The sequence below is a fragment of the Staphylococcus sp. FSL W8-0774 genome, assembly GCF_038006785.1.
Lineage (GTDB): Bacteria > Bacillota > Bacilli > Staphylococcales > Staphylococcaceae > Staphylococcus > Staphylococcus pasteuri.
Genome location: NZ_JBBOVW010000001.1, coordinates 807,400 through 1,038,085, shown reverse-complemented (window position 1 = coordinate 1,038,085; position 230,686 = coordinate 807,400). Strand labels below are relative to the sequence as shown.

The following is a 230,686-nucleotide window of genomic DNA, read 5'->3' as shown; positions in this document are numbered from 1 at the left end:
AGCCTTCTTGAGTTACGCCATAATTTCTTTTTTGTTTGTCAGTTAATTTACCATTACCTACACCTGCATCGATTAAAATATTATATTGAGGATGTTGAATAAGAATTGGATGTGTTGGTGTATGAACTTGATTCTTATCATTCACACTATACTTTCTAGTCCATAATGGTTTAGGTACAACGCCAAATATGGCACCTCCATCAATATGAGTATTACCCCCATTAATATCGTTAATAGTTAATTCTCCTAATTTCATAAAAAGACACCTTCCCACTCATTTACTAAATTTACTCTTATTAACAAATTTAATACAATAACGTATATATAGCAATTAATGTTAAAGTTCTTATTGCGCATTTTAAAGCAATTAAATATATGGAGGACAATAATGCAATATAAACATAATAAGATTATTCTGTTGTTTACGACAATTTTTATTATTATTGAACTCATTCTTATTTATTCAACGTCAATTGTTTCATCAAATTTAGGTTATAACATCATCATCTTGTCCAATTTAATACCATTCATAAGTATGATGTTCTTAAAAAGTAAAAAATAAGACAAGACCCTTTTGATGGGTTTTGTCTTATTTTAAATGATTTCTTTAACCTTACATCTTTATCTATGTTAAGGTTATCAATCGTTTTAATTTTAACTATTTTTTAATAGCATGAACAATATAATTCATATTTGATTTATGTTTGCGCATTGTTTTAAACATAGTTATAAACATATGACGGTTTTCTTTTTTAAATGCATTTTTTAAAATTTTTAAAGTTCCTAGTAAACCCTCATCTCTTAACATGCCAACTGGTGACATCAATGATAATGGTCCTATTTTTGATTCAACTTGTGAAAATCCTGCATCTTTAAATAAACTATACCAAATTTCTGGCGTTAAAGGCGTCACTTTCATATTGATTGCTTTACTCAATTCATTAACTATAACGTCCTCATTATCTCGATTTATAATAGCAATATCGTGTGTAAGTACAATTCCATTAGGTTTAAGTACACGATAATATTCTTTTAATACTTTTTCTTTAACCTTATAAGGTAACATTGTTAGCATTGCTTCGTTTAAAATAATATCGAAACTTTCATCTTCAAAAGGTAAATCCATCGCATTTGCTTGTGTTAGATGAATATAGTCATTTAAATCGTTTTTATCTACATTTTGTTGGCCAACTTGTAATGCTGCTTTATTTAAGTCAACTGCTTCAATTTGGCATTGGTATTTTTGAGCTAATTCAATAGACGTTGTACACATATTACATGCAACTTCTAAAACACGTTTATCATTTGAAAAACAACCTTTATCAATTAACCAATTGGTAGCTAAAATTCCACCTGGACGTAAACGTTTTTTCCCGAGTTGAGCTAAAAATGTGTGACCTGCTACTTTTTTACCATATATTAAACACCCTTTCATTAATTAAAATTTATTAAATAAGACATGGTTTTCAAGATGAACATGTTCATGTGTTTCACGCTCTAAATTTTCAAGACGATTATATACGAGTCTCCAAGTTTGGCACGCTTCACTAGGTGCTTGATATTGATTAGTTAGTTCTCTCATATCCTCTAATAATTGTCCAGTTTGTGTATGGTCATTAACTAGGCTTTCTATAATTTTCGAAGCATCATCAACGTGTTCCCCTCGTGAAATTTTGATTAATGCTGGAAAGTCGTGATTATCTTCTTCATCCATATGCTCAAGCATTCCATCTCTATATTGACGATATAAATTTTGCAATTCAATTAAAAATGGATGGTTAGGTCCATGTACCTTAGCTACTTTTGTAACGTATGGAGATAGATTTTTAAATTCCTCACGCATCGTTTCATGATAACGAGACTGTATATATTGAATTAATGATGGCACATCAAGATATTTAACATTGATATTACCTTGTGATTCATTAGGTAACTGGTTAATTTCATCTAAGATAGTTTGTACATCAACTTTTTTATTTTCAACGGCTTGCTCAATTGAAATATTGCCTCCACAACAAAAATCAATACCATATTTTCTGAAAATATCGGAACTTAATGGCATGTCAGTTACGACGTCAGCAACAATTGTATCTTTATTAATCATTTTTATTCCTCCCTTGATCACTTTTAATTATACTAAATAATAATCATTATCAATTACTTTTGTGAAATTATTCACTTATTTGTCGAAAAGATATTACAAAATTTTGAAAGTCAATTTTTTTAAAAAGTTAAAATAATATTAATGAAATTTATCCTAATAACTAAAATAATGTCGCTAGTATTAATTTGAATAATTAAACTTGGACAAAATAAAACCTGAGACATCAATAAATGTCTCAGGCTTATAATCATATATTATCAGTATTTGGCTGAATATTATTATGAAATTTTGCTTCCATTCGATATATTCTAGAACCCTTATCCGAAAACTTCTGTTCGTATTCGGTAAGGATATTATCCTCATCGTCTTCTTCGTGAAGGTTTAAATTCATCTTTGTAAAGTACATTCCGAATTGAGACATACTTTCTAAACTAAAGGCAAAAAGACCTCTATTATCAGTTTTAAAGTGAATTTCACCATCAGCAATTAAAATTTGTTTATAAAGCGCTAGATATGTATGATAAGTCAATCTACGTTTAGCATGACGTCTTTTTGGCCAAGGATCAGAAAAGTTTAGATATATTCTAGAAACTTCCCCATCTTTAAAATATTCATTAAGTTCTATCGCATCATTACAAATCATTTTGAGATTTGTTAAGTTTTGCTCTTTTACTTTATCAAGCACTTTATACATAACACTCTTTTCACGTTCCATTGAAATAAAGTTAATCTCTGGATGTTGTGCGGCAAGTGTAGTGATAAATTGTCCCATACCGGAGCCAATTTCTATATAAATAGGTTGCTTCTTATCAAACCATTCTTCTATATGTCCAGCATGTGAACCATCCATATCTACTAAATCTGGATGGTCCTTTAAATAATCTTCCGCCCATGGTTTGTAGCGAACTCTCATAATCAAATCTCCTTAAATAAATAAGTTACTATTCATAACTTCATTTAAAAATTCAAGCCATGTATTCATATCTTTAAAACGTTTCTGTTCTTCATACCATTGAACCATACCAATTGATTGAATCACAGTGTACCATTTCATACGTTTATTCAAGTTCAAACTTTCTTGTACGCCGTAAGTTTCGAACCATTTAGACCATTTCTTCTCGGGAACGTAATTGTAAAGCAGCATTCCGATATCAATAGCTGGATCTGCAATCATTGCACCTTCCCAGTCTACTAAAAATAGTTCGTCTCTATCAGATAACAACCAATTATTATGATTAACATCACCATGTACGACAGTAAAGAAACGAGAATCTAAATTTGGTATATGCTCTTCTAAATATGTTAATGCTTTTCTAACAACATGATGTGTTAACACTTCTCTAGATAAAGAGGCATTAATTTTATTAAGCATAATCTCTGGCGTAATAGGTTCCATTTCCATTCTTTTTAACATTGTAAGTAATGGTTTAGAATTGTGGATTTTTTTTAATATTTTGGCTACTCTAGGTTGATGCATTTCGTTCGCACTTAATTCGCGACCGTTTTTCCAATGCTGCGCCGTAACTACTTCGCCGGTTTCTATTCTTTTTGTCCAAACAAGTTTAGGTACAATACCCTCTGCAGATAAAGCTGCAATAAAAGGATTCGTATTTCGTTTTAAAAACAACTTTTGTCCATCTTGTTCAGCCATATAGGCCTCTCCAGAAGCGCCTCCAGCTGAATCTAATGTCCACCCTAACTGATAAAACTGCTCCAACACGTTCACCTCACTTTCAATTAGAAAATGGCTCCAGAAATATGTTTTCAAGAGCCATATATTCTAATTTATATAAACCGTATAGTCGCTCTACACGCTTGTTAAAATTTATTTTACAGTTTTTGTGAGTTGGCTATTTCGTATATTTTTGTCCCTAAAAATACGCTTGAAAATTGCGTCCTCATTTAATATCACTCATAGAAGATTTTATAATTTTTACCATCATATTTCAACTAAAAATGAGAAACTAAAAGACACATTTTACTAGTCCGCTCATTAAATATTTATAAAACTACTTTGAATTAGATTATAACATATTTAGAGTGAGATAGTTGTGGAAATTTTGATAAATATTCAACTTATATACTATGTGTTTCTATATACTGATTGAATCCTTCTTGTAATTGTCGCGTAACAGTGCCTACTTTACCATCTCCGACATCTTCCCCATCAATTTTAACTACTGGCATAACTTCAGCAGACGTACTTGAAATAATAACTTCATCTGCATTTTTTAAGAAATCAACAGTAAACGTTTCTTCAATAAATGGAATATTTTTATCTTCAGAAATCCATTTAATGACTCTTCTCGTAATTCCGTTTAAAATAAAATTATTTATAGGATGTGTATATATTTTTCCATCTTTAATGGCGTATACGTTACTTGAAGCACCTTCTGTTACAGTTTCTCCACGATGTTGAATCGCTTCACTAGCATTGTATTTAACAGCAAATTCTTTAGCTAAAACATTACCTAATAGGTTTAAACTTTTAATATCACAACGTAACCAACGAATATCTTCTGTTGTCATAGTATAAATACCATTTTCTAAATCTTCATATGGTCTATCATAACTTTTCGTAAATGCCATGATAACCGGTTTTACTGGTGGTGTTGGGAATGAATGTTCACGAGGTGCAACACCACGTGTAGCTTGAATATAAATACCGCCATTTTTAACATCATTTACTTCTAAGAGTTTACGAACTAATTCAATTAATTCATCAACTGTATAAGTAAGATCTAATCCAATTTCGTTAGCACTTCTTAAAAATCTCTCGAAATGTTCTTTTACAGTAAATAGCTTACCTTCGTAAGCACGAATATATTCGTAAATTCCGTCACCAAAAACATATCCTCTATCTTCGTATGATACTTTAGCTTCATCTTGATTTAAAAATTCACCATTAATAAAAACTTTTGTCATAAATTATCCCTCCACACATAATGAGTATAACGCTTCGAGGTAAATACTCGTTGCATTAAATAGTTGTTTTTTCGTGATGTATTCATTTTTCTGATGCATTAAGTCTTCTGAATCATTAAACATTGCCCCAAAAGCGACACCTTTGTCTAGGTTTCTGGCGTATGTGCCTCCACCTATTGTGTATGGCTCTGTCATATCTCCAGTTTGGTTTCTATATGCTGTTACTAATTTTTGAACAAAAGGATCATTTTTATCTACATAGTGTGGTTTTTGAACTTTACCCATTTCTACTCTAAATCCTAATGGTTTAATTTCATTAGTAAAACGTTCTATAGCTTCTTCAAATTCAAAACCTTGCGGATATCTTAAATTTATTCCAAATCGGCCAGCATTTTCATTATCATAATTGATAACACCTATATTAGTAGTAACTTCGCCCATAATATCAGTATGGAATTTCATACCCATTTTTTCACCAAAATGAGATACATGTAAATATTGATTACTGAAGTTTACAAAGTCTTTAGCACTTTTATTTAAGTTTAGTGTAGCTAAAAATTCTAATAGATATAAGCCAGCATTTACACCTAATGAAGGATCCATACCATGAACAGCTTTACCTTCAACAGTTAAAATAAGAATTCCACTGTCAACTGTACTTTCACCTTGTAATTGATTTGATTCTATAAAATATTCAAAGTTTTGAATAACATCAGTCATGTTTTCTTTAACTAAAACTTTAGCTTCAGCATGATCTGGTACCATGTTATAACGTTGTCCAGAATTAAATGAAATTAATTCATAATCTGGTTCATCTACATCTTCAGCCATTTCATTTTGAACTAAATCAAATGTAGTGATACCTTTCTCACCATGAATAGCAGGAAATTCAGCATCTGGTGCAAATCCTAGTGCAGGCATTTCCTCTGTTTGGAAATAACGGTCTGTACATTTCCAATCTGATTCTTCATCAGTTCCAATAATAATATGAATTCGTTTCTTCCAGTCGACCTTCATATCATTTAAAATCTTAACTGCATAATAAGCTGCTATTGTAGGTCCTTTATCATCTAGTGTACCCCTTGCTATGATTGACTGGTCTGTAACAACTGGATCAAATGGGTTTGAATCCCAACCGTCACCAGCAGGTACTACGTCGACGTGGCAAAGAATACCTAAGAGATCGTCACCGTTACCCGCTTCTATACGTCCGGCAATATGCTCTACGTCATGAGTAGAAAATCCATCTCTTTCAGCCAATTTATACATATAGTCTAATGCTTCTCTAGGTCCAGGTCCTACAGGCGCATCATCACTAGCTTTACTGTCATCTCTTACACTTTCAATCGACAACAAACCTTTTAAATCTTCAATTATTTGGTTTTCGTATTCTTGAACTTTTTCTTTCCACATTCGAATTCGACTTCCTTTTTTATAAGTTATTTACTATTTTACATGAAGTTACAAGGAAACTACAGTAAGACGTCAGAAATATTACGAAATTTTCTAAATTTTTATAACTAAATAAAACCCTATGTACTATCTCTTATTGGAAATAGTACATAGGGTTTCAAGTTAACCAATATTATTTGTTATCATCTAACGCATTTTTATTATTTTTTAAGTCATCTTCTGAAACGACACGTAAATTATTATTTACTGTTGCGCCACCTTCATCATCAAACTTACCTTCGTCTAGGTCGTCTTCTTTTTTATCATCTAAGTTTGTGAATTTAGTTTTTTCTTCTTCTAAGAAAGCTTTAGGGTCATTTTTTAATCTTTCTGCATAACCTTTAGGATCGTTTTTCACGTCTTGAATTGTTTCATTAGCTTTCGTACTTAATTGATTAGCTAAATCTTTAGCATTTGCTTTGTATGATTCTGGATCTTCTTTATATTGATTATACTGTTCTTTTAATTTATCTCTACTTTCTTTACGAGATAATAATACTGCTGCTGCAGCGCCGCCTAAACCTAGAACTACTCTAAATAAATTTGTACCTTTTGCCATAAATTACACCTTCTCTTTCTTTAGTTTAACAATAATTTAAAATCATTTTCTGTTAATAAACGATATTCTCCTAATTCGAGTGTTTCATCTAACTCTAAATTAGCTATTTTAATACGTTTTAATTTTAATACCTCATTTTCTATCTCATGAAACATTCTTTTTACTTGGTGGTATTTACCTTCATATATCGTAACACGTGAGAGCTTGTTTTCAATTATTTCTAATTGAGCTGGCTTCACCTTTCCATCAGAAAGTTCTATACCTTTTTCGAATAATTTAATATCATTTTCCGATATGGAATTTTGAGACACAACTTCATAAGTTTTAGGGACGTGTTTATGAGGACTCATCAAATCATGATTAAATTGCCCATCATTAGTAATCAGCAATAAACCTTCTGTATCTTTATCTAATCTACCGACAGGGAAAATCCCCAAGTGTTGATACTCAGGGATTAAATCAATGACGATTTTATCTTTGTCATCTTCAGTGGCAGAAATGACACCACTTGGTTTATTTAACATAATATAAATTTTATCAATATATTTAATAACTTCCTCATTGACTTTAACTATATCTACTTCAGGATTAATATGAGTTTTTGGTGATTTAGTCACGCTATCATTAACTTTCACATGACCTTTTTTCAAGTTTTGTTTAACTTCGTTACGTGTGCCAATCCCCATATTAGCTAAAAATTTATCAATTCTCATCGTAAGAACCCAACTTTACGTCTAATTTTTTCAGGTATTTCCCCTAAAAATTCATCAGCAAATTTTGTTTTTATTGTAATTCCACCATAAATTGCAGCACCTACGATAACACCAGCAATAATAATAATTAGATATCCTACTTTACTTGGTGCTAAGAATAGCTTACCAATAAAGAAGACAAGTTCTACACCTATCATCATAATGAATGAATACAAGAATATTTTTCCAAAATGAATCCAACTATAGCTGAACTTAAATTTGGCATATTTCTTTAAGATAAAGAAGTTGCAACCAATTGCGAATAATAATGCAATTGACGTACTAAGTACTGCACCTGGTGTACGTAATAACATAATTAGAGGATAGTTTAATATCAACTTAATAGCCACTGCACCCAAGATCACATATACAGTTAACTTCTGTTTATCAATACCTTGTAACATTGAAGCCGTCACACTTAATAATGAAATTAAAATTGCTACTGGAGCATATATGAATAACAATCTACTACCATCAAAGTTAGGGTCATGACCTTGAACAACTGGATCGTAGCCATAGAAAACTGTAAATAATGGTTGAGCTAATGCCATAATTCCTATACTAGCAGGAACAGTAATAAACATAAGCACTCCAATAGATGTTCTTATCTGTCTATGCATTTCATGCAATCGACCTTCTTCGTATGTCTTAGTAATATAAGGTATTAAACTTACTGCAAAACCAGCACTTAAAGACGTAGGAATCATTACTATTTTATTTGTTGACATATTCAACATATTAAAGAAAATATCTTGTAACTGAGAAGATACGCCTACAATTGATAAAGCTCCATTATGTGTAAATTGATCGACTAAATTAAATAACGGGAAGTTTAAACTTACAATTACAAATGGAATACTATATTTTATAATTTCTTTATACATATTTCCGTAAGATACATTTATATCTGTGTTATCTGATAAAACCATTTCATCAATATGTTTCTTACGTTTTCTCCAGTAATACCATAATGTGAAAATACCTGTAATCGCACCAATAGCTGCTGCAAACGTAGCTATACCATTAGCCATTAATACAGTACCATTAAAGACATTTAATACTAAGTAACTTCCGACTAAAATGAAAATCACACGTGCAATCTGTTCTGTAACTTCAGATACTGCTGTTGGTCCCATAGATTTATAACCTTGGAATATACCTCTCCAAGTTGCTAGTACTGGTATAAATATAACAACCATACTTATAATTCTAATAATCCATGTAATATCAGCAACTGACCAACCATTTTTATCTGATGCATTACGTGATAGTGTTAATTCTGAAATATATGGTGCTAGGAAGTATAATAGTAAAAATCCTAGAATACCAGTTATACTCATCACTATAAAACTTGATTTATAAAACTTCTGACTTACTTTGTATGCACCTAAAGCATTGTATTTAGCAACATATTTTGAAGCTGCTAACGGTACGCCAGCTGTTGCTACAGCTATTGCAATATTATATGGCGCATAGGCATAAGTAAACGGTGCCATATTTTCTTGTCCACCAATTAAATGGTTAAACGGAATAATAAATAGAACACCTAGAACTTTCGTAATTAATATACTAAATGTAATTAAGAAGGTCCCACGAACCATTTCTTTACTTTCGCTCATTAACTATCTTCCTATCTTTAAAAGTTTATTAAAGTTATTTAACTTCATATCTTATTCATTATCATTAGCTTACATTAATATAAAATATATCACAAAAACTATTTGTGTTAATTGATTTTATCATATTTTTATTAGTAAACACGCTTTTGATAAAATAAAAAGCAATCTCAAATCTTAGCTAGTCGATTTTTATGTATGATACTTCAAGTTTCCTATTATAATTCTCATTTTATTCATTGTCATCTAATTATACAACTTCTATAGCATATATTTTTCTATTCAGATACAATAGTGATGAATATTTATTGGAGGCAGTTAAAATGTATCAAACAATCATCATCGGTGGTGGCCCCAGCGGACTAATGGCTGCTGTTGCCGCTAGCTCTAGTAGTAACCAAGTTCTCTTGTTAGAAAAAAAGAAAGGACTTGGTAGAAAATTAAAAATTTCAGGTGGTGGTCGTTGCAATGTAACCAATCGCTTACCTTATGAAGAAATTATTAAAAACATTCCTGGAAATGGAAAATTTTTATATAGTCCCTTCTCTGTTTTTGATAATGAATCTATTATTCATTTTTTTGAGAGTCGTGGCGTAAAACTCAAAGAAGAAGATCATGGGCGCATGTTCCCTGTATCAAATAAAGCGCAAGACGTCGTTGATACTTTAGTTGATACGATTAATAAACAAAATGTTACAGTTAAGGAAGAAACCACTGTTCTTAATGTATCACAAGATAATGAGGGTATTTTTTCAGTTGAAACTGCACAACAAACTTATAAATCTAAAAGTTTAATTATAGCAACTGGTGGTACGAGTGTACCCCAAACAGGTTCGACTGGTGACGGATATACTTTTGCAAAATCGCTAGGCCATTCTATTACAGAATTGTTCCCTACCGAAGTACCTATCACTTCTCCTGAACGTTTTATTAAAGATAAAACATTGAAAGGACTAAGTCTCAAAGATGTAGAATTATCCGTATTAAAAAAGAATGGCAAAAAAAGAATTAGTCATCAAATGGATATGATTTTTACACATTTTGGTGTCAGTGGACCAGCTGCATTAAGATGTAGTCAATTTGTTTATAAAGAACAAAAAAATCAAAAGAAACAAGATATAAAAATGGCACTTGATGTCTTTCCAACTATGAACGAAGATGAACTTTCACAACATATTAGAAAATTATTAAAAGATGAACCTGATAAATATATTAAAAACAGTCTACATGGGTTAATTGAAGAAAGATATTTGTTATTTATTTTAGAACAAGCTGAAATTGATAATGAAACAACATCACATCATCTTTCAAATCAACAATTAAATACAATAGTTAAGTTATTAAAAGGATTTTCATTTAATGTTAATGGAACTTTACCAATTGATAAGGCGTTCGTAACTGGTGGCGGTGTTTCTTTAAAAGAGATAGAACCTAAGACTATGATGTCGAAATTGTCTAAAGGCCTTTTCTTATGTGGTGAAGTGTTAGATATCCACGGTTATACTGGTGGATATAATATTACAAGTGCATTAGTTACTGGTCACGTAGCAGGTTTAAATGCTGGAAAATATGATAATTTATTATAAATATTTGTATATAAAAACAGAGTTTAGGATTAATACCTAAACTCTGTTTTATTTATGATTTTATTGGATCAAACTTACAGTTTAACTATTTTATTCTGATTTATCTTTCTTTTGACTTAGTCGTCTGCTAACTATAGCAGCACCAGCCGCAAAGGCAATTCCTGCCACTGGTATGTGACTATCGTTTTGTCCAGTTTCTGGTAATTGTTTAGCTTCTGATGTTGAGTTATTGTCGTTCTCTTCACTTTGTTCAACTGTTGATGAAGTAACTTGTTCATCGATGTTTTCTCCATTTTTTATAGGAGTATTATCTTCATCAGTTTTGCTTCCAGTGACTGTTGTTTGTTGAGTTGGAACATCATTATCATTATCTTTGTCTTTTTGAGGTGTTTTTACCGGTTCTTGGTTTGGATCTTTTTGAGGTGATTTTTGAGTTACTTTTGGAACAATCGCTTCAATTTGTTTGATTGTTTCTTCTTTAACTTTTAACACATCTTCATTTGATTGGGCTTGATCTACTTGTTCACCAATTTTAGAAGTAAGCTGGCCTAATTGACTCAATGCTTTATCTTTTTGTTCTTGATTTGCTTGTGAATTATTAATCTTTTCTTTTTGTTCTGCAATCTTATCATCTAATGCTTTGATTGTTTCTTCTTTAATTATAGCTTTAACATTCACTGATCCTAATTTTAATTGAGCATTTTCAACCACTTCGTTAATGTCATTACTATTATTGGCATTTTTTATTGATGCTAATGATTCATCTTCAATTGCTTTCACTCTATTAATTGCGTCTTCTTTTTCGTCAGTAGTAGCTTTTGTTGAACTTTGAATTAATGCAACTTGGTTATTAACAAATTTCGTTACTTCTGATATAGCTCTAGGTTTAACAACTGTATCCACTTTGATAGCTTTAATTTGATCTATAAAGTTTGATTTTGCATTCGCTACTTCTTCATTAGTATTTTGTACATTTAATACAGCTAAACCTTTTTCTAAAATATTATTCAAATTTTCTTTAGCAGCTAATTTTTCACTTTCTACTGCATCTTCATTTGAATCAATTGTTTCTTTAACTTTATCCGCTTCTTCTCTTAATGCTTTTGCTGCATTAGAAATTTGTTCAACATTAATGACAACTTGATTTAAATCATTCATAGCATTCGCTTTGATTTGAGCTACATCAATGTCAGATGCTGCATTTTCAATTTCATTGTTAGCGTTATTAACAATAGTATCTACTTTTTGTGCAGCTTCTTCAGATTCATCAAGTGTAGCGCCTAATGTTTGTCCAAATGTTTCTTTTAATTGATCAGCAAGTTGATTAATAGATTCAATCGCATTTGGTTTAGTTACAACTTCTGGAGTGACCTGATCAATTTCTGCTTTACCTTTTGACACTGCATCATCAACTTGTTGATTTGTATCAGCGTTATTAATGTTAATAAATGCAATATTTGCTTGTTCTCTAGCACTATTTATAGCATTATCTTTTTCTTGAGAAGTTGCTTTGTTATTTTCATTAATAGAATTTTCTTTAGCTGATAAAGCATCACGAATTTCTGTAATGGCATCTGACTTTTTAGTAAATGTGAATTCAAAACTATTAATATCACTTAAAGCTTGGTCTTTGGCAGTTGTTAATTGTTGTACATTTGTAGCTTGGTTAATCGCTGTGTCATCTTGAGCTTTTATGTTATTTAAATTATTCAATGTAGCTGTAATTTCTTCTTGTGTACCATTCACAGCATCTTGTATTTCATTAACTTTATCATTGTAAACATCATTAACTTCTTTTAATGCATCTCGTCTTAATCCACCTATTGGTTGAACATTTTGTAATGCATTAATTCCATTAGCTTTAGCTTCATCAACTTGTTGATTAGTTTGTGCTTGGTTCACTTGTTCTTTAGCTTTAGATAAAATAGCTTGTACTGTTTGTTTAGCATCATCAATATCTTCTTGACTATTATTTTGAGATTTATCTAACTCAGCTTGTTTTAAATCTGCCGCATCTGTTAATTCTTCATTAGCATTTTCTTTCTTAACAATTGATGGTGTAAATTGATTGATTTCTGTTATTGCATTTGTTTTAGCTTGATCTACATCATTGTTAGTGTTTGCTTGATTAATATTATTGATAACTTTAGAAGCTAATTGATCTAATTTATCACCAGCTAATTGCTTTTCTTCAGCAGTAGCATTGGCATTTTGATAAATTGTATCTTTTTGTTGATTCAAGATGTTTAAAGCTTCTTTTTTAGCATTATCTTTGACTGTAGTTTCTGGTTGAATGGCTTGAATGGTTTCATCGTTAGTTGTAATGCATTATCAACTTTTGTATTTGCTGCTTGTTTTTCTTCTTCAGTAGATAAAGGACTATTAGCAATTTCTTGCTTTTTAGCATTAGCTTGATTTTGTAAATCTTGTTTTACAGCAGTTTTAACACCTGTATCTGCAGTTATTTGATTGATATTGTCGATACCTTCATTCTTTTTAGTTTCAACATCTATAGCACTATCTACATCAGTAACAGATTGTTTCGCATTATTAAGAGCTCGATCGATTAATTGATTTGCCGCATCTTTTTCTTCAGTAGTTGCATCTTGATTTTGACCTACTAATGCTTTTTGATTTGTAGCAGCTTGATCTAATGCAGCTTTAGCATCACCTTTAGTCTGTGTTGCTGGAAGTGTGTTACTAATAGCTGTAATACCATTTTGTTCAGCTGTAGCCACTTGTGCATTTGTAGTAGCCGCATTAACTTCATTATTGGCGTTTGTAACTACTTGATTTAACTCTTGTAAAGCAATCGCTTTTTCCTCTGAAGTAGCATTTGGTTCGTTGTTTATAATATATGTTTGTTGTTCCTGTTTAGTTTGAATATTTGATAAAGCTGTCGTTTTAGCATTACTTTGTGGTACTACTAAATCTATATCTTGAATGGCTTGATTTTTAACTTGCGCTACCTGTGCATCAGTAGTAGCTTGGTTAATTTGTTCATTTGCTTTTGTAACAATTGCATCAACATTATTTGAAGCTTCTTGTTTTTCTTCATCAGTTGCATGAACATCATTAGGGAAAGTTTGTTTACGTTGATCAGCTACTTGGCTGATTGCGTCTCTCGCATCTTGTTTTACATTCACAAATGCTCTAACTTGGTTGATGTTAGTAATCGCATCATTTTTAGCATTATCAACGGATTGTTTACTCAAAGCTTGGTAAACATTATTAGTACCTTGACCTACTGCTCTATCTACTGAATCAACAGTATCATCACGTTCTTCTCTAGTCATATCAGGATTTTGAGTTAGTTCTACTTTGCGTTGTTCACCTAAATTTTCTATTTCAGCCATAGCATTATTTTTGTATTCTTGTGATGGTAAAATTGAAGCTATTTTAGCTATTTCTTCATTTTTAACATTTTCTACATCCGCATTTGACTGTGCTGCATCTATAGCTTGGTCAGCTTGAGTTTTAGCTGTTTGTAAGGCTTGAAGTGCTTCATTAATTTCTTCAGTAGTTGTACCTCGAGTTGCTTGTATAACCGTTTCTTGTTCAGTAACTTTTTGAGCAATTTCTGCTTTTGCAGCAGGTTTGACTTGAGCATCTTGTTGTATTTGGTTAATCTCTGTTTGGTTAGTTGCAACAGCATTATCTACATCATTATTAGTAGCTGCTTGGTCAATATCATTATTGGCTTTTGCAACTGCTTGATCTATCTTAGCGTTAGCTGCATCATGTTCTTCAGTAGTTGAATTAGTATCTTGATTGATAAGTTGCTTTTGATTATCTGCATCTTGAGCAATAGTTGTTTTTGCTTGTTGCTTTTTAACAGTTGCAGGTTCAATATTATTGAGTTCATTTAAACCATTTGTTACAGCAGTTGACACTTCATCATTAGTTGTAGCTTGATTGATATTATTATCAATTTCAGCTTTTTTCGGATCTAATTGATTAATTGCGTCAGCTTTTTCTTCTGTTGTTGATTGATTTGAATTATTAATCGCTTGTTTTTTATCACTTAGTGCTTGATTAATTTGGTCTCTTGCAGCTGGTTTCTTTGCAACAACAGTGCTAGCATTTTGTAAGGCTTGTACAGTATTATTTTTCACATTATTTACTTCGTCTGTTGTATTAGCAGCTGCAATGTCAGTATGTGCCTCATTGGCTAAACTATCTACTAAATTATTAGCTTCTGTTTTTTCTTCTGTCGTAGCATCTGCATAGTTATTATTATTATGTTCTTTTTGTTGTTGTGCTGCTTGATTAATTTCGTCATTCGCCGAATCTTTTACGGCCGTTTCTGGCGTAATTGCATTAATTTGATTTATACCTAATTCTTTAGCTTGATTAACTTCTTGATTTGAAGAAGAATGATTAATGTTATAAGTTGTAACCCCTGCTAATCCATTTACTTTTTCTTTTGCCTTCGCTTTTTCTTCTGTTGTAGCACCACTATTTCCATCAATAGTACTATTATGTTCAGTTGCAGCTTGATTAACTTCAGAAATAGCAGTTGGTTTCACAGTTGTAGTAGGTTCAACTTTTCCAATTGATGTAACATTTTGATTTTGAATATTATTTATTTCATCTTGTGTATTAGCACCATTGATGTTTTTTAAGGCCTGGTGTTCAACATTATGAACTTGGTTTACTGCTTCTGCTTTTTCTTCATTTGTAGCATTTTGGTTATTATTAATATTTAAGATTTGATCAGCTACCTTTTGAACAATCGCATTACGTGCAGCTTCTTTAGCATGTGTTTGTACAGTAATATTATCAATAGCAGTTAAACCATTATTTTTTGCTGTAGTAACATCGTTTTCAGATGCAGCTTGTTGAATATTATTATTAGCATTAAATTGTTGGTGCTCAACGTCTGTTAATGCAACTTGCTTTTCCTCTTGTGTGGCTTCTGCAGTAGTATTAATTGATTGGTTTTTCTCAGTAGCTTTTTGATTAATTTCATTAGTAGCGACTTGTTTAGCATTATTTAATGTTTGATTTTGAGCATTATCCACTTGGTTATTAGCTACTACATTATTATCGTTTGTACTATCTCCCACTTCACGTTTACTTCTTTTCTTAGGAGACTGATTTGTTTCTACTGTTGCGACAGGTTTGTTTAAACCTTCCGTTGGTACTTTACTATTTTGATTATCATTATTTAATTCAGTTGGTAATTTTGGTGTTTGTAAGTCATCTAACGAAACAGCAGGTTGTACAACTTCTACGGCTGGGGTATTAACTTCATCATTTGTAGTAGTATTATCTTGATTACTAACGCCTTCCCCACTATTCACAACAGGATTATTAATATTTTCAGTTGTTGCGTCTTGGTTATTATTCTCAGTAGTAGCTTGATTAACGTTAGGGTCAACTACTTGATTTGTGTCACTGAATTGGCTGTCTACATTATTAGTTTGCTCTTGATTAACGACAGCGTTATCGACTTGGTTATTAGCAACCCCATTCTCTACTTCTGATGCTTCAGCACTATTAGTATTTACGCCTAAAAATGCTACTGTAGCAATTAATGCTGAGAAAATACCAACATTAAATTTTCGAATACTAAACTTTTGTTGTTTAAATAAATTCATAATGATTGTCCTCCTAGGTGTAATTTCATGATGTAAAACATTAGAATTATATTTAGATTTCAAATAGGTTGCACAACTTTGTAATATGCACAACCTATTAAATTTAATAATTATTTTATCATCAACCTAATTATAAATCTAGTATAAAAATATACTTATTTAATAAGAATTAAATATTTATAGCATGAAGAATTAGGTATGTTTTATCTATCTTTATCAAAATTAATTGATGAAGTATCAAACTTTTTATTTTTTATAATCTCTTAGTTTTAAACTTCTTAAATATAACCAAATTCCAAAAGTAAATGTGAATCCAGCTAAAGGTAAATGATTTTGACTTAAGCCAGTATCTGGTAATTCACTATTTAATTTAGAACCAGATGATGAAATCTGTTTTTCTATATAATTCTTACAATTAGTCATTGATCTAACCGTATCTATTTTGATATTAGATTTAAGTGGCGATATTTTAATTCCTTTTAATTTTTCTATCGTTTCAATAACAATTTGGCTAACTTCATCATTTGTTTTTGCTTGTTTGATTCTTATATCTGCTTCTTCTAATATTGACGCGATTTTTCTCATAGCATTATTTACAGCATTGGAATCAACATTTCTTAAAAGTTTAATTTGATTTTTAACTTCATCAGCTACTTGATTGATATCTTTATTTGCTTGAGGTTTAACTTCTATATTAGGTTTAATTGATTCAATGATCTTAGCTGCATCTATATAAACTTGATCCACTTCACTGTTTGACAATGCATTATTAATAAGTTCTTTAGCCTTTTCTAATTCTTTTAGCACTTTAGTAATAGCCAATTCTTTCTCTTCTTTTGTCGCTTCATTTATTTGGTTAATTAATTGTTCTTGATTATTCGCAACTTGTGAAAGAAGTTCATTTGCTTCTGGTTTTTTAACCACTTTAACTTGAACATCATTAATAGCTTGAACCCCTTGTTCTTTTGTTTTATTTACTTGTTGTGTCGTTATATCTTGGTTAATTTGACTTAATGCTTGTTCTAAAATTTTCTCGATTTCTGAAATTGCTGCTTCAATTTCATTGGTAGTGGCGTTTAACGTCTCTTTTATATTTTTAATCTTATTTTGACTAGTTTCATTTAATAATTGTCTTGCATTAGTTTTAACTGCAGTAGATGGCAATATTTGTTGGATCTTATTGATAGCTTCATCTTTTGCTACTTCTACTTGATTATTATTTCTTAGATTGTTGATGTCATTGATTGCCTGATTTGCCAAACGATTAACTTCATCATTAGCTTCATCTTTTTCTTCTTGCGTTGCATCTTGAACTTTACTAATAACTTCATCTTGATTATTGATGGCTTGGTTAATTTGAGTTCTTGCTTCTTCTTTAACTACAATTTTAGGCAAAATAATAGAAATTGCAGATTCTCCATTATTTTGTGCCAGATTAACTTGACTATTCATTGTCGCAGTATTGATTTGGTTAATAATATTTTCAACAGTAGCTTTAAGTTTTTCTAAAGCATTATTTTTTTCTTCATTTGTAGCATCTTCACTATGATTAATTAATTCCGTTTGCTTTTCAGCAAATTCTTGTATTTTAATTCTTGCATCTTGTTTTACAGTTGGTTGAAAAACAGACTGCTCAATACTTACTAATCCATTATCTTTAGTATTTGCTACTTCTTGATTTGTAGTGTCTTTTGTAATTTGTTGATTCAAATCATTTAATAACGTATTCATTTTAGTCATAAATTGATTTTTTTCTTCTTGTGTAGCTTCTTGATTTTCAAGTACTGGTTTCTCTTTATCTTGAATGGCTTTAGATATAGTTTGTCTTGCATTAGTCTTAATAGCAGTAGATGGCGATATTTGTTGTATACTTTGTATGCCATTATTATATGCCGTTTCCACCTCTTGATTTGTATGAGCTTGATCTATATTTTTAATTGATTGTTCTTTGGCTTGATTCACCAATTCTTGTGCCTCATTTTTCTCTTCAACCGTGGATTCATCACTATTTTGAATGAGCTGAGTTTGTTTATTAGATTGATTTTCTATATTATTTCTTGCATTAGTTTTCACTGTTGTCTCAGGTAATGTATTATGAATCATTTCAATTGATTGCTGAATAGCATCTGTTACTTGTTGATTTGTTTGCGCATGATTAATAGCATTATTTGCTTGATTGAATATTTGATTTAATTTTTGTAATGCTGTATTAATTTCTTCAACAGTTGCATCAGGTGTTGCATTAATCACTTGTTGTTGTGCATTTTTTGCAGACTCTAACGAATGTCTCGCATCTGGTTTCACCACTACATCAACTTGAACAGCATCTATGTTTTGAATAGCTTGTTCTTTGGCTTGATCTACATCGTTGTTAGTTTGTGCTTGGTTTATAGCTTCTAGAGCCTGTTTCTTTTGCTCGTCTAGTAATTGAATTGCAGCTGCTTTCTCGTCAGTCGTTGCATCGGGTGTTTGATTAATTTGAGATAATTTATCATTATAATGTTGATTAATTTCATTACGAGCATCAGGTTTTTTAACGATTTGTTCTTGTATATTGTTAATCGCTGCCGTTCCATTTTGTTGTGCTTCATCTACTTGAGCGTTAGTGTCTGCTTGATCAATATGATTAAGTGCATCTGCTAGTTGTGTATCTACTTCATTAATTGCGGCTACTTTTTCTTCAGTAGTTGCATTAATATTTTGATTTATGTCTTGTTTTTTATCAGTAGCTAATTGGTTTAATATCGCTATTGCTTCTTGCTTTTTAGTAACATGTGGTTGAATATTTCCTAAATCATTAATTGCTGCATCTCTTAAAGCTTCAACCATAGGTGTAGTACTTGATGTATTAATATCATTTATTACTCTATTTAATAGTGTGTTTACTTGTGCAATAGCTTCATCTCTTTCTTCCTTAGTAGCACCTGGTGTGGCGTTAATATTATTAATTACTTCTGTTGCTTTTTCATTAACTGCCGTTCTAGCATCTGATTTTACCTTTGTGGCTGGTTGAATACTTTGAATATTTTGTATAGACGTATCTTTTGCATTTTCAACTTCTTGATTAGTATCCGCGTTTTCTATATTTTGAATACCTTGATTAAGTTCTGTATCAAGTATTTGTTGTGCTGCTTGTTGTTCTTCTATAGTTGCATCGTTATTATTTGCAATTATATTAAGTTGTTCTTGTGCTTTTAAATTCAATAAATTTTTAGCATTTGTTTTTACTTGTGTTTCTGGTTGAATGCTTTGAATTGTATTTATAGAATTATTTTTAGCTTGGTCAACTTCATCATTTGTATTTGCATTCGTAATATTTGTATTAGCTTCTGTTAAAGCTTGGTCAACTGCTTGAATTGCAGCTTGTCTTTCTTCTAACGTTGCATCTGTATTGGCATTAATTTCATCCTTCTTTTGTTGTGCTACATTAGCAACTGCATCACGAGCATTTTGTTTAACTATGGTAACTGGATTAATGATATTAATTGCATTTACACCATTATCTTTAGCTTGATCTACGTCGCTATTTGATACACTATTATCAATTTCACCTATAGCTTGATTAGTTGTTTGATTAAGTTCATTAAGTGCAGCCTCTTTTTCTTCTAAAGTAGCTTCATTATTTTGATTAATTTCTTGACGTTTCGCTATTGTTGCTTGGTTAATTTCAGCTTTTGCGTTGGCTTTATAAATATCAGCTGGTCTATCTGTATTAATCTTATTAATTGCATTATTTTTAGCTGCTTCTACCTGTGCGTTGTTTTGAGCATTATCAATATTAGCTAAAGCAGTAGCTACATCATTATCTAATTCTTCTAAGGCCGCTTCTTTTTCTTCAGTTGTAGCAACTATATCTTGATTAATCAATGCTCTTTGTTCAGTAGCTTTATCGTTTACAGCCTGTCTTGCATTAGGTTTTGCTATAGGTGTTCCTGTATCTCCATTTAATATATTTAAACCTGCATTTTTTTCATTTGTCACACCATCATCAGTTGTTTGATCATCAATATTATTGATAGCATTATCTCTATCTTGTTCAATTTTATTAATTGCCGCTTCTTTTTCTTCATCTGTTAGTTCATTATCCTGATTAACAGTATCTGTCATATCATCGGCTTTGTTATTAACTGCTCGAGCCGCTTCTACTCTATTAATTAAAGTATGTTGCAATTGATAAGTTAATTGATCAATGTCTGCTTGAGAGATTCTCTGATTGATTGGAACATTATTTCTAGATTCATCTAAGATGGTTTGAGCTCTTGCTTTTAACGTATTATATTCATCTACAGAAGCAATGGTATAATTCGAAGCTATGACTTTAGTATCTACAGCTCGTTGTAATTCATCTTTATTCATAACAATATCTATATTATAAGGTTCTAAATTGACATCACTCGGTGTTGGAGGCGTATCGAAATATTCTTCAGCAAAAGTTTTATATACTAAATTATCTTGGAAAGTAACTTGTCTTGGTGTTGGAACATTATTAACACGTAATTTATAGTTAATGTTCAAATTTTTATTAGGCATTAATGATGCGTTATTTGAATTTGTTTCATCTCCATTACTTTTTATAGTGATTGTACGAGTTGTTGGGTCATATGTAGTAATCATCGGATTTAACATATTTCCTGAACCATTACCAAATGGCAATTCTGTAGTAAGTGATTGGTCGACATATTCTATACCTTCTGGTAAATGAATAGTATAAACAAATTCGTTCGTATTCATTGAGGCTGCAAAATCACCATCGTTTTTCAATGAAGTTGAAACATTGAATTCTCTATTATTTACTGCCTTTGTTTCTATATTTCTATTTTCAACATATATATGCGAACCAGAAAATAGACCTACATTATCTATAAAATCATAATATTTATAGCCATCTTTGAGTTGATAAACACCTGCAATATCAGTGATAGCATCGTTATTAGGTATAAATTGAATTTTTAAATGTGTAACATTATCAGGTACTTTAAATAATCTCGATTGAGCTCTTGTTGATACTGTTTTTTCTCCAATTATATTATCGTCATCAGCATTTCTAATAACAATATTTACAGCACCTTGCCTATTTTTAGTTAACATTGTAGAAAAATCAAAGACTAATTCAGAATTTGGATTGACTGTTAAAGTCTTCTCAATTCCATTAAAATCTCCATGATCATTAGGATCAGCACCATTGGCTCTACCTAAAACAATGACATTGTTTTGAGCTTGGTAATTTTTTTCGTCACTTGAATTAAACATACCAGACCTAACCAAAGTATGACTTATAACACCAACTTTACCTCCGTTTATAAGATTAAATCCGGGTAATTGTTCAACAATAGTAACTGTAGGGTTGTTTCTACTTTTACTTGGAGTGACCACAATATCATCAAAAGTTAATACCTCGTTGATTGCGTTAGGACCAGTATTATTTATTTTTGGATCAATCACAGTGGTTGAATTAACTGTACCACCTGCATTATTATCAACAACTGCACGTCGACTTCTTTTCTTAGGTCTATCTGCTTTAGGCCTTGATTCTGTTACTAATTTAGGTTGATTTTGTTGAGTTTCTCCATTCACTAAATTTTCAGGTAATACAATATCATTATTTATGCTATCGAGTTGAAGTTTTGTTGAATTGTTTGTGCTAGGGTCAAAATTATTATTTGTTGATGATTCAGTCGACTGTTCTTTACTTAAATCAGGATTTGTTTCAGAGATAGATTCATTTCCTAGTAAGTCATTTGCATTACGTTGATTATCATTAACTTGATTGTCTATCGTACCATCTGATGTATTAGCGACATTATTATTTGTCACATTATTTTGATTAGCAGTTGTTAATTCATTAGTATTTGTTTCACCTGTAAGTGCAGTATTAGGCGTATCACTATTGGTATTTAATTTATTCTCTTCTGCTAATGCTTGATGAGTTTGACTTAAAAAAAGTGTAGTACCAATAATTGTTGAAAAAATACCTATGTTAAACTTTCTAATACTGAATTTCTGTTTCCTAAATAAATTCATTAATTGTTCCTCCTAGTTGTATCGTCTTTGTTGTTTATAATTAATGAGCGTTTATGATGCATATGTATTAAATGAATCAATTTGCTATTTTAACCAATATAATGAATTGATATTCACTTTGATTTTATCATCAATTTTATTAAAATTCTAGTATACATAAATTAAATATTATAGTACACGTTTTAATTTATTTTTAACATATTTGTCATGTAAATATTTCAACGTTATCAAATAAGATTTCATAAAAAAAGAGTTAGATTTGAATACCTTAATATAAAAGGCATTCAAAATCTAACTCTTAAAAATCACTTTCCAATATTAAATGTTTTTAATTTCTAATCCTTCTGTTCCCCATTCATTCATGCCACCTTCTACATTAACAGCATGAATATCATTATTTTCTAAATATTCAACAACTCTAGCACTGCGTGCGCCAGCTGCACAAATTATATAATAAGTTTGATTTGAATCGAATTCTTTTAAGTTATCAGGAATTTCATTCATAGGAATAGTCTTTGCAGCAGGAATAATCCCCATTGCAGTTTCATTATCATTACGTACATCTACAATATTAATTGGATTTGAATCCAATATTTTTTCTTTCAACTCATCAATTGTAATTGATTCCATTATTAAAACTCCTTTTAAAATATTCTATTTAGCAACAATGTTGACTAATTTTTGTGGTACAGCAATTATTTTTTTAATTTCTTTACCTTCAATACTCATTTTAACATTATCATTTGCTAATGCTAAATCTTGCATTTCTTCTTTAGATAAGTCTTTAGGAATTTCAATTTTTGCTCTTAATTTTCCATTAACTTGGACCACGATTTCTACTTCATCATCGACTAGTAGCGATTCATTATAAGTTGGCCAAGGTTGATAAGTAATAGTATCAGTATGACCTAATCTTGACCATAGCTCTTCTCCGATATGAGGGGCTATTGGTGCTAACATAGTTACAAATCCTTCAATATAAGGTTTGTAAATTTCTTCTGCTTTGTAACAATCATTGATAAATACCATTAATTGACTAATAGCAGTGTTGAAACCTAGGCTATCAAAATCTTCTGTTACTTTTTTAACAGTTTGGTTATATGATTTATCTAAAGATTTATTATTAGTGTCAACAATTTTGTCAGATAAAGTGCCGTCTTCTTTAACAATTAAACGCCATACTCTATCTAGAAAGCGACGTGAACCATCTAGTCCCTTATCACTCCATGCTATAGCTGCATCTAATGGTCCCATAAACATTTCATATAAACGTAATGTATCAGCACCATGAGAATTCACTATATCATCAGGGTTAATAACATTTCCTTTAGATTTACTCATTTTTTCATTACCTTCACCTAAAATCATTCCTTGGTTATATAATTTTTGGAATGGTTCTTTTGTAGGGACAACACCTAAATCGTAAAGTACTTTATGCCAGAATCTTGCATATAATAAATGCAATACTGCATGTTCTACGCCACCAATATATAAATCTACTGGTAACCAGTGTTTTAATTTTTCAGGATCAGCAATCATTTTATCGTTTTTAGGATCAATATATCTTAAATAATACCAACAACTACCTGCCCACTGAGGCATAGTATTCGTTTCACGACGACCTTTCATTCCAGTCTGTTCATCAACAACATTTACAAACTCATCTATATTAGCTAATGGAGATTCACCAGTACCTGATGGTTTGATTTCGTCAGTTTCTGGAAGTAATAATGGCAGTTCTTCTTCAGGTACTGTAGACATAGAACCGTCTTCCCAATGGATAATTGGTATTGGTTCACCCCAATAACGTTGTCTACTAAATAACCAATCACGTAATTTATAATTAACTTTCTTTTCTCCTGCATGATGATTTTCTAATAATTCAATAGCTTTAGAAATTGCTTCTTCATTATATAATCCATTAAGTTCACCGGAGTTAACATGTGGACCATTGCCAGTGTATGCTTCAGTTTGAACATCTCCACCTTCAATCACTTCAATGATAGGTAATTCGAATTTCTCAGCAAATTCATAATCACGTTCGTCATGACCTGGTACTGCCATAACTGCACCTGTGCCATACGTAGATAGAACATAATCTGCAATCCAAATTGGTAGTTGATCACCAGAAATAGGATTGATTGCATAAGCGCCTGTAAACACACCTGTCTTTCCTTTAGCTAAATCTGTACGTTCTAAATCAGATTTTTTTGAAGCTTCTTTTTGATAAGCTTTGATTTCTTCTTCTTTATCATCACTAGTAATTTTATTAACTAGTTCATGCTCTGGACTTAATGCTAAAAATGAAGTTCCGTAAATTGTATCTGGTCTAGTTGTAAAAACTTCAATTTTTTCATTAATACCTTTAACATCAAATGAAACTTTAGCGCCTTCTGAACGTCCAATCCAGTTACGTTGCATATCTTTAATTGATTCAGGCCAATCTAAATCCTCTAAATCTTCTAATAAACGATCCGCATATTCTGTAATTTTTAGTACCCATTGTTTCATAGGCTTTCTATAAACTGGATGACCTCCTCGTTCAGATACACCATCCACAACTTCTTCATTTGATAAAACAGTACCTAAAGCTGGGCACCAGTTTACAGCTACTTCATCAACGTAAGCTAAACCTTTGTTATACAATTGTATAAATATCCATTGTGTCCATTTATAATATTCTGGGTCAGTTGTATTAACTTCTCTATCCCAATCATAACTAAAGCCTAATTCTTGTATTTGACGTTTAAATGTTTGAATGTTTTGTTGAGTGAATTCGCGAGGATCATTACCTGTGTCTAATGCATATTGTTCAGCAGGTAATCCGAATGCATCCCATCCCATCGGATGAAGCACATTATATCCTTGCATTCGTTTATAGCGTGAAATAATATCAGTTGCAGTATAACCTTCAGGATGACCTACATGTAGACCTGCACCTGATGGATAAGGAAACATATCTAATGCATAAAATTTCTTTTGACCTAAATTATCCTGTGTTTTAAACGTTTTATTCTCTTCCCAATATTGTTGCCATTTCTTCTCAATTTCGTTGTGATTGTAATTCAATACGTTTCCTCCTATTCAATAAAAAGACACCTCTCACTAATGATAAAGGGACGACCTAAGCCGCGTTACCACCCTTTTTCGCATTTTCAGCGCACTTCATTCAATAGTAAGAGATGTCATAATTAAATTCGTTATATTTTATAATGTTATTTTAGTCCTTAACACTAGTTCTCACCACACTAGTTCTCTGTAGAAAAGCGTCTAATAACATGTTATTACAAATTAATAGTATGTGATTATGCGTTCGATTGCAAGAGGTTACTACTAATTTTTAATTAATGTAGATATATTAATAATCCAGATATTTTTTAGCTGCTTTACTTTTAGTAAATAAACTTAAAATAATAATTGAAATACCAAGTAATAAAATGATTGTTAAAAACATTATTCTCATATTAAACATATCTACTAACACCCCACCAAATAATGGTCCAAGTGCTTTACCAACTGTAGAAGCTGAATTGACTATACCTTGATATTGTCCCACTTTGCCTTCTGGAGCTAATTGATTAGCTATCGTTGGAACAGCCGGCCATACAAACATTTCACCAAACGTTAAAATAACCATACCTATAACAAATATAGAAAATTGATGCGCAAAACTAGTAACTAAAAATGAACACATAAAAATAATAATACCAACAAACATTTGCTTTTTTAAATTACCTTTTAAAAGAACGATTACTGGTCTAATTAATGGTTGTGCAACTAAAATCATAATACCGTTTATTGTCCATAACACACTATATTGCGACATAGAAATATGGATAGATTGTGTGAATGACGCTATAGTTGTTTCCCATTGAATATAACCAATCCAACAAATAGCAAAGACAACACAAACTAAAATTAATGAAACAAATCGGCTAACGTTCTCTTGATTTTTCAAATCAATATTATCTTGTCGCTTAAGTTTAGCATTTATTTCTAAATTAAATTGTGTGATTGCAACTAATGCAAATAGAACATACATAATTAAATTTGCCATAAAAATATAATTAAAACTAAATTCAGCAACAAATCCACCTAACGCTGCACCTAATGCTACGCCGATATTTTGAGCTAAATATATTGCGTTAAAGGTTTGTCTACCACCATTAGGCCAAACAGCGCCGGCCATGGCATATATAGCGGGTATAATCATACCGCCACCGAACCCAAGCAACACAAGCCATACAGCGTACCAAGGCCATCCATGGAATAAATTTAATAACGTCGTACTAAATAAACATGTAAATGTACCAATAAGTATTGTTTTATAACCACCAAGTTTATCAAATAATACACCGCCAAGTAGGTTGCCTACAACCATACCTAAAGAATTAATTAATAAAACTACACCAGCAATTGTTAAACTTTTATTAAGTTCTTCTTTCATGTAAATCGTATTTAATGGCCACAAAAAGCTGGCGCCCGTAATATTTAGAGCCATACCAATTACAAGCCACCATACTGATTTTGGTATATTCATTTATTGAGTCCCCTCTTTATATTTTTCTCAATCTATAATAGACACTATAACATTAAAGTATGTTAAAATCTTTACTTAGATACAAAATAGAAAGGAAAATGTCTTATGGGTAATTACTTCCCGTATGCTTTTGAAGATAAAAGATATCATACTTGGAACTATCATTTGAAAAATAAATTTGGTCGCAAAATTTTCAAAGTAGCTTTAGACGGTGGATTTGACTGTCCCAATAGAGATGGCACTGTAGCACATGGTGGTTGCACATTCTGTTCTGCTGCAGGTAGTGGCGACTTTGCAGGAAATCGTGCTGACCCAATTGAAGTTCAATTCCAACAAATTAAAGAACGTATGCATGAAAAATGGAGCGAAGGTCAATATATCGCCTATTTCCAAGCATTTACAAATACACATGCACCTGTAGAAGTATTAAAAGAAAAGTATGAGCCAGTATTAAAAGAAGAAGGTGTTGTTGGTTTATCAATTGCAACACGTCCAGATTGTTTACCAGATGATGTTGTAGAATATTTAGCTGAATTAAACGAGAGAACTTATTTATGGGTAGAGCTTGGATTACAAACTGTTTATCAATCCACTTCTGATTTAATAAATCGTGCACATGATATGCAAACGTATTATGAAGGTGTAGCTAAGCTACGTAAACACAATATTAATGTTTGTACACATATCATTAATGGTTTACCAGGAGAAGATTATGAAATGATGATGGAAACTGCTCGAGAAGTTGCACAAATGGATGTTCAAGGTATCAAAATTCATTTACTTCACCTATTAAAAGGTACACCAATGGTGAAACAATATGAAAAAGGTATGTTAGAGTTTATGTCACAAGATGATTATACTAATCTCGTATGTGATCAACTTGAAATTTTACCTCCAGAAATGATTATTCATCGAATTACTGGTGATGGCCATATTGATTTAATGGTAGGTCCAATGTGGAGTGTTAATAAATGGGAAGTTTTAAATGAAATTGATAATGAACTAGCACGTCGTGATTCTTATCAAGGAAAAAAATTTGTGCAAAAGGTGAATTCATGAAATTAGAACGTATATTACCTTTTTCTAAAAGTTTAATTCAAAGCCATATCACTGAATCAAGTGTGGTTATAGATGCTACTTGTGGCAACGGTAATGATACCTTATTTCTTGCACAAAATGTACCTAACGGCTTTGTTTATGGTTTTGATATTCAACAATTAGCAATCACAAATACAGAGCAGAAAGTAGCTACATTTTCTAATGTAAAATTAATTAAAGATAGTCATAACAATGTAAAACAATATATTAAGGCTGAACATATTGGTAAAATTGATGCAGCTATATTTAATCTTGGCTATTTACCTAAAGGTGACAAATCGATAGTCACTACACCTAATACAACTATTAGTGCTATTAATAATATTTTTGATATTTTAAGTAACGAAGGTATTATTATTTTAGTGATATACCATGGACATGATGAAGGTAAGATTGAACGTGATGCCTTAATGGATTATTTAGTACAAATAGATCAAAATCAAGCGCACGTTTTACAATATCAGTTCATTAATCAAAGAAACAATGCGCCTTTTATATGTGCATTAGAAAAACGTGCTAACGTTTAATATAGTAAAAGGATCCGAAGTTACTTCGGACCCTTTTTTTACTATTCAGATGTTAAAATGATAAAATTGAATTTAAACTTGTCTGCATATGTTCTGATTTGCCTGTAATCGTCTTAGCAATAAAATCTAGCAATCCATCTTTTTGTTTAGCAAGTTTCTCGTTGAAATGAATAATTACTGTACGTTCATCATCTTGTGGACGCTCTTTATAAATCCATTCTGAATTCACTAAATTGTTATAAGTTCTTGTTCGTTTATAAGGCTTAATTTCAACAAACTCATCCATTTCTTTTAACGTCATTGAACCTTTTTCCCATAAGTTTAATAAAATTAAAATTTCTTCTTTTGACATATCATATTCTCGTTGAATAGTTTCAAAAATAGAGCTAACATCTGATAATAGTTTGTCTAATTGCAAAATACCGTAAACTCTTTCATTTTCCCTTTGATTCATAGTAAACTCTCCCAAATTACAAGTATAAATTAATATTTCCTAAAGTAACCGATCCCCGAAATGACGCTATCGGTTAATCAAAAAATATGCTTTATAGCTTGTACAAATTTAACTGAATGCTTAATAAATGAAATGATTAGCTGAGACATATGCATAGTTATAAATAAAAATATAATTTTGTAAAATTAGAAACACTTTAATACACATAGCCTCTTTACATATTAAAATTATATTTTTTATCCAAACAAAATATATCAATACTACAATAAAATTGCAACTACAAATTAAAAAACATTTTACGTATTTTTACCTATCAACCTTATAAAAAAGTGAATTAATATCCTACTATTTAAGTAGGTGTTTATATATCTTCTATCTCTTCTTCCTCAACGATGAAGCCCATTGTGTTAACACTATTATTTAAAAATGTAAGTACATAACGCATGACTTGATCACGTTCTGGTTCATTATGTATTTCATGATACAGACCATTCCATACTTTATAATATAATTCATTAGTAGCAAGCTTATCTTTTAGTTCTTTTGTGGCAGAAATATCAGAAATAATATCTTCTGTACCAAACATAATTAATGTCGGTAGTGATTTAATATCTTTAATGTGTTCCATTGTTTCTTTCATTGTTTCACTGACTAAGTTATACCAATGATATGTCACTTTTTTTAACATTAAAGCATCATTTTCAGTTTCTTCAATGACCTCATCATTACGAGTTAAATCTTGCGCTGTGATACCAATTTTAAAACGAGTATCTTTAGATGCTTTACCAACATTAGAAAGCAATTTATTCTTTCTACCTTTGCCTGATTGATTAAATTCTAATAGTGGTGAAATTAACATTAGTCCTTCAATAGGTAATTCAACACGTTCAAGTAAATTTAATAAGATTAACCCACCTAAACCAACTCCAAGTACAAATGTTGGAATTTTATATTCATTGGCTATCTTAATCCACTCTAGAACATTTTCATGATATTCATTAAAATCTTCAATTTGACCTTTATTTGCTCGAGATGTCTGTCCTTGTCCAGGTAAATCACCCATAATAACATGATAACCATTTCTTCTTAACATCGTAATGACATAAGCATATCGACCTGTATGTTCTAATATATTATGAGCAATGACAACAACGCCTTTCGCGTCATTTTCAGTTTCCCACTTCCACATTCTATAATTGCTCCTTTATCAATAGTCTTTAGTATCATAATTATAGCAAAACATAACAATTGAATGCCATTTTAAATAATCAACTTATTTATTTGGTATCAAACCATTTACTTTTGATGTAATTTTGCAATAAATTTTATTAATTTCTTTATGTAAACGCTTTCTTGAATAAATGTTTCATGATACACTATTTTTAAACAAAGATTGTTATTGGGTTATGGAGGTATGTACGATGGGAGTTTTTAAAAATATATTTATAGCTTTGTCTAATAACAAATATTTAAATGACGCAGCTAAGCAAGTCGGTCCTAGAATGGGTGCTAATAAAGTTGTTGCTGGGAACACAATTCCACAATTGATAGAAACAATTGAATATTTAAATGAAAATAAAATTTCAGTTACTGTGGACAATTTAGGGGAATTTGTTACGACTGAGAAAGAAAGCCAAAAAGCTAAAGAAGAAATCCTTGAAATAATGGAAGCTATAAATCAATATAATGTTGACGCGCATATGTCTGTTAAATTAAGTTTGCTAGGAAGTAATTTCGATTTAGATCTTGCATACCAAAATTTAAGAGAAATTTTACTAAAAGCTAACGAATATGACAATATGCATATTAATATTGATACTGAAAAATATGATAGTCTTCAACAAATTGTAGAAGTATTAGATAAATTAAAAAGTGAATTTAAAAATGTAGGAACAGTTATTCAAGGTTATTTATACGATGCCGAAAAACTGATAGATAAATACCCTAATTTACGATTAAGATTAGTTAAAGGCGCATATAAAGAAGATGAAACAATTGCGTACCAAACTAAAGAAGACATCGATGCTAACTATATTAAAATTATCGAAAAACGTCTTTTAAACGCAAGAAATTTTACGTCAGTTGCTACTCATGATCATGAAATCATTAGCCATGTAAAACAATTTATGAAAGAAAATCATATTGAAAAAGATCAAATGGAATTCCAAATGTTATACGGTTTCCGTTCTGACCTAGCCCAATCAATTGCAAATGAAGGTTATCATTTCACTGTTTATGTTCCTTATGGTGATGATTGGTTTGCTTACTTTATGAGAAGATTAGCTGAAAGACCTCAAAACTTATCATTAGCTGTAAAAGAATTCGCAACGCCAGAAACGCTTAAAAAAGCAGGATTATTTTCAGCAATTGTACTAGGATCCGCTTCTATTTTAGGCTTAATTTCAAAGTATATTCGTAAATAAGAAAACAAAAACTCGGTTGAAAACAACCGAGTTTTTATAATTAAAATTGTTTTATTAAATTAGCCATTTCGATTGCGCTTACTGCCGCTTCTGCACCTTTATTACCTGCTTTAGTTCCTGCACGTTCAACAGCTTGTTCAATACTTTCAGTTGTTAATATACCAAATATGACTGGTACATCTGTTACTTCATTTGCTTTGGAAACGCCTTTTGCTACTTCATTACAAACATAGTCATAGTGTGATGTTGCACCTCTAATTACACATCCTAATGTAACAACCGCATCATAATCACCTTTTTGAGCTAGTTTTCTTGCCACCATAGGGATTTCAAATGCACCTGGTACATAGGCAACATCAATATTACTTTCATCAACATCATGTCTAATAAATGTATCTTTTGCACCTTCTAATAATCTACCAGTGATAAAATCATTAAATCTACTAACTACGATAGCTACTTTTAAATCTTTACCTATTAATTTACCTTCAAAATTCATTTTAATATCCTCCTAAATTAAATGTCCCATTTTTTCTTTTTTAGTTGTCATATACTCATGATTATATTTAGTTTCTGGTACTATAAGTTCTATACGTTTTTGAATATTAATACCGTATTCTGTTAAGCCTTCAAATTTCTTAGGATTATTACTTAACAAATTTACTTTTTCAACGTTAAAGTATTTAAGAATTTGTGCAGCAATATTATAATCTCGTAAATCATCATCAAATCCTAAAGCTAAATTAGCCGTTACAGTATCATAGCCTTTTTCTATTAATTCATATGCTCGTAATTTGTTCATTAAGCCTATACCTCGACCTTCTTGAGGTAAATAAATAATCATTCCACCATGTTGTTCAATATATTCCATTGAAGCTTCAAGCTGTGCTCCACAGTCACATCTTTGACTATGGAAAATATCTCCAGTAAGACACGCTGAATGGATACGAACATTTTCATGAGGACGAACCTCTTCTTTAGTCACTACAACAATTTCTTCATCACTAAAGTCAGTCGTAAAACCATACATATCAAAAATACCAAAGTCTGTCGGCATTTTAACTTTTGCATTTAAATTCACATGTGATTCATTAATACGTCGATACTCTATTAAACTTTCTATAGTAATCATTACCAAACCATGTTTTTCTTTAAAAGCTTGAAGATCTTCGCCTTTTGCCATTGTTCCATCTTCATTCATAATTTCACAAATAACACCAGCAGGTTTAGCACCTGTCATTTTTGCTAGATCTACTGCCGCTTCTGTATGGCCATTTCTTTCAAGTACGCCGTTGTCTTTAGCAATTAATGGGAACAAATGGCCAGGTCGATTAAAGTCTTCAGCTTTAGATTCATCATTAATTAAAGCTCTCGCAGTTAATGTTCTTTCATGAGCACTAATACCTGTTGTTGTATCAATATGATCAACACTTACAGTAAAATTAGTCCCGAATACATCTGAATTATTTGTCTCCATTGGATTTAAAGATAACTTATCACTGATACTTGAACCAATTGGTGAACAAATTAAACCTCTTGCTTCTTTAGCCATAAAATTAATAGTTTCATCTTTCATCCATTCAGTAATTGCAATAAGGTCTCCTTCATTTTCCCTATCTTCGTCATCAACTACAATTATACTGTCACCTTTTTTTAAAGCGTCTAATGCATGTTCAATTTTGTCGAATTCCATATTTTATTTCCTCCCCCTAAAAACCAAATGCTTTTAGTTTTTCTTCAGTCAAATTAGATTTATTTTGCTTAAATATATTTTCTACATATTTAAAGAGCACATCTGATTCTAGATGAACTTTATCTCCTACCTTTTTATTCGATAAAATAGTAGATCGTCTTGTTTCAGGAATCAGATGAATATCAAAAGCATCTGAATGGAGATCAAAAATAGTTAAACTTGTTCCATCGACAGTTATAGATCCTTGCTTAACCATTTGATTAAGTAATGACTTGGATGCTTGAATTTTAATAATCATAGAATTAGCAGATTCATTAATTTTTATTATTGTGCCTAAGTCATCAACATGACCTAAAACAAAATGGCCACCAAAACGTCCATTTCCACTCATAGCACGTTCTAAGTTCACTTCGGTATGACGCTGTACGTCAGCAAGATAGGTTTTATTTTCTGTACCTCTAATCACTTGTACTGAAAACGATTGTTCATCAAAATCTATAACAGTCAAACATGCACCGTTTACACTAATTGAATCGCCAACATGCACATCTTCTAATATTTTGTCTGCAGCAATAACTAAAGTTCTAACTGATTGCTGAGTACGAACTTGTTGAACAGTACCAACTTCTTCAATGATGCCTGTAAACACCTGCAATCACTTCTTTCGCAAGATTAATTTAATATTTTGATTAATTAACGTGGAATTAACAATTTCAAATTGTGTAGTGTCTGGTAGTGCTATCGTTTTATCAGTTTTGAAAAATTGATATTTACCAGAACCACCTATTATTTTCGGGGCAAAATAAAGTACTAGGTGATCTAGATGATCAGATTGGAGAAATTCTGAAGTAATTTCGGGACCTGCTTCGACTAACAATTTCCCGATACCTTTTTGATATAAGTCTTTCAAAATTGACTCAATATCACATTGATTCATATATATTATAGTTATATTATTTTTTTCTGTTGTTAACGTTTTATTCTCTGTGTAAATCCAAATTGGAGATGAGTCATCATTGAAAAGTTGTTGTTGAAAATCCAACTTACCACTTTTACTTAAAATGACACGAACAGGATGTTTACCATCTTCAATCCGAGTAGTATATAAAGGATCGTCTGCTTCAATCGTTTTTCTTCCTGTTAATACTGCATCGTGGTTATGACGTAATTGATAGACATCCTTTTTAACATCTTTGTTAGTAATCCATTTACTTTCACCATTATCTGTAGCCTGTTTCCCATCTAAGCTTGCTGAGACTTTAACTGTTAATTCTGGTATCTCATTACGTTTAGCAGTAAAGAAATCTTGATATAGTTGTGCGGCTACAGCGTTATATTGAAATTCAACTTCAATACCTGCATTTTGTAATATGTCATCACCTTGTGATATTAATGTTGTATCTTTAACAGCATAAATCACTTTTTGAATTCCTGCTTCTATAATTTTATTTACACAAGGAGGAGTAGAGCCATGATGTGTACATGGTTCTAATGATACATATATTGTTGCACCTTTTGCTTCTGATTTCGCCATGTCTAAGGCTTGAACTTCAGCGTGTTTATCGCCTTTACGCAAATGTGCACCAATACCTACAATTCTGCCATTTTTGACTACTACAGAACCTACAGGTGGATTTACACCAGTTTGACCATCAACCATTTGTGCAAGTTGGATGGCATAATTCATAAAATTACTCAATATATCACCTCTAAAATTAAAAAACCTTATACCATTGAAAATTGTTGTTTCAAGGCATAAGGCAATTTATATATCTTTATAAAAGCATATTTATACTTAACATAAACATACTTCATTAAACACATACTTATACAAATATATGTCAGTGTCGATAATCGTCATTCTTTCTCCCATCCAGACTTTAACTGTCGGCTCTAGATTCTCACTAGATCAGCCACTAACATATGTTAGCAGGTCGCAGGCTTTATCACTGCCGGTTGGGAATTACACCCTGCCCCGAAAGAATTGAATATGAAATTGTTAAAGGTTAATTGAGTATCGTAATCTCAATGACTACAATTCAAATTCTACTACACCTATTTCAAAAAAACAATTACTATACATTGTACTTAATTAAAGAGATAGATTTAATTTTAATTATCAAATTTTATTTTTAACTATAATCAAATACCAGATAAGTATTTAATTTTATTAGATATTTAAGGATTAATGATTCTCTTTATCAAGGTTATCCAAATCTTGTTGTGTTTCATATAATCTATCAACAGCGTTGGCTACTTGATTCACAATCATTTTGACACCGTTTCTAAGTTTATTAACCCCATTAGTCATTTGACCTATAGCAATAACATTCGTTAGTGTACCAAATCTAGGGCTAATCACTTGGTTTGTCTCTGGTATGATTTGAATACCGCCCATTGGATGTGCCTGAACAATTTGTCTATTTTCAAGATTTAGTATTAATTGATCATCTTCATCCAGTTCATTTAAATGAGTTTTAGAACCAGTAGCGTTAATAACCACATCAAAATCTTCAATATCTTTTTCCTCTTCATATTGTAAATGGAATAATCCATCGTCGTGATAAATGTTTTTTAAATTTTTACGAATAATTAATGCTTCGTTTTCTAATAAATCTATAAGTAAACGGGCAGTTCTAGGAGGCATAGGATTGGAATTAAGTTGAATTATTTTTGTATAACGACGATTAAATTCTTGTTGATCTTCAATACTTAAACTATTCCAAATCCAATTTAAATTCTCTTTTAACAGTTCAACGATACTTTGAAATATGCCAATTTCCTTTTCATGTTCCAAATCAAATTGTAAATCTTTAATGTGGTCTCCAGTTCTTCTATTAACTAGTTTTTCAAAATTAATGCCATAATCTTTGCATTCTTTTAAAAATAAATCAACTGCTGTATCTAAAGGCACATTGCCATAATTTTGAGCTTGTATATCATTGAATCGTTGTTTAGTTAAATGAGTAAATTCTATATCAACCATTTTACCTCTTACACTAGGTAAATTTGCTGAACGACTTGTCATTAGTATAGGCAATTTAGGATGGTGAGCAGAAACATATCTGATGACATCTAAACTTGCCAGTCCAGTTCCTATAATTGCAATACTATCATTTTCACTAACATCATCGAGAGAATGATATGTAGGATAAGGTGTCGGTTTAAACCCATCTATCCCTTTTAGTCGATATGGATCATGATATGCAAAAGTGCCAAAAGTTAAGAATAAATAATCATATTCTCTCCATTCTTTCATATCATCTGACGTACAAACATAATATTTTAGATTCGTTTCATCAACTTTAGAACTTGTAAAAATTTCATGAACTTTATTGTTAATGATTGTAATATTTTCATATTGATTATTAAATTGAGACAAGTATGATTTCATATAATGTCCAAATACAAATCTCGGTAGATATGTAGGATTATCGAATACAAATTCATTTTGATCTTGATACCATTTCCAAAATTCTTCTTCATCGTCTAAATTCAAGCTCATCTTTTTAGAAGGTAAATTGATTAATAATTCACTACTATCATTTTGGAATGGAACTCCTTGTCCCATATTTATACGGTCATCATAGACATCTACTTTTAATTTTTCAAAATGTTCATGTTTTACAAGTTGTCGTAAAACACTAACACCTGCAGTGCCCATACCAATTATAGCTACACGCATTATGACATCATCCTTTTTTCATTTCTATATCTCTAATTTGATTACAACAACATATATATTTCATAGATTTTATAACTGTTGTTATTGATTTCACATTATTTCTTATATATCCTAATCAGGCAAAGTTTAATCTTTTATCATCTGTGATAAAATTTCTTTATGAGGTGATTGATATGAAATTAGTTGCAAAAATCATAGTTCTGACAGTTATTATATTTGCTTGGGTAACAAGAAACAACAAAGCCAAATAATCAGCACATAAAAAACACCTGCGCCAATTAAATGCCGCAGGTTAAATTACATATCCTTTTTTATTTAAAATTCAAACTTGATTTTATTCTTATTAGAAAATTAAACATTCAAATAGATTATTATTTATTATCTTTTAAATGACTTTTATCATCTTTATACACATAAAGTTTGAAGTATTTACCTTCTGTTTTCATGTCTTTATAAAAATCAGCAATGATACTGGCATTACTTTCAGCCCATTTAATATCTGTAGCATATTGATGTTCACCTGGATTTTTAGGATTCCATCTCATGCTATATAATGTGTCTTGATCTTCGTGTTTTAAGAAATGATTATGAATGAAATCTGCACCACCATAAATTGCTTTTTGCGGTGTATCCCAACCATGTTTCTTCGCATATTCTGCACCTGTTTTTACAGGGTCACTATCTAATGCGCCAACACCATAGAAGTTATAGTATTTCTTACCATCAATTTCTACACCTTTAGACAATTCACTTTTAGCAGAACCTGTTTCTAATAAAGCATGTGAAATTAAGTAAACTTCATTTACATGTTTTTCTTTAGCTGCTTTTGTAAAATCATCAGTGTGTTTTAATAAAGTTGGTCTATCAATTAACATTCTTTTAATTCTTTTTTCATCAATACCTTGATATTTAGATAAATCTAAAAATTGATACTTTTGTTTGTCATTGTCAATAAATTGACTACTATCCATAGCTGTTTTAATTTCAGTTGATGATGCATCTCTCCAAGCATCATTATTTTTATTAGATACTTGTTGACTCGTATAGTTGTCTATTTGTTTCTTCGCAGCTTTATCTAATGTTACATCTAATTTCTCAACTTTTTGTTGTTCTTTAACATGTTTAAAGAATATTTGGTCAGAAACCATTGAGAAAAAGATAATAGCACCTACTGCAAATATGATAAGCAATCCTAAAATTGCAACTATAGATCCCTTTTTGTGCTTCGTCATATTCACACCTCTTAGGTCAATGTTGTTATACTTTTCATTTGTATTACGATAATAAAGTTTAACATTATTAATTATGAATCACAATTTAATATATACTTTGTTACAAATTCATAAATAAAAAGTAATAAAATTGAAACTTTTGAGTATAAAAAAAGAGAAATAGACATGATTTTGTATCCATTAAATAGATTGATTAACACTTCAATCAACTGTATTGAATATGTTAACTATTGTCATTTAGCAATATCTATTCAATTAAATTGTCTAAATCTCATCCCATTTTTATTTATTATGATTTTTATAATCCATCATTATGAAACTTGCAGCTTGTGATCTATTCTTATAAAAATATTGATTTAAGTCTATTGTTCCTTCAATACTTCCTTCTCTATACTTCATTTCATTAGTGAAATTGTTAATCATCACAAAGTCTGAACGATCTTTAATTCTATCTAAATCATCATTACGGGCGAAAAAATGTTCTAAATTTAAGTGTGCGTAATCCATTTGTACCTCCTATTAAATTTTGCTCTATATTAATAATACGACATGTTTTTGGTTGTTTTTGAATACATATTTATTTACTATGACTTCTATTTAACACCTATTTTAATAATTTAGCAAATGAAAATTTTCCCAATCTATTTTAAATTCAATGTATCCGGAAATATACACTTTTATGTACATAAAACTGGAGTAAATCTTGGAATTTAATATTATTTATCAAAAGTATAACAAAATCATACATTATTTGTTAACTAGGTATCAAATCACTTATAATTATGACGAGTTTTATCAATTACTATTAATTCAAATGTGGCACTTATCGAATAACTATAATCCCTCAAAATCCAACAAATTTTCCTCTTATCTATTCATCAGATTAAACTACTATCTTATTGATATATTCAGAAAAGAAAGTAACAAAATTAAAACTAGTGATATTGATGATTATATTTCTAGTGAAATAGAACCATCTCAACACATCAATAATGAATCACTACTAATACAAGATATTCATTATTTATTAAACTCAAAAGAAAAGGAATGGCTATTACTAAAATTATCTGGATATAAACAATATGAAATTGCAGAAAGAATGCATCTATCTTTAACAACTATTAAAAAAATTAAGAAGTCAGTGCAATCTAAAATCTCAAAACATTTACATTATACTCTTAAAAAGGAATGAAACAATGAATCATTTAACTACTACTAACTTACTATATATACAAACAGAAATAAGCGATAAGCTATCCACTAAATGGCAATATAAGCAATATGACATATCTCTCCCTATTTCAATCAACAATACGTTAGACTACATGTTAGAATTACATCAAAAAACACTACCTCTTCAAAAGAAAATCGCCAAACGCTTACTTCATATAAACAAAAAAATTCCTATTTATGTATGTGATCAACTCATTTTATTTCCTCTTAAACATCGTCGTTCTCCCATTCAATATTACATAAACGCTTATCATATTACTGGTAAACAAACCAAAAATAATGGCACATTAATTATGTTTTCAAATGCTACTCATCTTTTAGTAGATGAACCTTATCATGCTATATTAAAAAAATGGCAAGAAAGTTTACTTCTTTGCCATTTAATTACACAGTCGTATTCTTCTTATTAAATTTATATTCTAATAATTTTTTAGTAAAAAATGCAGTTACTTTCTTAATTAAGAATATCGCTATTAACATTAATATAATAGCGCCTATAATGATGAGTACAACAGTCACAGTTGATAAGTTAACCTGGGGATGAATGAAATAATTTACAGCTGTTAAACTTGTTATAAGGCCAAATAAAAAGCCACCTAATAAAATGACATATGTAAATACAATTCCAATCAATAATATAAATAAACTAGCTGAACTAATATGTTTTTGGCTATACACATGATCTTTTAAAAACTGATTTGAAAACCTTATTGGTTTATTCAGCGTGTCACTATCATTATGATTAACTTTACTAATTTCATCATTTAATTGAGCTTTCTCTTTGTTATTTAAGAACCATAACTGCTTTTTTACTCTAGCACTAAACGAATTTTTATCCATAGCTAGAATTGCACCTCATATCTATTTGATTATATTTACATCATAGATGAAATTTCTAATTCAATCAATTCAAATATTCAAATTATATTAATAAAAAGCCAACCTTGTGTACACTATAGACAATCAATTCTAATAGTGACACTAGCTTGGCTTTTAAATTTAATCCGATAAAGACACTAATTAAAGCAATTATAAAATTGATAATCCTGAATTTTGGATATCTTTAGCAAAACCTTTAACAGTATCAATTGATAGTTCTTCAACGTCTCTACCTAAATTATTGTTAACCTTTTTAACTACATCAGCTGGACAAGTAATGATGTCAGCACCAATTTCATCTGCTTGAATAACATTAAATAGTTCGCGGCAACTTGCCCATAACAATTTAACACCTTTTTTACTATGAGTTACCTCTACTGATTCTTTCATTAATGGTAATGGATCTACACCAGTATCTGCAATACGTCCTGCAAATACTGACACATATGTTGGTACGCCTTCTGTGACAGCTTCAGTAATTTCTTTAACTTGTTCAATTGTATAAACTGCAGTGACATTTAAACGTACTTGTTTTGCAGATAATTCTTTGATTAATGGAATTGTTGAAGTACCATTAGTAGTAACAATTGGAATCTTAACAAAAACATTGTCACCATATTGTTTAAGAATTTCCGCTTCCTTAGCCATTGTCTCTAAGTCATCTGCGAACACTTCAAATGAAATAGAAGCGTCAGGAATTTCTCGAACAGCCTCTTCCGCAAATGCTTTATAATCTGTTACGCCTGCTTTAGCCATTAAACTAGGGTTAGTTGTAAATCCATCAACCTGTTTATTTTTATAAGCAGCTTTCATTTCTTCAATATCTGCTCCATCCGCAAATACTTCTACTTTTAGTTTTCTCACTATGTATTCCTCCTTCAATTTCAATACTAAATTTGGATTTCCAATGTATTGAATATCAAATTCATATATGATTTATCTTTGGTTTTTATTTTCGTTAAAAAATCATTTATAAATAATTTATATCATGCTTTTGAAATGTAAGCGAATTATTTGCCTATATAAAAGCATTTTTGTATTTTACATTTTATTTTCTATACATTTATACTATTCTCATATCCTAAAAAGTGGTAGTATATTGTAATGATATCCATCGAGGAGGTTACGCATGTCAAAATCTAAACTCTACTTTTATATAACTTTATTATTATTAGCGATAAGCTTTTTCTTTAATACAAATAATCCATTTTTAAATAATGTGTTGGGTTCTTTCGTCAAATTAATTATTGCATGTAGTGTCATTAATGTCATTGTTCTAATCATTTCAATCATAATTGCGGACAAATCTATTAAACATTCACGAGACAAACAAGGTTGGATTAGAATTGGTAGTAAACTATTACCATTTATTATTCTTATTGTGATTATTATTCATATTGTGTCGTCATTAAATACTTACGGATTCCTTTCTTAAAATTTATTGACGTATACTTTATTTGTTAGAGCCATTTCAGATTGAAGTGGTTCTTTTATTTAAGTAAATGTTTTTTAAAGGAGTTATTACTTTGCAATATTTATACATTTTTGTAGGTGGTGCGTTTGGTGCTTTATTAAGATATTTATTATCATTTTTTAATCATGGTCACCAATTACCAATAGGTACATTAACAGCAAATATCATCGGTGCTTTTTTAATGGGATTTTTCACAGCACTATCTATTAAATTATTTCAATCACATCCCCTATTTAAAAAAGCTATAACAACAGGTTTCATGGGAGCTTTAACTACATTTTCTACTTTTCAATTTGAATTAGTTCAAATGTACAATCAACAAAACTGGATGTTATTAATTATTTATGCAGTGATTAGTTATATTCTTTGTATTTTATTATGTTTATTAGGTAAGAAATTAGGTGAACGTTTATGATTACTACAATTTTGTTAGTCATGTTAGGTGGAGGTATTGGAGCAATTCTACGTGCTAGTATTTCTAACTATTTCAATCAGTTTCAATCTTTGTTGCCAATAGGTACGCTTATAGTTAATATTGTAGGTTGTATATTCATTGGTACCCTATCTGGTTTATCATTACATATACAATGGATAAACCCTTTTTTAATCACAGGTATATTAGGAGGTTTAACTACATTTTCTACCCTCTCTAATGAACTCGTCGGAATGTTATCACCTAAATTCAAACCTACATTGTTTATTGTATATTCTACTATTCAATTCATAGGATCATTCTTAAGCTGTTATTTAGCTTATCACCTTATTTAAAAAATAGAAGAAGATACTTTTAAAGCCACGTCCTCTTTATGAGAAACGTGGCTTTAATTGAATTTATTGTCCGTTAAATTCTGCAGGATCAGGACCAATTCTTCTATCTTCATTTAATTGGTCAAGACGATTCATTTGATCTTCGTTAAGTTTGAAGTTTAGAATATCTAAATTTTCATCTATACGATGTGGTGTTACTGATTTAGGGATAACTACTACATCATGTTGATAATTCCAACGAATAATCACTTGTGCAGGTGATTGATCAATTTCTTTTGCAATAGCATTAACAGTGTCATCATCTAAAATTTGTGCGTTCATTAATGGTGACCATGATTCCATAACAATATTTTGAACTTCCATATATTGTCTTAATGAACTTTGTGTTAAATATGGATGAAATTCAACTTGATTGATGACAGGCTTTATTGATACTTGTGCTAGTAGTGCTTCAAAATGGTCTACATTAAAATTGCTTACACCGATATTTTTAACACGGTCTTGTTTATATAAATCTTCCATCCCTTGCCATGTATCTATCATTAGTGCTTCGTTAGTACCTGGCCAGTGCATTAAATATAAATCTAGATAATCTAAGCCTAATCTTTTTAAGCTACTTTCATACGCATCCTCTACATTAGTTCTACCATAATCTTCTAACCATAATTTTGAAGTAATAAATAAGTCTTCTCGTTTTAGACCTGTAGTTTCTAATCCTTCTTTAATACCTTGTCCTACTTTTTCTTCATTACCGTAAACTTTTGCTGTATCAATGCTTCTATAACCATTCTCTATAGCATGTTTAACAGCCTTAGTACAATCATCATTATTTTCGACTCTAAACGTACCTAGTCCTACTCTTGGCATTTCATGACCATTATAAAATTTAATTTTATCCATGGATTTTCACTCCTTACATATAAAAATATTTATCCATTATCTATACCCGTATCCGTTGATTAAAATTCAATATTACAAAAAAGCTAGTAAAGTGTCATACACCCTACTAGCTAAAATAATTAGTTAAATGATTCAATTTTATCCATAATATCTTGTAAATCATCGACGTTATATTGAATACGTCCATGGAATACAAATTTATTAAAGAATTCGTTAAGTTGTTCAGGTCCAACTAATACTTTTACATTACTATTCTGAGCATAATTTGAAATCGTTACATCATCTTCATTTTTAGGATTAAAGTATAAAATAGAAGTTGGTGTGTATTTAGTATTCAATTTATTTTGTAAATCTCCAGCTAATTGTTGTATTTGCTGAATTTTATCTGAATAGTTAACAAATGATAATGATTTTTGATCATCATTTTGATCTAATACCAATGTTTGTGGCGTAGTTTTATCTAAATCTAAAGTATTAAATACTTGTTCCATAGTTGGTAACTCTGAAAATTGTGCGCCACTAATACCATTATAAACATGACCTTTTAATAATTGAGAATCAATGATGTATAAACCAGTTCGTGTTAATACTAGGTGACTAATTCTTTCAATATTATTAAATTCATTAGTTGGCAAGAAAATATTTGCCATTATATGCATATCTTCTGGGCGAATACGCTTTTCATTTACAAGACGTTCACGAATACCAATTAATCTCATGTCTGTAACATATTCACTATGATTTTTAGAGAATAATTTTAACGCATCTATTTCTCTTTCTTTACTACTTACTGTAGCTTCATAATCTTCTTTTTGTTTAGTGACTGTCTTTTTGTTTTCTATACGTTCTTTTTCTAATGTTTCCTCATGAGATGCTTTTAGGTTCTGTTCTTTTTGTTGATATTCTTCTTCAGTTTGTTTCTTTATCTTTTTCTTTTTATTTAACGTGATTAAAAATAACACAAAAAAGATAATTGCAATCACTACTGCAACGATTAATCCTATTCCAATGGGTGAAGATAAACTCATCACATCAACGCTCCTTTTAAATTATCAATACAATCAATTATAAATCATAACTATGATATTTTCGACATTTCGTTATAATTTAATTGATTATATTTTACCTATCCCAAATATTTTAATTATTTTAGGCTTGGTTTATTGAATCTTTCAAAACGTTGACTTTATCTAATTTTTCCCAAGGTAATAAAACATCAGTACGTCCGAAATGACCGTACGCAGCAGTTTGTTTATAAATAGGTTGTTTCAACTCTAACATTTTAATAATTCCTGCAGGTCTTAAGTCAAAGTTCTCTCTAACTGCTTCTACTAATTCTGTTTCACTGACTTTACCTGTACCAAATGTATCAATTGAGATTGACACAGGTTCAGCTACACCAATAGCGTATGCAAGTTGTACTTCACATTGTTCAGCTAATTCAGCTGCAACAATATTTTTAGCAACGTATCTTGCTGCGTATGCGGCAGAACGGTCTACTTTAGTTGGATCTTTACCACTGAAGCATCCTCCACCATGTCTAGCATATCCACCATAAGTGTCAACGATAATTTTACGACCTGTTAATCCTGCATCACCTTGAGGTCCACCAATTACAAATCTTCCTGTTGGATTGATATAGAATTTTGTTTGATCATCTAGTAAATTTTCTGGAACAGTAGGATAAATGACATGTTCTTTAATGTCATTTTGAATATCTTCTAATGTTTTATCTTCAGCATGTTGTGTTGAAACAACAATTGTATCAATACGTTTTGGTTTGTCATTTTCATCATATTCAACTGTTACTTGAACTTTACCATCTGGACGTAAATAATCTAGTATTTTATCTTTACGAACATCTGATAAACGTTTAGCTAGCTGGTGTGATAAGAAAATTGGTAAAGGCATATACGTATCTGTTTCGTTAGTTGCATAACCAAACATTAAACCTTGATCTCCTGCACCTGTTGCTTCAATTTCTTCTTCAGTAATATCATCGCGATATTCTAATGCTTTATCTACACCTTGCGCAATATCTGGTGATTGTTCATCAATTGCTGTTAATACAGCCATTGTTTGTGAATCATAACCATATTTTGCACGTGTGTAACCAATTTCTTTAATTGTTTCTCTTACTACTTTAGGGATATCAACATAAGTTGTTGTTGAAATTTCACCAGAAATTAAAGCCATACCTGTAGTTACTGTTGTTTCACATGCTACACGCGCATTAGGGTCATCTTTAAGAATTTCGTCTAAAATGGCATCGGAAACTTGATCGGCTATTTTATCCGGGTGTCCTTCAGTTACTGATTCTGACGTGAATAATCGTTTATTGTTAGTCATATTTTGCTCCTTTTAAAAATTTATTACGATAATTCTCTTTTATTTGAGCTAAATAAAAGAGCCTTCTGCTAACTAGTATCTAGATAGAGAGAAGGCTCTTATACGTCCATTCGCTCTTATCGTTCAGACAATATAGGTCTGCAAACGGTTTGGCACCTTTCTTTTCTATACAAAAAAGAGGTTGCTGGGTTTCATTGGGTCCATGTCCCTCCACCACTCAGGATAAGAGAATCCGTTAAAATTAATACTACATAATTAGCGAATTAATGTCAATTTTAGAATTAAGTTATTTTAATGAAAATTTACGGTGGATTAATTAACTTAATATGTTATACTATTGAAATGTAAAGGCTTACATTACAACTATCTGGAGGGATTAAGTATGTCGATCGATACATACTCTGAAACTATTAAAATCAAACAATTATTAGAAAAACCATCTACACAGTTTCAATTATCTACAACTCAACTTTACAATAAAATCTTAGATAATAATGAAGGTGAACTTACTGAGTTGGGCGCTATTAATGCAAGTACCGGTAAATACACTGGGCGTTCACCTAAAGATAAGTTTATCGTTACAGAACCTTCATATAGAGATAATGTTGATTGGGGAGACGTTAATCAGCCGATAGATGAAGAAACATTTTTAAAACTTTATAACAAAGTATTAAATTATTTAGGTAAGAAAGATGAACTATACGTATTTAATGGTTACGCTGGAAGTGACAAAGATTCACGCTTAAAACTAACTGTAATTAATGAATTAGCTTGGCATAATCTTTTTGCACATAATATGTTTATACGTCCTGAATCAAAAGAAGAAGCTAAATCAATCAAATCAGACTTTACCATTGTATCAGCACCTCATTTTAAAGCTGACCCAGAAGTCGATGGTACAAAAACAGAAACTTTTGTTATCGTTTCATTCAAACATAAAGTCATTTTAATTGGTGGTACTGAATATGCTGGCGAAATGAAAAAAGGTATATTCTCAGTTATGAACTATTTATTACCAATGCAAGATATTATGAGTATGCATTGCTCAGCAAATGTTGGTAATAAAGGTGACGTAGCATTATTCTTTGGTTTATCAGGTACTGGTAAAACAACATTATCAGCTGATCCTGATAGAAAATTAATTGGAGATGACGAACACGGCTGGAATAAAAATGGTGTGTTCAATATCGAAGGAGGTTGCTACGCTAAAGCAATCAACCTTTCAAAAGAAAAAGAACCACAAATTTTCGATGCAATTAAATATGGTACCATTTTAGAAAATACTGTTGTCAAAAATGATGGCACGGTTGATTTTGATGATAATAAATTCACTGAAAACACAAGAGCGGCATACCCTATTCACCATATAGATAATATTGTATTACCTTCCAAAGCAGCTCATCCTAATACAATTATCTTTTTAACAGCGGATGCTTTTGGTGTCATTCCTCCAATTTCAAAATTAACTAAAGACCAAGCAATGTATCACTTCTTAAGTGGATTCACATCTAAATTAGCTGGTACAGAACGTGGCGTTACTGAACCAGAACCATCATTCTCTACTTGCTTTGGTGCACCATTCTTACCATTACATCCTACAGTTTATGCTGATTTATTAGGTGAATTAATTGATAAGCATGAAGTTGACGTTTACCTTGTTAACACAGGATGGACAGGGGGTAAATATGGCGTTGGTAGAAGAATAAGTTTACATTATACACGTCAAATGGTTAACCAGGCTATTTCAGGTAAATTAAAAAATGCAGAATATACTAAAGATGCTTCATTTGGATTAAATATTCCAGTGGAAGTAGAAGATGTTCCTAAAACTATCTTAAATCCAATTAATGCATGGAGTGACCCTGAAAAATATAAAGCACAAGCTAATGACTTAATTCAACGTTTTGAAGAAAACTTCAAAAAATTCGGCTCTGAAGTAGAACATATTTCAGATAAAGGTGCATTTAATAAATAATGGTAAAAAGCGCGACAGAAAATTCATTCTGTTGCGCTTTCGTTATCTTTATCATTTTCAATTTGATTCATCCATTGATGAATATGTTCAAGAGTTTCTTTCAAAGCAAACGGGCGTGGTACATGTCCTTCTTTCATTTGATAAAAAGTATCAAAGTATGCTCCAATCTCATTTAAGCGTCGTTCTAAATAATAAGCTTGATGTATACCAACTTGCTTATCATTTCCACCATGAACGATAAGTATTGGCGGGCTTTGTGGCGTAATGTTATGTATTGCCTCTCTATCAGTATAATTTTGAGCATCTTTAATAGGATGTCCAACCATTCGTCTTAACATCCCTCTCAAATCAACACGTTCCTCATACATTAAATGAACATCAGATACTCCACCCCATATTATATAACTATTTACAGGTAAATCTTGAAAAGTTAATAATCCTTGTAAACCACCACGTGAAAAACCAATCATATGTACAAAAGCTTTTGGATATTTTGAATGTAGTAGACGAATAAGTTCTGTGACATCATTTAAATCTCCACGATAAAATTCATCTTTGCCTTCACTACCATTGTTCCCTCTATAATATGGACCTACAACTAGAGTTTCATCATTAGCGAATTGCATGAGCCTTGCAGCTCTGACACGCCCTACTTGTCCTTTACCACCACGCAGATAGATAACAATGCGTTTTACTTCTTTGTAAGGTGTCATCATTAAAGCTTTGACATTAAGATGATCAACTTGGTAGGTTATTTCATCAAAATGATGTGTCCTCATCTCTATTGGCATTTTTTTAACTTTAATAAAATCCAAGTGCCTTCACCCTTTCATAACAATGCAAGATAGCATCATCTTTAAGTAAAAAGCTTTTTTTATTATCAGGAATTGATTCAACTGATTGAAATAAACATGGACCATCTGTTTCTAGATAGTCAGATTGTTCTTTTAGCGTATCAACTTGTATAAAATATACATCTTTCACAAAATCTATATTACTATTTGTTTCAACTTTATATTGTGCTATATATTTAATATCGATAGCATGTGCACCAGTTTCTTCATACAATTCTCTCCGTATAGCATCAATACTAGTTTCATTGAGTTCTCTTTTGCCACCAGGAAATTCAATACCTCTAATTTTATGACAAGTAAACAATAATTGATGTTGAAATACTGGAATAGCAAGTACATGATTACCCGTAGGAACATCTTTATTTGTTTTATATGTTAGGTGTACCTCTCTTTGGTCTTTATCTAAAAACTTCATGTACATCACATCCCTTTATAATATGTTAAAATACCTATATTCTAAAATTTGCTCGGAGGCATTATTATGAAAAAATTATTTCTTGCCTTAATACATTTTTATCAACGTTTTATCTCGCCATTAACGCCACCAACGTGTCGATTCTATCCAACATGTTCAGAATATACACGAGAAGCGATACAATATCATGGTGCATTCAAAGGATTATACTTAGGCATACGTCGAATATTAAAATGTCATCCTTTACACAAAGGTGGATACGATCCAGTGCCACTTGCAAAAAACAAATCGAAATCACATCATGCTAAACACAATCATCATTAATACATTCTAATTTTGTACGATTAACTACAGGGGGATTGAATTCTATCATTCCCTCTTTTAATATACCTTCATTTTCTACAAAATCATTTTCAAAATAATAACCCGTTGGTGTCACATCTCCAGGATAATCCCCATGTTGAGCTAACATTGCAGTAAAATATCGGCTTAACCCATATTCATACATACCACCAATCACAACTTTCACCCCTTCTTTATGAAGGGTTTGTATTGCATCTAATACTCGATCAATACCACCAAGTCTAAATGGTTTCAATATAACTACCTCTATTGGATATTCAGATATAATATTTTTGATTTCTTGAGTGGAAGTGGCCTTTTCATCAAGAGCAATAGGTGGATAAGGTTTTCCATTAATGCGTTTGATATCATCTAATGATTGAAATGGTTCTTCAATATAAAGAATATCATGGTCTATATTTTCTATAATAGATTGATATTGTGTCAGATTAAGGGATTCATTGGCATCTATAGCCAAATCAAAACTAAAACTAAGTGATTGTAAATTATCGATGTCTGAAATTAATTGATTTGAATACTTTAATTTAATTCGCTTAGGTTGTGTTTGAGCCAAACGATTTAATTGTATTTCAGTCATACCGTTTACAGTTGCACCATACGGAACTTTAAATGATTCAAGTTTATAATATTTTTGATAGATAGCCATCATAATTGTACATCTTGCTGCTGGATAATCATTTAAAAGCTCGAGTGATGATTGCCATTCTTTAAAAGTTGACATTTCTTTATTCTTTATACGATCATACCATTGTTTAATGTTTTCTTTTACGGAATCAATAGTTTCATTATCATACCATTGAGTTTGAAATGCATTACATTCTCCAAAATATGCATCCCCGTGATTATCAATGAATTCAATGACTAATGTTTTTCTTGTTTCTAATTTTACTTTAGGCGTTACAATTGGTGATTTAAAAGGCTGATTATATAAGTAAAAATTTAATTGATTAATAATCATTTTTTTCTTCCTTTTGTATCATTTTATTTCTTTGGAGTTTACCTGTAGAAGTATATGGCAATTCTTCAACTTGATAAAAAGACTTTGGTACTTTGTATTTTGCTAAATGATCCAACATATATTGTTTTAATTCGATTTCATTAATTTGTGTATCGGCAATATAATATAATATAGGTACTTGTCCCCACGTATCATCTGATTGACCAATACAAACAGCATCTTCAATGTTTGGATAATATTTAGCTATAGATTCAATTTGATAAGGATATATATTTTCGCCACCACTGATAATTAAATCCTTACGTCGATCATAAATCATAACAAAACCATCTTCATCTATTTCAGCTATATCCCCTGTTTTGAAAAAGCCATCTTCAAATGTATCTGTTAAATTAACAGGATATAAATAGCCATTCATTACATTATTTCCTTTAATTAATAATTCACCATGTCCATTTTGATTAGGCTGCTTAATTTTCACTTCTACATTATCACTAGGCACCCCTACAGTATCATAACGTTGTGCTAACATATCTGGCGTTGCTGTTAAAAATTGTGAACACGTTTCAGTCATACCAAATGAATTATAAATAGGTAGTTTGTAGTTTAAAGCTTGTTGAATTAAATTTGCTGATAGCTTTGCACCACCCAATAAGATTTTTTCTAATTGATATGGACTCTGTAATCCAGCATCCATTAACCATTTTAAAGTTTGTGGTACAAGAGAAACATGCGTAATATTTTCATTTTGAATAATTTGAAGCATTGTATCAGTATTATACTTTTCTAAAATACGTACTGTAAATCCTTCTATAACACTTCTTAAAATGACACTCAGACCTGATATATGATATATCGGTAATACAGATAACCAAATCGTCTGCTGATTATAACCTAAACTTTCCTTACAACCTATTGCACTTGCGAGATGATTTTCAAAAGTTTGAGGGACAGCTTTTTGAGGACCAGTAGTGCCAGATGTAAACATGATAGAAGCAATGTTTTCTAATTGAAATACATTAGAATTTATATTTTGAGGAGATAAATTTTGAATATCCTCAAGCGTATATATATCAAATTGATCCATTTCGAGTGTAGTTGTCGTTACTATTGTGCTCACTTGTATAGAATTCATTTGAGCAATAATTTCATTCTTTGTTAATCGTGTATTTATCATAGCAATTTCAATATTGGCGATCCAACATGCATGTATCAATACTAAAGATTCAATACGATTATTTATATGTAACCCTATTCTCGTTTGATTAAGGTTTTGTAGTTGCTGTGCTAAATGAAATGCATCATCATATAATTCCTTAAATGTCATTTGATGTGCGCCATCTGTAACAACTATTTTATCTTTATTTTTTACTGATTGATCTTTTAACCAGAAGTTCACAAGTCATTCCTCCAATTATCATTACAAAGATAATTATAACGATTTTAACGCATTCTATCAGTGATTAAAGCTTGAATTTAGAAATTTGAATTTAATAATAAGATATATCACTCTTTGTTAACACATTTGAATTCATAACTGTCTAATTTCGCAGAGAAATGTTACGTTTATGAAAATAAATTTATAAAATAAGAATAAATAATCTATGATAATTAAAAATGATTTATATTAAAAGTAGCTTACATAGGAGGTGAATAGTAATGGAAAATATCACAGCTATCATCAAAAAAGCAGTAGAATTTTTCAAAGGTTTATTTGAAAATAAATAAACTACATTTATTCATCTAAGGACATAACAATGTAAGACCTATATAAATTAATCCTAGAATTTACCTTTGGGTATGATTCTAGGATTTTCTTTATAAAAAACTAAATTAAAGGAGTGTTTTTTAATGAAATTCAATAATTGGAATATTATAATTAATGGTTTAAATTCTAGACATGAAATCATAAGTAATAATGAAACTTTTCTTATTTTGGAGAGAAACCAACACGCTGAATTAGTTTTAAAATCAGATAGTGACATCATTAAAGTAAAATCTATTGGCTATAGCAATGAACTATCGATTGATACTAATACGAAAGAAATCATAGTAAATATGACTGATTTACTAGATGATGATGAAGAGTAATATTAAATTAGATTTAAATTTTTTCAAACTTACAGATACAATTGCATCTATGTTATTAACAAAAGGATTTAGTGTTCAATATGTAAGTAAAAGATTAGGTCATTCAAATATAGAAATTACTTGGAGAGTATATAGTCATTTATTAGATGAATTAAAAGAAAAAGAAGAAAAAAGTTTAGATGCGAAACTAGCATCGTTCTAGGAGTTTAACGGTCAAACTGACAAACAAACCGACAATATTCAATAATTTTTGAAATGTTGTCGACCTAGTTGACGGTTTTATTTCAAAACAGATTGTTACAAATTTTCACCAAAATAAAAAAGAACGTTGATTTAACAACGTTCCCCCTACTTTTAGCTTATCAGATTTTCACTGATTTTTACGTATGTACGGAGAGTGAGGGATTCGAACCCTCGAGACGCTTGTGGCGCCTACACACTTTCCAGGCGTGCTCCTTCGGCCAACTCGGACAACTCTCCATAATATATAATATGATAAATAAAAAAACAGAAGCGATATTTCACTTCTGTTTGTATGACTCCTACGGGACTCGAACCCGTGTTACCGCCGTGAAAGGGCGGTGTCTTAACCGCTTGACCAAGGAGCCATGGCTCCACAGGTAGGACTCGAACCTACGACCGATCGGTTAACAGCCGATAGCTCTACCACTGAGCTACTGTGGAATAATAATGGAGCGGGTGATGGGAATCGAACCCACAACATCAGCTTGGAAGGCTGAGGTTTTGCCATTAAACTACACCCGCATATAAAATGTGAAATGTAATACGATTATGGGGCGGTTGAAGGGAATCGAACCCTCGAATGTCGGAACCACAATCCGATGCGTTAACCACTTCGCCACAACCGCCAAAAATGACGAATGGTTCAGGACAGAGTCGAACTGCCGACACATGGAGCTTCAATCCATTGCTCTACCAACTGAGCTACTGAACCACAATAATAATGATGGCGGTCTCGACGGGAATCGAACCCGCGATCTCCTGCGTGACAGGCAGGCGTGTTAACCGCTACACTACGAGACCTATTAAAACTATGTATTGCGGGAGGCGGATTTGAACCACCGACCTTCGGGTTATGAGCCCGACGAGCTACCGAACTGCTCCATCCCGCGATAATATTATTTTTGACTACTTGATTATTGTACCATTATTAACTTAACAAAGTCAATACATTTTTTAATTTAAATTTACAATCTCTTAAATTTCAAAATGTTTGATACATCAAATTAGCTTTAAATCGCTCTCGCTTAACACTTTATTAGTATATTAATTTTAAAACTAATAGTCAATAATTATTTACAATTAAAATGTGTAATAATTAACTAGTTAAATCATTTTATAACAAAAGTGTGCAAATGGTCACAAAATCACTTGCCAACATCATCAAATTAAACTTTTTACACATGTTATAAATCTTAAAAAGAAACATTTCTTAATAAAGCTTATTGATTTTGCGACGTATCTACTGGAACATTCCTTCAAATAAATCCTACTAACATTGGTTTAATATTCATGTTTAGTTATCTTTTAGCACTATATTAACACCGATAACAAAACTCTTATTGTTTATATCTGATTAAACTTTATAAATACCTCTCCTCCCCTGTGCTAATCAAATTATTGTGTCATTAGTCCTTGCATACGATCTTGTAAAGCGGTAAATGTCGTAAAACCATCTTCTTCCATGAAATGACCGCCTTCTTCAACAACACGAATATGACCTTCTAGTGTATCCATAAGTCTTTTTGTTTCTTTATACGAAACATGCTTGTCACTCTTTGAACAAAGTCCATAAAAGTAGTCTACTTTATTTTTGATAGTATCATAATCTATGGTTACATCTTGTAAATCTATATTTTCATCAATATCTTGAGCATCGTCTCTAAATCCAGCAATACTGAATAAACCTTCAATATTTTGATTCAAACTTTCAATAAATTTCAAACTTGCGATTGTTCCAAATCCATGTGTCACAAAATATGTATCTTTTTTCCTAACATTTATTTGATGTTGCATTTGTGTTACCCACATGTCTAGATTAGCAGGTGTATCTGCTTCTAAATTAAATAATGTAACCTCATAACCTTCTAATGTTAAATTATGTCCTAACCATTCATACCAATGGTTATGTGCATTGCCTACACTTGAATGAACTATTATTACGTCTGTCATTATTATCAAACCTCACATTATATAATTTAAAAAATAATCATGACTCATTTTACTTTATTTTATAATAAAAGCACTTTAAAAAGATATATTTATCCCTTCAAAGTGCTTAATTGATTTGTTAATTGATCAACTTTAATTCTTCTAGCATTTCATCAACTGCATTATGTCCTTGTTGAATACAATCTGGTAGTCCAACTGCTTCAAATGGTGCACCAGTAATTTTTAAACGTGGATAAGTTCGTTTAATATGCTGTTGTATTTCTCTAATTTGCTTAATATGACCTACATGGTATTGAGGCATACTCTTAGGCAAACGATTAACAATGGTAAATTCTGGGTCACCTTTGAACGTCATCATCTGTTGTAAATCTTGACGTACAATAGATACAATTTCTTCATCTGTATGGTCATCAACAACTGTATCTCCTGGTTTACCAACATAAGCTCGGATTAACACTTTTCCTTCTGGAGTTGTAAATGGCCATTTTTTTGAAGTCCATGTACATGCTGTTATGCTTGTATTACTTGTTCTAGCAATAACGAAACCTGTTCCATCATAAGTATTTTCAATATCCTTTTCATCAAATGCAAGTACCACTGTTGCTACTGTCGTTGAATCCATTGTATTGAAATAATCAAATGCTGGATCATGGTTAAACCAGTCCATAAAGACTTGTTGTGGTGTTGTTACTAATACCCCATCATAAAATTCTTTTTTGCCATCGACAATTACTTGATAGTCAGTTTGAGATATAATAATATCTTCAACCTCTGTATTATATTCAATATTGACACCTTGTTTTGTTACAGCTTCAACTAAAGCCTCTATGAACAAACTAAGTCCGTGTCTAAATTGCTTAAATTGACCTTTAGGGGCACCTGGATATAGTTGGCGTTGTTTAATACGTTGTTCCTTCTCATCTTTCATGCCTTTGATTAAACTACCAAAAGCTTCTTCTTTTTCTTTAAAATTAGGGAAAGTACTCATCAAACTTAAATCATCAATATTTGTACCATAAATGCCACCCATTAGTGGCTCAATTAAATTTTCAAGTACTTCATCACCTAAACGCTGTCTAAAAAACTCACCTACTGAAATGTCATCTTCAATCTCTATAGGCTTTTTAAATAGATCTAGACCTGCTCGTAACTTACCTAATGGAGAAATCAATTTTGTTTTTATAAAAGGTTTTATATCCGTAGGTATTCCCATAATAGAACCACCTGGGATAGGATATAATTTATTTTTAGCATAAATGTATGATTGACCTGTAGTATTCGTAATCAAATCATCGCCTAATCCAATCTCCTTAGCTATATCAGTCATAATAGTTTTTCTACCTAAGTATGATTCGGGTCCTAATTCAATAGTATAACCATCTTTACGATACGTTTGAATTTTACCACCTGGACGATTACTTGCCTCATAGATAGTAACATTTAAGTTAGGATTTTGTTTTTTCATATAGTAGGCACTTGTTAAACCGGTTATACCTGCTCCGATGATTGCTACATTCTTACTCAAAATCATTCACGCTTCCTTCTATTAAAATACTGTTTTAATTTCGTCTACAATCGCACCAATAAATAATGGATGTGTATTAGGCATATCTGGACGATAGTAGTTTGCACCTATTTCATCGCATACTACTTTACATTCATGGTCATTGTCATATAACACTTCAAGGTGTTCACATACAAATCCTACTGGCGTATAAATAAAATGTTTATATCCATGTTCATTAAATAAATCTCTTGTTAAATCTTGAACATCAGGTCCTAACCACGGTGTACCTGTATTACCTTCTGATTGCCAACCTTCTGCTACGTGGATAATATTTGATTGCTCTTTTAATTGTACAGCAGTATCATGTAATTCATTTGGATAAGGATCATTATTTTTCTCAATTAAACCTTTTGGTAAGCTATGAGCTGATACTACTAATACAGTGTCATCATGTTCGTCTGCAGGAATTTGTTCTAATGTGTGATTGATTTGATTAGTCCAAAACTCTAAGAATTTAGGTTGATGGTAATAATGTTTTACATGATGTAATTGAATACCATATTTTTCAGCTTCTTCTTCTGCACGTTCATCATAAGATCCTACTGAAAAACTTGAATAATGCGGTGCTAATACAACAGTGACCGCTTCAGTAATTCCATCTTTATGCATAGATTCAACCGCTTCTTCTATATACGGTGAAATATGTTTTAGCCCTAAATATAATTTAAACTCTACATCTTCATAAGATTCATTTAATGCATCTCTTAATGCTTCTGCTTGTCTGTCTGTTGTTCCAGCTAATGGAGATAATCCCCCAATAAATTCATAACGATCTTTTAAATCTTGTAGCTCGTCATCTGTTGGTTTTTTACCATGTCTAATGTCAGTATAATATGGCTCAATGTCACTTTCTTTATAAGGTGTACCATATGCCATTACTAATAAACCTATTGTTTTACTCATTTATAAAACCACCCTTTAGTCTATTGCTGTTACTTAATCTATTGAAATTCATAATGCTAAATTACTGATGTGTATAGTCGTGAACGAATTGGCTTACTTTACGTAAAGTTTCTGGTTGAACTTCTGGGAACACACCGTGTCCAAGGTTGAAAATATGTTGTCCTCTTTCCATGCCTTGATCTAAGATATCTTTTAATCTTTCTTCTATTACATCCCATGGTGCTAATAATAATGAAGGATCTAAATTACCTTGTAGCGTCTTAGTTACACCAAGCTGTTGTGCTTGTTGTATTGATGTTCTCCAATCAAGTCCCAATACATCTATAGGTAAATCATTCCATTCATTGATTAAATGACTAGCACCCACTCCGAACAAAATAACTGGAACATCATGTTTTAATTTAATGCCTTTAACTAACTTGTCCATACCTGGTTTAATATATTTTCTATAGTCTTGAACATTTAATGCGCCGACCCATGAATCAAAAATTTGAATTAATTCAGCACCAGCTTCTACTTGTGCATTAGCATAATCTATCGAAACCGCTACTAAATGATCCATTAAAGCAAACCAAGTCGCTTCATCACTGTACATCATAGCTTTTGTTTGATTATAGTTTTTAGAAGGGCCACCTTCTATCATATATGAGGCTAGTGTAAATGGTGCGCCAGTAAATCCAATTAAAGGTACATTTAATTTTTCTTCAGTTAACAGTTTGATTGTATCTAAAACATATGGCACATCTCTTTTCGGATCTATCTGTGATAACTTTTCCACGTCTTGGACTGTTTTGATTGGATTTTGAATGACTGGACCTATTCCAGATTTAATTTCTACATCTACACCAATAGGTTTTAAAGGTGTCATAATGTCTTTATATAAAATTGCTGCATCCGTATTGTAATTATCAACTGGTAAATGTGTCACATAAGCACATAGTTCAGGTTGATGAGTAATTTCAAACAGTGAATATTTCTCTTTTAATTTACGATATTCAGGTTGAGATCGCCCTGCCTGACGCATAAACCAGACTGGTGTATGAGAGGTCTTTTCACCTTTAATCATTTTTAAAATAGTATCATTCTTACTATGTACCATATAGTCCTCCTAAATTAAAATCATTCTTATCTATAATAGCATATACTTAGTTATTTCGTATTTTAATGTGCTTAAATGTCATAAAAAAGACATAGTAAAATGTTTTATAAATTATTTGTATCTACATAGCTTATCTCATAATTTTTCGTTTTGTTAAAGTGTATTAGTATTATAATTAAACATTTAATAGTAATGATATAAATTAATAGCAATTAATTTTAGTTTAATTTGTAAAAAATCAATCCATTTTTATACATTTATTTCAAAATTAAGACTTTGAAGGTAGAAAATAGAAATTTATAATCGTATAATTAATTAAAACAAGGGAGGTAAGGATCATGAATTTATATACATCGTATGGTACTTATGGTTTTTTAAATCAAATTCAAATTAATAATCCAGATCATAATCTATTTCAATATTCTGCTTCAGATACATCTGTTATTTTAGAAGAAACTGAAGGCAAATCTGTACTGAAGCATCCAAGTGCTTATGAAGTTTTATATAGCGTGGGTGAATTTAATGAAGAACATTTCTATTCTGCGCTCTTCATACCTTCATCTGAAGATCATAAAAATCAATTAGAAAAACAACTTCTTCATTTTGGTGCTCCATTTGATAACTTTGGTGGTTTCAAAAGTTATCGATTATTGAGACCATTAGAAGGTAATACTTATAAATTATATTTTGGTTTTGCAAATAGAAGTGCTTATGAAGATTTCAAATCATCAGATTTATTCCAGGAGCACTTTTCTAAAACTGCTTTAAATCAATTCTTTGGATATAGTGGTCAACATTCAAGTTATTTCGAACGTTACTTATATCCTGTAGATCATCAATAATAAAAAAGGTTGTCCTATAGCGAAGTAATTCAATTTCGCAAATAGGACAACTTTTTTAATCTCGTAATAACGTTTCTTGATATTTTAGTTTTTTAATTGTACTTCTAATAGTCAAATAGCCTACTAAGAAAAATACAATTGAGAAAAAGAATAATGTAGGATTCATAATTGAAAATGCTATTGTGAATACCACACCTATAACTATCATAAGTCTATAAAGAAATTTTTCGTATCCTTTAATTACAATAGTATCTGGTGCTGGCCAAACTTGAGGCCAGAGACCATAAGCTTGTTGCGTATAAAACTGTGACATTTGCAATAGCGTGATATACATAAATAAACTTCCTATTAAAATACCTACAATAGGATGAGAAAGCCATATGATTAATACAACTGCGATTAACATTAATCTTATTATAATGCTAAAAGCATCTCTCCCTCTTACAAAACTTCTCATAAATAAATATAAGTACATTTGATTGGCATTAAATTTTTTGCCTTTTGGTACTGGTAAAATAAAATCTAAATAACTACGACGTACTGCTGTCTCTCTTAAATGTTTAACATCTGTAAACATATTCACGAATTTATAATAATTCGTATGATGTCTTTGCTCAATCGCAATCATTCTTTCCCACGGGTATAATTGTTTAGCTACCTTACCTTTTAGTACAACAATTAACACTGCCATTGCAATCGTAATTAATATCCCTAAATAAGAATGTAAGCCTAATATTATATAAAAATTAAGGCTTAAAATAATGAAAAAACTCACATTAACTATCCAAGTAGATACACCTAATTGATATAAACACCATCTTAAATGCAATACTATATATGGTGTTAATAAGGCAACTAACGCAAATGCAATATAATATTGAATATTACTTTCACTTAATTGATAGAATAATGGGAAGGGAACAATAAGAATAAGTAATAACATCATTATTCTAGTGAAATAACTATAATTAATACTTAATGTCATGTATCGTTTCATATATTTTTCAAATGGTAATAGAAAAATTTGGTCTGCTTCTTTTAATAATGTTCTTAATGGAAATAATGATAACAAGGCGATAATAATACTTGTAATCAAAGCATAATCAATATGTTGAGGTATATGCTTCAACCATTCGCCATACCCCATTATAAAAGCACCAAATAATATTAATAAAAATACTGTAAAGTGACCATTGAAAATGAATTTATTATAATAATTCTTTTCCTTTCGAATCGCTTTCTGACGTTTCCTGAATAATGTAGTTGCCTCATTAATCATTGGCATTTCCACCTTGAGTGACGTGAATATAAATATCATCTAGTGTGTGTTCTTTCAATCCTGTTTGTTCTCTTAACTCTTCTAAATTACCAAATGCTACAACTTCACCTTTATCTAAGATAATAAATCGATCACAATAACGCTCTGCAGTAGCTAAAATATGTGTACTCATAAGAACTGTACGTCCTTCATTTTTCTTTTCTACCATTAAATCGAGCATTGATTGTATACCTAATGGATCCAATCCTAGAAATGGTTCATCGATAATGTATAATTCAGGATTCACAATAAATGCACATATAATCATGACTTTTTGTTTCATACCTTTTGAAAAATGACTTGGAAAAACTTTTAATTCATCTTCAAGTCTAAATACTTTTAATAAAGGCTTTGCCCTTTCCATTGCTACTTCATGTGTAAGACCATAAGCCATCGCAGTCATTTCTATATGTTCTTGTAAAGTCAATTCTTCATATATTACTGGTGATTCTGGAATATATGAAAGTTTTCTACGATATTCTTCTATATTGTCATTTATATTTGTTTCTGAAATTGATAGTGACCCTGATGAAGGCGTTAATAATCCTAACATATGTTTAATTGTAGTACTCTTTCCAGCCCCATTTAAACCTATCAATCCAACTATCTCACCTTTATTTAATTCAAAATTGATATCTTTAATAACTGGTCGTTTTCCATAACCACCTGTTAGATGTTCTACTTTTACTGTCATAAGGCACCTCCACGAAAACTATTGTACCAAAAATTATGTTTTACTCCTAAAATTAGCTATGAAGAATGACGTTTTTTCCTAAGTAATGCTATAATGTATTTTAAGATGAAACGAAGAGGAGTGTTATCAAAATGTCTGAAACAATTTTCAGTAAAATTATTACTGGTGAAATACCAAGCTTTAAAATATATGAAAATGACTATGTCTATGCATTTTTAGATATTTCTCAAGTTACAAAAGGACACACTTTATTAATTCCTAAAAAAGCTTCTGCAAATATTTTTGAAACTGATGAAGAAACAATGAAACATATTGGCGTTGCGCTACCTAAAGTAGCGAATGCAATTAAAAAAGCATTTAATCCTGATGGTCTTAATATTATTCAAAATAATGGTGAGTTTGCTGATCAATCTGTATTCCACTTACATTTTCACTTAATTCCTAGATATGAAAATGATATTGATGGTTTCGGTTATAAATGGGAAACACATGAAGATGAATTAAATGATGATGCTAAAAAAGAAATTGCTGCTCAAATTCAAGCCCATTTCGAATAATCATGCATAATCTGTATTAAAATGGGTATAAGATGAATAATACTATTATCCGAGATATAAAAGTGAGGAGAATTATAATGAAAGTAACACGCGTATTATTTGGTATTGGCGTAGGTGTTGCCGCAGGTTTCGCAGTATCTTTAAGAAATCGTGATGACCAAAGTGTTAAGAACAATACTATTGATGGTAGCCAACCTACTGGCGCTCAATCTGAGTTACAACGTGAACTTGAAACTATGAAACAATCATTTAACGATATTTTAAATTATAGTTCACAAATTAAAAATGAAGGTACTGAATTTGGTAGTTCAATTGGTGACGAAATCAAAACTTTAATTGGTAACTTCAAATCTGATATCAACCCTAATATCGAAAAATTACAATCTCATATTGAAAATTTACAAAATCGTGGCGAAGAAATTAGTAATACATTTTCTAAAGAGAAATAATTTTTTGTACTATAATGTTCCCCCTATTCAAGAATAATTATTTGGATAGGGGTTTTTATTTTATTAATAACTTTGGAACATAAGTATTAAATTAAGAATGTTCATTTAATCTAATCTGCAAATAGATATTGACTTCATACAAATTTCAATAGATAATACGAATCATATATTGATTAAGAAGTGAGGCATGACTCATGTTTTTATGTACAAGACAAATTGATATTCATGAACGTTTTGGCATACCTAGAATTGCCTTCATGAGTATTGTTGGTACTATTATAATGTTTTTAGTTAGTTATGAAATCATGTATTTCTTTAGTGATACACCATTATCTGACAAACATTTTCTTATTGTTTTAGCAATTACATTCTTTATGTATCCACTACATAAAAGTGTACATCTGTTATTTTTTATTCCTTATTATAAATCTTTTAGAGTACATAAATTAACGCGAAGAAAATGGATTCCATATTTTAATACTTACGTTAATACACCTATTCATAAAATTTATTTTTGTATTAATTTGATTTTACCTTTCATTTTAATATCAATGTTGTTCATCGCTTTGTGTGTGAAGTTCCCGCAATATGGACATTATTTTATGTTTTTATTGGCACTTAACTTTGGTTTTTCTATTTTAGATTTAATGTATTTAAAGATACTTATTTTCTCTAATTATGGAAATTATATTGAGGAACACCGATCTGGTATCCACATATTAAAGAAAGAGAAATTTGTTACAACAGTATAATGATCTTTATATTAAAATTGGACCCTCTCATATGGTCCAATTTTTATTTTATATAACAAATTTATTCATATGTTTTTTTAATAAAACTAGTACTATAGTCCTAAAGAGAGGGTTATGAATTGGTACGCCTCATTTTATATGTTATATTTTACTTGATTATATACATAAAGGAGTTAACAACTTATGAAAGCATTTAATAAAATTATGATACCTGTAACTGCAAGTGCCCTTTTATTAGGCGCATGTGGATCTGATGCAACTGATTCTAAAGAAAATACTCTTATTTCATCAAAAGCTGGCGATGTTAAAGTAGAAGATGTGATGAAGAAAATTGGTAAAGACCAAATCGCTAGTAAATCCTTTAGTATTGTATTAGATAAAATTCTTGCAGATAAATATAAAGACAAAGTGGATACTAAAGATATCGAAAAAGATATTAAAAAAGAAGAAAAACAATATGGCGGTAAAGATCAATTTGAAAGTGTCTTAAAACAACAAGGAATGTCTATGGATGATTATAAAGAACAAAAACGTTTATCAGCTTATCAAAAAGAACTATTGAATGATAAAGTTAAAGTGTCAGATAAAGAAATCAAAGACAATACTAAAAAAGCCTCTCATATCTTGATTAAAGTAAAATCTAAAGATAGTGACAAAGAAGGTTTATCAGATAAAAAAGCAAAACAAAAAGCTGAAGAAATTCAAAAAGAAGTATCTAAAGATCCAAGTAAATTTGGAGAAATCGCTAAAAAAGAATCTATGGATAAATCAAGTGCCAAAAAAGATGGTTCTCTTGGTTATGTAACTAAGGGCCAAATGATGGATAGCTTCGATAAAGCACTATTCAAACTTAAAGAAGGCGAAGTATCTAAAGTAGTTAAAACAGACTACGGTTATCATATTATTAAAGCAGATAAAGAAACAGACTTTAACTCTGAAAAATCTAACCTTAAATCTAAAATTTTAGAACAAAAAATTCAAAAAAATCCTAAATTATTAACTGATGCTTATAAAGATATATTAGACGAATATAATGTAGACTATAAAGATAGAGATATTAAAAAAGCAGTTGATGATACTATTTTAGATCCAGACAAAATAAAACAACAGCAACAACAGTCTTCTCAAGGTGGCGCTAGTTCACAACAAGGTGCAACTGGAATGACTGGTTCTTAAGATATATCTTCACTAAAATCTTTTTTAAATGTAACATTTTGCAATAGTACAAACGCATGTTATAATGTAATCAACAAAGATTTCAGTATGGAAACACCAATCCCCTCACTATTTGCGGTAGTGAGGGGATTTTTTAGTGTGACTACAATTGTCGCCTATTTACTTATCGTTACGATGCCGTAGCCAATGTGCAAACAACGTAACAATACAACCACTGATAACAGTAGTCATAATATGAACAAAGATTTCAGACATGGAATGAATACCCCCTCTCATCGTCGAAGTGACGCCTGAGAGATAGGCGACATGATTATTATATCATCATAAAATACATTTTAAATATAAAGATTGTCTGTTTAGTTTAAATTACTTTTGAATAACAAATATTTATAATTTAAAAAGGTGATGTAGCTCTTCATTGAGCTATATCACCTTTTCTGAACTTCTAATCTAATTGTGTTGGATTGTAAAATTGTCTATTTTCAAGTCCAAAAATTCGTTCTGTAAATTGACCTTTTTCAGTTTTCTTAAATGCTTTTTCAAACATATTCATTTTAGCATCAATATTATCTATGAAAAATAAAATCTCAGCCTCTTTCAAATGAGGCATTTTAGGTGATCCAAATTCTAATTTACCATGATGAGCAAGAATCATATGTCTAAGCAACATTACCTCTTCTCCATCAATACCAAGCTCTTTAGCTGCTTCAGCTACTTCATCACTTGCAATAGAAATATGGCCTAATAAGTTTCCTTCTACAGTATAAGTAGTTGCTACTGGTCCACTAAGCTCTTTTACTTTTCCTAAATCATGTAAAATAATAGCACTATATAAAAGACTTCTATTTAATAATGGATAAATATCGCATATCGATTTAGCAACACGTAACATCGTTAATACATGATAACTTAAACCACTAGCAAAATTATGATGATGGGAACTTGCTGCCGGATACGTAAAGAAGCTTTCTTGATATTTTTTAATTAAATGTCTTGTTATGCGTTGTAAACTGGCATTCTCAATATCAAGCATATAATGAGAAAGAGCTTCTTGAATTTCTGCTGGTGTCATTGGTGCGCCATCAACAAAATCTTGTGTATTCATATTTTCTTCAGGCGTGGCTAGTCTTATTTGATTTACTTTCATTTGTTTACGACCACGATAATTAATAACATCACCTTTAACATGCACTATTTCTTCAGGTTTTAATGTTTGCATGTCTTCTTTAGTCGCAGTCCATAATTTAGCTTCAATGTCCCCACTCTTATCTTGCAAGAACAGTGTCATATAATCTTTACCTTGAGCTGTTACACCTTGCGTTGCTCTATGAATTAAAAAGAAGTGATTAACCGAATCACCGGGATTTAATTTTTCTACATTTCTCATTATTTCCCGCCTTTCTCAAATTTATTTAAAGTAATCATTTCTTTATTTGGAATGATATTATCATTTGTACATGTAAAGTATAAGACTTGATAATCTTGAGATAATTCTCTTAAATAGTTCAACATTCTTTCTTTACGTGCTTTATCAAAATGTACAAATGCATCGTCCACTATAATTGGGAATGGATAATATGGTTTTAAAACTTTGATTAAACTTATTCTAAGTGCAACATATAATAATTCTTTTGTAGATTGACTTAGTTCTACAGGTTGGAAAATTTGGCCATTTTCATGTTTCACTTGAATTGCCTCTTCTGAGTAATAAATATTTGTATAAGCATGATTAGTAAGATTTTTGAAAATAATAATCGCTTCATTGATGACTTGTGGCAAACGTTTATCTTTAATTTGTTTAATATGCTCTTCTACTAAACTTTGTAAGTAGCTTAAACTTGCCCAATCTTTAGCAATATCATTCATTCTATTTTTCAAGCTATGATATTCATGACGTAAATTAGTTAGTGTCGTATCTGTTTCCATATTATTAATTTGCGCATTTAAATCACTAACTTCAGCTTGCATATCGAGATATTGTTCATTATATTGATCTACTTGTTGCGCTAATAGTTGATTTTCTTCGTTTAATTGTGCACTAGTTTTTTCACTTAGTTGTGAACTAGATTCATAAGAATAATTTTGATTTTCTAGATATTTAGTTAAATCGTTAAAACGTGTCATTTGATTTGTATAAGTTTGGTAATTTTCATGATGTTTATAAAAAGCTTCTTCATTTGAAACATTTATATGATTAAATAATTCTTTAATCGTATTATTACTTTCATCTAAATGTGAACGTAATTGAGTTAATTCATTTTTAAGTAATTTGCTCTGTTCACTATTTTTATACCATTTCTCATTATTTTCTTCTGCATTTTTTAACCATTGTTTGACATCATGGAAGAATGACATCTTATTGAAATAAGTAAATTGAGATTGAGTTACTGCTTCAGCATGATTGTAGAAAGCTTCTATATCATTTACTAGTTGATGTCGTTTGCTATTAAGATCATCTAAATATTGGTCATTTGACTTAATTTGACTCATTGTGCTAATACTTTCAACAATAAGATTATCTGATATTTTAGGTGATAAATGTAACTCTTGTTTAGCTACTTCAATACTATTATTGATTTCTTCTAAACGTTGTTGTGCTTTAGTTAATGAACTTTCTATATAGCTTGACTTCTCAGCTAAAACGTCTTTATTTTTCAAAGCGTGTTGCCAATGGTCACGAATACGAAATTGTTCATCTAAATCGAAGTCTAAATTATAATCTTTTTCCAATTCTTGTAATTGATTTTCTAAATCATCAATTTCTTGAGTAATTGTTTCGCTATAATCAACTTCTTTAGATTTCACTAAGAAAATACCTACGATAAATACTACTGTTAAGATTGCAAAAATAATACCAAACAACATATTTTGAGAAATAAATGCAAAGACAGTTAACGCTGCACCTACAATAGCTAATAAAATAAATACCCATCGTAATATATTCTGGCGTTTATTTTTTCTTTCTTGTTCGAGTTCAAATGTCTCTTTTAATTTTTCATATAAGTTTTCTTTTTCGCTTAATTCAACGATTTGTTGTTTATGTTCTTTTTTCTTCTCGAATGTTTCTTCGGGAACAAGTTGACTTTCTAATTGTTCAAGTTCATTAGTATTCGCACTCTGATCTATTTTATTATCTTCAAGACTTCTTTCTAATTGTTGAATATATGCAACTTGTTCTTGCTTATCCTTCACTTGGTCACTAATGTGACTCTTCATAGCTTCGGAACTATCTACTTGGTGATGCGTTTCATTCCACCCAATATTTGACTGCATACTTTCTTTATCACGTTGTTTATCAGAAATTTCTTTTTCAAAAGATCTTAATTCATACTCTTTTTGTTTAATCTCATTTTCTTGTTGATATAAACTATTAAACGCATCAATATCAGATTGTTTTACCGGTTGAAGTGATTGATTTTCTTGTTCAATTTGTGATAATTGTTGTTCTCTTAAATCAATATCTCTTACTAAGGATTGTTTATGAGCTTTAGCAGTTTCATAACGATCGATACCTTTTTCAGGAAAATGTAATGGTTCTATATTAAGTGCTTGTTCAAGTTGTTTCCATTCTTGAGTTTGATCATGTAAAGCTACTTCTTTCTGCTTAGCTTCATGCATTTTAGAGAGTTGATTTAAGTTTTGTTTTAGATTATCAAGTCTTCGAGATGACTTATCTTTTTCATCTACTAATCTATGATAAGTATCTAACTTTGCTTCTTCTTCACGTATTTGTGCTTCTAATTGTTTCAATTGTTCGACTTGTTGATTGATAATTGGATTTTTACCAGATTTTTTATACAATTCGTCTTTTTTTAAGCTGATTGTATCTCTCATACTTGTAAATTCAGTTGAGCCTAACGCACCCGCTTCTAACAAATAATCTTGTAATTGTTTTTCATCTAAATTGCGATGAATATCTTGTAAGCCTAAAACGTCAAAAGAGAAGATACCTTGATACGTTTTCTTAGAAATATAATTCAATTTCTTTTGAAGCCATTCTTCATCTCTAACTGTACCATCTTCTAGATAAACTTTAACGTCACCTTGGGCGCTTCCTTTAATACGTTCAACTTCAACGATACTATTATCATCTAACTGAAGCTTCAGTTTACCGCCATATTGATTACCTAACCTAGGCTCTAAACGAGGTTCTTTAGACTTTTTAGTAGGAAAACCGAATAAAATTGAATGTATAAATGCTTGAATTGTAGATTTCCCAGTTTCATTATCACCAAAAATCTCAGTAAATGACTGATTAAACTCAATTGTACGTTGAACAAATTGTCCATATCCATATATTTCAAGTGATTTAATTATCATTATGTTCACCTCTCATGTCTGCCTTTAATAAATCTTCAGCATGATTAACTAATTCGGTTTTATCAAATGAAGTATAGTCATCTAAATATTTAGATGCTCGTGGATTTAAATATAAATCAGACATAGCTTTATCAAAAACAGAACTGTCATCTAATAGGTCTTTTGAAAACTCTTTGACTAATGGAGGTTCATCATTTGTTGCATATTGGATGTTCAAATCTTCAATAAAGACAAAGTCTTTTTCATGTTCTTCATAGTCTGAAATCATTTCTTCAACTTGTAATACATCTTGAGGAGATAACATCGTTTCACTCTTAATAACGACATTTAATCTATAGAATGCTTTACCTTCATCGCGTACTTTATCTTTAAAAGATTGTATTGCTTCATATAATCCTTGCTTTGTAGTTTGTGTCGTTTCAATTGTAGCTTCTTCAAATTTGATATATTGTGTCGGATAAAATTTAGTTTTTAGTTTTAAATTGTCCCCTTGTATAAGTAGACAACCTTTTTCACCTTTTTCATTAAAATGTCTTCCTTGAATATTACCAGGATAATTAATTACAGGCATATCACTTAACTGTTGGCGTTCATGAATATGACCTAATGCCCAATAGTGATATAATTTATTATTTAAATCTTCTAATCTAAATTCAGTATATCTATCTTTAACTGATGATTTACTATAAGTTCCATGAAGTACACCTATATGTATTCCTTGTTGACCTTGACTTGATGGGAAACTATCAATTTTATTTTCATAGCTTGCCTCATTTTGGTAACTAAAACCATGGATAAAGATTGTTTCTCCATCTTTAGTAATTGCTTGATATGTTTCTACTTGATTTGAGAATACCGAAACATTTTTAGGCCAATTTGATGAAATTTTAGTAGATAATGGATCATGATTACCATGACAAATATAGACAAAAATTTGTTCTTTTTGTAAACGTTCAAACTGTTCTTTTAAAAATACTTCTGCTCGTAATGTACGATTTTCTTTATCAAATAAATCTCCAGCAATAATAATAAAGTCCACTTCTTCTTGTAATGCTAAGTCAACAATTTGTTGGAAACTTTCATATGCGCTTTTTTGTACATCCTCAAAAATTTTAGGACTTAAATGGCTTTTAGATTTAAAAGGACTGTCTAAATGTAAATCCGCACAATGTATAAATTTGACCATAAGCTTTATTCTCCTTATTTAAGACACTTTATAACTGCATTAATTAAAAAATGTAGTTAAAGTTATAAAAACGAATTATCTTTTTAATTATTAAGTTATAACTATTTATAATTTTCCTTTATATCTACTCATTTTACCATATGTGAAACGCTACAGTCGATGCAGAACCATGTTATTAGTAAATTACATAAAAATAAGCTACAGTACCTTATCTCAGTACTGTAGCTAGTATAAATCATTACGCGATTAATTAGTCAGCGTAAATTTCATCTAATGGTTTAACGATGATTTGATTGATTTCTTGGAATACTTGACTCATTTTTTGCTCAGCTTGCATTAAAGCTGAAATGTTTTCATCTTTTTCGATTGCTTGAGCTTGTTCTTGAGCTTTTTGTAAGTCTTCCTCAGGAATTTCTTCACCTTGCATTTGTTTTTGTTGGAAGCTCATTTGAGTTTCACGGAATTCATCAAATAATTTTTTTGATTCTTCATTATCTTTTACTTTAGCGTAAGCATCTTTGATAGCTTTGTATTCATCACTATCTCTTAATGCTTGTTCTAATTGGTTTGCATAATCATATAAATTTACTGCCATTGTTAATTGCACTCCTTTGAGTTAATTTGTGTTTTAACACTCTTCAATAATGTAACACATATTATTTAGTTAGACAAAGATTGCGACTATTCCTTGGAAAATACCTATTATTCCTCCAAGTATGAATCCTAGAGACATAATTAATTTTAACTCTTTATTAGCTATATCTATAATAATTTTTTCAATATAGTCTAAATCAAACGTATTAATCTGATCTTCTATAAGTTGTCTTAAATTAATTTTACGCATGATAGTTGATAAGTTACTTGATAACTGGTCGATAATTATCATAGTGAGTTTACCTGACAATTCATTTTCTATATATTTAATGAATTGAGGTGCCAAGTCATTTATTGGTTGTCTTGCTTTATCATGCAAATTGAAATGTGTGATGATTAATGTAGAGGTTGTTGTTGCCATTTGTTTAAATTGATGATTTGCTACTAGCTCACCTAATCGTTTATTTTTGAATGTTTCAACTTCATTTTTTATAACTTGCTCAATAATGCTTTTAGCTTTTGGATGTCTTGTCAAACGAATTAATTCTTGTTGAATACGATCAGCAATGCTTTCTCGTGTCATGAACATTTGTAATAAGCCTATTATCTTACCTTTTTCATTAAAGAAAGTATCTAACATTTCATTTATATCACGAGTTCCTTTAGGTGATGATAAATAAACACGTGCACGGTCACAAATTAAATCCCCTACTTCATCTAACCTCTCATCAACAAGATTAATTAATTCTTGAGGCACAATGTCTTTGATAGCTTTTTGTTGATTGGATTCATAATATTGATTCAGTATCTTTTCTACTTTTGCTGGCATTTGATGATCGATGACATCATCTATATTAAAATCAAATTTATTAGCAATATTATAAATAGTCATATCATCAGACTTCAATTGAGTTAATTGATTCATAATCATTTCATTTATCGCATCTTTAGCTTGTCCATCATTCAACTTTTGTCTGATAAGCTCCTCAGTGAGTAAATGTTCTTCTATGACTTGCCCAATTTTATTAGCAATTTCATCTCTTCTTTTTGGAATTAAACCAGGTGTGAATGGAATACGCATTTTAAAAATATAATATGGATTAAATGGATGAAACAACATTTTTATTGCAATCACATTAGTTATACCACCAATAATAGCACCGACTACCATCATAAATAAGATGATAAATAAAGCATGCATGACAAAGACTCCCTTCTTTTTAAAAATCATGATTCATTATAGCATGTTACTGATTTAATTAGAGATAATTAAAATTATTAAAAACTTACAGGTTATATAAATAAAAGCCTAAGTCTTCATAATCGATGACCTAGGCTAATATGTATAACGAATAACTAAAACATCTTCTAACTATTTAAAAGTGATTAAATCGTTTTAAGATTCTACTGTCACTTTTACAGAAATTAAATATGAACTAACTCTTCTTTAGCATTTCTATTGAAATAAGTTTCTGCTTCTCTCATTTTTGAAGTACCAAAAATAGGTTGTTTTTCAGGATTTAACACACGATAAATATTGCTTACTTTATTACTTTGTAGAATATAACCGCTTCTAGTTTCGATTGTATTCCAATAAATATCACTAGTAGTTGAGTGATTTGGGTAAGCACAGTGGTTTCTAGAAATAGTTTGTACGATTTCTAAAGGATCACAACCAAATGTACTATTCAATACATCAGAATCTCTAAACAAAGCACAAATAGAAACACATGTTGTCCAATTAGGTAATACGCGTTCTTTTTCTATTTGAACTAATGTTTTCTTTGATAGTCCAATTGTTTGAGCCATTGTATCTTGTGTATATCCTGCTTCTATACGAACCATTTTAAATTTTGTTTGAATTAAATCTGTAAAACTCTGTCTATCCATTCTATTATCTACCTTTCTTGAAAAGAATTTATATCCGGACACAAGAAATTGCAATTATACACATTTCTTGAAACACAAATTACATCTTAATATATTTTTAAAGAAAATAAAAGAGTCAATTTTGTTTTATCGGTATTTTTATTAAAGGCAAAATTATCAAAATAATTAAACTTTTAACATTATTGATAGTTAGAAAGTTATTTTTACATTAAAAATTGAGCTTGATTTTTAGTGGTTAAAACTACATTTATTAAATCAATTTATTTTCCATAGCATATATTGCTGCTTGTGTACGATCGCTCACTTGTAATTTACTAAATATGTGACTAACATGGGTTTTTATAGTCTTTTCTGATACAAACAATGTATTCGCGATTTCTTTATTTGTTTTTCCTTTGACCATTTCTTTTAATACTTCAGTTTCCCTCTTAGATAACTTATTAGTAAAATGTGGTTTTGTACTCATAGTATCGATGACACGTTTAGCATTGGGATGAATGATTTTTTCTCCGTCAAGCACTTTATGAATTGTTTCAATAAGTTTCTGAGGTTCTACATCCTTCATTTCATAACCATCCGCACCTTTTTCTAATGCTGATATCACGTGTTCATCATCTACATAGCTTGTTAACACTAAAATTTTAATATTGGGATAATGTTTCTTTAAATATTCTGTAATTTCAATACCATTCATATCAGGCATTACTAAATCTAGTAAAACGATATCTGGTAATTCATTTTTCTCTAAATAATGTATAAATGATTTTCCTTCAGCAAATCCTTGAATTACTTCAATATCATCTACAGTAGATAATAAAAATTCTAAACCTTGTCTCACAATATGATGATCATCAACTAATATAATTTTATGCATAGTTATACTCCCTTAAAAACTTAGTTCAAAGGTATTTCAATTTTAATACGCGTACCTTTATTTATTTTTGATTCTATTTGTAATTGTCCTTTTAATAAATCAGTTCGTTGTTGAAGATGCTTAAGACCATTTGAATTGTCTTTGGATTGATGATTATTATCAAAGCCTTTGCCTTCATCTTGAACAATTACAATAAGCGTTTCTTTAGTTTGTTTTAATATTAATTCGACATCTTTAGTATTAGCATGTTTTCTTACATTATTTAAGCATTCCTGTACCATGCGATATACATTTTCCTCTACTAGATTAGATACATCTACTAATCCGTCCACATGTACAGTTAAATTAAGTTGTAGTACATTACTATATTGATTCAAAGCTTGTAACATACCTTGTTCTAATCCGACCGGTTTTAATTGCCATATGAGGGCACGCATTTCATTTACGGCATTTTGACTCGTTTCTTCAATCGTTTTAAACGCTTTTTTAGATATTTCTTCATTTGATATCTCATAAGCTGCATGGGCAGTTAATTTTAATGAAAATAACATTTGATTTACCGAATCATGTAAATCTCGAGCTAATCTATTTCTTTCATTTATTCGAGCATTTTCTTTCTCTCTATCAGTAAGCATAATTCGTTTTATTGCTGAGCCTATTTGAAAAGCAACAGATTCTAGTAATGCTAAATCTTCTTCGTTGTAATGGACTTTATGTGGTGTCGCAACGTTTAATAAACCAAATTGTTCTTCCCCAGATCTTAGTGGTACAGTCGCGTGATGTGTGATACCATCTGTTTCTTCATGGTGTGCACGATTCGCTAAATTAATTCTAGAACAATTAATAATATTAGATGCTTTTGTTAATTTTCCATTATGATAAGATCTCACACACCAACATGAACCGTTTGTCATATAGTGACATTGATTATTTGATAATGCCCCAGGTAAATTTACGCTCGATACTAATTCGTGATTACCTGCTTCATCAATAAAGAAAATCCAACCCGTTGTAAAATCGCTGCCCTCAATTAAATATTGAATTGCTCCTTGCATCATACTATACACTTCTGTTTCTTCATTTAAAAATTCAGCAATTTCTTTAAGGAGTGCTAAACGTGTTGGTTTTTCCATAGTTACCTCCGATTTTAATTTATATATATCTATTCTATTATAGCGTTTAAGATTATATAAACAAACATATCACCAAACTCTTTAAATTATCAATTAGTTAAAGGACTGTGATTTCAATTAATTTTATATTGCTGTCATATATTTTGTGATATGATAAATAGTAACTATAGGAGGATTTTATGAAATTTACAATACCTGAAAATTATGATCAATATACATTGAGAGAGATTTTCCAAGATTTGAAGTTACCTAAGAAGGACTTACATTTATTAAATATGTCTAAAGAAATCACCATTAATGACAAAGCTAGCCAATTATCTAATAAAGTACATACAGGTGATCATATATTTATACCTACGCCTGATGAGAAAAGTAATTATTTACCTAGTTATCGTTATGCACAAGTTTTTTATGAAAATGATGATTTTGCAATCGTCCTAAAACCTAAAGGTGTCAAAACACATCCTAATGACTTAAAAGAAAGTAATACATTAATGAATCATGTTATATATACGATTGACAGCGAATATGTTGAACCTATTCATAGATTGGACCAAGAAACGGTTGGTTTATTAATTGTAGCTAAAAATCCTATAATGAAGAAAATACTAGATAGAATGCTTGAAGAAAATCAAATCACACGAATTTATAAAGCGCATGTTAAAGCGTTATTACCAGTTAAACCACAAACTATCGATAAACCAATCGGTAAAGACAAATTCCATCCAAATAAGAAACGTATTTCTAATACTGGACAACGTGCTATTACTCATATACTTTCATCAAATATGATTAAAGAAAATGTTTGTGAATTAGAAATTAAATTAGATACTGGTCGAACTCATCAAATTCGTGTTCATTTGGCTGAAATTGGACATCCTGTTATTGGTGATCCATTATATGGTGATTCAACTTTAAGACAATTGGAATTACACAGCTACAAAATTGAGCTGCAACATCCTTTTACTAAGGAATTCATTTCAGTTAGTTTAGATGACGATATCTCATAAATAAAAGCTAGGTTGATTATTAATATAATTCAACCTAGCTTTTTGAAATTTTTATACCTCTAATGTGGATCTACCATATCTTCTGGTTTAATCCATTCTTCAAATTGTTCTTCAGTTACATGGCCTGACTGTATTGCTGATTCTTTAAGCGTTAATCCTTCTTTATGTGCTTTTTTAGCAATTTGAGCTGCTTTTTCATAACCAATATGAGGATTTAATGCAGTAACTAACATTAATGATTGATTTAAATAATTTTTAATGTTTTCTTCGATAGGTTCAATTCCAACTGCACAATTATCATTAAATGTTTGCATACCATCTGCAAGTAGATAAATTGATTGTAAAGTATTGTGTAAAATAACGGGTTTAAATACATTTAATTCAAAGTTACCTTGAGAACTTGCAATTCCGACTGCAGTATCATTACCCATGACTTGAACAGCTACCATAGTTAACATTTCACATTGTGTTGGATTAACTTTACCCGGCATAATTGAAGAACCTGGTTCGTTTTCTGGTATAGAAATTTCAGCTAAACCAGCTCTTGGACCTGAAGCTAACCATCTAACGTCATTAGCTATTTTCATTAAATCTGCTGCTAATGCTTTAAGTGTTCCATGTAATTGGACAACTTCATCGTGTGCTGTTAAAGCATGGAATTTATTTTCAGAAGATACGAATTCATAACCAGTATTTTTTGAAATAAATTTAGCAACTTTATCTCCAAATTCTGGATGTGCATTAATTCCTGTACCTACTGCTGTACCACCAATAGCTAAGTTTAATATATGTTTTTTAGATTCACTTAGTAATGTTTCACATTTATCTAACATGTATCTCCAACCGCTAATTTCTTGGCCTAATTTAATTGGTGTAGCATCTTGTAAATGTGTACGTCCGATTTTTATGATAGATTCAAATTCATCTTCTTTTTGTTTGAATGTTTGACGTAAATTTTTTAATGCAGGTTCTAATTTAGTTTCAACTTCGTGATACAAAGCGACATGCATTGCAGTTGGAAATGTATCATTAGAACTTTGTGATTTATTAACATCGTCATTAGGATGAATTGATTCATCACTATTATGTTCTTTTAAATATTCATTAGCTACATAACTTACGACTTCGTTAACGTTCATATTACTTTGAGTACCGCTTCCTGTTTGCCATACTACTAATGGAAAGTGTTCGTCCAACTCACCATTTAAAATTTTATCGCATGCATATACGATTGCGTCTTTTTTAGCATCACTAAGTTTACCTAATTCTTTATTAGCTAATGCAGCACCTCTTTTTAATTGTGCAAAACCATAAACTACTTCAATAGGCATTTTTTCTTTACCTACTGGGAAATTACGTTTACTTCTTTCTGTTTGCGCACCCCAATATTTATCTGCAGGTACTTCAATTTCTCCAAATGTATCATGTTCAATACGTACTGACATTTTATTCTCCCCTTATTTATATTGTTTGATACCAGTATATCACTATTTAAATTACCTTATCAATTTAGAACTAAACCGTTTACATAATAAAATTTTACAAAAAAATCTAGCTTCAACAATTTTATTTAACTGTTGAAACTAGACTCTATTATTTTTTATTGAAATTTTTGTTTTGTTGCTTGAACAGTAGCAATTGCAGTTAAAATATACAATATCGCACTTAAAATAACTGTAACTGGACTTATTTGAATTAAAATTCTCAAGAAGCCTGTTAAACCATTATAAAAATCATTTAATGTGTAGTATAAAATTCCAGTTATAGCTAAACAACAAATTACACTTATAATGATTCCAGATTGATTACTCTTAATAAAAGTTTGCGCATTGACATCATCAATTAAGCCATTTGAAAGATTCAATTGCAATTGCACGATTTTGAATAATAATGGTAAATATAATGCGCCAAGTGCTAATGGAAATGCTTTAATTGATATTAAACTTATAATGACCGTAGCTATCATTAAATGTTTCCAATACTTTCCTAACATACACGTTCTCCTTATATATATGACTATTCAATATCATATCATAATATAAGTAGATATTTTATGCATTTTTGAAATACAAATTGTAAAAATATCATACAATTAATAAAAGCGCTTGTAGTAGACTATGCTAATACAAGCGCTTGATTAATGATTATTCTTCTAAATCAGAACGAACATCTGAATCATGTGATTGGTTTAATTTATCTTCATCATTTTCCTCAGAAATTTGTTCCATTTCTTTACCTAAATCTTTTAAATCATCTAAATCAGTTACCATAGCATTTTCTTCTTCATGATAATTAGTTTTAGAATCTTTATTTTGTGTCATACATAGAACCTCTTTTTCACTTAGTAATTAAGCAAAGCGAGCAGTGAAGTATTCTTTAACATCTTCAGGTAATCCAGCCGCTGCTTCTTTATCTAAAATAACGTTAACCATGCGATGAGCTTTTAAATCTGCTGGTTCATAATTAGACTTACCATTTTCATTATATAATTTTTCAACTACTTCGCGTTTATTGCTACCAGTAACAACTAAGAAAATTTCACGCGCTTCTAATAATCCTTGTCTTACGCTTACATCAAGGTTGCCATTCTCATCAATAGAAACTACTTGTAACACTAATTTACCTTTATTTTCTTTTGTTTTAATTTTATCAGAAATAAATTCATTAGCATCTTGATTATAAGATAATGAATAAATTTGGCTTTGAGGTACGCCTAAAGCTTCATAGTATGAATTATTTTCATCATAATCTAAAATGTTGATTTGACTAAAATCAACTGCATGTAACTCAACGTTCTTTTTAAGTTCATCTAATACAGGTGCATGGTCTTTAGTTAAGTGAACACCAGCGATAGTCATAGGATTGTTGTTAAACTGTTTTCTCAAAATGTCTGCTGTATATTCAGCTACTCTTTGTTTATCTTCGAATACTTTAAAGTTCATTGCCATTTTAAAATACACTCCTCTTAGTTTGCTATACATAGAATAGTATGGTTAATATTAATTCATTTATACCCTTATTATATTTAGGTTAAACTAACCTATGTTTATTGAATATTATTTTCTCATCAATAAATATAACATGTTGATATAATATCCTTCATCTACTTTGAACTTAATCTATCATTTTTTAAGATAAATCAGGGAAAGATTGTTGTCTTAAAGCTTCATAAATAAGTAATGCTGCCGTGTTAGAAAGATTTAATGATCTAATTTTATCACTCATAGGTATACGTAATGCTGTTTCTTGATATTTTTCTTTAACCCAATCCGGTAACCCAGTTGTTTCTCTTCCGAAAATAAAGTAATGATCGTGACTTGTATCTGAAAAATCAAAATCACTATATGTTTGTTTACCAAATTTAGTAAGTAAATAATAATCTCCTTCAGTTTCATCAAAAAATGATTCTATATTTTCATGGTATGTAATATTAACATGTTCCCAATAATCTAATCCTGCTCTTTTTAACATTTTATCGTCAGTACTAAACCCTAAAGGTTTAATTAAATGTAAATGTGTATTGGTACCTGCACACGTTCTAGCAATATTGCCAGTATTGGCAGGTATTTCAGGTTGAAATAAAACAATGTGATTTGTCATTTATTTTTCTCTCCTCATTTCCAAGCCTTTCTTCATTTCAACTTGGACTTCTTCTAATTCATCATGATAATGTGTTTGAATAAATTCACGCGCATTTTCACCATCAATTTGTCCAATTGCCCAAAATGCTGTTCCTCTTATCATAGGTCTTGGATCATTTAATGCTACTTCTTTTAACTCAGGTATAGCACTTTCTTCATTAAAATGTGCTAAAGCTAAAATAGCATTACGTTGAATTGGTTTTTTTCCTCTCCAAGCACCTGCTAAATGCCCATATGTTGCTTTAAATTCTTTATTACTCATTTGTAATAATGGTATTAATCGAGGTTTCAATATTTCTGGTTCTAAAACTATATCATCATGTTGCGTATTGATTCCTTTATTTTTTGGACAAACTTGTTGGCATGTGTCACAACCATATAAGCGATTACCTATTTTATATCTATATTGATCATCTAAATACCCTTTTGTTTGCGTTAAGAAGCTAATACATTTTTGACTATTTAATTGACCATTACCTACTAATGCTCCAGTGGGACATCTATCAACACAAATAGTACAGTCACCACAACTATCAATTAATGGATCATCAGGTTCAAATGGAATACTAACAAGCATTTCTCCTAAATAAGTCCACGTACCTAAATCTGGATTAATTACAAATCCATTTCGTCCTACAAATCCTAAACCAGCTCGTTCTGCAACCGCTCTATCAGATAATACACCAGTATCTACCATAGATTGAATCTCAACATCTGGAACAACTGATCTTATATACTCACTTAGTTGATCGAGTCGCTTTCTCATAATTGTATGGTAGTCTTGTCCCCAAGAAGCTCTTGCAAACATACCACGTCTATCACCACGAACACTTTTAGGTGCACCTTTAAGTTTATTTGGATAGCCTACAGCAATTGCAATAATGGATCTTGCAGTTGGTAAACTTAATTTGGGTTCAGTCCTTAGTGCAATGTCAGACTCTTCAAAACCAGATGCATATCCCTTAGCATGATAGTCTTCTAGTTTTTGTTTTAATTCGTCAAAAGGATCGGCAGTAGTAAAACCTATACTGTCGATACCAATAGTATGCGCATAATCAATGATATCTTGTTTTAACTGCTTTACATCCAAAATTTTGCCCCCACAATAAAAATATACTCTTGTTATTCTAACATATCAGTAATTAATGATGTATGTATCAGATTTAAAAAACAAGCAAACACACAAAATGTTCACTTGTTTATTGACAAATTATATATTATTTTTCATATAGTTATAAAACTCTTGCTAAGAAATTTTGAGTTCTTTCATTTTGTGGGTGTTCAAATAGTTCGTTGGGTTTACCAGATTCTACTACCACTCCGTCAGCCATAAATATTACTTTATCACTTACCTCTTTAGCGAATCCCATTTCATGTGTAACCACAACCATAGTCATACCTTCTTTAGCTAGATCTTTCATTACTTTTAATACATCACCAACAACTTCTGGATCTAGGGCTGAGGTAGGTTCATCAAATAGCATAACATCCGGTTGCATTGCTAATGCACGTGCAATAGCAACTCTTTGTTTTTGTCCGCCTGACAACTGACTTGGATATACTTCGGCTTTTTCTTTTAAACCCACTTTTTCAAGTAATTCCAAAGCTTGATTATTCAACTTATTTAACTCTCTCTTTTTTAAAAGTTTTGGAGCTAATATGATATTATCTTTAACCTTTTTATGTGGAAATAAATTAAAATTTTGGAATACCATACCTATTTTCTGGCGTAACTGGTCTAATTGTATACCTTTATGCGTTAAATCATTACCTTCAAAAATAACTTGTCCTTTAGTTGGTATTTCTAGTAAATTCATACATCTCAGTAATGTACTTTTACCACTACCAGAGGGTCCAATTATCGCTACAACTTCTCCTTTCTGTATTTCTAAATTAATGTCTTTTAAAACTTCATTATTACCAAATTTCTTATTTAAGTTTTTAATTTTAATCACTGGCCATCATTCTCCCCTCTATAAAATTCATGATTCGTGATAAAGTAAATGTAAGAATAAAGTACATACCTGCTGCTACTAATAATGGTGTGAAAGGATCAAATGAAATACCTTGGACAACTTGAGCATTAAACATTATTTCACCTACACCAATTGTAGATACAATTGATGATTCTTTTATTAATGTGACAAATTCATTACCAAGAGCAGGTAGAATATTTTTAATTGCTTGAGGCATAATGACCGATTTCATTGTTTGATTGTAACTTAAGCCTAAACTACGAGCAGCTTCAGTTTGTCCTTTGTCGATTGAATTAATACCTGCACGAAATATCTCTGCTATATATGCTGAAGCGTTAATGACTAACGCAATGATTCCACAAATTAACGCAGAAATATCTAGTCCAAGTGCTGCGGTAGTACCAAAAAATACTATAAAAACTTGTACTAATAGTGGTGTTCCTCTTAAAAATTCAATGTAAATTGATGCCAACCAAGATAAAGGTTTAATTTTGCTTAATTTCATAAGCGCAATAAAAGCTCCTAAAATAGCTCCTAACACTACCCCAATAATTGAGATTAAAATCGTATTTTTTATACCTTTAATGAAAAAGCTTTTATATTTTGTATAAAAATTACCATCATCTTGCATATCTTTTGATGCTTGAGTCATATATTGATCTATTAAATGTTTATCATTGACTTCATCGATAGTTTGATTAAGCTTTTTTAATAAAATGGGAGAATTTTTAGGAAGCGCAATACAAGTGGGTTTCTTTTCTTCATTAAATGTCACGTCTGAAAAAGCAAGTTCTGGATTTTGTTTTATGTATGCTTCTGCTACCGGCTTTTCTAAAATAGCTCCATCTGCTTTATTGCTTTTGACAGATAATATTGTTTCAGGCAATTTATTTAAAGAAGTCACGTCAGCATTTTCTATCTCTGTTTTTGCTATTTTTTCTTGATCGGTACCCTTTTGGACAGCAATTCTTTTATTTTTAAAATCTTTAATATCTTTTAAATGACTCTTTTCTTTTTTCTTAACCAACATAATATTATTAGTCATCATATAAGGCTTTGTAAAATTTACTTCTTTTTCCCGTTCAGGCGTTGTTGTCATTCCTGAAATGATAATATCAATTTTTCCTGTTTTTAATGCACCTAGTAAACTATCAAATTGCATATTAATAATCTTTAATTTCAAATGATTATCTTTAGCTATCTTTTTGGCTAGTTCAATATCAACACCAGCATATCCAGTTTTACCGTTTATATTCTTTTCAAATTCCATTGGTGCGTAATCTGCTGATAGACCAACACGCAATACTCCACTTTCTTTGATTTTTTTCCAATGTTCATCGTTTTCTTCAGCATGAGTATTGTTTTGAGTATTTGTCAATAATGAACCTACAAGGATTATAAATACCAAAAATACTTTAATAATATATTTCATTAAAGCATCCCTCCTTTTCAATATTCATTATTATACAAATTTATACATTAATATGCAATATTAATTTTTAAATACATAAAAAAAGCATAGCCATTAGGCTACACTTTAAGCAAATTTATTCTTTTGGAATTTCAAATTTATATATTTCATCATTGTAAGAGTGTATAAATTTTTTGCATAATTCATGGACTACAAATCCACTTATGAAAGGAACTATAAAGTATCCAACAAATAATAATATAATATTAGTCATTTGGTCACCAGACATACGATTTAATGCATTAATAGGTCCAACTAAGCCTGTATATCCAAATCCAGCTGAAAGTGGCGTCCCTTTAATTCCAATCAAATACGCAGTTATACCAGTCACTATTCCGTTAATTATCAATGGTACTGCAATAATTAAGTGTTTTAAATAAACAGGAATCATCATTTTTGCTGCTCCAATTAATAATACTAAATTAACCCCAATAGAATTTATTCTTAATGAACCAAAAAAAAATGTTACGCATGCAGCTACAATTCCCATATTAGCAGCACCACTTCCCAAACCAGTTAAACTAATAGCAGTGGCAATTGCTACTAATGAAATAGGTGTTACCATCAATAAAGAGAAAGTTACGCTTATTAAAATTGACATAGTTAAAGGATTCAAATCAGTAAATGAATTAATAACTTTACCAATAGTATGAGTGATAATTTGAACATAAGGTAATGTAATGAGTCCTATTGTTCCACTGACTACCGGAATTAAAACAGGTAAAATAATCATTTCGAAAGATCCCAATTTACCTTGAAGAATTAAATATAAAAAACATGCTATAATCACGACTAAAATAATATTAATAATATCTCCAATACCTTTTAACATGATAGTCTGACCATCAAAAACAATTGCCCCTGACCCTAACATAGCAGAAGCTCCTATTATCGCTGCTCCTGATCCATTAAATTTAAATTGATGCGCAGCAAGTACACCAACAATAAAAGCCATGAATGATTGTACTACAGTAACAAGTCTAAAAATACTTTCAAGCAGCTCGTTACCATCTTTAAAAAATTTCAACAATTCACCAAGTAAAGCATTTGGCAATAATGCAATGACTACTCCTGCCCCTACTGCATTTAAAATATTACTAAAAAAACTTTTACTACCCATTTTCGAGCTAGTATTACTCATTATAGACCTCCAATTAATAATGTTAGAATTATCATATTATAAAACTCTTTTTACTACAATCACACTTTTTAACAAAGATAAGACAATATTTTTAAACGTTTTAAATTCTTCAAATCATTAGTATTTATTCCTCTATTCTTTAAAATATCTAAAAGTATAAAAAAAGAGTGAAAACATTGGTTGAACAACATTTTCACTCACAATACATAAGGTATTTATATAATACCGGCGGTCGGGATCGAACCGACACTCCAAAAAGGAACGGGATTTTGAGTCCCGCGCGTCTGCCAATTCCGCCACGCCGGCTCAATATAAAGAAAAAACTTCCCACTTGGAAGTAATTGGAGCGGAAGATAGGACTTACACCTATACCTCATTCCGGGAAGGAATGTGTTCTAAGAGTTGAACTACTCCCGCTTAATATAAAATTTGGAGCGGAAGATAGGACTTGCACCTATACCTCATTCCGGGAAGGAATGTGTTCTGAGAGTTGAACTACTCCCGCTTAATATAAAATTTGGAGCGGAAGATAGGACTTACACCTATACCTCGTTCCGGGAAGGAACGTGTTCTGAGAGTTGAACTACTCCCGCTTAATATAAAATTTGGAGCGGAAGATAGGATTTGCACCTATACCTCGTTCCGGGAAGGAACGTGTTCTAAGAGTTGAACTACTCCCGCTTAATATAAACCTGGAGGCGGCAACCGGATTTGAACCGGTGATAAAGGTTTTGCAGACCTCTGCCTTACCACTTGGCTATGCCGCCAATAACTGGGCTAGCTGGATTCGAACCAGCGCGTGACGGAGTCAAAGTCCGTTGCCTTACCGCTTGGCTATAGCCCATTAATAATAAGGGCGGTTGAAGGGAATCGAACCCTCGAATGTCGGAACCACAATCCGATGCGTTAACCACTTCGCCACAACCGCCATGGCAGGGGCAGTAGGAATCGAACCCACACCAAAGGTTTTGGAGACCTCTATTCTACCGTTGAACTATGCCCCTATTTAAATATGGTGGAGGGGGGCAGATTCGAACTGCCGAACCCGAAGGAGCGGATTTACAGTCCGCCGCGTTTAGCCACTTCGCTACCCCTCCAAGAGATGGTGCCGGCCAGAGGACTTGAACCCCCAACCTACTGATTACAAGTCAGTTGCTCTACCAGTTGAGCTAGGCCGGCTTGTTAAATGGTTCAGGACAGAGTCGAACTGCCGACACATGGAGCTTCAATCCATTGCTCTACCAACTGAGCTACTGAACCATAATAATAATGGCGGTCTCGACGGGAATCGAACCCGCGATCTCCTGCGTGACAGGCAGGCGTGTTAACCGCTACACTACGAGACCTATTAAAACTATGTATTGCGGGAGGCGGATTTGAACCACCGACCTTCGGGTTATGAGCCCGACGAGCTACCGAACTGCTCCATCCCGCGTTAATAATAAATAATAAAAACGGAGGAAGAGGGATTCGAACCCCCGCGGCCCGTTAAGGCCCTGTCGGTTTTCAAGACCGATCCCTTCAGCCGGACTTGGGTATTCCTCCATGATTATAGGTAAAATGCTATTAAAATAAAATGGCGGTCTCGACGGGAATCGAACCCGCGATCTCCTGCGTGACAGGCAGGCGTGTTAACCGCTACACTACGAGACCAAATATAAAACGGAGGAAGAGGGATTCGAACCCCCGCGGCCCGTTAAGGCCCTGTCGGTTTTCAAGACCGATCCCTTCAGCCGAACTTGGGTATTCCTCCAAAATTATATGGACCTTGCAGGACTCGAACCTGCGACCGAACGGTTATGAGCCGTTAGCTCTAACCAACTGAGCTAAAGGTCCTAAATATAATCTTACAACTAATAAGTAGTGGCGGTGGAGGGGATCGAACCCCCGACCTCACGGGTATGAACCGTACGCTCTAGCCAGCTGAGCTACACCGCCGTTATCTAGTTTGTAAATTTAATATGGTGGAGACTAGCGGGATCGAACCGCTGACCTCCTGCGTGCAAAGCAGGCGCTCTCCCATCTGAGCTAAGCCCCCATAATTAAACTAATTAATTGTTACTATCGGGAAGACAGGATTCGAACCTACGACCCCTTGGTCCCAAACCAAGTGCTCTACCAAGCTGAGCTACTTCCCGTAGAATAAGCGCGCCCGATAGGAGTCGAACCCATAACCTCTTGATCCGTAGTCAAACGCTCTATCCAATTGAGCTACGGGCGCATATTAACAATATTATGGTGCCGAGGACCGGAATCGAACCGGTACGGTGATCTCTCACCGCAGGATTTTAAGTCCTGTGCGTCTGCCAGTTCCGCCACCCCGGCACTATAAAATGGAGCAGAAGACGGGATTCGAACCCGCGACCCCAACCTTGGCAAGGTTGTATTCTACCGCTGAACTACTTCTGCATATGCGGGTGAAGGGAGTCGAACCCCCACGCCGTAAGGCGCTAGATCCTAAGTCTAGTGCGTCTGCCAATTCCGCCACACCCGCTATTAAAATGGTGAGCCATAGAGGATTCGAACCTCTGACCCTCTGATTAAAAGTCAGATGCTCTACCAACTGAGCTAATGGCTCTAAAACTGGTGCCGGCCAGAGGACTTGAACCCCCAACCTACTGATTACAAGTCAGTTGCTCTACCAATTGAGCTAGGCCGGCTACTAAAATGGTGGAGAATGACGGGTTCGAACCGCCGACCCTCTGCTTGTAAGGCAGATGCTCTCCCAGCTGAGCTAATTCTCCAATATATTTGCCTGGCAACGTCCTACTCTAGCGGAACGTTAGTCCGACTACCATCGGCGCTAAGGAGCTTAACTTCTGTGTTCGGCATGGGAACAGGTGTGACCTCCTTGCCATTGTCACCAGACAAATGGAATGTATTATACATTCAAAACTAGATAGTAAGTAAAATGATTTTGCGTCGCAAAACATAAAATTGATTAAGTCTTCGATCGATTAGTATTCGTCAGCTCCACGTGTCACCACGCTTCCACCTCGAACCTATTAACCTCATCATCTTTGAGGGATCTTATAACCGAAGTTGGGAAATCTCATCTTGAGGGGGGCTTCATGCTTAGATGCTTTCAGCACTTATCCCGTCCATACATAGCTACCCAGCTATGCCGTTGGCACGACAACTGGTACACCAGAGGTATGTCCATCCCGGTCCTCTCGTACTAAGGACAGCTCCTCTCAAATTTCCTACGCCCACGACGGATAGGGACCGAACTGTCTCACGACGTTCTGAACCCAGCTCGCGTACCGCTTTAATGGGCGAACAGCCCAACCCTTGGGACCGACTACAGCCCCAGGATGCGATGAGCCGACATCGAGGTGCCAAACCTCCCCGTCGATGTGAACTCTTGGGGGAGATAAGCCTGTTATCCCCGGGGTAGCTTTTATCCGTTGAGCGATGGCCCTTCCATGCGGAACCACCGGATCACTAAGTCCGTCTTTCGACCCTGCTCGACTTGTAAGTCTCGCAGTCAAGCTCCCTTATGCCTTTACACTCTATGAATGATTTCCAACCATTCTGAGGGAACCTTTGAGCGCCTCCGTTACCTTTTAGGAGGCGACCGCCCCAGTCAAACTGCCCACCTGACACTGTCTCCCACCACGATAAGTGGTGCGGGTTAGAAAGCCAACACAGCTAGGGTAGTATCCCACCAATGCCTCCACGTAAGCTAGCGCTCACGTTTCAAAGGCTCCTACCTATCCTGTACAAGCTGTGCCGAATTTCAATATCAGGCTACAGTAAAGCTCCACGGGGTCTTTCCGTCCTGTCGCGGGTAACCTGCATCTTCACAGGTACTATGATTTCACCGAGTCTCTCGTTGAGACAGTGCCCAAATCGTTACGCCTTTCGTGCGGGTCGGAACTTACCCGACAAGGAATTTCGCTACCTTAGGACCGTTATAGTTACGGCCGCCGTTTACTGGGGCTTCGATTCGTAGCTTCGCAGAAGCTAACTACTCCTCTTAACCTTCCAGCACCGGGCAGGCGTCAGCCCCTATACATCACCTTACGGTTTAGCAGAGACCTGTGTTTTTGATAAACAGTCGCTTGGGCCTATTCACTGCGGCTCTTCTGGGCGTTAACCCTAAAGAGCACCCCTTCTCCCGAAGTTACGGGGTCATTTTGCCGAGTTCCTTAACGAGAGTTCGCTCGCTCACCTTAGAATTCTCATCTTGACTACCTGTGTCGGTTTGCGGTACGGGCACCTGTTATCTATCTAGAGGCTTTTCTTGGCAGTGTGAAATCAACGACTCGAGGAAACAATTTCCTCTCCCCATCACAGCTTGACCTTATGAGCGCCGGATTTGCCTAACACTCAGTCTTACTGCTTGGACGTGCAATCCAATAGCACGCTTCGCCTATCCTACTGCGTCCCCCCATCGATTAAAACGATACTAGGTGGTACAGGAATATCAACCTGTTATCCATCGCCTACGCCTGTCGGCCTCAGCTTAGGACCCGACTAACCCAGAGCGGACGAGCCTTCCTCTGGAAACCTTAGTCAATCGGTGGACGGGATTCTCACCCGTCTTTCGCTACTCACACCGGCATTCTCACTTCTAAGCGCTCCACATGTCCTTGCGATCATGCTTCAACGCCCTTAGAACGCTCTCCTACCATTGTCCTACGGACAATCCACAGCTTCGGTAATATGTTTAGCCCCGGTACATTTTCGGCGCAGTGTCACTCGACTAGTGAGCTATTACGCACTCTTTAAATGATGGCTGCTTCTAAGCCAACATCCTAGTTGTCTGGGCAACGCCACATCCTTTTCCACTTAACATATATTTTGGGACCTTAGCTGGTGGTCTGGGCTGTTTCCCTTTCGAACACGGACCTTATCACCCATGTTCTGACTCCCAAGTTAAATTGATTGGCATTCGGAGTTTGTCTGAATTCGGTAACCCGAGAAGGGCCCCTCGTCCAAACAGTGCTCTACCTCCAATAATCATCACTTGAGGCTAGCCCTAAAGCTATTTCGGAGAGAACCAGCTATCTCCAGGTTCGATTGGAATTTCTCCGCTACCCTCAGTTCATCCGCTCACTTTTCAACGTAAGTCGGTTCGGTCCTCCATTCAGTGTTACCTGAACTTCAACCTGACCAAGGGTAGATCACCTGGTTTCGGGTCTACGACCAAATACTCAACGCCCTATTCAGACTCGCTTTCGCTACGGCTCCACATTCACTGCTTAACCTTGCATCAAATCGTAACTCGCCGGTTCATTCTACAAAAGGCACGCCATCACCCATTAACGGGCTCTGACTACTTGTAAGCACACGGTTTCAAGTTCTCTTTCACTCCCCTTCCGGGGTACTTTTCACCTTTCCCTCACGGTACTGGTTCACTATCGGTCACTAGAGAGTATTTAGCCTTAGGAGATGGTCCTCCCAGATTCCGACGGAATTTCACGTGCTCCGTCGTACTCAGGATCCACTCAAGAGAGTATATATTTTCGACTACAGGATTATTACCTTCTTTGATTCAACTTTCCAGATGATTCGTCTAATATATACTTTTGTAACTCCGTATAGAGTGTCCTACAACCCCAACAAGCAAGCTTGTTGGTTTGGGCTCTTCCCGTTTCGCTCGCCGCTACTCAGGGAATCGATTTTTCTTTCTCTTCCTCCGGGTACTAAGATGTTTCAGTTCTCCGGGTCTGCCTTCTGATATGCTATGTATTCACATATCGATAACATGACATAACTCATGTTGGGTTTCCCCATTCGGAAATCTCTGGATCAACGCTTACTTACAGCTCCCCAAAGCATATCGTCGTTAGTAACGTCCTTCTTCGGCTTCTAGTGCCAAGGCATCCACCGTGCGCCCTTAATAACTTAATCTATGTTTCCATCCTACAGGAAACGCGTTATTAATCTTGTGAGTGTTCTTTCGAACACTAGCGATTATTTCTTATGAATTCAAGCTTTAAAACTCTAATTCACTCGGTTTTGCTTGGTAAAATCTATATTTTACTTACTTATCTAGTTTTCAATGTACAATTTATATGGTGGAGACTAGCGGGATCGAACCGCTGACCTCCTGCGTGCAAAGCAGGCGCTCTCCCATCTGAGCTAAGCCCCCAAATAAAATATTGAATTAATGGTGGGCCTAAGTGGACTCGAACCACCGACCTCACGCTTATCAGGCGTGCGCTCTAACCAGCTGAGCTATAGGCCCATTAATTATTTGTAAAACAAACAATCAAAACTGAATACAATATGTCAATGTTATTCCTTCATCTTCTACGAAGATGTTCCGAATATATCCTTAGAAAGGAGGTGATCCAGCCGCACCTTCCGATACGGCTACCTTGTTACGACTTCACCCCAATCATTTGTCCCACCTTCGACGGCTAGCTCCATAAATGGTTACTCCACCGGCTTCGGGTGTTACAAACTCTCGTGGTGTGACGGGCGGTGTGTACAAGACCCGGGAACGTATTCACCGTAGCATGCTGATCTACGATTACTAGCGATTCCAGCTTCATGTAGTCGAGTTGCAGACTACAATCCGAACTGAGAACAACTTTATGGGATTTGCTTGACCTCGCGGTTTAGCTGCCCTTTGTATTGTCCATTGTAGCACGTGTGTAGCCCAAATCATAAGGGGCATGATGATTTGACGTCATCCCCACCTTCCTCCGGTTTGTCACCGGCAGTCAACTTAGAGTGCCCAACTTAATGATGGCAACTAAGCTTAAGGGTTGCGCTCGTTGCGGGACTTAACCCAACATCTCACGACACGAGCTGACGACAACCATGCACCACCTGTCACTTTGTCCCCCGAAGGGGAAAACTCTATCTCTAGAGCGGTCAAAGGATGTCAAGATTTGGTAAGGTTCTTCGCGTTGCTTCGAATTAAACCACATGCTCCACCGCTTGTGCGGGTCCCCGTCAATTCCTTTGAGTTTCAACCTTGCGGTCGTACTCCCCAGGCGGAGTGCTTAATGCGTTAGCTGCAGCACTAAGGGGCGGAAACCCCCTAACACTTAGCACTCATCGTTTACGGCGTGGACTACCAGGGTATCTAATCCTGTTTGATCCCCACGCTTTCGCACATCAGCGTCAGTTACAGACCAGAAAGTCGCCTTCGCCACTGGTGTTCCTCCATATCTCTGCGCATTTCACCGCTACACATGGAATTCCACTTTCCTCTTCTGCACTCAAGTTTTCCAGTTTCCAATGACCCTCCACGGTTGAGCCGTGGGCTTTCACATCAGACTTAAAAAACCGCCTACGCGCGCTTTACGCCCAATAATTCCGGATAACGCTTGCCACCTACGTATTACCGCGGCTGCTGGCACGTAGTTAGCCGTGGCTTTCTGATCAGGTACCGTCAAGACGTGCACAGTTACTTACACGTTTGTTCTTCCCTGATAACAGAGTTTTACGATCCGAAGACCTTCATCACTCACGCGGCGTTGCTCCGTCAGGCTTTCGCCCATTGCGGAAGATTCCCTACTGCTGCCTCCCGTAGGAGTCTGGACCGTGTCTCAGTTCCAGTGTGGCCGATCACCCTCTCAGGTCGGCTACGTATCGTTGCCTTGGTAAGCCGTTACCTTACCAACTAGCTAATACGGCGCGGATCCATCTATAAGTGACAGCAAGGCCGTCTTTCACTATTGAACCATGCGGTTCAAAATCTTATCCGGTATTAGCTCCGGTTTCCCGAAGTTATCCCAGTCTTATAGGTAGGTTATCCACGTGTTACTCACCCGTCCGCCGCTAACGTCAAAGGAGCAAGCTCCTTATCTGTTCGCTCGACTTGCATGTATTAGGCACGCCGCCAGCGTTCATCCTGAGCCAGGATCAAACTCTCCATAAAAAATTATGATGTTTGATTAGCTCATAAAAACTAAATTAATTGTTGTAACTTTCGTTACATTATTGGAATTAACGTTGACATATTGTCATTCAGTTTTCAATGTTCGTTTTTTTCACTTACAATATCTTATTATATCGCGTCCGTTTTGTTAAGTCAAGAATAAATTTAATTTCTTTTTTTAAAATTAAATTGTTGTTTAATAACTCAACAAGAACTATAATATAATGTTTAAGTTGAAAGTTCAATAGTCAAAATTACACTTTGTTAATATTTCATTTAAAAAGTTAATAAAACCTTTCAAATAACTTAACATCATTTTGACGACTTTTATATAGTATCAATTAATTTGTTTATCGTCAACGAATTTCATACACTATTTTGGTTTAAATTTACCACTATAGTTACTATTAATTGTTTGAGTGCACAATAATCTCATATATTCTCTATTTTAATATACAGTATATTAATCTAACTAATCTTTTGTAATTCTCCCTACATTCTAGTTTGTTTATTTAACATTAACGATTTCTCTTTTATTTTAATCTGTCTTTCCTAATAAGCGTCTAAAATATAAATCTAATTGTCACATCATAATTTCGCAATTAATCAGTGCTCATGTTATACAGATTGTTGAAGTAAATAAAAACCATGTCTATTCTTATTTAGAATAAACATGGTTTTATTTAAAACTATTATTTGTGTAAGAATATAATGTATAAGTAAACAACTTATTATTCTTTTTCCTTACAATCTTTACAGATCCCATAAATTTCCATACGATGATGTGTTACGTCGAACTCTGTTACGTGCTGTGCTAGTTGTTCTACCTCATCTAATTGAGGATAATGAAAATCAACAATCTTTCCACACTTTTCACAAATAATGTGGTAGTGATTATGAGTATTGAAATCAAAGCGACTTGATGAATCACCATATGTGAGTTCTTTAACTAAGCCAATGTCTTTAAATACTCTTAAATTGTTGTAGATAGTCGCAACACTTATATTAGGAAAATCTGGTGAAAGTGCTTGATATATTTCGTCGGCACTTGGATGTGTTTTTGAAGAAATCATAAATTTAATAATTGCTTGTCTTTGAGGAGTAATACGGATTCCCGCTTTTCTCAATGATGTAATTGATTCTTCAAGCTCATGTTCTATAGATTCTAATTCCGCACTCATTTTTTCACCATCTTTCTAGTTAATAATTATTATTACTTAATATTAATATAACTGTTGCGAATTAAAATTGTCAATATAACTGCAGTATTTTAATTAATATCCCTTATTTAAATCAACTATATTCTCAATTAAATCTTTGTTATTGAGAAAATGTTTCAAGTTATTCACAAATATATCCGTTACTTCTTTATTTATATTATTATCATTACCAGTAATGTGTGCTGTTATTGTTACATTATCTAATTCATATAATGGATTGTTTTCATCTAATGGTTCATTTTCAAATACATCTAAATAAGCATGTCTAATTAAGTTTTCTTTCAATACTTTTAGAATTGTAGTTTCTTTAACTATAGTACCTCGTCCAACATTAATAAAAAGTGCATCGTTACTCATTTGTTTAAAGTGATCATATTGTAATAAATGAATTGTTTCATTTGTTTCAGGTAAAGCATTGATAATAATATCAACTTCTCCAATAACTTCATTCAATTTTTCTATTTTATATACTTCATCGAACCACTCTTTATCTTTTCCGGAGTTACTCAAACCAATTACCTGCATATCAAATGCTTTGGCTAACTTTGCAGCACGACTTGCAATCGCACCAGTACCTAAAAATAATACTTTGTCCCCACTTAATCGTCTTCCTACCATTTTAGAATCATACACTTTATTTTGTTGGTTAATAAATGATGTTCTCATTTTTTTATAATCATCTAATATGAACGCTAAGATAAATTCAGAAAGTTGTTTTGCTTGTACTCCCCTACTATTAGTTAGTTTAATATTATGATTTTTCAAATAATCTAATGGTAATGAATTAACACCTGTCGCATACCATGCGATCCATTTAAGATTTGGGCAATCTTTTAAAAAAGATTCATCTAATTCACCATCATAACCTATTAATATATCTAAAGATTGTCTGTCTTCAAATGGTATATTTTTAGCTTTTTTAATAAACTTAAAATCTACTTGTGGGAATTTCTCTACTAACTCATCTTCTAATTCGCCTAATCTAAACAGACTTACAACCTTCATAGATTATCACTCCAATATATTTTTTAACTCATCAATCTGTGTTTTAACCTTAACTTTCTCGATAATATCTTTTATAATTCCTTTTTCATCTATAACAAATGTTGTACGAACTATTCCCATACTTTCTTTACCAAATGATTTTTTCAGTTGATAAACCCCAGTCTCTTTAGAAAGTAAGAAATCTTCATCTACTAATAAATCAAAGTTTAACTGATGTTTTTCTATGAAATTTTGATGTTTTTTCTTAGAATCTCCACTAACACCATAAATATTCACGTTTAAATCATTAAAAAGTTCGATATTATCTCTAAAATCACACGCTTCTGTTGTACAAGTAGGTGTATTATCTCTTGGATAAAAGTAAAGTATTGTCGTTTGTCCTTTAATTGTTTCGTTCGATACTAATTCTCCATTCTGATTTTCTAGAGAAAACTCTGGGAACTTATCACCTTTTTTTAACATTTAATCACCTATTTCTTCATTATGTTAATTTTATGATACGATAATAGTCGACAATATTAAATTAAAAGAGGTTGATAAAATGAAATTTACTGAAAGCGAAAGACTTCAGGAATTATCTAATGAATATATATTAGGTGGCGTTAATTCACCTTCTCGTTCTTATAAAGCAGTTGGCGGTGGAGCTCCTGTAGTAATGAAAGAAGGTAAAGGCGCTTATTTATATGATGTAGATGGTAATAAGTTTATTGATTATTTACAAGCTTATGGACCAATTATTACTGGTCATGCTCATCCACATATAACTAAAGCTATCCAAGATCAAGCTGCTAAAGGTGTGCTATATGGTACACCAACTGAATTAGAAATCGATTTTAGTAAAAAGTTACGTGAAGCTATTCCTTCATTAGAAAAGATCAGATTTGTTAATTCTGGTACAGAAGCTGTTATGACAACGATTAGAGTTGCTCGTGCTTATACAAAACGTAATAAAATCATTAAATTCGCTGGTTCTTATCATGGCCATTCTGATCTAGTATTAGTTGCTGCTGGTAGTGGTCCTTCACAATTAGGTTCCCCCGATTCAGCTGGTGTTCCTGAAAGCGTTGCTAGAGAAGTAATCACAGTACCATTTAATGATATTGAATCTTATAAAGAAGCTATTGATCATTGGGGAGATGAAATTGCAGCCGTTTTAGTTGAACCTATTGTTGGTAACTTCGGTATGGTTATGCCGGAACCAGGATTTTTAGAAGAAGTGAACCGTATTACACATGATAACGGCAGTTTAGTAATTTATGATGAAGTCATTACAGCATTTAGATTCCATTATGGTGCAGCACAAGACTTACTTGGTGTGATTCCAGATTTAACTGCATTTGGTAAAATCATTGGTGGCGGACTACCAATTGGTGGATACGGTGGAAGACAAGATATTATGGAACATGTTGCTCCACTTGGACCTGCATACCAAGCTGGTACAATGGCAGGTAACCCACTCTCAATGAAAGCTGGTATTGCATTACTTGAAGTATTAGAACAAGATGGTGTTTATGAAAGATTAGATCAATTAGGTAAACGTTTAGAAGATGGGCTACTAAAATTAATAGACAAACATAATATTACTGCAACTATCAATCGAATTTATGGTTCATTAACGTTATACTTTACTGATGAAAAAATTACTCACTATGAACAAGTCGAAAACTCAGATGGCGAAGCATTTGCTAAATTCTTTAAATTAATGCTTAACCAAGGTATTAATTTAGCACCTTCAAAATTTGAAGCATGGTTCTTAACTACGGAACATACAGAAGAAGATATTGATAAAACACTAGAAGCAGCTGACTATGCATTTAGTCAAATGAAATAAGTGCTATATCATTAACCATATTTGCTCCCTCATTGTAATCATTTTAAATGGACTTTGAAGGAGCTTTTATCATTTTATAAAAATATCTTTAGTTAAACTGATTGTGTGTTCATTTAAAATAATTTGACTAGCGATTTGTTATATAATGTTATATTTCAAAAGCTACACTATTGTATTCACTTGAAATTTATGATTAGTCAGTGTATAACAATAATGAATACGAATTTAAAATTTTATTCAATAAAAATAAAAGGAGCGCTTCTTTTTGAGACTAGGAGCTCGGATTTTTAAAACAGGTATAGCAATCATACTAGCTATGTCTATCGCTTCTTTACTTCCTAATAATATTGGTCTAAAAGCATTAGCCGGTGTCAGTGCAGTTGTCGCAATGCAACCTAGTGTTTATAAGTCTATTAAAACTGTTTCTGATCAAGCTATCGGTAATATTATTGGCGCATTATTAGCTGTTACCATGGTTACAATCTTTAGTAATAATTTTATAATTATGGGTGTTACAGTTATCGTATTAATCGCAATTTTATTCCGATTTAATCTTGCACATGTTGCTACATTAGCAAGTGTCACAGCATTAATCATTATGGGCCAAGTCTCTGGTTCATTTTATGTCGCTGCATTTTACAGATTTGTTTTAGTTATGATTGGAGTACTAAGTTCTTCAGTAGTAAATTTATTATTCTTACCTCCAAAATTCGAAACTAAAATTTATTATAATTCTGTAAATATTACCTCCGATATCTTCGTTTGGTTTAAATTGGTATTAAATGACACTTCTGAATTTAATAATATTAAACAAGATGGCGATCAACTGAATTCTAGAATCGATAAACTCGAAAAGATTTACGACTTCTATCATGAAGAAAGACCTTTATTAAAAAAGAATATATTTGAACAATATAGAAAGAAAATTCTATTTAAAGAAGTAGTAAGAACAACTAGATTAGCTTATGAAGTATTAAACAAAATGTCACGTTACCCAAATGATTTACATCAACTAAATAATCAATTGTTATTACAAATTAAATTGGAATTAGACTCATTAATTGCTTTCCACGAGCAAATTTTAAAAAGTTTATCTAAAAAGGCTAAATTTAAAGTCACACAATTGCAATATGAAGTTGATAACCCACTTAAAAAAGAACTTATGACTGCTTTTCAAAATGAATTAATTCAAAATCCATATCAAACTAATTATTCTTATGCTAATATTATGCAAATTATCGCAGCAATAGAAGAATATAGATATCATTTGGAACATTTAGATAGACTTCGTATTAGTTTCTTTACTTACCATCGCAATGATACTGATATTGATATTGCTGATGAAGATTTTGACTTATAGCTTTTAAACTTATTTAATTATCAATCTAAGCTATTTATAAATTAATTAGAACTATATAGCAAAAGAGCTTAAGGCAATTCAACATTTGCCTTAAGCTCTTTTTTATTATTATAAATTTTGTATGCTATATAAATGCTCATAAGCACCTTTTTTATCAATTAATTGTTGGTGTGTACCCATTTCAACAATTTCACCATTTTCTATAACTACAATTTTGTCTGCATGAGTAATTGTTGAAAGTCTATGTGCTACGATTAACGTCGTACGATCTTTACTTAAAACATCTAGTGCTTCTTGAATAATTGCTTCACTTTCTAAATCTAATGCACTAGTAGCTTCATCTAAGATTAAAATTGGTGGATCATTTAAGAATATACGTGCAATAGATAGTCTTTGTTTTTGACCACCTGATAATTTCACGCCACGTTCACCAACTTCTGTGTCGTATCCATCTTGAAGATTCATTATAAATTCATGAGCATTAGCCATTTTAGCTGCTTCAATAACTTCTTCGTCTGAAGCATCAGGTCGGCCTAGTAGAATGTTCTCCTTAACCGTATCGGAAAATAAGATATTATCTTGTTGAACTAAACCAATTTGATTTCTTAGGCTACCTGTTAAGAAATCTTTAACATTGTGGTTATCAACAAGAATTTCTCCTTCTGTAACATCATAAAACCGAGGTATTAAATTAATAAGTGTTGACTTACCTCCACCACTCATTCCTACGAAGGCAACGGTCTCACCTTTATGAATAGTCAAATTAATATCTTTTAAAATGTCTTGTTCATTTTCATTATATTTGAACCCAACATGTTTTAATTCAATTTGACCATTTTTAATTTCGATTGGTTGAGCGCCAATACCATTTTTTATGTCATAATCTTCATCTATTAATTGGAAGACACGATCCATTGACGCAAAGCTTTGAGTTAATGTTGTAAAAGAAGATACTAATCGTCTTAAAGGACCGAATAATTGTTCTAAATAACCAACGAATGCAGCTAATGTCCCTACTGTAATAGAACCACTTATTGCTAAGTAAGCACCGACACCAATGACAATAATTGGGCCTATATCTGTCACAGTATTAATTGCAGCAAAAGAATATGCATTCCATCTCGTATGTTGAAATGCTTTTTGTAAAAAGTTTTTATTACGGTGATCGAAATTACCCGCTTCATTATCTTCAATTGCAAAGCTTTTAATAACAGACATTCCTTGTACACGTTCATGTAAAAATCCTTGAACTTCTGCTAAAGCTTGAGATCTTACTCTTGTTAATTTTCTTAAACGTCCAAAGAAGAAATAAACCGTTAAGATATAGAATGGGAAAATAAATAATGCAGCAAAAGTCAGTTTAACATCAAGGAAGAACATAATTGTTAATGCTATTATTATTGTTATGCAATCAAGCCAAATATTCATTAATCCTGTTAAAATAAAATCTTTTGTTTGTTCCACATCATTAATCACTCGTGAAATAACTTGCCCTACTTGGTTATTAGCATAGAAACGTGCACTCAATGCTTGTAAGTGATTATAAAGTTGCTTTCTTATATCATATAATATTTTATTACTTGTCCATTGAGCTAGATATTGTCTTATAAATTCAATTGGCGGTCTAACAATTAAAAAGATAAATAGGGCAATACCTATAACTATGGCTAGGTGTGAGTATTTTTCGCTATCACTAAGTGAATGATTATTGATAACACCATCTATTGCATATTTAATAAGCAATGGAATTAACATTGGTATACCAAATTTAATAATACCAACTATAATAGTAGCAATAATACGATATTTATATGGTTTAACAAACTTTAAATATCGTTTAATCATTATTTTAATCCCCCCATATAATATTTTTTAAATTGATCTTTTTAAAATTGAACAGAGGTTGGATATGATGAATCGCCTTGGAATATCATTTCAATTAATCATTAGTATACATAAGCTAATAATTAATTAAATTATTCCGCAACAATTGACTAACATATCTCAACCTCTGATTGATACGATTAACAAATATAATTTTAGTTAATAGAGATTGTTTTATCTAAACTATCAATGTTTATTTAATTAAATCAATGCAACATTGAATAATATAAACCATCTCATATCGTTTTACATCTAATTTGCTTAATAATCCCTAATTTTTTTATATCGCTCTTTCCAAACTTTGATAAAATCAGGAGCGAAAGGCCCTTTTTTCTGTTCTATCCACTGTTGTAAAATATCTACACTTCTTCTTAAAATAACATCTATATCGTGAGGATAATTCATTTGATTCATATGTTGCTCATACTCATCTTCATCTAATAAATGGTATTTCCCATTAGGATAAACTTTAATATCCAAATCATAGTCGATGTATTTTAAGGCTTCTTCATCACAAACAAATGGTGAAGATAAATTACAATAATAATAAACACCATCTTCACGAAACATACAAATCACATTAAACCAATATTCAGAATGAAAATAGACAATAGCTGGTTCTCTTGTAATCCAAGTGCGACCATCACTTTCTGTTACTAACGTGTGATCATTCCCACCAATAATCACATGATCTGTACCTTTTAAAATGGTTGTTTCAGACCAAACGCGATGAATATTTCCATCATGTTTATAACTTTGAATTTTGATGTCTTGTCCTTCTTTAGGTATGGATTCTTTTACCATACTCCACACCACCTTTATACTTTTTAACCATTTAGATTATATCATATTTTCAAACTACTTCTGTACTTTCACGTCATTAAATTTAAGTAATAGTTAGATTTTATTGGATTATAAATAAGTAAAATGATTTATTATTATTTTTGTTTTAAAGAAACCTATCCTTCAATAAATTGATATATTTTATCCATTGATACTGGAAATGAATAATCATCTCGATTAGATAAATCAAACCAAACCATATTATCAGGTAAATCCTTTTCATTTATATCTATAGTTTCAGGCACACTATAGACTTTAATATTCCAAGTTAAGTGTGTAAATTGATGTTTTAATTTAAATATATGTTCTGGTAAAGGTTCTATGTCATGTTTTAGTTTATGAGATATTTCTGAAATAGCATTAGAGGCTTCAAACATTGGAAATTCCCACATACCATTCAATAACCTTTCCTGTCTTTTTTCTAATAAATATTGTCCTTTATGATTTCGAATTAAAAAGACACTTTGTTCAATGGTTTTCTTTTTAATATTTTTGGTTTTAACTGGTAAATCTAATACTGTTCCTTTATCAAAGGCTTCACAATTTTCTTGAACTGGACAAAACATACAAAGTGGGTTTTTAGGTGTACAGATAAGCGCACCTAATTCCATCATTGATTGGTTAAACGTTCCAGCTTCATCTTGAACATAAGGTAATAACTGTTGTTCAAATGTTTTACGTGTAGATTGGAGCTTTATATCACTACTATCGTTATTTAATCTTGACCAAACTCTAAAAACATTACCATCAACTGTAGGAAGTGGATGGTCAAATGCAATACTCATTACTGCTGCTTGAGTATATGGTCCGACACCTTTTAAAGATTTAAAATTTTCAGGATCAGATGGGACTATTCCATTATAATCACATTGTACTTCTTTGACTGCATGATGAAAGTTTCTTGCTCGGCTATAATAACCAAGTCCTTCCCAATATTTGAGTACCTCATCCTCATTTGCTTCACTCAAATCGGCTATTGTAGGAAAACGATGAGTGAATCTATCATAATAATCTATAACTGTTTTGACTTGTGTTTGTTGTAACATAACTTCACTTAACCATATATAATAAGGATTAGTAGTCTCTCTCCAAGGCATTGAACGTTGATTGTTATTAAACCAATGTACAATATTATCTTTGAAATTTTCTTCTAAATACATATATTTCCCTTCCTGAACAATGATTTAATGTTTCAATTTGATTTTAATGGATATTTTACTTACATGATAAATAAGAATAACACATTATTAATGTGAGTTGATTTTGTTATTCTAACTTTTAGATTATAATATATTATAAATTAAGATGAAAAGAGTGAACATAAATGGACACAGCCACGCACATTGTTATTGGAGTTGGACTTACTGCACTTGCAACTCAAGATCCAGCGATGTCAGGCACATTCGCGGCAAGTGCCACAACACTGATTGCAGGTTCCCTTATACCTGATGGGGATACGGTTTTAAAATTAAAAGATAATTCAACTTATATTTCCCATCATAGAGGCATTACGCACTCTATTCCATTCACTATATTATGGCCAATATTAATTACATTTTTAATATTTGTTATATTCAACCACACATCCCCATTACATATATGGATGTGGGCACAATTAGCAGTTTTTTTACATGTGTTTGTTGATATTTTCAACTCATATGGAACACAAGCTTTAAGACCAATTACTAATAAATGGATACAACTCGGCGTTATTAACACGTTTGATCCAATTATATTCATTATATTATGTATAGGCGTGGTGTTATGGGTATTAGGGGTACATCCTTATTTGGCATTCTTTCCAATAATCGGTATTTTAATCATTTATTATATAATCCGATTTAAAATGCAATCTTTCTTAAAGAAACAAGCATTAAAGCAAATTAAACAAGAGCATAACCCTGTAAAAGTATTTGTAATTCCTACAATGAAATTTATGGAATGGCGTATTGCTATTCAAACAGACGAACATGATTATGTTGGTAGATCACATGGTCGAAATATTGTTTTTAGTGATAAAGTTAAACGTCAACATTTATCTATCGACTCATTATTATGGAAAGTTAAAAGTAATAAAGATATAAGAACATTTTTAAACTTTTCTTCTATATATCGTTGGCAAACAACGCCATTAGATGATGGTTCTACAGAAATTCGATTAATGGATTTAAGATATTTAAATAATGATCATTATGCATTTGTTGCTATTGCCCATCTAACATCTCAAAATGAAATAGATCATTCTTATATTGGTTGGGTATTTAGTGAAGACAAATTACAACGTAAATTATTCGCAAAATAATAATAGCCAAGGTTCAAGGACATGTAATAATGTAATCCTTAAAAGTAAACTGCTTAAGTTAACTTGATGGATATGCAAAATACATGAGTCCTATACCTTGGCTTTTTATATTTTAATTATTATTTTTATCAATTTCACTATTGTCACTATCTTTTATATGATTAGCATTACTTGAAAAATGATTAGATTGAATAGTTGATTGTGTATTTTTATTTTTATTTCTATATTTAGCATGAGATACAAAACGAGATAACGCAAAATTAATTAAACATAACATCAAGATGAAACATAGTATATATAAATGATAAGGTATATTAGCTAGACTTATTCTGCCAAACAACACTGATTGTGCTAAACCATTAGTTACATAATAAAATGGATTTAACATCAATACATGTCCAATCATTGTCAAATGTGTTTTAGGAACATAAATAATTGGTACTAAAATAAATTCTATAACACAAAATATATAAAAATATATATCCGCTTTATGATTTAAGATTTTTACTAAACCAAATAACACTGATAGTAAACAATTTAACACTATTGTTACTAAAATAAAATATATTGTAGCTAGTAATGAACTTTCAAAATTAATTGGTTTCCATATTGCAATAATTGTCATAAGTACAAATAGTAAAATACCTCCAACAATTGTAGTAACTACTATGGGTGTTACTGGGGATATTTTAAACGATTTAGTAATCATATAATCTTTAGCGTATATTTTATAACATAAAAATAAGCTGAGGACGATGTACCCAAATCCTAACAAAGTTAAAAGTCTATATAACCATACACCTTGTATCATTTCTGTTGCGTTTGTCACCTTGAAAAATATTTCTATCGCAAATATTAAGACTAATCCAACTATAAAACTTACCGTAAACCATTTCCATAAGTTTTTAACATGTTTCAAAGAATAATTTAAAACGTGTGGTAAATTTTTAAAATAAATAATTATACTATCGATCATACTTACACCTACAATTCAATATATATCCACTTATTATCTTTCATATCGGCAATAAAGTATCCATCACCAGATTTACAAATCCAAACATCTTTATTAATGTTGAATTTATCTTTCAATTCACTTTTATTAACAATAGGCATCACAAAACCGTTTAACTGATTATCATCATTAAAAATCATCTTAATCGGTTGAGAAGTCACGTCAGCAACAAAACGATTATCTTCTTCAGGGACTAGTGATTTTTTTACTGTATCGTGGTCTTTGTGTAAATGACTATTGAAGTATTCTACATACTTACTATAGTTGGATTTAATATATGGAGATAAAGTTTTGAAACTATGCTTTTCATACAAACCAGCTGGATTAAAATATTCTAGTTTACTTTTAGCTACGGTATAACTTTTTCCACTTTCATTTAATCGATAATTTTTACTATTTTCTCCATCAATAGTAACGACACTATATTTAGGTAAGGTTAGATTATTTGAACCTGAAATTTTAACGCTTCCTTTTAATGCTATTCCATAAGCTAATTTATTTTCATATGTATCTTTAGTTTGTGTTTGAAGTGGAGTTTGATTCCCCGCTGAGATATTTATTATTCCTAAATTATTAAATAAAAGAATACCCATAAGTGCTAATCCAATTAGAAAACTGGTCATTAAAGTCCAAAATCTTACCAAAAATATTGGTGGTTTGGCATGATTATATCGTTCAATTCTTTTAAAATTATAAGTCATCTCAGGCATTCTTGTTCGACTTTTTTTCCAATCAAGATCAAATGATGAAAGTTCTTCTTTTGATTCAATACTTTTTCGGTCTCTTTCATGATCTTTAAATACAGGAATTACTTGTTTAAGAGACCCTTCCATACGAATCTGTCCGTGTGAGACCCAAGTAATATAGTTACTCACTTGTTCTATTTTATCAACGTCATCATCAATAAAAACAATCGTTTGGTTATGATTGATATAATCATTTGATAGCTCTATCGCTCGATTTGTAAAAGATTCATCTAAATATTGAAGAACATGATTCAAAATAATGATATTTGATTTAGATGATCTGGCTATACTTAGTAGTAACTGAGCAAATTCTTGTTTGGTTAATTGTGAAACGAGTTGTTTTTCATCTAAATGGGCATATTGAATGACTTGATCGTATTTATAATCAGAGACTTTATATGAAAATAGTTCAACAATGTGCTTAACGTAATCTTTCACAGTTTGGTTTACAATTTTTCGGTCTTCAATATCTCCATAATATACATGATCACTTTGAACTAATTTTCCTTTATCAGGGTGAATAGATCCTGATAATAATCTACCTATTAATTTTTTAGAAGAACCTGGTTCACCGATAATACCTAAGGCCTCACCTTGATAAATATGTAGTGAGACATTATTTAAATCAATATCTTCAGCGGCGTATCCAAAAGGTAAGTACCATTTTTTAGTTTTTTTATTTCTATAATAATGAGTAACTTTAAGTAACTTTAAAACGATTGAACTTCCCATTTCTTTTCATCCTTCTATAATTTTAATAATGCAATTGGTAAACCTTCTTCGGGTTCGCTACTTTTAATTCTAAATCCCCAAGCGAATATACCTTTTAATCTTTCCACTTTAAAATATTGATCACTGCCATCATTTAATTGATAGATTCTGCCTAATTCAATTTTATTACGATCAACTAAATAACTTTCAGCTACAATTACTTTACTTTGATAAACGTCATATTCATTCAAAATACCGTTCATTTCTGCTTTTCTCATTTTTTCTTTATAAGTTTGTATTTCATGTCTTAATTCTGGCTCAGACATTTCACTCAATTTCTTCTGTTCCATTTTCGATACCACTTTCTTCTAATTTAGATTTAATTTTATCATATTTATAGCCTTTTCTCATAAGCGTTTCTATCGTTTTTCTTACTAGTTGTTGCCCTTCATATTTTCTTTGATGCTTTTGATATGTTTTTTCTAAATCAGTTTGTAACATATCGTCAAGTTGTTCTTCGTCCTGTGAAAAATCAAGTTCATCCATGGCTTGTTTGATTTTTTCTATCGTAAATCCTTTTTGCATTAAAGCAGTCATTGTTTTTTGTTTAACTTTTGAAGTTGGACCTTTTTTAGTTTTAATTACTTTACTCGCTACTTTGATGATATCTTCCATTGGTTGTTGTTCTATGTATAGAGCAGTATATTCATCTATAATATTAGTTTCAATACCAGCTTGATACAATTTTTGTTTATAAGTTTCAGGTCCCTTATCCGTTGTATTGATCATAGTGTTTTTCAAACTTTCAGCATAATCATAATGATCTATTAATTTTTCTTGGTAACAATAATCTATCACTTGTTGCAGCGCTTCTTCAGAAATGTCATTTTTTATTAAATGTTGACGTACTTCTCTTTCAGTACGCTTTCTAAATGAAAGATATTGAATTGCTATATTTAAACCTCTTCGATAATGGTCATATTTTTGAATCTGCTCCATTTCTGCGGCTTCTAGTACTTGATCTTTCTTTAAATTAAATTTAACAAGTGTATCAATATCTATCCCCATCTCAAATTGATTATCGAGATATAGATTAAAACGTTCTTTGTTCTTCTTTTGTACTTCTAATTTAGTGATTTTAGGCATGATACACCTCCTCATAAACATTGTATATATCATATTATGACATAGTTCAATCATTAGCAATAAAGTCACGCTTTATAAAAAATAAAACCCCTATCATATTTACAATGTTCAACATTACATAGTTACTGTAATTTATTCGTACTAACATTGCATATGATAGGGTAATTGTTATTGACCTAGTTGGGCCATTGCTTCCTCATATTGGTCATCGGATATATAATCAAGTTGTTTCATTTTTTCTAAATTGGTTTTAACTCTATTCGTAAAGTTATCTGACATGTCATCAATATTATATACACTTGGCGCATTAACTTTGCTTGCTAAAATTGCGCTTTGTAATACACTAATTGTATTCAAATTTTGATTGTTTTTATTAGTTGTTGCGCCGAAGTAATGATTTGCTGCACCTTCAACTGTATATTGATTATCTCCAAAATATATATTATTTAAATAAAAACTAAGTATTTGATTTTTATCATATTGTTTCTCTACTTTATGTGCTACAAACAGTTCTTTTACTTTTCTTGTGAAAGAACGTTCGTTATCATAATAATAATTTTTAACAACTTGTTGTGTTATTGTACTACCACCTTGAACATCATGATCACTCAAAGTAGAAAATAAAGCTCTTGTTGTTCCTTTAAAATCAAAGCCATGGTGTTTATAAAATCTTTCATCTTCTAATGAAATAAAAGCACCTCTGACATATTTTGGCATTTGATCTGCCGAAACATAATCACTTTTATTTTCAATCGATTTTAAATCGTCTACATTAGCTCTCGATGATAAAAAAAACATTAATCCTAAGAATAATACTAATATAATCGCTAATGTAATAAGTATTTTTAAAAAGATACGTTTACTTTTCTTTTTTTTAGGTGGTTTCCCTATTGGTTGATAATAAGTATTATAGTGAGGTTCACGCATATCTCGTTGAGGGAATTCATTAGATTGTGCATATCTGTCGCTTCTTTTCATGCATTTACTCCTTTACTCAAACTCACTGTTATAATGTGAGTTTACCAGTAGTTGAAACCATTAGCTATAGTTTATAGTAAAAATCAGTCCCAAGGTGTACATATTTGACTATTATTTAATATATACAATTCACTCATTTATTACTTCCATATCAACTTTTACAAATAAAAAAGACTTATTGAACTAAATCAATAAGCCTTTAGATTTAATGTTTTATACTAAACAATCATTAGTCTTCTAATTGTTTTACGATTTCTCTATTGAAATCATCTAAATCATCTGGTGTACGACTTGTAACGATATTGTTATCAACAACTACTGATTCGTCTACAACGTGCGCACCAGCATTAGATAAGTCTTTACGTACATTTAATACTGCAGTTAATGTACGACCTTTTAAGTCATCAGTATCAATTAATACTTGTGGTCCATGGCAAATTGCAAATGCTGGAACATCATTAGAAGTGAAGTATTTAGCGAATGTACCAAATCTACCTTCTGCATCACCACGTAAATGGTCTGGTGCAAATCCACCAGGAATTAGAACAGCGTCATAATCTTCTGGTTTTGCTTCGCCGATACCAACTTGAACAGTTGCTTTTTCACCGTGTTTACCAACGACTTCTTCGTTAGCATTAGTGCCAATAACTACTGTTTCAAATCCAGCATTTTCTAATGCCTCTTTCGGACTTGTAAATTCTATATCTTCAAATTCATTTCCTAATAGAACTGCTACTTTTTTACTCATAATATGATCACCTTTCTATTGTGCGATTATATTTATTGTATTCACGTTTAAGTTTAAAGTTAAACATCTTGTACTAAATTTTTTAATCGTCACTAAAGTGTCATTAATTATGATTAGTGAATTATTTGGAAACTTGTTTTACTTTTTCTTCTAATTGATCTAGTAAACCAATCCATTCATCAATGTCTTCAACACGCACTTCATCAGGGTTTACATGATCAATATCCTCGATAAATTTGTTTAATCTCGTTTTGATTTGTTCTATAGTTTGTTGTTCACTCATTTAAAATAGAGCTCCTTTGAAATTTATTTTTGTTATATTTATCCTAACAGAATTTGACAAAAAGAGATATAATCTTAATAATGTTTACTGTACTTTTTACAAATTTTAAAGAGCTGACACAGGTTTTGAGGAAACGTGAAACATAGTATTTATAATATGGATATATTGAAAAATTTTAACTAGTATATATGTTCACAACTCCTCTTTGTCACACTCTTTTTAGGAGAAGTTTTAATGATAATAACAAATAAAAAACCTATTTCAATACACAATGATCCTTGGGAAGCTTATAACGATGTCATTGATAATGGCCAACTCACTTTAAGTAATATCGAATTTACAACAACCAATTTATGTAATATGAGATGCAGTCATTGTGCTGTTGGTTACACTTTACAAACTAAAGATCCAGATCCTTTACCAATGGATATTATATATCGCCGTTTAGATGAAATTCCAAATTTACGTACATTGTCTATAACAGGTGGCGAACCTATGTTTTCGAAAAAGTCTATTAAAAATGTAGTGAAACCACTATTAAAATACGCACATCAACGTGGGATATATGTACAAATGAACTCTAATTTAACGTTACCACAAGACCGATATCTTGATATTGCAGAATATATAGATGTTATGCATATTTCACATAACTGGGGAACCATTCAAGAATTCACAGATGTCGGCTTTGGAGCTATGAAAAAGCAACCGCCAATTAAAGCAAAATTAAAACTATACGAGCAAATGTTAGACAATGCAAGTACTCTTTCTGAACAAGGAATGTTTGTATCTGCTGAAACAATGCTCAATCAAAGCACATTACCTTACTTGGATAAAATTCATAATGAAATTGTTAATGATATGAAGTGTAGTCGACATGAAGTACACCCTATGTATCCAGCTGATTTTGCAAGCTCTTTAAATGTCTTATCTTTAAAAGAAATGAAAGAAGCGATACATCATTTATTAGATATACGTGACCAGGATACTTGGATGTTATTTGGTACATTACCTATTTATCCATGTATTAATGATGAAAACGATCAACAATTATTACAACGTTTAAGAGATGCAAAAAATGTCACAATGAGAAATGACCCTGATGGGCGTAGTCGTTTAAATGTAAATGTATTTACAGGTAATGTCATTGTTACTGATTTCGGAGATGAAAATGGTACTATTTCAAACATACAAAAAGACAGATTAACAGATGTATTTAATCAATGGCTCACTTCTGATTTAGCCCAATCTTTAAATTGTCATTGTTCTGAATATCATTGTCTGGGACCAAATGTGTTAGTGAAAAATATGTATTACCCTGATACTGATTTCCGCCAAAAAGAAATTGAAATGCATGCAAAACATATCTTTTCATAATTTATAATCATAATGCTTAGCAAACTAAAAAGACCTAATGAAAAATTTATAGTTTCATTAGGTCTATTTATATGCAATTCTAAATAAGCTTTTATCTAATTTTCAATATGTTGAATTTTAGATAAATACTCAATAGTGTTTTTACTTTCATCACGTCGTTCTTTGCGACGAGCGACACGTTGAGGAGCTGTTTCATGGAACCATTTTTCAACTTTATCTTCTGGATAAACTTGAGGAACGCGTACAGGTTTACCATTCTCATCTAAAGCTACAAAGGTTAAAAAGCTAAGTGCAGCTAATTTACGTTCTCCTTCAAAGACATCTTCAATAATAATTTGCACACAAATTTCCATTGAACTACTACCCGTATAAGAAACCATTGCTTCGTATGAAAGGATGTCCCCATTCTTGATTGGTAATAAGAAATCTACTGAATCTGTTGAGGCAGTTACTACTGAATTACCAGCATGTTTCACAGCAGTAATTGCTGCAATTTCATCTACATTTGCCATTAAAATACCGCCAAACATCGTATGAAGATGATTAGTATCTTGTGGATACACTTGACTTGTTTTAATACTTTTAGATTCAGACATTGCTTTTTTATTTACTTGTTCTTTAGTCATTCATATCTTCCTATCTCTCTATGAAATTTCCCTACTGTACTTGGTATTTACGACTTATTTTGCCCAATTTCCGTTTTCGAAAACGAGTTCTTTTGAGCCATCTTCTAAAATACCATAAATGGTTAAATCAGCACTACCTATCATGAAATCTTCATGAACATTTGAATCATTTAAACCACTTGCAATTTTTTCTTCAGTTGTCATTTCAGTTCCACCTTTAATGTTGAAACCGTAAGCAGATCCTAACGCTAGATGACAGGATGCATTTTCATCAAATAACGTATTATAAAAAATAGTGTTTCTATTTGAAATTGGAGAATCATCTGGTACTAGTGCTACTTCTCCCAATCTACGTGCACCTTCATCTGTATTTAATAAATCTTTTAAGACATCTTCGCCCTTTTCTGCTTTAAAATCAACAACAACTCCATCTTTAAATGTTAAAGTGAAACCGTCAATGATATTACCGTTAAAGCTTAATGGTAATTTATTTGTTACATAACCATTTACATTATTTCTATCTGGCGCTGTGAACACTTCTTCTGTAGGGATATTAGCAATAAATGCTTGTTGCTTTCCATTTACATAGCTAGTAGCATCTTCCCATATATGTCCCTGTGGTAACCCTACAACTAAATCTGTACCTTCAGAAATATAATGTAACGCTTTATATTGTTTATCTTGCATTCTTTTAGCATGTTTACTTAAATTACTTACATGTATTTTCCAATTTTCTACAGGGTCATTACCATCTACTCTTACTATATCAAACACTTCTTCTATAAATGTTTCATAAGCTTCTTCTACTGATTTATCAGGGTATACTCTTTGAGCCCATGCTTTTGATGGAAATGCTGCAACCACCCAAGGAAATTGATTTTTTTGGCTTGCTTCCATATATCCTTTATAACCTTTGGAATATTGCAATTGAAATGCTTTCAATTTATTAGAATCAATACCATTTAATAAATCTGGGTCTTCAGTTAATATTGCAAGGTTTGCAGCGCCTCTTTCTACATAATCCATACGTGCATTAACATCATAAGATTTAACTTCATTATTCTCAAAATGGTCTACAGTTTCGTATTCAAATTTCATACGTTTTAATTTTGGGTCTGAATAATCGACTCTTACATCTGATGCACCAGCTTTATATGACTCTTCTACAACTAGATGAGTTAATTCTAAAGCTTCGACAGATGAGCGTATAAATACTGGCTGTTTTTCTTGAACATTCATGCCTACTTTAACTAGTAGTTTGGCATACTGTTTCAATTTTCCTTGGTAGTTACTCATTTAGACTCCCCCTTTATTGTCTTAATTCTCCTAGTGCATCTGCAATAGCAGTCACTTCGCTAGGTGAAAATGAATCTTTTGAAGTTACAAATTGATGTATTTCTTTAATTTCATTTTGATCAGCATCTTTAAATTTATCAGGATCAATAAGCGCTTTATTAACTATATTTAACTTTTGTCTTATTTCGGTAATCATTTCTTCATTTGTAGTTGCCAAACTTCTCACCTCTTTACCTTAGTATTCTATCAAACTAACATAATTTATGGAACATTAATAGAATTTGAAAAAATTTGCTTTCTAATTGTTTGAAGAACCAGTAAAATGGGGATATAATTACATAGTTTGGAGGAATTAATATGGTAGACGTAGCTTTCGTATGTCTTGGTAATATCTGCCGTTCTCCAATGGCTGAAGCAATCATGAGACAAAGACTACAAGACAGAGGTATAACTGGTGTTAAAGTTCACTCTCGTGGCACTGGAAAATGGAATTTAGGTGAGCCCCCTCACGAAGGGACTCAAAAGATTTTAAATACACACGGCATTCCATTTGATGGTATGATAAGTGAACTTTTTGAACCAACAGATGATTTTGACTATATTATTGCAATGGATCAAAGTAATGTAGAAAATATTAAAGCAATTAATCCTAGCATAAAAGGACAATTGTTCAAATTACTAGAATTTAGTAATATGAAAGAAAGTGATGTACCTGATCCATATTACACTAACAATTTCGAAGGTGTTTATAAAATGGTACAATCATCATGTGATAATTTAATTGATTACATCGTCAAAGATGCAAATTTGAAAGAGGGGTAAAATTATGGAAAACAAATTCATTCCTGGAGTATTATTAGGCGCTGTTATCGGTGGCGTAGCAACATTAGCTGATAAATCAACTCGTAATTCTTTAAAACAATCATTCTCAAATGTTAAAGAAGGTAAAAAATCTCAAAAACCTTCTAAAGTAAGTAGCATTAAAGATGAAGTTATGTACTGGAAAGATGTTATCGAAGAAATTCGTCGTAATAACCCAGAGTTAGAACGTTCTATTAAAGATGCAAAAGATACTTTTGTTAATAGAAAAAATGAGCGTATTGGAAAATAATAGTTAATTATTAGATGAATTATGAATTAGAATTTTGTAATAATAAATCACTATTTCTTAATTAACTATTCAAATAGAGTGAAGATATTCAATAACTGTTATCCCACTCCATTGAAACGGGGGTGAGTTTAGAGGTTGAGCTATTAAATGATTTTTAGCTTATTGGTAACTAAAATTAGTCTCCAATAACCAAAAATTAACTCAACTTCATCTCACTCCCTTTCTTTACAATTTTAATTAAATTAAAATGTGTTTAAATATAATATTCAAATTATTAAAGGAGATTGTTATGTCAAAGAAAGAAAAAACAAGTTCCAACTTCCTTAATTCTGCTAAAGAATATGAAGATAACAAAGATCAACAAAATAGTGATAACAAAATTAAAGTCGATCGTACATACATTGAACCTCAAGAATTTCAATCTAAGACACCAAAAAAGAAGAATCAGGTATTCTTCCTTTCAAGATTAAACAAACCTGCAAAGTATACTAAAGATTCGAACTTTTTCTCTTATTTGGTATATAGAATTGGTAAGGACGATGCATCAGGTTTAGCAGCTCAAATGACATATCACTTTGTTCTTGCTATGTTCCCTATGCTCATTTTCATATTGACTTTATTACCAGTTTTTAATATCGATCAAAGTCGTATTACTGATATGTTAAGTAGTGCACCATCAGAAACATCATCAATTATTAAAAGTGTTATAGGCGATGTTACTAAAAATTCAAGTGGCGGCTTACTATCTGTCGGTCTGATCTTAGCAATATGGTCTGCATCAAATGGTATGACTGCCATTATGAATTCATTTAACGTTGCTTACGATGTTGAAGATAGCCGAAATGGTATTTTACTTAAGCTTTTAAGTGTTGTATTTACTATTGTAATGGGATTTGTATTTTTAATAGCTATGGCTTTACCTACCCTTGGTTCTGCTATTAGTCATTATTTATTCGGTCCATTAGGTTTAGACTCACAAATTAAATGGATATTTACTTTACTTAGAGTGGTATTACCTCTAATCATTATTTTACTATTATTTATAGTATTGTATTCGGTAGCACCTAATGTTAAAACTAAATTTCGTTCAGTATTACCAGGTGCAATATTTACATCAGTCATTTGGTTACTAGGTTCATTTGCATTTGGATGGTATATTTCTAACTTTGGTAATTATTCTAAAACTTATGGTAGTATCGCTGGTATTATTATTTTACTGATCTGGTTATACTTAACAAGCTTTATTATTATCATTGGAGCAGAAATTAATGCTATCATTCATCAACGTAATGTAATTAAAGGCGAAACACCTGAAGAAGCTGCTTTAAAACATGATGATAATAACCAAAATCATTATAATGAAGATACAACTTATGAATATAATGATAACCGTGAATTAGGTTCACAAGAAGATTATAATATCGATAAAGATGCTAAAGATAAGTACCAAGAAGATCAAAGTACAAAAGTACAATTAAAGATAAAATTGTAGATAAATTTAAAAATAATGATTCAGAAGAAGATAAAAATTCTTAATTATTATATATTAAAGGCCAAGACGGATTGATGTTCATCAACCGCTTGGCCTATTTGTTTGTAAAATTTTATATCATGTAATAACTATCTTTATTGGATAAGATTATGTTGAAATGCATAAATTACAGCTTGTGTTCTATCTTGTACTTCTAATTTACTTAATATATTACTAACATGTGTTTTAACAGTTTTAATTGTAATATGTGAAGCACTGGCAATTTCCTGATTGGAATAACCTTTTGCAATTAATAATAAGATTTCCATTTCTCTTTCTGTTAACATTTCATATAATTCTGCACGTTTTTTCATTCTATTTCGCATTTTCACTAATACTTCTGGTTCAAAAACAGATTCACCATTATAAGTTTTACGAACCGCTTCAGCTATATCACTTGCACTAGTTGTTTTTAAAATATAACTATCTACACCTGCATCTAAAGCACGATAAACTTCTTTATCTTCAATAAAACTTGTTAACATAACTACTTTAATTTGTGGTAAATCTTTTTTTATTTCTGTTGTAGCTTCTACACCATCCATATCATCCATTAGTAAATCCATCAATATTAAATCGGGTTGCAATTCATGCGCTTTAGCTATTGCATCTTTACCAGATTCTCCTTCACCTACTACTTCAATGTCGGATTGTGTTGATAAATAACTTGATATCCCTATCCTAACCATTTCATGGTCATCTACAAATAATACTTTAATCGCCATAAGAATCCTCCTTGTTCAATGGGGCTTTAACTTCTATACGTGTTCCGGAATCAGGTAACGAAACGATATGGAATGTAGCACCAATTTCTAATGCACGTTCTCTCATATTTTTTAAACCATAGCTTTGTTCCAATTTTTCATCTACATTAAAGCCTTTACCATTATCTTGTATACGTAATAATAAATAATCTTGCTTATTAAATAGTTCAACCGTCACTCTAGTGCCATTAGAATGTCTTAATGTATTTGAAATAGCTTCTTGAGTAATTCTAAATAAATGATCTTCGATACCTTTAGGAACTTTAAATTCTTGTATTTCATGTACAACTTTCATCGGAACTTTCTTTTGAAGATCTATAACTAAATCTTTAATTCCTTCACCTAAGGACTTATCTTTCAACCCTAGAGGTCGTAAATGTAATAATAAAGCTCTCATTTCAAGTTGTGAATCTTGTACCATTTTCTCTAAAACTGGAATTTGTTGGTCTAATGGGGGTTCTAATTTAGTTTCTTTAATCGCTGATAACATCATACTCGCAGCGAATAATTGTTGACTTACTGAGTCATGTAATTCTCTAGCTAGACGTTGTCTTTCGTCTTCAATAATCTTTTTAACTTTTACATCGTTCATGTTGTAGTTTTCATTAGTTAAGTTTTGTGTTTTCATTCTTAATCGATGTAATTCCTGATTTAATGGTACAAGTGTATGATATATTTCCAGTGTTTCACTATATAATTCTATATTTTGGTCATTGATACCAACTGTTTCACCTTCAATAGATCGTTCTATTTGAGAATTAATCCAGTCATTCTGTTGATTAATTTTATAAGCTAAAACAGAGCCTACAATGATACATAATAATATCACTATGATATTTAAAAATAAGAATACAGGTATGCCAAAAATCTGTGTATAGAACATACCTTGAAAATAGATGATGTTAACAAATACTTTATCAATAAATAAAAATGCGGTTAACATACTATACGTTAAAATGAGCATAGAACCTATTGCTCTTATATAGTGATTCATCTATAAATCACCTCTACGTCTCCAATAAATGTTGATACGTAGACATTGACAGTGTAATTTTCTTCTTTAGTTTTCTCTTCAACATGTATATTATTATTCTCTATTTTATATGATTTTTCATTAACATATGCTGATCCATAAAATGCAGCTGCATGTATATTGATATTATAATTTAATGGTACGATCACTTGTACCTTACCTAATATATGTCTAACAACAATAGTATTATTATCTTTGATATTTGCTGCTTTTGTTAAATCAATATGAATGTCACCAATTCCATGTTGAATTTGGACATCTTCCCATTTATATACATAGACAGGTGTTCGTTGTTCTCCAAACCATTTCTGTTTAATGAATGCTGGAGATGACACTTCCTCTTCTGTTGCCGTTACTTTTAATGGTTTGAATTTAAAAATTAAGTATCTAACAATTAGCAATAATAAAAATATAAATAAAATGATAATCGTATATTTATTAGACAATAAAGTGAAAGCGATTAATAGTGCACCAATCCAAAATGCAAGCAAGCCCCTCACTTTATGAAAATATATATATCCTACATAAACTAGCACGCATCCTAATAGTAAAACGAGTAGGAACCCTATCTTTTCAAAGAATATATAATAAAAATTAGCAATAATCATTAATGCTGTAAAAACTATCAACAATTCTGTTGATATATATTTATGGGTCATGGTTCGCCACCTTTCTATGCCACAGCACTCATATAATGAATTAAATGACACTCTTTTTCAATAGTCATTTTTTCTTTTGTCTGTTCACTTATTTTAGTTTCTATTTGTGCATAATAAGCCTCAATATGATTTAAGTAATTTCTTAATGCTGCAATTTCATGATCATGTACTTCTTCTGCACATTGGATATTATATAAATCTGCTATATCTATATACTTATTTTCTAATGCTAAAGATATACTGTCAATTAACTTTTTGAGCTGTGCTCTCTTCCCATTTAAATATGCTATATAACTTTCAATACTTTTTATTTTTTTATCTAGTTTCATTTTATATTCATCGATATTATATCTTAATGACGATTTAAAAATGTGATTTAAATAATTCTCCATATAATTCATAGAACCACCTCACCATTGATTAGGTTCTATTATAAAACAATTCCGAAACCTTAAGTAATAGGCTCCGGAACCATATCGTATTAGTCCTTTAGTCCTAGATTAAATCATAATCATTTACTTTAATTATTTAAGGACTGTCTTAATTTTATATTAATTATCTATTTTTGTTGTTAGTAAAGGACCATCTTTAGTAACAATGACAGTATGTTCAATTTGAGCAACATAACTTTTATCACTTGTTTCAAATGCCCATTCATTTTTACCTTCAGTTACAAACGTAGCTTTAGATGAAATAAATGGCTCAACTGCAATGACAAGTCCCTCTTTTAATAATGTTTTATCTTTTGGATCATAGTAGTTCATGACATGATTAGGTGCTTCATGTAATGATTGACCTACTCCGTGTCCTGTTAAATTCTTAATAACTGTTAAATCATTTTGACGCGCAGTTGCATGAACTGCTTTACCAATATTACTTAATTTCGTGCCTGGTTTCACTTTAGCCATTGCATTTTCAAATGCCATTGTCGCTACATCACATACCTTTTGTTTTAAAGGATCTGATGCTTCACCTACAACAAATGAAATGCCTGTATCAGCATAAAACCCGTTTTTTAGTGCTGATACATCAATATTAACTAAGTCACCTTCACGAATAATACGTTTCCCTGGAATACCATGAGCGACTTCTTCATTCACACTAATACATGTTTGACCTGGGAAGTTTTCGTCATGAATTGGTGCAGATAATGCGCCATGTTCTTCAAACAATTCTTTTGCAATATTGTCTAATTCTTTAGTTGTAATGCCTGGTTTAGTTTCAGCTTGCATTGTATCTCTTACTTTAGCGCAAATATATCCAATTTCTTTTAGAGCTTGTAGTTCTTCATCTGTTTTTACAATCATTTTTATCCCGTTCCTTTATATTTATATTCTATCTTATTATAGCAAAAATTTTTTGATATACTAAATATGAATGCATTATAAAGTATTTATTTTGTTTGTATAAGAAAGAGAATTTGAAAAAGCGATCTACGTTTTAAAAATTCCCTTTTTAAGGGGGACAACAACTTGAATGAAAAATGGTATAAACATATTATTGGTGCACGTACAATTAAGACAGGCTTAGCAACCTTCTTTACTACTGTGTTTTGTATGTTATTAAACTTAACACCAATTTTTGCCATATTAACAGCAATCGTAACCATAGAGCCTACTGCTAAAGCATCTATTAAAAAAGGCTATCGTCGTTTACCAGCTACAGTTATTGGAGCTTTATTTGCTGTTGTATTTACATTTATTTTTGGGGATCAATCACCGTTTGCATACGCCTGTAGTGCAACGTTTACGATATTGGCTTGTACTAAATTAAATCTACAAGTTGGTACAACAGTTGCTGTTTTAACTTCAGTTGCTATGATACCTGGTATACATGAAGCTTATGTATTTAATTTCTTTTCACGTTTATTAACTGCTTTAATTGGACTTGTTACTGCAGGACTTGTAAATTTTATGATTTTACCGCCTAAATACTATAGTCAATTAGAAGATAATCTATATAGATCTGAAGATAAAATGTATGACTTATTTAACCAACGTTGTCATGAGTTACTACTTGGACGATTTCAATCTGATAAAAGTAATAAAAAAATCATTCAAATTAGTAACTTAAACCAAAAAATTGACTTATTAACTGGATATCAACGTGATGAACTTACTTATCATCAAAATAAAGCCGAAGATTGGAAAAAGCTTAATAAACTAACTAGTAGGGCTTATACTAATAGATTATTAATGACACACCTAGCCAATATTATTTATTTACCTAAAGATGCCTATGTATTCTTTACTCCAGATGAAAAGTTAGCAATATTAAAAATAAGTACAAGTATTAGCCACATTCTATGTGATGGTACATTTAAGCGTGAACGTAAATCAGCTTCAACTTTAAAATCTTCAGTAAAACAACTTGAAGAATTCGATCAGAATCAAATTAAAAGTCATCTTATATATGAAATTTTATTAATCTATAAAATATTAGATCATCGCTATGCGTAAAAAATATTTTCAAATGAAAGAGACTGGGACATAAATCCTAGAAAAATAGCCAGTCAATGAGTTTATCCAAAAAACTCATTGACTGGCTTCTTTATTTATAATACTTCGTATTATCGGCTCGCTTTCTTAGGGGACAGCTTCAGCCTGTAGTCTTCAGCTTGTCCTGTTCCCTTAAGAGTCTTGCCAAAATACATCGAATTTATATGTAATTTTACATCAAAACACTTTAAAAAATAAGGCCCTTTCGTATAATTTAATAAACATCACTAAACTAAATTAACGAGGTGCCTTATGTATAAAGATTATAACATGACTCAACTTACACTACCAATGGAAACTTCAGTTCTTATCCCCACAAATGATATGTCACGACATGTTTTAATACTTATTTATTTTTGTTTGCACGATCAATTAAAACTTGTTTAGCCGCTTCTTCTTCTGTGTTGTCTAATTGTTTTGGTTCAAATGGAATACCTTTTCTTTCACAGGCTTTCTCTAATAGGTAATCAGTGATTTCATGATTTTTAGGTAAAATCGGACCATGTAAATATGTTCCTAATAAGTTCTTATAATGAATACCTTCTTGTCGATCTGTATCATTATTACCGTATCCATGTGTCACATGTCCTAAAGTACCAAAATTATGGAATGTTCTACCGCCATGGTTTTCAAATCCTACAATTGTACCAAATGTATCACTTTCTATAATAATATCTCCAGTTAAGCGATTTTCTTTGGATTCAGTATAAAAGTCTAAAATGCCTAAACCATCAAGTTCTGTCCCATCAGGTGTAATATATTTTGTTCCTAAAAATTGATAGCCACCACAAATTGTCAGACCTGGCATACCATCTTCAATTGCTTCTTTCAGTGGTGTTTTAATTTTACTTAATTGTTTCGTTGCTAGTGATTGTTCACGATCACTTCCCCCACCGATAAAGAAGATATCACAGTCATCAAATGTAACATTGTCTGTTTCATTGATTTCAACAACTTTAAGCTGAATACCACGTTTTTTAGCTCTCATTTTTAATGCGATAATATTACCTATATCGCTATATAAGTTTAATTTATCAGACATAAAATGATAAATTGTCAATTCATGCTTCATTATGATTGTCCTCCTTCAAAAGAACGATTCAATTGTTCTAGCATTGGTGATAATGAAGTATAGTTTGGAATGGCAACAGTAAATCCTGTGTAATCCATTGTTTTAGCAGTTGCTTTATAAATATCTCTTTCAAGTACTACTGGAACATCTACTTCTGCTAATTTCAATCTTAATTGTAATTCTTCAGCACGATTTCCTGTTACTATGATAGCTTCTATATCTTGATTACTTAACTTCTCAAAATCAGCATCATATATCCAAGAAGTGTCTCGACCATCTGCAGCATTGTCATTTAAACTAATAACATACACTTTACGTCCTTCTAATTGTTCACCTACTGATAAGCTAGCATTCATTCCAGCTGGATTTTTCGCTAAATTAATCATTGCTTCTTTTTGGTTCAATGAGAAGTATTGCATACGTCCATTGTCAGAGGTATATGTTTCAAAACCTTTTTGAATAGATTCATCATTTAAACCAAGTTCTCTTAAAACAGTATATGCTGCTAGCGCATTATAAGCATTAAAATCCCCTGCTATTTTCATATTAAATGACGTTTCACCAATATTTAATTTAAGGAATGGTGAAGTTTCAAATGAAGTCACTTCATATTTAGGTTGTTCACGCTTAAATCCGCATTCACAATGATAATGACCGATTTGATTGTAATGGATATAATCGTATTCAAGTAAACGACCACAATTTGGACAATATCTACTTTCGTTCATAGTACTTTGTTCAAATTCATGTGCGTGTGCTTTCATGCCATAATAAACACGTGTTTCACTAGCAATTTTAAGACGACTAACAAACGGGTCATCGGCATTTAATAATAATTTGATACCTTTATCGCTAATTGATTTAGCAATATTGTTAACCATGATGTCTATTTCACCAAATCTGTCCATTTGGTCTCTAAAGAAGTTGGTAAATACCATCATTGACGGCGTTACTTCTTTAAGTACTCGTGGTATTGATCCCTCATCTATTTCAATAATTGCAATTTTTGTTTGCTTTGTTGTTTGCATAATAAAGGCGGATGTAATTCCTGCTGCCATGTTCGCACCTTCATTGTTATGGATAATATCGATATGATTGGCTTTTAATGTGTGTCCAATTAAGTTAGATGTCGTCGTTTTTCCGTTAGTACCACTAATAAATACAATATCATCTACTTGTTCGGCTAATTTTCTTAATATATTTTGATCGACTCTACGTGCGATTTGACCTGGTAAGTCAGTTCCATTTTTACCCACGGCTCTACTTGCCTTACGCGCTAACTTCGCTAAATGGGTTGCAGTCCATTGTCTCATTTGTTTCCTCCCTATTACTATTCACTCGCATAATTATAACACGCAGAGGGTATAACTAAAAAGATTCTCAATTAAAAAGATAAAAATGCACCCTAGATTATAATAATTATTATTTACGAATGAGAATAAGTTTGTTATACTCAATTTAGTTAGTAAGGAAAGTAATTAAATTATTTAATATGAGGTGAATAAAAATGTTAAACAAAGAACTTTTAGATGCATTAAATGAACAAATGAATCATGAGTATTTTGCTGCTCACGCATATATGGCGATGGCATCTTATTGCGATTCAGAATCATATGAAGGTTTCGCAAATTTCTACATTCAACAAGCAAAAGAAGAAAGATTCCATGGTAAAAAAATCTATGACTACATTAATGATCGTGGTGGTCATGCTAAATTTACAGCATTACCAGCACCTAAAGTTGATTTCAATTCTATTTTAGAAACATTTAAAGATGGTTTAGCTCAAGAACAAGATGTTACAAAACGTTTCTATAATTTATCTGAAATTGCACATAGAGAAAAAGACTACGCTACTATTTCATTCTTAAATTGGTTCTTAGATGAACAAGTTGAAGAAGAATCAATGTTTGAAACACACATCGATTATTTAAATCGTATCGGCGACGATTGCAATACTTTATATCTTTATGAAAAAGAACTAGCAACACGTTCATTCGACGAAGAATAATACAATTAGGTTTTATTGAACTCTAAAAGTTATTTTTTAATAGTTGAATAATAACTAAAAGGTTTGTTTCCTAACTTATTTAGGAGACAAACCTTTTCTTTTTTGAGGAGGTTGTGGTGCTTTCCTTATTACTTCTTTAATTGGTTGTTCTACATAAGTGATATGTGTCATTTTGGTATAGACCATCTATTCATCCTTATCCTATTTTAATAAGTATTAACTCAGCTCAATCTCTAATTGAAAATATTTTTGTGAAATCTGATTTATTATGATTTATACTCATTTTGATGTAAAGTAAATGATATTAGTCATGTATTAAAGGAGTTGTCATATACAAAATGAAAAATGCATTTGTTGCGTTGGACTTTGAAACTGCTAACGGTAAACGTACCAGTATCTGTTCAGTAGGTATGGTCAAAGTCATTGATAATAAAATTACAGAATCATTCCATACATTAGTTAATCCAAATGATTACTTCTCAGAACAAAATATTAATGTTCATGGTATTCACCCTGAAGATGTAGTCTCTTCTCCTGATTTCGCTTATGTATATCCATATATGATGCAATTTATAGAGGAACTTCCCGTAGTTGCACATAATGCAGCATTTGATATGAATGTATTGCATCAAAGTATTCAATCAATTGGTTTAGAAACACCCCATCTTACCTATTTCTGTTCATATCAATTGGCCAAACGCACGGTTCAATCTCACCGATATGGATTGAAACATATGATGGATTTTTATAAGTTAGATTTTCACGGTCATCATGATGCATTAAATGATGCTAAAGCTTGTGCTATGATTACATTTCGATTATTAAAACACTATGATGATTTGTCTAGTATGTTAAATATTTATGGTAAAGATTTAAAAGATAAAGGCTAATAATGAAGTATTTTACTTACATTACTAGCCTTTATAAAAAGTCATATATTGTCATATTTCGATAAGCTGATTGCTCTAAATTTCCTACTGTTACACCAATTAATCGGATTGGTATATCAGGATCTTTTAATTCTGTATAAAGCGTATAAGCAATATTATATATATCCGTCTCTGAATTAACTGGATCTCTTAGACTTGTCTGCTTTGAGAGTGTTTCATATTGGTATGTTTTAATTTTAACTGTCACCGTTTTTCCGGATTTTTGTAATTTATTAAGTCTCTCTGCTGTTTTCCCTGATAATTCCCAAACCTTTCTCAAGATTTCATCATCATCATTTACGTCTGTTGCAAAAGTACGTTCAGTTCCAACTGACTTACGTATTCTTGTAGCTTTCACCTCATTGTAATCTATACCTCTTGCCTTATTATATAGACCTCGTCCTCTCTTACCAAATAAACGTATTAATTCAAACTCATCCTTATTATATAAATCTTGCCCTGTAAAGATATTATTATTATGCATAACCTTTTCAGACGCTTTACCTACTCCTGGAAATTCCCCTATGTCCAAATTCATTAATATATCGTGAACGTTGTTATAATCTATCACTGTAATACCATTGGGTTTATTCATACCACTTGCTAATTTAGCTAAAAATTTATTATAAGAAACTCCTGCTGAAGCAGTTAATTCTGTTTGTTCTAAAATATCTCTTCTAATGAAATTAGCAATTGTTGACGCAGGTAAATCCGGTCTAACTAGATGTGTTATATCTAAATACGCTTCATCTAATGACATAGGTTCAACTATTTCAGTATAACTACGAAATATATCCATTATTTGTTTAGATGCTTCTCTATATGCATCAAATCTACTCGTAACATAATAACCATTCGGGCATAATTTATGCGCTTGAGACATGGGCATAGCTGAATGTACACCGTATTTTCTTGCTTCATATGATGCTGTGGAAACCACACCCCTATTACTTGCTTTGCCACCGACGATCACAGGTTTTCCTTTTAATTTTGGATTATCTCTCATTTCAACTTGTGCAAAAAAGTAATCCATATCAATGTGTATAATCCTTCTTTCTTCCATGTATTCACCGCCTTTCGTTCACTATTATCTATTACTCTCATTATAAATTGTAAGACAACATTTCACGAACTTCATGCTTTGTTTTACAAAACAAAAATACCACCTCCTCAAATTAGAGGGGCGGTATTATACCTTTTTCATTATTCATGATGCATTTCATTAGGTTTATGTTGGTATAAATATAAACCTTCATCGTATTTTTGAATATATTTAAATTTACTAGCAAGTGCAAGGGAAACTAATAAAATATCAAATACACAATAACCAACGTGAATACTAAACATAAATATTAATGATGAGTAGGCATATGTGCTAATAAGTACTAACAATATAGAACTAATGATAATTAATGGAGCTAACATGATTATGCTAAATTGCCATCTATTAAAGCAACTTTCAGTATATTGCAATATCATTGTTCCCTTTTTATATTTCAATTGAGGCTTTTCACCTTTAGAAAATAAAATGAATAAAATATGATGTATAAATTCATGAACAATTAATAAAATCACAAATCCCGCAAAACCATAAACTAGATTTAATAAAATATTTTGTTCTATAATATGAGTTATTTTGTAAGCCCATTTATATGTAAATAAAATAACAAACATAACTAGTACTATTTGCATTAATACAAAACGACGTAAGTTTATTTTATCTGGAAACAAATCAATTTTATGCACAACCAACCCTCCATTTATCTCTAAATTTAACATTAGTATACAACGTTTAATAGCGATACTAAAGCTATTTTCAAGAAAGTAAGTTGCTTGTAATATAATTTTAATAATCGTCTTTATATAGCAATCAACAATAGTTAAAACAGACTATTTTCTTTCAAATAATGCAACTGTTTCTATATGAGTCGTTTGTGGGAACATATCTACTGGAGTAATTTCTTTCAAATCATATTGTTGACTAAGTAATTGTGCATCACGTTGTTGTGTAGACGGATTACAAGAAATATATACAATACGCTTAGGATTTAATTCTAATAACGTTTTAATGAAAGTTTCATCGCAACCTTTTCTTGGTGGATCGACCATTACTACATCTGGTCTTATTCCTTCTGCTTTCCATTTTAGAATAACTTCTTCTGCTTTCCCACAGACAAAAGTTGTATTTTCTAATTGGTTTATAGTCGCATTTTCTTCTGCGTCTTTGATTGCAGATGGTACGACTTCCACACCATAAACGTGCTTAGATTTTCCTGCCATATATAAACCAATTGTTCCTATACCACAATACGTATCCAAAACAATTTCATTGCCCGTTAACTGAGCGTATTCTAATGCTTGGTTATATAGTTTTTCAGTTTGATGTGAATTAATTTGATAGAAAGATTGATCGCTAATATTAAATGTTATTTCACTTAGCTTATCTTCAATTTCATCAGTACCATAAAGTGTAATAGATTTACGCCCCATAATAACATTTGAATGTGCATCGTTGATATTTTGTTTAATACTTGTTACATTGGGATGCAATTTAACTAACGCTTCTACTAATTGATTGGCTTGTTTGAATGCTTTGCCATTAGTAACTAATATAATCATCATTTGATTTGTATAATGACCTGTTCGTACAACCAAATGACGTAGTAAACCTTTTTTAGTCTTTTCATTATAAACACTGATATTAAGTTCAGATATGAGTTGTTTTACATCATTCATAACTTGTTGATGTTTCTCATCTTGAATTAAGCAACTATCCATGTCAATAATGTCATGGCTACGTTGGCGGTAAAACCCCATTATAGGTTTTTTATTATTATTTAAACCAATTGGTATTTGTGATTTATTTCTATATCTCCACGGGTCTTCCATTCCAACAGTATCGTGTATAACTGTATCGTTAAATGATCCTTTTCGATGAAATAAATTGATGACTTCCTCTTTTTTCATTGTGAGTTGAGCTTGGTAAGTCATATGCTGAAGCTGACACCCACCGCATTTATCATAATAAACACAAGGGGGTTCTACACGAGAATCACTCTCTACAATTACATTTAGAAGTTTACCTATCGCAAAATTTTTCTTCACTTTAATAATTTTGTATTCTATTGTTTCGTTAATTAAGGCATTAGGAACAAATATAGGATATCTATCAATTTTGACAACGCCATGTCCTTCATGAGTTAAATCTAAAACTTGGCCTGTTTTTATTTCATTTTTCTTTAATGTTTCCAATTTCTTTCCCCCACATATGAAAAGGCTAGGACATGTTATTTTTACTATCCTAACCTTGTGTTAATTTCATATTTATTATTATTTGTCTTCATTCTGTTGATGATCTTCTGATTTTAACTGTGGTGTTACTGTTGGTTGATCAATTAATTCTTCATTATGAATGTCATGAGGTGTAAATACATCAATATGTCGTTCTAAATTCAAGAAGTTTGCTGGTAATTTACCACCATATTCGCCATCAACATTAAGTTGCATATCTGTAAACGATGAAATATTGATTGATTTTGCTTTTTCATATATTACTTTAGGATGTTTTGTATGTTCGCCTCTTGATGCTAAGGTCATGATATGCCCTAATTCTGCTAGGTTAGCTTTTTCAACAATAATTAATGTGTAATAACCATCGTCTAATTTTGCATCAGGAACTAATTTTTCAAATCCTGCCATAGAATTTGTTAAACCTAATAAGAATAATAATGCTTCACCTTGAAAGACTTTATCATCATATTCAATGCGTAAGTCAACTGCCTTCATTTGTGGTAACATTTCGAATCCTTTAATGTAATAGGCAAATGATCCTACGATTGACTTTAATTTACTAGGTGTTTCATATGATACCTGTGTAAGTTGGCCACCTGCTGCTAAATTGATAAAATAACGATTGTTCATTTTACCGATATCAACTTTAGTACTATGACCTTCAATAATCACATCTAAGGCACCCATAATATCATTTGGTAAATGTAAGGCACGTCCAAAATCATTTACTGTACCCATAGGTATAATACCCAATCTAGATCTATTAGGTTGTTCTGCAATACCATTTACAACTTCATTTAAGGTTCCATCCCCACCAGCAACAATTAAGATATCATAATTGTTATCGAGTGCACGTTCTGCTTCAAGCGTCGCATCACCTTCACGCTCTGTTGCATAGGCACTAGTTTCATATCCAGCTTTTTCTAATTTTATTAAAACATCAGGTAACATTCGTTTAAAAAGTTCTTTACCAGATGTCGGGTTATAAATAATTCTTGCTCGTTTTCTCATATCATATCCCTCGACTTCATATACTCATATTCAATATTAAATGATTTACTCACGAGTTAAAAGTATTTTTTAGAAAAACTTGGTACTTTAGTACCTTAGTTTTTCTTATGCATTAGCTTTAGCTAAGGCGTTCCTCTATTTTCTTATGCATGAACTTTAATTCAAATGTTATTTTATGTACCTAATAGCTTTAACTATTAGGTAAGTCATACTAATTTTGCTTTGCAAAAAAGTATGGCTTTGTATGAATGAACTTTAATTCAGTCGTTCTTATATATATCTATTAACTAAGTCATCACTCTTCATTCTACAAAAAGAAACACTAAAAAACTCCTACAACAATTAGTTTACACTAATCGTTATAGGAGCAAAAATCAAACCTATTATCTTTTATCTAATTCTTGTTTTAATAATTGATTTACTTTTTGAGGGTTAGCTTGACCTTTTGAAGCTTTCATAATTTGTCCTACTAAGAAGCCCATTGCTTTACCCTTACCATTTTTATAATCTTCTACTGATTGTGGATTATTATCTAATGCTTCATTAACAAATTTTAATAAAGTTGCTTCGTCAGAAATTTGAACTAAGCCTTTATCTTCCATAATTTGTTTAGCGTCTCCACCATTTTCAGCTAATTCTGGGAAGACTTTTTTAGCAATTTTACTGCTCATTGTTCCGTCTTCGATTAATTTAATCATACCTGCTAAGTTTTCTGGAGTTAATTTAGTATCTAGTAAATCAACTTGATTTTTGTTCAAGTATTCGTTTACGCCACCCATTAACCAGTTTGAAGTTAATTTTACATCTGCTCCATGTTCAATTGCACCTTCAAAGAAATCAGACATTTCTTTTGTAAGTGTTAATACATGTGCATCATATTCGGGTAATCCTAAATCATTAACATATTTAGCTTTACGTTCATCAGGTAATTCTGGAATAGTTTGACGAACACGTTCTTTCCACTCATCATCAACATATAAAGGTACAATGTCTGGTTCTGGGAAGTAACGATAATCGTCAGATCCTTCTTTTACACGCATTAAAATTGTTTTACCAGTTGATTCATCAAAACGACGTGTTTCTTGGCCAATTTCTCCACCATTTAATAATTCTTCTTCTTGACGTTTTTCTTCATACTCTAAACCTTTACGAACATAGTTAAATGAGTTTAAGTTTTTCAATTCAGCTTTTGTACCGAATTCTTCTTGACCATAAGGACGTAAAGAAATGTTAGCATCACAACGTAATGAACCTTCTTCCATTTTACAGTCAGATACGCCAGTATATTGAATGATAGAACGTAATTTTTCTAAATAAGCATATGCCTCTTGTGGAGAACGAATATCTGGTTCAGACACAATTTCAATTAATGGTGTACCTTGACGGTTTAAATCAACTAATGAGTAACCATCTTTATGTGTTGATTTACCAGCATCTTCTTCCATGTGTAAACGAGTAATACCAATACGTTTCGTTTTTCCGTCTACTTCGATATCAATATACCCATTTTCACCAATTGGTTCATCAAATTGAGAAATTTGATATGCTTTTGGATTATCTGGGTAGAAATAGTTTTTACGGTCAAATTTAGAATTAGTTGCGATATCCATATTTAAAGCCATTGACGCACGCATTGCCCAATCTACTGCTCTTCTATTTACAACAGGTAATACACCAGGGTATGCAAGGTCAATTACATTAGTATTTGAGTTAGGTTCTGCTCCAAAATGCGCTGGTGATGGAGAGAACATTTTTGAGTCTGTTTTTAGCTCAACGTGAACTTCAAGTCCGATAACTGTTTCAAAATGCATTATTTCCACTCCTTATAATTTTTCATAAGCGTCATGTAAGTTGAATTGTGTTTCATATTGGTATGCAACACGATATAACGTCTTTTCATCGAACGGTTTACCTATAAATTGTAATCCAATTGGGCGTCCGTTTGATTGTCCACAAGGAACAGAAATACCTGGTAAACCTGCTAAGTTAACTGGTGTTGTTAATAAGTCATTAGCATACATTGTCAATGGATCGTCAATTTCGTCACCTAAATCAAATGCAGTTGTTGGTGCTGTTGGTCCTACTACAACATCATAATTTTCGAACACTTTATCAAAATCATTTTTAATTAAAGTTCTAACTTTTTGTGATTTTTTATAATAAGCGTCATAATAACCTGAACTTAATGCAAATGTACCTAAGAAGATACGGCGTTTCACTTCATCACCGAAACCTTCTGATCTAGACATTTTGTATAATTCTTCAAGTGATTGTGCTTCTTTTGAATGATAACCATAACGAATACCATCAAAGCGAGCTAAGTTAGCTGATGCTTCTGAAGATGCAATTACATAATATGATGGTATACCATATTTAGTATTTGGTAATGATACTTCTTCTACTTCAGCACCTAGTGATTTTAATGTTTCTACAGCATTTTTAACTGATTCTTTTACATCTTCACTAACACCTTCACCTAAGTATTCTTTAGGTAAAGCAACTTTTAATCCTTTAATATCTTTACCGATTTCAGAAGTGAAGTCTACATCTTCAACTGGTGCACTTGTAGAATCATTAGCATCTAATCCAGAAATTGCTTCTAAAACTAAAGCATTATCTTTAACATTACGTGTTAATGGTCCAATTTGGTCTAATGAAGATGCGAATGCAACTAGTCCAAAACGTGATACACGACCATAAGTTGGTTTCATGCCTACGATTCCGCAATAAGAAGCTGGTTGACGAATAGAACCACCAGTATCTGAACCTAAACTAAATGGCACTAATCCTGCTGCTACAGCTGCTGCTGAACCACCAGAAGATCCACCAGGTACAGCTGAGTGATCAAATGGATTTACAGTTTTCTTGAAATAAGATGTTTCTGTTGAACCACCCATCGCGAATTCATCCATATTTAATTTACCAATTAATACAGCATTTTCATTATGCAATTTGTTCATAACTGTAGATTCATAAATTGGTACAAAACCTTCTAACATTTTGCTTGCACAAGTAGTTTCTAAATCTTTTGTGATGATATTATCTTTAATTCCCATTGGGATACCAAATAACTTACCTTCCATTTGGTCTTTCTCTTGTAATTCATCTAATTCTTGTGCTTTTTTCATTGCGTTTTCTTTATCTAAAGCTAAGAAAGATTTAATTGTTGGATCTGTTTCTTCAATTGCATCATAAATATCACTAACTATTTGTGATGGCTTAATTTCTTTATTTTTAATTAAAGTTAATAAATTCTCAACAGACTCATAGCGAATACTCATCTTAAGCGTCCTCCTCATTCATGATGGCTGGAACTTTAAATTGTCCATTTTCAGTTTCTTTTGCATTTTTTAATGCTAATTCTTGAGGAATGCCCTCGATAGCTTTATCTTCACGTAATACATTTTGTAAATCTAATACATGATATGTTGGTTCTACACCTTCTGTATCAGCACTATCATTTTGTTTAGCAAAATCTAAAATACTTTCTAATGTATTGGCCATTTCATCCGTTTCTTCAGGAGAAATTTGAAGTCTGGCTAAATTAGCTATATGTTCAACTTCTTCACGTGTTACTTTAGTCATTAAATAAAAGCCTCCTTATTACTCATTCATCACTAAATTGTATCAAATATTCATTTAAAAATCTAAGCATTTATTGATTGAGAGTAATTTAAATAACTCATTTCATATCTTAGGTTGATATTTATTCAAATATTGGAGTGAAATAAACTCGAACCACATCGATTGTTAATTGTGTTTTTGTTACTTATTTATAAATAAAAGCATATTTATTGAAAAAATATCCCTAAGTATATCTTTGGATACATTATTATGCATAATTAATAAACAATAAACAACACACATTTATTAAAGTATCCTCTTTACATAAAGCACTTAAAGTTGATTAAAAACAAAATTTTATTTTTTCACTTTTCTAAACATTTAACTATAATGTATAATATTACATGTGACACAAATAAATACTTATATAAGGGAGTGTTTAAAATGCTATATTTGGGGACAGCACTTAATCAGCAAGTGAATGCAAATTGGCAAACCTATATTATGATTGCCATTTACTTCATTATTTTACTTATTATTGGGTTTTATGGTTACAAACAAGCTACTGGTAATTTAAGCGAGTTTATGTTGGGCGGTCGTAGTATAGGACCTTATATCACTGCATTATCTGCAGGAGCTTCTGATATGAGCGGTTGGATGATTATGGGGTTACCGGGGTCGGTATATAGCACTGGTTTATCTGCGATGTGGATAACAATTGGATTAACACTTGGCGCCTATATCAATTATTGGGTCGTTGCACCTAGGTTAAGAGTTTATACAGAAATAGCGGGAGATGCTATCACCCTTCCAGATTTCTTTAAAAACAGATTAAATGACCAACAAAATATCATTAAAATTATTTCAGGTTTAATTATTGTTATATTTTTTACGTTATATACGCACTCTGGATTTGTTTCAGGTGGAAAGTTATTTGAAAGTGCGTTCGGCTTAAATTATCATTATGGATTAATACTTGTAGCTATTATAGTAATTTTCTACACTTTCTTTGGAGGATACTTAGCCGTATCAATTACAGACTTTTTTCAGGGTGTTATTATGCTAATCGCCATGGTTATGGTACCAATTGTTGCGATGATGCAGTTAAATGGTTTAGATACTTTTAGTAGAGTTGCTGAAATGAAACCTACTAATATGGATATTTTTAAAGGGACAACAGTAATTGGAATTATTTCCTTATTTTCATGGGGCTTAGGCTATTTTGGACAACCTCATATTATCGTACGTTTTATGTCTATTAAATCACATAAATTATTACCTAAAGCAAGACGTCTAGGTATTAGTTGGATGGCTATCGGACTTTTAGGAGCAGTAGGCGTTGGATTAACAGGTATTGCATTTATATCAGAAAGAAATTTAAAAATGGAAGATCCAGAAACGTTATTTATTATTATGAGTCAAATTTTATTCCACCCACTTGTTGGCGGATTTTTACTTGCTGCAATTTTAGCAGCCATTATGAGTACTATTTCTTCACAATTATTAGTTACTTCAAGTTCTTTAACCGAAGATTTTTATAAACTTATTCGCGGTGAAGAAAAAGCAGCTACTCATCAAAAAGAGTTTGTAATGGTTGGTAGATTATCAGTATTAATTGTTGCCATTATTGCAATTGTCATTGCGTGGTACCCAAATGACACTATTCTTAATTTAGTTGGTAATGCATGGGCTGGCTTTGGTGCATCATTTAGCCCGTTAGTATTATTTTCATTATATTGGAAAGATTTAACTAGAGCTGGTGCAATTAGTGGAATGATTAGCGGAGCATTGGTAGTTATTATTTGGATTGCTTGGATTAAACCTCTAGCTTCTATCAATGAATTATTAGGTATGTATGAAATCATTCCTGGATTTATAGTAAGTGTCATCGTTACTTATGTCGTAAGTAAATTAACAGCTAAACCAGGTGACTTTGTAAATAACGATTTAGCTAAAGTGAAACAAATTGTTAAAGAAAAATAGAAACTAATATATTAGGGTCCGAGAACTTTATATCTCGGACCCTAATTTTTAGTTAAATTTAATTATGGTAAATGTGTACTTCTGGTTCTTTATCGTCTTTATTTTTACTAATCAATGCGCGCGGATTATTACCATCTTTAATTCTAATTTCATATTCATCTATATTATCAAAATATTTCTTAGCCTGTTCTGTAACATATTGAGTAATACCAATTGTCTCAGCTTGACCGTAATAATCTATTGGTAAGTCAACTGTTAATTGTTTTGCTTTTTTATCAACAAATTTTACTTTACCTACTGCTTGAGTAAAGTTAGAAAAGTAAGATTGTAAATTATCATTAAATTGTTTGAAATTATTATTTAATGATTCATCATAGTCACCCGCTGTTGAAGATGGTAATAGAGCAGTTTTTTCATTGATTGATTTCCAATCATTGATTTTAGTTTGACCATCATCTGCAGTCGCACCTGCTATAAATTCTCCAGGTGTGATAGATTCCTGACTACTTTGTTTATATATAGCGAAGTGAATTGGAATATCTTTTAAATCACTGTTTTCTCTTAATCTTGATAACATTTCACTTGCCATTGCCTTACCTTGCTTTTCTATTTCTTTGTCATCTAATTTTTTACTATAGGTTTCACCGTCTTTTTCCTTTTGGTAATAATATTTGCTATTCATTGCTAAACCAATCGTCATACCTTTAATGTTCTTACCTTTTGAATCGCTATTACCATAGAAATCTTGTTCTAAAATATTGGATAAATATGCTGGTGACTTTTCTGCTATTTTAGTTGGATCTGTTTCCCCTTGGTGAGAAGGATTAAGCCCTAAGTTTTCATTAGCTTTTTTCTTTTTCTTTTCCTTCTCACTCATGTTATCTATTTCTTTTTTAGTATATTTAGGATCCAAATATGCATTAATCGTTTTTTTATCTAAAAACTGTCCATCTTGATATAAGTATTTATCTGTTGGAAAGACTTCTTTACTTAGTTCTAATAGTCCAGATTCGAAACCTTCACTATTATAACTATTTGCCATATTATCTTGTAAAAGGCCACGTGACTGACTTTCTTTAAAAGGCAAAATAGTACGATAATCATCGCCTTGAACATTTTTATCCGTAGCTACTTGTTTCACTTGTGATGAATGACTATCTTTTGATTGATTTGTGTCTTGATCTGACTTTTTGTCTTTATCATTACTGCATGCGGTTAGAATAAAAATTGTCGAGATAAGTAAAATTATTGTTCTCTTCATCGACGTACCTCACTCATTATTGATTTCCTTTTGTTTTGTCGCAAATTCATCTTCAGTCCAAATTTCTGTTCCAAATTTTTCAGCTTTAGTTAGTTTAGAACCTGCATCAGCACCAGCAATAAGTAAATCTGTACTTTTGGTTACACTATTAGTTACTTTGGCACCTTGCATTTGTAACCATTGTGATGCTTCATTACGTGTCATTTGTTCTAATTTACCTGTTAATACAATCGTTTTACCACTAAATTCTGGATGCCCTTCAATTTCTGTTGTTTTGACACCTTTGTATGTCATATTAACATTTTTATCTTTTAGTTTTTGAATTAATGCACGAATATCTTCATTATCTAAATAGGTAACAACAGATTGAGCTAACTTATCGCCTATATCATGGATGCCTACCAGTTCTTCCTCTGTTACTTCAATTAGTCGATCCATTGTTTCATATTTCTCGGCTAATACTCTGCTTGCTTTAACCCCAAGATGTCTAATACCTAAACCAAATAATAAATGTTCTAGAGATTGTGATTTTGCTTTATGAATTGCTTCAAGTAAATTTTCAACTTTTTTACTTCCCATGCGATCCAGTGGTAATAAATCGTCTTCAGTTAAATAGAATATATCAGCAACATCTTTAATTAAATTATTTTCATAAAGTTGTTGAATAATCTTAGTTCCTAATCCGTCTATATTCATTGCTTGGCGAGATACAAAATGAATTAGTCCTTCAATGAGTTGTGCCTGGCATTTAGGATTAATACATCTTAAAGCTACTTCCCCTTCTATCCTTACAAGTTCATGATTACAACTTGGACAATGTGTTGGCATATGATAAGTTTTGGCATCATCAGGTCGACGATCTAAAATACTTTTTACAACTTCTGGAATAATATCGCCAGCCTTTTTGATGACTACGCTATCGCCAATTCTTATATCTCTTTCATGAATTAAATCTTCATTATGTAATGAAGCTCTTGAAACTGTAGTTCCCGCTACTCTCACTGGTTCAAGTATCGCGGTTGGTGTTACAACGCCCGTTCGACCTATACTTAACTCAATGTCCAATAGTTCAGTTACAACTTCTTCAGCAGGAAATTTATATGCAATAGCCCAACGTGGAGATTTTTGAGTAAATCCCATCTCGTCTTGTTGTTCTAAGTCATTCACTTTAATGACAATGCCATCTATATCATAAGATAAATCTTCTCGCTGAGCTGTCCATTTTTCTATATATTTTAGGACACCTTCTATATCAGATACTCTTTCACGTTCATGATTAGTTTTAAAACCTAATTGATCTAATTCATCTAATGCACCACTTTGAGTTGTAGCTTCAAAATCAGTAAAGTCATTAATACTGTATAAGAAAACACTTAATTTTCTTTTAGCTGCTAATTTAGAATCTAATTGTCTTAATGAACCTGCTGCTGCATTTCGAGGATTAGCAAAAGGTTGTTCACCGTTGTTTTCCTTTTCTTCATTTAAATTCATAAATGATTGTCTTGGCATATATGCTTCTCCACGCACCTCAAAATTTAAAGGTTCTTTAATTTTTAATGGAATAGCATGTATCGTTCTTAAGTTTTCAGTAATATCTTCTCCAGTTGTACCATCTCCACGAGTTAAACCTTGTACAAAACGGCCATTTTGATATTTTAATGAAACAGCTAAACCATCAATTTTAAGTTCACACATATATTCTACTTTACCAATATTATCTCGTATACGTTGATCAAATTTTCTTAAATCTTCTTCATTAAAAGCATTCCCTAAACTTAGCATTGGTGTATCATGATTTACCTTTTCAAATGTAGATTGAGCTTCTCCTCCCACTCTAACTGTAGGTGAATCTGATGTTTTATATTCAGGGTGTTCTTCTTCTATATGAATAAGTTCATGTAATAATTTATCGTATTCACTATCAGGAACTGATGGATTATCTTGAACGTAATACTCGTAACTATATTGATTTAATAAATCATGTAATTCATTTACACGATTTTGCATATCATTCATCCACTAGTCCTCCTTTTTTTCAATTGGTGCAAATTGAGCTAGTAATCGCTTTGGTCCTTCTGATTTAAATATAATATCTAATTCTACAGAACCATTTTTTTCATTAACGTTACTAACCATACCTTCTCCCCATGCTTTATGAGTAACTTTATCTCCTACTTTCCAGTCAGAAGAAGTTACCTGTTTTTTAGATGAAGTTGTTCTCTTACTAAAGCCGCGTTTCTGAGTTGGTTTCGCCTTAGGTTGAATTGTTTGTCGTTTACTACCCGAATGACTTTCCATTAAATCTTCAGGAATTTCTTTTAAAAATCGAGATGGCATATTAGATTGAGAACGTCCAAACAACATACGTGTTGTTGCGTTAGTAATGTATAGTGTTTCCTCAGCTCGTGTTATCGCTACATAACAAATTCTTCGCTCTTCTTCCATTTCATGGTCGTCATCACTTTTAATTGCTCTAATATGTGGGAAAAGCGATTCTTCCATTCCCATAATAAATACAATCGGAAACTCTAACCCTTTAGCAGAGTGCATTGTCATCAATGTAACTCCTGACTCTGTATCCGCTTCATCAATGTCAGCAACAAGTGATAAATCTGTTAAAAAGTTGATTAATGATTGTTCTTCAAGTGGTGTATTTTCTTCATAATCTTTAGGAACTGACATAAATTCATCTAGGTTTTCTAAACGACTACGTGATTCTAGAGTTTGTTCTCTATCAAGCATATCTCTATAACCTGACTTAACTAAAACTTCTTCCACTATTTCACTTATTTCAAGAAATTCTTGCTCTTTAATTAAATTTTGAATCATTTCATAAAAAGAAATACATTCTTGAGTAACTTTTTTAGATAGTCCTATAAAATCAACTTCACCTAAAGCATCGAACATACTTATATTATTTTGAACTGCATAGGTTTGTATTTTTTCAACTGATGATGGACCTACACCACGTTTTGGGACATTAATAATACGTTGTAAACTAATATCATCATTACTATTGGCAATAACTCTTAAGTAACTTAATAAATCTTTAATTTCTTTACGATCATAGAATTTTTGGCCGCCAACCATTGTATAAGGTATATTAGATTTCATAAATGTTTCTTCTAATACACGTGATTGCGCGTTCGTTCTATATAATATAGCCATATCACTATATTTCTTTCCATTACGCTGATGTTTCATAATTTCTTTTACTACGTATTCAGCTTCATCACGTTCTGTTGTTGCTTCGTAATAATTTATTTTGTCTCCGCCTGTATTAGCAGTCCACAATCCTTTTGGTTTTCTTTCTGTATTGTTTTTAATGACTTCATTGGCAGCATTTAAAATTGTTTTAGTTGAACGATAATTTTGTTCTAAGAAAATCGTTTTGGCATTAGGATAATCTTCTTCGAATGATAAAATGTTTTGAATATCTGCACCACGCCAACCATATATAGATTGGTCTGAATCACCAACGACACATAAATTTTTAAATTTATTGGCTAATAATTTGATTAATGTGTATTGTGCTTTATTGGTATCTTGGTACTCATCAACATGAATATATTGGAATTTATTTTGATAATACTCTAAAGCTTCAGGTACTCTTTCAAATAAATTAATAGTAGTCATAATTAAATCATCAAAATCTAATGCTTCATTTCTTGATAATTGTCGTTGATATCCTTTATAAACTGTAGCTACCATTTGTGAATGATAGTCATTTGCTTCATTTTGGGCATCTTCTGGTGTTTTTAATTCGTTTTTCAAATTACTAATAGCGCCTATAAACATACGTGGTTCAAAACGTTTGCTATCGATATTTTCATTTTTCAATACATCTTTGATAACGGATTTTTGGTCTGTTGGGTCAATGATAGTGAAATTACGTTCTATACCTATACGATCAGCATCACGACGTAAAATTCGAACACACATTGAGTGGAATGTAGACATCCAAATGACTTGAGCTTCTTCACCAACCAATTGTTCAACTCTTGCTTTCATTTCTTTAGCTGCTTTATTAGTAAATGTAATTGCCAAAATATTATAAGGTGATACATCTTTCTCGTCTAATAAATATGCGATTCTATGTGTTAGTACTCGTGTTTTACCAGATCCTGCACCTGCCATAATTAATAGTGGGCCTTCTGTAGTTCTGACAGCTTCACTTTGCTCTGTATTCATATTTTTTACTAATGAATTCATTTACTAGACTCCTTTACCTTAACTGTTTTTAATGCTTTTTTTATATCTTTATAAATAATATCTCCAACAACTATAGTATCGGCATACTCAGCCATCTCTTTGGCTTGGGATAAAGTAGTGATACCACCACCATAAAATAGCTGTGTTGTCGTTAGCGTATCTTTAACTGATTTCACTGTGTCTACTTCCCCATATTTTCCACTATTTTCTAAGTACATAATGGGAAAACGATATAATTCATTAGCCATTAACGCATATGCATCTATATCATTTATATCTAATTGAGTATTAGCATTTGTTCGTTGTGCAACTTTGCTATCTTCATTCATTACAAGATAACCCTCAAATATTACCTCATCAAAATCAATGACATGTCCATATTCTTTCAAAGCTTCGAGGAGCATTCCATTATGGTATTTGACATTATTACTATTCAATACTGTTGGAATAAAATAAAAATCAAAACCTGGCATAACACTCTCTATATTTGAAACTTCTAAAACAAGTGGTAATGGGTAACGTCTAACTCTACTCATTAATTGAATGACATTATCTTCTGTCACATTATCTGTGCCCCCTAAGATAATAGCATCAGTGTTAGACATACATATTGCATCTAAATCATTGTCAGAAATAGTCTTTGCGGGGTCTAATTTAAATACATGGCGCCATTGTTTAATGTTATACATTACATGAAACTCCTTTTTTTAACATACCTTAAATTATATCATTTTTAACTTTTTAGTTCTAAACAGATATCGTGAAAATGTACAACTTATTTCTAAAATTTTTAAGAATTGATAAAAAAGGAAACGATCGTCAACATATTATCGTCGTTAAACTTTAATGTTGCGATCGTTTCATCTTATATTATTCTTTTGTATCGATATTTAATCGATTTAAAATCATCGTGTAAGCATCATTACCCCATTGTAAAGAACGTTTTACACGAGATATTGTTGCCGTCGATGCGCCAGATTCTTGTTCTATAGTTGCATATGTGTATCCTTGTTTAATCATTTTAGCTACTTGAAGTCGTTGAGAAAGTGATTGAATTTCATTCACTGTACATAAATCATCGAAAAACTGATAGCATTCTTCTCTATTTTCTAATGTAAGAATTGCATCAAACAATTCATTTAATGCATCCCCGCGTAATTTTTCAATTTGCATCGTAACAGCTCCTATATGCATATTCTTTTATCATTTTAACTTACTAATAAGTTAAAGTGTAGTAGTTTTATGATAAAAAGTATAGGATTTTAAGTTAATCACTTATTATTCTAAGCCAGCTCTTTTGAAAATAGTATCTACTTGATTTAAATGATGTTTAGGGTTAAAGCATTCATCTAGGTCTTCTTTAGATAATATATCTGTGATTTTGCTATCTTGTTCAATAAGTTCTCTAAATGGTGTTTTAGTTTCCCAAGATTTCATCGCTTTAGGTTGAACTGTATCATAAGCTTCTTCACGTACCATACCTTTATTTATAAGTGAAAGTAGTACACGTTGAGAATAAATTAAACCAAATGTTTTATCAATATTCGCTTGCATATTTTCTTCGTACACAGTCAAACGATCAACAATGTTAGTAAATCTATTTAATGCATAGTCTAAAGCAATTGTTACATCAGGTAACATGATTCGTTCAGCTGATGAATGTGAAATATCACGTTCATGCCATAATGGAACGTTCTCATATGCAGTAGTGATATAACCACGTATAACACGAGAAATACCAGTAATATTTTCAGAACCGATAGGATTACGTTTATGTGGCATTGCTGATGACCCTTTTTGTCCTTTAGCAAATGCTTCTTCTACTTCACGAGTTTCAGTTTTTTGTAAGTTTCTGATTTCAACTGCAAATTTTTCTAAAGAAGTAGCTATCAGTGCCAATGTTGCAATATAGTAAGCATGGCGATCACGTTGTAATGTTTGTGTTGAAACTGGTGCTGCACCTAAACCTAAATATTTACATACATAGCTTTCAATTTCAGGTGGAATATTAGCAAATGTACCAACAGCACCACTCATTTTTCCTACTTCAATTTCTTCTCTAACTTCTTTAAAACGTTTTAAATTACGTTGCATTTCTGTATACCATAATGCCATTTTTACACCAAATGTAGTAGGCTCAGCATGTACCCCATGTGTTCTTCCCATCATTAAAGTGTATTTATAATTTTTTGCTTTGTCTTCTAAAACTTTAATAAATCTTTCTAAATCTTTTTCAATAATATCGTTTGCTTGTTTAATGACATAGCTTAATGCTGTATCAACTACATCTGTAGAAGTTAATCCATAATGAACCCATTTTCTTTCGTCGCCTAATGTTTCTGAAACTTGTCTAGTAAATGCTACAACATCATGTCTTGTTTCTTGTTCAATTTCTTTTGCACGTTCAACATCTACTTTGGCATTTTGACGTATTTTTTTAACATCTTCTTTAGGAATATATCCTAACTCGCTCCATGCTTCTGATGCTAAAATTTCAACTTCAAGCCATGCTTCATAGCGGTTTTGGTCTGTCCAAATAGACGACATTTCTTCTCTAGAATAACGTTCAATCATTGTTTAAGCTCCTATCATATGTGTATTTATAATTTTATTTCTAAAAACTGTACATTAAAAAAGAATTTCCGTTTATAGTTCGTCTTTTATCTTTCGCTTTTTATTTTAACAGAATCAACCTTATTTGTGTAATTCTAATATACTTATAATCATATTTTATTTCATCTTCAAAGTGAACACAATTATCAATATTAAAAACCACTCAAATCATTAGATTAGAGTGGTTTTCTTAAATATTATTCTGTTATTTTTTTACCGATAAAAATAATATCTTGTTTTAGTACTTCAAGACTACCGTCTTTATTTTCTTTATAAATGGGTTTCTCAATTCGTCTTGTTGGCATATACCCTTCATCTTTCATTCTTTTCAGACAATCTGCAATGGTTTCGTTGTCATTAACTTTGAACTTCATGTTCAACAACACTTTCTAATTCTTCTGGTTCGTAAGCTTTAAGTTTACGCTTACGCACTCCTTTAACCCAGAATCCACCATGAATATTTCTTGGTTCATAAGCAATAATAAATGCTTTAGGATCTAAATTTTTAATAGTATCCATTAATTTTAATTCATATTTTCTTGGCGTTAATACTTGCATCACCAAACGACTTCCATCACGGCCAAATGCTTCATAGTGGGTAACACCATAACCTAAATTACGAAGTTCATTTGGTAAGTCTAACTCGTATTCAGAAGATGTTGCATTGACAACTGTATATCCAAGCGCAAGCTTTTCTTCAATTTTCATACCAACAATGATTCCTATTGAAAAACCAAATGCATAAGCTACAATATTTTGAATTTGATCTAAACTAGACATTACTAATCCTAGACCTACGACGTAAATTAAAACTTCAACGAAACTTACAATCGCAGCTACATAACGGTACCCTTTTAAAGTTAATATTGTTCTCATTGTTAAACATGTAACGTAGCATACATTAATAACAAAGATTGCAAACACCATTAACCAGGGATTTTGAGCAATCGCTGACATAATATTCCCCTTTTCTTACTTGAAATCCAAATTATTTTAACAGTCATTTTAATCTTTGTCACGTCAAAGTTAAAATTCATTCTATTAAATTAATATCAATGTTTTATTTTCATTTTATGTGAATTAACAAAATTGAACCGTAAACATATACCAACATGCTCATGTATATTTACGATTCAATGTATCGATTTTCAATTTAGTTTTTAGGCCAAGTATAACGAGTGTATGCGAGTTCTCGCTTATGAGCGTTTTTAATATAATGATTTTCAATTTTCTCTTTTGCTTGGCTTGAAACTTCTTTACCTTCTAAATAATCATCAATCTCATTATATGTTACTCCCAATGCTTCCTCGTCAGGTAATTGAGGTTTATCTTCTTCTAAATCTGCAGTTGGAATTTTTTCATATAAATGTGCAGGTGCATCTAAATATTTTAGTAACGCTCGTCCTTGTCGTTTATCTAGACCGAATAATGGAGCTATATCAGCTGCCCCATCACCATATTTCGTATAAAAACCTGTAATATTTTCAGCTGAATGATCAGTGCCAACAACTATTCCAGATTGATTTGAGGCAATAGAAAATTGTACTTTCATTCGTTCGCGTGCTTTTTCATTTCCTTTTTGGAAATCTGTTAAAGTGATCCCCGCTTCTTGTAATGATTTAACGCTCATATCTACAGCGGGTTTAATATTAACTGTGATCGTTTGATCAGGATTAATAAATTTTAATGCATCTTCAACTTCGTCTGCATCTGATTGAACACCATATGGAAGTTTAACTGCTATAAATTGACACGCTCTACCTTCTTCACGTAATTCATTTACAGTTAATTGTACTAGTTTACCTGCTAATGTTGAATCTTGTCCTCCAGAAATACCCAATACTAATGATTTGATAAAATCATGTGATTGTACATATTTTTTTATAAAATGTTTAATTTCTTGCACTTCTGTTTCAACATCAATTTGAGGTTTTACTTTCATTTCTTTTACTACAATGTCTTGTAAATTACTCATGATCTTCCTCCATTTCTTTTACGTGTTCTGCTACTTCAAAGATGCGTTTATGTTTATTTTCCCAACAAGCTGTACTTAAATCAACCGGATATTCTTGTGGATTTAAGTAACGTTTATTTTCATCCCAAAATGTTTTAAGTCCTTCATTTAAGTAACTTTGAGCTTCTTGTACGCTTGGCAATTCGTATACGAGTTGTCCATTTTCAAAAATAGAATGATGTAAATCAATGGCTTCAAAATCTTTGATAAATTTCATTTTAAATGTGTGAACAGGATGGAATAATTTTAATGGTTTTTCTTTTCTAGGGTCTTCACCATGTAACGTTATATAATCTCCTTCTGCTTTACCTGTCTTTTTATTTATAATTCTATAAACATTTTTCTTACCTGGTGTAGTTACTTTTTCAGGATTGTTAGATAATTTAATACGATCACTATATGTGCCGTCACTATTTTCTATAGCAACTAATTTATACACTGCACCTAAAGCAGGTTGATCAAATCCGGTAATTAATTTAGTTCCAACGCCCCATGAGTCTACTTTTGCGCCTTGAGCTTTTAAACTTGTAATTGTTTCTTCGTCTAAATCATTAGAAGCAATAATTTTAGCATCTTTAAATCCAGCTTCATCTAACATACGACGCGCTTCTTTTGAAAGGTATGCAATGTCACCTGAATCTAATCGAATACCTATAAAATTAATTTTGTCTCCTAATTCTTTAGCTACTTTGATTGCTGTAGGTACACCAGATTTTAGTGTATGGAATGTATCTACTAAAAAGACACAATCCTTATGTCGTTCAGCATATTTTTTAAAAGCAATGTATTCATCGCCATAAGTTTGTACTAAAGCATGCGCATGTGTTCCTGAAACAGGAATACCGAATAGTTTTCCTGCTCTTACGTTACTTGTTGAATCAAAACCACCTATGTATGCTGCTCTAGCCCCCCATAAAGCTGCATCTAGTTCTTGGCCACGTCTAGTACCAAATTCCATTAATATATCGTCACTTGCAATTTGACGAATACGACTTGCTTTAGTAGCAATCAATGTATGGAAATTAATAATATTTAATAATACTGTCTCTAAAAGTTGTGCTTGAATTAATGGTGCTTCAACTCTTAGCAAAGGTTCATTACCAAAACATATTTCACCCTCTTGCATTGAATGAATATGTCCTGTGAATTTTAAATTTTTAAGATAGTTTAAAAAATCATCTTGATAGCCGATAGTTTTTAAATATTCAATATCAGTATCTGAAAATCCAAAATTATCCATAAAATCAATTACACGTTTAAGACCATTGAATACAGCGTATCCACCATTGAAAGGCATACTTCTGAAATATAAATCAAAAACAGCCATTCTCTCGTGAATGCCATCATTCCAATAACTTTCTGCCATATTTAATTGATATAAATCATTTTGTAGCATTAAACTGTCGTCTTCAAATTGGTACACTCGTATCTCTCCATTCGACCATTCTTTTATAATTATTTTATCATAATTCAATTTATCTAGGTAATAACTGAGATTATAACCCAATCATGTTTTCAATTTAATAATTCATTACATAACTTTTATCTATCACGGTATTTTTATGCTGAACGTTACGACAAATTCATGACAATTGAATTTATTGAATGTGCATTTTCTATCTGTAGATTATAATACTTATGAGGTGTTTCAAATGTTAATAGACAAAGCAACGACATTTATTAAAACAATGTATTCAGAACTCAATTATTCTCAAGAAGATATCGACAAACGAATCAATGAAGTGACAGAAAGCATTCAACAAACTGGAACATATAGACATACTACAGATGAGTTAATTTATGGTGCTAAGATGGCTTGGAGAAATTCGAACAGATGTATTGGCAGATTATTTTGGGAATCACTTAATGTTAACGACGCAAGAGATATTACCGAAGAAAGTAATTTTATTGATTCTATATGTAATCATATTGAAAAAAGTACTAATGGCGGAAAAATTAAACCTTACATCACTATTTTCCATCCAGACCATCCGCCCAAAATTTATAACAATCAGTTAATTCGCTATGCAGGTTATGAAGAAAAAGGAGATCCATCAGAACGTGAAATCACTCAACTTGCACAACGTTTAGGATGGCAAGGTGATGGTGGAGATTTCGACGTTTTACCACTAATTTATCAAATTGGTGAAGGTCCAATTAAATACTTTGAATATCCAAAATCTTTGATTAAAGAAGTGCCTATTGAACATGAAAATTATCCAAAATTAAAAGAATTGAATTTAAAATGGTATGCTGTCCCTATCATTTCAAATATGGACTTACAAATTGGTGGAATAACTTACCCTACAGCACCATTTAATGGTTGGTATATGGTTACTGAAATTGGGGTTAGGAATTTTACTGATAGTTATAGATACAATTTGTTAGAAAAGGTTGCAGAAGCGTTCGAGTTTGATACACTTAAAAATAATTCTTTTAATAAGGACAGAGCACTACTGGAACTCAATTACGCGGTCTACCATTCTTTTAAAGCACATGGCGTGTCAATCGTGGATCATTTAACTGCTTCTAAACAATTTGAAATGTTTGAAAAAAATGAAGAAAAACATCAACGACAAGTTACAGGAAAATGGTCTTGGCTTGCACCACCGATTTCACCTACGCTTACAAAAAATTATCATCATGGCTTTGATAATACGATGCGAGACCCTAACTTTTTCTATAAAAAATCGAATGAGACGAAGTGCCCTTTCCATTAAATCATTCGAGGTGAAGGTATGAAGATATATTATTTAGGTCCGAAAGGTACATTTTCGTATTTGGCTTCTCAAAAATATGTTGAACAATTGAAATTGCAAAATATCGATTTTGTACCAAAAGCTAATTTATATGAGGTTATTAAATGTGCATCACAGGATAACGATACTATTGGTTTAGTACCTATTGAAAATTCTATAGAAGGAACCATTAATATCGTAGCTGATTCACTAGCTAAACAAGACGTTTATGCACACGGTGAACTCCTTTTAGATATTGATTTTGCGTTATATGGACAATCAGGTAGCCAAATTGAAGATATTAAAAAAGTCTATTCTATAGCACCCGCTATAAGTCAGACATCAAATTATATTATGAATCATCACTTTGATTACGATTATGTAGATAGTACTGTAAAAGGATTTGAAATGATTAGTAAACATGTAGGTGCTATAGCACCTGTCAATAGTGGTGAAGATTATGGTTTTCAACAATTAGATACACATATACAAGACTTTCCACATAATGCGACACGTTTCTTAATTATTAAAAACCATGCCCAATTTGATGTAAATGCAAATACTACTATGTTTTTAATTACTCCGAAGTTTGATAAACCTGGATTACTAGCTAGTATATTAAATACCTTTGCTTTATTTAATATTAATTTATCTTGGATTGAATCACGCCCGCTTAAAACCAAGCTAGGTCAATATCATTTTTTTGTACAAGCAGAGGCCCAATTATCTAATGATATTGAAAAAGTAATAACTATCTTAAATACATTAGATTTTGAAACAAAACTAATCGGTGCATTTAGGAAATAATTATATGTAAATAGTGCTATTTTCATTTTAGTATTCTAATGAAAATAGCACTTTTATTTTTATTTAATATTTTCAACATTCTCTTTTTCGATAGTAACTAAATGATCATCTTGATTTAAAGTGAGATGATTAATGTCTTCAAGATGTATCTTCTGTGTTTTATCATGAAATGTGTTACCAGCAATAAATACATTATTATGTTTTATATTGTTATAGCTTCTAATATGAATAGCATCTTTTTTCATTTTCCCTATAAATTCATTACCTATTACATTAAAGTTTGTACCCGCTTGTGCACCCATATCTTGACCTGTGAATGCATCAGCAGCATTCTTGCCATCCTTTACTCCTAAAAAGCGTATACCCCCATTACAATTTTTAAACTGATTTTTAGAAATAAATGTATTTTGTGATTTTAATGGAGTTAACGCGTATTCTTGAATACTATCGAAAATATTATTTCGAATGTGAATGTTTTCGTAAAAGCAATTATATCTAGATGCATGTGAACCAATAGCTCTATTCCAAGATTTCATTTTAACATCATCTGAAGGACCAAAATAACAATTTTCTATAACTGCATTTTTAGTAATTGTCCCATCAGTTGTACCAAATTTTGGAAAAGCACCTGGTACTTGAATATCTAATTGGACTGCTTCTGAGAAGAAACGGTCACCATCAACATCTAAGAATCCTTCAAATGAACAATTCGCTATTCGTAGTCCATTTATACCACACGCATCAATTGCATGACCTCCAACAACATTTTTAAGTGTAACACCAATAAATTGTATATCTTCTGCATGACCAACACACACCGCAGTATTATTATAAGGATACTGACTCCCATTCATATCAAATGTTCCACCTTTAATATGTATGTGACTATTACCAGTGTATCCACGATAGAAAATATACGGTTTCCCATTTTTCAAAAGCGCGTCTTTACTACATCTCAATAATTTTGTTTCATCATCTAATAGTAATGTTGTTGAATCATATATCACTAATGCTTTACCTATATGGTAAGTCCCTTGTGGTATATAAACTGTATGTTCACCATTTTTAGCTTTATTAAGTGCACGCTGTATTGCTTTTGTATCTTTCGCTTTATTATGACCTTCTGCGCCAAAGTCTTTCGCATTTATGAACATGCAATATCTCCTTCGATTAATAATTAATTGTAGTGTTCTTAATAAATATATATACTATGATTAATCTTATAAAACATTTTTAGACCAATTAGATGAATATTTTAATTAACTTAACCAAATTAAATGACTTTTATATCGAAATAGCTTGATATGCTTGATTTAGAGAGGATGTTATAAAATGACTAAAACAGCATTAATTATAGTAGATTATTCAGTAGACTTTATAGCTGACGATGGAAAATTAACTTGTGGCGTACCTGGACAAAAATTAGAAAACTTTCTCGTAAACCGTATAAATCAATTTAATGAAAACCGTGACGATATCTTTTTTATGATGGATTTACATTATGAGAATGATGATTTTCACCCTGAATCAAAATTATTTCCACCCCATAATATTGAAGGATCGGTAGGACGACAACTTTATGGTGAGGTCGGTAAACTTTATGAATCTATTAAGACTCAAAACAATGTTCATTTTTTAGACAAAACACGATATGATTCATTTTATGGTACACCTTTAGATAGTTTACTCCGCGAAAGAAATGTTAATAAAGTTGAAATCGTTGGTGTTTGTACTGATATATGTGTATTACATACGGCTATATCAGCTTATAATTTAGGGTATGCTATTCGCGTACCTAGTAAAGGCGTAGCATCATTCAACCAGTCAGGTCATCAATGGGCTTTATCACATTTTGAAAACTCATTGGGCGCAGAGGTAGAAGAATGAGCTAAAGTCATGCTAAAATAACTATATATAATATTAATAAATTAACAATGAATAAGGGAGATATTTATCAATGGCAAATACTTACATTTTTGGACACAAAAACCCAGATACAGATGCAATTTCTTCAGCAATTATTATGGCTGATTTCGAACAACAAACTGGTAATACTAATGCTAAAGCTTACCGTTTAGGTGAAGTTGGTGCTGAAACACAATTTGCTTTAGATCATTTTAACGTTAAAGCACCAGAATTATTAGAAGACAATTTAGATGGCCAAGAAGTAATTTTAGTTGACCATAACGAATTCCAACAAAGTGCTGACTCTATTGCTGATTCAACAATTAAGCATGTTGTTGACCATCATAGAATCGCTAACTTTGAAACAGCTAGTCCTTTATATTACAGAGCTGAGCCTGTTGGTTGTACAGCAACAATCCTTTACAAAATGTATAAAGAACGTGGATTTGAAATCAAACCTGAAATCGCTGGTCTAATGATTTCAGCAATTATTTCAGACAGCTTATTATTCAAATCTCCTACTTGTACTGAGGAAGACGTAAATGCTGCTCAAGCTTTAAAAGACATCGCAAATGTTGATTTAGATGCATATGGTTTAGAAATGCTAAAAGCTGGTGCTTCTACTACAGATAAATCAGCAGATGAATTATTAGATATGGATGCTAAATCATTCACTATGGGAGATTATGTAACACGTATTGCTCAAGTTAATACAGTTGATATCGACGAAGTTTTAAACCGTAAAGAAGAATTAGAAAAATCTATGCTTGAAACAAGTGCTGAAGAAAAATATGACTTATTCGTTTTAGTAGTAACTGATATCATTAACAGTGATTCTAAAATCTTAGTTGTAGGTGCTGAAAAAGACAAAGTTGGAGAAGCATTTAATGTTCAATTAGAAGATGATATGGCGTTCTTAACTGGTGTCGTTTCTCGTAAGAAACAAGTTGTACCACAAATTACTGAAGCATTAACAAAATAATTAGATGATAAATTCAAAAAATAGTTCATCGTTTTTACTGAGGCATTTAACAATGCTTCAGTTTTTTTATTTTTCGTTCATTAAATGCGAAATTATTTTTGCTAAATTAGGGTATAGATATGTTATGAATCTATTTGGGAGATGTAAAAAATCTTGATTATTCTAAATATTAAGGAGGTTTATCTGTTTGAATTCAATTGAGCAATTATTTAACAATAGTAAACAGTATTTCAGTACACATCAAACTAAAGATATTAAATTTAGAAAGCACCAATTAAAAATGCTAAGTAAAAGTATTAAGCATTATGAAAATGATTTACTTGAAGCCTTACATACCGATTTAGGTAAAAGTAACGTCGAAGCTTATGCTACTGAAATTGGGATTTTATTAAAAAGTATTAAATTAGCACGTAAAGAACTTAAAAATTGGTCTAAAACTAAACAAGTAGATACACCGTTATATCTTTTCCCTACTAAAAGTTATATTAAAAAAGATCCATTTGGGACTGTACTAATTATTGGTCCGTTTAACTACCCTGTTCAATTAACTTTTGAACCTTTAATAGGCGCCATTGCTGCAGGTAATACTACAATTATTAAACCATCTGAGCTTACACCAAATGTATCTTCAGTTATTCGTAAAATTATCGAAAACACTTTTAAACCTGAATATATTGCAGTTGTTGAAGGTGGAATTGAAGAAACAAACGATTTAATCCATTTACCTTTTGACTACATGTTTTTCACTGGTAGTGAAAAAGTTGGAAAAATCGTTTATCAAGCTGCTAGCGAAAATCTTGTACCGGTTACACTTGAACTCGGTGGTAAATCCCCTGTCATTATAGATGAAACAGCTAATTTAAAAGTAGCTAGCGAAAGAATTGCTTTTGGTAAGTTTACGAATGCAGGCCAAACTTGTGTTGCTCCTGATTACATTTTGGTAGATAAAAAAGTAAAAGATGATTTTATTAAATCATTGAAACAAACAATTACAGAATTTTATGGTTCGCATATTCAAAACAGTCCAGATTTTGGAAGAATCGTAAATAATAAACACTTTAATCGTTTAAATGATTTACTTACACAGCATCAAAATAATGTCGTGTTTGGTGGTCATAGTGATGAATCTGACTTATATATTGAACCAACTATTATAGATGATGTTGAGACTTCTAATTTAATTATGCAAGAAGAAATATTTGGTCCATTACTACCTATCATTAGTTATGAACAATTTGATGAAGCATTTTCTATAATTCAAGCACGATCTAAACCATTAAGTCTTTATTTATTTAGCGAAGACGAAAACTCCACTCATCGTGTGCTTAATGAGCTTTCATTTGGTGGTGGTGCAATTAATGATACATTAATGCATTTAGCTAATCCAAATTTACCATTTGGTGGTGTTGGTCTATCTGGTATGGGTCAATATCATGGAAAATATTCATTTGATACATTTTCCCATGATAAATCTTATACTTTTAAATCAACACGCCTAGAATCAAGTCTATACTTCCCACCTTATAAAGGAAAACTCAAGTATATTAAAGCCTTTTTCAAAAATTAATATTTATGTATAAAGAATCCCTCAAGTTATGGCAACTTGAGGGATTCAATCTTATAGTTAAAAGATAACGCAAACACCTTCTGGCGCATTTGTTGCCTCATCTATTAAAGTTAATGTTCCTTTATTTTTATCTCTTTCAAATACAGTTACTTTAGATTGACCTTCTTGATGCGCGCAAATTAAATATTGATCTGATTCAGTAATATTGAAATCACGTGGAAACTCATCGCCACTTAATACAATATCGACAAGTTCAAGTTTAGCCCCATTTTCTAATACTTTATAAATCGCAATACTATCATGGCCACGATTGCTTACATATAAAAATTGTTGATCATGTGATAAATGAACCGCTGCTAATTTTGTGGCACCTTTATAATCTTCAGGAATCGTTAAATGACGTTCCAATTCTTCAAAATGACCATCATTATATTTTGTCACACTTACGATATTTGATAATTCATGTACGACATATGCATAATTTCCGTTTTCATGAAAAGCAATATGTCGAGTTCCATCAGCTGGGGTAAACTGAGAAATAGCATGTTCTTTTAGACCATTATCTCCATAAGTATATGCCACAATGCGATCTGTACCCAGGTCTGTTCCAACTACATATTTACCATCTGGTGTTTCATTAAAAAAATGAACATGTGCATGATCCTGTCTTTCATGTGGTCCAAGTGGAAAATCATGTTCTAATTCTTGAATCAATTTTTCTATTTCTCCTGTAGTAGGGTTTAATTTATATATTCTTGCTAATCCTGCACCATAAACCGCTTCAAATAGAAATGCACCATTTGTCGATACTTGTATATAACAACCTGTTCCATTTTGTGAAGCTAAGCATTTATTTATTAATGTTAATTGACCATCATTTCCAATTTTAAAACTTGCGACACCACAATTATCGCCTTCTTTTGTTATCGCATATAAAAATTGATCGTTTCTTGTTAAATAAGTAGATGCCTCTATTTGATTTGCTGTTTCTACTTGTGTCATTTGGCCTTGTTGTTCATCGAAATCAAATTGATAAATACCTTGTCCATTGTTTTTAGTATATGAACCGATATAACCTTTTGTCATTTTAAAACGCCTCCATTTCACTTATCTCTATTCTATTAAATTTAGACGTCTAAAGACAAACTTTTAAGTACAAATTACGACATAAAAATATGTGAGGCTTAATTTAAATTGATTCGAATGTGTTGAGAGACTATTTTTGATGGAATAGGAAATTAAATCTTGCAAAATAGAACGTATGTTCGTATAATGTAATTATAAATATCGAGGTGATTGAAAGATGATTAATGATTTAAATAATAGTCAATTGGATTATCGAAATATACCACGTAACAAATTAGATAGAGATATTCCTAAGGGACGTGGCATGGTTAAATGGGCACCATTTGCTACACTACCAGAGCAATTTGAAACAATATATCAATATATTATTGACCAAAATAAAATTGAACGCCCCATACTTTCAGAAGACCAATTATCTGAATTGAATTTTCGTTTACATCAATCCCTTCAATTAAACCAACCTGTTATCGTTAAATATTATGACGCTGGTTACTTTAAATCAATCGAACTTAATATTGAGCGTATTGATGCCATTACTTTTGAAGTTGAAGGCTATCAATCACATTCTTCTGAGAAATATAAACTCTCTATATTAGATATTATAGCTATTTCCCCTTCTTAAAAACTATTTTAAGGTAAATAAAAAAGCCACTGATGACTATCTCATCAGTGACTCTTAATTAATTTGAAGTCAAATTAATTGTTATTTTCGATATCTGAAACGATTTCTTTAGTTTTTCTTTCGATATCTTCAAAGTCTTTTTTGAAAATATAAGCAAATGCAACTACACCTACACCTGCAACAACTGTAGTAATAGCTACTAAACTAAATACAAATTTAAATAAACCTTTAATAAAGTTCCACATTAAAATTCACCTCTATATTTGATATGCATATCTACAATACCATATGATAGCATATTTATCGTAATCAATAAATACATACCCTTTGTACTGATAATATAAGCTTCATTTCATCAAATTTATGATAGTATAGACATATAAAAAAACGACTGATTTAAAAATCAGTCGTCGATATATAATTAATGAACCTAACTTTTAATCCATTTAACAATCGCAGATTTGGCACGTTGATAAGTTCTATACATTGTATCACTCCTAAATAGATAATTTAAAAAAGTTATCAATAACTAGTTACAATATCATTGTATAGAAATTTACTTAAAATAACAATTAAAGTAATATTAATATTTTATTACAATATGTAAATTTTTCTTAAGGAGCATATTTATAATGCAAAATGTTCAAACCGATATAATGACACATAGAGGATCCCATTATGATTTAGGTGTTCAAACAGGTAACTGGTTAAAACAAACCAAATTATTAAAGAATCGAGAACAAGAATGGAAAAAAAGAATACCTCGATTTGATATAGATATTAATGAAACCCACTCAATCTTTCAAATATATGCGCCAAAAATTTGGGAAGAAATTATGGGAATGCAAGATGTACTAAAATTACCTACACGACAAATGATTTTAAATTTTGCTCATTATCGTTTCACAGATTTAAAGGATGGTGGTTGTACTGTATTTAGAGGACAAGATTTTATTGTTAGAAATTATGATTATCATCCCGCAACATATGATGGTAGATACTTACTATTTCAACCTAATGATGGAGGATTAGCACAAATTGGTCCCACTTCGAGAGTCACTGGTAGAATGGATGGAATGAATGAAGCCGGTTTAGTTATGGCATATAATTTCATGCACCGTAAAAAGCCTGCTAATGGTTTTATTTGCTATATGATTGGAAGATTAATATTAGAACTTTGTAAGGATGTAGATGGAGCCATTCAACTATTAAAAAATCTTCCACACCGTAGTTCTTTCAGTTACATTTTAATGGATAAAGAATTAAATCATGCAATAGTTGAAGTTACACCAAGAGATATCCAAGTACGATACGATAATATCTGTACAAATCATTATGAAATATTAACACATGAAAACCGAAACTATACTCAAGAATCTAAAGAACGGTTGGCACGTACAGTTAAACAAACTCATGCTCAATTAAATAAAAACGAGGCATTTAAACTCTTTAATGATCCACAATATAACATATATAGTAAACTTTTTAGAAGTTGGTCAGGTACTATTCATACTTCTATGTATGAGCCAAAATCCCTAACTGCATGGATGACTTTAGGTGAAAATAAGGCTCCATCTTCAATTAATTTTAATAACTGGTTAAATGGTATGGAATTACAACAAACATCATTTGAAGGAATGATTGATAGCGACTTAACGTTTGCAACACATTAAAAATAAAAAAGTACAAAAGGAAATTTAAAACAATTTCTTTTTGTACTTTTCTCATTATTATTTAATCGTAATATCACCATCAACAGTATAAAATTCTAAAACATTGTTACTTTTCCCTACTTTACTTTCATGGAAGTTTTTATTTTTAATTAAAGATTGGCCTTTACTTGGCTGTAACTTCAATAAGGTATCTTGAGGTTTATCTTTATATTTAAAATTGATATTTCCATCTTTAGTAGAAGCTTTTATATCTGTTTTAGATGGCATGTTGCTAAAATTAATATCTCCTTTATTTATTAAGAAAATAGAATTATTAATACTACTATGTCTAGCTTTAATATCACCTGAATCTATATTGATATGCGTGTCTTTAAATTTAGAGTTATTCAAAGAAAAATTTAAATTTTCACCTTTAAATTCAGAATCATCGAATTCACTATTATTAATAATAATTTGACCCAAATTATTATTTAATGATAGCTTTTTTATTTTTAAATTGTCTATAGCTTCTTTACTATTAATAGAATTCAGAGATAAAGTATCAAGTTTTTTATTTGGAACTTCAATTACTAATTGATTGCCATTTTTTCTAAAAGGGTTTATATCAATGGAGTATCCTCTATTAACATTCTTTTTCTCCGTCACTTTTAAATTATTTCTATCCTTTTTAACTGTAACATTACTATCACCATTATATTTAATCTTAAATTGTGAACCTTTTACCAATTTAACATCGGCGTATTCTAATTTTACAGATATATTTTTAAAGTTATATCGAGGATAGTTTTCATTGAATTTCTTTTCTTCATAATGTGGTTTCTCAAAGGCAAACCATGTGATAGATGCACCTATAAAGAAAACAATAAAAATGATAAGACCTGAAAACATTAGCTTTCTCATCTTTGAACGCGTCCTTTAATTGTTTTAATATACCATTTCAAATATTTTAATATAAGTCTATAAATTCCTTCTAAAACCTTAAAAGTTAAGACCATCAATACTAATCCTAAGCCTGTATAAGAAATTGAAAATAAAATATTACTGACTGAATTGTGTATACCTTTTTGAATAGACGATATAAATAAATTTAAAGGCATACAAATTAAAAATACTGAAACTATAAACAAAACTACAAATATCAAACTAATTAAAAATACTGGGATTAGAACTAAAAATATAGATAATAAACCTAAACTTAGTGAGGCTGTAACAGCTCTAATGATGTTATGAAAAGTCTGTTTAACTTCCGCATATTCAATCGCACTACTAGCTTTAACTTGTTTAGCTATATCCTCAGGTTCTTTAAGTTCTTTTACTATTTCTGCTTCAGACTTTCCTTTCAATTCTTCTTCATAAAAATAATGTTCATAGTCAAACATTTTTTTATCTTTTTCTTTCTTGGGAAGTTCATCTAGGGATACTTCTAATTCATTTAAAAATGTGATTTTATCCATAGTATTGTCACTCTTTCTGCCAATTTTTCTATATTAGTTGCAATACTAATGTCCAACTATTCTCTACTTACTAAAAAACTCGATACGTTTTACTATATCATCTTTATATAAAATATTTAATTTCATGTGGTTATCGCGGTCTCTGTATGTAATAGATTGATAATTTTTACCTATTTTATTTTTTTGATAATTACTACCTAAGGAATTAATAGCTTGATCAATATGGCTACCAATTTTAACATCAAAGTTAGTAGGAACATCTTTATCTTTAACTAGTACAATTCCTTTTACGATATTTTTCTTTTTATGAACTTTTAACGTTAAATCATTATGTTCTCTATGATTATAGAACGTATAACGATCTACTTTAATATTTTTATTTACCTTATAATTTTTCTTATGAAATTGATCATTTAAATGTATACCATTTATTGAAGTATTTGATAAATCGACAGTTTTTATATTGTTATAAATTGAAATACCAATAAGAAGTAAGATACTTAAAATTAAAAATAGTATCGTAATTACCCAACGATTCTGTATACGCAATGATGGTCACCACTTTCGACTTATTATATTAAATATAGCATAAGGTTTATTTACTTTCATCTTACGTCATACTTTTCATTAAATGAGAGAATTTTTAAAATATTTTAATTTATTTACACTTTAGAAATTGGTATAATGTATAAAATAATTAAAGGAGGTTTTTACGATGACTCGTTTAGAAACATATTTCAAAAAAAGCCAAGACATCGGACCTTATATTGAACAAATGCAAGAAAATAAAGATAATCTAGTTTCTATTTATAATTCTTTTAAGTTACCTGAAGATGATGAGAGATTAGAAAAGTTAAAATCCTCTAATTATTCTAACGTATTAGTAATTACAGAAGATTGGTGTGGCGATGCAATGATGAATCTACCAATACTTAAGCATATCGCCGAAGCTCTAAATTTACATGTAAAAGTATTCCACCGCGATGATGATACTCAACTTATCGATCAATATTTAACAAATGGAAAATCTCGTTCTATACCTATTTTTGTATTTTTAAATGATCAATACGAACAAGAAACAGTTTGGGGTCCACGCGCTAAAGAAGTTCAAGCGTTTGTGACAAACTTACGCGAAGACACATTACCAAGTAAAGAACATCCAGATTATGATGATAAAGTAAAAGAAACACATTTAATTATTTCTAATCGATATAAAACAGACTCATCTTTTTGGAGTGCTGTGTATAATTCAATCATCGATCAAATGCTATATAAATAAATCATATTTAAGATGAAGCTATTTAATTTTAAGTAGCTTCATCTTTTTTAAATTAGTCTCCAATTTAATTTTTAACATGTTTCTTCTACATAAAAAACCGGGACCATATAGCCCCGGATGATAACAATTTATATATCTCGTTTTGCGGCATATAATACATTTGCAATAAATAATACTACAATTGACGCTATAGATATAAACCATTGCCAATGTGAAAATGATATATCTGATGAAGTCATTTTCTCAGTCAAATAAGTGAATGGAATATATTTAAATGACTTATGAATGTCATCACCAATATTTGGAATTAATCCAACAAGTGGTTGGATAAATGGAACAATTAATAATAGGAATATACCTAAAGTAAATATAACAGCTGGTTTCTCAACTGCTAATGTAATTAAGAATAAAAACAAACCAAAGAATAGGAAGAAGATAAGGTAAAACCAAATATTTGTTAAAAAGTTATCTCCATCTATACTTTTACCTTTAGTAGTTGCTTCTATAATAATAATTACTAAATATTGAATTAATGTAAATAAAAATGAAATTAAGATCATAGAAATTGTTTTAGCAATAATATAACCAATTCTACTGCTCATTTTGTTCATGTATAATTGAATTGTACCTTGTGAATAATCTCTAGTGATTGTTTTAATGATAAATAATAAACCAGCGAATAAGAATAACCAATTGGCCATAATAAATACCATCGTATAATTCACTTTATGACCTGGATTATAATTTGCCATCATCGTAGCTTGAAAAACAGTTAAACCTACCACAAGTATAAACGCAATATACGTAAGTGGACTTTTAATAATACTTATTAAATCGTGTTTTACTAATTGTAACGCTCTCATTATTTATCACCTCTTTGATTGATATTAAAGTAAGTATCACGTAATGAGCTTTTACGTGTTTCAATATATTTAGGATAAATATTGAGTTTAGCAAGTGATTGTATTACATCTTTATAGTTACTTTGTGCTTTAATAATAATCTCACCATTATCTTTACTAGATTGTTGAACATGGAATTTTTCTGTCAATATTTCTAATGATTTTCCAAAGTCTTCTTTATCAATCGTAATAATTGTACTATCTTTAGGTCCACCATCTTTCATATTCACATCTTGCACAAATGTGCCATCTCTTAAAAATACTGCTCTATCACAAATCAATTCAATATCTTCTAACTTATGACTAGAAATTAAAATTTTCATCTCTAATTGTTTAACAAGCGATTGAATTGTTTTAAGTACGTCTATAGAACCGTCAGGATCCATACCATTTGTTGGCTCATCTAAAATTAAGTATTTAGGTTTATTCATTAGAGACACTGCAATTGCTAATTTTTGTTTCATTCCCATTGAATATTTTTTAACTTTTTTCTTGATATAAGGTCTCATACCAAAAGCATCTATAATGTGATCAGCATACTTTTTATCGAAACCTTTACCTAATACTTGTGCAAATAATTTTAAATTATATAAACCAGTTTTATTATCATACAATTTAGGGTGTTCTATTAAATAACCTACATTTTCATCATTTGGCAAATTAACTTTACCTTCAAAATTAATAATATTTCCATTCATTACTTTCATTAAAGTTGTTTTACCAACACCATTTTTACCAATTAGCCCTACTATCTGACTATTGCCGAAATCAAAATCGATATGATCAATTACCGTATTGTGTCCATACTTTTTTGTAATTTGTTCTAATTTCATCGTAGACCTCCTTTAATGAGTACGTTTTTTTATTTTATTTATTTGAATGATGTAATTAATAATTAAACCTATGAGACTTAAAACTAAAAATCCATAATTTAAAAAATATGAATAAAAGTATGGAATTTGACTATGGTTTAAAAATATATAATTAATTAAAATGAGTATAACGGATAAAAGAAAAGGTAATACAAACATAATTAAAATAATATATGCTATATAAGATACACGTTCTGTTTTAAATTCAGTACTCTTCCTAAATGCGATTGGAATAGACAAAAAGTTCGCTACAATATAAGCATATGTAGTAGAAAAGTAAATTGAATTTGTCTGTATTGAGTCTGATTCGTAACCATATAAAGTTATGACTACTGCACCAAATAAAGTAAATAATATACATGTAATATAATTTGCATTTAACATATTTTTTCTAGAGACTGGTAAACTAGCAAAAAATAAAATTGCTTTGTCGCCACCTAATCGTCTATGAAATCTAAATAGATGACCTGCATCAAGTAAAGATACAATCATTAAAACTAATCCTATTGGTACTGCAAACATTGACTTTAATAACGGATTAGGTTTCATTAAAAATATATAAATTGGATAAAATAAAATGAGTGCTGTGTATAAAGATAATGTTAAATATCTTAATTTTACATTTCTAATCAAAAGTTGTTTCATTTGATAGCCTCACTTTCTTTAGTAAAGGCATGAGTGGAATTACTTTTATATTTTTCTAAGTAAATCATCAATTCTTCAATGCTAGGATTTTGAATTTCAATTTGACTACCAAACAGTTCTTTAAATATACTAGCATACTGCGTTAATGCTTTATAACCAGTTCTTCTACTTTCTTTATAAATCAATAGGTCTTCTAACTCATTATCAAGGTCCTCATTAAAACCTTTGACTATTTTAAACTGATTAATTAAATCTTCTAAAGAATCATTTAATATGATTTCTCCATCTCGTATATATACTAAATAATCTGCAATTTTTTCTAAATCCGAAATAATATGTGTTGAAATAAAAACTGTTTTTTCTTCATCAATCAGTTCTTGTTGAATAATTTCTAAAACTTCATTTCTAACTATGGGATCTAATCCTGATGTTGGTTCATCTAATACAAATATCTCTGAATGATGACTAAAAGCAATTGCAAGAGACAATTTCATTTTCATACCTGTAGAAAATTGATTGATTTTTTGTTTATATGGTAATTCAAATTTATGTAGATAATGTTGAAATAAATCTTTATCCCATTTTTTATAAAATGGAGATATGATACTTTCTAATTTCTTTATAGACCACTTTTCATTGAAATAAGTCTCAGAATAAACAAAACCTATTTTATTCTTTAAATCAATAGGATTATTTATCATACTATCCCCTAAAATCGAAATACTACCGCTATCACATTGCATTAAATCCATAATTAATCGTATGACTGTTGTTTTCCCTGCACCATTAGCACCAATGAATCCTGTCACAAATCCACGAGGTACTTCAAATGATACGTTTTTAAGTTGAAAATTATGATCCGAGTAATTAACTTTATTCAATTCTATAGCGTTCATAATTATTCCTCCTCATATATTAAAGAAAGAATTTCTTGAAGTTCTTCCAAAGACATTCCAATTGTCTTCGCTTCTTTAGTCATTGATTTAGCTAAATTCTCAATAACGAAGAACTGTTTTTCTTTAAGAATTGAATTATCTTGCTCTTTTACAAATGTGCCTTTACCTCTTATCGTAGTTACAAATCCATCTTTCTCTAAATCTTCATAAGCTCGTTTAGTTGTAATTAAACTCACTTGCAAATCTTTTGCTAACTCACGCATTGAAGGTAAATGTTCACCTGAAGATACGTATCCTTTTAAAATATTCTCTTTAATTTGTTGTTTAATTTGTTCATATATGGGATGTTCACTGGTGTTTTTCAAAATAATTTTCATTGATGTCCCCCTTTTCTTCTGTATATATACAATATACACACTATATACACTTTTGTAAAGGGTAACTATTAAAATGACTGTATAGAGAATTTAACTAGAACATTTAAATGCATAGACAATATATATACACAGTAAAAAAACAGTATGAACATTTTCATACTGTCTAAAATAAATTATTCAATTGACCTAAAATATCATTTCCTATTACGACGATCATTATTTCTACTAATAAATGCACAAATCATAAACATAATGGCTGCAAGTAGAAGTTTTATTCCTGAAGATTCGTTACCTGTAGCTTGTAAGTAATAACCAATAATGAATAATAAGACTGCTAATACTACAAATATTTTAGTCATATGCTTCACTGTACTCACCTCAATAGTATAAATTATATCAAATTTTGTTTTATAGATGTACTCCATTCATATATTATATTGATTGCGATATGTTTAACGTAATGTTACTATAAATTTGTATCCACAAATTATACTACACAACCCCAAACCTGGTACCAGCAGGCTTGGGGTTATTTTTGTGTACGGTCATCTATTTGTCTTTCCAATTGATTTCTAACCAAATTCTAAAGACAACTAGTAGTCCACCAGTTAATAAAGTGATAATTCCATCTTGCCACCACGTCATTATACTACACCTCCCAAATGCAAAGTGTCATATATGTCGATGACCTAAGATTATCTTAACACAAAAACAGAACGTATGTTCGTATTTATATTAGAAAATCTTTTCAATAACTAAATCTTAACTAAGAATACTTTATCTTTGGTTAAATTCAAGCTAATATAAAGATAATGATTTTATTTTATAAAAGCGAGGTTATTCAATATGAACCCATTAGCCCAAAATTTAAATGAGCAACTTAATAATTCAAATCCAGAAATTTTACATATGCTTTCTGATTTGGGTCAAAAAATGTTTTATCCAAAAGGTATACTTTCTCAATCTGCTGAAGCTAAAAGTACTCAATATAATGCAACTATTGGGATGGCAACTAATGATAAAGGTAAAATGTATGCAGATTCATTAAATCAAATGTTTAATGATTTAACACCAGATGAAATTTTTCCTTATGCACCACCTCAAGGTGTCGAAGAATTACGTGACTTATGGCAAGCAAAAATGTTAAAAGACAATCCAGATTTAACTAAACAAGTAATGACACGTCCAATTGTCACTAACGCACTTACACATGGTCTTTCACTTGTAGCAGATTTATTTATAAATTCTGGAGATACTGTTTTATTACCTGAACATAATTGGGGAAATTATAAACTTGTTTTTGATACTCGTAATAATGCAAATATTTCAACTTACCCAATTTTTGATGAAAATGGACATTATACTACTGATGAGTTAGTTAAAACATTAGAATCTTATAATCAAGATAAAGTAGTAATGATTCTTAATTATCCTAACAATCCAACTGGCTATACACCTAATAAAGATGAAGTACAAACAATTGTTAAAGCTATTGAACAATTGGCTAGTAAAGGAACTCAAGTTGTAGCTGTTATCGACGACGCTTATTATGGTTTGTTTTACGAAGACGTATATACACAATCCTTATTCACTGCATTAACTAATATCAATTCTAAAAATGTGTTACCTGTACGATTAGATGGTGCTACAAAAGAATTCTTTGCTTGGGGATTCCGTGTTGGATTTATCACATTTGGTGTTGAAGATGAAATTGCAAAAGATGTATTGGAAGCAAAAACTAAAGGTCTAATTCGTAGTAATATTTCAAGTGGACCACTTCCATCACAAAGTGCAGTTAAACATGTATTGAAGAATAACGATCAATTTAATAAAGAAATCGAGCAAAATATTACGACCTTACGTGAACGATATGAAGTTACAAAATCAGTAGTTCACGACGAAAAATATGCTTCACACTGGCAAGCTTATGACTTTAATTCTGGTTATTTTATGGCGATAAAAGTTAAAGATGTTGACCCTGAAACATTACGTAAACATCTGATTGAACAATATTCAATTGGTGTTATTGCATTAAATCAAACAGATATACGTATTGCGTTTAGTTGTGTTGAAAAATCTGATATTCCTCATGTATTTGATTCGATTGCAAAAGCTATTGATGATTTACGTTAAAGTTAAGATAAAAAGGTTAGACCAAATAATGGTCTAACCTTTTTAATATTGGTAATTAAGTTGTAGTTATATAAAAATCAATAAAATAAAACCTATAATTGCTAATGAAAATGGTCCAAATGTTTTTAATTTATCTTTTATAGTTATTCCCATAATACCATCAATTAATTGAACTAAAGCCATTAATAATGTCATTACAAATAAAATTAACTGATTTACAAAACATAATGTTGCTACACTTAATAATGCTATTGCTAAACTTCTGGCAAATGCATATTGGGCATTAATTTGTCTTGTTTTTATAAAAGCTTCAATAGCATAATACAAACTTATAATTGAACTAATACTAGTGAAAATTACAATGAAGTAATACATAATATACCTATAATTTTTAGTAATTTTAAAAACTTTTTATTACTATTCAATTCTATACTAAGTCAAATTAGAAGTCTTTCTTTTTGCGTCTCAATTTCAAAATTGTTAAACCTAAAATTAATATTAACAGATTAGTAGTACGAGTTGTCCCAGTATTTATACTACCTGTTTCAGGTAATTGTGACTTTTTATCTTTTATCGTTTTAAAACTATTTTTTCCTACTTTCACTGACTTGGGTTCAGATAGACTAACTTTATTAGTCTGATTAGAAGAAGGTTCAAATGTAATAATTGACTTTTGTTTATTAGGAATAGTTATTCGGACAGTATTACTCTTTTCACTATTTCTAATTGAACTATTAGCAAGGATTTTACTACCGTTGAGTTTGTTAATATCTTTAATGGTAATTACACCAGTTTTCTCATTAATATTGATACCATGGATTTTTTTATTAAACTTCCACGTTTTTCCAATTTTATTTGAAGTAATATCTATAATTTTTCCATTCGGTTTTACAATATTTATACTTACTTTATCTGTATTATCTTGTGGTGTGATTGTTATATGCTTCTTTTGTTTATCTAATTGGATTATCGGTGGTTTTGGTGCAGTTTCTTTATAAGAAACTTTAGCAGTAACTTCGCTTGGATCACTATTTCCTTGTGTGGCTTGGATTGTGACATGGCTACCGTTTTGAACACCGTCATGAGTTATTGTGATTACACCTTTAATAATATCAATGTTAATGCCTTTTACTTTATCATTTAATGACCATTTGTCTTCTGCTTTTGTTGCGATTATTTCTTTCTGTTGACCATTTGGATCTATATACTTCACTACCATTTTGTCTGTATTATCTTTTGGTGTAATTGTTACACTAGCTTCTTGGTCATTTGTTGTTATTACTGGTGCGGCTGGTGTTGTTTCTTTATTTGGTACTTTAATAGTTACTTCACTTGGATTGCTATTTCCTTGCGTGGCTTGAACTCTAACTTCGCTACCATTTTGAACACCGTCGTGCGTTATCGTGATTACACCATTTGTTCCATCAATGTTCATACCATCTACATTATCGTTTAGTGACCATTTGTCTTCTGTTTTTGTTGCAATTAGTTCTTTCTGTTGACCATTTGGATCTATATACTTCACTACCATTTTGTCTGTATTGTCTTGTGGTGTGATTGTTACACTAGCTTCTTGATCATTTATTGTTATCATTGGTGCGGCTGGTGTTGTTTCTTTATTTGGTACTTGTGTAGTTACTTCGCTTGGATTGCTATTTCCTTGTGTAGCTTGAACTGTGACATTACTTCCATTTTGAACACCATCATGAGTTATAGTGATTACTCCATTTGTTCCATCAATGTTTATACCATCTACATTATCGTTTAGCGACCATTTGTCTCCATCTTTTGTTGCTACTACTTCTTTCGAATCACCATTGGAATCTATATACTTCACGACCATTTTGTCTGTATTGTCTTGTGGTGTGATTGTTACACTAGCTTCTTGATCATTTATTGTTATCATTGGTGCGGCTGGTGTTGTTTCTTTATTTGGTACTTTGGCCATTATTTCGCTTGGATTACTATTTCCTTGCGTGGCTTGAACTCTAACTTCGCTACCATTTTGAACACCATCATGAGTAATAGTCAATAAACCTGTTGTTGGATTAATTGCAAAGCCTTGTGGATTATTTTCTATTGTCCACTGTTCCCCAACTTTCGTAGCTACTACTTCTTTCGAATCTCCATTTGGATCTATATATTTCACTACTATTTTATCTGTATTGTCTTGTGGTGTGATTGTTACATTAGCTTCTTGATCATCTGATGATATAACTGGTGCGACTGGTGTTGCTTGTTTTAAAGGTATTTTATCTCTAGCTATTAAGCTAGAATCACTATTTCCATAATTTGATTCTGCGGTTACTTCACTGCCAACTTGAACTCCTTCATAATTAACAACCACTTCTCCGTTAATATCATTTATGCTTATGCCTTTAGGATTGTCGTTTAATTCCCAATGATCACTAATTTTTGTGGCAACTACTTCTTTTGATTCTCCATCTAGGCCAATATAATTTATAGTCATTTTATCAGTATCGCCTTGTGGTTGAATTATCAAACTAGCTTCTTCTTCATTTTTAATAATTTTTGGTTCAGGTGGTGCAATTTCTTTAACTGGCATGATAGCCCTAACTAAATTACTAGGAGCACTATTTCCTTGCGTAGCGCTAGCTGTTATCTCACTATGAGGAGCGACACCTATATAATTAATAGCGATTCCACCTGTTATAGGATTAATAGTAAATCCAGCAGGCGCCTCATTTAACAACCAATTATTTCCTTCTTTTTTGGCAATTAATTTAGACATCATTCCATCAGGATTAACATAATTTATTTCTAATTTATCTGCATTATTTGGCGGTGTAACAACTGTATACACATATTCATTGTTAGTAGTTATTTTCGGTTCTTGAGGAGAAAGTAGTTTAAGATTTATTTTTTCTTGTTCTAATTCAGTTGTTAGTTGGTTTATAATTGCCTGACTCTTTCTTTCCGCTATTGGCGTATTATTTAATGCTTCATTTAAAATGGATTTAGCTTCTTCTAATTTAGCTTTTAAATTATTTACAGAATTAGCCGTAAATTCAGATTCATTAATAGTATTTAAGTATTGTTTAATATTATTATATTTATCGTTCAATTCTTCTTTATACATCAAAATATCAACTTGCTGTTGATTAACAATATTAGTACCTATTTTTTGAGTATCATTACCTCTATAAGGGGCGTCTGTTTTGTACGTTACATTTCCATTTAAATCAATTGTATTGGGTTGTGTAGCTGGAAAATCAATTGTGTAAGTTATATTTTTGGTAGCACCTGCATCAATTTTGCCAGCATCGAGAGTTAAAGTGTTAGTAGCTTCATCAAAATTTGTACTTACGTCAGTTGCAGAAATAAACTTGGAACCTGCTGGTAATGACACTACGTATTTTGTTTCTTTAGATCGAAAATGTCCTTTATTTTCAAGTGATACTGAAATCGTACCTCTAGCATAATTTGAGTTTGTAGAATCACTTCTAAAATCATATTTGATTTCATCAACATTTGAAGTTATATATGCACCACTATTAGCCCTTACTCTACTAACTATTCCACCATATAAATAACTCTTATTAGTTCCAAATCCTTGTTGAGCACCTGTTTGAGTGGAAGTTAATGTTTTCACATCAGCAACAGGTAGAAATGCAAGTCTTAATCTATTAACATCTTCAGGTACATTAATCATGAACGATAATCTTCCTGTAGGATATTTCCCCATACCATTAAGTGTCTTATCATAGTATACATTTGAACCATCTACACTAGTTACTTTGGCTTTAACTCCTGGCCAAGAGTTAATGACATTTAAAGCTGAGGAAACATACTCTACTACTAATTCTGAACCTGGATTAACGTCGATATCTTGATAAATACCAGCTACTCTTGGATCTAGTACTTTTCTATTATAACCATCAGTAGTTCTAGCTAATATTACGCCATATGGTGCGTTAGAATCACTCATGAAGGAACTATATTTTTTCCCTGCATTTGTCAAAGTCATTGGATATTCAGGATCTGAAACAGTTGATAAACTATGCCATCCATCAACTCCTGTAACTACTGTAAGCTTATCTGTATTACTTGGTAAGTTTCCTCCAGTTACTTGCTCAAAATTACCATTTCGCAGTTCAGTGTTTATTTCATTTTTGTTTAATGGATCATTACTTTTATCATTATTAATAGGTTGGTTAGCCGATCTAAAAGATGTACCTCTATTTTGGTTTTTTATTGCACTATGTCTGTTATTTTTATTAGGCTCAGTATTATTCGCTGGTATTCCGTTAGTCACTAATTGATCGTCATTATTTATTAAACGATTCTTTTTAGTTTCATTTAAATCTACGTTATTTTCTCTTTTTAATAGTGAAGCCGAATTAATAAATTCTTGATAATAATCATCTATTTCTTTTTGAGTAGCTTGATTTTCAATGAATTGATCAGCATTTACTAACTTAGTTTTAAATTGTTGAACAGAATCATTCGTTTTATTTGATAAATCAATGTTCTTATATTGATTTATTAATTTCTTTAATTTTTCATTGTTTCCAACCGATGACTCTTCTGACTTTATATTATTGCTTCTAAATTGATTTGTTTGATTAGAATCTATTTGATTGTTTTCATCATATTCTTTTTGGACTTGGTTTGCATCAATTTGATTATTAGTTTCTCCACTTGCCTTTGAATTTGTGCTAGCGGAGTTACTATTTTTTTGTGCTTCAAAATTATTGGTCGTTAGTGTATTTGTTTGATTAGTTTCCTCTGCAGCACTTGCGCTATTCATATGACCAAATGATAAATATATAGATGCTACAGCAATACTTGTAGCACCATATCCTCTTAACTTTCTAATTGAAAAAAATTTTTTGTTAACTTCTTCTTGGTTGTAATTTCTAGGTTGATTCACTTTTAATTTTTTCTCCTTTTTGTCAATGTGATTATATTCAAGTAGCGTGACGTTCGTTAATACCATTCAATAGCAAATTAAAATATTTTGAAATAAAAATTACAATAAATAATATAACACCTAGTAAGTGGTAAGACAACTATTTTATTTTACTAAAAACTTCACTATTTATAATAAATTATTAATAAAATTTTAATTTTTATATTATGAAATCATCATTTTATGTAAAAAGAAAAACTTTCTAGCAGATTTTCTACTAGAAAGTTTTTTTGATAGATTTCTATTTGATGACATTTTAAAAATTTATTATTATCTTTTATTTAATTTACATCATACCTGGCATTCCGCCACCCATTCCAGCTGAATCATTTTGATCTTTGTCAGGGATAGATGCAACAACCGCTTCAGTTGTTAAGAACATTGCTGCTACACTTGCTGCATGTTGTAATGCAGAACGAGTTACTTTAGTAGGATCCACTATTCCTTCTTCAAGCATATTTACCCATTCATTAGTTGCTGCATTAAAACCAACACCTGGATCTGCATTTTTTAATCGTTCAACAATGATTGAACCTTCTAAACCAGCGTTTTCAGCAATTTGTCTTACAGGTGCTTGTAATGCTTTTAAGACAATATTCACACCTGTTTCAACGTCTCCTTCTGCTTCAATTTCACTTACTTTTTTGTAAATATTAACTAAGGCAGTTCCACCACCAGCAACAATTCCTTCTTCTACTGCTGCTCTAGTTGAGTTCAATGCATCTTCAATACGTAATTTACGCTCTTTAAGTTCAGTTTCACTAGCAGCACCTACTTTGATTACTGCAACACCACCAGCTAATTTAGCAAGGCGTTCTTGTAATTTTTCTTTATCAAAGTCAGAATCTGTTTCTTCAATTTGAGCTTTAATTTGGCTAACACGAGCGTCGATGTTATTTTCATCGCCGTCACCGTCAACTACAGTTGTATTATCTTTAGTGACTTCAACTTTGTTTGCAGTACCTAACATATCAATTGAAGCATCTTTTAAATCTAATCCTAAATCATCAGTAATCACTTGAGCACCTGTTAAAATAGCTAAATCTTCTAACATTGCCTTACGACGATCACCAAAACCAGGTGCTTTAACTGCAACTGCCGTAAATGTTCCACGCATACGGTTTAATACGATATTAGTTAACGCATCACCTTCTACTTCATCAGCAACAATTAAAATTGGACGATTTGATTGAACAACTTGTTCTAATAACGGTAAAATATCTTGGAATGATGATATTTTCTTGTCAGTTACTAAAATATATGGTCTTTCTAATTCAGCAATCATTTTATCTGAATCTGTTACCATGTATGGTGAGTGATATCCTCTATCAAATTGCATACCTTCAACGACTTCTAATTCAGTATTAAATCCACTAGATTCTTCAATTGTAATAACACCGTCATTACCAACTTTTTCCATTGCTTCTGAAATGTATTTACCAATTTCTTCGTCAGCTGCAGAAATAGCACCTACTTGAGCAATTTCATTTTTATTTTCAACTTTTTGAGAAATATCATGTAATGCTTCAACTGCTACTTGTACTGCTTTATCGATACCTTGTCTTAAACCAACAGGATTAGCGCCACTTGTTACGTTTTTAAGACCTTCTTGAATCATCGCTTGTGCTAAAACTGTTGCTGTTGTTGTACCATCACCAGCAATTTCATTAGTTTTATTAGCGACTTCTTGTACTAATTTAGCACCCATATTTTCATAAGGATCTTCTAATTCTATTTCTTTTGCAATTGTTACACCATCATTTGTAATTAATGGTGCTGTGTATTCTTTGTCTAATACAACGTTACGCCCTTTTGGACCAATAGTTACTTTTACCGCATTCGCTAATTTATCTACACCGCGTAACATTGATTGACGTGCGTCTTCTGAAAATTTTAAGTCTTTAGCCATTATGTCTGACCTCCAGTATAATAAGTAATTTCATGTTTTAATTTATATGTTTTATTTATTCTTCAATAATTGCTAATATGTCATCTTCATTTAATACGATGTATGTTTCATCGCCTCGTTTAACTTCTGTTCCTGCATATTGTTGAAATACAATTGTATCTCCTTCTTTAATTTCAGGAGCAACTCTAGAACCATCGTCTAATAAGCGGCCTTTACCCACTGCTTTAACGATACCTTCATTTGATTTTTCTTTAGCACTATCAGTTAATACGATACCGCTTTTTGTTGTTTGTTCTTGTTCTTTTCTTTCAATAATCACACGATTTCCTAATGGTTTAAGCATGATTGTTCCTCCTCGTGATCACAAATTTTAGCACTTTAACTTTTAGAGTGCTAAACTACTTTTAATAATAATCAAATTTGGTCAATATTTCAAGTCAAAGCACTCTTAAATAATTTTGTACATTAACTTTATTTACGATAAAATAAACTATAAACAGAAAATCGGAGGTTCATTATGAATAGATTTTGGGTATCTTTATTAACGATATTCATCTATGCCTTAGCTCAATTCTTACCTGGTATCATTTTAGGAAGTGGATTAGTTCATCTTGAAAAAGGCATGAAAACAACTCAATTTATAATATATACGCAAGTTTCATTATTTATTATTGCAGCTATCATAATTATTTTAATCAATTTAAAAATTAAAAATCCTACTAAACTTGAAGCTGGTTTTAAAGAACCTAAACGTTATATTTTAAGTTGGGCATTACTTGGTTTTTGTATCGTTATGCTTTATCAGGTCGTTGTTAGTTTAATTTATGTTGCGATTACAGGGCAACAACAACCGAGTCCAAATACAGAAAGACTTATGGCAATCGCAAGACAAATGCCAATATTTATTTTATTAGTTTCAATAGTAGGTCCAATTTTAGAGGAATTTGTATTCAGAAAAGTACTCTTTGGTGAATTATATAACGCGATTAAAGGAAATCGAATTGTTGCCTTTTTAATAGCTTCAATTGTTAGTTCCCTTTTATTTGCATTAGCACATAACGACTTTAAATTTATACCAATGTATTTTGGTATGGGCATGATTTTCTCCTTAGCCTACACTTATACTAATAGAATAGCTGTTCCAATAATCATTCATATGCTACAAAATGGAACGGTAGTAGTTATGCAAGTCTTTGGTGGAGAATCACTTAAAAAAGTCCAAGAACAAGCCAGTTTTATAATCCAATTGATTTTTAATTAGATATTTATATAACAATAGAGCCAGTCACTATTTTCAGTGATTGGCTCTATCTATATTTAATATACTTATTTTAATTATACTTCTTCATCTTCTTTTCTACGCTTAAATATAAATGCAATGATAACGCCTATAAAAATAGCTATGATACTACTACTTAGTGCAATTATAGTTCTATTCATTTTTGTATCTTTTTGATAGCTCTCTTTATGTTGATTTGATGTGTTTACTTTATCGTCGCTATGATTTTTAAAAGCGCTTGTATTTTTATCTTCTTTATCTTCTGGCTTTTTAAGTTCTGGCATTGAGCCAATATCTCCTGTAATTAAAGCTAAAACTTGTTCATCTAAGTTTTGATAATATGCTTTTGAATCTAAAGGATTAAAATACTGAAATCTGAAGTAATTTGATTTTTGCTGTAAAGAATTGAGGTATTGATTTCCACTAAACGTTTCTTTTCTAAAGATATTATAAATATCCCTATCAGATATAGCTCCATCCGAATCATTTAATTGATGAATTTGATTAATAACAAAAGGATTATATTTATAAGAACCATTTGCTAAAGAATTAAATCTTCTAATTAATGACTGTTGGTTTGACGTATGTTCAAATCCTTTTTGACTATTAAATATTGATTCAGGATTGTTCCACATAAATCTATTACTATCATATGTCGATGTATTACCTTGTGAATTAGATTTTTTTAATGGACCACTTGATTGGTTTGAATCATCAAATTTCGGCATTAAGTGTATAGAATTGTTATTATTTTGATAACGTCCATTATATTGATTATTTGATGAATTTTGTGAATTACTTGGTCTTTGGTACTTAGGCTGGTTTTGGACCCTATTATCAGAATTAGACTGATTTTGATTTACCTTACCGGATGAATGGTTAGATTCATTTGGGTTGTTTTGTTGATGATTGTCGTTTGTAGGTTTCTGATTTGAATTAGGTTTGTTAGGTTGATTACCATTTTGACCTTGTCCATTATGATTTGGATTATTATTATCTTGATCTTTACTAGGTTGATGACTATTTGTGCCTCCATTGTGATCATTAGACGGTTTGTCATGTTGATTTGACCCATTATTTTGATTATTGTCTTGGTTGTCATCCTTACCACTGTTTGAATCATTTGAGCTACTATTATCGTCTTGATTGTCGTCTTTACCACTATTTGAATCGTTTGAGCCATTATTATCGTCTTGATCATCTTTTCCAGTATTTGAACCATTATTATCTGATGAATCATTATCATTTTTATCATTTTTATCATTTGATTGATTATTGTTTGAATCTGAATTGTCGTTTTGATTAGATCCATTATCATTTCCATTGTCGGAATTACTTTGACTGCTATCGTTGTTGTCATTACCATTTTGTGAGTCATTTTTTCCATTTGAATTTGATGAATCATCATTATTATCAGCGGCACTATTTTGGTTATCGTCTTTACCAGAATCGCTATTATTTCCTGGATTATTATTTTGTTGGTCTGAGTCTGAAGGTTGTGATGAATTATCATTTGTGTTTGAACCTTCATTAGATGCATTCGAATCATTTGTTCCTTCATTAGTGTTATTATCAGAATTTGTGTCTTGATTTTCATTTGAAGATGATTCATTAGTCTCTGAATTAGTTTTATTATCCTGAGAACTAGAAGTATTATCATCTTTATTAGAGTTATTTTGTTGGGATGTATCATTTTGATGTGTTGTATTAGTGTTTTCGGCCGCATGGACTGAATTACTAATTAATGAAGTACTTAAAATCAATGCAAAACTTGACAACATTATCTTACTTTTGGGTTTATTATGCATTAATAGTCACCTCCTTCTACTAATTGTTTACTATTCAAGTATATATAAATTATCCTAAGAATGCATTGATATATGTTTATTGAAAAATAATATTAATACTTTTGAAATTTTCTAGTAATTATTTGTTTACTTTGATGAGTATAATATTTATACTTAAATTATAAATAGTTATTAACTATAACAAAGGAGAATGATTATGGGTTTATTTAGTAAAAAAAATGATGAAGTATCATTTAATGATGCTATGGAACAACGTCGTACCATTTATAATTTAGAAAGTACAATTTCAATAGACGATTCAGAATTAGAAGAATTAATTGCACATGCTGTTAAACATGTACCTTCAGCTTTTAATTCACAATCAACACGTATCGTTTTATTATTAAATGATAAAAATGAAAAATTCTGGGAAAACACTAAAGAAATTTTAAAAGAAACAATGGGTCCTGATCGTGACTTTGAACCAACACGTCAAAAAATTGATAATTTCAAACATTCATATGGCACAATTCTTTATTATGAAGATAAAGATGTTATTACTGGTTTACAAGAAAAAATGCCAAACTTCTATGATAATTTTGAAATTTGGTCTAACCAAACTAATGCAATGCACCAATATGCAATTTGGACAGCATTAGCAACTAAAGGTATCGGTGCTTCATTACAACACTATAATCCAATTGTTGATGAAGCTACTGCGAACGAATTCAATATTCCTAAAACTTGGAAATTAGTTGCTCAAATGCCATTTGGTAATGTGCGTGAAGAAGCTGGCGAAAAAGATATTAAACCAGTTGAACCTCGTTTCCTTATCAAAAGATAATTTTGTATAATATATGTAAGTGAGATAAATTCTGCTATGGATTTATCTCACTTTTTTGATATATAGCAATTTATTTAGTATCTTATAGTTAATCTTAATTGAGGAGTGATATATATGAAAGTTCAGTTATTTCAAATATATATCGAGTATGGTCAAGCAGAGCAAAATAAAACCAAAATCAAACAATGGTTTGAAAATGAATTAGAAAATGATACTGATGTTGTCGTCCTTCCAGAAATGTGGAACAACGGATATGCATTAGAAAAATTAAATGAACTTGCAGACAAAGATTTAAATGACAGTTTACCGTTTATCTCTAATCTCGCTCAAACTTATCAAGTTGATATTATTGCTGGTTCTGTATCAAATCAAATTGGTCAAAATATTTATAATACCGCCTTTTCGGTCCTATCAAATGGCAAGTGTATTAATCGATATAACAAAGTTCATTTAGTGCCTATGCTTAGTGAACCTGACTTTATGTCTCCAGGCAAACAAGTGCCTGAACCTTTTGAACTTTCAGATGGAACTTTAGCTACTCAAATCATTTGCTATGATTTAAGATTTCCTGAATTACTAAGATATCCTGCACGAAGTGGCGCCCAAATTGCATTTTATGTAGCGCAATGGCCAACTGTAAGATTAAATCACTGGCTAGCATTATTAATAGCACGTGCAATTGAAAATGATATGTTTGTAGTAGGTACAAACAGTTGTGGTAATGATGGTCAAACTGATTATGCTGGTCATTCTATTGTCATAAACCCAAATGGTGAAGTTATTGCAGATTTAGGAAGTGATGAAAGTACTTTATCTATAGATATCGACGTTAATGAAGTATTAGAACAACGTCAAGCTATTCCAGTGTTTGATAATTTAAAACTCAATTTATATAAATAATAGCTAAACACGCTTAACAATACCTCGTTGGGCGTGTTTTTATGTATAAAAATAAGCCGTGAGCTTGGGAGGAACTCACGGCTTTAGATAACTTATTATTAAGGGAATGTTTTTACAGTTATTTTTCAATCTATTTTTTGGGGATGTTATTAATTATGAAAAATTTAGTGAATTTATCTATTTTATAATGATAAATTGAATGTTGTTTACGATAGCTTACATGCTAGAAAATACCTAATTAAAGGTAGCTAAGAATAATACGTAACACTGAGTCCAAGGAAAACTACAGTTTTATTAGTAAATGTTTCGTCACCTACTAATGTTATAAGTTACTAAGTTGGGAGGCTTAATAACTTACCTTTTATACGAAGAAAACAAAGTTATAATGAATTTCTATTATTTAGCGAATTTTTTTACTGTATCTAAAATCCATTTTACAAAATCACCAATTGTTGAAATGATATCTGCAGTCATTGAAATCACTCCTTCCTATTGAATATTGTAAATCCTAAATACTCATCTTAACTAAGTTAAAAAATTATTTTTGGAATTTTTTAACAGTGTTAATGATTAATTTTACTAAATCACCGATTGTTGAAATGATATCTGCTGCCACTGAAATCACTCCTTCCTTTTAGTAATGGAACTAGAATTACTTTAGTAAATAATTCTAATAAGTAGATTAAGCAATTTTTCAACTCTATTTCCATCACATCTCTGTGATATGAGTCTATTAAAACATGGTTATAATTAATTGAATCAAAAATTTCCTAACTCGTAATATTTTATACTAAACTGTAAACCTTTTTATGATAAAATACTTTTTAGAAAGTTCATTATACAGTTAAGTATATATTTTTGACAGTTAGGCATAAACTCCAAAAAGAGTTGCACAAAATTGTATAATGATACTCAAGGAGAGTAGTGAACAAGTGAAAATAATAGATACAAAAATTGATCAATTTGCCAACTACTTGCAACAAAGAAATAACTTGGATCGTATACAATTTCTAAAAGTTCGTTTAGGTATGCAAGTTGTCGTAAGTAACATTGCTAAGTTTATCGTAACCTATGGATTGGCTTTAATATTCCATGTGTTTTGGTACACCCTTGTAACACATATTGCGTATATGATTTTAAGATTTTACACTCACGGAGCACACGCTAAATCTTCTATATTATGTCATATACAAAACATATTAATATTTCTTATTATGCCATGGTTAATTGTGAAGTTATCAATAGGTCACTTTACAATGTTATTATTCGCGTTAATCGGATATTTCATTGTAATTACTTATGCACCTGCTGCAACAAAAAAACAACCTATACCTAAACGCTTAGTGAATAGGAAACGAATACTCTCCATTGTTTTATATATAATATTAGTTATTATTTCGTTTATAGTTAAAGAACCATATTCACAATTAATTTTATTTGGATTAATTGTTGAATCAACTACATTACTACCTATCTTTTTCCCTAAGGAGGATTATTACTATGGAAACTTTAGTTAATTTATTTTTTAAATTTTTCACATCAATAATGGAATTTGTTGGGTTAGTTGCTGGAGCGAATCCTTGTGCTGGTTATTTTGATGAACCAGAAGTACCAGATGAACTAACAAAATTATATGAATAAAATATATTAGAAAGTGTGCATTGTATGGATGCTCTAAATTTTCTACCAACAGCTGCATTACAAGTAGCATTACTTTTTTGGGTTGCTAAAATTATTATTAATATAAAATTTAAATTAAGGGATTATATAACCATTATTGGGGTTATAATCCCTTCAGTTATTATGTACTATTATTTCAACAAATTTGGTCTTATATTTATAGTAATTGCAATGTTTGTTTTCTATTATTATAAAATCAAATTATTTTCATTAATAATTACCTTAATAAGTAATTTGATTATGTATCTAAGTAATTTCTTGGCTGTAAGTTTTTATCTAACAATGGTTAATATTTTTCCAAAAAGTCAAATATTAGTTATATTTCATTTCATTTTATTTTATTCTATCGCTTTGTTATTAGCTTATTTTATTAGAACTTTGCTAAAAAAACTTAAAGAATCTTATCTTTAGTTAAATAAAACATATATTACTATTATTTCTGTTGTATTATCATTTTCTTTTGTGTTCTTTTACATAATTTCACAAACTGACATGAGTGCACCTAATAGTTTAAGATTATATGCAATTGTATTCGTTGGATTAATCATCTTTTTAAGTATTATTATTTTCATTCTATCCATGTTCACTCTACGAGAAATGCGTTACAAACGTAACCTTCAAGAAATTGAAACGTATTATGAATATACTTTAAAGATAGAATCCATTAATAATGAAATGCGTAAGTTTAGACATGATTATGTCAATATTCTTTCTACGATGTCTGAATTTATTCGTGAGGATGATATGCCAGGCTTGCGTCAATATTTTAATGAACAAATTGTACCGATGAAAGATAACCTACAAACACGTTCATTAAAACTTAATGGTATAGAAAAATTAAAAGTTCGTGAAATTAAAGGTCTTATTACAACAAAAATTCTACAGGCTCAAGAAAAAGAAATAGCGATTAGTATCGAGGTTCCAGATAATATAGAACGTATTGATATGAACACAATAGAATTAAGTCGAATTATTGGCATCACTTTAGACAACGCCATTGAGGCCTCTGAGCCGCTTGATGATTCATTAATACGTATCGCCTTTTTCAAAGAAGAAGAATCTGTCACACTTATTATTATGAATAAATGTGATGATGATATTCCACGCGTACATGAGTTATTTGAAGAAGGTTTCTCAACAAAAGGAAAAAACCGTGGACTAGGTTTATCAACCTTAAAAGAAATTACTGATAATAATGAAAATGTACTGCTAGATACAGTCATAGAAAATGGCTTTTTTGTTCAAAAAATTGAAATTATAGAGAAAGAATCATAAGGATGTGAAACTATGAAAATTTTCATTTGCGAAGATGATCCAAAACAAAGGGAGAATATGAGTTCAATTATTAAAAATTATATTATGATTGAGGAAAAACCTATGGAGCTTGCTCTCGCAACTGATGATCCTTATGAAGTGCTTGAGCAATCAAAAGAAATGAATGATATCGGTTGTTATTTCTTAGATATCCAACTCGAAGCAGATATTAATGGTATTAAATTAGGTAGTGAAATTCGCAAACATGACCCTGTCGGCAATATTATCTTTGTTACAAGTCATAGCGAACTAACATACCTCACCTTTGTATACAAAGTGGCGGCGATGGATTTCATATTTAAAGATGACCCAGCAGAACTGAAAACACGAATTATTGATTGTTTAGAAACCGCTCACACAAGACTTAAGTTATTATCAAAAGAAAGTAATGTTGAAACAATCGAATTAAAACGTGGAAGTAATTCAGTGTATGTACAATATGACGATATTATGTTTTTCGAATCATCTAGTAAATCACATCGTTTAATCGCCCATTTAGATAATAGACAAATCGAATTTTATGGTAATCTCAAAGAATTAAGTCAATTAGATGACCGCTTCTTTAGATGCCACAATAGTTTTGTAGTTAATCGAAGAAACATAGAATCAATTGATTCAAAAGAACGTATTGTCTATTTCAAAAACAAAGAACATTGTTATGCATCTGTTCGAAATGTTAAAAAAATCTAGTACACCTTTTCTATTTTATTAAATGATAAAACCATCCGTAATCACTATACGGATGGTTTTTTTGTATATTCTATAATTGATTTTCTATATCAGCTAATGTTGGAATACTTTCAATAGCACCATATTTTGTCGTTACTTGTGCAGCGACATTATTACTAAATTTTAAAATTTCGTCACCGTAATTTTTAAACAATTGTGGAATATCAATTGCTTGTTGTTCTAAAATTTTACTAATGACAGCCCCAATAAATGCATCACCTGCACCAGTCGTATCAATCGCTTTAACTTTCACACCATTTTGATGTTTTTCAGTTCCATCTTTTAAATAAATAGATGCACCATTAGGCCCTTTTGTATAAATAACTGCTTTAACATTTCCTTTAAATAACGAGTTTATTGCTTCTGACTCATTTTGTTCGCCAGTTATAAATTCAATTTCTTCATCTGAAACTTTAATAATATGTGCTTTCGGTATAAACTCTAAGATTGCATTTCGGCAATCATCTTCATTATCCCACAATGGCAGCCTTACATTAGGATCAAAAATAATTGTTCCTTCTTCCTGTTCAAATTTTTCAACTAATGCCAAATGCGCTTTTTTCATTGGGCTTTCTACTAAATCTACTGAACAAAAATGTAGTACATCTTCTTTAGTAACTTGTATTTTATTGATATTATCTGCATCATATAACATATCTGCGGATGGCTTACGGTAAAATGAGAAATCTCTTTGACCATCTTCTTTTAAACTTACAAATGCAAGTGCTGTATTAGCCTCATTTGTTCTCTCAATATATTGAGTACCTACACCAATGTCATCAATTGTTTCAAGGATAATATCACCGAACGCATCATTGCCTAATTGAGTTATCATTTCTGCATGTCCACCAAGCTTTTGTACAGTACATGCAACATTACATGGTGCCCCTCCAACTTGACGTGAAAATTGTTCAACATCCTTTAATGCTTTATTTGTCACAGTTGGCATAAAATCAATTAATGCTTCTCCTATTGCGAATAAACGTCTCATTGATTGTCACCTTTCAAATCATATTTAGTAAATTGTAAATATACTTGTCCTGATTCTGTAGATGTTTTAATGCCTGTTGCGTTATTATCTGGGAATATTCTTGAAGTTAATACACGTTCACCATCATTACAGAAAATCTCAATACTTGAGGTATCAACGTAAATACGTAATTGTGATAGTGATGAATCTAGCTTCGTACTACGAGTCGTACCCTCAACATTACCAGGTAACAAACCACTTTCGGTACGATCAAGCGTTAAAGTATTCATTTGCTTATTATATGAAATCACAGTTGATTGATTTTTAGATGTTCTTAATTCGAAATAAATTTCTGAAGCATCATTTTCTAAAATATCTATAATCAATTCATACTGCTTACCTTCATATGGATGTAATTTAGTTGTGAATTTATTAGCATATCCTAAAGCTGTTTCTTTGTTGTAGCGTAACTTTTCTAAGCTTTTAATAGGACGTTGTTTTAATTTACCATTTTCAATATTTAATACTCTAGGAAGTGTTAGACAGTGTGCCCAACCTTCATCGTCTGTTGGGTATGTAGTATCTGGTAATCCCATCCAACCAATTAAAATACGCTGTCCTTTTTCATCTAAAAATGTTTGTGGTGCATAAAAATCAAAGCCTTTATCTAACTCTAAAAATGCTTCGTGATCAAAGTTAAGTGTTTCAAAGTTTAAATCTCCAATTAAATAACCTGATTGATAAATATTTTGATATTTATCTTCTTCACTTTCAATGCCTTGTGGACAAAACATTATGACATCATGTCCATCTAACTCGAAATAATCTGGGCATTCCCACATATATCCAAATTGATTTAATTTTGTTTTGATTTCGCCGAGATAGTGCCAATTCACTATGTCTGTAGTTTGATATAGTAATAATTTACCAAATTCGTCATTTGTCTGTGCGCCTATAATTGCGTAATATTTATCATTATGACTAAATACTTTAGGATCTCTAAAATGGCTTGTATATCCTTCAGGTTGATGGCTAATGACTGGTTTAGGAAACTTTTCTACAGTACCGTCATCTTTAAGTCTAGCTATCATTTGCGTTGCTTGTCTTTGCCAATCATGATCACGATGATTACCTGTATACATATAATAAAGATGTCCTTGGTATTCAAAGGAACTACCACTATATACACCATGGCTATCATATTTTGTATCTGGGCTTAATATAACACCTTCAGGCTGAAAGTGTACTAAGTCTTTACTCGTATAATTATACCAATACTTCAATCCGTGAACTGCACCTAGCGGAAACCATTGGTGAGAAATATAATATTTTCCATTAAAATATATTAAACCATTTGGATCATTTAATAATCCCATCTCTGGTTGAATATGATAAGTTTGTCTATATGGAGATAATTGTGTTTGTTGTTTTAATTCCAATAACTTGTCGCTATCAATATCTTCCATACGTTGATAACGCTCTTCTCTAGTCCATTCCTTCATTCATATCCCCCTAAATATATTAATATTAATTGTTAGTTTTATTCGATATCGTTTACTTTAAATGACATTAATATTTTATCATTTTTACTGGTATCGGTTCCATATGAATTAAATAAAATTTATAATTTCACTGGAATAACCACTGATTCTTCAGTTTTTTCATTTTTTATTAATTGTCTTACTTCAGTCATTGCACGTTTACCAGCTTCAAAATAATTAAATTGAATCGTACGAATTGAAGGTGAAACAATTTGAGTCATCGGATCCCCACCAAATCCATGAATGATAGTAGGTTTACAATTTCTTTCAGAATTAAAGCTATATTTATGAATTGCTAATGCAATCGCATCTGTAGCACCAACGAGTACGTCAACTTTATCTATTTGAGACAAATATTGTTGTACATCTTCTAAAGCATTTTCATATTTGAATGACGTTTCAAAAATACTTGGTTTGATTTGATGACTTGCCAATCCATCTAATAACCCATTTTTACGGTGAATACCTACAGCGATATCATTTTCAGTGACACTAAAGAAGTGCACATGATGAGGTTGTCTTTGGCCAATCCAATTTCCTACAGATAAACCAGCTTGATAATCGTCATGTGTAATACTATGTAAGCCTGGATAATTTTGTCCCACTATAATGATAGGTACGTCAGCTTTATCAATAACTTCTAAATGACTCTCCGTAATATCAGTTGCCATTAATATGATGGCATCTACTTTACTGCGTGATAATGTTTCTATAGCATCTATTTCCGCTTCAATCTGTAACCCAGTATAGTTCAATAATAATTGATAATGGTGTTGATGACATTGCGAAACGATACCTTTAATGGTTTCATCTACAGCATATGAATTCATTCTTGGAATAATAGCTCCAATTAAATGTGTCTGTGTTGCTCTCAAACTTTGTGCAAATTGATTGGGTTGATAATCGTGCTCATTAATGATTTTAATTAGTTTTAGTCGTGTTTTCTTACTAACAGAACCATCATTTAAATATCTTGAAACGGTACTTTTAGATACGCCTGCTAACTTCGCTATATCTGATATATTTTTCATAAAAATTACTCACCTATCATATTTTGGAAAACTTAGTACTATTTTATCACATATGTAATCGCTTTAAATACCTATTTATTCTATTAATTTAAATATGATAAGTGAGTTCCAATCAATATTTTACTAACCAAATAGAAATGTGTTTCATACTTCTACTTAATATCAAGTTAATCTTATTCTAATTTTTAATATGTCTATTAAATTTATTTAATTCTCCGTAAAAATAAGCATTTTCTCCATGTACTAATTGATCTAAACCTGTTCGATCTTCAGTAGGAGTCGTCGCTAATGGTGTGAATATTCTGATTATTTTAGCTATTAAAAACGTCATGATGCCACTGAAGGCAATCACTGTTATTACTGATAATATTTGTATACCTAAAAATTTAAAGTCTCCACTATAAATAAATCCATTTTGTATTGAATCATTCACTTGATGTGATTGAAATATGCTTGTACAAATAGCACCCAAAATACCCCCTATACCATGAATTCCAAAGGCATCTAATGCATCATTATATTTGAGTTTGACTTTAATATAATTAATTACAATATAGCAAATAATGCCACCTATTATCGCAATAAACATACTACTTAAATAGCTAACATAGCCTGCTGCTGGTGTTATTGTAACTAAACCAGATAGACTTCCAGATAATAATCCTAATAAACTTGTTGTTTTTTTCAATTTATATTCAATTAGTAACCAGCCAAATGCACCTGCGCTTGCTGCTATAACTGTATTAACAAATGCAACAGCAGCAATTTTATCATATGTAAAAGCACTACCCACATTAAATCCATACCAACCAATCCAGACTAAAATCCCGCCTATTAATGTAATGAGTAAATTATGAGGTGTTGGCTTTTCTTGTTTCTTTCCAATGCCAATCATTATTCCTAATACTAAACCTGATACGCCTGAGGTAATATGTACAACAGTCCCTCCTGCAAAATCTAAAGCACCTAATTGACTAATCCAGCCTTTTCCCCAAACCCAATGAGCTACAGGACTATATACTAAAATCACCCATATAAATACAAATATAAGATATGGAATAAATTTCATTTTTTCAGCTACTGAACCCGATAATATAGATACAGAAATGGTACAAAACATCATTTGGAATAACATAAACAACGATAACGGTATATGTGCATCAATTGAAGTTGAAATATCGAATCCAACATGGTTTAATCCGAAGTATTCTAAACCACCAATCCAATTATTTCCTTTACTAAAACTTAAACTAAACCCTATTATTGCCCATGCGAAAGTAACAATAATAATAGCTGACATACTTTGCATTACTGTATTTAATACATTTTTAGATTGTACTAAACCACCGTAAAATAAACTTAATCCCGGTGTCATTAACCAAACTAATAAAGTACATAAAAATAAAAACATTGTATCATTTAAATTCATATGATCACTCCTTTGAAAATATATTACTAATACTTTCAAAGAAATAGCAAAAATCGGTCATATTTCCTTTCATAGCATGTTAGAAAATATGACCTATAAAATTAAATTCCAATATAAAATAGAAAAAAGGAACAAGCATCTTTCATTGGATACTCGTTCCTTTTGAAATCTATTTAATTAAGCTTTTTGAACTGTAATCGTCCATGAAGCATCGCCTAGCTGTTCGTAATTAGTTACAGGGTAACCATTTTCAGCAGCCCAATTTGGAATTGCTTCTGTTGCTTGAGTACAATCAAAATCAATTTTCAATTCATCACCTGAATCTAATTCAGTCATTTTCTTTTGTGCTTCTATTAATGGGAAAGGACACACCATTCCTACTGTACCTAATTCATATACCATGTTATTTCCTCCTTAAGTTGTTTGTGTATGCTGTTGTAGTGTCGTTTTAGGCTGTTTAGTTGTAGATTTTTGTAATTGTTTCATAGGTTTAACAAAAATAAAATAACTCATAAACCATACACCTATAATCATAGAGCCAAGTGCAATCCAACCTTGCCAACTCATTGTTGCTGTTTCAACTAGACCATTACCAATTGAACATCCACCAGCGACAGACGCACCAAAGCCCATAAACGCACCACCTATGGCACTATTTCTAATTGTTTTTTTATCTGGTAAACGCCATTTAAATTCTTTAGAACCTTTTGCGGCAATATAAGATCCTAAGAATATACCAATAACCAGCAATACTCCCCAATCTACGAATTTTGTATTACCACTTATTAGAAAGTTTACGATATTTGAAGATGGTGTAGTAATACCTAAGCCATGATTTCTACCTGTTGAACTACTCATTGGCCATGCTAATAATGCGATTAATCCTACTGCGATTGCAGCTGCAAATGGGTGATATCTTTTTTCAAATAGATAATGTCTTAAGCCTGTATATTTTTGTTTTAATTTTGGTACTGCAACTTTAGGTTTTCTAAGCGTTTTAGTAACAAAATAAATTGTAATGATAGCCAATATTACAATTAAAATCCAATGTGGAATGTGTAATGTTTCGGACATACTCGCATTTACATTTGTAGGCTTATTAATGAAATTTAATACTGGTGAAAGAATACCTGTTTTAGTAATTGCACTTGTTAATGCATATAAAATAAGTGCTATCCAGCTACCAATTAAACCTTCTCCTGCACGATAATATGTTCCTGTAGCACATCCTCCGGCTAATACAATTCCAATTCCAAATACAAAGGAACCTATTACTGTACCAATTACTGGAAAAGTATGGGATGGCACAGTAAGTAATCCTAAGCTAGTTAATATGAGTAAACCAATACTTTGTACTGAGATTGCTATGAGTAAAGCGTAAAACATTTTATTACTCTTTTGTACATACATATCTCTAAATCCACCGGCTAAACAAAATCGGGTTCTTTGCATAACGAAACCTAACAAAAGTCCAACAATTAAACCACTAATTATCATCCAAATCATTTTATCACTCTTTTCCGATAAGTTTACTAGGTATTATATCCAATTAAGTGTTTTTTTTCAAGATTATAATTTCATATTTCATTATTAAATTCATTCTTTGTGTTCAAAGCTCATAAAAAAACACACCCTATCTATTGATAAGATGTGAGCTAACTAAATTACTTGTATGTCATCTATTTGTTGAACAAGCTCTTTTAATTCATTAGCTTTCAAATGACTAAATTTATACCATTCATTTCTATAATATATGAGTAATTTATGACCCAACAAGCCTTTTCTAACCTCATAACGAATCATTTGCTTTACATTAATTTCTAAATTGAGTGGATTATGATTTGTATAATATGATTTAAATACTATCGTTTGCTCTGACAAAACTAACTTACCAGGTATGTATATTAATGAAGGTAGATGTGCTTTATAAGTACATCCCACTTCTAATATTGGTTTATTAGTCATTTCACAGCCTCCTAAATCATATTTTTATTAATCATAATTTCTCATAAAGAATAACAATGATTGTAATTCAATACCTAAATCAATATGATGCACTTGTACATCTTTAGGGGTGTTAACTCTTGCTGGCGTGAAATTCATGATTCCTTTAACACCAGATTCAACAAGTTCATCTACTACAGTTTGTGCTACATGTTCAGGTGTAGTTAAAATAACTACATCAATATCCAAGCTTTTTAGTGTTTCCTTAATAGTTCTGCTATCTTTAATTACTACTTTTCCTACTTGTTCGCCTATAACATTTTTATCTACATCAAATGCTTCAGTAATAGACATTTCATCATGTATAGAAAAGTTATACGTTAATAGCGCTCGACCTAAATTACCTACGCCGACTATAGCAATTTTAATATCATTACTTCCGTTAATTTCCTTTTTGAAGAATTCAATTAAACTATCAATATTATAACCGTATCCTTTTTTACCTAATTCTCCAAAATATGAAAAATCCCTACGAATTGTAGCTGAATCTATTTGTAATGCTTCACTAATCGTTTTAGAATTAACACGATCTATTCCTTTACTTTTTAAATTACTTACAAATCTATAATATAATGGTAAACGTTTTAAAGTTGCTCGAGGAATTTTAACGTTACTTGCCATTTTATAAGTCTCCCTTCGACGCTATAACTGGTACAATTATTATTAAATCAACGCAAATATGTTTGCGATAATAAAATTTCAAATAATTGTTTACAATGAATACTTGCTAATTATACATTAATAAAATTTAAAAATAAATATCCTAGTTTCAAGACATGACTTAATACTGTAAAATAAAGAATAATATGATTAACAAATTTTTAAACATATCAAACTATATTAATAGTTTATAATGATATCGCTAATATAGAAAGGTGAAGTCGGATGATACTTTTACAACTTAATGACATATCTAAATCGTTCGATGGTGAAGATATCTTTACTAACGTTGATTTTGAAGTTAAAACTGGTGAACGCATAGGTGTAGTTGGCCGAAATGGTGCTGGTAAGTCAACGCTTATGAAAATTATAGCAGGTACTGAAGATTATGATAGTGGTCATATTTCAAAAATTAAAAATCTTAAAATCGGCTATTTAACTCAACAAATGACATTAGACTCAAATGCCACTGTTTATGAAGAGATGTCGAAACCATTTGAACATATTAAAAATATTGAATCCCTTATTAAAGAAGAAACTGATTGGTTAGCTAAGCATGCTGGAGATTACGATACACCAGACTATCAATTACATATGGAAAAATATGAATCTCTATCTAATCAATTTGAACAACTTGAAGGCTATCAATATGATAGTAAAATTAAAACAGTCCTTCACGGTTTGAATTTTAATGAAGAAGATTTTGATAAGCCTATTAATGATTTTAGTGGTGGTCAAAAAACAAGATTATCACTTGCACAAATGTTACTTAATGAACCTGATTTGCTATTACTAGATGAACCTACTAACCACCTTGATTTAGAAACAAAAAAATGGTTAGAAGATTATTTAAGATACTTTAAAGGTGCAATTGTCATAATCAGTCATGACAGATATTTCTTAGATAAAATCATTACTCAAGTTTATGATGTAGCCCTAGGTGAAGTAAAACGTTATATAGGTAACTATGAACAATTTATACAACAAAGAGATAAATATTATGAAAAACGTATGCAAGAATATGAAAAACAACAAGAAGAAATCAAACGACTTGAAACGTTTGTTGAAAAAAATATTACACGTGCATCTACAAGTGGAATGGCAAAAAGTCGTCGTAAAACATTAGAAAAAATGCAACGCATCGACAAACCTATGATTGATGCTAGAAGCACTAATATTCAATTTGGTTTTGATAGAAATACTGGTAATGATGTTATGCATATTAAACAATTAGAAATTGGTTATGACCAAACGCCTATTACCCAACCTATCACAATGGAGGTTTCAAAAGGAGACCATATTGCCATTATTGGACCTAATGGTGTTGGTAAAACGACTTTAATTAAAACAATTGCCAATCGTCAATCCAAATTGGCAGGTGACATCACATATGGTGCTAATTTAAATATGGGTTACTATGATCAAAAACAAGCTGAGTTTAAATCAAATAAAACTATTTTAGATTATGTTTGGGATCAATATCCAAATATGAATGAAAAAGATATTCGTGCCGTATTAGGTAGATTCTTATTCGTTCAAGATGATGTCAAAAAAATTATAAATGATTTATCAGGTGGCGAAAAAGCAAGACTTCAACTTGCTTTATTAATGTTACAACGTGATAATGTTTTAATTTTAGATGAGCCTACCAACCACTTAGATATAGATTCAAAAGAAATGTTAGAACAAGCGATAGAGCATTTTGAAGGGACTATCATCTTTGTTTCACATGACAGATATTTCATTAATCAACTAGCTAATAAAGTATTTGATTTAGATCATGATGGTGGCAAAATGTATCTAGGTAACTATCAATACTATATTGATAAAACAGAAGAAGCTGCCGCTTTAAAAGCCCAAGAGGATAAAGAATCCCAGTCCGTTCATCAACAAAATAATAACCAAATAATGACAAATTCATACGATGATCAAAAACAACGTCGTCGAGAACAACGCAAAATTGAACGGGAAATTGAGCAACGAGAGCAGATAATTGAAAGTTGTGAAACTAAAATTGAGTCTATTGATAATGAATTGATGCAACCTGAAATATATAGTAATCCTGTTAAAGCAAATGAACTAGCTGAACTAAAATCTAATACCGAACAAGAATTAGAACAGGCTATGATTGAATGGGAAGAATTACAAGAAAAATTATAAATATCCTTTTTACTATCAGACATTAAAATGTGGATTTTCTACATTTTAGTGTCTTTTTTCTAATTATTGAATTGCTATTTATTAACATTAAAAATCCCCTTATTCATAGCTATCCACAGAGTTATCCTAGTTATCCACAAGTAATATGTTACATATTTTTTAAGTTATTCAGAAAAAATTAGCTAATATCCACAGTAAATAACACTACTTATCCACAAGTTGTGCACTATTTGTTGATAAGTACGCATGTTCCCTATTGACATTAAATTAATACAATCATTACATACTTCATTGTTTCTTAAATAATGATATGAAATAATTACGTTAATAATACATAAAGGAGCTTTTTTATGGATGATGTCCGTTTATTTCTATTATTTGTGTTAGGTGTTGTTTTATTAACTACAATAGTGAGTATTATTTCTGCGATTTTTAATAAAAAACAACTCGTTACAAAAATTAATCAATTATGGCCCAATCGTCAAAAATTAGAAAATTTTATTCGACCTAATGCCAGATATGATTATCAATATCAAACATATCGTTCTAATTATGATGAAAATTCGCTTATAGATAATAAAACTTGGTCAGATTTAAATATGGATGCATTATTTCTATCTATGAATTTTAACTTTACAGCCATTGGTGAAATGAGATTATATGCTACTTTACGTGGTATGTTTAAAGCAAATAATAAAGAATTAAAACGTTATTTTAAGCATAATCGTTCATTTAGAAATCAAGTTGCTTTCCATTTAGCACAAATTGGTAAAAGTGTGTATCCTCACTTCCCCGATCAATTAAAACCAATTAAGGGCAACATCTTATTTATGTTTGCACCATTATTACCAATTATCACTTTAGTCTATACGTTTATTAATACATCTAATGGAATTATGGTACTCGTATTAGCTTGTGTTTTTAATATTATTTTATCTGTGAGTTTAAAAAAGACTTATGAGCAAGATTTGAAAACTATTTTTTATACTGCAAATATTTTAAGTCAAAGTAAGAAATTAACTGAAATTGAAGGAACACCAGATTTAAATGTAAACTTTAATCATTTTAAAAGTGCTCGCTATTTAAGTGGCTTATTAGTAAAAATAGAAGGTGGCGATTTTGCATCTGCCTTTATTTTATTAATTAAAACTGTTTTCATGCTAGATTATACAATCTTTCACATTATACAAAATATTTATTATAAATATTTAGAAGAAGTATTAAATTGTTATGATTATATTGGTCAGTTAGATAATCACTATGCTATTTCTTTATATCAAGAAACTTTAGATGAATATTGCGAACCTGAAATAATACAATCACAAGATACACAACATTATTTATGTAATTTTGAAGATTTAACGCATCCATTAATTACAGATGCTGTACCGAATGATTTATCTATTAATCAAAATATTTTATTAACTGGTTCGAATGCTTCTGGTAAATCTACCTTTATGAAAGCAGTGGCACTTAATTTAATTTTAGCCCAATCAATAGAGACTGCTACAGCCTCTCAATTTAAATATGTACCTGGCTTAGTATTCACATCGATGGCTAATGCAGATGATGTTCTATCTGGAGATAGTTATTTTATGGCTGAACTTAAATCCATTAGACGTTTATTTAATATTTCAACTGATAAACAAATATATTGTTTTATAGATGAAATATTTAAAGGCACAAACACAACAGAAAGAATTGCCGCTTCTGAATCGGTATTAACCTATTTAAATAATATACCGAACTATTATGTTCTAGCGGCAACACATGATATTGAACTATCATCATTATTAAGTCCAAGTTTCATTAATTATCACTTTAATGAGTCTATTAAGAATGATTCTATTGATTTCGATTTTAAAATTAAACCAGGTAAGGCGAATACTAGAAATGCAATAGAGTTATTGAGACTGACTCAATTTCCTAACGATATTTATAAGCGTGCTAAACAACAAGTTGAGAATCAATAAAATAAGTCAGTAGTTTGAGAATTATTTTTCTCTCACTACTGACTTTTGTTTTATAAAGTAGATTCTATTGTAAAATCTTCTATATCAATATTATTTTGGCCATTCATAGCCATATCACCACGTTTACCAGCTAAATATAAATAGTGACCTGCAGCACCAATCATTGCTGCATTATCAGTACATAATTTTGGTGCTGGTATTGTTAATTGAATATTATTTTGTTCACACTGACTGGCTATACTTTCTCTCAAGCCACGATTACTGGCTACGCCACCAGCAACAATTAGTCGATCAACATTATAAGCTTTACATGCATGAATAGCTTTAGTAGTTATTACTTCTACAACACTATTTTGAAAACTTGTTGCTACATTTTCTGGAATTATATCTTGTCCCTTTTGACGTTGGTTATGCAATTGATTAATGACTGCACTTTTCAATCCACTAAAACTAAAATCATAGCTATCTTTTTCTAACCATACTCTAGGAAATTGATAAGTGTCTTGGCCTTTAGCTGCTAATTGATCAACTTGAGGTCCACCAGGATAAGGTAAATCAATTGTGCGAGCTACTTTATCATATGCTTCACCTACTGCATCATCTCTTGTTTCACCTATTACTTTAAAATTTAAATGATCTTTCATATAAACTAATTCTGTATGGCCACCTGAAACAATTAAGGCTATGAGTGGAAATGTGAGCGGTGTTTCTAAATGATTAGCATATATATGTCCAGCAATATGGTGAACAGGTATTAATGGGATATCATATGCAAACGCTAAAGCTTTTGCAGCATTAATGCCAATAAGTAATGCTCCAATAAGACCTGGTCCTTGAGTTACAGCTATAGCATCGATATCTTTCATAGATACATTAGCCGTTTGTAAAGATTCATCAATCGTTGTTGTAATCCCTTCAACATGATGTCTACTTGCAATTTCAGGCACAACTCCACCGAAACGTTTATGACTCTCTATTTGACTTAAAACCGTATTCGATAATATCTCTGTTCCATTTTTTATAATACTTACACTTGTCTCATCACAACTTGTCTCTATTGCTAATATCAAAGTTTGATTATTATTCACTTAAATTCACCCACATCACTAATGCATCCTGCCCTTCTCCATAATAATTTTTTCGTTTACCACCATATTGAAATCCTAGATTTTGATAAACATGTTGCGCTACTATATTATCTATTCTTACTTCTAAACTCATCATTTCACATTTGTGACTTGCATAATTCATAACATATTTTAATAGAAGTTGCCCTAAACCATAACCTCTAAATTTTTCAGTAATTGCAATAGTAGTAATTTGTGCTTGATCAATCACTATCCATAACCCTAAATATCCTATGATAGTATTATCAAATTCTATGACAAAATAATTTGCAAACTCATTCTTTTCAATTTCATGATAAAATGCATCAATTGTCCATGAACTATCGTTAAAACTATTTCTTTCTATGTCAAACACCGACGGAACGTCATCTATACTCATTTTTCTTATATTTAACTGTTCTTTTGTTGGTTTATCCAATTTCTCTCTGCCTCAGTTATTTTATGATATTTTGGAACAAAACTATGAATATCAGCAGGTTGACTAATAAGTTCACTCATCACAGATGCTTGTGGTAACTGATCTATACATTCCCCTTCTAATAAATGAGATAACTTAGAAGTATCTTGTCCTATAAATAGATATTTTTGATTAAATTCATGTAATTTTGATTTTAAATCTTCAATAGAAATGTATTGATCTTCTAAAATAGTTTCTAATGTTCCATCGCTTTGTCTTTGGTAAATACCCGTATATACTGCCTCACGTCTTGCATCAAATATTGGTACTAAAAGTCGATAATCTTCTTTTATACAAGCTGCTAGTGATTTTAATGAAGATACACCGTACAATTTACAATTTAATGCGTAAGCAAGTGTTTTTGCAGTAGTCACACCAATTCTTAAACCAGTATATGATCCTGGTCCTTCTGCAACAACAATTCCATCTAAATCATGTTTTGAAATACCACTTTGTTCAAACAAACGTTGGATTTCAGGCATGAGCTGCACTGAATGATTTACTTTGGAATTATTATTAATTTCAGCAATTGTTTCATTATTGTTTGTAATGGCAACTGATAAAGGTTGATTGGAAGTGTCTATCAACAATAATTTCATTGTTCAAGTGCCTCCTTCATAGCAATATAATGATTCCCTTCAGCTTCAAGTGTAATTTGACGTTGGCTTTCATCTATAACTTTTATATTAATAACTAAAGCTTCTTTTGGTAGTAAATCTTTGATAAATTGACTCCACTCAATCACTGTAAGAGCCTCATCTTCAAAATATTCATCAAATCCTAAATCTTCTTCTGAATCTTCCAATCGATAGCAATCCATATGATGTAACTTTAAGTTTGTACCTTTATAAGATTTAATAATATTAAAAGTTGGTGAATTAATCGTACGTGTAACACCCATAGCTAGACCAATAAATTGTGTAAGTGTCGTTTTTCCAGCACCTAAATCTCCATTCAATAAAATTAAGTCGTTTGGTTCAATTAACTCAACTAACTGGTTAGCAAATTGTTTCATTTCATCTTTGTCTTTAATATTAATCATAGGCCATTCTCCTATTAATGTTTTTCATTTTCCAAGAATTTTATTAACTTATTTAGTGTAACAAATTTTGACTCTAATTTCTTCGTTAATATGATTAACAATTTTTTAAAATGAATTGTAAGAAAATTCTAAAATATTATTGACACGCTTTTCTCTATGTAGTAAATTAAGTTTATAAATTTCAAAACAATTCAAACTATTCAGAATAAATTACCATTCAGTGAAGGGAGTATAATAAAATGACTAATCACACATATCAATATTCAACGACAACTTCAAACAATATTATTTTATTATACTCTCAAGGGCTGGAACTTTAGTAATTAATCCTTTTACTAAATGTTTAAGTCCTATTTGTAATTGAATGGGACTTATGAACGTCCCAAAAAATTTTGGGGCGTTTTTTATTTTTCTAAAATAATACACGGGGGAATTAATTATGCGAAGCGACATGATCAAAAAAGGAGATCACCAAGCTCCAGCAAGAAGTCTTTTACACGCAACGGGCGCACTTCAAAATCCAACTGATATGAACAAACCATTCGTTGCTATTTGTAATTCATATATCGATATCGTTCCAGGCCACGTACATTTAAGAGAACTAGCAGACATTGCTAAAGAAGCTATTAGAGAAGCAGGCGCTATTCCTTTTGAATTTAATACTATTGGCGTAGATGATGGTATTGCTATGGGACACATTGGAATGAGGTATTCTCTTCCTTCTAGAGAAATCATTGCTGATGCAGCAGAAACAGTCATCAATGCTCATTGGTTTGACGGCGTTTTCTATATTCCAAACTGTGACAAAATCACACCTGGTATGCTACTAGCAGCAGTTAGAACAAATGTACCAGCTATCTTCTGTTCAGGTGGTCCAATGAAAGCCGGTTTATCTGCCCAAGGTAAAGCATTAACTTTATCATCAATGTTTGAAGCTGTTGGTGCTTTCAAAGAAGGTTCTATTTCTAAAGAAGAATTTCTAGATATGGAACAAAATGCCTGCCCTACTTGCGGTTCATGCGCTGGAATGTTTACAGCCAATTCAATGAACTGTTTAATGGAAGTCCTTGGGTTAGCTTTACCATATAATGGCACTGCCCTAGCAGTTAGTGATCAGCGTAGAGAAATGATTCGTGAAGCTGCATTTAGATTAGTAGAAAATATTAAAAACGACATCAAGCCAAGAGATATCGTAACTAAAGAAGCTATTGATGATGCTTTCGCATTAGATATGGCAATGGGTGGTTCAACTAATACAGTACTTCATACACTTGCAATTGCTAATGAAGCTGGAATTGAATACGATTTAGAACGAATTAATGAAGTAGCAAAGCAAACACCTTATTTATCTAAAATTGCTCCAAGTTCATCATACTCTATGCATGACGTTCATGAAGCTGGTGGAGTTCCAGCAATTATCAATGAACTAATGAAGAAAGAAGGCACTTTACACCCAGATAGAATTACAGTAACCGGAAAAACATTAAGAGAAAATAATGACGGTAAAGAAATTAAAAATTTTGATGTTATACACTCACTAGAAAAACCTTATGACAAAGAAGGCGGTTTATCTATCTTATTCGGTAATTTAGCTCCAAAAGGTGCAGTTATCAAAGTTGGAGGGGTAGACCCATCTATTAAAACATTTACTGGAAAAGCAATTTGTTTCAATTCACATGATGAAGCTGTTGAAGCAATTGATAACCATACTGTTCGCGAAGGTCATGTTGTAGTTATCAGATACGAAGGGCCTAAAGGTGGTCCTGGAATGCCAGAAATGTTAGCTCCAACTTCTTCAATTGTTGGGAGAGGTTTAGGTAAAGACGTTGCATTAATTACCGATGGAAGATTTTCAGGTGCAACAAGAGGTATTGCTGTAGGACATATTTCTCCAGAAGCAGCTTCAGGTGGGCCAATTGGATTAATCAGAGACGGAGACGAAATCACAATTGATTTAACTAACCGAACTTTAAACGTTGATCAACCTGAAGAAGAATTATACCGCCGTAGAGAACAACTAGAACCATTTAAAGCAAAGGTTAAAACAGGATATCTTGCACGTTATACTTCATTAGTAACTAGTGCTAATACGGGTGGAATCATGCAAGTACCCGAAAACCTTATCTAAAATTAGGAGTTGATTTTCATGACTAAATTAAGTGACATGCCAGAACACAATACTTCAGAATCAAACCAACCTATCGACACTATGAAAGTGGCAGAATCTAGTAAACCTGAATACTTGAAAAACCAAACACTAAATGAAATGAGACCAGGATCTGAATTGTTAGTTGAAGCGTTACAAAATGAAGATGTAGAATTTATTTTTGGATATCCTGGTGGTGCAGTACTACCTTTATATGACACATTTTACGATGGTAAAATTAAACATATTTTAGCAAGGCACGAACAAGGTGCAACACATGCTGCCGAAGGATATGCACGCGTTTCAGGTAAAACAGGTGTCGTCGTCGTTACTAGTGGTCCTGGAGCAACCAATGCTATAACAGGAATCACGGATGCTCATAGTGATTCTTTACCTTTAGTTGTATTTACGGGACAAGTCGCTACACCTGGTATCGGTAAAGACGCATTCCAAGAAGCTGATTTATTATCAATGACTACCCCTATTACTAAACAAAACTATCAAGTAAAAAAAGTAGAAGACATTCCTAGAATTGTTCATGAGGCTTTTCATGTCGCAAATACTGGTAGAAAAGGACCAGTAGTCATTGATTTTCCAAAAGATATGGGTATTTTGTCGACTAATGTAGAATTATCTGAAACTGTTGATTTACCTGGATATCAAGTCAACACAGTAGCTGATTCAAATGATATTGAAACATTAGTATCTTATTTAAATAGCTCTAAAAAGCCTCTAGTCTTAGCTGGAGCTGGAATTAATCATTCAAAATCTAATGAACTATTAACAAATTTTGTAACTCAACATAAAATCCCTACTATCACAACATTATTAGGTTTAGGTGCAGTACCATACGATCATCCCCTATTTTTAGGTATGGGAGGTATGCATGGTTCATATGCAAGTAATATGGCATTAACAGAGTGTGATTTATTAATTAATTTAGGTAGTCGTTTCGACGATAGACTTGCCAGTAAACCTGATGCATTTGCACCAAATGCAAAAATCGTTCATGTAGATATTGATCCTTCTGAATTAAATAAAGTGATAGATACAGATTTAGGTATCGTTGCAGATTGTAAAAATGTATTAGAACAATTAGAAAACGCTAATGTTCAAGTACCAAATCATGATGACTGGTTGCAAACTTGTGAAACTAACAAATCAAGTTACCCTTTCAAATATGAAAAAGATAACAATGACTCATTTTGCAAACCTCAAGAAGCTATCGAATATATTGGACATATTACGAATGGCGACGCAATTGTGACTACTGACGTAGGTCAACATCAAATGTGGGCAGCTCAATTTTATCCATTCAAAAGTCACAGTCAATGGGTTACTAGTGGTGGTCTAGGTACAATGGGATTCGGTATTCCATCTGCAATTGGCGCCCAACTAGCCAGACCTGATAAAACTGTTGTTTGTTTCGTTGGTGATGGTGGTTTCCAAATGACTAATCAAGAGATGGCTTTACTGCCTGAATACGGCTTAAATATTAAAATAGTCTTAATTAATAATGGTACGTTAGGTATGGTTAAACAGTGGCAAGATAAATTCTTTAATCAACGTTTTTCCCATTCCGTATTTAATGATCAACCTGATTTTATGAAACTATCCGAAGCATATGGAGTTAAAGGATTCTTAATTGATAAACCTAATCAACTTAAAGAAACACTCGATGAAGCTTTCAACTATAATGGTCCGGCACTTATCGAAGTGCGTATCTCTCCTATCGAGCCAGTAAATCCAATGATTCCAAGTGGTAAAGCAAATCACGAAATGGAGGGATACTAATGAGAAGACATTTAAAGTTAGAAGTAATGAATCAAGTAAGTACATTAAATAGAATTACAAGTGCATTTGTTAGATTACAGTATAATATCGAAGAATTACACGTTAAAAAACGTAATGATGACCCTAACGTTTCAGATATGGAACTCATTGTTAATATTGATGACGAAGAGTTATTAAATATTTTAATAAATAAGCTTAAACAACAAATTAATGTTTTAAGTGTAGAGCAACATTCAGCATAAATTATGATTAACCTTTGATGCGCTAGTGTTCATTAAAAACAGTATCTTAAACGAGCTGCTATCATCACTAGTTAATCGCCTTAAAATTTCGGAATATTTCAAATTTTTAAATTATTTTGGAGGAATTTATTATGACTAAAGTATATTATGACGAAACAGTAAAAACAGACGCACTAGCAGGTAAAAAAATTGCAGTAATTGGTTATGGCTCACAAGGTCATGCACATGCACAAAACTTAAAAGACAATGGATATGATGTTGTTATTGGTATCCGCCCTGGACGTTCTTTTGATAAAGCTAAAGAGAACGGCTTTGAAGTATTACCTGTTGATGAAGCAACTAAACAAGCAGATGTGGTTATGGTACTCATCCCTGATGAAATTCAAGGTGATGTTTATAAAAATGAAATTTCACCAAATTTAGAATCTGGAAATGCCCTAGCTTTCGCACATGGTTTCAATATTCATTTTGGTGTTATTCAACCACCCGAAGATGTTGATGTATTCTTAGTAGCACCAAAAGGCCCTGGTCATTTAGTAAGACGTACATTTGAAGAAGGTAGCGCTGTCCCTTCCTTATTTGGAGTACAACAGGATGCAACTGGCCATGCTAGAGATATCGCATTAAGTTATGCAAAAGGTATCGGATCTACACGTGCTGGAGTTATTGAAACTACATTTAAAGAAGAAACTGAAACTGATTTATTTGGTGAGCAAGCTGTACTTTGTGGCGGTGTTCATAAATTAATTCAAAGTGGTTTTGAAACACTAGTGGAAGCTGGATATCAACCTGAACTTGCATATTTTGAAGTATTACATGAAATGAAATTGATTGTTGATTTGATGTATGAAGGCGGAATGGACAATGTTCGTTATTCAATTTCAAATACAGCCGAATACGGTGATTATGTATCTGGTCCACGTGTGATTACGCCAGATGTTAAAGAAAATATGAAAGCCGTATTAACAGATATTCAAAACGGTAAATTTGCTAACAGTTTCGTTGAAGATAATAAAAATGGTTTCAAAGAATTTTATAGAATGCGTGAAGAACAAGCTGGTCATCCAATTGAAAAAGTTGGCCGTGATCTACGTGATATGATGCCATTTATTAAATCGAAACGAATTGAAAAGTAATGGATTAAGGAGTGGATTAAAATGAGTAGCCATATTCAAATATTTGATACAACGCTTAGAGATGGTGAACAAACACCGGGAGTCAATTTTACTTTTGACGAACGTTTAAAGATAGCGAAACAACTTGAAAATTGGGGAGTCGACGTTATTGAAGCCGGCTTTCCCGCTTCAAGTACAGGAAGTTTCAAATCGGTAGAAGCGATATCTAAAGCTTTAACAAAAACAGCAGTATGTGGCTTAGCTAGATGTAAGAAATCAGATATTGACGCAGTTTATGAAGCAACAAAGTTAGCTACTAAACCTCGTGTCCATGTTTTTATTGCTACATCTCCTATTCACTTAGAATATAAATTAAAAATGACACAAGAAGAAGTTTTAGCATCAATAAAAGAACATGTTTCATATGCTAAAAAATATTTTGAAGTTGTTCAATTTTCACCTGAAGATGCAACGAGAACTGATATTTCATTTTTAATAAAAAGCGTACAAACTGCTGTAGATGCTGGTGCAACTATCATCAATATCCCTGATACTGTTGGTTTTAGTTACCCTTCTGAATATGGACAAATTTTTAAAACATTAACTGAATCCGTTCAATCTGATAAAGGAATCATTTATAGCGCTCATTGTCATGATGATTTAGGTATGGCTGTCGCAAATAGTCTTGCTGCAATCGAAGGTGGTGCAAGACGCATTGAAGGTACAGTAAATGGTATAGGAGAACGAGCTGGTAATGCGGCACTTGAGGAAGTTGCTTTAGCTTTATATGTTCGTAAAGATCATTATGGTTTAGAATCACAAATTAATTTACAACAAACTAAAAATACTTCTGATTTGATTTCACGATATGCTGGTATTCGTGTTCCAAGAAATAAAGCCATAGTTGGCCAAAATGCCTTTAGTCATGAATCTGGTATTCATCAAGATGGTGTTCTAAAACATCGCGAAACTTATGAAATTATGACGCCACAATTAGTAGGTGTCAGTACAACTGAATTACCACTGGGCAAATTATCAGGAAAGCATGCCTTTGCTGAAAAACTAAAAGCATTAGGTTATGACATTACTTCTGAAGATCAAGTCAATTTGTTTAAGCAATTTAAAGCAATTGCTGATAAGAAAAAAGCTGTATCTGACCGTGATATTCATGCTTTAATTCAAGGTTCAGAACATGAACAAAGTGCCATTTTCCAACTTGAAACTTTACAACTTCAGTTTGTATCAAATGGTCTTCAAAGTGCAGTAGTTGTTATTAAAGATAAAGACAATAATATTTATCAAGATTCAAGCATTGGTACTGGCTCCATTGTCGCTATTTATAATGCTGTTGATAGAATATTTAAACGTGAAACAGAATTGATTGATTATCGAATAGACTCTGTCACTGAAGGTACTGATGCACAAGCTGAAGTTCATGTTAACCTTATCATCGAAAATAAAGAAGTTAGTGGTATAGGCATTGACCATGATATTTTAAAAGCTTCTTGCAAAGCTTATGTTGAAGCCCATGCAAAATATGTTGCTGAAACAAAAGAGAAAGAAGGTATCTAATCATGACCTATAACATTGTTGCTTTACCTGGAGACGGCATAGGACCAGAAATACTAAATGGAAGTCTAGGTATCTTAGAGAAAATTAGTCAGAAATATCAATTTGATTATCATATAGATACACATCATTTTGGAGGAGCAGCTATAGATAACTATGGCACTCCCCTAACTGATGAGACGTTAAAAGCTTGTCAAAATGCTGATGCAATATTATTGGGAGCTATTGGTGGTCCGAAATGGAGTAATCCAAATTTACGGCCTGAACAAGGATTATTAAAACTTAGAAAATCACTTAATTTATATGCTAATATTCGCCCCACTATTGTTACAAATGGAACAAGTCACCTCTCTCCACTTAAACAAGATCGAGTTGAGGGCACAGACTTAGTTATTGTACGAGAACTCACTGGCGGACTGTATTTTGGAGAACCAAGAGAACTCTCAGAACATCATGCTTTAGATTCTTTAACTTATACCCTTGATGAAATCGAACAAATTTTAAGAGTTGCATTTGAGTTAGCACAACAACGTCATAAGAAATTAACTTCTGTAGATAAAGAAAATGTGCTTTCTTCTAGTAAACTTTGGAGAAAAACTGTTGATGAAGTTAAGAAAGATTATCCTGACGTAGAAGTAGAACATTTACTTGTTGATGCATGTAGTATGCATTTGATTACGCGACCAACACAATTCGACGTTATCGTAACTGAAAACTTATTCGGCGATATTTTAAGTGACGAAGCTTCAGTTATTCCTGGTTCGCTAGGATTATCTCCATCAGCAAGTTTTGGTAAAGATGGAACTAGACTTTACGAACCTATTCATGGATCAGCACCTGATATAGCAGGAAAAGATATTGCTAATCCATTTGGAATGTTACTATCTTTAGCTATGTGCTTAAGGGAAAGTTTTAATGAAGTTGCAGCAGCTAATGAGTTAGAAGATAAAATTTATCAATTTATTAGAGAAGGAAAATGTACGTCAGATTTAGGAGGAACATATCGTACTTCCGAAATCATTAAACTACTAAAAGAAGATTACACTTAAGGGAGGCGTCATCTTATGGGACAAACACTATTTGATAAAGTATGGGATAAACATGTCTTACATGGAAATGTAGGTGACCCTCAATTATTATATATAGATTTACATCTTATACATGAAGTTACTTCGCCTCAAGCTTTTGAAGGATTAAGATTACAAAAAAGAAAACTACGTCGTCCAGATTTAACATTTGCTACATTAGATCATAATGTACCTACTATAGATATTTTTAATATCAAAGATGAAATTGCAAACAAACAAATAACTACCCTCCAAAAAAACGCACAAGATTTCGGTGTTCATATATTTGATATGGGGTCAGATGAACAAGGAATCGTACATATGGTCGGCCCTGAAACTGGTCTAACTCAACCAGGTAAGACGATTGTTTGTGGTGATTCTCATACAGCCACACATGGTGCTTTTGGTGCAATTGCATTTGGTATTGGAACAAGTGAAGTTGAACATGTTTTTGCTACTCAAACGTTGTGGCAAACAAAACCCAAAAATTTAAAAATCGATATTTCAGGAAAGTTACCTAATGGAGTATATGCAAAAGATATTATCCTCTATCTTATTAATCAATATGGTGTAGATTTTGGTACTGGATATGCTCTAGAATTCACCGGTGAAACAATCAAAAGTTTATCAATGGAAGCTAGAATGACTATTTGTAATATGGCTATTGAAGCAGGCGCAAAATATGGGATGATGCAACCAGATGAGATTACATTTGAATATGTAAGAGGACGTCAATTCGCTAAAAATATAGATGAAATGATACCACAATGGAAACAACTTTATTCTGACGAAGATACCTATTTCGACAAAATTATTAATATTGATGTTACAAATCTTGAACCACAAGTCACTTGGGGTACCAACCCAGAAATGGGTGTTAGCTTTAGTACGCCATTCCCTGCCATTAAAGATTCTAATGATGAACGCGCATATCAATACATGGGGCTAAAGCCAGGTCAAAAAGCTGAAGATATAGAATTAGGATATGTCTTTTTAGGGTCATGTACAAATGCTAGAATTTCAGATTTAATTGAAGCTAGTCATATTGTAAAAGGAAAACACGTACATCCAAATATCACTGCTATTGTCGTACCTGGTTCACGTACTGTAAAAAAAGAAGCTGAATCGATGGGTCTAGATAAAATTTTTAAAGATGCAGGATTTGAATGGCGTGAACCTGGATGTTCAATGTGTTTAGGAATGAATCCAGACCAAGTTCCAGAAGGTGTTCATTGCGCATCTACAAGTAATAGAAATTTTGAAGGACGACAAGGTAAAGGTGCCAGAACACACCTAGTTTCTCCTGCAATGGCTGCAGCAGCAGCAATTAACGGAAAATTTGTAGATGTTAGAAAGGTGGTTATATAAATGGATATAAAACCAATTACCACTTATACAGGTAAAATCGTGCCATTGTTCTATGACAATATCGATACTGATCAAATCATTCCAAAAGCTCATTTAAAACGTATATCTAAAACAAGTTTTGGTCCTTTTGCATTTGATGAATGGCGTTATTTACCAGATGGAACTGATAATCCAGAATTTAATCCAAATAAGCCAGAATATAAAGGCGCAAGTATTCTTATAACTGGAGATAATTTTGGTTGTGGTTCCAGTAGAGAACACGCTGCTTGGGCATTAAAAGATTATGGATTCAGTATTATTATTGCAGGAAGCTATAGTGATATTTTTTACATGAATTGTACAAAAAATGCTATGTTACCTATTAAATTAGATAAAACTTCTCGAGAGCATTTAGCAAGCTTTAAAGAAATTACAGTTGACTTACCAAATCAAACAGTTTCATCGCCGGAGAAAACTTTCCATTTTGATATAGATGAAACTTGGAAAAATAAACTCATTCATGGATTAGATGATATAGATATAACATTACAGTATGAAGATTTAATTGAAAAATATGAAAAAGCACATTAGGGTGGGACTATTATGACATTAAAAACAACAGTTTCAACAAAAGATATCGATAAAGCTTTTTTACGTCTTAAAGATACAGTAAAAGAGACTCCTTTACAATTAGATCATTATTTATCTCAAAAATATGATTGTAAAGTATATTTGAAAAGAGAAGACTTACAATGGGTACGTTCATTCAAACTAAGAGGTGCCTATAATGCTATCTCCGTATTATCTGAAGAAATTCAAAATAAGGGTATTACATGTGCTAGTGCAGGCAATCATGCTCAAGGTGTTGCTTACACTGCAAAAAAGTTAGATTTAAATGCTGTCATTTTTATGCCAGTAACTACTCCCCTACAAAAAATTAATCAAGTTCAGTTTTTTGGAAACGGAAATGTAGAAATAAAATTAACTGGTGATACCTTTGATGATTGTCTAGCTGAAGCATTAGATTATACTAAACAACATGATATGACATTTATCGATCCATTTAACAATGTTTATACAATTGCTGGTCAAGGTACCCTAGCTAAAGAAATTATACATCAATCTCAAGATGAAAATATTGAGTTTGATTATTTATTCGCAGCTATAGGAGGTGGAGGACTAATCTCAGGTATTAGTACTTATTTCCATGATTATTCTCCTAAGACCAATATTATTGGCGTAGAACCTGCTGGGGCTAGTAGTATGTATGAATCTGTTGTCGTTAATAATAAAGTAGTTACATTGAAAGAAATTGATAAATTTGTAGATGGTGCATCAGTAGCTAGAGTTGGTGACTTAACATTTGAAATAGCTAAATCTAAAGTACATGACTATGTTCAAGTAGATGAAGGCGCTGTATGTTCAACAATACTTGATATGTACTCTAAGCAAGCTATTATAGCAGAACCCGCGGGTGCATTAAGTGTTGCTGCTTTAGAAAACTATCGTCAACAAATTAAAGGAAAAACTGTAGTTTGTATAGTTAGTGGTGGTAACAATGATATCAATCGTATGAAAGAAATTGAAGAACGATCACTTTTATATGAAGAAATGAAACATTATTTTATCCTTAATTTCCCTCAAAGACCAGGAGCTCTAAGAGAATTTGTTAATGATGTGCTCGGCCCTCAAGATGACATTACCAAATTTGAGTATTTAAAAAAATCATCTCAAAATACTGGTACAGTTATTATTGGTATTCAACTTAAGGATCACGCAGATTTACAACATTTAAAAGAAAAAGTAAGTATATTTGATCCTTCAAATATATATATTAATGAAAACAAAATGCTATACTCTTTATTAATTTAACTAGTGTAAAAACTAATCGGAGTTAAGTGGAATAATTTCCATGTAACTCCGAGTTTATTTTATTTAAAATTTAGTCTTTATTCTTTATGAAAAATGGTTAATAAAATTTTATTAGAACTATTTAAACTGCTGAGCTAAACTTGATTTGAGTCAATCATTCGCATTTTTCTTCTTTTTCGTCTCTCTCTTACTCACTTAGCTTGACTAAGATCGTAGCGTTCCTTTACCCCAACTTGCATTGCTTGTTGAATTTTCTACCAAAATTCTCTTTGTTGGAGCCCCGGTCTTCATTGATGATTTAAAGCACTTCACTTTTTATGTATTAAAAAAAGAGACCTTACGGTCTCAATGCGGCTCATCGCATCCTATTATTTGCCTAGCATATATAGTTGTACTTAATAGCTAAAGCTATTAAGTACAACTATGCGATTATAAATCGCTGTTTTGCTTTAGAACGTTAGTCTGCTACCATCGGCGCTAAGGAGCTTTCTCAACTCGAGATAAACGCTCGCATTCTTCTTCTTTTTCGTCTCTCTCTTACTCACTTAGCTCAACTAAGCTCGTAGCGTTCTTTCCTCAAATCATCGACTTCAAACGTTTTCCTTCATTGATGATTTAAATTACTACATTTTTAGACATAAAAAAAAGACCTTACGGTCTCTCTATTTGCCTGGCAACGTCCTACTCTAGCGGAACGTTAGTCCGACTACCATCGGCGCTAAGGAGCTTAACTTCTGTGTTCGGCATGGGAACAGGTGTGACCTCCTTGCCATTGTCACCAGACAAATGGAATGTATTATACATTCAAAACTAGATAGTAAGTAAAATGATTTTGCGTCGCAAAACATAAAATTGATTAAGTCTTCGATCGATTAGTATTCGTCAGCTCCACGTGTCACCACGCTTCCACCTCGAACCTATTAACCTCATCATCTTTGAGGGATCTTATAACCGAAGTTGGGAAATCTCATCTTGAGGGGGGCTTCATGCTTAGATGCTTTCAGCACTTATCCCGTCCATACATAGCTACCCAGCTATGCCGTTGGCACGACAACTGGTACACCAGAGGTATGTCCATCCCGGTCCTCTCGTACTAAGGACAGCTCCTCTCAAATTTCCTACGCCCACGACGGATAGGGACCGAACTGTCTCACGACGTTCTGAACCCAGCTCGCGTACCGCTTTAATGGGCGAACAGCCCAACCCTTGGGACCGACTACAGCCCCAGGATGCGATGAGCCGACATCGAGGTGCCAAACCTCCCCGTCGATGTGAACTCTTGGGGGAGATAAGCCTGTTATCCCCGGGGTAGCTTTTATCCGTTGAGCGATGGCCCTTCCATGCGGAACCACCGGATCACTAAGTCCGTCTTTCGACCCTGCTCGACTTGTAAGTCTCGCAGTCAAGCTCCCTTATGCCTTTACACTCTATGAATGATTTCCAACCATTCTGAGGGAACCTTTGAGCGCCTCCGTTACCTTTTAGGAGGCGACCGCCCCAGTCAAACTGCCCACCTGACACTGTCTCCCACCACGATAAGTGGTGCGGGTTAGAAAGCCAACACAGCTAGGGTAGTATCCCACCAATGCCTCCACGTAAGCTAGCGCTCACGTTTCAAAGGCTCCTACCTATCCTGTACAAGCTGTGCCGAATTTCAATATCAGGCTACAGTAAAGCTCCACGGGGTCTTTCCGTCCTGTCGCGGGTAACCTGCATCTTCACAGGTACTATGATTTCACCGAGTCTCTCGTTGAGACAGTGCCCAAATCGTTACGCCTTTCGTGCGGGTCGGAACTTACCCGACAAGGAATTTCGCTACCTTAGGACCGTTATAGTTACGGCCGCCGTTTACTGGGGCTTCGATTCGTAGCTTCGCAGAAGCTAACTACTCCTCTTAACCTTCCAGCACCGGGCAGGCGTCAGCCCCTATACATCACCTTACGGTTTAGCAGAGACCTGTGTTTTTGATAAACAGTCGCTTGGGCCTATTCACTGCGGCTCTTCTGGGCGTTAACCCTAAAGAGCACCCCTTCTCCCGAAGTTACGGGGTCATTTTGCCGAGTTCCTTAACGAGAGTTCGCTCGCTCACCTTAGAATTCTCATCTTGACTACCTGTGTCGGTTTGCGGTACGGGCACCTGTTATCTATCTAGAGGCTTTTCTTGGCAGTGTGAAATCAACGACTCGAGGAAACAATTTCCTCTCCCCATCACAGCTTGACCTTATGAGCGCCGGATTTGCCTAACACTCAGTCTTACTGCTTGGACGTGCAATCCAATAGCACGCTTCGCCTATCCTACTGCGTCCCCCCATCGATTAAAACGATACTAGGTGGTACAGGAATATCAACCTGTTATCCATCGCCTACGCCTGTCGGCCTCAGCTTAGGACCCGACTAACCCAGAGCGGACGAGCCTTCCTCTGGAAACCTTAGTCAATCGGTGGACGGGATTCTCACCCGTCTTTCGCTACTCACACCGGCATTCTCACTTCTAAGCGCTCCACATGTCCTTGCGATCATGCTTCAACGCCCTTAGAACGCTCTCCTACCATTGTCCTACGGACAATCCACAGCTTCGGTAATATGTTTAGCCCCGGTACATTTTCGGCGCAGTGTCACTCGACTAGTGAGCTATTACGCACTCTTTAAATGATGGCTGCTTCTAAGCCAACATCCTAGTTGTCTGGGCAACGCCACATCCTTTTCCACTTAACATATATTTTGGGACCTTAGCTGGTGGTCTGGGCTGTTTCCCTTTCGAACACGGACCTTATCACCCATGTTCTGACTCCCAAGTTAAATTGATTGGCATTCGGAGTTTGTCTGAATTCGGTAACCCGAGAAGGGCCCCTCGTCCAAACAGTGCTCTACCTCCAATAATCATCACTTGAGGCTAGCCCTAAAGCTATTTCGGAGAGAACCAGCTATCTCCAGGTTCGATTGGAATTTCTCCGCTACCCTCAGTTCATCCGCTCACTTTTCAACGTAAGTCGGTTCGGTCCTCCATTCAGTGTTACCTGAACTTCAACCTGACCAAGGGTAGATCACCTGGTTTCGGGTCTACGACCAAATACTCAACGCCCTATTCAGACTCGCTTTCGCTACGGCTCCACATTCACTGCTTAACCTTGCATCAAATCGTAACTCGCCGGTTCATTCTACAAAAGGCACGCCATCACCCATTAACGGGCTCTGACTACTTGTAAGCACACGGTTTCAAGTTCTCTTTCACTCCCCTTCCGGGGTACTTTTCACCTTTCCCTCACGGTACTGGTTCACTATCGGTCACTAGAGAGTATTTAGCCTTAGGAGATGGTCCTCCCAGATTCCGACGGAATTTCACGTGCTCCGTCGTACTCAGGATCCACTCAAGAGAGTATATATTTTCGACTACAGGATTATTACCTTCTTTGATTCAACTTTCCAGATGATTCGTCTAATATATACTTTTGTAACTCCGTATAGAGTGTCCTACAACCCCAACAAGCAAGCTTGTTGGTTTGGGCTCTTCCCGTTTCGCTCGCCGCTACTCAGGGAATCGATTTTTCTTTCTCTTCCTCCGGGTACTAAGATGTTTCAGTTCTCCGGGTCTGCCTTCTGATATGCTATGTATTCACATATCGATAACATGACATAACTCATGTTGGGTTTCCCCATTCGGAAATCTCTGGATCAACGCTTACTTACAGCTCCCCAAAGCATATCGTCGTTAGTAACGTCCTTCTTCGGCTTCTAGTGCCAAGGCATCCACCGTGCGCCCTTAATAACTTAATCTATGTTTCCATCCTACAGGAAACGCGTTATTAATCTTGTGAGTGTTCTTTCGAACACTAGCGATTATTTCTTATGAATTCAAGCTTTAAAACTCTAATTCACTCGGTTTTGCTTGGTAAAATCTATATTTTACTTACTTATCTAGTTTTCAATGTACAATATCCTGTTTTCAGTCAAGCGTTTGCATTCGGCTTTGTTTTCATCATTTTAAATACTCATTTACAAAAGTAAACTCCGTTTTAAAATGACTCAACGCATTGCCTGCGAATCGCTTTCTTTGAAAAAGGCTGATTTGAATGTTATATAAACATTCAAAACTGAATACAATATGTCAATGTTATTCCTCATCTTCTACGAAGATGTTCCGAATATATCCTTAGAAAGGAGGTGATCCAGCCGCACCTTCCGATACGGCTACCTTGTTACGACTTCACCCCAATCATTTGTCCCACCTTCGACGGCTAGCTCCATAAATGGTTACTCCACCGGCTTCGGGTGTTACAAACTCTCGTGGTGTGACGGGCGGTGTGTACAAGACCCGGGAACGTATTCACCGTAGCATGCTGATCTACGATTACTAGCGATTCCAGCTTCATGTAGTCGAGTTGCAGACTACAATCCGAACTGAGAACAACTTTATGGGATTTGCTTGACCTCGCGGTTTAGCTGCCCTTTGTATTGTCCATTGTAGCACGTGTGTAGCCCAAATCATAAGGGGCATGATGATTTGACGTCATCCCCACCTTCCTCCGGTTTGTCACCGGCAGTCAACTTAGAGTGCCCAACTTAATGATGGCAACTAAGCTTAAGGGTTGCGCTCGTTGCGGGACTTAACCCAACATCTCACGACACGAGCTGACGACAACCATGCACCACCTGTCACTTTGTCCCCCGAAGGGGAAAACTCTATCTCTAGAGCGGTCAAAGGATGTCAAGATTTGGTAAGGTTCTTCGCGTTGCTTCGAATTAAACCACATGCTCCACCGCTTGTGCGGGTCCCCGTCAATTCCTTTGAGTTTCAACCTTGCGGTCGTACTCCCCAGGCGGAGTGCTTAATGCGTTAGCTGCAGCACTAAGGGGCGGAAACCCCCTAACACTTAGCACTCATCGTTTACGGCGTGGACTACCAGGGTATCTAATCCTGTTTGATCCCCACGCTTTCGCACATCAGCGTCAGTTACAGACCAGAAAGTCGCCTTCGCCACTGGTGTTCCTCCATATCTCTGCGCATTTCACCGCTACACATGGAATTCCACTTTCCTCTTCTGCACTCAAGTTTTCCAGTTTCCAATGACCCTCCACGGTTGAGCCGTGGGCTTTCACATCAGACTTAAAAAACCGCCTACGCGCGCTTTACGCCCAATAATTCCGGATAACGCTTGCCACCTACGTATTACCGCGGCTGCTGGCACGTAGTTAGCCGTGGCTTTCTGATCAGGTACCGTCAAGACGTGCACAGTTACTTACACGTTTGTTCTTCCCTGATAACAGAGTTTTACGATCCGAAGACCTTCATCACTCACGCGGCGTTGCTCCGTCAGGCTTTCGCCCATTGCGGAAGATTCCCTACTGCTGCCTCCCGTAGGAGTCTGGACCGTGTCTCAGTTCCAGTGTGGCCGATCACCCTCTCAGGTCGGCTACGTATCGTTGCCTTGGTAAGCCGTTACCTTACCAACTAGCTAATACGGCGCGGATCCATCTATAAGTGACAGCAAGGCCGTCTTTCACTATTGAACCATGCGGTTCAAAATCTTATCCGGTATTAGCTCCGGTTTCCCGAAGTTATCCCAGTCTTATAGGTAGGTTATCCACGTGTTACTCACCCGTCCGCCGCTAACGTCAAAGGAGCAAGCTCCTTATCTGTTCGCTCGACTTGCATGTATTAGGCACGCCGCCAGCGTTCATCCTGAGCCAGGATCAAACTCTCCATAAAAAATTATGATGTTTGATTAGCTCATAAAAACTAAATTAATTGTTGTAACTTTCGTTACATTATTGGAATTAACGTTGACATATTGTCATTCAGTTTTCAATGTTCATTTTGTAAATATTGGAGCGGGTGATGGGAATCGAACCCACAACATCAGCTTGGAAGGCTGAGGTTTTGCCATTAAACTACACCCGCATGTAATTAAGTTATTTGGTGCGGCCGAGAGGACTTGAACCTCCACGGGATTTCTCCCACTAGGCCCTCAACCTAGCGCGTCTGCCATTCCGCCACGACCGCTGGCAAAACGCTTTAAAATATCGAACTACTTTTTAATAGCATAATATATTGTAAAACATTTGAAATGTTATGTCAACAAGTTTTTAATATTAAATTAATAATCTTAATTAACTTATAAAGTGATGTGTTTTGTTAACGCAACGTTATTTATAATAAATCATTGTAAAGACTATGTCAATAATAAAAATTATTAAAATTTCAAAAAGAGTACTATAGCAATATATTAACCATAGTACTCCTTGTTATATTTGATACTATTAATTTGCATTTAGATATTTGTAACTCATTTAGAAATGTGATCAGATAGTTTTAATTTTCCTCCACATTTTCCACATCTCATTTTATTTACATCTACTTTCCTAATTCTTAAATATTTTGTAAAACAATTTTTACATGAATATATATAATTAGCTCTTTCTTTATAAAATTTTGTAGGTGTACAAAATCTTGGTGCCCCTACTTTACTACTCAAAACTTTAAAGTCACTATCTCTATGTTTATAACCTTTTCCAGTTAAATGTAAATGATAATGGCATAATTCATGTTTTATTATATCAATAATTGCTTTCTTTCCATATTTTTCATATTGCTTAGGATTAACTTCAATGTTATGAGATTTTAACATATATCTGCCGCCAGTAGTTCTTAGTCGACTATTAAAGTATGCATCATGTTGAAAAGGAATTTTAAAATATTCAATGGATATTTCACACACTAAGTTTTTTAGTTCTTGATTATTCATTTGGGTTAATCATTGTCAATGCAACTTTATCCTTTTGTTTATCAATGCTCAATATCCAAACTTCAACTATATCCCCAACACTAACTATATCCATAGGATTTTTTACAAACCTTTTAGATAGTTTTGAAACGTGAACGAGTCCATCCTGTTTTACTCCAATATCTACAAATGCTCCAAAATCCACAACATTCCTAACGGTACCACTAAGTTTCATACCTTCTTTTAAGTCTTCAATAGATAGTACATCGGATTTTAATATTGGTGTTTCAAATTCATCACGTGGATCTCTATTAGGTGCTTTTAGAGAATTTATAATATCTTCGAGTGTTGGCTCACCTATATTAAGTTCTTCAGCCAATTCTTTTATATTAACCGAATCTAGTTTATTTTTTAATGTATCGTTACCTAAATCCTTAACTTTTAGATTTAATTGTTTAAGTAACTCATATGTTGCATTGTAGCTTTCAGGGTGAATAGATGTATTATCTAACGGTTCTGTACCATCAACTATTCTCAAAAATCCAATACTTTGTTCTAAAGTTTTTGCGCCTAGTCTTTTTACTTTTGCAATCTCTTTATGGTGCTTGATAGCTCCATTTTCTTCTCTATATTCAATAATATTTTGTGCTATTTGTGAAGTCAGACCAGATACATATTGTAATAATGAACGAGATGCTGTATTTACATCCACTCCTACTTGGTTAACCGCTGTTTCTACTACAAATGTTAATGCTTTTTCTAGTTCTTTTTGGTTAACATCGTGTTGATACTGACCTACACCAATTGATTTAGGGTCAATTTTAACAAGTTCACTTAACGGATCTTGAACCCTTCTTCCGATTGATACTGCACTTCTTTCTTCAACTTGGAAATCAGGAAATTCAGCTCTTGCAATTTCAGAAGCAGAATAAACTGATGCACCCGCTTCATTTACTATTATGAATTGAACATTCAATTTATATTTTTGTATAACATTAGCTATAAATTGTTCTGTTTCTCTACTAGCTGTACCATTTCCAATTGCAATAAGTTGAACACTATAATCATTAATCATCTTAACGATTACTTTTTCAGCATTATCTAATTTATTTACAGGTGGGTGTGGGTATATCACATTTTTAGCTACAAAAGTACCATAAGGGTTAATCACCGCTAATTTACAACCAGTTCTAAACGCTGGATCCACACCTAATATTTGTTTACCTTTCATAGGTGGTTGTAAAAGTAAATTTCTTAAATTTTCACTAAATACATCAATGGCATGATTTTCAGCCTTTTCAGTTAAATCGCCTCTTATTTCTCTTTCTATCGAAGGCATAATTAACCTTTTTAAGCTATCTTTGATTGCATCTTTAACAATATATGTAGCTTCAGTTTCTTTTTTAATTTCTTGTTTTTCGATATCTTTTTCTACTTGCGTAGTATCAAATTCAATTTTTACAGTTAATACTTTTTCTTTCTCGCCTCTATTAACTGCTAATACCCTATGATTAGCCATTTTTTTAATAGGTTCAGCATAATCATAGTACATAGCGAAAATTTCTTTTTCATCTTCAGCTTTTTTCTTCTTAGTAGTAACTATTTGACCTTGGTGATAAACATTTTTCAAGATTCTTGAACGATATTTGGGGTTGTCAGAAATTTGTTCAGCAATAATATCTTGTGCCCCTTGAATTGCCTCGTCAATACTTTCAACTTCTTCATTAATGTAAATTTTAGCTTTAGCTTCAACCGCTTCGTCAAGTTGAGGTTGTAAAAGCCAAGTAGCAAAAGGTTCCAATCCTTTTCTTTTAGCTTCAGTAGCACGTGTTTTTTTCTTTTGTTTATATGGTCTATATAAATCTTCTACACGTTGCAATTTTGTTTGTTTTAGAATATCATTTTTCAGTTCATCAGATAGCATGCCTTGTTGTTCGATACTATGAATGACTTCTTCTTTTCTCTTTTGTAAGTTAACCATGTATTGATATTCATCTGAAATTTGTTTGATTTCAACTTCATCCAAGCCACCTGTTTGTTCTTTACGGTATCTTGCTATGAAAGGAACAGTATTTTTATCCTCTAATAATTTTAGTACTGATGTAATTTGTTTTTCAGAAAAATTGTACTTTTCGATGATTGATTTAATTAAATGATTGTCCATTGTTCTACCACACTTTTTCTTTAATTTATTTTTTTATTTTAACATAATCCGTTAATCTCATATTGCTTAGATAGGTTTCATTAATAAAATTCTTTTTAAAACCTTGTTTAAATTAAAATGAGATTACTACTTCTTCATAAATATAGTACTCATTTAGTATCTACATTTTACTGAAAAAATAATAACCTCATTTTTGTTATAATATTTTAAATTTAATTATTTACTGATTAGCTGCTTCTTGCAACTTTTTGATTGCAGTACGTTGTAATCGTGATACATGCATTTGGCTCAGACCTATACGTTCACCAGTTTCTTTTTGACTAAGACCTTCGATAAACGTACATTGTATGATTTCTTTTTCTCTATCTGATAATATTGGTAGAATTCTTTCTAGAATCATTCGTTTTTCAGTAAGGTCATAATTATCATCTTGTTGACCCATAATATCCAACAATGTAACTGTTGAACCATCTTTATCTGCTTCGATTGAATGATCTACACTTAGCGCATTATAACTTTGGCCCATTTCCATAGCTTCAAGAACTTCTTCATCAGTAACTTCTAAACGTTCAGCAATCTCACTAATTGATGGTGAGCGTTCTAATTCATTTGTAAGTTCATCACTAACCTTCTTTATACGAGGACCAATTTCTTTTATACGTCTTGGAACATGAACACTCCATGTTTTGTCTCTCAAATATCTTTTAATTTCACCAATAACTGTTGGCACTAGGAATGCTTCAAATTTTCGATCAAATGACAAATCAAATCTATTTATAGCACCTATTAAACCAACCATTCCCACTTGAACTAAATCTTCATGATGTGATTGACCTTTAGAGTATTTATAAGCTAATGATTCAATTAGTTTTCGGTAATGACGAACTAATTTATCTTGAGCGCCACTACTTTGGTCTTCTTGGTGTTCTTTAATCCATTGGTTAATCTGTTCAGGTGATACATCATTAACTGATTTCGACTCTTTCGTCATTATTTCGCACCTGCTCTTTTTTAATATACTTAGTCATACTTATCGTAACACCAGATTCTTTGTAAACAGTAACCTCATCCATAAGGGATTCAATTAAGAATAAACCTAATCCGCCTTCACGTAAGAAATCTACATTTTCGTTATTATCGTATGGTCCTAAGTTAGACTTAGTAGTTTCATAATCAAAACTTTCACCTTGATCTGAAATAACAATTTTAATTTTATCGTCAAATACTTCAAAGCACAAATTAATCATGCCTGTTTCAGGATTATGTTTATAAGCATGTTTTACTGCATTAGTTACAGCTTCACTAACCGCAATTTTTGAATCTTCTATATCATCATATGATGCACCTGCTCTGGTAAACACACCAGACAGTGTTAATCTAATTAAACTTACATATTCGGCAGAAGCTGGTAACCGCATTTCAATATAATCTTGTTTAGATTGCATGTTACTCTACCTCCGTTCCTTCATTAACATGCATTAAATCTTTTAATCCAGTAATATCAAAGAGTCTTCCAATACGGTCAGATACTCCTAAGATATAAAGCTCTTTATCGTTTTGATTTAATGCTTTTAGCGTTCCTACAAATAGACCTAAACCTGTTGAGTCCATATAGCTTACATTTGCTAAATTTACATGGATGTCATGTGTACCTTCTTGTCTCATTGGCACAAGTACCTCTTCTAGTTCAGGTACTGTATAAACATCAAGTTCTCCGCCAACTTTAACTTCATAATATGTATCATGTGTGACAGTTTCAATATTAAGATTCATTTAATTACACTCCTAATTGTATTTCGATTCTTCTAGTTTACTATTCAAGAATAATTATACCCATTGTCATAATTCCTTAATCATAAATTAAAGTTTAATTCACTCGTTTTATAATCAATATGGTCATATCATCTTTTTTATGAGGATTTTGTACTTTTAAAATAGCTTCATAAATAATTTGAACTATGTCCTGTGGGTGCATATGCTTATATTTTTTAATAAGATTCAATAATGTCTCTTTTTTTATAAATTCGCCTTCTTTATTTCTAGCTTCAGTTACGCCATCCGTAAGAATTATTACTAAATCATCAATATAAATAGGAATTTCTTGTTGGCTATACCGTGTTTGTTGACTAATACCTAACACGCGTCCTCTTACTTCTATTTCTTGAAATTCTTCAGTTTCAGCACGATAAACGTATCCAGGTTCATGTCCAGCTGAACTACAATATAATAAATGGTTCATTTCTTCATATAAACCATAGAACATTGTAACGAACATATTTTGATTTACGTTTTTTTCAACAACACGGTTAAGTCGCTTTAAACCTTCACTTGGTAATTGTGAATGTCCATAAGAATCCATACCAAATTTAATCATACTCATAGCTAATGCAGCTGGAATTCCCTTCCCAATGACATCTGCAACGGCAAAACTCATAGTTCCATCATTATGATCAATTAAGTTAAAATAATCTCCACTTACTTTTTGAGCAGCAACTGAAATAACGCCAATTTGTATACTATCAAACTGAGGAATATCTGTTTTTAACATAGTTTGTTGTAGTCTAGAAGCTAAATCAATTTCTTTATCGTGGTATTGTAGTTTATTGACTAATTTTTGATAGTCTCTATAACTATATCCAAATCCTTTAACAACTTCCTGTAAAACATCTAATGTGTTAAGTGCCTCATGTTCAGCTATGTCTAATGAAGAAATATAATTTTTATGTATTTCAACAATATCTTCTGGCAAAATATCTTTTTTTATAACTTCATTAGTGAATTCTTCACACTTCTTTATTAATTGTGTTTTGTTATTCGTGCTTAAGCTTTCATCTATCAATTTTTTATAATCTTTTTTAAATTCTTCCACGATTTTTGCCTCCTAACTACAACATTAATACTTGTTTCCCAATCGCTACATTTATGTTTTTTAATAGCATTACACAGTTTTGTTAACTATCTAAAAAAGACTTTAGGAGTGGAATACCTAAAGCCATATAACTAAACTTAAGACATCCTTTTATAATAAATAGTCCTTCGAAATAACTATCATTGCTCTTAATATGTTAAAAATGCATGGTTTAACAATTAAAATAAATTAATTAGTTAAACATTCATGCAGTTATAATTATTATAAAGTTATTGTCTTTTATTTCATTATTTTATTTGTATTTGTTAAATACATACAATAATTTAAGTCTTTGGATGATTAAAATTATGTAAACCTAGACTGATGTCTAGGGCGTAATCTACTTCTTTCATTTTGTTTTCTGACAAATATGTGAGCTTTTCTTTCAAACGATTTTTATCTAACGTTCGAATTTGTTCAAGTAAGATTACAGAATCTTTATCAAGTTTATACTTCTTCTTTTCTATTTCTACATGTGTGGGTATCTTAGCTTTGTTAATCCTTCCAGTAATTGCTGCAACAATTACTGTTGGACTATATTTATTACCTGTGTCATTTTGAATAATAACGACGGGTCTTACTCCCCCTTGTTCGGACCCTTGAACAGGTGATAAATCTGCTAGATAAACATCTCCTCTTCTAATCATTCATTCTTAGCGTTAGAAGTTAAATATGTTTCATTGCAATCGCACGCTTCACATTCAATTGGAAAAGCTTCGGTTGCTAGGGAGAGATTTAAATCAGCCATTTGTGCATAACCTTCTTTTAAAGATTGCTCTAAACTGTAACTTCTATTTTGATTAAAAGATAACATACAAAGAACCTCCATTGGTTTCAAAAGTAGCGTTTTTTAAGGTTTATTGATTTATCTTAATAATAACAAATTTTGAAAACAGTGACTATACTTATTTTAATAATTCATTAGTTATCTCAGTATTATCATTTTCATAATAAATACGTGGCAATCTTCTTGATAAATTACATAAGACTTCATAATTAATCGTATCTTGTTTCTTAGCTAATGCTTCAACAGATTGATTCGTATCTGAATGATTATCTAATAATATAACTTTATCACCAACTTTAACTGTGTCTGGGACTTTTACAATTGTTTGATCCATACAGACTCTACCAATCACTTCACATTGATTCCCATTAACGTTGACGAAAGCTCCTTGCATTGAACGTAAATAACCATCTGCATATCCTATAGGTAAAATAGCAATTCTTGTTGGCTCGGTTGCAGTAAATGTGCTGCCGTAACTAACAGATTCACCTTCATTTAATGTTTTTGTTTGAACAATTTCACTGACTAATTGTGTACTTGGCTTTAGATGAACTTTAACATTTTGACTTACATATTCGGATGGATAGTATCCATAAAGTGATATACCTAGACGAATGGCGTTACAAAATTGTCCATCCATTAATAATGAACCAGCAGAATTTTGAGCATGAATATATGGTGGTTTGTCGACCTGATTAACTATATTTTGAAACAGTTGGTATTGGTTAGCCATAGAATCACCAGGTTCATCAGCACTAGCAAAATGTGTATAAACGCCTTCGAACACTAAATCTTCATATTTACTAATAATATCTACGACTTCTTGATACTCTTCTACATCTTTCATTCCTAATCTGCCCATACCAGTATCAAGTTTTAAATGCAGCCATAACGCTTTGTCATTTTCATCAGAAATATTCTTAATTGATTCTTTTAACCATGCTTTCGTTGGAACAGTCAATGCAACACGATGTTGTATAGCTTTATTAATATCTGTAGGTGGAATAACCCCTAATATTAAGATTTTAGCTTTAATACCATGCATACGTAGTTCGATTGCTTCATCTAAGGTTGCTACTGCAAAGAAAGAAGCACCATGCTCCATTAAATGTTGAGCGATTTTAACACTTCCTAAACCATATCCATTAGCTTTAATTACTGAGATAACAGTTTTATTAGCATGCAATTTATCAAAAGTCTGATAATTGGATAAGATTGCATTCAAGTCTATATTTAAATATGTCGATCTATAAAATTTTTCTGACATAATCTTATTTCCTCCTTTAAAGCCTAACAACTCATTTCAAAACTTCACCTATTTGAATTGTTTATTATCATCTAATTGTTCTAATAACACTTGGCTCATTGCATAATTATCAGTGTGAGTAATACTGACATGAACTCGAAAACCCTTGTAATCAATACACGGTTTACCTAAGTTATTGTTATAACAATTGATATCATTAAAAGCTATTGTTTTCCCTAAACCAGTTCCTAGCGCTTTACTAAACGCTTCTTTAGTTGAAAATCTTCCAGCTAAATATTCTATTTTACGTTTTTCCTGTGTGAATTGATTAAACGTCATTAATTCATCTTCTGAAAGAATTCTTTCCACAAATTTCATCTTTTGTTTATTATATACTTTTCTAATTCTTTCTATCTCTATTAAATCTACACCTATTCCATATATCATTTTTCCGCCTCATTATTTTAGATGCTACATTACTTTTTTATTTTACATCATATTGATTATTATTTTGATTATTTCGTCTTTCTTTAATTAATCGTTTTATTTGCTGAGCATTCTTAATATTTATTAAAGACATTTCAGAATTGCCACCAGCTGTTGATAAAGTAATTGTTGCAAGGTTATATTTCCTCATTATTAAACCTTCATTAACATCAATATTCTGAATTCTAAAGAAAGGAATGATATTCGTATTTATGAAAAATATACCTGTTCTAACATGGATTTCATTTTCATCAATTTTATATCTAAAGTTTTTATATCTAAATATAGGAATGATTATCAATGCTAAAACACAGCATATAATAAACAATACAATTTCTCCAATTATTAGTGACCAAGAGTCTGATATATGAAAGAATTTCCAGTTTAAAACTAAAGTAATAATGAGAATAACAAAGAGTATACTTAACCATATTAGATTAGCCATTATCATCACTTTTTTAGCTTTATCATCCATATAATTATAATTCGACATGTTGGTCACCTCCTACATACCAAGATTTTAGATATTTAATTGTTTTTTCATCCTTAAATTTTAACCCTATTGATTGATGACTGGCTCCTTTTGCAATTAAAAATGCAAAATTGCCAAGTTGATTTCTAATTAAAAGTGGATGTGCATCAATTTCCATACCTATGATTTTGTCATATTTTACATAATATCTTTTGATACTGAATAAATTTGATTTTTGAATTGTTAATTCATCATTTTTAAGCTTTAAGCCTGATAATTTAATATAAATTAAAGCTTGTATAATTAAAGCTATAATGATAATACCTATAAAGAAAAATGACCATGCAGACCAAAAGTAACTGCCTATTATCCCAATGATAACTAATATGATAGATGGAATTAAGAAATGTCTATGAAATCCTTTCCATGGCATACCTAAATTTGCAGTTTTAAACGCCATTTCAGGTATTAAATCATGAATAATCTCATAAGCCATTTTGCGCTTTATAAAAGGAATGATCATTATTTCACCATCACTACTAGTGTCGTCTTCAAGTTTTTCATCAATATCACTAGTTATTAATACGTGTATAGCTGTAAAACCGAATAATTTTCTAATATAAGATTGACGTTCAATAACAGCTTGTATGCGATTTGTAGGTACAGTTATATTCTTTTTTGTTAATAATCCATATTGAATTTTTAATTGATGTCCTTCTTGTGTCATGGTGTAACCATAATATCTAATTAAATTGATTAATGCCCCCACTATGTAACTTAATATCAAAATCAATCCTACTACTATGCTTATTACAATCGCTATAGCATTAGCAAAACTGAATAATTCATTTGTAATTCTATTCCATGGAATAAGATTAGAAAAACTACCTACAATTGGTGAAATAGTCGCTAATGCAACTCCTATAGCTCCGCTTGATAAAGACATTAATATTAAATTTTTAAATGATAATTTAAACACGCGTTTTCGTTGACCTGGCATATCATTTTCAAAATTCCCTTGAATGTTATCGACGCTTGAATCCACATTTAAATAAGAAACAAGATTAACATCCTTTTCATCATTATTACTTAATTGATTTTGTATGTCTTTAATTGTGTTTTCTATTTCAATACTTTGTGTTTTTGAGATGGTTGAAAGTTCTAAACCATCACTAGGTGTTTTTATCTGTAACTGCACACCACCAACAATCTGATTAATTATATCTTGAGAAGTGTCTACAGATTGAATACGACTTATATCTAATTCTTTACGTTCTTTATTAAATATTCCTGTAGTCAATATGAAATGATTGTTCTCTATCCAATACCGAGTATTATATACTTTTAAAATTTGACCAATAAACGATATTAAGAAAAAGATAGTTAATAATGCGGGAACAATATATTCACGTAAATTAGTAAAATCAAAATCTTTAAAATTAAAAACTAAAAAGATAATGATAACTATAAAATTTTGTTTGAAAGCTTCTATCAATCCGGAAACATATGATATCGGATGCAATTTTTGCGGACTATACATCATATTCTGCTCCTCTCAATTGACTAAATATCTGTTCTTGTATAAATTCTGCTTCTTCTTCGGATACAAATGGAAGTTCAAAACTATGACCAGCAGAAACAAATGTTATTTCATTAATTTTAAACTTTCTCGCTAAAGGATTAGTATTTATTTGTAAAAATTGTAGTCTTTCAATTTTAGAAATATCTTGATGTTTAAAGAAAAAAGTTGACTTAACTTCTATGACATTATTTTGAATTCTATAAAATAAATAATTGTATTTAAGTAAAGGACTTGAAATCAATCTAATTAAACTTACGATCCATAACACTATGTATATGTATATAATAAAGTGCCACCAATTAAATTGATACCAAAGATAAAAAAGAATAGCATAGATAATTATTTCAATAATAAAACTGAGTCCCGCTGTTAAGAAGTAGTATGTTAAAGCATTTTTTGGACTTTTATGAAATGTACTATTCATTAATTTAGCTCCTTTATAATTTTTAACCACATTATAGCATAGTCAATTTTTCTTCTAAATGTCGCTTCATTTTTATTAACGTTCATCACTTAAAAATTACTTTTATTTTCTATTCGCCAAGACAAAAGTAAGAAGCACACAATTAATTTAAATTAATTGTGTGCTTCTTTAGAAAACAAATTATATATTGAGTATTGATAAATTTTTATTTTTGATGGTCAGCGAATGTGCGACCTTTCATTGTTTTGTTTGAGTTTTGAGATGATTTATCTTTACGATCAAACTTTTTATTATTATTTTTCTTTGAAGAGAAACCTTTTGATGAACGTCTATTTTTATTATCGAATTTACCGCCACCACGTTTATTATTGCCTCTTCTAGAATTATTATTTCCTTTAGAGTTACGTCCTTTACGTGATAATGGTTTTTCGAATGTTAATTGAACTTCTACTTCATCGTTTGCTTCAACTAATTCTTGTAATAATGATGCAACTAGTTCAACATCGTTATACTCTTCAAGTAATTCACTTGAAATTCGTTGTAAACGTGGTTCGTTTTCTTTAGACATCCAGTTTTGAACTTTTTCTTTGATGTCATCTTCACGTGCTTTTAAGACTTCTTTACGATGGGGTGGTCTTAAAGCATTCATTCTTCTATTGTTAGCATCTTCGATTTGACGAATATAATCCATTTCAATTGGATTCACAAAAGTAACAGCGATACCTTCTTTTCCGGCACGACCTGTACGACCGATTCTATGAGTATAGCTTTCAGTATCTTGTGGAATATCGAAGTTATAAACGTGACTTACGCCTGAAATATCTAATCCTCTCGCTGCTACGTCTGTTGCAACTAAGATGTCGATTTGATCATTTTTGAATTTTTTCAATACTTCTAAACGTTTAGCTTGAGTAATATCACCATGTAAACCTTCAGCTTTATATCCTTTAGATAATAATGCACTTGTTAATTCATCAACACGGCGTTTTGTACGTCCAAATACAATTGCCAATTCTGGTTGATGTACATCTAGGAAGTTTGTGAAAGTATCGAATTTTTCTAATTCTTTAACAATTGTATAATATTCGTCGATTTGAGGATCTGACATTTCATTATTCATTGTTTTAATAATTTTAGGTGTTTTCATAAATTGTTGTACTAAAGTTTGGATAGCTTTAGGCATTGTTGCTGAGAATAGCATCGTTTGACGTTGCTCAGCTGGAATTTTATCCATAATAAATCTCATATCGTCGATGAATCCCATGTTCATCATTTCATCAGCTTCATCCAAAATAAGTGTATGAATATCATTAGTTTTTAATGTACGTCTATTTAAATGGTCAATAACACGTCCTGGAGTACCAACAACAATTTGTGGACCTTTTTTTAGTGCTTTAATTTGACGTTCGATTGGCATACCACCAAATACTGTAACGACTTGTACATTTTGACCTTTACTAAATACTTTTAATTGCTCTGCAACTTGCATCGCTAATTCTCTAGTAGGCGCTAGAATTAATGATTGAACACCTTGTTCTCCAACTACCTTTTCAATTAAAGGTATTCCAAACGCACCCGTTTTACCAGTACCTGTTTGGGCTTGTCCAAGGATGTCGTATCCTTCTAACGCATAAGGGATACTATCTTTTTGGATAGGAGTTGGCTCTTTAAACCCCATTGATTCAAGTGTTTGAACCGTTTTATCCGAAATCCCTAGTTCTTTAAAATTTTGCAAAATAATTCTCCTTTTACCTGTTTATTTCTCAATATACTTATTTGCATATATGTTCATTTATGTTTTATCAACTTCTTAATAGTACCACCTAACATTTATTATAGCAATAAAGCAGTTGGTATATAGTGGTGAATAATGACTCTTAATTATGAAACATTTCCTTTTAAAATGGTGACATGCATATATTGAAAGCGTTCCATAAATATATTTTATTTTTTAAATAAAAATAGTAAGACTACTATGTTATTCCCATTTAACTTAGAAATTAACATATGTCTTACTATTGGAATGTAATACTTTTTATTTAATTAGTGCATCGACTACATCTTCTAATTTCATGCCTCTTGAGCCTTTAATTAAAACTTTATCATTTGGTTGAACGATATCAGTAATATGAGAAATAAGTTTATTTTTATCTTCATAATGATAAGCCTCGCCCACAAATTGTTTGCCTGCACTATGAACAAATGCCGCTTCTTTACCAAACGTAAATAATTGGTTGACATCTTTATCGTGTAAATAATTTCCAACTTCTTCGTGCATTTGTTTACTATTGTCTCCTAATTCTAGAACATCACCTAGTACTAACAATTTGCGGCCTTCCATATTACTTAATGTATCTATTGCTGCTTTCATACTAGTCGGGCTAGCATTATAAGCATCATTGATAACAGTTATATGGTTCTCAGTTTCATGTCGTTCCATTCTCATACCAGTTAACTTAACGTTTTTTATATTGTTTTGAATGACGTTATAGGATAAACCTAACTCTTGTCCTACAGCAATTGCTATAGCTGCATTTTTCATATTATGAATACCTAAAATGGGTAATTCATAATGTTGTTCTTGATTTATTGTAAAAGCAATACCTTCAGTTGAAACGTTATCATCAACTTGACACACTAATGTATTATCTTGTTCTAAACCAATACTTATACATTTAGCTTGTTTAATTTTATCAACATGAGGTTTTAAAAGCGGTTCATCGCCATCATATATAAATGTGCCTTGTGCTTTAAGACCAATAGTAATTTCTGATTTAGCTTGAGCAATACCTTCACGAGAACCTAAATCTTGCATATGTGATTCCCCAATATTAGTAATTACTGCGATATCCGGTTCTGCAATTGAAGACAATAATTCTATTTCATGGAAACCTGACATGCCCATTTCTAAGATTGAAATTTCAGTATCTATATCTAAATCTAAAATGGTTAAAGGCATTCCAATTTCATTATTATAGTTTCCTTGTGTCTTTTTCACTTTATATTCTGTATTTAAAACACTCTCTATCATGTCTTTAGTTGTCGTTTTACCATTTGAACCAGTAACTGCAATTACTTTTGGATTTACATGTTTTAAATAAGCTTTAGCCAAATCTTGTAATGCATTTAATGTATCTTCAACCCAAATAATTGGGCCATTTACTTGTTCAGGCGGTGTAAAATCTTTTTGATAAAATGATGCACCTGCACCATCATTAAGTGCTTGTTCAACGAAACGATGACCGTCTACATTTTCGCCTTTAAAAGGTATAAAGAGCATACCTTCTTTTATCGCTCTGGAATCTATAGTGACACCATGAATGGAATGATCAAGATATTGTTCATCTATATCACAATCAATCCATTCTTTAATTTGTTTTAACGTTACGTTTATCATCTAAAGCAACTCCGTTTAATCGATTTTATATTTATTTTTCTTTTTATCTTCGTGTCGTTCTTTAGCTAAGCTTATTAATTTAGAAATTAAATCAGCATAAGATAAGCCCATATTCTCCCATAAACTTGGATACATACTAAATGAAGTAAAGCCTGGCATAGCGTTTGTTTCGTTAATATAAATTTGATTGTCTTTTGTAACAAAGAAATCCGCACGTACTAACCCTGAACAATCAGTTGCTTTAAAAGCTTCTAAAGCCATATTTCTTAATGTCATTTGAACATCTTGATCTAAGTCAGCAGGGATTTGTAATTGAATTTTACCGTCTTTGTATTTTGATTTGTAATCATAGAATGCAACATCTTTAACTACTTCACCAGGCCAAGTAGTTTCTGGATAGTCATTACCTAAAACAGCTACTTCAATTTCTCTTGCGTCTATTCCTTGTTCAATAACTAACTTACGGTCGAATTGGAAAGCTTCTTCAATACCTGATTTTAATTCTTCTTCATTATTACATTTGCTTATACCAACACTTGATCCTAAGTTTGCAGGCTTAACAAATACTGGGTAAGTTAATTTGTCATTAACTAATTTAAGAATATTATTTTCATATTTTTCGTATTCACTTCTTAAGAAACTTATATATGGTAATTGAGGTAAACCTCTATGTTCAAATAATTGTTTCATTACTAATTTATCCATTGAACTTGAAGCTGCTAATACCCCATTACCTACATATGGAATATCCAGTACTTCAAATAAACCTTGGATTGTACCATCTTCACCATTAGGTCCATGTAATAATGGGAATACAGCATCGTATGATTTGCCTAAACTACCATTGCTTAACAATTGTGAAATTTCTCCTGTTGGAATGTCATTAATACGTAATTCATCAGTTGATTCAATATGATGAGTAATATTATCTTGTTTTTTCCATTCGCCATCATTTGTTATATAAATAATATCTACTTGATATTCATTTTTATCTATTGCATTTAATACATTTTGGGCAGTTAAAATAGAAACATCATGTTCTGCACTTTTTCCTCCATAAACGATACAAATATTCTCTTTTGTCATTTCGTTTTCCTCCAATAAACGCTCATCTTCAGCGTTATATCATTTTAAAATTTTCACTATTTAATTATATGTATTTAGTCTATACATGCACTTCTCTGAAACTTAATATTATCATATTTGCTATGACTTTTGCATTTTATAATATAATAATGTAACGAGTATCTCTGACGAATTAAATAACCTTTCTAAACCTTGAACTAAACTTCACATTAACTTTTCAAAAATAAGGAATCGTTTTCAAACTTGATATTCTAGCAAATTTCAAAAAAGTCATGTAAAATCGTTATATAAATATGGATAAAATATTGATGCCTACATCTTAGATGAGACAAAAATAATTATCTTATAACGTGTTATAAAAGGAGTAAAATATGAAATATTCATCCCGTCAAGAGCCTAACAAACATTGGCTACTTAAAGTAGACTGGATATTAGTAGCAATTATTACATTGTTAGCAATATTTAGTGTCGTATTAATTAGTTCTGCCATGGGCGGCGGACAGTATAGTGCTAACTTTAGTATCAGACAAATCATGTACTATATTTTAGGTACTATAATGGCTATTATCATTATGTTCATTTCACCTAAAAAAATAAGAAATTATACATATTTGCTTTACACAATTTTCTGTATTTTACTGGTAGGTCTATTAATATTACCCGAAACAGCTATAACACCTGTGATTAATGGCGCTAAAAGTTGGTATAGTTTAGGACCTATAAGTATCCAACCATCAGAATTCATGAAAATTATTCTTATATTAGCATTATCAAAAGTAGTAGCACGTCATAACCAATTTACGTTTAACAAGTCATTTCAATCTGATTTAATGTTATTTTTCAAAATCATAGGTGTATCGATTATTCCTATGGCATTGATTTTATTACAAAATGACTTAGGTACAACTTTAGTTATTTGTGCAATTATTGCAGGCATCATGTTAGTCAGTGGAATCACTTGGAGATTGCTAGCGCCTATCTTTATTTCAGCAATAGTTATTGGTGCTTCTATAATTCTTGCTATTATATTTAAACCTTCTTTAATAGAAAATTTATTAGGTATAAAGATGTATCAAATGGGACGTATTAATTCATGGTTAGATCCCTATTCATATAGTAGTGGAGATGGTTATCATTTAACTGAATCGTTAAAAGCTATTGGTTCAGGTCAATTATTTGGTAAAGGTTATAATCATGGTGAAGTCTATATTCCTGAAAACCATACCGATTTTATTTTTTCAGTAATTGGAGAAGAAATGGGCTTTATTGGTTCAGTTGTACTTATATTATTATTCTTAGTGTTAATTTTTCATTTAATTAGATTAGCTAGCCGAATTAATGACCAATATAACAAAGTATTTATTATTGGATATGTATCTTTAATCGTATTCCATATATTACAAAATATTGGTATGACGGTTCAATTACTTCCAATAACTGGTATCCCATTACCATTTATAAGTTATGGTGGTAGCTCACTTTGGAGTTTAATGACAGGTATTGGTGTTATTTTAGCTATCTATTACCATGAACCTAAAAAATACCAATCTATTGAAAAGTAACAGAATACACAAAAAATAGAGTCAAATCCTATAAACAAGGACTGACTCTATTTTTAAATAAAAAAAGACGCCATTTTTCAATGACGACTTCATCTCACAATTAAAATGCGCTTACTGACCTAAATCCAATTCACTTATTTACATTCGTGACTGATTTGTTTTGTTGCAGGCAATGTATTAATAATGTCTAAACGAGATTTAGTTTTTTTAATATTTACACCTAACGATGATAATAAATTAACCACATTTTGAATTTTCTCTGAATTCTTCACTAATAACACCTCGTTTGGTTGACTTCATATACATCATACCCCAAACAACATCACTTTACTACATGATTTTAAAAATTTATTATAATCTTTAACTTTTATAACTTAAACTTAGTCATATTAATATATAATACTAATGATTAATAAAGCACTTTAAATCCAGAATCATAAATTTCTTTTTCGATACTATTTAAATTAGCAGGTGTCTCAAATTCAACTGAAATGTGACCATTGCTTAAATCTACATTTGCATCATATACACCTATCATTTCCTTTAATATTGTTTCCATTTTGTTACCTTGTTCAGTCGTTTTGATTCCTGAAGTATAAACGATTTTTTGTTGCACTTTATTTCCCTCAATCTTTCATTAATTTTTGAAAAGTTACAAGTAACTCTTCCATGGCTTCTTCTTGATGACCATTATTGACTTTTTCAGTTATACAACTCTTCATATGTTGTTCTAATAATTTAGTAGCTACACTATTTAAAGCTGAACGTGTTGCTCTAATTTGTGTTAAAACATCATCACAATAAACATCTTCTTCTATCATTCGGTTGATAGCACGAACTTGTCCTTCAATTCTATTTAATCTTGATTTCAAATTTGTTTTAATTTGTTCTGAGTGATGTGCATGATCTTGTTCTGTCACTTTCGTCACCTCTTAAATGATTTCCATTTTATCCTACTTCTCTATAACAAATTAGTCAATTGTAGCCCTTTCAAATCTCTCAAAAGTATAATGATAAATATATGACTTCATGGTACAATTATATAGTTAAAAACTTTTTTAAAAGATTTTATTTTTACTAAAAATATAAAACAATAAGGAGGCATTTTATGTTCGAAATATTCACTATGACACTTGCTCAATCTAACCTCATTATTAATATTGTTTTGATTGGGGCATTTGTATTAAATTTGGCCTTCGCTTTTACAATTATATTTATGGAAAGACGCACTGCTAATTCAATATGGGCTTGGTTATTAGTTCTAGTATTTTTGCCTCTATTAGGTTTCATATTATATCTATTGTTTGGACGTCAAATTCAAAGAGACCATATTTTCACATTAGATAAAGAAGATAAAGTCGGACTTGAAATGATTGTGGATGAACAACTTGAAGCGATTAAAGATAAAGATTTTTCAAAAGGAAATCACCAAATCGTTAAATTTAAAGAAATGGTTCAAATGTTGTTATACAATAATGCCGCATTCTTAACGACAGATAATGAAGTTGAAATTTATACAGATGGTAATCAAAAATTTGATGATCTACTAGAAGATATTAAAAATGCTAAAGACTATATACATATACAATACTATATTTTTCACAGTGATGAATTAGGTAAAACGATTTTAAAAGCATTAGAAGATAAAGTTGAATCTGGCATTGAAGTTAAAATGCTGTATGACGATATGGGGTCAAGAGATTTAAGAAAGAAAGATTTAAAGTCTTTCAGAGAAAAAGGTGGCCATGTAGAAGCATTTTTCCCTTCTAAACTTCCCTTAATCAACTTGCGTATGAATAATCGTAATCACCGTAAAATAGTTGTTATAGATGGCAAAATAGGTTATGTAGGCGGATTTAATGTTGGTGATGAATATTTAGGTAAATCCAAAAAATTTGGTTATTGGAGAGATACTCATCTCCGTGTCGAAGGTGACGCAGTTAATGCACTACAATTAAGATTTATACTTGATTGGAATTCACAATCTACACGTGACAATATTACGTATGAAGAACGCTACTTCCCCGATGTTAATTCAGGTGGAACTATAGGTATACAAATTGCCTCTAGTGGACCTGATGAGGAGTGGGAACAAATTAAATATGGCTATCTCAAAATGATTTCTTCAGCCAAAAAATCTATATATATTCAATCACCGTATTTTATACCTGATCAAGCATTTTTAGACTCTATAAAAATTGCTGCCTTAGGTGGCGTTGAAGTAAATATTATGATACCTAATATGCCAGATCATCCCTTTGTTTTTTGGGCAACTTTAAAAAATGTAGCATCACTACTCGAAGCTGGTGTTAACGTTTATCAGTATAATAATGGATTTTTACATTCAAAAACATTAATTATTGACGATGAAGTTGCTAGTGTTGGTACTGCAAATATGGATCATAGAAGTTTCACACTTAATTTCGAGGTAAATGCCTTTATATATGATGAAGGTATAGCTAGATCACTAAAACAAGCTTTTATTGAAGATTTAAAGGTATCAGATCAATTAACAAAAGAAATTTATGAACAACGTAGTTTATGGATTAAGTTTAAAGAAGGTATTTCTCAATTATTGTCTCCAATTTTATAGGAGGTATTTAGCCCTAAAGATAGATCATAATCAAAGTTAACCTGAGACGTAAAAGTGTGAAAGTCTCAGGTTTCATTATGAAATGGAAAGGATGTCTGTATGAAAGATGAAGAACGAATCAGTCTAGCTAGCCAGTATATGGAATCATTTCATAAAACTGACTATAGCGGTCATGACATTGCACATGTTTATAGAGTACATTCAATGGCAAAACATATTGCTTACAATGAAGCTATCAGCAACACTTTAATAATCGAATTAGCCAGTCTTTTACATGATACTATTGATGCAAAATTAGTAGATACAACGTCGGCTAAACAACATTTAAATCAATTTTTAGATAAACTTGAAATAACTCATTCAGATCAATCTCATATTCTTCATATCATTGAAAATATGAGTTATAAAAATGGTGCTAACAATCATGTTGAATTAACAGTAGAAGGACAAGTTGTTAGAGATGCTGATCGTTTAGATGCTATTGGTGCCATAGGTATAGCTAGAACTTTTCAATTTGCAAGCCACTTTAAAGAACCAATGTGGACTGAATCTAAATTACCCAAAAATTTTAATGATGATACTTTATCCACTTTATCACCTTCAGCAATTAAACATTTTTACGAAAAATTATTTAAATTAAAAGATTTAATGCACACGAATACTGCTAAACAAATCGCTATTCAACGTCATGATTTTATGGAACATTTTGTTTCACAATTCTTATCCGAGTGGCATCAATTATAGAAAAAAAGCGACAAATCATTGATTTGTCGCTTTTTATTATTATTTTTTATTTTTTTTGGATACTACTTGAGTATTTTTACCTTTTTTATTTGATGACTTACCGTCTTGATCAAATTTTTGTAGTAAAGGTTCAACTTCTTTTTTAGCAAGTTTAGAATAGTACATATTAGCAAAGTGTGTTTGCACAACTAAGAATGCCGCACTGACTGACCAATATAAACCTAATGCTGAAGCAGAACTTAATGAAATCCAAATAATCATAATTGGTGACACAATCATCATCATGTATCCCATTTGACGTTGTTCTTGAGGCATTGTTTTACTTGATACATAAGCTTGGATAAAGTATAAAACACCTGCAATAATAGTAATCCAAATATCTGGTTTAGTTAAATTAAACCATAAGAAATGTGGATGTACTGATAAACCACTAACTAATTTATCTTTTAGAACAAAGTATAATCCCATGATAATCGGCATTTGAATGAGCATTGGTAAACAACCAAGCATACTCTTCATTGGATTCATATCATATTTTTTATAAACTTCCATTAATTCTTGGTTAGCAGCCATTTTCTCTTCTTGAGTACGAGCACGCTTAACTTTTTCCTGAATACCATCTACTTCAGGTTTTGCAACTTTCATTTTTTCACGCATCATATGACTATTTTTATAGTTTGATAACATGAATGGTAGTAACACTAAACGTATAACTATTACTAAAATGATAATAGCTAAACCATAATCATTGTTTAAAACATCGTTACCTAACCACTGTAATAAGTGTTTCATAGGTTCAACGAACGTATTATAGAAAAATCCACTACGAGCTCCAGGTTTAGAATAGTCACAGCCTGCTAAAAAGACCATTAAACCTAAAAACAAAGGTAGCAACGCTTTTTTCTTCATTTTTCCACCTCTATTGTAATATTCACATAGTTTTTATTCTATCATACTCATACCATGGTATAAAACAAAAAGTGGAAAAAATTAATGATTAATTGAAATATTTCTTAAATTCATTAACAGTGTTGTCAATATTCTGGCTTCTACTTATAGCTGAAATAATTGATATACCGTCTGCATTAGCATCTGCAATAGATTTAACATTTTCCTCAGTAATGCCACCAATTGCAACTATTGGAAATGCACCAATTCTTTGTCTTAACTGTTTAATCATCTCTGGACCAACTGGTTCACTTGCATCACTTTTTGAAGGTGTATTAAACATAGGACCTACACCTATGTAATCAACATTTGTTAAATCAGACGTTTCATATTCACTTATATTACCAACACTAAGTCCGATAATTTTGTCTTGAAAGTCATAGGCAAAAGCTTTCACGTCTTCATCATCTTGTCCTACATGTATACCATCAGCATTAATTTTTTTTGCTAGTGATACATCATCATTAACAATAAAAGGTACATGATAAGATTGACATAATGATTGTAATTCTTTTGCTAATTTCTCTTTTTCATTATCTTTCAAAGCATTCTCGCCCTTTTCTCGAAACTGAAACATAGTTATTCCAGCCTCAAGTGCTTGGGTTAAAACAGTTTTTATTGAT

General features: G+C 31.6%; 209 protein-coding genes, 40 tRNA genes, 6 rRNA genes, 3 pseudogenes and 2 riboswitches (2 of these 260 running past the window's edge). Of the genes and pseudogenes, 60 read left to right on the top strand and 198 right to left on the bottom strand.

Going from position 1 to position 230,686, the window contains the following annotated elements; genetic code table 11:
* From NSQ15_RS05155 to NSQ15_RS05110, 10 genes are all read right to left on the bottom strand, one after another.
* Window positions 1-256 carry the beginning of a YtnP family quorum-quenching lactonase gene (locus tag NSQ15_RS05155; RefSeq protein WP_046466826.1) on the bottom strand. 581 nt of this gene lie to the left of the window's left edge, so only the first 256 of its 837 coding nucleotides appear in the window; its start codon is at window positions 254-256; the stop codon falls past the left edge of the window.
* Between the two features lie 402 nt (window positions 257-658).
* Window positions 659-1,435, bottom strand: coding sequence for a class I SAM-dependent methyltransferase (locus NSQ15_RS05150; RefSeq protein WP_070454000.1), 777 nt, complete (start codon window positions 1,433-1,435; stop codon window positions 659-661).
* Window positions 1,436-1,438: 3 nt separating this feature from the next.
* On the bottom strand, window positions 1,439-2,104 hold the full coding sequence (gene scdA, locus NSQ15_RS05145) for an iron-sulfur cluster repair di-iron protein ScdA (RefSeq protein WP_017638268.1): 666 nt from the start codon (window positions 2,102-2,104) through the stop codon (window positions 1,439-1,441).
* A gap of 247 nt (window positions 2,105-2,351) precedes the next feature.
* Window positions 2,352-3,017 (bottom strand): tRNA (guanosine(46)-N7)-methyltransferase TrmB, encoded by a 666-nt coding sequence (gene trmB, locus NSQ15_RS05140; RefSeq protein ID WP_217193958.1) that lies wholly within the window; start codon window positions 3,015-3,017, stop codon window positions 2,352-2,354.
* Window positions 3,018-3,029: 12 nt separating this feature from the next.
* Window positions 3,030-3,821 (bottom strand): phosphotransferase family protein, encoded by a 792-nt coding sequence (locus NSQ15_RS05135; RefSeq protein ID WP_017638270.1) that lies wholly within the window; start codon window positions 3,819-3,821, stop codon window positions 3,030-3,032.
* A gap of 359 nt (window positions 3,822-4,180) precedes the next feature.
* Window positions 4,181-5,029, bottom strand: coding sequence for a D-amino-acid transaminase (dat, locus tag NSQ15_RS05130; protein WP_017638271.1), 849 nt, complete (start codon window positions 5,027-5,029; stop codon window positions 4,181-4,183).
* A gap of 3 nt (window positions 5,030-5,032) precedes the next feature.
* The gene (gene pepV / locus NSQ15_RS05125) at window positions 5,033-6,442 is read right to left on the bottom strand and encodes a dipeptidase PepV (protein WP_117238949.1); all 1,410 of its coding nucleotides are present in this window, start codon (window positions 6,440-6,442) and stop codon (window positions 5,033-5,035) included.
* Window positions 6,443-6,614: 172 nt separating this feature from the next.
* On the bottom strand, window positions 6,615-7,040 hold the full coding sequence (locus NSQ15_RS05120) for a YtxH domain-containing protein (protein ID WP_017638273.1): 426 nt from the start codon (window positions 7,038-7,040) through the stop codon (window positions 6,615-6,617).
* Window positions 7,041-7,060: 20 nt separating this feature from the next.
* The gene (locus tag NSQ15_RS05115; RefSeq protein ID WP_340746980.1) at window positions 7,061-7,753 is read right to left on the bottom strand and encodes a pseudouridine synthase; all 693 of its coding nucleotides are present in this window, start codon (window positions 7,751-7,753) and stop codon (window positions 7,061-7,063) included.
* Window positions 7,750-9,411, bottom strand: coding sequence for a putative polysaccharide biosynthesis protein (locus NSQ15_RS05110; RefSeq protein WP_070454004.1), 1,662 nt, complete (start codon window positions 9,409-9,411; stop codon window positions 7,750-7,752). The genes NSQ15_RS05115 and NSQ15_RS05110 overlap by 4 nt, the downstream gene beginning before the upstream one ends.
* Window positions 9,412-9,731: 320 nt before the next feature.
* Between NSQ15_RS05110 and NSQ15_RS05105 the strand changes: the two genes are divergently transcribed.
* Window positions 9,732-10,994, top strand: a complete 1,263-nt coding sequence (locus NSQ15_RS05105) for a BaiN/RdsA family NAD(P)/FAD-dependent oxidoreductase (protein WP_070454005.1) — start codon at window positions 9,732-9,734, stop codon at window positions 10,992-10,994.
* 90 nt (window positions 10,995-11,084) lie between these two features.
* On the opposite strand, the gene NSQ15_RS05100 is transcribed toward NSQ15_RS05105, so the two are convergent.
* The 7 genes and pseudogenes from NSQ15_RS05100 to NSQ15_RS05075 all read right to left on the bottom strand — a co-directional run bounded on the left by NSQ15_RS05100 (window position 11,085) and on the right by NSQ15_RS05075 (window position 27,158).
* Window positions 11,085-13,235 carry a DUF1542 domain-containing protein gene (locus tag NSQ15_RS05100; RefSeq protein ID WP_340746979.1) on the bottom strand — a complete coding sequence of 717 codons (2,151 nt, stop codon included), beginning with the start codon at window positions 13,233-13,235 and terminating at the stop codon, window positions 11,085-11,087.
* 5 nt (window positions 13,236-13,240) lie between these two features.
* Window positions 13,241-16,018, bottom strand: coding sequence for a DUF1542 domain-containing protein (locus NSQ15_RS05095; RefSeq protein WP_445684187.1), 2,778 nt, complete (start codon window positions 16,016-16,018; stop codon window positions 13,241-13,243).
* A 491-nt stretch (window positions 16,019-16,509) separates the two neighbouring features.
* A pseudogene (locus NSQ15_RS12495) lies at window positions 16,510-16,597 on the bottom strand (YSIRK-type signal peptide-containing protein); the annotation flags it as partial.
* A gap of 246 nt (window positions 16,598-16,843) precedes the next feature.
* On the bottom strand, window positions 16,844-22,618 hold the full coding sequence (locus NSQ15_RS05090; RefSeq protein WP_340746977.1) for a SasC/FmtB family protein: 5,775 nt from the start codon (window positions 22,616-22,618) through the stop codon (window positions 16,844-16,846).
* 318 nt (window positions 22,619-22,936) lie between these two features.
* Complete coding sequence (locus tag NSQ15_RS05085) at window positions 22,937-23,248, bottom strand: rhodanese-like domain-containing protein (RefSeq protein WP_217193960.1); 312 nt, start codon at window positions 23,246-23,248, stop codon at window positions 22,937-22,939.
* Window positions 23,249-23,272: 24 nt separating this feature from the next.
* Window positions 23,273-25,687 (bottom strand): leucine--tRNA ligase, encoded by a 2,415-nt coding sequence (leuS, locus tag NSQ15_RS05080; RefSeq protein WP_340746976.1) that lies wholly within the window; start codon window positions 25,685-25,687, stop codon window positions 23,273-23,275.
* Between the two features lie 289 nt (window positions 25,688-25,976).
* On the bottom strand, window positions 25,977-27,158 hold the full coding sequence (locus tag NSQ15_RS05075; protein ID WP_017638281.1) for an MDR family MFS transporter: 1,182 nt from the start codon (window positions 27,156-27,158) through the stop codon (window positions 25,977-25,979).
* A 105-nt stretch (window positions 27,159-27,263) separates the two neighbouring features.
* On the opposite strand from NSQ15_RS05075, the gene NSQ15_RS05070 reads away from it, so the two are divergent.
* The gene (locus NSQ15_RS05070; RefSeq protein ID WP_340746975.1) at window positions 27,264-28,217 is read left to right on the top strand and encodes a TIGR01212 family radical SAM protein; all 954 of its coding nucleotides are present in this window, start codon (window positions 27,264-27,266) and stop codon (window positions 28,215-28,217) included.
* Complete coding sequence (locus NSQ15_RS05065; RefSeq protein ID WP_070454011.1) at window positions 28,214-28,783, top strand: tRNA (mnm(5)s(2)U34)-methyltransferase; 570 nt, start codon at window positions 28,214-28,216, stop codon at window positions 28,781-28,783. The genes NSQ15_RS05070 and NSQ15_RS05065 overlap by 4 nt, the downstream gene beginning before the upstream one ends.
* A gap of 52 nt (window positions 28,784-28,835) precedes the next feature.
* On the opposite strand, the gene NSQ15_RS05060 is transcribed toward NSQ15_RS05065, so the two are convergent.
* Window positions 28,836-29,237 (bottom strand): transcriptional regulator, SarA/Rot family, encoded by a 402-nt coding sequence (locus NSQ15_RS05060; RefSeq protein WP_217193962.1) that lies wholly within the window; start codon window positions 29,235-29,237, stop codon window positions 28,836-28,838.
* A gap of 361 nt (window positions 29,238-29,598) precedes the next feature.
* On the bottom strand, window positions 29,599-30,426 hold the full coding sequence (locus NSQ15_RS05055) for an alpha/beta fold hydrolase (RefSeq protein WP_017638285.1): 828 nt from the start codon (window positions 30,424-30,426) through the stop codon (window positions 29,599-29,601).
* 232 nt (window positions 30,427-30,658) lie between these two features.
* On the opposite strand from NSQ15_RS05055, the gene NSQ15_RS05050 reads away from it, so the two are divergent.
* Window positions 30,659-31,660 carry a proline dehydrogenase family protein gene (locus NSQ15_RS05050; protein ID WP_070454013.1) on the top strand — a complete coding sequence of 334 codons (1,002 nt, stop codon included), beginning with the start codon at window positions 30,659-30,661 and terminating at the stop codon, window positions 31,658-31,660.
* Window positions 31,661-31,700: 40 nt separating this feature from the next.
* On the opposite strand, the gene ribH is transcribed toward NSQ15_RS05050, so the two are convergent.
* The 7 genes from ribH to NSQ15_RS05015 all read right to left on the bottom strand — a co-directional run bounded on the left by ribH (window position 31,701) and on the right by NSQ15_RS05015 (window position 38,777).
* Window positions 31,701-32,159, bottom strand: a complete 459-nt coding sequence (gene ribH / locus NSQ15_RS05045) for a 6,7-dimethyl-8-ribityllumazine synthase (RefSeq protein ID WP_070454014.1) — start codon at window positions 32,157-32,159, stop codon at window positions 31,701-31,703.
* A 12-nt stretch (window positions 32,160-32,171) separates the two neighbouring features.
* The gene (ribB, locus tag NSQ15_RS05040) at window positions 32,172-33,353 is read right to left on the bottom strand and encodes a 3,4-dihydroxy-2-butanone-4-phosphate synthase (RefSeq protein WP_340746974.1); all 1,182 of its coding nucleotides are present in this window, start codon (window positions 33,351-33,353) and stop codon (window positions 32,172-32,174) included.
* 16 nt (window positions 33,354-33,369) lie between these two features.
* Window positions 33,370-34,002, bottom strand: coding sequence for a riboflavin synthase (ribE, locus tag NSQ15_RS05035; RefSeq protein WP_070454018.1), 633 nt, complete (start codon window positions 34,000-34,002; stop codon window positions 33,370-33,372).
* 6 nt (window positions 34,003-34,008) lie between these two features.
* On the bottom strand, window positions 34,009-35,052 hold the full coding sequence (gene ribD / locus NSQ15_RS05030; RefSeq protein ID WP_017638290.1) for a bifunctional diaminohydroxyphosphoribosylaminopyrimidine deaminase/5-amino-6-(5-phosphoribosylamino)uracil reductase RibD: 1,044 nt from the start codon (window positions 35,050-35,052) through the stop codon (window positions 34,009-34,011).
* 158 nt (window positions 35,053-35,210) lie between these two features.
* Window positions 35,211-35,340: riboswitch (FMN riboswitch) on the bottom strand.
* A gap of 198 nt (window positions 35,341-35,538) precedes the next feature.
* Window positions 35,539-37,038, bottom strand: a complete 1,500-nt coding sequence (locus NSQ15_RS05025) for an FAD/NAD(P)-binding protein (RefSeq protein ID WP_029055631.1) — start codon at window positions 37,036-37,038, stop codon at window positions 35,539-35,541.
* 371 nt (window positions 37,039-37,409) lie between these two features.
* The gene (locus NSQ15_RS05020; protein WP_017638292.1) at window positions 37,410-38,270 is read right to left on the bottom strand and encodes an N-acetylglucosaminidase; all 861 of its coding nucleotides are present in this window, start codon (window positions 38,268-38,270) and stop codon (window positions 37,410-37,412) included.
* 282 nt (window positions 38,271-38,552) lie between these two features.
* Window positions 38,553-38,777, bottom strand: coding sequence for a hypothetical protein (locus NSQ15_RS05015; protein ID WP_029055630.1), 225 nt, complete (start codon window positions 38,775-38,777; stop codon window positions 38,553-38,555).
* Window positions 38,778-38,973: 196 nt separating this feature from the next.
* On the opposite strand from NSQ15_RS05015, the gene NSQ15_RS05010 reads away from it, so the two are divergent.
* Together NSQ15_RS05010 and NSQ15_RS05005 are read left to right on the top strand one after the other, a co-directional pair.
* The gene (locus NSQ15_RS05010) at window positions 38,974-39,462 is read left to right on the top strand and encodes a sigma-70 family RNA polymerase sigma factor (RefSeq protein ID WP_070454022.1); all 489 of its coding nucleotides are present in this window, start codon (window positions 38,974-38,976) and stop codon (window positions 39,460-39,462) included.
* 4 nt (window positions 39,463-39,466) lie between these two features.
* Window positions 39,467-39,913 carry a competence protein ComK gene (locus NSQ15_RS05005; RefSeq protein ID WP_070454024.1) on the top strand — a complete coding sequence of 149 codons (447 nt, stop codon included), beginning with the start codon at window positions 39,467-39,469 and terminating at the stop codon, window positions 39,911-39,913.
* Here NSQ15_RS05005 and NSQ15_RS05000 read toward each other — a convergent pair.
* Both NSQ15_RS05000 and NSQ15_RS04995 read right to left on the bottom strand, forming a co-directional pair.
* Entirely contained in the window at window positions 39,888-40,343 is a 456-nt protein-coding gene (locus NSQ15_RS05000; RefSeq protein WP_070454026.1) for a hypothetical protein, read from the bottom strand. The two genes, NSQ15_RS05005 and NSQ15_RS05000, sit on opposite strands and share 26 nt — an antisense overlap.
* Before the next feature lie 189 nt (window positions 40,344-40,532).
* Window positions 40,533-41,246, bottom strand: coding sequence for a transaldolase (locus tag NSQ15_RS04995; RefSeq protein ID WP_340746973.1), 714 nt, complete (start codon window positions 41,244-41,246; stop codon window positions 40,533-40,535).
* 265 nt (window positions 41,247-41,511) lie between these two features.
* Here NSQ15_RS04995 and NSQ15_RS04990 point away from each other — a divergent pair, with 265 nt between their 5' ends.
* The 3 genes from NSQ15_RS04990 to NSQ15_RS04980 all read left to right on the top strand — a co-directional run bounded on the left by NSQ15_RS04990 (window position 41,512) and on the right by NSQ15_RS04980 (window position 42,624).
* Window positions 41,512-41,817 (top strand): hypothetical protein, encoded by a 306-nt coding sequence (locus NSQ15_RS04990; RefSeq protein ID WP_217193964.1) that lies wholly within the window; start codon window positions 41,512-41,514, stop codon window positions 41,815-41,817.
* A 91-nt stretch (window positions 41,818-41,908) separates the two neighbouring features.
* Window positions 41,909-42,271 carry a fluoride efflux transporter CrcB gene (gene crcB, locus NSQ15_RS04985; RefSeq protein ID WP_017637312.1) on the top strand — a complete coding sequence of 121 codons (363 nt, stop codon included), beginning with the start codon at window positions 41,909-41,911 and terminating at the stop codon, window positions 42,269-42,271.
* Window positions 42,268-42,624: a fluoride efflux transporter FluC gene (locus tag NSQ15_RS04980; protein ID WP_445684181.1), complete on the top strand. Its 357-nt coding sequence runs from the start codon at window positions 42,268-42,270 to the stop codon at window positions 42,622-42,624. The genes crcB and NSQ15_RS04980 overlap by 4 nt, the downstream gene beginning before the upstream one ends.
* A 63-nt stretch (window positions 42,625-42,687) precedes the next feature.
* Here NSQ15_RS04980 and NSQ15_RS04975 read toward each other — a convergent pair whose 3' ends face one another.
* From NSQ15_RS04975 to metK, 3 genes are all read right to left on the bottom strand, one after another.
* Window positions 42,688-43,524: an aldo/keto reductase gene (locus NSQ15_RS04975; RefSeq protein WP_070454030.1), complete on the bottom strand. Its 837-nt coding sequence runs from the start codon at window positions 43,522-43,524 to the stop codon at window positions 42,688-42,690.
* 119 nt (window positions 43,525-43,643) lie between these two features.
* Complete coding sequence (locus NSQ15_RS04970; protein WP_070454032.1) at window positions 43,644-44,552, bottom strand: nuclease-related domain-containing protein; 909 nt, start codon at window positions 44,550-44,552, stop codon at window positions 43,644-43,646.
* Between the two features lie 121 nt (window positions 44,553-44,673).
* Window positions 44,674-45,873 (bottom strand): methionine adenosyltransferase, encoded by a 1,200-nt coding sequence (metK, locus tag NSQ15_RS04965; protein WP_017637316.1) that lies wholly within the window; start codon window positions 45,871-45,873, stop codon window positions 44,674-44,676.
* A gap of 113 nt (window positions 45,874-45,986) precedes the next feature.
* A riboswitch (SAM riboswitch) is annotated at window positions 45,987-46,102 on the bottom strand.
* Window positions 46,103-46,255: 153 nt separating this feature from the next.
* Here metK and pckA point away from each other — a divergent pair.
* The gene (gene pckA / locus NSQ15_RS04960; RefSeq protein WP_017637317.1) at window positions 46,256-47,848 is read left to right on the top strand and encodes a phosphoenolpyruvate carboxykinase (ATP); all 1,593 of its coding nucleotides are present in this window, start codon (window positions 46,256-46,258) and stop codon (window positions 47,846-47,848) included.
* A gap of 23 nt (window positions 47,849-47,871) precedes the next feature.
* On the opposite strand, the gene NSQ15_RS04955 is transcribed toward pckA, so the two are convergent.
* Both NSQ15_RS04955 and ytkD read right to left on the bottom strand, forming a co-directional pair.
* Entirely contained in the window at window positions 47,872-48,663 is a 792-nt protein-coding gene (locus NSQ15_RS04955) for an alpha/beta hydrolase family protein (RefSeq protein ID WP_124760140.1), read from the bottom strand.
* Window positions 48,650-49,117: an RNA deprotection pyrophosphohydrolase gene (gene ytkD / locus NSQ15_RS04950; protein ID WP_070454038.1), complete on the bottom strand. Its 468-nt coding sequence runs from the start codon at window positions 49,115-49,117 to the stop codon at window positions 48,650-48,652. The genes NSQ15_RS04955 and ytkD overlap by 14 nt, the downstream gene beginning before the upstream one ends.
* Before the next feature lie 66 nt (window positions 49,118-49,183).
* Between ytkD and yidD the strand changes: the two genes are divergently transcribed.
* Complete coding sequence (yidD, locus tag NSQ15_RS04945) at window positions 49,184-49,441, top strand: membrane protein insertion efficiency factor YidD (protein ID WP_017637320.1); 258 nt, start codon at window positions 49,184-49,186, stop codon at window positions 49,439-49,441.
* Here the strand turns inward: yidD and menC are convergent.
* Window positions 49,422-50,438 (bottom strand): o-succinylbenzoate synthase, encoded by a 1,017-nt coding sequence (menC, locus tag NSQ15_RS04940; RefSeq protein WP_070454039.1) that lies wholly within the window; start codon window positions 50,436-50,438, stop codon window positions 49,422-49,424. The genes yidD and menC overlap by 20 nt on opposite strands.
* Window positions 50,428-51,837, bottom strand: a complete 1,410-nt coding sequence (menE, locus tag NSQ15_RS04935; protein WP_340746972.1) for an o-succinylbenzoate--CoA ligase — start codon at window positions 51,835-51,837, stop codon at window positions 50,428-50,430. The genes menC and menE overlap by 11 nt, the downstream gene beginning before the upstream one ends.
* A 452-nt stretch (window positions 51,838-52,289) precedes the next feature.
* Here menE and NSQ15_RS04930 point away from each other — a divergent pair, with 452 nt between their 5' ends.
* Complete coding sequence (locus NSQ15_RS04930) at window positions 52,290-52,529, top strand: hypothetical protein (protein WP_217193969.1); 240 nt, start codon at window positions 52,290-52,292, stop codon at window positions 52,527-52,529.
* Entirely contained in the window at window positions 52,513-52,731 is a 219-nt protein-coding gene (locus NSQ15_RS04925) for a tyrosine-type recombinase/integrase (RefSeq protein ID WP_124760143.1), read from the top strand. The genes NSQ15_RS04930 and NSQ15_RS04925 overlap by 17 nt, the downstream gene beginning before the upstream one ends.
* Before the next feature lie 189 nt (window positions 52,732-52,920).
* On the opposite strand, the gene NSQ15_RS04920 is transcribed toward NSQ15_RS04925, so the two are convergent.
* From NSQ15_RS04920 to hemE, 12 genes are all read right to left on the bottom strand, one after another.
* Window positions 52,921-53,009, bottom strand: a tRNA-Ser gene (locus tag NSQ15_RS04920).
* A 56-nt stretch (window positions 53,010-53,065) separates the two neighbouring features.
* Window positions 53,066-53,137: transfer RNA gene (locus tag NSQ15_RS04915), tRNA-Glu, on the bottom strand.
* A 1-nt stretch (window position 53,138) separates the two neighbouring features.
* Window positions 53,139-53,213: transfer RNA gene (locus NSQ15_RS04910), tRNA-Asn, on the bottom strand.
* 7 nt (window positions 53,214-53,220) lie between these two features.
* Window positions 53,221-53,294, bottom strand: a tRNA-Gly gene (locus NSQ15_RS04905).
* 28 nt (window positions 53,295-53,322) lie between these two features.
* Window positions 53,323-53,398 (bottom strand) — tRNA-His (locus tag NSQ15_RS04900).
* Between the two features lie 13 nt (window positions 53,399-53,411).
* Window positions 53,412-53,484 (bottom strand) — tRNA-Phe (locus NSQ15_RS04895).
* A gap of 13 nt (window positions 53,485-53,497) precedes the next feature.
* Window positions 53,498-53,573 (bottom strand) — tRNA-Asp (locus NSQ15_RS04890).
* Window positions 53,574-53,588: 15 nt separating this feature from the next.
* Window positions 53,589-53,662 (bottom strand) — tRNA-Met (locus tag NSQ15_RS04885).
* Between the two features lie 505 nt (window positions 53,663-54,167).
* Window positions 54,168-54,722 (bottom strand): RBBP9/YdeN family alpha/beta hydrolase, encoded by a 555-nt coding sequence (locus NSQ15_RS04880; RefSeq protein WP_070454043.1) that lies wholly within the window; start codon window positions 54,720-54,722, stop codon window positions 54,168-54,170.
* Window positions 54,723-54,840: 118 nt separating this feature from the next.
* Window positions 54,841-56,247: a protoporphyrinogen oxidase gene (gene hemY / locus NSQ15_RS04875; RefSeq protein WP_340747184.1), complete on the bottom strand. Its 1,407-nt coding sequence runs from the start codon at window positions 56,245-56,247 to the stop codon at window positions 54,841-54,843.
* Between the two features lie 21 nt (window positions 56,248-56,268).
* Entirely contained in the window at window positions 56,269-57,192 is a 924-nt protein-coding gene (hemH, locus tag NSQ15_RS04870) for a ferrochelatase (RefSeq protein WP_217193970.1), read from the bottom strand.
* A gap of 61 nt (window positions 57,193-57,253) precedes the next feature.
* Window positions 57,254-58,291 (bottom strand): uroporphyrinogen decarboxylase, encoded by a 1,038-nt coding sequence (gene hemE / locus NSQ15_RS04865; protein ID WP_017638298.1) that lies wholly within the window; start codon window positions 58,289-58,291, stop codon window positions 57,254-57,256.
* 338 nt (window positions 58,292-58,629) lie between these two features.
* Here hemE and traP point away from each other — a divergent pair, with 338 nt between their 5' ends.
* Window positions 58,630-59,133 (top strand): signal transduction protein TRAP, encoded by a 504-nt coding sequence (traP, locus tag NSQ15_RS04855; protein ID WP_017638297.1) that lies wholly within the window; start codon window positions 58,630-58,632, stop codon window positions 59,131-59,133.
* Window positions 59,134-59,188: 55 nt separating this feature from the next.
* Here the strand turns inward: traP and ecsB are convergent, their stop codons facing one another.
* Together ecsB and ecsA are read right to left on the bottom strand one after the other, a co-directional pair.
* Entirely contained in the window at window positions 59,189-60,412 is a 1,224-nt protein-coding gene (ecsB, locus tag NSQ15_RS04850) for an ABC transporter permease EcsB (protein ID WP_029056282.1), read from the bottom strand.
* Window positions 60,405-61,145 carry an ABC transporter ATP-binding protein EcsA gene (gene ecsA / locus NSQ15_RS04845; protein ID WP_070454050.1) on the bottom strand — a complete coding sequence of 247 codons (741 nt, stop codon included), beginning with the start codon at window positions 61,143-61,145 and terminating at the stop codon, window positions 60,405-60,407. The genes ecsB and ecsA overlap by 8 nt, the downstream gene beginning before the upstream one ends.
* A 131-nt stretch (window positions 61,146-61,276) precedes the next feature.
* Between ecsA and NSQ15_RS04840 the strand changes: the two genes are divergently transcribed.
* The 4 genes from NSQ15_RS04840 to prsA all read left to right on the top strand — a co-directional run bounded on the left by NSQ15_RS04840 (window position 61,277) and on the right by prsA (window position 64,079).
* Window positions 61,277-61,702 carry an HIT family protein gene (locus tag NSQ15_RS04840; RefSeq protein ID WP_017638294.1) on the top strand — a complete coding sequence of 142 codons (426 nt, stop codon included), beginning with the start codon at window positions 61,277-61,279 and terminating at the stop codon, window positions 61,700-61,702.
* Window positions 61,703-61,779: 77 nt separating this feature from the next.
* Entirely contained in the window at window positions 61,780-62,151 is a 372-nt protein-coding gene (locus NSQ15_RS04835) for a YtxH domain-containing protein (RefSeq protein ID WP_017638293.1), read from the top strand.
* 194 nt (window positions 62,152-62,345) lie between these two features.
* Window positions 62,346-62,903, top strand: coding sequence for a DUF3267 domain-containing protein (locus NSQ15_RS04830; protein WP_029056283.1), 558 nt, complete (start codon window positions 62,346-62,348; stop codon window positions 62,901-62,903).
* 183 nt (window positions 62,904-63,086) lie between these two features.
* Window positions 63,087-64,079 (top strand): peptidylprolyl isomerase PrsA, encoded by a 993-nt coding sequence (gene prsA / locus NSQ15_RS04825; protein ID WP_029056284.1) that lies wholly within the window; start codon window positions 63,087-63,089, stop codon window positions 64,077-64,079.
* A gap of 159 nt (window positions 64,080-64,238) precedes the next feature.
* Here the strand turns inward: prsA and NSQ15_RS04820 are convergent, their stop codons facing one another.
* From NSQ15_RS04820 to NSQ15_RS04780, 9 genes are all read right to left on the bottom strand, one after another.
* The gene (locus NSQ15_RS04820; RefSeq protein ID WP_107999723.1) at window positions 64,239-64,334 is read right to left on the bottom strand and encodes a type I toxin-antitoxin system Fst family toxin; all 96 of its coding nucleotides are present in this window, start codon (window positions 64,332-64,334) and stop codon (window positions 64,239-64,241) included.
* A gap of 190 nt (window positions 64,335-64,524) precedes the next feature.
* A complete protein-coding gene (yhaM, locus tag NSQ15_RS04815) occupies window positions 64,525-65,466 on the bottom strand; it encodes a 3'-5' exoribonuclease YhaM (protein WP_017638040.1) in 942 nt (313 codons plus the stop codon).
* Entirely contained in the window at window positions 65,466-68,399 is a 2,934-nt protein-coding gene (locus NSQ15_RS04810; protein ID WP_340746971.1) for an ATP-binding protein, read from the bottom strand. The genes yhaM and NSQ15_RS04810 overlap by 1 nt, the downstream gene beginning before the upstream one ends.
* Window positions 68,389-69,585, bottom strand: a complete 1,197-nt coding sequence (locus tag NSQ15_RS04805) for a metallophosphoesterase family protein (RefSeq protein WP_017638038.1) — start codon at window positions 69,583-69,585, stop codon at window positions 68,389-68,391. Before NSQ15_RS04805 ends, NSQ15_RS04810 begins: the two co-directional genes overlap by 11 nt.
* 250 nt (window positions 69,586-69,835) lie before the next feature.
* Window positions 69,836-70,180 carry a YlbF/YmcA family competence regulator gene (locus tag NSQ15_RS04800; protein ID WP_017638037.1) on the bottom strand — a complete coding sequence of 115 codons (345 nt, stop codon included), beginning with the start codon at window positions 70,178-70,180 and terminating at the stop codon, window positions 69,836-69,838.
* A 69-nt stretch (window positions 70,181-70,249) separates the two neighbouring features.
* A complete protein-coding gene (locus NSQ15_RS04795) occupies window positions 70,250-71,380 on the bottom strand; it encodes a DUF445 domain-containing protein (RefSeq protein ID WP_070454055.1) in 1,131 nt (376 codons plus the stop codon).
* A 224-nt stretch (window positions 71,381-71,604) separates the two neighbouring features.
* A complete protein-coding gene (gene xdrA, locus NSQ15_RS04790) occupies window positions 71,605-72,069 on the bottom strand; it encodes an XRE family transcriptional regulator XdrA (RefSeq protein WP_002452105.1) in 465 nt (154 codons plus the stop codon).
* A gap of 250 nt (window positions 72,070-72,319) precedes the next feature.
* On the bottom strand, window positions 72,320-72,943 hold the full coding sequence (locus NSQ15_RS04785; protein ID WP_029056287.1) for a response regulator: 624 nt from the start codon (window positions 72,941-72,943) through the stop codon (window positions 72,320-72,322).
* Between the two features lie 20 nt (window positions 72,944-72,963).
* Complete coding sequence (locus NSQ15_RS04780; protein WP_029056288.1) at window positions 72,964-74,076, bottom strand: GAF domain-containing sensor histidine kinase; 1,113 nt, start codon at window positions 74,074-74,076, stop codon at window positions 72,964-72,966.
* 179 nt (window positions 74,077-74,255) lie between these two features.
* Between NSQ15_RS04780 and NSQ15_RS04775 the strand changes: the two genes are divergently transcribed.
* On the top strand, window positions 74,256-75,086 hold the full coding sequence (locus tag NSQ15_RS04775; protein WP_070454058.1) for an RluA family pseudouridine synthase: 831 nt from the start codon (window positions 74,256-74,258) through the stop codon (window positions 75,084-75,086).
* 59 nt (window positions 75,087-75,145) lie between these two features.
* On the opposite strand, the gene fumC is transcribed toward NSQ15_RS04775, so the two are convergent.
* From fumC to bcp, 45 genes are all read right to left on the bottom strand, one after another.
* Window positions 75,146-76,531, bottom strand: coding sequence for a class II fumarate hydratase (gene fumC / locus NSQ15_RS04770; RefSeq protein ID WP_070454060.1), 1,386 nt, complete (start codon window positions 76,529-76,531; stop codon window positions 75,146-75,148).
* A 155-nt stretch (window positions 76,532-76,686) separates the two neighbouring features.
* Window positions 76,687-77,079: a hypothetical protein gene (locus tag NSQ15_RS04765; protein ID WP_017638031.1), complete on the bottom strand. Its 393-nt coding sequence runs from the start codon at window positions 77,077-77,079 to the stop codon at window positions 76,687-76,689.
* A 151-nt stretch (window positions 77,080-77,230) separates the two neighbouring features.
* Window positions 77,231-77,407 carry an SAS053 family DNA gyrase inhibitor gene (locus NSQ15_RS04760; protein WP_017638030.1) on the bottom strand — a complete coding sequence of 59 codons (177 nt, stop codon included), beginning with the start codon at window positions 77,405-77,407 and terminating at the stop codon, window positions 77,231-77,233.
* Window positions 77,408-77,434: 27 nt separating this feature from the next.
* Window positions 77,435-78,034, bottom strand: coding sequence for a 6-phosphogluconolactonase (locus tag NSQ15_RS04755; protein WP_070454063.1), 600 nt, complete (start codon window positions 78,032-78,034; stop codon window positions 77,435-77,437).
* Window positions 78,035-78,215: 181 nt separating this feature from the next.
* On the bottom strand, window positions 78,216-78,686 hold the full coding sequence (gene trmL / locus NSQ15_RS04750; protein WP_017638028.1) for a tRNA (uridine(34)/cytosine(34)/5-carboxymethylaminomethyluridine(34)-2'-O)-methyltransferase TrmL: 471 nt from the start codon (window positions 78,684-78,686) through the stop codon (window positions 78,216-78,218).
* A complete protein-coding gene (queG, locus tag NSQ15_RS04745) occupies window positions 78,687-79,817 on the bottom strand; it encodes a tRNA epoxyqueuosine(34) reductase QueG (protein ID WP_046466852.1) in 1,131 nt (376 codons plus the stop codon).
* Window positions 79,818-79,959: 142 nt separating this feature from the next.
* On the bottom strand, window positions 79,960-80,682 hold the full coding sequence (locus tag NSQ15_RS04740; protein ID WP_029056292.1) for an amino acid ABC transporter ATP-binding protein: 723 nt from the start codon (window positions 80,680-80,682) through the stop codon (window positions 79,960-79,962).
* Window positions 80,675-82,135, bottom strand: a complete 1,461-nt coding sequence (locus NSQ15_RS04735) for an ABC transporter substrate-binding protein/permease (RefSeq protein ID WP_217193973.1) — start codon at window positions 82,133-82,135, stop codon at window positions 80,675-80,677. Before NSQ15_RS04735 ends, NSQ15_RS04740 begins: the two co-directional genes overlap by 8 nt.
* Window positions 82,136-82,250: 115 nt before the next feature.
* Window positions 82,251-83,315: a PTS transporter subunit IIC gene (locus NSQ15_RS04730; RefSeq protein ID WP_340746970.1), complete on the bottom strand. Its 1,065-nt coding sequence runs from the start codon at window positions 83,313-83,315 to the stop codon at window positions 82,251-82,253.
* A 223-nt stretch (window positions 83,316-83,538) separates the two neighbouring features.
* Window positions 83,539-83,621 (bottom strand) — tRNA-Leu (locus NSQ15_RS04725).
* A 36-nt stretch (window positions 83,622-83,657) separates the two neighbouring features.
* A tRNA-Gly gene (locus tag NSQ15_RS04720) sits at window positions 83,658-83,732 on the bottom strand.
* Between the two features lie 13 nt (window positions 83,733-83,745).
* A tRNA-Gly gene (locus NSQ15_RS04715) sits at window positions 83,746-83,820 on the bottom strand.
* Window positions 83,821-83,833: 13 nt separating this feature from the next.
* A tRNA-Gly gene (locus NSQ15_RS04710) sits at window positions 83,834-83,908 on the bottom strand.
* 13 nt (window positions 83,909-83,921) lie between these two features.
* Window positions 83,922-83,996 (bottom strand) — tRNA-Gly (locus tag NSQ15_RS04705).
* 12 nt (window positions 83,997-84,008) lie between these two features.
* Window positions 84,009-84,082: transfer RNA gene (locus NSQ15_RS04700), tRNA-Cys, on the bottom strand.
* Window positions 84,083-84,087: 5 nt separating this feature from the next.
* Window positions 84,088-84,159 (bottom strand) — tRNA-Gln (locus tag NSQ15_RS04695).
* Between the two features lie 11 nt (window positions 84,160-84,170).
* Window positions 84,171-84,243 (bottom strand) — tRNA-His (locus NSQ15_RS04690).
* A 2-nt stretch (window positions 84,244-84,245) separates the two neighbouring features.
* A tRNA-Trp gene (locus NSQ15_RS04685) sits at window positions 84,246-84,319 on the bottom strand.
* A gap of 9 nt (window positions 84,320-84,328) precedes the next feature.
* A tRNA-Tyr gene (locus NSQ15_RS04680) sits at window positions 84,329-84,412 on the bottom strand.
* 6 nt (window positions 84,413-84,418) lie between these two features.
* Window positions 84,419-84,494: transfer RNA gene (locus tag NSQ15_RS04675), tRNA-Thr, on the bottom strand.
* 8 nt (window positions 84,495-84,502) lie between these two features.
* Window positions 84,503-84,575: transfer RNA gene (locus tag NSQ15_RS04670), tRNA-Phe, on the bottom strand.
* A 10-nt stretch (window positions 84,576-84,585) separates the two neighbouring features.
* Window positions 84,586-84,661 (bottom strand) — tRNA-Asp (locus NSQ15_RS04665).
* A 15-nt stretch (window positions 84,662-84,676) separates the two neighbouring features.
* Window positions 84,677-84,750, bottom strand: a tRNA-Met gene (locus NSQ15_RS04660).
* Between the two features lie 20 nt (window positions 84,751-84,770).
* Window positions 84,771-84,860 (bottom strand) — tRNA-Ser (locus NSQ15_RS04655).
* A gap of 32 nt (window positions 84,861-84,892) precedes the next feature.
* Window positions 84,893-84,968, bottom strand: a tRNA-Asp gene (locus NSQ15_RS04650).
* Window positions 84,969-84,978: 10 nt separating this feature from the next.
* A tRNA-Ser gene (locus tag NSQ15_RS04645) sits at window positions 84,979-85,068 on the bottom strand.
* 9 nt (window positions 85,069-85,077) lie between these two features.
* Window positions 85,078-85,151, bottom strand: a tRNA-Ile gene (locus NSQ15_RS04640).
* Window positions 85,152-85,179: 28 nt separating this feature from the next.
* Window positions 85,180-85,253, bottom strand: a tRNA-Met gene (locus tag NSQ15_RS04635).
* 24 nt (window positions 85,254-85,277) lie between these two features.
* Window positions 85,278-85,353 (bottom strand) — tRNA-Ala (locus NSQ15_RS04630).
* Window positions 85,354-85,379: 26 nt separating this feature from the next.
* A tRNA-Pro gene (locus NSQ15_RS04625) sits at window positions 85,380-85,453 on the bottom strand.
* A gap of 9 nt (window positions 85,454-85,462) precedes the next feature.
* Window positions 85,463-85,536, bottom strand: a tRNA-Arg gene (locus tag NSQ15_RS04620).
* A 15-nt stretch (window positions 85,537-85,551) separates the two neighbouring features.
* Window positions 85,552-85,640: transfer RNA gene (locus NSQ15_RS04615), tRNA-Leu, on the bottom strand.
* 9 nt (window positions 85,641-85,649) lie between these two features.
* A tRNA-Gly gene (locus NSQ15_RS04610) sits at window positions 85,650-85,724 on the bottom strand.
* Between the two features lie 3 nt (window positions 85,725-85,727).
* Window positions 85,728-85,809: transfer RNA gene (locus NSQ15_RS04605), tRNA-Leu, on the bottom strand.
* Window positions 85,810-85,817: 8 nt separating this feature from the next.
* A tRNA-Lys gene (locus NSQ15_RS04600) sits at window positions 85,818-85,893 on the bottom strand.
* 6 nt (window positions 85,894-85,899) lie between these two features.
* Window positions 85,900-85,975, bottom strand: a tRNA-Thr gene (locus NSQ15_RS04595).
* An 8-nt stretch (window positions 85,976-85,983) separates the two neighbouring features.
* Window positions 85,984-86,059, bottom strand: a tRNA-Val gene (locus NSQ15_RS04590).
* A gap of 9 nt (window positions 86,060-86,068) precedes the next feature.
* A 5S ribosomal RNA gene (rrf, locus tag NSQ15_RS04585) occupies window positions 86,069-86,183 on the bottom strand.
* A 69-nt stretch (window positions 86,184-86,252) separates the two neighbouring features.
* Window positions 86,253-89,174: ribosomal RNA gene (locus NSQ15_RS04580) — 23S ribosomal RNA — on the bottom strand.
* Window positions 89,175-89,339: 165 nt separating this feature from the next.
* A tRNA-Ala gene (locus NSQ15_RS04575) sits at window positions 89,340-89,415 on the bottom strand.
* A 19-nt stretch (window positions 89,416-89,434) separates the two neighbouring features.
* Window positions 89,435-89,511, bottom strand: a tRNA-Ile gene (locus NSQ15_RS04570).
* A 94-nt stretch (window positions 89,512-89,605) separates the two neighbouring features.
* Window positions 89,606-91,158, bottom strand: a 16S ribosomal RNA gene (locus NSQ15_RS04565).
* The 16S, 23S and 5S rRNA genes sit together here with 30 tRNA genes alongside, the layout of an rRNA operon.
* Window positions 91,159-91,889: 731 nt before the next feature.
* Window positions 91,890-92,339 carry a peroxide-responsive transcriptional repressor PerR gene (gene perR / locus NSQ15_RS04560; protein WP_017636959.1) on the bottom strand — a complete coding sequence of 150 codons (450 nt, stop codon included), beginning with the start codon at window positions 92,337-92,339 and terminating at the stop codon, window positions 91,890-91,892.
* Between the two features lie 93 nt (window positions 92,340-92,432).
* Window positions 92,433-93,383, bottom strand: a complete 951-nt coding sequence (locus tag NSQ15_RS04555) for a phosphoglycerate dehydrogenase (RefSeq protein WP_029055996.1) — start codon at window positions 93,381-93,383, stop codon at window positions 92,433-92,435.
* A gap of 6 nt (window positions 93,384-93,389) precedes the next feature.
* A complete protein-coding gene (bcp, locus tag NSQ15_RS04550) occupies window positions 93,390-93,845 on the bottom strand; it encodes a thioredoxin-dependent thiol peroxidase (protein WP_070452179.1) in 456 nt (151 codons plus the stop codon).
* A gap of 79 nt (window positions 93,846-93,924) precedes the next feature.
* Between bcp and NSQ15_RS04545 the strand changes: the two genes are divergently transcribed.
* Window positions 93,925-95,214 carry a glutamate-1-semialdehyde 2,1-aminomutase gene (locus NSQ15_RS04545; RefSeq protein ID WP_070452176.1) on the top strand — a complete coding sequence of 430 codons (1,290 nt, stop codon included), beginning with the start codon at window positions 93,925-93,927 and terminating at the stop codon, window positions 95,212-95,214.
* Window positions 95,215-95,479: 265 nt separating this feature from the next.
* The gene (locus tag NSQ15_RS04540; protein WP_029055999.1) at window positions 95,480-96,574 is read left to right on the top strand and encodes an FUSC family protein; all 1,095 of its coding nucleotides are present in this window, start codon (window positions 95,480-95,482) and stop codon (window positions 96,572-96,574) included.
* A gap of 108 nt (window positions 96,575-96,682) precedes the next feature.
* On the opposite strand, the gene NSQ15_RS04535 is transcribed toward NSQ15_RS04540, so the two are convergent.
* The 3 genes from NSQ15_RS04535 to mutY all read right to left on the bottom strand — a co-directional run bounded on the left by NSQ15_RS04535 (window position 96,683) and on the right by mutY (window position 100,461).
* Window positions 96,683-98,419 carry an ABC transporter ATP-binding protein gene (locus NSQ15_RS04535; RefSeq protein ID WP_070452173.1) on the bottom strand — a complete coding sequence of 579 codons (1,737 nt, stop codon included), beginning with the start codon at window positions 98,417-98,419 and terminating at the stop codon, window positions 96,683-96,685.
* Window positions 98,420-98,719: 300 nt separating this feature from the next.
* Window positions 98,720-99,262, bottom strand: coding sequence for a nucleoside tri-diphosphate phosphatase (gene ntdP / locus NSQ15_RS04530; RefSeq protein ID WP_002452360.1), 543 nt, complete (start codon window positions 99,260-99,262; stop codon window positions 98,720-98,722).
* 155 nt (window positions 99,263-99,417) lie between these two features.
* Window positions 99,418-100,461 carry an A/G-specific adenine glycosylase gene (gene mutY, locus NSQ15_RS04525; RefSeq protein ID WP_217194183.1) on the bottom strand — a complete coding sequence of 348 codons (1,044 nt, stop codon included), beginning with the start codon at window positions 100,459-100,461 and terminating at the stop codon, window positions 99,418-99,420.
* 164 nt (window positions 100,462-100,625) lie between these two features.
* Here mutY and NSQ15_RS04520 point away from each other — a divergent pair, with 164 nt between their 5' ends.
* Window positions 100,626-101,603 (top strand): metal-dependent hydrolase, encoded by a 978-nt coding sequence (locus tag NSQ15_RS04520; RefSeq protein ID WP_017637515.1) that lies wholly within the window; start codon window positions 100,626-100,628, stop codon window positions 101,601-101,603.
* A 112-nt stretch (window positions 101,604-101,715) separates the two neighbouring features.
* On the opposite strand, the gene NSQ15_RS04515 is transcribed toward NSQ15_RS04520, so the two are convergent.
* The 7 genes from NSQ15_RS04515 to NSQ15_RS04485 form a co-directional block, all read right to left on the bottom strand.
* Window positions 101,716-102,579, bottom strand: coding sequence for a hypothetical protein (locus NSQ15_RS04515; RefSeq protein ID WP_340746969.1), 864 nt, complete (start codon window positions 102,577-102,579; stop codon window positions 101,716-101,718).
* 8 nt (window positions 102,580-102,587) lie between these two features.
* Window positions 102,588-104,096, bottom strand: a complete 1,509-nt coding sequence (locus NSQ15_RS04510) for an ATP-binding cassette domain-containing protein (protein ID WP_217194181.1) — start codon at window positions 104,094-104,096, stop codon at window positions 102,588-102,590.
* A gap of 14 nt (window positions 104,097-104,110) precedes the next feature.
* Window positions 104,111-104,425, bottom strand: coding sequence for a YfhH family protein (locus NSQ15_RS04505; protein ID WP_017637841.1), 315 nt, complete (start codon window positions 104,423-104,425; stop codon window positions 104,111-104,113).
* The gene (recX, locus tag NSQ15_RS04500; protein ID WP_017637842.1) at window positions 104,403-105,221 is read right to left on the bottom strand and encodes a recombination regulator RecX; all 819 of its coding nucleotides are present in this window, start codon (window positions 105,219-105,221) and stop codon (window positions 104,403-104,405) included. Before recX ends, NSQ15_RS04505 begins: the two co-directional genes overlap by 23 nt.
* A gap of 168 nt (window positions 105,222-105,389) precedes the next feature.
* Complete coding sequence (sgtB, locus tag NSQ15_RS04495; RefSeq protein ID WP_029056005.1) at window positions 105,390-106,199, bottom strand: monofunctional peptidoglycan glycosyltransferase SgtB; 810 nt, start codon at window positions 106,197-106,199, stop codon at window positions 105,390-105,392.
* Window positions 106,200-106,428: 229 nt separating this feature from the next.
* Window positions 106,429-106,947 carry a type 1 glutamine amidotransferase domain-containing protein gene (locus tag NSQ15_RS04490; RefSeq protein WP_017637844.1) on the bottom strand — a complete coding sequence of 173 codons (519 nt, stop codon included), beginning with the start codon at window positions 106,945-106,947 and terminating at the stop codon, window positions 106,429-106,431.
* A gap of 121 nt (window positions 106,948-107,068) precedes the next feature.
* On the bottom strand, window positions 107,069-107,230 hold the full coding sequence (locus NSQ15_RS04485) for an SE1561 family protein (protein ID WP_017637845.1): 162 nt from the start codon (window positions 107,228-107,230) through the stop codon (window positions 107,069-107,071).
* A 234-nt stretch (window positions 107,231-107,464) separates the two neighbouring features.
* Here NSQ15_RS04485 and yfkAB point away from each other — a divergent pair, with 234 nt between their 5' ends.
* The gene (yfkAB, locus tag NSQ15_RS04480) at window positions 107,465-108,607 is read left to right on the top strand and encodes a radical SAM/CxCxxxxC motif protein YfkAB (RefSeq protein WP_017637846.1); all 1,143 of its coding nucleotides are present in this window, start codon (window positions 107,465-107,467) and stop codon (window positions 108,605-108,607) included.
* A 95-nt stretch (window positions 108,608-108,702) separates the two neighbouring features.
* Here yfkAB and NSQ15_RS04475 read toward each other — a convergent pair whose 3' ends face one another.
* The 3 genes from NSQ15_RS04475 to NSQ15_RS04465 are packed head-to-tail and all read right to left on the bottom strand — an operon-like array spanning window position 108,703 to window position 110,725.
* The gene (locus NSQ15_RS04475; RefSeq protein WP_017637847.1) at window positions 108,703-109,233 is read right to left on the bottom strand and encodes an acyl-CoA thioesterase; all 531 of its coding nucleotides are present in this window, start codon (window positions 109,231-109,233) and stop codon (window positions 108,703-108,705) included.
* 54 nt (window positions 109,234-109,287) lie between these two features.
* Window positions 109,288-110,529 carry an aminopeptidase gene (locus tag NSQ15_RS04470; RefSeq protein ID WP_070452162.1) on the bottom strand — a complete coding sequence of 414 codons (1,242 nt, stop codon included), beginning with the start codon at window positions 110,527-110,529 and terminating at the stop codon, window positions 109,288-109,290.
* A 13-nt stretch (window positions 110,530-110,542) separates the two neighbouring features.
* The gene (locus tag NSQ15_RS04465; protein WP_037555624.1) at window positions 110,543-110,725 is read right to left on the bottom strand and encodes a DUF1128 domain-containing protein; all 183 of its coding nucleotides are present in this window, start codon (window positions 110,723-110,725) and stop codon (window positions 110,543-110,545) included.
* A 161-nt stretch (window positions 110,726-110,886) separates the two neighbouring features.
* On the opposite strand from NSQ15_RS04465, the gene NSQ15_RS04460 reads away from it, so the two are divergent.
* The 3 genes and pseudogenes from NSQ15_RS04460 (at window position 110,887) to NSQ15_RS04450 (ending at window position 113,176) form a co-directional block, all read left to right on the top strand.
* Window positions 110,887-111,351 (top strand): low molecular weight protein-tyrosine-phosphatase, encoded by a 465-nt coding sequence (locus tag NSQ15_RS04460; protein WP_017637850.1) that lies wholly within the window; start codon window positions 110,887-110,889, stop codon window positions 111,349-111,351.
* Between the two features lie 4 nt (window positions 111,352-111,355).
* Entirely contained in the window at window positions 111,356-111,640 is a 285-nt protein-coding gene (locus tag NSQ15_RS04455) for a hypothetical protein (protein WP_017637851.1), read from the top strand.
* A 289-nt stretch (window positions 111,641-111,929) separates the two neighbouring features.
* Window positions 111,930-113,176 (top strand): annotated as a pseudogene (locus NSQ15_RS04450) (YihY/virulence factor BrkB family protein).
* A 90-nt stretch (window positions 113,177-113,266) separates the two neighbouring features.
* Here NSQ15_RS04450 and vraR read toward each other — a convergent pair.
* The 5 genes from vraR to map form a co-directional block, all read right to left on the bottom strand.
* Window positions 113,267-113,896 (bottom strand): response regulator transcription factor VraR, encoded by a 630-nt coding sequence (gene vraR / locus NSQ15_RS04445; RefSeq protein WP_017637853.1) that lies wholly within the window; start codon window positions 113,894-113,896, stop codon window positions 113,267-113,269.
* Window positions 113,886-114,929 (bottom strand): sensor histidine kinase VraS, encoded by a 1,044-nt coding sequence (gene vraS, locus NSQ15_RS04440; RefSeq protein WP_017637854.1) that lies wholly within the window; start codon window positions 114,927-114,929, stop codon window positions 113,886-113,888. The genes vraR and vraS overlap by 11 nt, the downstream gene beginning before the upstream one ends.
* The gene (gene vraT, locus NSQ15_RS04435) at window positions 114,926-115,627 is read right to left on the bottom strand and encodes a cell wall-active antibiotics response protein VraT (RefSeq protein ID WP_017637855.1); all 702 of its coding nucleotides are present in this window, start codon (window positions 115,625-115,627) and stop codon (window positions 114,926-114,928) included. The genes vraS and vraT overlap by 4 nt, the downstream gene beginning before the upstream one ends.
* Before the next feature lie 14 nt (window positions 115,628-115,641).
* A complete protein-coding gene (locus tag NSQ15_RS04430; RefSeq protein WP_017637856.1) occupies window positions 115,642-116,028 on the bottom strand; it encodes a DUF2543 family protein in 387 nt (128 codons plus the stop codon).
* A 150-nt stretch (window positions 116,029-116,178) separates the two neighbouring features.
* A complete protein-coding gene (gene map / locus NSQ15_RS04425) occupies window positions 116,179-116,934 on the bottom strand; it encodes a type I methionyl aminopeptidase (protein ID WP_017637857.1) in 756 nt (251 codons plus the stop codon).
* A 165-nt stretch (window positions 116,935-117,099) separates the two neighbouring features.
* On the opposite strand from map, the gene NSQ15_RS04420 reads away from it, so the two are divergent.
* Window positions 117,100-118,086 (top strand): FUSC family protein, encoded by a 987-nt coding sequence (locus NSQ15_RS04420; RefSeq protein WP_029056008.1) that lies wholly within the window; start codon window positions 117,100-117,102, stop codon window positions 118,084-118,086.
* A 385-nt stretch (window positions 118,087-118,471) separates the two neighbouring features.
* Here the strand turns inward: NSQ15_RS04420 and NSQ15_RS04415 are convergent, their stop codons facing one another.
* Both NSQ15_RS04415 and NSQ15_RS04410 read right to left on the bottom strand, forming a co-directional pair.
* Window positions 118,472-119,197, bottom strand: coding sequence for a type 1 glutamine amidotransferase (locus NSQ15_RS04415; protein WP_046467432.1), 726 nt, complete (start codon window positions 119,195-119,197; stop codon window positions 118,472-118,474).
* On the bottom strand, window positions 119,197-120,510 hold the full coding sequence (locus NSQ15_RS04410) for a Mur ligase family protein (protein WP_017637860.1): 1,314 nt from the start codon (window positions 120,508-120,510) through the stop codon (window positions 119,197-119,199). The genes NSQ15_RS04415 and NSQ15_RS04410 overlap by 1 nt, the downstream gene beginning before the upstream one ends.
* A 194-nt stretch (window positions 120,511-120,704) precedes the next feature.
* On the opposite strand from NSQ15_RS04410, the gene ftnA reads away from it, so the two are divergent.
* Both ftnA and NSQ15_RS04400 read left to right on the top strand, forming a co-directional pair.
* Window positions 120,705-121,205: an H-type ferritin FtnA gene (gene ftnA / locus NSQ15_RS04405; RefSeq protein WP_017637861.1), complete on the top strand. Its 501-nt coding sequence runs from the start codon at window positions 120,705-120,707 to the stop codon at window positions 121,203-121,205.
* A gap of 338 nt (window positions 121,206-121,543) precedes the next feature.
* Window positions 121,544-122,095, top strand: a complete 552-nt coding sequence (locus tag NSQ15_RS04400) for a 3'-5' exonuclease (protein WP_017637863.1) — start codon at window positions 121,544-121,546, stop codon at window positions 122,093-122,095.
* A gap of 31 nt (window positions 122,096-122,126) precedes the next feature.
* Here the strand turns inward: NSQ15_RS04400 and dinB are convergent, their stop codons facing one another.
* The 7 genes from dinB to gatC all read right to left on the bottom strand — a co-directional run bounded on the left by dinB (window position 122,127) and on the right by gatC (window position 130,021).
* Window positions 122,127-123,197, bottom strand: coding sequence for a DNA polymerase IV (dinB, locus tag NSQ15_RS04395; protein WP_017637864.1), 1,071 nt, complete (start codon window positions 123,195-123,197; stop codon window positions 122,127-122,129).
* A gap of 140 nt (window positions 123,198-123,337) precedes the next feature.
* Window positions 123,338-123,880, bottom strand: a complete 543-nt coding sequence (locus NSQ15_RS04390) for a DUF3267 domain-containing protein (RefSeq protein ID WP_017637865.1) — start codon at window positions 123,878-123,880, stop codon at window positions 123,338-123,340.
* 144 nt (window positions 123,881-124,024) lie between these two features.
* Window positions 124,025-125,386, bottom strand: coding sequence for a 23S rRNA (uracil(1939)-C(5))-methyltransferase RlmD (rlmD, locus tag NSQ15_RS04385; RefSeq protein ID WP_340746968.1), 1,362 nt, complete (start codon window positions 125,384-125,386; stop codon window positions 124,025-124,027).
* A gap of 78 nt (window positions 125,387-125,464) precedes the next feature.
* Window positions 125,465-126,436 (bottom strand): diacylglycerol kinase, encoded by a 972-nt coding sequence (locus NSQ15_RS04380; RefSeq protein ID WP_340746967.1) that lies wholly within the window; start codon window positions 126,434-126,436, stop codon window positions 125,465-125,467.
* A 383-nt stretch (window positions 126,437-126,819) separates the two neighbouring features.
* Complete coding sequence (gatB, locus tag NSQ15_RS04375; RefSeq protein WP_017637868.1) at window positions 126,820-128,247, bottom strand: Asp-tRNA(Asn)/Glu-tRNA(Gln) amidotransferase subunit GatB; 1,428 nt, start codon at window positions 128,245-128,247, stop codon at window positions 126,820-126,822.
* Between the two features lie 12 nt (window positions 128,248-128,259).
* Entirely contained in the window at window positions 128,260-129,717 is a 1,458-nt protein-coding gene (gene gatA, locus NSQ15_RS04370; protein ID WP_154840913.1) for an Asp-tRNA(Asn)/Glu-tRNA(Gln) amidotransferase subunit GatA, read from the bottom strand.
* Window position 129,718: 1 nt separating this feature from the next.
* Window positions 129,719-130,021: an Asp-tRNA(Asn)/Glu-tRNA(Gln) amidotransferase subunit GatC gene (gene gatC / locus NSQ15_RS04365; RefSeq protein ID WP_002452273.1), complete on the bottom strand. Its 303-nt coding sequence runs from the start codon at window positions 130,019-130,021 to the stop codon at window positions 129,719-129,721.
* 423 nt (window positions 130,022-130,444) lie between these two features.
* On the opposite strand from gatC, the gene putP reads away from it, so the two are divergent.
* Window positions 130,445-131,983, top strand: coding sequence for a sodium/proline symporter PutP (gene putP, locus NSQ15_RS04360; RefSeq protein WP_217194178.1), 1,539 nt, complete (start codon window positions 130,445-130,447; stop codon window positions 131,981-131,983).
* Between the two features lie 58 nt (window positions 131,984-132,041).
* Here the strand turns inward: putP and NSQ15_RS04355 are convergent, their stop codons facing one another.
* The 10 genes from NSQ15_RS04355 to NSQ15_RS04310 all read right to left on the bottom strand — a co-directional run bounded on the left by NSQ15_RS04355 (window position 132,042) and on the right by NSQ15_RS04310 (window position 143,506).
* Window positions 132,042-133,244: a CamS family sex pheromone protein gene (locus NSQ15_RS04355; RefSeq protein ID WP_340746966.1), complete on the bottom strand. Its 1,203-nt coding sequence runs from the start codon at window positions 133,242-133,244 to the stop codon at window positions 132,042-132,044.
* Between the two features lie 9 nt (window positions 133,245-133,253).
* A complete protein-coding gene (ligA, locus tag NSQ15_RS04350) occupies window positions 133,254-135,260 on the bottom strand; it encodes an NAD-dependent DNA ligase LigA (RefSeq protein ID WP_108000097.1) in 2,007 nt (668 codons plus the stop codon).
* 3 nt (window positions 135,261-135,263) lie between these two features.
* Complete coding sequence (gene pcrA, locus NSQ15_RS04345; protein ID WP_124760405.1) at window positions 135,264-137,456, bottom strand: DNA helicase PcrA; 2,193 nt, start codon at window positions 137,454-137,456, stop codon at window positions 135,264-135,266.
* Entirely contained in the window at window positions 137,453-138,145 is a 693-nt protein-coding gene (locus NSQ15_RS04340) for a heptaprenylglyceryl phosphate synthase (protein ID WP_017637874.1), read from the bottom strand. Before NSQ15_RS04340 ends, pcrA begins: the two co-directional genes overlap by 4 nt.
* Window positions 138,146-138,326: 181 nt before the next feature.
* Window positions 138,327-138,629, bottom strand: a complete 303-nt coding sequence (locus NSQ15_RS04335; RefSeq protein WP_017637875.1) for a YerC/YecD family TrpR-related protein — start codon at window positions 138,627-138,629, stop codon at window positions 138,327-138,329.
* A gap of 105 nt (window positions 138,630-138,734) precedes the next feature.
* Window positions 138,735-140,030 (bottom strand): adenylosuccinate lyase, encoded by a 1,296-nt coding sequence (gene purB, locus NSQ15_RS04330; protein WP_070452146.1) that lies wholly within the window; start codon window positions 140,028-140,030, stop codon window positions 138,735-138,737.
* A gap of 236 nt (window positions 140,031-140,266) precedes the next feature.
* On the bottom strand, window positions 140,267-140,449 hold the full coding sequence (locus tag NSQ15_RS04325; RefSeq protein WP_029056018.1) for an NETI motif-containing protein: 183 nt from the start codon (window positions 140,447-140,449) through the stop codon (window positions 140,267-140,269).
* A complete protein-coding gene (locus NSQ15_RS04320; RefSeq protein WP_046467424.1) occupies window positions 140,427-141,026 on the bottom strand; it encodes a DUF2179 domain-containing protein in 600 nt (199 codons plus the stop codon). The genes NSQ15_RS04325 and NSQ15_RS04320 overlap by 23 nt, the downstream gene beginning before the upstream one ends.
* 196 nt (window positions 141,027-141,222) lie before the next feature.
* Complete coding sequence (nadE, locus tag NSQ15_RS04315; protein ID WP_070452143.1) at window positions 141,223-142,044, bottom strand: ammonia-dependent NAD(+) synthetase; 822 nt, start codon at window positions 142,042-142,044, stop codon at window positions 141,223-141,225.
* Window positions 142,037-143,506 (bottom strand): nicotinate phosphoribosyltransferase, encoded by a 1,470-nt coding sequence (locus NSQ15_RS04310; protein ID WP_017637880.1) that lies wholly within the window; start codon window positions 143,504-143,506, stop codon window positions 142,037-142,039. Before NSQ15_RS04310 ends, nadE begins: the two co-directional genes overlap by 8 nt.
* Before the next feature lie 229 nt (window positions 143,507-143,735).
* On the opposite strand from NSQ15_RS04310, the gene NSQ15_RS04305 reads away from it, so the two are divergent.
* Together NSQ15_RS04305 and NSQ15_RS04300 are read left to right on the top strand one after the other, a co-directional pair.
* Window positions 143,736-144,803 carry a nitric oxide synthase oxygenase gene (locus NSQ15_RS04305; RefSeq protein WP_046467422.1) on the top strand — a complete coding sequence of 356 codons (1,068 nt, stop codon included), beginning with the start codon at window positions 143,736-143,738 and terminating at the stop codon, window positions 144,801-144,803.
* An 18-nt stretch (window positions 144,804-144,821) separates the two neighbouring features.
* Entirely contained in the window at window positions 144,822-145,628 is an 807-nt protein-coding gene (locus NSQ15_RS04300; RefSeq protein ID WP_340746965.1) for a prephenate dehydratase, read from the top strand.
* Between the two features lie 59 nt (window positions 145,629-145,687).
* On the opposite strand, the gene NSQ15_RS04295 is transcribed toward NSQ15_RS04300, so the two are convergent.
* Window positions 145,688-146,782: a glycosyl hydrolase family 28-related protein gene (locus tag NSQ15_RS04295; protein ID WP_070452137.1), complete on the bottom strand. Its 1,095-nt coding sequence runs from the start codon at window positions 146,780-146,782 to the stop codon at window positions 145,688-145,690.
* Between the two features lie 178 nt (window positions 146,783-146,960).
* Here NSQ15_RS04295 and NSQ15_RS04290 point away from each other — a divergent pair, with 178 nt between their 5' ends.
* The 3 genes from NSQ15_RS04290 to NSQ15_RS04280 all read left to right on the top strand — a co-directional run bounded on the left by NSQ15_RS04290 (window position 146,961) and on the right by NSQ15_RS04280 (window position 150,082).
* Window positions 146,961-147,515: a cysteine hydrolase family protein gene (locus tag NSQ15_RS04290; RefSeq protein ID WP_017637884.1), complete on the top strand. Its 555-nt coding sequence runs from the start codon at window positions 146,961-146,963 to the stop codon at window positions 147,513-147,515.
* Window positions 147,516-147,585: 70 nt separating this feature from the next.
* The gene (locus NSQ15_RS04285) at window positions 147,586-148,515 is read left to right on the top strand and encodes a manganese-dependent inorganic pyrophosphatase (protein WP_029056023.1); all 930 of its coding nucleotides are present in this window, start codon (window positions 147,586-147,588) and stop codon (window positions 148,513-148,515) included.
* 187 nt (window positions 148,516-148,702) lie between these two features.
* Complete coding sequence (locus NSQ15_RS04280; RefSeq protein ID WP_070452131.1) at window positions 148,703-150,082, top strand: aldehyde dehydrogenase; 1,380 nt, start codon at window positions 148,703-148,705, stop codon at window positions 150,080-150,082.
* Window positions 150,083-150,139: 57 nt separating this feature from the next.
* Here NSQ15_RS04280 and pglS read toward each other — a convergent pair whose 3' ends face one another.
* Window positions 150,140-151,168, bottom strand: coding sequence for a 6-phosphogluconolactonase (pglS, locus tag NSQ15_RS04275; protein WP_124760411.1), 1,029 nt, complete (start codon window positions 151,166-151,168; stop codon window positions 150,140-150,142).
* A gap of 217 nt (window positions 151,169-151,385) precedes the next feature.
* Between pglS and NSQ15_RS04270 the strand changes: the two genes are divergently transcribed.
* Window positions 151,386-151,790, top strand: a complete 405-nt coding sequence (locus NSQ15_RS04270) for a YolD-like family protein (RefSeq protein WP_037555615.1) — start codon at window positions 151,386-151,388, stop codon at window positions 151,788-151,790.
* Window positions 151,791-151,864: 74 nt separating this feature from the next.
* Here NSQ15_RS04270 and NSQ15_RS04265 read toward each other — a convergent pair whose 3' ends face one another.
* On the bottom strand, window positions 151,865-152,035 hold the full coding sequence (locus NSQ15_RS04265) for a hypothetical protein (RefSeq protein ID WP_017637889.1): 171 nt from the start codon (window positions 152,033-152,035) through the stop codon (window positions 151,865-151,867).
* Between the two features lie 387 nt (window positions 152,036-152,422).
* On the opposite strand from NSQ15_RS04265, the gene NSQ15_RS04260 reads away from it, so the two are divergent.
* Complete coding sequence (locus NSQ15_RS04260; RefSeq protein WP_340746964.1) at window positions 152,423-153,463, top strand: C45 family autoproteolytic acyltransferase/hydolase; 1,041 nt, start codon at window positions 152,423-152,425, stop codon at window positions 153,461-153,463.
* A 57-nt stretch (window positions 153,464-153,520) separates the two neighbouring features.
* Here NSQ15_RS04260 and NSQ15_RS04255 read toward each other — a convergent pair whose 3' ends face one another.
* From NSQ15_RS04255 to NSQ15_RS04245, 3 genes are all read right to left on the bottom strand, one after another.
* Window positions 153,521-154,351, bottom strand: a complete 831-nt coding sequence (locus NSQ15_RS04255) for a DUF4097 family beta strand repeat-containing protein (protein WP_252458150.1) — start codon at window positions 154,349-154,351, stop codon at window positions 153,521-153,523.
* 8 nt (window positions 154,352-154,359) lie between these two features.
* Window positions 154,360-154,917 (bottom strand): HAAS signaling domain-containing protein, encoded by a 558-nt coding sequence (locus NSQ15_RS04250; protein ID WP_217194175.1) that lies wholly within the window; start codon window positions 154,915-154,917, stop codon window positions 154,360-154,362.
* A gap of 63 nt (window positions 154,918-154,980) precedes the next feature.
* Window positions 154,981-155,466 carry a hypothetical protein gene (locus tag NSQ15_RS04245; RefSeq protein ID WP_029056030.1) on the bottom strand — a complete coding sequence of 162 codons (486 nt, stop codon included), beginning with the start codon at window positions 155,464-155,466 and terminating at the stop codon, window positions 154,981-154,983.
* Window positions 155,467-155,632: 166 nt separating this feature from the next.
* Here NSQ15_RS04245 and NSQ15_RS04240 point away from each other — a divergent pair, with 166 nt between their 5' ends.
* Window positions 155,633-156,196 carry a thioredoxin family protein gene (locus NSQ15_RS04240; RefSeq protein ID WP_029056031.1) on the top strand — a complete coding sequence of 188 codons (564 nt, stop codon included), beginning with the start codon at window positions 155,633-155,635 and terminating at the stop codon, window positions 156,194-156,196.
* 128 nt (window positions 156,197-156,324) lie between these two features.
* Here NSQ15_RS04240 and pmtD read toward each other — a convergent pair whose 3' ends face one another.
* From pmtD to NSQ15_RS04205, 7 genes are all read right to left on the bottom strand, one after another.
* Window positions 156,325-157,059, bottom strand: a complete 735-nt coding sequence (gene pmtD / locus NSQ15_RS04235) for a phenol-soluble modulin export ABC transporter permease subunit PmtD (RefSeq protein WP_046467413.1) — start codon at window positions 157,057-157,059, stop codon at window positions 156,325-156,327.
* Window positions 157,059-157,931: a phenol-soluble modulin export ABC transporter ATP-binding protein PmtC gene (gene pmtC, locus NSQ15_RS04230; protein ID WP_029056033.1), complete on the bottom strand. Its 873-nt coding sequence runs from the start codon at window positions 157,929-157,931 to the stop codon at window positions 157,059-157,061. The genes pmtD and pmtC overlap by 1 nt, the downstream gene beginning before the upstream one ends.
* A 12-nt stretch (window positions 157,932-157,943) precedes the next feature.
* Entirely contained in the window at window positions 157,944-158,615 is a 672-nt protein-coding gene (gene pmtB, locus NSQ15_RS04225; RefSeq protein WP_217194174.1) for a phenol-soluble modulin export ABC transporter permease subunit PmtB, read from the bottom strand.
* Complete coding sequence (pmtA, locus tag NSQ15_RS04220; protein WP_108168265.1) at window positions 158,612-159,511, bottom strand: phenol-soluble modulin export ABC transporter ATP-binding protein PmtA; 900 nt, start codon at window positions 159,509-159,511, stop codon at window positions 158,612-158,614. The genes pmtB and pmtA overlap by 4 nt, the downstream gene beginning before the upstream one ends.
* Window positions 159,512-159,513: 2 nt before the next feature.
* On the bottom strand, window positions 159,514-159,888 hold the full coding sequence (gene pmtR / locus NSQ15_RS04215; protein WP_017638084.1) for a PSM export ABC transporter transcriptional regulator PmtR: 375 nt from the start codon (window positions 159,886-159,888) through the stop codon (window positions 159,514-159,516).
* Window positions 159,889-160,082: 194 nt separating this feature from the next.
* Window positions 160,083-160,256 carry an SE1626 family protein gene (locus tag NSQ15_RS04210; protein WP_029056035.1) on the bottom strand — a complete coding sequence of 58 codons (174 nt, stop codon included), beginning with the start codon at window positions 160,254-160,256 and terminating at the stop codon, window positions 160,083-160,085.
* A 181-nt stretch (window positions 160,257-160,437) separates the two neighbouring features.
* Window positions 160,438-160,533 (bottom strand): Trp-rich small protein, encoded by a 96-nt coding sequence (locus NSQ15_RS04205; protein WP_017638086.1) that lies wholly within the window; start codon window positions 160,531-160,533, stop codon window positions 160,438-160,440.
* A gap of 201 nt (window positions 160,534-160,734) precedes the next feature.
* Here NSQ15_RS04205 and NSQ15_RS04200 point away from each other — a divergent pair, with 201 nt between their 5' ends.
* Window positions 160,735-162,021 carry an aminotransferase class I/II-fold pyridoxal phosphate-dependent enzyme gene (locus tag NSQ15_RS04200; protein WP_124760417.1) on the top strand — a complete coding sequence of 429 codons (1,287 nt, stop codon included), beginning with the start codon at window positions 160,735-160,737 and terminating at the stop codon, window positions 162,019-162,021.
* A gap of 66 nt (window positions 162,022-162,087) precedes the next feature.
* On the opposite strand, the gene NSQ15_RS04195 is transcribed toward NSQ15_RS04200, so the two are convergent.
* From NSQ15_RS04195 to groES, 4 genes are all read right to left on the bottom strand, one after another.
* On the bottom strand, window positions 162,088-162,396 hold the full coding sequence (locus NSQ15_RS04195; RefSeq protein ID WP_070452104.1) for a hypothetical protein: 309 nt from the start codon (window positions 162,394-162,396) through the stop codon (window positions 162,088-162,090).
* 67 nt (window positions 162,397-162,463) lie between these two features.
* A complete protein-coding gene (locus NSQ15_RS04190) occupies window positions 162,464-166,915 on the bottom strand; it encodes a SasC/FmtB family protein (RefSeq protein WP_340746963.1) in 4,452 nt (1,483 codons plus the stop codon).
* 325 nt (window positions 166,916-167,240) lie between these two features.
* Window positions 167,241-168,863: a chaperonin GroEL gene (gene groL / locus NSQ15_RS04185; protein WP_340746962.1), complete on the bottom strand. Its 1,623-nt coding sequence runs from the start codon at window positions 168,861-168,863 to the stop codon at window positions 167,241-167,243.
* Between the two features lie 55 nt (window positions 168,864-168,918).
* Window positions 168,919-169,206, bottom strand: a complete 288-nt coding sequence (gene groES / locus NSQ15_RS04180) for a co-chaperone GroES (protein WP_070452095.1) — start codon at window positions 169,204-169,206, stop codon at window positions 168,919-168,921.
* Between the two features lie 174 nt (window positions 169,207-169,380).
* On the opposite strand from groES, the gene mroQ reads away from it, so the two are divergent.
* Entirely contained in the window at window positions 169,381-170,124 is a 744-nt protein-coding gene (gene mroQ, locus NSQ15_RS04175; protein WP_070452090.1) for an intramembrane glutamic endopeptidase MroQ, read from the top strand.
* Between the two features lie 74 nt (window positions 170,125-170,198).
* Here the strand turns inward: mroQ and NSQ15_RS04170 are convergent, their stop codons facing one another.
* Window positions 170,199-171,950: an SdrH family protein gene (locus NSQ15_RS04170; RefSeq protein ID WP_340746961.1), complete on the bottom strand. Its 1,752-nt coding sequence runs from the start codon at window positions 171,948-171,950 to the stop codon at window positions 170,199-170,201.
* A gap of 196 nt (window positions 171,951-172,146) precedes the next feature.
* Between NSQ15_RS04170 and NSQ15_RS04165 the strand changes: the two genes are divergently transcribed.
* Window positions 172,147-172,773, top strand: a complete 627-nt coding sequence (locus NSQ15_RS04165; RefSeq protein WP_017638094.1) for a nitroreductase family protein — start codon at window positions 172,147-172,149, stop codon at window positions 172,771-172,773.
* Between the two features lie 114 nt (window positions 172,774-172,887).
* The gene (locus NSQ15_RS04160; RefSeq protein WP_124760428.1) at window positions 172,888-173,673 is read left to right on the top strand and encodes a carbon-nitrogen family hydrolase; all 786 of its coding nucleotides are present in this window, start codon (window positions 172,888-172,890) and stop codon (window positions 173,671-173,673) included.
* A 396-nt stretch (window positions 173,674-174,069) separates the two neighbouring features.
* On the opposite strand, the gene NSQ15_RS04155 is transcribed toward NSQ15_RS04160, so the two are convergent.
* Window positions 174,070-174,147: a delta-lysin family phenol-soluble modulin gene (locus tag NSQ15_RS04155; protein ID WP_072291871.1), complete on the bottom strand. Its 78-nt coding sequence runs from the start codon at window positions 174,145-174,147 to the stop codon at window positions 174,070-174,072.
* A gap of 64 nt (window positions 174,148-174,211) precedes the next feature.
* Complete coding sequence (locus NSQ15_RS04150; protein WP_015364840.1) at window positions 174,212-174,289, bottom strand: delta-lysin family phenol-soluble modulin; 78 nt, start codon at window positions 174,287-174,289, stop codon at window positions 174,212-174,214.
* 316 nt (window positions 174,290-174,605) lie between these two features.
* On the opposite strand from NSQ15_RS04150, the gene NSQ15_RS04145 reads away from it, so the two are divergent.
* The 4 genes and pseudogenes from NSQ15_RS04145 (at window position 174,606) to agrA (ending at window position 177,357) form a co-directional block, all read left to right on the top strand.
* Window positions 174,606-175,190: an accessory gene regulator AgrB gene (locus NSQ15_RS04145; protein WP_340746960.1), complete on the top strand. Its 585-nt coding sequence runs from the start codon at window positions 174,606-174,608 to the stop codon at window positions 175,188-175,190.
* Window positions 175,174-175,314, top strand: coding sequence for a cyclic lactone autoinducer peptide AgrD (gene agrD, locus NSQ15_RS04140; protein WP_029056063.1), 141 nt, complete (start codon window positions 175,174-175,176; stop codon window positions 175,312-175,314). Before NSQ15_RS04145 ends, agrD begins: the two co-directional genes overlap by 17 nt.
* A 24-nt stretch (window positions 175,315-175,338) precedes the next feature.
* Window positions 175,339-176,628, top strand: a pseudogene (gene agrC, locus NSQ15_RS04135) (quorum-sensing sensor histidine kinase AgrC).
* Between the two features lie 12 nt (window positions 176,629-176,640).
* Window positions 176,641-177,357, top strand: coding sequence for a quorum-sensing response regulator AgrA (gene agrA, locus NSQ15_RS04130; protein ID WP_029056065.1), 717 nt, complete (start codon window positions 176,641-176,643; stop codon window positions 177,355-177,357).
* A gap of 70 nt (window positions 177,358-177,427) precedes the next feature.
* On the opposite strand, the gene NSQ15_RS04125 is transcribed toward agrA, so the two are convergent.
* The 8 genes from NSQ15_RS04125 to NSQ15_RS04090 all read right to left on the bottom strand — a co-directional run bounded on the left by NSQ15_RS04125 (window position 177,428) and on the right by NSQ15_RS04090 (window position 184,992).
* Window positions 177,428-178,387: a carbohydrate kinase family protein gene (locus NSQ15_RS04125; RefSeq protein ID WP_070452076.1), complete on the bottom strand. Its 960-nt coding sequence runs from the start codon at window positions 178,385-178,387 to the stop codon at window positions 177,428-177,430.
* Window positions 178,384-179,868: a sucrose-6-phosphate hydrolase gene (locus tag NSQ15_RS04120; protein WP_070452072.1), complete on the bottom strand. Its 1,485-nt coding sequence runs from the start codon at window positions 179,866-179,868 to the stop codon at window positions 178,384-178,386. The genes NSQ15_RS04125 and NSQ15_RS04120 overlap by 4 nt, the downstream gene beginning before the upstream one ends.
* Before the next feature lie 119 nt (window positions 179,869-179,987).
* The gene (locus tag NSQ15_RS04115) at window positions 179,988-180,938 is read right to left on the bottom strand and encodes a LacI family DNA-binding transcriptional regulator (protein ID WP_340746959.1); all 951 of its coding nucleotides are present in this window, start codon (window positions 180,936-180,938) and stop codon (window positions 179,988-179,990) included.
* 178 nt (window positions 180,939-181,116) lie between these two features.
* Entirely contained in the window at window positions 181,117-182,367 is a 1,251-nt protein-coding gene (locus NSQ15_RS04110) for an ammonium transporter (protein ID WP_217194148.1), read from the bottom strand.
* A 177-nt stretch (window positions 182,368-182,544) separates the two neighbouring features.
* Window positions 182,545-182,769 carry a sulfurtransferase TusA family protein gene (locus NSQ15_RS04105; RefSeq protein ID WP_002452012.1) on the bottom strand — a complete coding sequence of 75 codons (225 nt, stop codon included), beginning with the start codon at window positions 182,767-182,769 and terminating at the stop codon, window positions 182,545-182,547.
* A 12-nt stretch (window positions 182,770-182,781) separates the two neighbouring features.
* Window positions 182,782-183,873 carry a YeeE/YedE family protein gene (locus NSQ15_RS04100; protein WP_017638104.1) on the bottom strand — a complete coding sequence of 364 codons (1,092 nt, stop codon included), beginning with the start codon at window positions 183,871-183,873 and terminating at the stop codon, window positions 182,782-182,784.
* A gap of 153 nt (window positions 183,874-184,026) precedes the next feature.
* Window positions 184,027-184,332 carry a hypothetical protein gene (locus tag NSQ15_RS04095; RefSeq protein WP_017638105.1) on the bottom strand — a complete coding sequence of 102 codons (306 nt, stop codon included), beginning with the start codon at window positions 184,330-184,332 and terminating at the stop codon, window positions 184,027-184,029.
* 27 nt (window positions 184,333-184,359) lie between these two features.
* Window positions 184,360-184,992 (bottom strand): redox-sensing transcriptional repressor Rex, encoded by a 633-nt coding sequence (locus tag NSQ15_RS04090; protein WP_017638106.1) that lies wholly within the window; start codon window positions 184,990-184,992, stop codon window positions 184,360-184,362.
* Between the two features lie 264 nt (window positions 184,993-185,256).
* On the opposite strand from NSQ15_RS04090, the gene NSQ15_RS04085 reads away from it, so the two are divergent.
* A complete protein-coding gene (locus NSQ15_RS04085; RefSeq protein WP_340746958.1) occupies window positions 185,257-187,191 on the top strand; it encodes an ABC-F family ATP-binding cassette domain-containing protein in 1,935 nt (644 codons plus the stop codon).
* A gap of 350 nt (window positions 187,192-187,541) precedes the next feature.
* Window positions 187,542-189,164 (top strand): MutS-related protein, encoded by a 1,623-nt coding sequence (locus NSQ15_RS04075; protein ID WP_340746957.1) that lies wholly within the window; start codon window positions 187,542-187,544, stop codon window positions 189,162-189,164.
* A 50-nt stretch (window positions 189,165-189,214) separates the two neighbouring features.
* On the opposite strand, the gene tsaD is transcribed toward NSQ15_RS04075, so the two are convergent.
* The 4 genes from tsaD to tsaE are packed head-to-tail and all read right to left on the bottom strand — an operon-like array spanning window position 189,215 to window position 191,790.
* The gene (gene tsaD / locus NSQ15_RS04070; RefSeq protein ID WP_017638110.1) at window positions 189,215-190,252 is read right to left on the bottom strand and encodes a tRNA (adenosine(37)-N6)-threonylcarbamoyltransferase complex transferase subunit TsaD; all 1,038 of its coding nucleotides are present in this window, start codon (window positions 190,250-190,252) and stop codon (window positions 189,215-189,217) included.
* On the bottom strand, window positions 190,245-190,709 hold the full coding sequence (gene rimI, locus NSQ15_RS04065; RefSeq protein WP_029056074.1) for a ribosomal protein S18-alanine N-acetyltransferase: 465 nt from the start codon (window positions 190,707-190,709) through the stop codon (window positions 190,245-190,247). The genes tsaD and rimI overlap by 8 nt, the downstream gene beginning before the upstream one ends.
* Window positions 190,682-191,347 (bottom strand): tRNA (adenosine(37)-N6)-threonylcarbamoyltransferase complex dimerization subunit type 1 TsaB, encoded by a 666-nt coding sequence (tsaB, locus tag NSQ15_RS04060; protein ID WP_029056075.1) that lies wholly within the window; start codon window positions 191,345-191,347, stop codon window positions 190,682-190,684. Before tsaB ends, rimI begins: the two co-directional genes overlap by 28 nt.
* On the bottom strand, window positions 191,344-191,790 hold the full coding sequence (tsaE, locus tag NSQ15_RS04055; protein WP_070452059.1) for a tRNA (adenosine(37)-N6)-threonylcarbamoyltransferase complex ATPase subunit type 1 TsaE: 447 nt from the start codon (window positions 191,788-191,790) through the stop codon (window positions 191,344-191,346). Before tsaE ends, tsaB begins: the two co-directional genes overlap by 4 nt.
* 439 nt (window positions 191,791-192,229) lie before the next feature.
* On the opposite strand from tsaE, the gene ilvD reads away from it, so the two are divergent.
* From ilvD to ilvA, 9 genes are all read left to right on the top strand, one after another.
* Complete coding sequence (ilvD, locus tag NSQ15_RS04050) at window positions 192,230-193,918, top strand: dihydroxy-acid dehydratase (RefSeq protein ID WP_017638114.1); 1,689 nt, start codon at window positions 192,230-192,232, stop codon at window positions 193,916-193,918.
* 18 nt (window positions 193,919-193,936) lie between these two features.
* Window positions 193,937-195,730 (top strand): biosynthetic-type acetolactate synthase large subunit, encoded by a 1,794-nt coding sequence (ilvB, locus tag NSQ15_RS04045; protein ID WP_070452054.1) that lies wholly within the window; start codon window positions 193,937-193,939, stop codon window positions 195,728-195,730.
* Window positions 195,730-195,972 carry an ACT domain-containing protein gene (locus NSQ15_RS04040; protein WP_017638116.1) on the top strand — a complete coding sequence of 81 codons (243 nt, stop codon included), beginning with the start codon at window positions 195,730-195,732 and terminating at the stop codon, window positions 195,970-195,972. The genes ilvB and NSQ15_RS04040 overlap by 1 nt, the downstream gene beginning before the upstream one ends.
* A gap of 131 nt (window positions 195,973-196,103) precedes the next feature.
* A complete protein-coding gene (gene ilvC / locus NSQ15_RS04035) occupies window positions 196,104-197,108 on the top strand; it encodes a ketol-acid reductoisomerase (RefSeq protein ID WP_017638117.1) in 1,005 nt (334 codons plus the stop codon).
* A 21-nt stretch (window positions 197,109-197,129) separates the two neighbouring features.
* A complete protein-coding gene (locus tag NSQ15_RS04030; protein ID WP_340746956.1) occupies window positions 197,130-198,659 on the top strand; it encodes a 2-isopropylmalate synthase in 1,530 nt (509 codons plus the stop codon).
* 2 nt (window positions 198,660-198,661) lie between these two features.
* Window positions 198,662-199,705, top strand: coding sequence for a 3-isopropylmalate dehydrogenase (gene leuB, locus NSQ15_RS04025; protein ID WP_340746955.1), 1,044 nt, complete (start codon window positions 198,662-198,664; stop codon window positions 199,703-199,705).
* A gap of 15 nt (window positions 199,706-199,720) precedes the next feature.
* Window positions 199,721-201,091 (top strand): 3-isopropylmalate dehydratase large subunit, encoded by a 1,371-nt coding sequence (gene leuC / locus NSQ15_RS04020; protein ID WP_340746954.1) that lies wholly within the window; start codon window positions 199,721-199,723, stop codon window positions 201,089-201,091.
* Window positions 201,092-201,661 (top strand): 3-isopropylmalate dehydratase small subunit, encoded by a 570-nt coding sequence (gene leuD / locus NSQ15_RS04015; protein ID WP_070452041.1) that lies wholly within the window; start codon window positions 201,092-201,094, stop codon window positions 201,659-201,661.
* A gap of 12 nt (window positions 201,662-201,673) precedes the next feature.
* Window positions 201,674-202,942 carry a threonine ammonia-lyase IlvA gene (gene ilvA / locus NSQ15_RS04010; protein WP_017638122.1) on the top strand — a complete coding sequence of 423 codons (1,269 nt, stop codon included), beginning with the start codon at window positions 201,674-201,676 and terminating at the stop codon, window positions 202,940-202,942.
* 668 nt (window positions 202,943-203,610) lie between these two features.
* Here ilvA and rrf (NSQ15_RS04005) read toward each other — a convergent pair.
* The 21 genes from rrf (NSQ15_RS04005) to NSQ15_RS03905 all read right to left on the bottom strand — a co-directional run bounded on the left by rrf (NSQ15_RS04005) (window position 203,611) and on the right by NSQ15_RS03905 (window position 224,216).
* Window positions 203,611-203,725, bottom strand: a 5S ribosomal RNA gene (gene rrf / locus NSQ15_RS04005).
* Between the two features lie 69 nt (window positions 203,726-203,794).
* Window positions 203,795-206,716: ribosomal RNA gene (locus NSQ15_RS04000) — 23S ribosomal RNA — on the bottom strand.
* 380 nt (window positions 206,717-207,096) lie between these two features.
* Window positions 207,097-208,649 (bottom strand): 16S ribosomal RNA (locus NSQ15_RS03995).
* A gap of 118 nt (window positions 208,650-208,767) precedes the next feature.
* A tRNA-Gly gene (locus tag NSQ15_RS03990) sits at window positions 208,768-208,841 on the bottom strand.
* A 16-nt stretch (window positions 208,842-208,857) separates the two neighbouring features.
* Window positions 208,858-208,943: transfer RNA gene (locus NSQ15_RS03985), tRNA-Leu, on the bottom strand.
* 283 nt (window positions 208,944-209,226) lie between these two features.
* Entirely contained in the window at window positions 209,227-209,685 is a 459-nt protein-coding gene (locus NSQ15_RS03980; RefSeq protein ID WP_070452926.1) for a SprT family protein, read from the bottom strand.
* A complete protein-coding gene (locus NSQ15_RS03975) occupies window positions 209,678-211,828 on the bottom strand; it encodes a Tex family protein (RefSeq protein ID WP_213406307.1) in 2,151 nt (716 codons plus the stop codon). Before NSQ15_RS03975 ends, NSQ15_RS03980 begins: the two co-directional genes overlap by 8 nt.
* Before the next feature lie 220 nt (window positions 211,829-212,048).
* The gene (sigB, locus tag NSQ15_RS03970; protein ID WP_029056200.1) at window positions 212,049-212,819 is read right to left on the bottom strand and encodes an RNA polymerase sigma factor SigB; all 771 of its coding nucleotides are present in this window, start codon (window positions 212,817-212,819) and stop codon (window positions 212,049-212,051) included.
* The gene (gene rsbW, locus NSQ15_RS03965; RefSeq protein ID WP_017637328.1) at window positions 212,794-213,273 is read right to left on the bottom strand and encodes an anti-sigma B factor RsbW; all 480 of its coding nucleotides are present in this window, start codon (window positions 213,271-213,273) and stop codon (window positions 212,794-212,796) included. Before rsbW ends, sigB begins: the two co-directional genes overlap by 26 nt.
* A 1-nt stretch (window position 213,274) precedes the next feature.
* A complete protein-coding gene (locus NSQ15_RS03960; RefSeq protein ID WP_029056199.1) occupies window positions 213,275-213,601 on the bottom strand; it encodes an anti-sigma factor antagonist in 327 nt (108 codons plus the stop codon).
* A gap of 94 nt (window positions 213,602-213,695) precedes the next feature.
* On the bottom strand, window positions 213,696-214,697 hold the full coding sequence (locus NSQ15_RS03955; RefSeq protein ID WP_017637330.1) for a SpoIIE family protein phosphatase: 1,002 nt from the start codon (window positions 214,695-214,697) through the stop codon (window positions 213,696-213,698).
* A gap of 323 nt (window positions 214,698-215,020) precedes the next feature.
* Window positions 215,021-215,383 carry a type II toxin-antitoxin system PemK/MazF family toxin gene (locus tag NSQ15_RS03950; protein WP_017637331.1) on the bottom strand — a complete coding sequence of 121 codons (363 nt, stop codon included), beginning with the start codon at window positions 215,381-215,383 and terminating at the stop codon, window positions 215,021-215,023.
* Window positions 215,380-215,550, bottom strand: a complete 171-nt coding sequence (gene mazE / locus NSQ15_RS03945; protein ID WP_002451626.1) for a type II toxin-antitoxin system antitoxin MazE — start codon at window positions 215,548-215,550, stop codon at window positions 215,380-215,382. The genes NSQ15_RS03950 and mazE overlap by 4 nt, the downstream gene beginning before the upstream one ends.
* A gap of 91 nt (window positions 215,551-215,641) precedes the next feature.
* On the bottom strand, window positions 215,642-216,790 hold the full coding sequence (gene alr / locus NSQ15_RS03940) for an alanine racemase (RefSeq protein WP_119622766.1): 1,149 nt from the start codon (window positions 216,788-216,790) through the stop codon (window positions 215,642-215,644).
* 48 nt (window positions 216,791-216,838) lie between these two features.
* On the bottom strand, window positions 216,839-217,216 hold the full coding sequence (gene acpS / locus NSQ15_RS03935; RefSeq protein WP_046466914.1) for a holo-ACP synthase: 378 nt from the start codon (window positions 217,214-217,216) through the stop codon (window positions 216,839-216,841).
* Between the two features lie 37 nt (window positions 217,217-217,253).
* Window positions 217,254-217,748, bottom strand: a complete 495-nt coding sequence (locus NSQ15_RS03930) for a PH domain-containing protein (protein ID WP_070452937.1) — start codon at window positions 217,746-217,748, stop codon at window positions 217,254-217,256.
* Entirely contained in the window at window positions 217,735-219,267 is a 1,533-nt protein-coding gene (locus tag NSQ15_RS03925) for a PH domain-containing protein (RefSeq protein WP_070452939.1), read from the bottom strand. Before NSQ15_RS03925 ends, NSQ15_RS03930 begins: the two co-directional genes overlap by 14 nt.
* A complete protein-coding gene (locus NSQ15_RS03920) occupies window positions 219,260-219,733 on the bottom strand; it encodes a PH domain-containing protein (RefSeq protein ID WP_029056193.1) in 474 nt (157 codons plus the stop codon). The genes NSQ15_RS03925 and NSQ15_RS03920 overlap by 8 nt, the downstream gene beginning before the upstream one ends.
* A gap of 205 nt (window positions 219,734-219,938) precedes the next feature.
* Window positions 219,939-221,468 carry a degradosome RNA helicase CshA gene (gene cshA / locus NSQ15_RS03915; RefSeq protein WP_017636747.1) on the bottom strand — a complete coding sequence of 510 codons (1,530 nt, stop codon included), beginning with the start codon at window positions 221,466-221,468 and terminating at the stop codon, window positions 219,939-219,941.
* Window positions 221,469-221,768: 300 nt separating this feature from the next.
* Window positions 221,769-223,130: a UDP-N-acetylmuramoyl-tripeptide--D-alanyl-D-alanine ligase gene (locus NSQ15_RS03910; protein WP_340746953.1), complete on the bottom strand. Its 1,362-nt coding sequence runs from the start codon at window positions 223,128-223,130 to the stop codon at window positions 221,769-221,771.
* Between the two features lie 15 nt (window positions 223,131-223,145).
* Window positions 223,146-224,216, bottom strand: a complete 1,071-nt coding sequence (locus tag NSQ15_RS03905; RefSeq protein WP_029056190.1) for a D-alanine--D-alanine ligase — start codon at window positions 224,214-224,216, stop codon at window positions 223,146-223,148.
* 371 nt (window positions 224,217-224,587) lie between these two features.
* Between NSQ15_RS03905 and NSQ15_RS03900 the strand changes: the two genes are divergently transcribed.
* Window positions 224,588-225,778, top strand: coding sequence for an FtsW/RodA/SpoVE family cell cycle protein (locus tag NSQ15_RS03900; RefSeq protein ID WP_046466910.1), 1,191 nt, complete (start codon window positions 224,588-224,590; stop codon window positions 225,776-225,778).
* A gap of 134 nt (window positions 225,779-225,912) precedes the next feature.
* Here the strand turns inward: NSQ15_RS03900 and NSQ15_RS03895 are convergent, their stop codons facing one another.
* The 3 genes from NSQ15_RS03895 to csoR all read right to left on the bottom strand — a co-directional run bounded on the left by NSQ15_RS03895 (window position 225,913) and on the right by csoR (window position 226,698).
* Window positions 225,913-226,050, bottom strand: coding sequence for an Lmo0850 family protein (locus tag NSQ15_RS03895; protein WP_017636751.1), 138 nt, complete (start codon window positions 226,048-226,050; stop codon window positions 225,913-225,915).
* Window positions 226,051-226,187: 137 nt separating this feature from the next.
* Window positions 226,188-226,394 carry a putative copper chaperone CsoZ gene (gene csoZ / locus NSQ15_RS03890; protein WP_070452945.1) on the bottom strand — a complete coding sequence of 69 codons (207 nt, stop codon included), beginning with the start codon at window positions 226,392-226,394 and terminating at the stop codon, window positions 226,188-226,190.
* 10 nt (window positions 226,395-226,404) lie between these two features.
* Entirely contained in the window at window positions 226,405-226,698 is a 294-nt protein-coding gene (csoR, locus tag NSQ15_RS03885; protein WP_017636753.1) for a copper-sensing transcriptional repressor CsoR, read from the bottom strand.
* Window positions 226,699-226,886: 188 nt separating this feature from the next.
* On the opposite strand from csoR, the gene cls reads away from it, so the two are divergent.
* Together cls and NSQ15_RS03875 are read left to right on the top strand one after the other, a co-directional pair.
* Entirely contained in the window at window positions 226,887-228,371 is a 1,485-nt protein-coding gene (gene cls, locus NSQ15_RS03880) for a cardiolipin synthase (protein ID WP_070452947.1), read from the top strand.
* A 99-nt stretch (window positions 228,372-228,470) separates the two neighbouring features.
* Window positions 228,471-229,115, top strand: coding sequence for an HD domain-containing protein (locus NSQ15_RS03875; protein ID WP_217194204.1), 645 nt, complete (start codon window positions 228,471-228,473; stop codon window positions 229,113-229,115).
* A gap of 39 nt (window positions 229,116-229,154) precedes the next feature.
* On the opposite strand, the gene yidC is transcribed toward NSQ15_RS03875, so the two are convergent.
* Window positions 229,155-230,024, bottom strand: coding sequence for a membrane protein insertase YidC (yidC, locus tag NSQ15_RS03870; protein ID WP_017636756.1), 870 nt, complete (start codon window positions 230,022-230,024; stop codon window positions 229,155-229,157).
* Between the two features lie 88 nt (window positions 230,025-230,112).
* Window positions 230,113-230,686, bottom strand: the 3' portion of a protein-coding gene (thiE, locus tag NSQ15_RS03865) for a thiamine phosphate synthase (protein WP_017636757.1). Its footprint extends 68 nt past the window's final position; the window shows 574 of its 642 coding nt (coding positions 69-642); its start codon lies beyond the right edge, outside the window — the gene reads right to left on this strand; its stop codon occupies window positions 230,113-230,115.

What these genes read in the sequence shown, in the direction of transcription:
- NSQ15_RS04400 (WP_017637863.1), top strand. Translation starts at nt 121,544, where the DNA reads ATGAAAAATGCATTTGTTGCGTTGGACTTTGAAACTGCTAACGGTAAA.
- NSQ15_RS04840 (WP_017638294.1), top strand. Translation starts at nt 61,277, where the DNA reads ATGTCTGAAACAATTTTCAGTAAAATTATTACTGGTGAAATACCAAGC.
- NSQ15_RS05120 (WP_017638273.1), bottom strand. Translation starts at nt 7,040, where the DNA reads ATGGCAAAAGGTACAAATTTATTTAGAGTAGTTCTAGGTTTAGGCGGC.
- NSQ15_RS04760 (WP_017638030.1), bottom strand. Translation starts at nt 77,407, where the DNA reads ATGACACAAAATAAAGATTCTAAAACTAATTATCATGAAGAAGAAAAT.
- NSQ15_RS04835 (WP_017638293.1), top strand. Translation starts at nt 61,780, where the DNA reads ATGAAAGTAACACGCGTATTATTTGGTATTGGCGTAGGTGTTGCCGCA.
- NSQ15_RS04270 (WP_037555615.1), top strand. Translation starts at nt 151,386, where the DNA reads ATGATTAATGATTTAAATAATAGTCAATTGGATTATCGAAATATACCA.
- NSQ15_RS03930 (WP_070452937.1), bottom strand. Translation starts at nt 217,748, where the DNA reads ATGTCGAATTATAATTATATGGATGATAAAGCTAAAAAAGTGATGATA.
- NSQ15_RS05055 (WP_017638285.1), bottom strand. Translation starts at nt 30,426, where the DNA reads ATGTGGAAGTGGGAAACTGAAAATGACGCGAAAGGCGTTGTTGTCATT.
- NSQ15_RS04800 (WP_017638037.1), bottom strand. Translation starts at nt 70,180, where the DNA reads ATGGCAGTAAATTTATATGATTATGCAAACCAATTAGAACAAGCATTA.
- groL (WP_340746962.1), bottom strand. Translation starts at nt 168,863, where the DNA reads ATGGCTAAAGACTTAAAATTTTCAGAAGACGCACGTCAATCAATGTTA.
- map (WP_017637857.1), bottom strand. Translation starts at nt 116,934, where the DNA reads ATGATTGTAAAAACAGATGAAGAACTACAAGCTCTAAAAGAAATTGGA.
- pmtA (WP_108168265.1), bottom strand. Translation starts at nt 159,511, where the DNA reads ATGAACGCTATAGAATTGAATAAAGTTAATTACTCGGATCATAATTTT.
- NSQ15_RS04415 (WP_046467432.1), bottom strand. Translation starts at nt 119,197, where the DNA reads ATGAAGCATGAATTGACAATTTATCATTTTATGTCTGATAAATTAAAC.
- NSQ15_RS03920 (WP_029056193.1), bottom strand. Translation starts at nt 219,733, where the DNA reads ATGAATAGTACATTTCATAAAAGTCCAAAAAATGCTTTAACATACTAC.
- pmtR (WP_017638084.1), bottom strand. Translation starts at nt 159,888, where the DNA reads ATGAAAATTATTTTGAAAAACACCAGTGAACATCCCATATATGAACAA.
- acpS (WP_046466914.1), bottom strand. Translation starts at nt 217,216, where the DNA reads ATGATATATGGAATAGGTGTAGATTTAATAGAGATAGAAAGAATTAGA.
- NSQ15_RS04780 (WP_029056288.1), bottom strand. Translation starts at nt 74,076, where the DNA reads ATGGAAAAACCAACACGTTTAGCACTCCTTAAAGAAATTGCTGAATTT.
- NSQ15_RS04990 (WP_217193964.1), top strand. Translation starts at nt 41,512, where the DNA reads ATGTCAAAATCTAAACTCTACTTTTATATAACTTTATTATTATTAGCG.
- NSQ15_RS05065 (WP_070454011.1), top strand. Translation starts at nt 28,214, where the DNA reads ATGAAATTAGAACGTATATTACCTTTTTCTAAAAGTTTAATTCAAAGC.
- putP (WP_217194178.1), top strand. Translation starts at nt 130,445, where the DNA reads ATGCTATATTTGGGGACAGCACTTAATCAGCAAGTGAATGCAAATTGG.
- NSQ15_RS04930 (WP_217193969.1), top strand. Translation starts at nt 52,290, where the DNA reads ATGAAATTCAATAATTGGAATATTATAATTAATGGTTTAAATTCTAGA.
- NSQ15_RS04735 (WP_217193973.1), bottom strand. Translation starts at nt 82,135, where the DNA reads ATGAAATATATTATTAAAGTATTTTTGGTATTTATAATCCTTGTAGGT.
- hemE (WP_017638298.1), bottom strand. Translation starts at nt 58,291, where the DNA reads ATGGTACATAGTAAGAATGATACTATTTTAAAAATGATTAAAGGTGAA.
- agrA (WP_029056065.1), top strand. Translation starts at nt 176,641, where the DNA reads ATGAAAATTTTCATTTGCGAAGATGATCCAAAACAAAGGGAGAATATG.
- NSQ15_RS04430 (WP_017637856.1), bottom strand. Translation starts at nt 116,028, where the DNA reads ATGAATTATATGGAGAATTATTTAAATCACATTTTTAAATCGTCATTA.
- NSQ15_RS04465 (WP_037555624.1), bottom strand. Translation starts at nt 110,725, where the DNA reads ATGATTACCGAAATAAGACAAAAGTTAAATATAGTTAATAAAGCGCTT.
- NSQ15_RS04040 (WP_017638116.1), top strand. Translation starts at nt 195,730, where the DNA reads ATGAGAAGACATTTAAAGTTAGAAGTAATGAATCAAGTAAGTACATTA.
- vraS (WP_017637854.1), bottom strand. Translation starts at nt 114,929, where the DNA reads ATGAATCACTATATAAGAGCAATAGGTTCTATGCTCATTTTAACGTAT.
- NSQ15_RS04075 (WP_340746957.1), top strand. Translation starts at nt 187,542, where the DNA reads ATGGATGATGTCCGTTTATTTCTATTATTTGTGTTAGGTGTTGTTTTA.
- NSQ15_RS04195 (WP_070452104.1), bottom strand. Translation starts at nt 162,396, where the DNA reads ATGTATTACTTCATTGTAATTTTCACTAGTATTAGTTCAATTATAAGT.
- NSQ15_RS04730 (WP_340746970.1), bottom strand. Translation starts at nt 83,315, where the DNA reads ATGAGTAATACTAGCTCGAAAATGGGTAGTAAAAGTTTTTTTAGTAAT.
- NSQ15_RS03960 (WP_029056199.1), bottom strand. Translation starts at nt 213,601, where the DNA reads ATGAATCTTAATATTGAAACTGTCACACATGATACATATTATGAAGTT.
- NSQ15_RS04200 (WP_124760417.1), top strand. Translation starts at nt 160,735, where the DNA reads ATGAACCCATTAGCCCAAAATTTAAATGAGCAACTTAATAATTCAAAT.
- ftnA (WP_017637861.1), top strand. Translation starts at nt 120,705, where the DNA reads ATGTTAAACAAAGAACTTTTAGATGCATTAAATGAACAAATGAATCAT.
- gatC (WP_002452273.1), bottom strand. Translation starts at nt 130,021, where the DNA reads ATGACTAAAGTAACACGTGAAGAAGTTGAACATATAGCTAATTTAGCC.
- sgtB (WP_029056005.1), bottom strand. Translation starts at nt 106,199, where the DNA reads ATGAAAAGAAGCGACAGATATGCACAATCTAATGAATTCCCTCAACGA.
- NSQ15_RS03910 (WP_340746953.1), bottom strand. Translation starts at nt 223,130, where the DNA reads ATGATAAACGTAACGTTAAAACAAATTAAAGAATGGATTGATTGTGAT.
- NSQ15_RS04970 (WP_070454032.1), bottom strand. Translation starts at nt 44,552, where the DNA reads ATGAGTTTATCTTCACCCATTGGAATAGGATTAATCGTTGCAGTAGTG.
- NSQ15_RS04095 (WP_017638105.1), bottom strand. Translation starts at nt 184,332, where the DNA reads ATGACTAATAAACCAATATTAGAAGTGGGATGTACTTATAAAGCACAT.
- ilvA (WP_017638122.1), top strand. Translation starts at nt 201,674, where the DNA reads ATGACATTAAAAACAACAGTTTCAACAAAAGATATCGATAAAGCTTTT.
- NSQ15_RS03980 (WP_070452926.1), bottom strand. Translation starts at nt 209,685, where the DNA reads ATGAATAATCAAGAACTAAAAAACTTAGTGTGTGAAATATCCATTGAA.
- ilvD (WP_017638114.1), top strand. Translation starts at nt 192,230, where the DNA reads ATGCGAAGCGACATGATCAAAAAAGGAGATCACCAAGCTCCAGCAAGA.
- yhaM (WP_017638040.1), bottom strand. Translation starts at nt 65,466, where the DNA reads ATGAGAAATGTAGAAAAATTAAATCCCGGTGATTCGGTTAATCACTTC.
- NSQ15_RS04300 (WP_340746965.1), top strand. Translation starts at nt 144,822, where the DNA reads ATGAAGATATATTATTTAGGTCCGAAAGGTACATTTTCGTATTTGGCT.
- NSQ15_RS03900 (WP_046466910.1), top strand. Translation starts at nt 224,588, where the DNA reads ATGAAATATTCATCCCGTCAAGAGCCTAACAAACATTGGCTACTTAAA.
- hemH (WP_217193970.1), bottom strand. Translation starts at nt 57,192, where the DNA reads ATGAGTAAAACAATAGGTTTATTAGTAATGGCATATGGTACACCTTAT.
- NSQ15_RS04285 (WP_029056023.1), top strand. Translation starts at nt 147,586, where the DNA reads ATGGCAAATACTTACATTTTTGGACACAAAAACCCAGATACAGATGCA.
- NSQ15_RS04240 (WP_029056031.1), top strand. Translation starts at nt 155,633, where the DNA reads ATGACTCGTTTAGAAACATATTTCAAAAAAAGCCAAGACATCGGACCT.
- NSQ15_RS05075 (WP_017638281.1), bottom strand. Translation starts at nt 27,158, where the DNA reads ATGAATATACCAAAATCAGTATGGTGGCTTGTAATTGGTATGGCTCTA.
- tsaB (WP_029056075.1), bottom strand. Translation starts at nt 191,347, where the DNA reads ATGAAATTATTGTTGATAGACACTTCCAATCAACCTTTATCAGTTGCC.
- NSQ15_RS04485 (WP_017637845.1), bottom strand. Translation starts at nt 107,230, where the DNA reads ATGAGTGAACAACAAACTATAGAACAAATCAAAACGAGATTAAACAAA.
- NSQ15_RS04170 (WP_340746961.1), bottom strand. Translation starts at nt 171,950, where the DNA reads ATGCATAATAAACCCAAAAGTAAGATAATGTTGTCAAGTTTTGCATTG.
- NSQ15_RS04090 (WP_017638106.1), bottom strand. Translation starts at nt 184,992, where the DNA reads ATGGCAAGTAACGTTAAAATTCCTCGAGCAACTTTAAAACGTTTACCA.
- NSQ15_RS04155 (WP_072291871.1), bottom strand. Translation starts at nt 174,147, where the DNA reads ATGACTGCAGATATCATTTCAACAATTGGTGATTTTGTAAAATGGATT.
- recX (WP_017637842.1), bottom strand. Translation starts at nt 105,221, where the DNA reads ATGCCTAAAATCACTAAATTAGAAGTACAAAAGAAGAACAAAGAACGT.
- trmB (WP_217193958.1), bottom strand. Translation starts at nt 3,017, where the DNA reads ATGAGAGTTCGCTACAAACCATGGGCGGAAGATTATTTAAAGGACCAT.
- NSQ15_RS04775 (WP_070454058.1), top strand. Translation starts at nt 74,256, where the DNA reads ATGAAATTTACAATACCTGAAAATTATGATCAATATACATTGAGAGAG.
- groES (WP_070452095.1), bottom strand. Translation starts at nt 169,206, where the DNA reads ATGCTTAAACCATTAGGAAATCGTGTGATTATTGAAAGAAAAGAACAA.
- vraR (WP_017637853.1), bottom strand. Translation starts at nt 113,896, where the DNA reads ATGGCGATTAAAGTATTATTTGTAGATGACCATGAAATGGTTAGGATA.
- pcrA (WP_124760405.1), bottom strand. Translation starts at nt 137,456, where the DNA reads ATGAATTCATTAGTAAAAAATATGAATACAGAGCAAAGTGAAGCTGTC.
- NSQ15_RS03905 (WP_029056190.1), bottom strand. Translation starts at nt 224,216, where the DNA reads ATGACAAAAGAGAATATTTGTATCGTTTATGGAGGAAAAAGTGCAGAA.
- NSQ15_RS04105 (WP_002452012.1), bottom strand. Translation starts at nt 182,769, where the DNA reads ATGGTATATGAATTAGGTACAGTAGGAATGGTGTGTCCTTTCCCATTA.
- yidC (WP_017636756.1), bottom strand. Translation starts at nt 230,024, where the DNA reads ATGAAGAAAAAAGCGTTGCTACCTTTGTTTTTAGGTTTAATGGTCTTT.
- NSQ15_RS04755 (WP_070454063.1), bottom strand. Translation starts at nt 78,034, where the DNA reads ATGGCAATGAACTTTAAAGTATTCGAAGATAAACAAAGAGTAGCTGAA.
- fumC (WP_070454060.1), bottom strand. Translation starts at nt 76,531, where the DNA reads ATGTCAGTACGTATTGAACATGATACATTTGGAGAAATTGAAGTACCT.
- NSQ15_RS04410 (WP_017637860.1), bottom strand. Translation starts at nt 120,510, where the DNA reads ATGAGACAATGGACTGCAACCCATTTAGCGAAGTTAGCGCGTAAGGCA.
- NSQ15_RS04925 (WP_124760143.1), top strand. Translation starts at nt 52,513, where the DNA reads ATGATGATGAAGAGTAATATTAAATTAGATTTAAATTTTTTCAAACTT.
- NSQ15_RS05070 (WP_340746975.1), top strand. Translation starts at nt 27,264, where the DNA reads ATGGGTAATTACTTCCCGTATGCTTTTGAAGATAAAAGATATCATACT.
- NSQ15_RS04305 (WP_046467422.1), top strand. Translation starts at nt 143,736, where the DNA reads ATGTTAATAGACAAAGCAACGACATTTATTAAAACAATGTATTCAGAA.
- NSQ15_RS05005 (WP_070454024.1), top strand. Translation starts at nt 39,467, where the DNA reads ATGAATCATTTAACTACTACTAACTTACTATATATACAAACAGAAATA.
- ligA (WP_108000097.1), bottom strand. Translation starts at nt 135,260, where the DNA reads ATGAATGATATGCAAAATCGTGTAAATGAATTACATGATTTATTAAAT.
- ilvC (WP_017638117.1), top strand. Translation starts at nt 196,104, where the DNA reads ATGACTAAAGTATATTATGACGAAACAGTAAAAACAGACGCACTAGCA.
- NSQ15_RS05020 (WP_017638292.1), bottom strand. Translation starts at nt 38,270, where the DNA reads ATGACGAAGCACAAAAAGGGATCTATAGTTGCAATTTTAGGATTGCTT.
- pckA (WP_017637317.1), top strand. Translation starts at nt 46,256, where the DNA reads ATGTCGATCGATACATACTCTGAAACTATTAAAATCAAACAATTATTA.
- NSQ15_RS03925 (WP_070452939.1), bottom strand. Translation starts at nt 219,267, where the DNA reads ATGTATAGTCCGCAAAAATTGCATCCGATATCATATGTTTCCGGATTG.
- NSQ15_RS05150 (WP_070454000.1), bottom strand. Translation starts at nt 1,435, where the DNA reads ATGAAAGGGTGTTTAATATATGGTAAAAAAGTAGCAGGTCACACATTT.
- NSQ15_RS04355 (WP_340746966.1), bottom strand. Translation starts at nt 133,244, where the DNA reads ATGAAGAGAACAATAATTTTACTTATCTCGACAATTTTTATTCTAACC.
- NSQ15_RS04340 (WP_017637874.1), bottom strand. Translation starts at nt 138,145, where the DNA reads ATGTATAACATTAAACAATGGCGCCATGTATTTAAATTAGACCCCGCA.
- tsaE (WP_070452059.1), bottom strand. Translation starts at nt 191,790, where the DNA reads ATGATTAATATTAAAGACAAAGATGAAATGAAACAATTTGCTAACCAG.
- ecsB (WP_029056282.1), bottom strand. Translation starts at nt 60,412, where the DNA reads ATGATTAATGAGGCAACTACATTATTCAGGAAACGTCAGAAAGCGATT.
- rsbW (WP_017637328.1), bottom strand. Translation starts at nt 213,273, where the DNA reads ATGCAATCTAAACAAGATTATATTGAAATGCGGTTACCAGCTTCTGCC.
- yfkAB (WP_017637846.1), top strand. Translation starts at nt 107,465, where the DNA reads ATGATAATAACAAATAAAAAACCTATTTCAATACACAATGATCCTTGG.
- NSQ15_RS04160 (WP_124760428.1), top strand. Translation starts at nt 172,888, where the DNA reads ATGAAAGTTCAGTTATTTCAAATATATATCGAGTATGGTCAAGCAGAG.
- agrD (WP_029056063.1), top strand. Translation starts at nt 175,174, where the DNA reads ATGGAAACTTTAGTTAATTTATTTTTTAAATTTTTCACATCAATAATG.
- NSQ15_RS04765 (WP_017638031.1), bottom strand. Translation starts at nt 77,079, where the DNA reads ATGTTAGGAAAGTATTGGAAACATTTAATGATAGCTACGGTCATTATA.
- NSQ15_RS05060 (WP_217193962.1), bottom strand. Translation starts at nt 29,237, where the DNA reads ATGAATCAAAGGGAAAATGAAAGAGTTTACGGTATTTTGCAATTAGAC.
- mutY (WP_217194183.1), bottom strand. Translation starts at nt 100,461, where the DNA reads ATGTATTTAGAAGAAAATTTCAAAGATAATATTGTACATTGGTTTAAT.
- NSQ15_RS04335 (WP_017637875.1), bottom strand. Translation starts at nt 138,629, where the DNA reads ATGCAAATTGAAAAATTACGCGGGGATGCATTAAATGAATTGTTTGAT.
- NSQ15_RS04810 (WP_340746971.1), bottom strand. Translation starts at nt 68,399, where the DNA reads ATGATAATTAAATCACTTGAAATATATGGATATGGACAATTTGTTCAA.
- leuC (WP_340746954.1), top strand. Translation starts at nt 199,721, where the DNA reads ATGGGACAAACACTATTTGATAAAGTATGGGATAAACATGTCTTACAT.
- NSQ15_RS04515 (WP_340746969.1), bottom strand. Translation starts at nt 102,579, where the DNA reads ATGATCGATAGTATAATTATTTATTTTAAAAATTTACCACACGTTTTA.
- NSQ15_RS04490 (WP_017637844.1), bottom strand. Translation starts at nt 106,947, where the DNA reads ATGAGTAAAAAAGTAGCAGTTCTATTAGGAAATGAATTTGAAGATATA.
- NSQ15_RS04455 (WP_017637851.1), top strand. Translation starts at nt 111,356, where the DNA reads ATGGAAAACAAATTCATTCCTGGAGTATTATTAGGCGCTGTTATCGGT.
- NSQ15_RS04980 (WP_445684181.1), top strand. Translation starts at nt 42,268, where the DNA reads ATGATTACTACAATTTTGTTAGTCATGTTAGGTGGAGGTATTGGAGCA.
- NSQ15_RS04510 (WP_217194181.1), bottom strand. Translation starts at nt 104,096, where the DNA reads ATGGGAAGTTCAATCGTTTTAAAGTTACTTAAAGTTACTCATTATTAT.
- scdA (WP_017638268.1), bottom strand. Translation starts at nt 2,104, where the DNA reads ATGATTAATAAAGATACAATTGTTGCTGACGTCGTAACTGACATGCCA.
- NSQ15_RS03950 (WP_017637331.1), bottom strand. Translation starts at nt 215,383, where the DNA reads ATGATTAGAAGAGGAGATGTTTATCTAGCAGATTTATCACCTGTTCAA.
- traP (WP_017638297.1), top strand. Translation starts at nt 58,630, where the DNA reads ATGAATTTATATACATCGTATGGTACTTATGGTTTTTTAAATCAAATT.
- trmL (WP_017638028.1), bottom strand. Translation starts at nt 78,686, where the DNA reads ATGACAAATCACATTGTTTTATTTCAACCTGAAATACCTGCCAATACT.
- perR (WP_017636959.1), bottom strand. Translation starts at nt 92,339, where the DNA reads ATGAGTGCGGAATTAGAATCTATAGAACATGAGCTTGAAGAATCAATT.
- pglS (WP_124760411.1), bottom strand. Translation starts at nt 151,168, where the DNA reads ATGACAAAAGGTTATATCGGTTCATATACTAAAAACAATGGACAAGGT.
- bcp (WP_070452179.1), bottom strand. Translation starts at nt 93,845, where the DNA reads ATGTTAAAAAAAGGTGATAAGTTCCCAGAGTTTTCTCTAGAAAATCAG.
- NSQ15_RS05025 (WP_029055631.1), bottom strand. Translation starts at nt 37,038, where the DNA reads ATGCGTGTAGCTATAATTGGTATGGGCACTGCAGGTGTTAGTGTTTTA.
- NSQ15_RS04265 (WP_017637889.1), bottom strand. Translation starts at nt 152,035, where the DNA reads ATGTGGAACTTTATTAAAGGTTTATTTAAATTTGTATTTAGTTTAGTA.
- NSQ15_RS04165 (WP_017638094.1), top strand. Translation starts at nt 172,147, where the DNA reads ATGGGTTTATTTAGTAAAAAAAATGATGAAGTATCATTTAATGATGCT.
- NSQ15_RS04820 (WP_107999723.1), bottom strand. Translation starts at nt 64,334, where the DNA reads ATGTCTGAAATCTTTGTTCATATTATGACTACTGTTATCAGTGGTTGT.
- NSQ15_RS04975 (WP_070454030.1), bottom strand. Translation starts at nt 43,524, where the DNA reads ATGGATAAAATTAAATTTTATAATGGTCATGAAATGCCAAGAGTAGGA.
- ribH (WP_070454014.1), bottom strand. Translation starts at nt 32,159, where the DNA reads ATGAATTTTGAAGGTAAATTAATAGGTAAAGATTTAAAAGTAGCTATC.
- dinB (WP_017637864.1), bottom strand. Translation starts at nt 123,197, where the DNA reads ATGGAAGAAAGAAGGATTATACACATTGATATGGATTACTTTTTTGCA.
- alr (WP_119622766.1), bottom strand. Translation starts at nt 216,790, where the DNA reads ATGTCAGAAAAATTTTATAGATCGACATATTTAAATATAGACTTGAAT.
- NSQ15_RS05105 (WP_070454005.1), top strand. Translation starts at nt 9,732, where the DNA reads ATGTATCAAACAATCATCATCGGTGGTGGCCCCAGCGGACTAATGGCT.
- dat (WP_017638271.1), bottom strand. Translation starts at nt 5,029, where the DNA reads ATGACAAAAGTTTTTATTAATGGTGAATTTTTAAATCAAGATGAAGCT.
- NSQ15_RS04795 (WP_070454055.1), bottom strand. Translation starts at nt 71,380, where the DNA reads ATGCATGCTTTATTTATCATCTTATTTATGATGGTAGTCGGTGCTATT.
- NSQ15_RS03875 (WP_217194204.1), top strand. Translation starts at nt 228,471, where the DNA reads ATGAAAGATGAAGAACGAATCAGTCTAGCTAGCCAGTATATGGAATCA.
- NSQ15_RS04085 (WP_340746958.1), top strand. Translation starts at nt 185,257, where the DNA reads ATGATACTTTTACAACTTAATGACATATCTAAATCGTTCGATGGTGAA.
- NSQ15_RS04475 (WP_017637847.1), bottom strand. Translation starts at nt 109,233, where the DNA reads ATGACTAAAGAACAAGTAAATAAAAAAGCAATGTCTGAATCTAAAAGT.
- pepV (WP_117238949.1), bottom strand. Translation starts at nt 6,442, where the DNA reads ATGTGGAAAGAAAAAGTTCAAGAATACGAAAACCAAATAATTGAAGAT.
- leuD (WP_070452041.1), top strand. Translation starts at nt 201,092, where the DNA reads ATGGATATAAAACCAATTACCACTTATACAGGTAAAATCGTGCCATTG.
- NSQ15_RS05015 (WP_029055630.1), bottom strand. Translation starts at nt 38,777, where the DNA reads ATGGATTACGCACACTTAAATTTAGAACATTTTTTCGCCCGTAATGAT.
- mroQ (WP_070452090.1), top strand. Translation starts at nt 169,381, where the DNA reads ATGAATAGATTTTGGGTATCTTTATTAACGATATTCATCTATGCCTTA.
- leuB (WP_340746955.1), top strand. Translation starts at nt 198,662, where the DNA reads ATGACCTATAACATTGTTGCTTTACCTGGAGACGGCATAGGACCAGAA.
- NSQ15_RS04320 (WP_046467424.1), bottom strand. Translation starts at nt 141,026, where the DNA reads ATGTCAGCGATTGCTCAAAATCCCTGGTTAATGGTGTTTGCAATCTTT.
- sigB (WP_029056200.1), bottom strand. Translation starts at nt 212,819, where the DNA reads ATGACGAAAGAGTCGAAATCAGTTAATGATGTATCACCTGAACAGATT.
- NSQ15_RS04255 (WP_252458150.1), bottom strand. Translation starts at nt 154,351, where the DNA reads ATGTTTTCAGGTCTTATCATTTTTATTGTTTTCTTTATAGGTGCATCT.
- ytkD (WP_070454038.1), bottom strand. Translation starts at nt 49,117, where the DNA reads ATGAAGTTTTTAGATAAAGACCAAAGAGAGGTACACCTAACATATAAA.
- ribB (WP_340746974.1), bottom strand. Translation starts at nt 33,353, where the DNA reads ATGGAATTCGACAAAATTGAACATGCATTAGACGCTTTAAAAAAAGGT.
- NSQ15_RS04290 (WP_017637884.1), top strand. Translation starts at nt 146,961, where the DNA reads ATGACTAAAACAGCATTAATTATAGTAGATTATTCAGTAGACTTTATA.
- NSQ15_RS04115 (WP_340746959.1), bottom strand. Translation starts at nt 180,938, where the DNA reads ATGAAAAATATATCAGATATAGCGAAGTTAGCAGGCGTATCTAAAAGT.
- xdrA (WP_002452105.1), bottom strand. Translation starts at nt 72,069, where the DNA reads ATGGATAGACAGAGTTTTACAGATTTAATTCAAACAAAATTTAAAATG.
- metK (WP_017637316.1), bottom strand. Translation starts at nt 45,873, where the DNA reads ATGACTAACAATAAACGATTATTCACGTCAGAATCAGTAACTGAAGGA.
- yidD (WP_017637320.1), top strand. Translation starts at nt 49,184, where the DNA reads ATGAAAAAATTATTTCTTGCCTTAATACATTTTTATCAACGTTTTATC.
- nadE (WP_070452143.1), bottom strand. Translation starts at nt 142,044, where the DNA reads ATGAGTAATTTACAAGACATTGTAGTAAAAGAAATGAAAGTAAAACCT.
- NSQ15_RS04100 (WP_017638104.1), bottom strand. Translation starts at nt 183,873, where the DNA reads ATGATTTGGATGATAATTAGTGGTTTAATTGTTGGACTTTTGTTAGGT.
- vraT (WP_017637855.1), bottom strand. Translation starts at nt 115,627, where the DNA reads ATGACCCATAAATATATATCAACAGAATTGTTGATAGTTTTTACAGCA.
- NSQ15_RS04470 (WP_070452162.1), bottom strand. Translation starts at nt 110,529, where the DNA reads ATGAGTAACTACCAAGGAAAATTGAAACAGTATGCCAAACTACTAGTT.
- mazE (WP_002451626.1), bottom strand. Translation starts at nt 215,550, where the DNA reads ATGTTATCTTTTAATCAAAATAGAAGTTACAGTTTAGAGCAATCTTTA.
- NSQ15_RS04110 (WP_217194148.1), bottom strand. Translation starts at nt 182,367, where the DNA reads ATGAATTTAAATGATACAATGTTTTTATTTTTATGTACTTTATTAGTT.
- NSQ15_RS04785 (WP_029056287.1), bottom strand. Translation starts at nt 72,943, where the DNA reads ATGCATAAAATTATATTAGTTGATGATCATCATATTGTGAGACAAGGT.
- NSQ15_RS04125 (WP_070452076.1), bottom strand. Translation starts at nt 178,387, where the DNA reads ATGAGACGTTTATTCGCAATAGGAGAAGCATTAATTGATTTTATGCCA.
- NSQ15_RS04295 (WP_070452137.1), bottom strand. Translation starts at nt 146,782, where the DNA reads ATGTTCATAAATGCGAAAGACTTTGGCGCAGAAGGTCATAATAAAGCG.
- NSQ15_RS05050 (WP_070454013.1), top strand. Translation starts at nt 30,659, where the DNA reads ATGGGAGTTTTTAAAAATATATTTATAGCTTTGTCTAATAACAAATAT.
- NSQ15_RS04030 (WP_340746956.1), top strand. Translation starts at nt 197,130, where the DNA reads ATGAGTAGCCATATTCAAATATTTGATACAACGCTTAGAGATGGTGAA.
- NSQ15_RS04260 (WP_340746964.1), top strand. Translation starts at nt 152,423, where the DNA reads ATGCAAAATGTTCAAACCGATATAATGACACATAGAGGATCCCATTAT.
- NSQ15_RS04250 (WP_217194175.1), bottom strand. Translation starts at nt 154,917, where the DNA reads ATGGATAAAATCACATTTTTAAATGAATTAGAAGTATCCCTAGATGAA.
- NSQ15_RS04535 (WP_070452173.1), bottom strand. Translation starts at nt 98,419, where the DNA reads ATGATTAAACGATATTTAAAGTTTGTTAAACCATATAAATATCGTATT.
- NSQ15_RS04880 (WP_070454043.1), bottom strand. Translation starts at nt 54,722, where the DNA reads ATGACAGACGTAATAATAGTTCATTCAAGTGTAGGCAATGCACATAAC.
- menC (WP_070454039.1), bottom strand. Translation starts at nt 50,438, where the DNA reads ATGATTATTAATCAATTAAATTTTTACTTATATAATCAGCCTTTTAAA.
- cls (WP_070452947.1), top strand. Translation starts at nt 226,887, where the DNA reads ATGTTCGAAATATTCACTATGACACTTGCTCAATCTAACCTCATTATT.
- NSQ15_RS05110 (WP_070454004.1), bottom strand. Translation starts at nt 9,411, where the DNA reads ATGAGCGAAAGTAAAGAAATGGTTCGTGGGACCTTCTTAATTACATTT.
- pmtB (WP_217194174.1), bottom strand. Translation starts at nt 158,615, where the DNA reads ATGAAACAACTTTTGATTAGAAATGTAAAATTAAGATATTTAACATTA.
- NSQ15_RS04505 (WP_017637841.1), bottom strand. Translation starts at nt 104,425, where the DNA reads ATGGAACAGAAGAAATTGAGTGAAATGTCTGAGCCAGAATTAAGACAT.
- NSQ15_RS04380 (WP_340746967.1), bottom strand. Translation starts at nt 126,436, where the DNA reads ATGAGAAAACGAGCAAGAATTATTTATAACCCGACATCTGGTAAAGAA.
- NSQ15_RS05115 (WP_340746980.1), bottom strand. Translation starts at nt 7,753, where the DNA reads ATGAGAATTGATAAATTTTTAGCTAATATGGGGATTGGCACACGTAAC.
- ntdP (WP_002452360.1), bottom strand. Translation starts at nt 99,262, where the DNA reads ATGGTAAAAGAATCCATACCTAAAGAAGGACAAGACATCAAAATTCAA.
- NSQ15_RS04205 (WP_017638086.1), bottom strand. Translation starts at nt 160,533, where the DNA reads ATGACGTGGTGGCAAGATGGAATTATCACTTTATTAACTGGTGGACTA.
- pmtC (WP_029056033.1), bottom strand. Translation starts at nt 157,931, where the DNA reads ATGAAATTAGAACAAATTACAAAAAAGTATGGACACAATACGGTAATT.
- NSQ15_RS04545 (WP_070452176.1), top strand. Translation starts at nt 93,925, where the DNA reads ATGAAATTTACTGAAAGCGAAAGACTTCAGGAATTATCTAATGAATAT.
- NSQ15_RS05085 (WP_217193960.1), bottom strand. Translation starts at nt 23,248, where the DNA reads ATGGAATCAATTACAATTGATGAGTTGAAAGAAAAAATATTGGATTCA.
- prsA (WP_029056284.1), top strand. Translation starts at nt 63,087, where the DNA reads ATGAAAGCATTTAATAAAATTATGATACCTGTAACTGCAAGTGCCCTT.
- NSQ15_RS04555 (WP_029055996.1), bottom strand. Translation starts at nt 93,383, where the DNA reads ATGAAGGTTGTAAGTCTGTTTAGATTAGGCGAATTAGAAGATGAGTTA.
- purB (WP_070452146.1), bottom strand. Translation starts at nt 140,030, where the DNA reads ATGATTGAACGTTATTCTAGAGAAGAAATGTCGTCTATTTGGACAGAC.
- NSQ15_RS04460 (WP_017637850.1), top strand. Translation starts at nt 110,887, where the DNA reads ATGGTAGACGTAGCTTTCGTATGTCTTGGTAATATCTGCCGTTCTCCA.
- NSQ15_RS04520 (WP_017637515.1), top strand. Translation starts at nt 100,626, where the DNA reads ATGGACACAGCCACGCACATTGTTATTGGAGTTGGACTTACTGCACTT.
- NSQ15_RS04805 (WP_017638038.1), bottom strand. Translation starts at nt 69,585, where the DNA reads ATGGTCAAATTTATACATTGTGCGGATTTACATTTAGACAGTCCTTTT.
- NSQ15_RS03975 (WP_213406307.1), bottom strand. Translation starts at nt 211,828, where the DNA reads ATGGACAATCATTTAATTAAATCAATCATCGAAAAGTACAATTTTTCT.
- ecsA (WP_070454050.1), bottom strand. Translation starts at nt 61,145, where the DNA reads ATGACAGTAAAAGTAGAACATCTAACAGGTGGTTATGGAAAACGACCA.
- NSQ15_RS04120 (WP_070452072.1), bottom strand. Translation starts at nt 179,868, where the DNA reads ATGAAGGAATGGACTAGAGAAGAGCGTTATCAACGTATGGAAGATATT.
- NSQ15_RS05000 (WP_070454026.1), bottom strand. Translation starts at nt 40,343, where the DNA reads ATGGATAAAAATTCGTTTAGTGCTAGAGTAAAAAAGCAGTTATGGTTC.
- NSQ15_RS04830 (WP_029056283.1), top strand. Translation starts at nt 62,346, where the DNA reads ATGTTTTTATGTACAAGACAAATTGATATTCATGAACGTTTTGGCATA.
- gatA (WP_154840913.1), bottom strand. Translation starts at nt 129,717, where the DNA reads ATGAGTATTCGCTATGAGTCTGTTGAGAATTTATTAACTTTAATTAAA.
- ilvB (WP_070452054.1), top strand. Translation starts at nt 193,937, where the DNA reads ATGACTAAATTAAGTGACATGCCAGAACACAATACTTCAGAATCAAAC.
- NSQ15_RS05090 (WP_340746977.1), bottom strand. Translation starts at nt 22,618, where the DNA reads ATGAATTTATTTAGGAAACAGAAATTCAGTATTAGAAAGTTTAACATA.
- gatB (WP_017637868.1), bottom strand. Translation starts at nt 128,247, where the DNA reads ATGCATTTTGAAACAGTTATCGGACTTGAAGTTCACGTTGAGCTAAAA.
- pmtD (WP_046467413.1), bottom strand. Translation starts at nt 157,059, where the DNA reads ATGAGAGCGTTACAATTAGTAAAACACGATTTAATAAGTATTATTAAA.